The sequence below is a fragment of the Mesorhizobium sp. B2-8-3 genome (assembly GCF_006440815.1).
Classification (GTDB): Bacteria; Pseudomonadota; Alphaproteobacteria; order Rhizobiales; family Rhizobiaceae; genus Mesorhizobium.
In genome coordinates this window covers 56,511-279,928 of record NZ_VFTW01000005.1, presented here as the reverse complement: position 1 = coordinate 279,928, position 223,418 = coordinate 56,511, and the positions used below count along the sequence as shown (strand labels likewise).

Below are 223,418 nucleotides of genomic sequence, written 5' to 3'. Positions count from 1 at the left end.
ATGCGGATCTTGCTCACGGGATCGTCCGGCTGGCTGGGCAGCGCGCTCGGACCGAGGCTCGAAGCGCTCGGCCATCACGTCGTCGGACTTGATCCGGTTCCCTCGGCGCGCACCCAAGTCGTCGGCTCGATCGCGGATCGCGATCTTGTCCTGAAGACTGTCCGCGAGAATCGCATCGAGGCCATTATTCACAGTGGGGCGCTGCACAAGCCGAACATCGAGCATCATGAGAATAGCGCCTTCGTCGCCACGAATGTGCAAGGCACGCTCAACCTGCTCGACGCGGCCGTGGCCTGCGGCGTGCAGCGCTTCCTCTTCACCTCGACGACCTCGCTGATGATCTCGCAGGCGATCCGCGCCGGTTTCCGGGGTGGCGCGCGCAAGGCGGCCTGGCTGACCGAAGAGATGTCGCCGGAGCCGCGCAACATCTATGGCGTGACGAAGCTTTCCGCCGAGCATCTCTGTCGCCTCTACCACATCGAGCATGGGCTGCCGGTGGTGGTGCTGCGCACCGCGCGCTTCTTTCCCGAGGCGGACGACATGGCACATGCCATCGAACAGTCCGATGCCAACACCAAGGCCAACGAATTGCTGTTCCGGCGGCTGACGGTGGAGGACGCGGCCGAGGCCCATGTGGCGGCCCTGGAGAAAGCGCCGAGCCTTGGCTTCGACGTCTTTATCATCTCGGCGCCGACGCCGTTCCGGCCGCAGGATTGCGTCGAGTTGATCGCCGATGCGCCGACGGTCGTCGCGCGCTATTTCCCGGACTGTTCGAGGCTCTATGCGAGGAAGGGCTGGACGATGTTCTCCTCGATCGACCGCGTCTACGATCCGTCGCGGGCGCGAGAGCGGCTCGGCTTCGTATGCAGAACGAGTTTTGCCGATGTGTTGAGGGCGCTGGAAGCGGAGGCGTGAAGACCGACCTTCAGGCGCCCTGTGCCGCCCGCGCCAGTTCGCTTGTCAAATCGCCATATCCCGTCGGCCGGCGCTCATAGGCGAGGCCGAGCATGACGGCGGCTTTCTCGGCGACCTTGTCGAGCTCCGGATCGTCGGTCTGGGCGAGATAGATCAGCTTCTCGTAATTACCGAAATAGTCCTTGATCAGTTCGGGATGCCTGTCGAGGCCGAGCGGCTTGATGAAGAAAGCCTCGAACTGGCGGCAGAGGAAGTCGGTCATATAAAACGACATCATGTCGTCGTCGGCGATCTTCGCGTAGGCGTCCATGCCCTGGTAGAAGGCAAAGCAATGCGGCCCGGCCATGCGCTCGACGCCGTGCTTCTCGATGACGCGATCGAGCAGGCCGCCGGTGCCGCAATCGGCATAGCCGACGAAAATACGGCTGTAGCCTTCCGTCTTGGCCTTCTCGATCGCCTTGTCCATCGCCGGAGCGATGCGGTCCGGATAGAAATGGAACTCGGCCGGCAGGCAGGTCAACTCGAGATGGTCGAGCTTTAGCTGTTGCTTGACGGCCAAAACTTCGCGCGCAATCATCCCGCAGGCGATGACGAGCAGCCTGTCCGTTTGATTCGATTTCGTTTTTTGCGTCTTGACCAAGTCGGGCCGGCTTTCGCTGCGGGGCTTAATATCTGTCGAGGGAGACACCGTCCATGAAACTGCTACGCATCGCGCCGATGGCCATCCTGGCCTGCGCGCTTGCCCTCACGGCCTGCGCGAACACCATCCGGGGCGTCGGCAAGGACGTCAAATCGACGGCAAGGGCGGTCAAAGACACTGTCAACTGATCGGCAGCCTCTCCCATCATCTGGGAACAAAAAAGCCGCGCTGCAAGGCGCGGCTTTTCTTGTCGATCCATCCTGATGCCTTGGGTCAGGCGGAAGCGCGAACGTTGTGCTTGCGCTTCATGTAGTCCTTGGCGGTCTCGACGGCCACCGCGGCATCGCGGCAATAGGCGTCGGCGCCGACGGCCTTGCCGAATTCCTCATTGAGCGGCGCGCCGCCGACCAGCACGACATAATCGTCGCGGATACCCTTTTCCTTCATCGTATCGATGACGACCTTCATATAGGGCATGGTAGTGGTGAGCAGGGCCGACATGCCGATGATGTCGGGCTGGTGCTGCTCGATCGCGTCCAGGTATTTCTCGACGGCGTTGTTGATGCCGAGATCGATGACATCGAAGCCGGCACCCTCCATCATCATGCCGACGAGGTTCTTGCCGATGTCGTGGATGTCGCCCTTGACGGTGCCGATCACCATCTTGCCCTGTTTCGGCGCGCCGGTGGCGGCGAGCAGCGGACGCAGGATGAACATGCCGGCCTTCATGGCGTTGGCCGAGAGCAGCACTTCCGGCACGAACAGGATGCCGTCGCGGAAATCCTCGCCGACGATACGCATGCCTTCGACCAGTGCCTCGGTCAGCACCTTGTAGGGCGCCCAGCCGCGCTCGAGCAGGATTCGCGTGCCTTCCTCGATCTCTTCCTTCAGCCCATCATAAAGATCGTCGTGCATCTGCTGCACGAGCTCGTCGTCGGAAAGCTCGGAAAGGATGATCTCGTCGTCGGACATTTCTCTCGGGCTCCTTGCTGCTCGGAATGACTGCGGCAGCCTAAAAATCGATGCGCCAATACCTAACCCGCGAGGGCAGGGCATCCATAGCTGATTTGCGACTTCCCGCAAAAGGAAAGCGACTGAAAAATTGGCGCTTTTCTTGTCGATTTTGCGACAGGCGTTGGCGCTGGCTGGCCGTTTCCAATAGGGTGCATGGCTACGATCCGGGCAAGAAGCGGCAGCGATGGGCCGCAGGCCAGTTCAGGCCAGATTTATAGGAAGAACGATCATGAGCGATAACGCGGCAGTCGAGCAGGAAGCGTCGGGCGGACGGCGCGGACGCGGCGCCAGCGGCGGCGCGGCGGCACGCCGGGCTGCCCGTTCGGGCGGCGGTCCGGGCACGCAGCTCACCTACATCAAGCGCAAGATCAACGTCTACGAGGTCCTCAACGAGGAAGGCCTGGCGTTGATCGAGAAGAACACCGACACGGTGCTGGAAGAAATCGGCATCATCTTTCGCGACGACGCCGAAGCGCTGGCGCTGTGGAAAGAAGCGGGTGCCGACGTCAAGGGCGAGCGCGTGCACTTCCCCAAGGGCCTCTGCCGCTCGCTGCTGAAGACCGCGCCTTCGATCTACACCCAGCATGCGCGCAACCCGGAGCGCTCGGTGCAGATCGGCGGCAATGCGACGGTGTTCGCGCCGGTCTACGGTCCGCCTTTCGTGCGCGACCTCGACGGCAACCGCCGCTATGCGACGATCGAGGATTTCCAGAATTTCGTGAAGCTCGCCTATATGGCGCCGTCGATCCACCATTCGGGGGGCACGGTGTGCGAGCCGGTCGACGTGCCGGTCAACAAGCGCCATCTCGACATGATCTACGCGCACATCCGTTATTCGGACAAACCGTTCATGGGCTCGGTGACGGCGCCGGAACGGGCCGAGGACACGGTGGCGATGGCCAAGCTCGTGTTCGGCGACGACTTCGTCGAGAACAATACGGTGCTGACCAGCCTGATCAACGCCAACTCGCCGATGGTGTTCGACGAGACCATGCTCGGCGCCCTGAAAGTCTATTCGCGCCACAACCAGGCCTGCATCGTCACGCCCTTCATCCTGGCCGGCGCGATGAGCCCGGTGACGGTTGCCGGCACGCTGACGCAGGTGCTCGCCGAGGTGCTCGCCGGCGCTTCGTTCACCCAGCTGATCAGGCCCGGCGCGCCGGTGCTGTTCGGCACCTTCGCCTCCTCGATCTCGATGCAGTCCGGCGCGCCGACCTTCGGCACGCCGGAGCCGTCGCTGGTGTCCTATGGCGCGGCGCAGCTCGCGCGCCGGCTCGGCTTGCCGTTCCGCACCGGCGGCTCGCTCTGCGCCTCGAAGGTCCCGGACGCGCAGGCAGCCTATGAGAGCGCCAACACGCTCAACTCGACGATCCTTGCCGGCACCAATTTCGTGCTGCATTCGGCCGGCTGGCTCGAGGGTGGTCTCGCCTCCTGCTATGAAAAATTCATGATGGATATCGACCAGCTCGGCATGCAGCAGAAGTTTGCCGAGGGCGTCGACCTGTCGGAAAACGGCCAGGCGATGGACGCGATCCGCCAGGTCGGTCCGGGCAGCCATTATCTCGGCTGCGACCACACGCAGGCGAATTTCCAGACGGCCTTCTACCGCTCCAACATCGCCGACAACAATTCCTACGAGCAGTGGCTGGCCGAAGGCGAGAAGACCGCGCCGCAGCGCGCCAACGAGCTTGCCCGCCGCTGGCTGGAAAGCTACGAGGCGCCGCATCTGGATCCGGCCATCGACGAGGCGCTGAAGGACTTCATCGCCAAGAAGAAGGGCTCGATGGCCGACGCCTTCACCTGAAAGGAGCCCGAGTCAGGCCGGGCTAAAGTGGCCGACATCATCCATAAGGAAGTCTGGCGGAGCGCGTTCTCCGACCCGGACCGGAAGGGATGACTTTTTCCCGCGGCACGGTCGAGGAGATTGCGGCCGTGCTCGCGGCCAGTGGCCTGATCCTTCGCGGCGGTTTCAGCTTTGGCGATGATGCGGTTGCACCGGCCGGACCTTCTGGCGCTCCGGCCAAATCGATGCTTTTGGTCGGGCAAGCAGGCGCGGCGCCATGGCCGTATTTTCAGCGCTGGCTGGAACAGCAGGCGAGGGACATCGCCAATCCGCTCGACACTTGGTCGCGCGAGGTGATCGGCTCGGTCGCGCAAGGCTGCGGCGCCCGCGCTGTTTCGCCTTCAGACCGGCCCTATCTGCCGTTCCAGCAATGGGCGATGCGGGCCGAAGGGTTGAAACCGTCGCCGCTCGGCGTTCTGATGCACCCGCAATATGGGCTATGGCATGCCTATCGCGGCGCATTGCTGTTCGAGGACGAGATTTCTTTTCCCGAACCTCATGCAGCGATTCATCTCTGCGACATATGTGTCGAAAAACCCTGCCTGAAATCCTGTCCGGTCGACGCCTATTCCGGGCAGGGCTTTGCCCATGAAGCCTGTCTCGACCATGTTCGCGGCTCCCGCGGCGAGCCCTGCCGGGTGGGCGGCTGCCTCGACCGCAACGCCTGCCCCTATGGCACAAGCTATCGCTATCCGCCGGAGGTGCAGGCCTTTCATATGGCGGCCTTCGCGCGGCTCTAGGAGGCAGGCCGGCCGCACGAAATCTTGAACGGCCTGGTCCGGGAATGGCTTGCCGGAACGGCGCGTGCCGATATCTAACGCGCGACAGGCAACGGAGAGCATCATGACTGGAAAGCAGATCGAGTTCGAAACCAGGGACGGCAAGGCAAAGGCTGGCCTTTTTCGACCGTCCACCAAGGCCAGCGCCGGCGTCATCCTTTATATGGACGCCTTCGGGCCGCGCCCGGCGCTTGATGAGATGGCCGAGCGGCTCGCCGGTCACGGCTATGCCGTGCTGGTGCCCGATCTTTTTTACCGCAACGCGCCCTACGGTCCGTTCGACACCAAGACCGCCTTCACGGCGGAGGAAACCAAGACCAAGCTGATGGCGCTGGTTACCGGCACCACGCAGGAAATGACCATCCGCGACAATGCCGCCTTCCTCGATGCGCTCGCCGCCGAAGGGGTCGATGGGCCGATCGGCGTTGTCGGCTACTGCATGGGCGGCGCGCGGGCGCTGAACGCGGCGGCGAGCTATCCGGACCGGATCGTTGCCGCGGCAAGCTTCCATGGCGGCAATCTCGCCAACGATGCGCCCGACAGCCCGCACCGCAAGGCGGCTTCGATCAAGGCTCGCGTCTATGTCGGCGTCGCCGGCATCGACCGCAGCTTCCCGCCGGAGCAGTCGGCGCGGCTGGCGGAGGCGTTGCGCGTGGCCGAAGTCGACCATGTCATCGAGAATTATGTCGGCGTCGGCCATGGCTGGTGCATCAGGGACCATAGCGTCTATGACGAGGCGGGTGCCGAGCGCCATTGGAAGCGGCTGACGACGTTTTTCAAAGAGACATTGGGGTAAGCGATCTTCTGGCCTATGGCCGCGCTGCCCGTCATCCGTCACTTCGTGACACCTTCTCCCCGTAAACGGGGTGAAGGAATATTTGCGCAAAAAAATCTTTTCATCGCCCCAAGGATTGGCCATTAGCCTTCGTCCAACAGGCAAATGATGGCGATGATGCTGGACGACAGCGAAGCCTCCGATGCCGAACTGATCGGGCGGGCGAGGGGCGGAGACAGGGGGGCTTTCGGCAAATTGCTCGAAAGGCACTATGGCTTCGTCTATCGCGCCGCCTATCGCTGGTGCGGCAGGAAAGCCGATGCCGAGGACATAGCCCAGGACGTCTGCGTGCGGCTCGGTCGCGCGATCCGCGACTATCAGGGCAGCGGCGCCTTCACGACATGGCTCTATGCCATGACGCTGAACGCGGCGCGCGACATGATGCGCAAGCGCGCCCGCGACACCGCCAAGACCGATGCCTACGGCGCCTATGCGTCGATTGCCGGCGAAGCACCGGCTGAGGCCGACGATCCAACCGAGGCGCTGTGGGCGGCGGTGCGGATGCTGCCAGACAAGCAGCGCGAAGCGGTTCTGCTGGTCTATGGCGAAGGTCTCAACCACGCTGCGGCGGCGGAGGTGATGGCGATCTCGGAGGCGACGGTTTCCTGGCACATCCATGAAGCGAAGAAACGGCTGAAAGTGCTGATGCGTTCAGCCGGGGAAGTGTGACCATGGTCGACGACAACGAACTCGAAAGGCTGCGCGACATCGCGGTACCGGCGCCGGGCGGCGTGGCGAAGGCGCGCGCGTTCGCCGCCGCGATGCAGGCTTTCGACTTGGACGAAAGAATTTCGGCTGTCCCCCAAGGAACGCCCGCAGGCCTTCGTCTCACGGAGCGAGCAAGAATGCTCTGGAGAGACATCATGCAACGGAAACTCATTGCCACGCCGGCCATCACCGCGCTGGTCGCGCTGCCTATTGCCGGCTATGCCGCTTTCGAGATGCTGAAGGAACAGCCGCGGGGCATCGGCGGCAACGGCACCGTGACCGAGACGGTGGCAGACAAGCCGGTGGCGCAGAAGCCGGAACAGCCTGCGGTCAACGAGCCGCTGGCAGCGGCGCCCGCCAAGGAAAAGAAGACCGACGCGGACACCGGGACCCGGGCCAATTCACAAGCGGAGCCCGCGGCGCCGAAGCCGGCGACAGAGGTCGACACCCTGTTCAGGCAGGAGGCGACGCCAGCGGCCAAGCGCGCCTTGCAGGCTACGCCGGCGGAGAGCGGCCAACTCGCGGCCGGCGGTAAGGACGGATCGTCCGACAGGGTAATCATGTCCATGACGCCGCCGCCTGGCGTCGACGAGGCTGAGCGGGCCGACCAAGCGCCGGCGGGCGCCGCGACCACCATGCCGCAGTCTCCCCCCGCAATGGCCGATTCTAAGCTGATGGTGCAGCCCGCGCCCATGCCGGCCGACCAGATGCAGCCGCAGGAGGAAAACCGCGATCGCATCGAAACCTTCAAGACCAATCCGGTGCATGAAACAGCCCAGGATCCGGTCTCGACCTTCTCGATCGATGTCGATACGGCCTCCTATTCCTTCGTGCGACGCTCGCTGAAGGAAGGCGCTCTGCCCGACCCGGACACGGTCCGCGTCGAGGAGATGGTCAACTACTTCCCCTATGACTGGAAGGGGCCGGAATCGGCCTCAACGCCGTTCAACTCGACCGTCACCGTCATGCCGACGCCGTGGAACGAGCACACCAAGCTCATGCATGTCGCGATCAAGGGTTTCGACGTGAAGCCGGCCGAGCAGCCGAAGGCCAATCTGGTCTTCCTGATCGACGTGTCGGGGTCGATGGACGAGCCGGACAAGCTGCCGCTGCTCAAATCCGCCTTCCGCTTGCTGGTGAGCAAGCTGAAGCCCGACGACACCGTTTCGATCGTCACCTATGCCGGCAATGCCGGCACGGTGCTGATGCCGACCAAGGCGGCCGAAAAGCAGAAGATCCTTGCTGCAATTGACAATCTGGCGCCCGGCGGCTCGACGGCCGGCGAGGAAGGCATCCGCGAGGCCTACAAGCTTGCCCAGCAATCCTTCGTCAAGGACGGCGTCAACCGGGTGATGCTGGCCACAGACGGCGATTTCAATGTCGGCCAGACCGATGACGACGACCTCAAACGGCTGATCGAGAAGGAGCGCAAGACCGGCGTGTTCCTGTCGGTGTTCGGCTTCGGCCGCGGCAATTTGAACGACCAGATGATGCAGACCATCGCCCAGAACGGCAACGGCACGGCAGCCTATATCGACACGCTGGCCGAAGCCGAGAAGGTGCTGGTCGAGGATGCCTCGTCGACGCTGTTCACCATCGCCAAGGACGTCAAGATCCAGGTCGAGTTCAACCCGGCCAAGGTGTCGGAATACCGTCTTGTCGGTTATGAGACCCGGGCTTTGAAACGCGAGGATTTCAACAACGACCGCGTCGATGCCGGCGATATCGGCTCGGGCCATTCGGTGACGGCTGTCTACGAGATCACGCCGAAAGGCAGCGGCGGCGAGCAGGTCGACCCGCTGCGCTACGGCCAGGCCAAGGTCGACAATGGCGGCATCGCAAATGCCGACGAATATGCCTTCGTCAAGATCCGCTATAAGCTGCCTAACGAGAATGTCTCGAAGCTCATCACCACGCCGGTGACCGCCGCCAACGAGGTCTCGTCCTTCGACGCGGCCGGCGCCGACCAGCGTTTCTCGGTCGCGGTCGCGGCTTTCGGGCAGAAGCTGCGCGACGAGGATCAGACGGCGAATTTCGGCTACGACCGGATCGCGGAGATCGCCAATGCCGCGCGCGGCGCCGATCCGTTCGGCTACAGGGCGGAGTTCCTGTCGCTGGTGCGCCTGGCCTCATCGCTGGACGGCAACAAGTAGGCCATTGCGGATTGAAGGAAGGCCCGGCGGGAGAAAATCCCGCCGGCCTTCTTTGCGATCGTTAAACTGCGCTGCTTTTCCGGAACCTCGCCGCAACGAGCTTCTGTTAGTCAATGCTGATAGAGATTTGAGGAATCAGCAGTGCATATCACGACAATCGGGAACGCGAACTCGACGGCGGTCAATGCCCCGGTGCGCGGACCGTCCGCTCCTTCAGCGGAATCCGCGCGCATCAGGAACGATGTCGACGCGGCGCGCAACACAGCGCTTTCGGCCCTCAACAACGACCGTTTTCGCGTGATGCTGGAACAGATCAGCGACCCCGGCGCATCTGGCGCCCTGATGATGATGGGCGCCGACAATCAGGGCAGTGCCGGCACCGATCTCAATACCGCGCTGTCGCGCTACGCCGAAAACAGCAAGTAGAAACCGTATCAGGCGCGGCTGCGCCGGCGCTCGCGGCGGGCTTCGCTGGTCTCGGCGGTGTTTGCCGTCGCCACCTTGTTGCGCATCGGGCCGATGCGCTCGACGATCGTCTCGACGGTCGGGCGGGTCGACTTGGTGTGCGCGTCCAGCGCCTTGCGCATGGCGGCAAGGTGCGCGAACGAGGTGCCGCAGCAGCCGCCGACAATCCTGGCGCCGGCATCGACCGCCAGCCGCACATAATCGGACATCAGCTCCGGCGTGCCGGAATAATATATCTCCGCGCCGCGGAATTCCGGAATGCCGCAATTGCCCTTGACGATCACGGTCGCGTCCGGCTTCGCCTCGGTCATGTCGAGCAGCGAAGCCAGGATATCGGAAGCGCCGACCCCGCAATTGGCGCCGACACCGAGAGGGGCCTGCGACAGGCCATCGGCAACGGCGTGGATATCCTTCGGCAGCAGGCCCATCATGGTGCGGCCGGCCGTGTCGAAGGAACCGGTATAGGTATAGGGCAGGCCGACACGGATGGCGGCTTGCGCCGCGGCGCGGATCTCGTCCGGCGCCGACATGGTCTCGATCCAGGCGACTTCGGCGCCGCCGGCCTTCAAGCCCTCGATCTGTTCGGCGAAGGCCTCGACCGCATCGTCGTAAGTCATGGCGCCGAGCGGCACCAGCAATTCGCCGGTCGGGCCGACGGAGCCGGCGACGATTACCTTGCGGCCGGCCTTGTCGGCGACGGAGCGGGCAATCTCGGCGGCGCGCTTGTTCAGCTCGTGGACGCGGTCCTGCGCATGATGCAGTTTGAGCCGGTGGCGGGTGCCGCCGAAGGAATTGGTCAGGATGATATCGGCGCCGGCATCGACGAAATTCTGATGCAGGCTGGCGATCGTCTCGGGCGAAGTCTCATTGAGCAGCTCGGGCGCCTCGCCGGCCTCGAGACCCATCGCGAACAGATTGGTGCCGGTGGCGCCGTCGGCCAGGAGCACGCCCTTTTCGGCAAGCAGGGCGTCAATCGGGTTGGTCGCGGTCATGACTTTGACTTTCGTGTTCGAATTCAAATAACGATATAAAGAAGTCTTTATGTCTAGTCAACGAGCTTGCGACCGCGAAGGCCTTACGAAGCCGGAGTGATCTCGACCTCGATCTCGGTGCAGGCATCGCCGTTGGTCGGGTGATGATCGACCGAGCAGGCGGTGACGACAAGCAGGAGGTCCTGTTCGGCGCGCAGCGTCACGTAGCCGCCCGGCGGATTGATCGATGCCTCGACCACCAAAGTCCCGTCAGGCTGCGGCATGGAGTTCTGGAAGAGATCGACCGGGTCGGGCGCGAAGGGCAGTTCGATGCCTTCCGCGCCGAGCGCCTTCATCAGATTGTCGCGGCAGTTCGGATGGTTGGGCAGGCCGGCCCGTTCGTAGAGCGCGCTGTCGCAGGCCGGGTAGAGCATGTCGTGCGGTCCAGGCGAGGCGTCCTCGATCAGCGTCAGCACGATCTTGCCCGCGGCGCTGTAGAAATGGTCGCCGGGTTTCGGAAACAGCCGCTCGGTGATGTCGCGGGTCTGCGAGGTGCTCAGCCAGTCGAGCCTGCCTTCGGTCGAGAAGGCCCAGAGGTCCGAAACCTGCTGGCCCTTGGGATCGACGATGCGGATCAGATCGCCGCGCCTGACGCGCATGGAACGGCCCGACTGAGGAGGAACAACGATGTGACGCGGTGCTTGCATGGGTTTCCCGAAACGATGAGCGGCGGCCGGCCTAAAGCCGATCGCCAAGATGGCGCCGATGGAGCCGATTAGACAGAGCCTGACGGGAAGGACATCGCGGCCAGCTTCTGCGCAAAACTCGCCGCCTCATGCGCGTTGATGTCGGCAGCCCGGATCAGGTTGTCGAAATGGCTGGTGAGCGTGCGGACCGGCTGGGTGGCGTTCAACACCAGGTACATGTCGCCGACATAGATAGCGGCGCGATAGGGACCGAAGATCGTATAGGGGATCGAATAGCGCATGCGGCCGTCATAGAGAAACAGCCGGAAAGTCGGGTAAAGGTCGTCGAGCAGCGTTGCCATGTGCAGCAGTTGCTTGCGCCGTTCGGCCTCCGGGAAACGGTCCCAGACACCGAGACCGCGCGCGAAAATCTCCAGCGTATGGCGCGGCATGCAGACCTCCATATCGGTCTCCGGCCGCCTTGTGTAGTCGATGCGGTACTGCGTCTCGCCGGCTTGCGCCTCACGGCTCTTGTTGGTGATGCCGGCCTCGTATTCCACCAGTGCCTCGGTGCGCAGAAGGTCGGGAATGCCGGCGGGCACGTAGCGGATCTTCGTGCCGGCGGCCTCGGCATGCCATTTGGCCAAAAGCGTGCGATCGAAGCCGTCGGGCGCCTCCTCGATCTCCAGGCTTTCTCTTATTTCGCCGGTGACGCCTTCGTCCTGGCTCAGGCCAAGCAGCCAGTCGAGCGACACCTTGAACTCGGCGGCGATGTTGAGGAGGGTCTCGGCGCGGGGCAGGCGGGTCGAGGCGCCGGACAGCAGTTGCGACAGCGCCGAACGGTCGATCCCGACCGCTGTCGCGAAGGCCGACTGGTTCAAGTCGGACCGTGTCAAGAGCAATTTCAGGCGCTCTCGAAAGGTCGTCGACAGATCGCGCTTGTCCACCACGCTGCTCCTGCTTCGGAGAGGAAAAATTTGCGCCGGAGCGTGGCTCAGGCGGAAATGAATCCCCATATTTGTTTACAATGTATAACATATGCAGCCAGAAATGCGCATTCGCAACAGTTTGTGCGCATTGTCGCGTTGATGTAACGGCAGGCTCCTGACACAATGTTGTCAGGAATCGAGTTGGTTCCGGCGACTGGAGGGCAGTGGTCGATAGCATGGCAAGAAGCATGAATACCGGCATGAACAAGAGACGCAGCAGCGCACCGGCGGTCGAATGGCCGACAGTCTTCCTCACACTCTTCTGCTACGGCGCGTGGCTCGCCATCGGCTTCCTTCTGTGGCCATCCCATCCGCTTTTGGCGCTTGCCGTCCTGCCGTTTATCCTGGCTCTGCAATCGTCGATCATGCACGAAGCGCTGCACGGTCATCCGACCCGCAACGCCAGGATCAATGAAGCCTGCGTCTTCCTGCCGATCGGCATGGTGTGGCCGTTCCGCCGCTTCAAGACCATCCACCTTCGCCATCATGCGGACGAGCGCCTGACCGATCCGCTCGACGATCCTGAGAGCTATTACCAGGCGCTTTGGATGCATGACGAGCTGCCGCCGACAATGAAGCTTCTGCTCAAGATCAACAACACCATGATCGGCCGCTTCGTTCTCGGTCCCTGGTTGTCCTCGGTCGGTTTCTTCATCGACGACGCCAAGCAGATCCTCGCCGGCGACAAGGCGATCCGCAAGGCTTGGCTGCTGCATGCCATCGGTCTCGCGGTTGTGGTGCCGATCGTCACGTTTGGCTTCGGCATTCCGCTGTGGCTCTATATCCTGGTGCCGGTGTGGCTCGGCCAGTCGCTGATCTCGATCCGCACCTATGCCGAGCACCAGTGGTCGGAGCATCCGGAAGGGCGCACGGTGATCGTGGAGCGTTCGCCGCTCTCCTTCCTGTTCCTGAACAACAACCTGCATTTCGTTCATCACAAGAGCCCGACCATTGCCTGGTATAGGTTGCCGAAGCTGTTTCGCGAGCGCCGCGAAGAGTGGCTGCGGATGAACAACGGTTACGCCTATCCGAACTATTTCGCGATGCTGAAAGCCCACGCCTTCAAGGCCAAGGAGCCGATCGTCCACCCAGTGCTGCGGCGCGCGCCGGAGCCCGGTCGCGCCTTCAAGCCGCGGGTCAGGGCGCGCAACGTCAATGGGCTCGGCACGGCGCCGGTTCCGGCGGAGCCGCCGAAAGAGTAGTTTCGACTTTCCGCGACCGCTTTTTTCGCGGCGGAACGCAGGCGCCGAAGATCGCCTGTCTTTGAAAGCCATTCGACATGAGCAAGTACGTTGCGGCCCTGCCGATGTATGACTGGCCCGAGGCGCGTGGCGAAGTCGACGCGCAATGGGCGCGGCTCCGCGATGCCTTCCGGCAAAGGGGCATCGATGCGCCGGAGGTGGTCGTGCGCAGCAATCGCGAACTGCCGCCGGTGCCTGGCGGCATTCGCGATGACACCGGCAAGCCGATCACGCCCGATCCGGCGACGCTACCCCCGGACGAGTTCGATTTTCACCAGCTCTGGCTGAGCCCGGCGCTGCTCTTCGGGCAAACATGCTGGGGGCCAATGGAGCTCGGCCTCGCCCCGCATGTGCAGGTGATTGCCCAGCCAAGCTACGATGCGTTCGAGGGCGGGCAGGGCGAGCTTTATTCCAGCGCGTTGGTGATGGCCGCGGACGGCGGACCGTCAGTCGTCTCGCCGGCGGATGGCAAGGCTGTCATCCCGCTCGATCTCATTCGCGGCAAACGCCTCACCTTCAACAATCCGGACTCGATGTCCGGGCTGATCGGGCTGACGCGCGACCTGCAAGCCATGGACAAAAGCCTGGACATCTTCGCCTCACGCAGCGAAAGCGGCGGCCACCGGTCGTCGATCGTGGCGGTCGCGGAAGGCAGGGCCGATATCGCGGCCATCGACTGCGAAAGCTGGGCGTTGGCGCGGCGTTTCGAGCCGGCGGCGAAAGGCGTGAAGGTGGTCGGCTGGACGGGGCGGCGCAAGGGGCTGCCCTACATCACCGCCAGAACGACGCCGGAAAAAATCGTTGCCGCGATGCGCGACGCCGTCGCGACCATCGAAAGCGGATCAGAGCAGCCGCTCGTCCAGCGGGTAGGCTGACAGTTTCTCATTGCCGCTCTCGGTGATCAGGATCTGCTCCTCGATCTTGACGCCTTCGCGTCCGCCAAGCCTGCCGATATAGCTTTCGACGCACAGCACCATGCCGGATTCGAGCAGGCCGTCCGGCGTGTCGCCCGTCCAGTCGCCGGCATGCGGCAGCGTCGGATATTCGTCGGCCAGGCCGACGCCGTGATAGAGCACGCCGTAGCGCGTCGGATAGCAGTCGGCCGGCGGCACCGCCGAGCGCTCGACGAGATCGCGGAAGGAGATGCCCGGCCGCATCAGGTCGGTGTTATAGGCGATCTGGCCGGCGGCGATGCGGAACAGATCGCGCTGCTCGTTCGACGGCTGCCTGTCGCCGCAGAGCCATGTGCGCGAAAGATCGGCGCAGAAGCCGTAAGGACCGATCAGGTCCGTGTCGAAGGCGACGAGGTCGCCATCCTCGACGATGCGCGAGGAGCATTCCTGAAACCAGGGATTGGTGCGCGGTCCCGAGGACAAAAGACGCGTTTCGATCCATTCGCCGCCGCGTGCGATGTTGCCTCGATGCAGCTCCGCCCATAACTCGTTTTCGGAGATGCCCGGCTTCAGCGCCACTTGCATCTCGCTCATCGCCGCCTCGCAGGCGACGATCGAGCGGCGCATGGCGAGGATCTCGTCCGGCGATTTGATGAGCCTCGCATTCTCCATCACCGCCTCGCCGTTGCCGACGGAAATCCCACGACGGGCGAGTTCTTCCACGCCTTCGGGATTGATGTGGTCGACGGCGATGCGGCGGTTGCCGCCGCCATGCTCGGCAACGAGTTCGGCGATGCCCGCGCCCCAACGCCGGACCTTCTGCTCGGTAAGCTCGCCGCTGTAGAGATATATCCACGACACGGCCGGGCGCACCTCGTCGACGACACCCGAATGGTCGGACAGATGCTCGCAGGAGAAATAGTCGAACAGCACCACCGGCCCTTCGGTGGCGACGAAACAATGGCGTGTCGGGTTGTGCGCGACCCAGAGCTGCATGTTGGTCGAGTCCGTCGCGTAGCGGATGTTGACCGGGTCGTAGAGCAGGGCGCCGGCATAGTCGCGGCGCTTCAGCTCGGCGCGAATGCGGTCCAGCCGGTATCTGCGCATGGCGGGCAGATCGGGCGCTGCGATGCCTGCCGCGACCCATTCCGCCTCAGCTGTCTCGCCATAGCCCAGCACATGCTGGTTGAGTGACGCTGCCTTCTCGCGCGAGGCCTCGCGCAGCGCTTCGACCGAGCCTGGTTCGAAGGGCATGATCTTGCGGTGGCGGCCGAAGCGTTGCGTGTCCATTCGTTCCCCTGAAACTTACTGCGCGGCTTTCTTGTGCAGTTTGGTGATTGTGACCTTGCGCGGCGGGAAGCCGAGTGCCTGCGGCACTTCAATAGTGCGGTGGACGGTGTCCATCGCGTAGCCGGCCCTCGCCAGCTCTTCGAAGACGTCCGAGGACGATTCCCTGTCATCGGTCAGGACAAGCACCGCCGGTTCGCTGATCGATCTGGCGAAGTCCGGCGTCTCGTCGTCGAGCGCGATGAGACCGGCATCGACCAGGCGCAGATTGCCGACCCAGAACCAGCTCGAGACCACGGTCTTGACCGGCCCGTCGGCATTGATCTGATCGTAGAGCGACCGGTAATCCATGCGCACGATACCGCCGCGGCTATCGCCGCCATGCAGGTGCATGTACCAGCTCAGCGGCAGCACGAGGATGGCAAGCACTGCGCCGACGAAGACGATGGTGGCTTGGGTCTTTCGGCCCCTCTGGCCCATGGCGTCGAAGCGCATGGCAAGGGCCGCGGGCAAGAGGATAAAGACGGGAAGCATCCAGCGGTCGCGAAACTGCGTGATGCCAGCCGCCAACACGACTGTGACCATGACCACAAGACCAAGGACGATCGCCCGCCACAAGAGCTTTTCCGGCCACCTTACCGGCTGAGGCGGCTCCGTCCGTTTTCTTATCGCCAGGGCGTAGGCGACGGTGAAGATCGCAACCGGCAGTCCAGCGAAATTGACGATCGCGTTGACCAGTCTGCGGATGCCGAGAAATGCCGTTTTCGCAACGCTGCCGCCCTCGGCCACGCCCAGGCCCCCTTGATGCGAGAGCAGATCCTCCAGATGCGTGAGGCTCCAATAAAGCGTCGGCAGGCAGGCCAGGACCGCCACCGCCACGCTGATCAGGAAACGGCGGTCGAGGATCGCTGCGCGCGTTTCGCGAACCGAAAGAGTCGCCAGGAACAAGGCGGCAAGGAAGATGACGATGTTGTATTTCGACAGCATCGCGGCCGCCGCCGCCAGGCCCAACAACGCATAGGCGATGGCCGATCGCCGCTTCTCAACCTCGGCCAGCGCCAGAAGCAGCACCGAGGTGAAACAGAATATGGCGACCGAATGGGTGAGGGCGTGCTGCATCTCCCAGAAGATCTGGGGAAACAGAAGCAGCCCGAACATGCCGGCCGCAGCGGCGCGGTTCGAGTAGCCGAGGCGGCGTATGGCGGTGAAATAGGCGGCCAGCCCCGCGGCCAGCAGGCCGTATTTGACGATCTTGAGGGCAAGGACGCTGGTTCCGACCACCGAGGCAGCGAGCATCGCCAGCCAAGTGTACAAAGGCGGCTGCGAACTGCCGTAGCCGGCAGCCAGGAACCGCATTTCCATCAACTGCTCGGAATCGTCGACGCCGACACCCGTGCCCGCAACATGGGACAACAAGGCCATCACGACGATCTGGGTCAGGCAGTAGAGGAGGACCGAGGCGACTGCGGCGCTGAATGGACCAACCCGTTCATCGCACAGCCAATCGGTCCATTTCTCTAGCTGCCGCAAGGGGGTGGTCTTCTCATGCTGATGCGCCGGTAGCGGGCTCGGACCATGCCATAGCAACCGACGCAATCCAACAATTCGTAGGCTTCAGGTCCGCATCTTCTCGCCGCTCGGGTCGAAAGGCGGCTCGACATTGATGCGGGCCGGGCGGCGGTGGCCGAGGATTTCGATCTCGAACAGGCCGGCGCTCTCGTCCTCGGCAAGGGCCGCGGGGACATAGCCCTGCGCCATCGACTTCTGGACGTAATGCGCATAGCCGCCCGACGTGACCCAGCCGACGACGCGCCAGTCTCCGTCGACGATGCCGCGCACGGCGGAAGCGCCTTCCGCGGCTTTCGAGCCACGCACTTCCTTGCCGGATGTGTCGAAGCGCGGCGCGCCATAGCCATGCGGCTTCTCGACCGTGCCGTAATCCTTGCCGACCTTGGCCCAGATCGGCTCGTCGCCCATCACGTCGGCATCCGCCGCGTCGACGATGAAGGAGACCCGGCGCAGCTTCGGACCCTCGGCATGCTCCTTCGCTGACGCCTCGCGACCGATGAAGTCGTTCTTCTCGAGCTTGATGAAGCGGTCCATCGAGCCTTCGAACGGCCCGTAGATCGGGCGCAACTCGCGGAACCAGGTCGGGAAGTTCTTTTCCAGGCGCATCGACAGCAGCGCGCGCATGCCGAAATCGACCAGGCCGAATTCCGCGCCCGCTTCCTTGATCGCCTTGTAGACCAGGCGCTGATAGGCGGGCGCCATCCAGATCTCGTAGCCGAGGTCGCCGGTATAGGTGATGCGGTTGACCATGCAGGGCGCGCCGCCGACCGCCATCTCGCGGAAGTCCATGAAGCGGAAGGCCTTGGTCGAGACGTCGACATCGACCAGCTTCTGCAACAGGTCGCGCGACTTCGGCCCGGCGATCGACAGGCCGACCAGCGTCTGGTCGAAGCGGTGGATACGCACCTCTGACGCCCTTGGGCCATCCTTCGGCAGGTGTTTCTCGAACCAGCGCATATGGTGTTTCTGCGCGGCGGAAGAGCCCCAGATCATGAAGCGGTCTTCGCCGGACTTGGCGATGGTGAAGTCGCCGATCAGCTTGCCGAATTCATTGACCATCGGGGTGAGCACGATGCGGCCGACCTTCGGCATGCGGTTGGTCATCAGCCGGTTGAGGAAATCCTCGGCGCCCGGTCCCGAGACCTCGTATTTGGCGAAGTTGGCGATCTCGGTGACGCCGACCCTGTCGCGCGTGGCGCGTACTTCCTCGCCGATCGGGCCGAAATCGTTGGAGCGGTGGAAGGAGACGATGTCCTTGGGCTCCGTCCCCTTCGGCGCGAACCAGAGCGGCGTTTCCAGGCCCCAGGAGTCGCCCATCACGGCGTTGTTGGCGAGCATGGTGTCGTAGAGCGGCGTCGTCTGCGCCGGACGGGCAGCGGGAAGCTCCTCGTTGGGGAAGCGGATCGAGAAGCGGCGCGAATAATTCTCGCGCACCTTGGCGTTGGTGTAGCGCAGGCTCGCCCATTCGCCGAAGCGGGCGACGTCCATGCCCCAGACGTCGAAGCCAGGATCGCCATGCACCATCCAGTTGGAGAGCGCGAGGCCGACGCCGCCGCCCTGGCTGAAGCCGGCCATGACGGCACAGGCGCACCAGAAATTGGGCAGGCCCTGCACCGGGCCGACCAGCGGGTTGCCGTCGAGCGCGAAGGTGAAGGGGCCGTTGATGATCTGCTTGATGCCGGCCTTCTCGATGCCGGGGAAATGCTTGAAGCCGATTTCCAGCGACGGCGCGATGCGATCGATGTCGGGCTGCAAGAGCTCATGGCCGAAATCCCACGGGGTGTTGACCGGCGACCACGGCTTGCAGGCCTTCTCATATGTGCCGAGCAGGATGCCGTTGCGCTCCTGGCGGGTGTAGATCTCGCCCTTGAAGTCGAGCACGCCGATCATCTCGCGGCCGGTCGACTTGTTGAATTCCTCGACCTCCGGCATCGGCTCGGTCAAGAGGTACATGTGCTCCATGGCCAGCACCGGCAGCTCGACGCCGACCATGCGGCCGATCTCGCGCGCCCACAGGCCGCCGCAATTGACGACATGCTCGGCATGGACCGTGCCTTGCTCGGTGACGACGTTCCAGGTGCCATCCGGTTGCTGGGTGAGATCAACGACGCGGTTGCGCAGCACGATCTCGGCGCCGAGTTTCTTCGCAGCCTTGGAGTAAGCGATGGTCGTCCCGGACGGGTCGAGATGGCCTTCGACCGGGTCCCACATGGCGCCGACGAAATTGGTCTCGTCCATCAGCGGGAACATCGCCTTGGCTTCCGAAGGCGTGATCAGCTCGGTGTCCATGCCGAGATAGCGGCCCTTGGCGTGAGCCAGCCGCAGGAAGTCCATGCGCTCGGGCGTGTCGGCCATCATGACGCCGCCGGTCAGATGCAGCGAGCAGGACTGGCCGGAAATCTCCTCGATCTCCTTGTAGAGCTGGACCGTGTAGGCCTGCAGCTTGGCGACGTTGGGGTCGCCGTTGAGCGTGTGGAAGCCGCCCGCCGCATGCCAGGACGAGCCGGAGGTCAGCTCCGAGCGCTCGATCAGCATGATGTCGGTCCAGCCGGCCTTGGCGAGGTGATAGAGCACCGAGCAGCCGACGACGCCGCCGCCGATGACAACCGCTTTTACGTGGGATTTCATGAAGATAGTTCCGTGTTTGAAAATACTGAATCGAGTGGTCGAGGTGTGAAAACAAAACGGAGATCCGATGCCGCGATGTTTTCGGTCAGCCTGCCGTCAAGCGCGGCGAGGATGGTTTCACAGACGGAAGCACGATGTTTCAGGACGTCATGGTTCCAAACACGCAGGATCGAGTAACCTTGAGCCTGCATGAAGTCGTCGCGGCGCCGGTCATATGAGCTGTCGGCATGTTGGGATCCATCGACCTCCACGACGAGCAAACGCTCGCGGCAAGCGAAGTCCGCAAACAAGGGGCCGATGGAGAATTGGCGCGTAAAGCGATAGCCGCCGAGCTTGCGTGCCTTCAGTTCAAGCCAAAGCAATGCTTCCGCCTGGTTGCCAGCTTGCCGCAGATTTCGCGCCCGCTGGGTCGTGCCAACTTTGCGGCGACTGCGGGTTTGAGCAGCGCCTTCCCCCACTCCGTCGCCGCTGCGCGGCGCCACCTCTCCCCCCTCCGGAGGGAGAGGAAGGGCGCCAACTGGAATCGCCTCGCGCCTTTCCTCTCCCCCCTCGATCGGGGGAGAGGTGTCGAGCGCAGCTCGACGGAGTGGGGGTCGACTATTCATCCTCAACACAGATGATCAGAAATCCGTCGGCGCGCCGCCTTCGGCGCGGCGCTTCTCGACGAAGTCGTTGAGTTCCTCGCGGATGGCCGGATCCATATAGGGCTCCTCGTAGGAGGCAAGGCGCTCCTTCCAGACCTTGTTGGTCCGCTCCATCGCCGTCGGCGAGCCGGCCTCGGTCCAGGTCTCGAAGTTGCGCCAGTCGGACACGATCGGCGAATAGAAGGCGGTCTTGTAACGCGCCTGCGTGTGCGGGGTGCCGAAGAAATGGCCGCCGGGGCCGACCGACTGGATGGCGTCGAAGCCGAGCGCGTCCTCGGAGAGGTCGAGCGGGGTGAGGAACTCGGCCGCCATCTGCAAAAGATCTATGTCGAGGATGGTCTTTTCATAGGAGCAGCGCAGGCCGCCTTCAAGCCAGCCGGCGCCATGCATCATCAGGTTGCCGCCGCCCTGGATGGCGCCCCACAGCGAGAACACGCTTTCATAGGCGGCCTGCGCGTCGACCGTGTTGGCGGCGCAGGTGTTGGAGGTGCGGTAGGGGATGTTGTAGCGGCGGGCAAGCTGGCCGCCGACAAGCTGCGCCTTCATATATTCGGGCGTGCCGAAGGCCGGCGCGCCGGACTTCATGTCGACATTGGAGGTGAAGCCGCCATAGCCGACCGGCGCGCCCTTCTTCACCATCTGCGCGAAGGCGATCCCGGAGAGCGCCTCGGCGTTCTGCTGCACCAGCGCGCCGGCGACGGTGACGGGCGCCATGGCGCCCGACAGCGTGAACGGCGTGACGATCACGACCTGGCCCATGCTCGACATCTGGATAATGCCTTCCATCATCGGCACGTCGAGCTTGAGCGGCGAATTGGTGTTGATGATGGTAAAGACCGAAGGCTCCTGCATCAGCTGCTCGCGGCTGATGCCGCGGGCGATGCGGGTGATCTCGATGCCGTCGACGTTGCGCTCCTTGCCGAGCGAATAGATGTGGAAGACCTTGTCGGTCAGCGTGGCGAGGTCGCGGATGCATTCCAGATGCCGGACCGACGGATGGATGTCGATCGGTTCGACCGGATAGCCCCCGGTGCAGTGCAGGATGTTGTGCATCTGCGCGAGCCGCAGGAAGTTGCGGTAGTCGGCCTGGTTGCCGGGCCTGCGGCCGCGGTCGAGGTCGGAGCAGTTCGGTGCAGACGCCATCATCGACAGGATGACGTTGTTGCCGCCGAAACGCAGATTGTGCGCCGGGTTGCGGGCATGCAGCGTGAATTCCGAAGGACAGTGCGAGACAAGCTCGAGGATCATGTTACTGTCGAAGCGCACGCGCTCCGAGCCTTCGCGCACGTCCGCGCCATGCGCCTTCATGATGCGGCGGGCTTCGTCGTGCAGGACGTCGACGCCGATCTCCTTCAGCACGCGCAGCGAGGCGAGGTGGATCGATTCCAATTCGTCGTCGGACACGAGCCTGGTCGGCGACAGCGGGTTCTTCAGCTGCCGGAAGACGGGCTGCTCGAAGGCGGCCGAGCCGCCGGCGCGCTTTCCCGCGCGGCCGCCACGGCGGGCGCGATCTGTTGCCAATGCCGGTTCGGCGGGATGGAGGGCGGCAGTCATGAGAAGCCTCGTGAGGGTGCGAAATTGGCGGCATAATGAACTGGCGGCAATGTCGCCGGTGAGGAGGCGGCGACCACTAGGGCGAGGGAAGCGACATGACGGAAGGGGAGCGGACTGGATCGCCGAATTGCTTCCGCTGAGGCATCAGCAGGGCTCCCGCCACTGATAATGATGCCGTGATTGTTCAATTGCGAGCCGCAATGACCGCTTCCGTCCAGACCGCCGAAGATCGACCGCAATGGGCGGCCCTTGCCGGGGTCACGGCCGCGCTCGCCATGTTCGGCGCGGCGCAAGGGTTGAGCTCGCCGCTGTTCACCCTGCTGATGCAGAGCCAAGGCTTTTCGCCGGGCTTGATCGGACTGTCCGCGGCCATGATGCCGGTCGGGCTGATCCTGTCGGCCTCCTTCGTGCCGGCGGCCGTGCGGCTGGTCGGCGCACGCAACCTGGCGGTCGGCTGCTCGCTGGTCGGCGCGCTGTGCTTCCTGGCTATTGGCTATCTGCAGAACTGGGTCGCCTGGTACGTTATCCGCTTCATCATTGGCGTGGTCATCAACCCGCTCTATGTGCTTGGGGAGGTCTGGGCGCTGTCGCTTGCGCCACCAGCGCGGCGCGGGCGTGTCATGGGCGTGTTCAACACACTGATGGGCGCCGGCTACGCGGCCGGGCCGTTTACCTTGACCCTTGTCGGCACCGCCGGCTGGGCGCCTTTCGGCGTCGGCATTGCCGGCTTCGCGCTTTGCGCGGTCATTCTGCGCCTCGTCTCCTCCAAGCTCACCGGTTTCGAGGACGATGGCCAGCCCGCCGGTAGTTTTGTCGGCTTCGCGCGGCTCGCGCCGGCGCTGCTTTTGGCCGTGCTGGTCTCCGCCGCCGTTCAGCAGAGCACTTATGCGTTGGTGCCTATCTTCGGCGCGGGCTACGGCCTGCCCGAAGCGATGCTTGCCGCCCTGGTGATGATGCTTTCGCTGGGCAACATCGTCCTGCAGATCCCGCTTGGCCTGCTCGCCGAACGCTTCGGCGGGCGGCCGATGATCCTCGCCTGCGCGGCGGCGACGACGGTCTGCGCGATTCTGTTGCCGCTGCTGATCGCCACGCCGCTGATCTGGGGCGTGCTGTTGGTGATGGGCGCGGTCGGCTACGGCGTCTACACGATGGCGCTGGTCGAGCTCGGCAGCCGCTTCAAGGGCTCGCTGCTGGTCACCGGCAATGCAGCCTTCGCGTTGCTGTGGGGCGTCGGCGGCATTGTCGGCCCGCCCGGCGCCGGCGCCCTGATGCAGGCGCTCGGGCCGCTCGGGTTACCCATCGTCATCATTGGGCTTGATGTGCTGCTGGTGTCGTTCGCCTTGTACCGTACCTTGCAGCGCCAGCGCTCCTGACAGGGACTGGCTGGAACATGCGCTTTCGCCGCCAGTTGGCTCTTACGGCAGCCGACCATACCGGCTAAGCCTCCAGGCGATTGGAGCAAGACCGATGGCTCTGGCTGGTTCGGAGAGCGGCGAGACGGTGCAGTGGGCCGCGATCACCGGCGTGATCGCGACCGTGTCTGTCTTCGCCATCGCGCAAGGACTTTCCTATCCGCTCCTCAGCTTCATCCTGCAGCGTCAGGGCGTTTCGCCGGCGATGATCGGGCTGTCGGCGGCAATGACGCCGGTCGGCTTCATCCTGTCCTCGCCACTGATCCCGGGGCTGGCGCGCCGGTTCGGGGCAGGGCGCACGGCGCTCACTTGCGCCGCGCTCTCGGCGCTGGTGCTGGCGCTGATCGGCTGGACGCAAAATGTCTATCTGTGGTTTCCGCTGCGCCTCCTGATCGGCGTGGTGACCAACCCGCTCTATGTCTTGAGCGAAATCTGGGTGATCGCGCTTGCGCCGCCGGCCCGGCGCGGCCGCGTCATGGGCATCTATTCGACAATCATCTCGGCGGGCTTCGCGGCCGGACCGCTTTGCCTGCTTGCCGTCGGCACCGAAGGCTGGCCGCCTTTTCTGGTCGGCATTCTAGCCTTCCTCTTCTGCGGCGGTTGCCTGGCCGCGGTGGTGAAGCGGCTGCCGAAGGTCGACGAGGCCGATAACAAGGTGTCGGTGCTGGGCTTCATACCCTTGGCCTGGCTGCTGATGTCGGCGGTTGTCGTCGCGGCCGGGTTCGAGCAGGCGATACTGGCGCTGCTGCCGGTCTATGGGACGCATCACGGCATTCCCGAGGCGCGCATGTCGGCGCTGCTTTCCGTGATGATCGCCGGTAACATCGCCATGCAGGTGCCGCTCGGCCTGCTCGCCGAACGTCTGACGGCGCGCCTGGTGCGGTTCGGCTGCGTGGCGGTGAGCATCCTTGGATGCGCGCTTTTGCCGGCGCTGATCGAGACGCCGCTGATCTGGGGCTGCGTCTTTATCTGGGGCGCCGTTTCCTACGGCATCTACACGATGTCGATCATCGAGCTCGGCGAACGCTTCACCGGCTCGGCGCTGGTCGCCGGCAATGCCGCCTTCTCGCTGACGTGGGGTTTTGGCGGCATAATCGTGCCGCCGCTCACCGGTGGCGTTATGGATGTCATCGGCGCCGCCGGCCTGCCTGTCACGCTTGGCGCAATCTGCGCCGCGCTGGCGGCGGCGACGATCGCGCGCCGGCGGGTTTTGTAATCGGTCCCGACATGGCTCTTGAATATCAAGGCAGCGAACGCGATGTAGGCGAGGCCGCCAGATGGAGACCTGCATGACCAGCACGATGACCAGAACCCAGCCCGGATTGACCGCCAACGATCCCTTCCTCTGGCTGGAGGATCGCAACGGCGAGGAAGCGCTGGACTGGGTTCATCGCCAGAACGCGCTGACGGTCGCCGAACTGCAGGGCGATCCTTCCTATCAGGCGACATTCGAAATCGCGCTCGACCTGATGACCGCCGAGGACAATATGCCGGTCGGGGCGGCGCTTGTCGGCTACGTCTATAATTTCTGGCAGGACAAGACCAATGCGCTTGGACTGTGGCGGCGCACGCCCGTCGCTTCCTACAAGACCGACAAGCCGGATTGGGAGACGATCATCGATTTCGACCAGCTCTCGGCGAAGGAAGGCGTGAAATGGGTGTTTGGCGGGGCGAGCCGGCTCTATCCCGATTTCAACCGCTGCCTGCTCTACATGTCGCCCGATGGCGGCGACGCCAGCGAGATGCGCGAGTTCGACATCGCGACGAGGTCCTTTGTCGAAGGGGGGTTTTCCGCGCGAGCCTCCAAGTCGGGCTTTTCCTGGCTGGACAAGGATACCGTCATCGTCTCCGCCGCTTTCGAGGAAAGCGACAAGACGCAGTCCGGCTATCCGCGCGTGATCAAGCTGTGGCGGCGCGGCACCAAGCTCGAGGACGCGACGCCGATCTTCGAAGGCGAAAAGCAACATCTGGCGGTCGGTGGCGGCGTGGAGCATGACGGCGACAAGCGGCATGTGCTGCTCGGCAAGACGCTCGACTTCTTCACCTCCCACAGTTTCCTGCGGCTGGCTTCGGGCGAGAACCGGCGCATCCCGCTGCCCGACGACGCCACCGACACCGCGATCTTCAAGGGCCAGCTTATCTTCGGCGTGCGCAGCCCCTGGACGGCGCCGGACGGCACGCGCTGCCTGCCCGATGGGCTCTATTCGGTCGATTTCGATCGCTGGATTGAAACGGGTGCGTTCGAACCGATCGAGACGCTCCTCGAACCGGAGCACCGCGTTTCCATTGCGGGCCTCGCCAGGACGCAGGACCGGCTGTTCATCAACCTGATGGACAATGTGCGCGGCAAGGTTATCGCCTGCGACCGTACGGCCGAAGGCTGGTCGCTGAAACGGATCGCGCTGCCCGACAATGGCAATGTCGGCATCAGCCATGTCGAGCATTTCGGCTCGAGCGTGTCCTTCTCCTTCACCGATTTCCTGACGCCGAGCTCGATCATCTGGTCGGATGACAATGGCGAGACGCTTGAAACGGTGAAGTCGCAGCCGGCCCGCTTCGACGCCTCGCCTTATGTTTCGGAGCAGTTCGAGGCGCGCTCGAAGGACGGCACGATGATCCCGTATTTCGTGGTGCGGCGCCGCGACCAGAAAGGACCGGTCCCGGCATTGCTCTACGGCTATGGCGGTTTCGAGGTGCCGTTGCTGCCGGGCTATGCCGGCATCCGCGGCAAGCTCTGGCTGGACAAGGGCAACGCCTATGTCCAGGCCAACATCCGCGGCGGCGGCGAGTTCGGTCCGGCCTGGCACCAGGCCGCGCTCAAGGGCAAGCGCCAGAACGCCTTCGACGATTTCGCTGCCGTTGCCGAGGATGTGGTCAAGCGCGGCATCACCACGGCGGCGCAGCTCGGCATCCACGGCGGCTCCAACGGCGGCCTGCTCACCGGCACGTCGCTGACGCAGCGGCCGGAACTGTTCGGCGCCGTCATCATCGACGTGCCGTTGCTCGACATGCTGCGCTACACCGAACTGCCGCCCGGCGCCTCCTGGATCGCCGAATATGGCGACCCGTCGAAGCCGGAGGAGGCGGCGTGGCTCGGCGCCTATTCGCCCTACCAGCACGTCGCGGCCGATGCTGCCTATCCGCCGGTCCTGTTGATGACCTCGACCGCCGACGACCGCGTGCACCCCGGACATGCGCGCAAGATGGCGGCGCGGCTGCGGGAGGCAGGTCACGGCAAGACGCTGTTCTTCGAGGAAACCGAAGGCGGCCATGGCGGGCGCGGCGACCGCCGGCCGCAAGCGGCGCAGACGGCGATGCGCTATATGTTCCTCAAGCGGTCGCTCGGTAAGACCGCCTGACTGGAACCGCTTGAATTTTGGGCCTGAGGCGGCATAAGCTGCCCCCATGATCCGCTTCAGCACATCAGGCGCCTTCGGGGTCGCGGTGACGCCGTCACCGCGGACGCTGCGCGCCGAGCTTTTGCGGCTCTGCGCCCGCATCGGCTATTCGCCGCCTGTCTTCCTCTGACGAATCCGCCTCCGGCTCCCGCCGGATTGATTCAAGAGGAAAGATCAAACCCATGACCTATCAGAATTATTCGCTGAAGCAGCTTCAGCAGATCGACGCCGCGCATCACCTTCATCCCTTCACCGATCACAAGGAACTGCGTGAAACCGGCTCGCGCATCATCACCCATGCCAACGGCCCGTTCATCTACGATGCCGACGGCACCGAAATCCTCGACGGCATGGCGGGCCTGTGGTGCGTCAATGTCGGCTATGGCCGCGACGAGCTGGCCGAGGCGGCTTACGCGCAGATGAAGGAGCTGCCTTACTACAACTCCTTCTTTAAATGCTCGACGCCGACGCCGGTGCTGTTGTCGAAGAAGCTGGCGGAACTCGCGCCCAAGCATGTCAGCCAGGTCTTTTATGGCTCGTCCGGCTCGGAGGCCAACGATACGGCGCTCAGGCTCGTCCGCCACTATTGGGCGCTCGAAGGCAAGCCCGAGAAGAACCGCGTCATCTCGCGCAAGTCGGCCTATCACGGCTCGACGATAGCCGGCACGTCGCTGGGCGGCATGGAGCCGATGCACAAGCAGCTCGGCGGCGCGGTGCCCAACATCGTCCATGTGATGATGCCCTATGCCTATGAACTCGCGCTGCCCGGCGAAAGCGACCATGATTTCGGCATCCGCGCGGCGAAGGCGGTCGAGGATGCAATCCTCGAAGCCGGCGCCGACAAGGTCGCCGCCTTTATCGGCGAACCGGTGATGGGCGCGGGCGGGGTGAAGATCCCGCCGATGAGCTACTGGCCGGAAGTCGAGCGCATCTGCCGCAAATACGATGTGCTGTTGATGCTGGACGAGGTCATCACCGGCTATGGCCGCACCGGCGAGTGGTTCGCGGCGCAGACGTTCGGGATCGAGCCCGACACCATCACCACCGCCAAGGCGCTGACCTCGGGCTACCAGCCGCTGTCGGCGCTGCTGGTCGGCGACCGTGTGGCCAGGACGCTGGTCGAGAAAGGCGGCGAGTTCTATCACGGCTACACCTATTCCGGTCACCCGGTGGCTTGCGCGGTGGCGCTCAAGAACCTTGAGATCATCGAGAAGGAAGGGCTGGTCGAGCGGGTCAAGAATGACACCGGCCCCTATTTCGCGCAGGCGCTGCAGGAACGGATCGCCGGGCACAGGCTGGTTGGTGAGGTGCGTTCGATCGGCCTGATGGGGGCGATCGAGATCGTCAAGGACAAGGCGACCAAGGAACGCTATCTGCCCTCGGGAAGCGCCGCGGTCGCGGTGCGCGACCACGCGATCGCGAACGGCATGATGTTGCGGGCCACCGGCGACACGATGATCCTGTCGCCGCCGCTGATCTGGACGCGCGACACGATCGACATGGCTTGCGAACGCATCGCCAAGGCGCTCGATCTCGCGGACGCGGATTTGCGGAAGCGGTAATTGGACTTCGGGCGCTCTTCGAAGAGGGGCGCCCGTTCGATCTCGATGTTCCGGAAACGCAAAAACCGCGTCCCTTCGGGAACGCGGCTCTGCCAGATACGCATGGCATTTCGCTACAGGAATACTTGCGAAACTTACGGGCTCCGGTACGCGAGACCTGATCCGGAGCGCCGGGCAGACGCGATGTCCGCCTCGCAGTCCGTTTTAAAGGCACATCGTTACCGGTGAGTTAGCGAGACCTTAAGCAAATCTAAATTTGCCGGCTTCTGACCGGCGGATATCGAAAATAACCTTAGAAAATCAGTATCTTACGCCGGATTTCCGCGCAGGAAATTAATAATTCCGGAAAAATCGGCGCCGGCATGACCTTGGGCGTTGAACAAGGCATAGAGCTGCGTGGCTTCGGCGCCGAGCGGGGTCACGGCGCCCGCGCCCTGCGCGGCTTCCTGCGACAATTTCAGGTCCTTTAGCATCAGGGCCGCGGCAAAGCCGGGCTTGTAGTCGCGGTTGGCCGGCGAGGCCGGAACAGGGCCGGGGACCGGGCAATAGGTGGTCAGCGACCAGCATTGGCCCGACGAGGTGGAGGCGACATCATACAGCGCCTGGTGCGACAGGCCAAGCTTTTCGGCGAGCACAAAGGCTTCGGCGACGCCTATCATCGAGATGCCGAGAATCATGTTGTTGCAGATCTTGGCCGCCTGTCCGGCGCCGTCGCCGCCGCAGTGAACGACACGCCCGGCCATCGGCTTCAGGATCGGCTCGGCGGCGGCGAAAGCGTCATCCGAGCCACCGGCCATGAAGGTGAGCGTGCCGGCCGTGGCCCCGCCCGTGCCGCCGGAGACCGGGGCATCGATCGACTGCAAGCCATGCCTGGCGGCAATCGCATGCGCCTTGCGCGCCGATTCGACATCGATCGTGGAGGAATCTATCAACAGCGCGCCTTTCTTTGCCTTGGGCGCGATGTCCTCATAAACCGACAGCACATGCTTGCCGGCCGGCAGCATGGTGATGACGACATCGGCGTCCTTCACCGCGGCGACGGCATTGGCCATGACTGTAATGCCGTGCTCTTTCGCAACCGTGAGGTTTTCAGGCACAAGGTCGAAGCCCAGCACCGCGTGCCCCGCCTTAACGAGATTGGCGGCCATCGGATTGCCCATGTTGCCCAAGCCGATGAAGGCGATCGTTGCCATAGTAGTGCTCCCGTGATTTCAGTAGGCAGTAGGCAGTAGGCAGTAGGCAGTCTATTCAGGTGCGAGTTTGATAATAAGCTGGCGAAGCATTTTTCCGATGGCTTCTGTGGCTGACAGCATATGATGAACCTCATCACGAGTGGTCAGGCCGACGCGTTCAGCGATCTGGAGATGCGTTTCAAGCTCCTTTAGAGAGCCTTGGGCTATCCTGAGAAACTGCTGGTAAGAGCCGGTGTTATCTCGGCCGTAACCTTCCGCAATGTTTGCAGGGATAGATGTGGCTGAGCGGCGAATTTGGCTGGTCAGCCCATACAATTCCTCTTTTGGCCATGCCTTGGTCAAGGAGTAGGTAGCCACAGCCAAATCAATGGCCTGCTGCCAGACGATCAAATCCTTGTACGAGTTTATCTTGCCGATCATCTTTCCCTACTGCCTACTGCCTACTGCCTACCAATCAGCGCCCGCGCGATGATGACGCGCATGATCTCGTTGGTGCCTTCGAGGATCTGGTGGACGCGCAGGTCGCGCACCAGCTTCTCGATGCCGTAATCGTGCAGATAGCCGTAGCCGCCATGCAGCTGCAGCGCATGGTTGGCAATGTCGAAGCCGATATCGGTGACGAAGCGCTTGGCCATAGCCGACCATTTGCCGGCGTCCGGCGCCTTGCGGTCGAGCTTGGAAGCGGCGGCGTAGAGGAAGATGCGGGCCGCCTGCAACTCCGTCTCCATATCGGCCAGCCTGAACTGCAGCGCCTGGAATTGATTGATCTTGGAGCCGAAGGCCTTGCGCTCGGCCGTATAGGCCAGCGCCTTATCGAGCGCCGACTGCGCGCCGCCCAGCGAACAGGCGGCGATGTTGAGCCGGCCGCCATCGAGCCCCGCCATGGCAATGCCGAAGCCGGCGCCTTCCGCGGCAAGCAGGTTTTCGGCCGGCACCTTGCAATCGTCGAAGACGACCTGGCGGGTCGACTGCATGTGCCAGCCCATCTTGTGCTCGTTGGCGCCGAAGGAGAGGCCCGGCGCGTCCTTCGGCACGACGAAGGTCGAGATGCCTTTCGGACCGTCGGCACCGGTGCGCGCCATCACGACATAAAGGTCGCTGTCGCCGGCGCCGGAGATGAACTGCTTGGCGCCGTTCAAGACATAGTCGCCGCCGCTCTTCACCGCGCGCGTCTTAAGCGCCGCTGCGTCCGAGCCCGAGCCGGGCTCGGTCAGGCAATAGCTCGCCAGCCATTCCATCGAGGTCAGTTTCGGCAGGAAGCGCTGGCGCTGCTCGTCGCTGCCGAAGCGGTCGATCATCGAGGCCGCCATGTTGTGGATGGAAATGAAGGAGGAGAAGGCCGGGTCGGCGTGGGCCAGAGCCTCGAAGATCAGCACCGCATCGAGCCGCCCAAGCGCCGAGCCGCCGACATCGTCGCGTACATAGATGCCGCCGAGGCCGAGCGGCCCGGTCTCACGGATCACATCGGCGGGGAAGTGCTTTGTCTTGTCCCAGTCGAGCGCATTGGGCGCGACGCGGTCCGCCGCGAAGGCCTGGGCCATCTCCTGAATGGCGCGCTGTTCCTCGTTGAGTTCGAATTGGCCAGTGCCCGCATTGACTGCCGCGTCCATGGCGTGCTCCCTGTCGTTTCAGGCCTTCTGGCCTGTCGTTTTTGGCTTTGCGCGCCGTTCAATCTAGACCAATGATGCCGCCGCGCAACCCGGCCTCCTGCGGACCGGTTGTGCATGGATTGACCAACGGAGCCCTGCGTGCCGACAATTTTCGATGAGTTGCTGGAGCGGTTCCACGCCTATCTCGCCGGCGCCGACAATAATCTGGTCGCGGACGAAGTCGCGCGCATCGGCTGGGACATGCCTGTCCGTTCGCTCGAACCGCGGGCGCTTGGCTGCCTTGGCTATCTCGATCGCATCGCCGAACTTGCGCCGGCCGGCGCCAAGCCGCTGGCGCGGTTCGTTGCCGACCATCGGGATGAGCTGCGCTGGGGGCAAACCTATACCGCCGCCGATTTCGGGCAGGGCTTTGTCGACAATTACGGCTGGCTGGAAGTGTTCGGCACGCGCGGGCATTTCGTCAATGACGCGGTTGCGGCCGGGCTGCTGATTCTCGGGCCGGACATCGTCTATCCCGACCACCACCATATCGCCGAGGAAATCTACGTCCCGATGACCGGCGGCACGGAATGGCGGATGGGCGAAGGCGGCTTCCATACTCGCGACGCCGGCGAGGTCATTCACCACGCCTCCGACGTCAGCCATGCCATGCGCACGGGCAAGGAGCCGCTGATGGCTCTCTATCTCTGGCGCGGCGGGCCGCTGGCGCAGAAGTCGACGATCGGCTCGGGAGGCAGAGGCTGATGGCCCAGGCGATCATGCTGCAGGGCACCGGCTCGGATGTCGGCAAGACGGTGCTGGTCGCGGGGCTTTGCCGCGCCGCGAAGAACCGCGGGCTGAAGGTCAGGCCGTTCAAGCCGCAGAACATGTCGAACAACGCCGCCGTCGCCGACATTCCCGGCGGCGACAAGGCCGGCGAGGGCGAGATCGGCCGCGGGCAATGGCTGCAGGCGCTGGCCTGCGGCGTCCGGCCGACTGTCCATATGAACCCGGTGCTGCTCAAGCCGCAGAGCGATATCGGCTCGCAAGTGGTGGTTCAGGGCAAGGTCTATGGCGAGGCGCGGGCGCGCGACTACCAGGCGATGAAAGCCGGACTGATGGATGCGGTGCTCGATTCCTGGGCCAAGGTGGGCGAGGGCGCCGACCTGGTGATCGTCGAAGGCGCGGGCTCGCCAGCCGAGATCAACCTCCGCAGCCGCGACATCGCCAATATGGGTTTTGCGACGCGCGCCCATGTGCCGGTGATCCTGGTCGGCGACATCGACCGCGGCGGCGTCATCGCGTCCGTGGCCGGCACGCATCTCATCCTGCCGGAGGAAGACCGGCGCATGATCGCCGGCTATCTCATCAACAAGTTTCGCGGCGATGTGTCGTTGTTCGACGACGGGATCAAGGCGATAGAAACCTTCACCGGCTGGCGCTGCTTCGGCGTCGTGCCGTGGCTGAGTGCCGCCGCCCGGCTGCCTTCGGAGGATTCGGTCGTGCTCGAGCGCCTCGCTTCCGGCGAGAAACGGGCGCTGAAGGTGGCTGTGCCGATGCTGGCGCGCATCGCCAATTTCGACGATCTCGACCCGCTGAAAGCCGAGCCGCAGGTCGAGGTCGTGTTCGTGCCGCCGGGCAAGAAGCTGCCGGAAGATGCCGGGCTGGTTGTCGTCCCCGGCTCGAAGTCGACGATCGGAGACCTGCTCAAATTCCGCGAGAACGGCTGGGACCGGGATCTTCTCGCTCACCGCAAGCGCGGCGGCCATGTGGTCGGCATCTGCGGCGGCTACCAGATGCTCGGCCGCATGGTGCGCGATCCCGACGGCATCGAAGGCAGCGTCACCGAAGCCGAAGGCCTCGGCCTGCTCGACATCGAAACGGTGATGGAGCCCGAAAAGACCGTGCGCAATTCAAGCGCGCATTCGGTGCAGTTCGGCCTGCCGCTCGAAGGCTACGAGATCCATCTCGGCCGCACCTCCGGCCCGGACACGGCGCGGCCGTCGACGATCCTCAACGGTGTCGAGGACGGCGCGGTTACCGCCGACGGCAAGGTGATCGGCACCTATCTGCACGGGCTTTTTTCCGCCGACGCCTTTCGCGCCGCCTACCTGGAGAGCCTTGGCGTCAGGGGAGGCGGCATTGACTATCGCGCGGACGTCGAGAGGGCGCTGGACGAGGTCGCGGACGAGCTGGAGCGGCATCTCGACTGCGATGCTATTTTTAGACTGGCGCGATAGGTCAGTTCCACCGCAGGGGGACTGGACCGGCCGGATATGCCTGAGGATCGCGTGCCTTGGCGATTAGCCGAGCCGTTTATGCGGTCGTCATTCTATGGCGGAGCAAGGAGCGGAGCGACGCGCGCAGATCATAGAACCCATTCCGTGACGTCAAGGTGTTGCAACGGTGCAGAATTCTGTTCCGCTGCATTCTTCGGCGAAAGTAACGGAATGGATCCTCGGGTCTGCGCGCGTCGCTTCGCTCCTTGCTTCGCCCGTGGATGACGAAGTTGAGACGCTGTCGCTAACCTTAAGCGCCGCCGACGATACCTCAGCCCTTCTCCCCCGCCTTCGGCCAATAGGTGCCGAAGGACCAGACATTGCCTTCCGGGTCGAGGCAGATGAACTCGCGGCTGCCATAGTCGCGGTCGACCAGGTCCTGGATGATTTGCGCGCCGGCTTGCTTCGCCTTGGCATAGGTGGCATCGGCGTCGTCGACGGCGATGTAGATCGACTTGCCGCCGCCGCCGGGCTCGCCGACCATCTTGCCGTAGTCGTCGTCGCGCGCCGTGCCCAGCATGATCATCGAGGAACCGAAAGTGAGCTCGGCGTGGTGGACGATGTCGCCGTCGCCATAGCGTGCACGCAGTTCGAAGCCGAAGGCCTCGCTGAGCCAGTCGATCATCTTTGCGGCGTTCCTGTAGCGCAGGGCGGGATAGAGACGGGGTGCTTCGTTTGCTGTCGGCATGACAATCTCCCTGGGTCGGTTGATGAATGCCAGTCTGCGCAAAGGCGGTCTCGGCGTCTTGAAGAAATGTTACCTCGCCTGGGCCTAAATCGACGCCGCGAGCGCCTTCGGCGTTTCGCCGGCAAGCTGGCGGAATTCGCGCACCAGATGCGCCTGGTCGGCATAGCCGCAATCGGCGGCGATGCCGGCCCAGTCGTCGTCCTGCTGCTTCGACAGGGAAAGCGCACGGTTGAAGCGCACGATGCGCGACAAGGTCTTCGGGCCGATGCCGATCGCGTCGGTGAATCTCGCCGCCAGATGCTTGCGGCTCCAGCCGATCTCGCCGGCGAGCGCCGAAACACGGGTGCGGCCGCCCGACATGATGACTGTTCTGTACGCCCAGGCGATTTCGGGCGAAAGCGCATTCGCCTCCGCAAGGCGGCCGGCGATGAAGCCCTCGGCAATGTCGAAGCGCGCGTTCCAATCCGATGCCTCGCCAAGCCGTTCGCGCAATGCCATGCCGTCAAAGCCCAGCGCGTCGTCCAACCCGACCATGCGATCGCGCAACTCGCTCATCGGCAGGCCGAAGAACCGCCTGGCGCCAAGCGGCGTGAAATTGACCTGGACGCAGCAGGAGCCGCCGAAGGATTCGATCATGACCGGCCCAGCATAGAGACCGGCGGCGAAACTGGCGTAGCGATCGTTGTCGCCCGGGCTGTGACCGAGGCCGATGGCGAAGGCTTCGGCGAAGCTGATCACCAGCGGCACGGTCAGCGAGGCATATTCGACGATGTGGAAATGGCCGGGCAATGTCTCGCGATAGCCGCAGATATCCGTGACAATGCCGGCCAGCGAGGCGGGGGGCTTGCGCCGCACCATCTCGAAATGGATGGTCGGAGAGCGGTTATCCTGTCGAAGGCGCTCTGTCTCGTCGGACATGCCGAGAGCCTATCAGAATATGCTCGCAAGAATCAAAAGCGCCCGGCAGGGCCGGGCGCTCCGAGTTGCCTGAGATTGGCTATTAACGGTTAATGCAATTCCGGACGGAAAACTTTTCCTGGAATTGCTTTAGGTGCCGCGCATCAAACAGCCGGCGGCAAGCACGATATAGGCGATGAGCATGATCCAAACGGACGCAAGCGGAATGAATGCAAGAACGCCAAGCGCGGCGATAAGGCCGATGACGGCGATGACCAACGAAATAATGAACACGATCTGGGTGGGCGCACTGAGATTCATGTCTGGTCCCTCCAACCTGATTCGCAACACCCGAATTCTACCAGCATGCGCCTCACATACCAATGAGCTGGCGTAAGGGATTGGCCGGATCGGCCAGCAGCTTCACAGCGAGCGCCAGGCAGACGACCACCAGCAACGGCTTGATCAGCTTGGCGCCGATGCGGATGGCAAGGCTCGCGCCGACACGGGCGCCGATGAACTGCGCCACGCCCATCATCAAGCCGATCTTCCAGTCGATGACGCCGACGGCGGCAAAGACGACGAAACCGCCGATGTTAGAAGCGAAGTTGAGCAGCTTGGTATGCGCCGTCGCCTTGAGCACGCCGTAGCCGGCAAGGGTGACGAAGGCGAGCATGTAGAAGGAGCCGGCGCCGGGACCGAAGACGCCGTCATAGAAGCCGATCAGCGGCGGGATGATCAGCCCGAACAGGAAAGGCGATAGCCGTTCGGCGCGGTCGACGTCGTCCATGTTCGGCTTCAGCGCGAAATAGAGGGCGATGGCGATCAGGAGCAGCGGCAGCAGGGCGCGCAGGAAATCGCCGGGCACGACCGTCGCCAACAGGGCGCCGACCGCGCCGCCGACAAGCGCCAGCAGCGCCGACGGCAGCTGGCGGCGCAGGTCGACCTGACCGTTGGCGGCATAATGGATGGTGGCCGAGCCGGAGCCGAACATGCCCTGCAATTTGTTCGTGCCGAGTGCTGCGACCGGCGAAAAACCGGCGAGCAGCAGCGCCGGGATCGTGATCAGCCCGCCGCCGCCGGCGATCGAGTCGACAAAACCCGCCGCAAAAGCGGCGGCGACGAGAATAAGGACGGTCTGCAGGGTAAGGTCGATCATCGGGGAGGGGTGATTGGAAGGAAGGAAGCCGCAGCTTCCATCACGCTCAGTCAGTTTGCGCAAGACCAATTCCATGTCAGAGCGGTTCGCCGTTCCACGCCGAACCGCCCGTCCTTCGCTTTGGCGCAATTCCGGACGGAAGGCTACGGCGAAGTCGCCGAGCCTAAACGCTCACACTTTTCCTGGAATTGCTCTAACAATCCGATCGGAATCGCAAAGGGAGCTTGATGGCGATGGCGCTGCTCGACCAGATACGTTCGATCTTCGACGGTGACCCGGGTGTGCGCAAGGTGGCGGACGATCCTGTGCTGTCGGCGGAACTCTTGATGCTGTTCCGCATGATCCTGGCCGACGGCTCGGTCTCGGAGAGCGAGATGGTCGTCTTCCGGCATATCTGCAAGGTAGCCTTCGGCATTCCGGAGGCCTCGATCGACAGCGTCATCGAATATCTCAACGATTATGGCTACGAGACCAATGGCTCGCAGGCGATCGCGCTGTTCCGCGACCTCGATGTCGAACGCCGAAAGCTGCTTGCGCGCCACATGGCCGAGATCGCCAAGGCCGATGCCAGGCTGGCGGAGAGCGAGGTGAAGCTCCTGCGCCGCACGCTCGACCTGCTCGACATCAGCCCCGTCGATTTGGTGAAGCCGGAGAGCTGAAGCAATTCCAAGGCAAGCGTGAGCGTTTAAGCTCGGCGACTTCGCCGTAGCGTTCTGCCCGGAATTGCGTCAAAAAGAGGAGGCTGGCTCACCCCTGTTCCTGCATGCGCCGCGCGATGGCGCGGTGGAGGTCGGGCGCCGCCGCGATCAGCGCCTGCGCCGCTTCCGAGCGCGGATGGTCGAGCACATCGGCGGCCCGGCCGCGCTCGACGATCTTGCCTTCATGCATGACCAGCACCTCGTCCGCCATGGCGCGGGCGACCGTCAGGTCGTGCGTGATGAAGAGATAGGCGATGCCGAGCTTCTGGTTGAGCTCGGCGAAAAGGTCGAGGATCTGGGCGCGGATCGAGACGTCCAGCGCCGAGACCGGCTCGTCGGCGACCACCAGCTTCGGCCGCGTGATGATGGCGCGCGCGATCGACAGGCGCTGGCGCTGGCCGCCGGAGAACTCATGCGGGTATTTGTCCATGTCGCGCGGCCCAAGGCCAACTTCATCGAGCGCATGCGCGACCATCTCGCGACTCTCGGCCTTTGCCGGCTGCTTTTCCAGAAGATGCAGCGGCTCGGCCACCAGCTTCTCCACCTTCTGGCGCGGGTCGAAGGAGCCGTAAGGATCCTGGAACACCACCTGCATGTCGCGCCGGGCCGGCCTCAGCGCCGATTCCGGCTTGCCGGTGATGGCCTCGCCGCGAAAGCGGATCGTGCCCGCCGTCGGCTTGTCCAGGGCGAGGATCATGCGGGCAAGCGTGGACTTGCCGCAGCCCGAGCGGCCGACCAGCGCCACCGATTGGGCGGGTTCGATGGTGAGCGAGACATCGTCGACGGCGCGGATCGACTGCGCCGGCCGAAACAGGGATATGCGCCGTCCCGGATAGTCCCGGCCGACGTTTTCGACTTCGAGCAAGGGTTTTGCCGAGCCGGCAAGGTGCGGTTTCGGGCGCGCCGGCACATGCATGGAGGCCAACGCCAGCTCGCGCGTGTAGGGATGCTGTTGCTCCGACAGCGTGCGTGCGGTGTCGCCGGCCTCCGTCACCTCGCCGTGACGCAGGATAGTCAGCCGATCGGCCATCTCGGTCACAACCGCGAGGTCGTGCGAGATGAGCAGGAGCCCCATGCGGTTCTCGCTGACCAGATTGCGCAGCAGGTCGAGGATCTGAGCCTGCAGCACCACGTCGAGCGCCGTTGTCGGCTCGTCGGCGATCAGCAATTTCGGTTTAAGCGCGCAGGCGATGGCGATGACGACGCGCTGGCGCTGGCCGCCCGACAGTTCGTGCGGGTAGCGCGACAGCGGGAATTTGGCCTCCGGCAGCCCGACGCGGTCGAGGATCTTTCGCGCGCGCTCCTCCGCTTCGGCGCGGCTCGCCTTGGTGTGCCAGCGGATGCCTTCGGCGACCTGCTCGCCGATGGTCTTGACCGGGTTCAGCGCCGTCATCGGCTCCTGGAAAACCATGCCGATGTCATCGCCGCGCAGGGCGCACATCTGGTCTTCGCTCGCGCCTAGGATATCGATGCCGTCGAAGGCGACGCGGCCTTCGGCGCGGGCCAGATGCGGCAAAAGCCGCATGATCGTCAGCGCCGTCATCGATTTGCCGGAGCCGGATTCGCCGACCAAGCCGACCACCTCGCCGGGCGCGATTGTCAGCTCGACGCCTTTCAGGATCGGCGTGTCACCGATCGAAAGCGACAGGTTTTCGATCTCGAGCAGGCTCATCGGCGCCGCCGCGATTTTGGATCGAGGATGTCGGCAATGCCGTCGCCGAGCAGGTTCAGCCCAAGCACCGTGACGACGATCGCCATGCCGGGGAAGATCGCCATCCAGGGTGCGGTCACCATGCGCGTCTGCGCGTCGAACAGCATGCGGCCCCAGCTCGGCATCGGCGGCTGGGCGCCAAGGCCGACATAGGAAAGCCCGGCTTCGGCGAGAATGCCGAGCGCGAACTGGATCGTGCCCTGGACCAGCAGCAGCGTGGCGATGTTGGGCAGGATGTGCTCGATGCTGATGCGCGTCATGCCCTTGCCGGCGGCGCGTGCGGCAAGGATGAACTCGCGCGGCCAGATGGCTAAAGCTCCGGCCCGCGCCACGCGGGCGAAGACCGGGATGTTGAAGATGCCGATGGCGATTATGGCGTTGACGGCGCCCGGGCCGAAGATCGCGGTGATCATGATTGCCGAGAGCAAGGCCGGAAAGGCGAAGACGAGATCGTTGACGCGCATCAGCGCCTCGTCGGCTATCCCGCCGCGCGCCGCGGCGAAGGCGCCAAGCGGCACACCGATGCACATGCCGATGCCGACCGCGACCAGCGCGACAGCGATCGAATTGCGGGCGCCGACCATGATCATCGACAGGATGTCGCGGCCGAAATGATCGGTGCCGAACCAGTGCGCCCAGGAGGGCGCCTGCGTCTTGTCGGCGATCACCAGTTTTGTGACGTCGTAAGGTGTCCAGACGAAGGAGAGGAGCGCGACCGCCACGATCAGCAGCGTGATGACAAGCCCGATGAGGAAAGAGCGGTTGCCGAAGGCCTTGGCCAGCACGCCGGCAAGGGTTTCCTCGGGCAGGTCGACGCGCATGGTCATTGCCGGCCTCTGAGGCGTGGGTCGACGATGGCGTAGGAGAAATCGACAACGAGGTTGATCAGGATCACGGCGGCGACCAGCAGCATGACGATGCTCTCGACGACGATCAGGTCGCGCTGGGTGATGGCCTGGAAGATCAGCCGGCCAAGGCCCGGCAAGTAAAAAACATTCTCGATGATGATGGTGCCGGCCAGCAGGAAGGCGAATTGCAGGCCGAGGATTGTCAGCACCGGGATCATGGCGTTGCGCAGCGCATGGCGCCAGAGCACGGCGCGATAGGGCAGGCCCTTGGCGCGCGCGGTGCGGATATAGTCCTCGTTGAGCACCTCGATCAGCGCCGAGCGGGCGACGCGCGCCAGGATCGCCGCCTGCGGCAGCGCCAGGGCCACGGCCGGCAAGACCAGGGATTTCAACGCCGTCCAGATACCGGCGCCCCAGCCCGGAAAGCCGCCGGCCGGCACCAGACGCAGCCAGACGGCGAAGAGGTAGATCAGCATCAGCGCGAACCAGAAATTGGGCACGGCGACACCGAGCTGGGCGGCGCCCATGGCCAGCGTGTCGCCGGCCCGGCCCTGGCGGCTGGCCGAGAACACGCCGACCGGAATGGCGATGATGGTCGAGAGCGCCAGCGCGATCAGCGCCAGCGGCAGGGAGACGGCGATGCGCTCACGCACGAGGTCGATGACGGGGACCGAATAGGTGTAGGAGCGGCCGAAATCGAGGCTGAGCAAGCCCGCCGCCCAGTGCAGGTAGCGCAGGACCAGCGGCGCGTTCAGCCCCATCTGGTTGCGCAGCACCTCGACTTGGTCGGCGCTGGCATTGAGGCCCAGCATCAGGCGCGCCGGGTCGCCGGGCAGGATCTCCATGACCGCGAACACCACCATCGAGGCCAGCACCAGTGTGAGGGCCGCGATGATCAGGCGCTTTACGAGGTATGCGGTCATGGGAGGCGATCGGGCGATCGCGCCGGCCTCAATCCGTCCACTTCACCTTGGTGAGATCGTCAGCCTCGATCGGCCAGTTCGTCCACATGCCCTGCAGCTTGGCGTCCCAGACGCCAATCTTGGGCAGCTCGAACAGGTAGACGGCGGGCACATCGTGCGCGAGAATCCTCTGTGCCTCACCCAGCAGCTCCAGCCTCTTGTCCTTGTCGACCGTGGTGCCGAGCTCCTTGATGACATCGTTGAACTTCGGATTGTCATACTGGAAATAGTAGCCGGGCCGCGAATAGATATCGATGTCGTTTGGCTCGACATGGGAAACGATCGTCAGATCGTAGTCCTTGTTGGTGAAGACCTGGATCAGCCACTCCGCCCATTCGACCGGAATGATCTGCAGATTGACCCCGATCTCCTTCAGTTGGGACTGAATCACCTGGCCGCCATCGCGTGCGTAAGGTACGGGCGGCAGCTTGATCGTGGCCGAAAAGCCGTTCTCCAACCCCGCTTCCTTCAGATACTCCTTGGCCTTGGCGATGTCGTGCGGGTAGACGCCGGTGAGATCGACATAGCCCGCATCGCCTGGCGAAAAATGAGAGCCGATCGGCTTTCCAAGACCGTTCGAGGCTGCGTCGATGATGGCACTGCGATCGATCGCCGAGGCGAGCGCCTGCCGCACCGCAAGCTTGTCGAAAGGTGGCTTCTTGTTGTTGATCGACAGGATTGTCTCGCCCTCGGTCGAGCCGATCACGACGCTGAAGCGCGGATCGGACTGGAGCTGTGCAAGCGCGTCCTGTGCGGGCATGTTGGCGAAAGCCTGGATGTCGCCCGAGAGCAATGCGGGGACAGCCGCGGCGGCGTCGGGCACGATACGGAATGTCGCCTTGTCGAGCGCGGCGGGCGTACCCCAGTAGTCCGGGTTCTTGACGAGCGTGATCTCGGAGCCTTTGGCCCAGTGATCGAGCTTGAATGGACCGGTGCCGATCGGCTTGTCCTTATTGCCGTCGGCCGACCCCTTCGCCACGATCACCGCCGCAACCTGGCCCATGTCGTAGAGGAAACTGCCCTGCGGCCCGTCGAGAGTGACCTTGACGGTCGACGGATCGACCGCCGTGACATCGGTGATGTGCGCAAAGAGTTGCTTTTGCGGATTGAGCGAATCCTTGGCGCGCGCTCGGTCCAGCGAGAATTTCACGTCGTCGGCGCTGAAGGCCGAGCCATCGTGGAACTTCACGCCGGAATGCAGCTTGAACGTGTAGACCTTGCCGTCGTCGGAGACGGCCCAGTTCTCGGCGAGAGCGGGCTGGACCTGGCCGTTGTCGTCGATGCGCGTCAGCCCTTCGAAGACATTGGCATAGGTGACTTCGCCGATGGCAGCGGCCGCGCCGGCGGTCGGATCGAGATGTGGCGGCTCGAGCACGATCCCGAGCGTGAGATCGGTGCGCGCGGCAAAGGCCGACGTGGCGGCGGCAAGCGACAGCGCGGCCGCGGCCAGGATGGTCTTCCACAGTTTCATCACTGAACTCCCATTGCTCAAACGTGCTCAAGCTGGCGGATAGAAGCGTGATTTCGCGCGCGAGTAAATCGCGTTTCATGCTGCCTTGCCGCGCCGGGGGAAATGTTTTTCCCACCCGTCGTCCCGATCAGTCCGTCGTTCCTCTCAAAAGCACATTGAGACCGATTGCCATCACCTTGGCCGATTCCACCATGTCGGCGATGCCCACCCATTCGTCCGGCCTATGCGCAAGGTCGAGAATGCCCGGGCCATAGGCGATGCAGTCATAAAGGTGGCCGATGCGCGCGACATGCTTCTGGTCGTAGGTGCCGGGCGAGATCACATAGTCGGGCTCGCGCTCGAACACCGCCATGATGCCTTTCGCGACAGCCTGCACCACCGGCGCGTCGCGCTCGGTCATCAGCGGCAGCACCTCCATCAGGTCGCGGATCTCGTAGTCGAATTTCTTGCGCTCGCGCTTCAGCCGCTCGAGGATGCCCGTGACTTCGCCTTTGACGGCGGCGATGTCCTCTTCGAGCAGGAAACGCCGGTCGATGGTGAGCCGGCAGGAATCCGGCACATTGGGCGAGGGGAGGCCCGGCCGGAAATCCTCGGTCTGGCCGCCATGGATGGAATTGATGTTCATGGTCGAGCGCCGGGCGCCCTCCGGCACCACCGGCATGCGCGTCATCTTGCGGTCGAGGGCCGGGAACAGCTCGTCCTCGAAGGCTTGCAGCACGGCGCCCATATGGCGCACCGCATTGTCGCCGAGGAACGGCATCGAGCCATGCGCGATCTCGCCCTTGGTCTCGATCTCGGCCCACCAGACGCCGCGATGGCCAAGGCAGATGCGGTCCTTGTTCAGCGGTTCGGGGATGATGACGTGGTCGACTTTCGGCTTCGAGAAATAGCCGAGCCGCGCCAGATGGGCGACGCCGCCGAAACCGCCGGATTCCTCGTCCGCCGTGCCCGATATCTCGATGGCGCCGGGGAAATCGGGATAGACCTCCATGAAGGCTTCGACGGCGATGACGGAGGCGGCCAAGCCGCCTTTCATGTCGCAGGCGCCGCGGCCATAGACCCTGCCGTCCTTCACCACGCCGGCAAAGGGATCGACGGTCCAGCCGTCGCCGGCCTCGACCACGTCGATATGCGAGTTGAAATGCACGCAGGCGCCGGGCGAGCGACCGTCGAAGCGGGCCACGACATTGACCCGCGGGTAGCGGTCGCTGTCGCCGGGCGCGCCTTCGGCACGGATGAACTCGGTTTCGAAGCCGCGTTTCCTGAGACGCGCGCCAAGGAACTCGGCGCATGGCCGGTAGGCCTCGCCTGGCGGGTTGACGGTCGGAAAGCGGATCAGGTCCGCGGTCAGCGCAACGAGGTCGTCGACCCGGTCCTCGACCGCCTTGAGAAGTCGTTCATTCATCCGGCGGATTGAAGAAGGAACGCAGCACTTTTGCAAGCAACCAGTCGCTCATTGCCACACAACGACCGAAGCATGGACCAACACCTCGCCTAAACTTCAGAGGGTGCGTGGCGATGCGGCAACTATACCGCGAAAATCGTTCAAATTCGTCGCATTGGATTGGCGGAATCGTCAAGGAGTGTGTGGTACTTAACGCATCTGCCGGCAAAAAGATGGAAAAACCGCGCGAATGGCAGGGGGCAATCAAAGGGGTTTGATCGCATGAAAAAGTTCGTTCTCATGGCAACCGTGCTGGCAACCGCGTTGTTCGGCATGTCCATTGCAAGCCGGGCGGCCACGCTGGTCGCCAATATCGACGTCTCGTCGCAGACCATGACCGTCAGCAAATATGGCCAGGTGGTCTATCGCTGGAGCGTGTCGACCGCGCGCAAGGGCTACTTCACGCCGCGCGGCAGCTATCGGCCGCAATGGACCGCCCGGATGTGGTATTCGCGCAAGTATGACAACTCGCCGATGCCCTATTCGGTGTTCTTCCACGGCGGCTACGCCATTCACGGCACGGGGTCGGTAAGAAATCTCGGGCGCCCGGCCTCGCATGGCTGCGTGCGCCTGCATCCGGCCAACGCCGCGACCTTCTATGCGATGGTCAAGGAAGTCGGCTTCGGCAACACGCGGATCGTCGTCGCCAACTGATCCGGAACGGCGGGGCGACCGGTTACTGGCCGGCTGTCGCCTTCGCCTGTCCGCGCTTGCGGCGACGCCCGCTGATTTCCCAGCGCTTGTGGAACCACATCCACTGCCCAGGGTCCTCACGCACCCAGCGCTCGACCACATCGGTGAGCAACTGGGTGGTGGCAGCGACATTGACACTGCCGCTTTCGGTGCGCGGCAAGGTCAGCCTGTCCTCTATTTCCAGACGGAAGCGGTTGCCCGGCAGCCTGACGCAGCGGGCGGGGTAGACATCGCAGTCATAGTGACGGGCCAGCATGCCGAGCATCGGGTTGCTCTGGCACGGGCGGCCGAAGAAAGTCGTGTCCACGCCGCCCGAGAATTTCTGATCGACCAGCACGCCGATATTGCCGCCCTTCTCCAGGATGGCGGCAAGGGCGAACGACGCGCCGGCGGCGGAGGGCAGCAGGGCGCCCATCGAGGAGCGGCGCGTCGAGTGAATGTAGTCGGCGAGATAGGGGTTGTTCGGCGGGCGAAACAGCGCCGTGATGTTCATGCCGAACGTGGCTGCGGCCACCGGCAGCAACTCGAAATTGCCGAGATGGCCGGTGAACAGGATATGCGACTTCTTCTCATCGGCGATCTCGAGGAAATGCTCGACGCCGCGCACCTCGACCCGGCCCGGCTTCGAAGCGTTCGGATCGAAGTCGAACAGCGCGTCGAGGAAGATGTACTCGGCCGCTAGGCGGGCCATGTTGCCCCACATGTCGCGCGCGATGGCTTCGATCTCGGCGTCGCTCTTTTGCGGATAGGCAAGACGCAGATTGTTGACCGCAACGCGATGGCGTCCGACCATCGGACCGATGCGGCGGGCGATGCGGTCGGCGAAATTGAGCGCGCTGTCCGGCGGCAGAAGGCGCAGCAGCGAGAGCAGAACGATAGCAAGCTTCGCGACCAGCCAATGCTCCAGCTGGCGCAGTCGCCGGCCGTAGCGGAACATGAAGTCCCGGCGGGCTTTCCTGAATACCTTGCCGACCATCTTGTCCTAGGAAACGCGCAGGATGATCTTGCCGAAGACGTCGCGGCCTTCCATGCGCTTCAGCGCGGCGTCGATGTCGTCGAAGCCGACTTCGGTATCGATGACGGGGGCAACGAGCCCCGCCGCCATCTTCTGCATGGCGTTGGCCATGTTCTCCATGCGGCAGCCGAAGGAGCCGAGCAGTTTCAGCTGCTGTTGGAAGAGCTGCATCAGGTTGACCTGCGTCGACACGCCCGAGGTCGAGCCGCAGGTGACGAGACGGCCGCCGCGCTTCAAGGACAGCATGGAGCCGGCGAAGGTGTCGGCGCCGACATGCTCGAAGACGACGTCGACGCCCTTCTTCCTTGTCAGCTTGCGCACCACGCCTTCGAAACGATCCTCGCGGTAGTTGATGACATGGTCGGCGCCAAGCGCCTTGGCCTTGTCGATCTTGTCGTTCGAGCCGACCGTGGTGATCACCGTGCAACCCATCTTCTTGGCAAGTTGGATGGCAGCGGAGCCGATGCCGGAGCCGCCGGCATGGACGAGAATGGTTTCGCCCGGTTCCAGCTTCGCGTTGTCGAACAGCATGTGCTCGACCGTGCCGAAGGTGACCGGCGCGACCGCCGCGCCGATTTCGGTGACGCCGGGAGGCGCGGGCACCAGAAGGCGCGCCGGCAGGTTGATCCTTTCCTGGGCGAAGCCGTCGAGATGGAAGCCATGGACGCCGGAAACATGCTCGCAGAGATTGTCGCGGCCTTCGCGGCAGGCACGGCAGAGCCCGCAGGTGCGCGCGCCGTAGATCGACACCAACTGTCCCGGCAGAAGGTTGGAGACGCCCGCTCCGACCGCCTCGACCTCGCCGGCGGCCTCGGCGCCGACGACGAGCGGCAGCTTGCGCTTGGCAAACGCCATGCCGCGCCAGCCCCAGACGTCGATATGGTTGAGCGCCACCGCCTTGATGCGGAGCGTCACTTCGCCCAGCGAAGGCGGCGGGGGAGGCGGCAGGTCCACCGTTTCAAGGCGGCGGTCCTCGATAAGTTGCAATGCGCGCATGTGGCCTGTCAGGTTCTGCTCTAAAGCGCGATGCGCTTTAGTTCTTTGTTTCATGCATGTCGTTGTAGCAAAACCGATTTCACTTTTGCGCGACATGCATTAGCGGAAAAAATCCGCTTAGACCGGTTCCCGCGCCATGACAAGGCAGGTGTTCTGGCCGCCGAAGCCGAAGGAATTCGACAAAACCGTGCCGACCTCGGCGTTGCGCTTCTTGTTCGGCACGACATCGAGCACGATAGCCGGATCGGGATTGTCGTAGTTGATGGTCGGCGGGATGACGCTTTCGCGCATGGTCAGCAGCGAAAAGGCGGCCTCGACCGCGCCGGCGGCCGACAGCGTGTGGCCGATCATCGACTTGTTCGACGAGATCGGCATCGAGCCGATGCGCTCGCCGAAGACGGTGGACAGCGACAGGTGCTCCATCTTGTCGTTTTCAGGCGTCGAGGTGCCGTGCGCGTTGACGTAGTCGATCTCGTCTTCGCCGAGGCCCGCATCGGCAAGGGCGGCGCGCACGGCGGCGATAGCCGGCGAGCCATCGGGCTTGGAGCGGGTGCGGTGGAAATCGTCGGCCTTTTCGCCGCAGCCGCGCATGATGCCGAGGATCGTCGCGCCGCGCGCAAGGGCGGCTTCCAGCGATTCCAGCACGAGCGCGCCGGAGCCTTCCGCCAGCACGAAGCCGTCGCGGTCCTTGGAGAAGGGTTTTGAGGCCTTCTCGGGGATATCGTTGTGGGTGGAAAGCGCCGAGAGCAGCGAGAAGCGGATCAGCGCTTCGGCGGTTGCCGAGCCGTCGGCGCCGATCGACAGCGCCTTGTCGCATTCGCCGCGCCGGATCGCCTCGACCCCGAGCTGGATGGCGGTGGCGCCCGAGGCGCAGGCGGTCGACAGCGTGATCGGCAGGCCACGCGTGCCGAAGCGGTCGGCCAGGCGATCGGCGATCGAGCCGAACTGCGTGGTCTCGAAGACATCCAGTTCCTTCAACCCGCGCGCCACGCGCAGCAACCTTTCGGCGCCAGCGTCCTGCTTGTCGGAATTATAGAGCGAGAAGCGGTCGGTCCAGTCGAGCTCGACCGGCGGCGAGGCCAGGAACAGCGGGCCACCGAAATCGCCGGACTCCAACCCAGCTTCCGAGACGGCCTCCTGGGCCGCGGTCTCGGCCAGCTCGTAGGTGAGATGGCTGGCGCCCTTGGAGCTCGACGGCAGGAAGTCGACCATGCCGGAAATGCGGGTGTTGAGCTGATCGACCGGAAAGCGGGTGATCGGATGGATGCCGGATTTGCCCGAGGTCAGCGCCGCCCAGTTGTCCTTCTTGCCGACGCCGAGCGAGGTCACCACGCCGATGCCGGTCACGGCGACGATAGGCCTGCCCATATGGTCTCGGAGATTGGCCATGTTTGCGTCTCTTTCTAGGCGGCCTTGATCAGCCCCAGGCCCTCGAATTGGTGATAGCCGATCGCCGTTGCAAGGACGCTATTGGGCGCGCCCTCGAATTGCCGTTCCACTGTGGCATCGAAGACAGGGTAGGCGGCCTTGCGGTCGACGGCCATTGCCGCGAGCGCAACCGCAAAGGGGAATTGAGCCTCCTTCATATGGCCGGTCAATGTCGAGAAGGCGCGCACGGCCAAAGCCGGGTTGGCGTCGAGCACCGCCTTTTCGGCCGCCGTGGCGGCGTGGGCGCCGGAGGCGGCGGAAATCGTCAGCAGATCGCCGTCGGGAAGGACGGCCTGCTTCAGCAATGCGGCGATTTCGGCATTCAGTTCGCCGCGCCGGCGCCTGGCGCGGCCGGAGATGACGGGGCCAAGCTCGGCGTAGATCTTGCGGCCGCGGTTTTTTGCGTGCTCGCGCTGTTCCAGCACCAGGAAGGCGCCGCCGGAGCCCGTCACCACACCGCCGCCTTCGGCGCCCTGGCGTTGCCAGACCGGCTGCCATGGGCCGCGATGCAGGTAACCGGCGAGCTCATAGCCGAGCAGCATGTCGGAATGCTCGGTCTGAAAGGCGCCGCCGACCAGAACATGGGTCGACTGTCCCGAGCGGATGCGCGCGGCCGCCGTCTCGACGGCCGAGACGCCGGCGCCTTCCTCGCCCATGAAGGTGCGGGAGGAGCCGGTGACCTTGTGAACGATCGAGATGTTGCCGGCGAGCAGGTTGGAGAGCTGGGCCAGGAACAGGGTCGGCCGCAGTTCCGTGGTCAGCTTCTCGTTGAGCAGCACGTCGCGGTCGTTGCGGCTCTCGGAGGCCGCGAGGATCGCGGCATCGACGGCTTCGTCGCGCTCGCCGCCACCGGCCGCCACCACCATGTCCATGGTCGCGCAAAGCTCGTCGTCGCCCTTGATGCCGGCGTCATCCAGCGCCAGGCCGGCGACATAGGTGCCGAGGCGCTGCCAGGTTTCCATCTGGCGCTGGTCGCCGCGCTTGGTGATCTGCAGGTTCCAGTCGATCTCGGGCAGGGGATGGATGGTGTAAGGCGCAAAGCGCTCTGCCTCGAGCACCGGCTCAAGGCCCGGTCGGGTGAGCTTCTGCCAATGCGCATCCGGACCCTCTCCAAGCGAAGAGACAAGGCCGATGCCGGTGATGACGACGTCGTGAGAACTCATGGGCGGCTGTTGTGGGTCAGCTGGCAGGGCGCGTCAAGACCGCGCCCGAGCCGGCTCAGGCGGCCTTGGCCGCGACCAGCGCGTCGATCTTGGCGCACAGGTTCTTCATGACGAAGTAGTCGTCGGTCGAGGCCTTGCCGTCATTGACCTCCTGCGTCCACTTCTCGAGCGGCACCTTGATGCCGAATTCCTTGTCGATGGCAAAGACGATGTCGAGGAAATCGAGGCTGTCGATGCCGAGATCGTCGATGGTGTGGCTCTCGGGCGTGATGGTGTCGATATCGATCTCGCTGGTGTCGGCAATGATCTTGGCGACTTTCTCGAACGTGGTGGACAAGGGCTCTTCCTTCGGTTGCGGGCGGAATCTGTCCGCATCTTGTTTGGGCGCTGTCTAATCGGTTTTTCCCGGCAGGAAAAGGCCTGATGCGCCGGGGCAGATGGGATGCCGGCTTTGGGAACGCAAGAAGGGCCGCCGGTCTATCCGGCGGCCCTTCCCATTTTACGCGGCGTCAGCTTTCTATTCCGATGCATGTCGTTGTTCCAAAACCGGAACCACTTTTGGGCGACATGCGTCAGTCGCGGAGCTTAACCAGGTCGTTGAGCAGCCCGCCCGTCCCGTTGTGGACGGTGAGCCGCTCGACCTTGCCGGCGATGGTTTCGAGAGCCTCGAGCTCCTTCAGCCGCAGCATCACCGGGTTCTCGGCCATCACCTTGGCCGTGTTGAGCAGCGAACGCGTGGCGTTCGTCTCCTCGCGGCGGCGGATGACGTTGGCCTCGGCCTGCTTCTCGGCCGCGACCACCTGGTTGAGGATCTCGCGCATATCGCCCGGCAGGATCACATCCTTGAGGGCGATATCGCTGACCTCGACGCCGATCGCGGCCATGTCGTCGCGCACCTTGGCCGCCGCGTCCTCGTCGACCGTCACCTTCTTGTCGAGGATCTGGTCGAGCGTGAGCGCGCCAAGCGTCTTGCGGAAGGCATACTGCAGGGCGCGGTAGAGGGCTTCCGAGAAGTCCTTCACCGTGCTTACCGCCTTGACCGAATCGACGACCCGGTATTCGGCGGCGATGTTGACGCGGATCGTCACGCGATCCCTGGTCAGCATTTCCTGCCCGGCGACATCGAGCGACTGACGCTTGATGTCGACGACCTTCACCTGGACCATGCGGCCGACACTCCAGAAGGCGTGCACGCCCGCTTCAAGCGTGCGGGAAAAGACGCCGTCCACGAAGAGCAGCCCGACCTGACCGTCCACGACCGGATTGACGAAGATGTGCTCCGTCTTCCGGGCCTGGCCGATCCGGCGCATCAAGTCCGGATCGACGGCGAGATCGGCCGCCGTATCGACAGACGTCACCTTCCACGGTCCGGCATCGGTCCACAGCACGAGCTTGCGGTCCGGCGGCAGCACGGCATGGAGGGCGCCGTCGCGCTCGATGACGGCGACGTCCGTGCGCCCGGTGCGAGCGACGGTGAAATGACGCGCGGCCACGTCGGGGAGCTTGTCGAACAACGCCTTCTCGTATGCCGAAACGAATTCCGGGTTCTTCAGGTCGTGCCTGGAGATTTCCAGGTTTCCGCGCCGGTTGGCGAGCCAATATTCGCCCGGCATCAGGATCGCCTGGATCTCGCCCTTGTAGAGGGCGACGGCACGTTCATTTTCCTTCACGAGGACGCGCTGGCGTCCAAGAAGCTTTTCGAGAATGGTCTTCATTGTCTTACTCCCGTCGGGCATGGCCCCATGCGAGGCGTCACGTCATGCGTCGATCATCCTTTCGTTTTCTCGTTTCACGTCGTCGTACTTCATGTCCCGGGCACGAATGATCCAGGGACCGGTGGCGTCGATCCGCGGCGGGCCTTCGGGAGCGGATCGCGGGGCGGCGAAGCGGGCGCCGGAAGCCGAAGCTTCCCTTGCCGGCCGCGCCGCGCCTTGATCGTCACCGCGGGCCTGGCCGCGAGCCGATGGCGCAGAACATCGCCGCCCGGCAAGGCCGAAGCCCTGCCGTCCGTGAAGTCCTCGCATTCCGGTCCCCGGACCGTTTTCGGATGGCGTATCAGGCCAATGGAGAAGGATTCGAACCTTCGACAGTCAGATTACAAGTCTGATGCTCTTCCAGCTGAGCTATCCGTGATGCAGATGACGGGACTCGAACCCACAACCTCCGGATTATGTCCGGCGCTCTCCCAGTTGAGCTACATCCGCGATCCCAATCCCCGAAACGGCACCGTACACAGCGCGGCAAAGCCGGCTGCGCGGGCGGAGACGAAAGCTCCAACCGTTGTGCTCGCTTCGGTTTTCGTGACCGGGAGCGCGCCTATAGACCCTGCGACGGGTTGTCGCAAGCGGCATTGTCGCGGCGGATGTGCGGCTTCTTCCGGATGTGGCATTTCGGCCACTGTAGCGAGCCGCGCGGGCCGGCGCCCTCAGAAGGTGACGCGGCCGAGCACCTTGAGGGCGTCGCCTTCCGGCACCACAACCACGGCTTCGCCCTCGCGCGGCGCTACGCCGGTGAGCGCCTCGATGTTTTCCACATGCGTGACCAGCACCAGATTGTCGGAGCCGGAATAGCCGCGGATTTCCTTCATGACCGCTTCCATTTGCGCGGCCTTTTCGGCCGGGTCGGTTTTCAGCAGGTCGAGCGGCGCGAAGGGCTGCGGCTCGGATTCGAAAGCGATGCGGGCAGTGTCGAGGCAGCGGCAGTAGCGGCTGGAGAGCACGTGATCGATCGGAGCCGCGCGGGCCGCGAACAGCGCGCCGATGCGGCTTGCCTGCTGCTTGCCGCGCTCCGACAGGTTGAGCTGCGTGGCGCAATTGCCGATGTCGAAATTGGCCGGGTCGGCAGCTCCGGTGACGAAGGCATGGCGAAGCAGCACGACATGGCCGCCGTCGCGCAGCAACGCCCAGCCGGCGTCCGTCGCGTGGGCAAGGCTCGGAGCGGCCAGGAGAAAAAGCGCCAGAACAATTCGCAGCATCGGAAGTCCTTTGGCGGCCCGGCGGGGGGCCAAGACCGTGATCGGCATATAGGGATCGCAAAGCCGGCCGGAAAACAAGCAGCGGCGCCGGGGAACGGCGCGCGGCGCCAATTGCATGGCGAACAGGGCTCGCCTATCACGGGAAAAATGTCTCCGCCCAGAAAATGACTCCGCTCACCGAAACCGTCCTCTTCGTCTTCAGCCTTGTGGCGCTCGGCTATCTGGCCGGGCTCACCGGCTATCTGAGGCCGGCGAGCGGGGAGGGCATTTCCGAATTCGCCGTCAACGTGGCGATGCCGTTGCTGCTCTTCCAGACCATGGTCAAATCGGACTTCCATGGCGTCACGCCGTGGTCGCTGTGGGGCGCCTATTTCGCGGCCGTGGTCATCACCTGGGCCGCGGGCCATCTGGTGATGACGCGGCTGTTCAGGCGAGATGCGCGCGCGGGCATCGTCGGCGGCGTGTCGTCGGCCTATTCCAATGTCGTGCTGCTCGGCGCGCCCTTCATCCTCGGCATCTTCGGCGCGAGCGGCTTCGAGGTGCTGTCGCTGCTGGTCTCGGTCCACCTGCCGATCATGATGATGGCCTCGATCGTGCTGTTCGAGATGTTCGGGCGCGGCAGCGGCGAGACGATCCATCCGCTGCGCGTCTTCAAAAGCTTCCTCAGGCGGCTTTTCATCAATCCGCTGATCATCGGCATCCTGGCGGGGCTCGCCTGGCGCCTCACCGGCGCGGCGCTGCCGGACCTTATCGAACGGCTGGTCGATACGCTCGCCGACACGGCCGGTCCGGTGGCGCTGTTCGCCATGGGGCTCAGCCTGCGCCGCTTCGGCATCTCCGGCAATATCCGGCCGGCGCTGGCATTGTCTGGACTGAAACTGTTCCTGATGCCGGCGCTGGTGCTGGTGTTCGTGTGGCTGCTCGGCCTGCCGCCGCTGACTGCCAAGGTCGCGGTGGTGGTTGCAGCACTCCCTTCGGGCATCAATTCCTACCTGATCGCCGTCCAGTTCAACACCGGCCAGGCCCTGGCCTCGAACCAGATGACGCTTGCCACCGCAAGCGCGGTGGTGACCACGTCGTTCTGGTTGACGGTGGTGATCCACGTCTTCGGATAAGGGATGTCGTTATTCAGGTGAGGCCGGCCTGCAAACACCGATTTCCTGCGCTTCCGGTGCTCACGTACTTTAGGTACGCTCCGCTCCGGTTCTCGGAAATCGCCATTTTCGGCTCGGCCTGACCTGAATCTCAACATCCCTCCACCAATCTCGCACGCAAGCAATCCGCGCTCGCCTTTGCTGGCCCAACCCCTATATGCCATCTTGTGATTGCTTGCCCGCCTTTCCCTAGGTAAGAGCAATGCGCCAGCGTGCGGCTAGCGAGCACGCTTCAACGGATATCCAGAAAAACGGCCGATCAGCGCGCCGAACGGAGGCCAGACCATGCTTCAGAAAACCAGTCATTTCATGCGCCAGGCCAATCTCATCAATGGTGAATGGGTGCAGGCCGACAGCGGCCAGACCATCGACGTCAACAATCCGGCGACGGGCCTCAAGATCGGCACCGTGCCGAAGGCCGGCAAGGCCGAGACCCGCCGCGCCATCGAGGCCGCCGAGGAAGCCTTCAAGAGCTGGCGCAAGACCACCGCGCTCGAGCGCTCGAAGCTCCTGCGCAAGCTGCATGACGCGATGATGGACAATCAGGACGTGCTGGCCGAGTTGCTGACCATCGAGCAGGGCAAGTCGCTCGCCGAATCCAAGGGCGAGATCGGCTCGGCCGCGGCCTACATCCTGTGGTTCGCCGAGGAAGGCCGCCGGGTCTATGGCGACATCGTGCCGTCGCCATGGGGCGACCGCCGCATCCTGGTGACCAAGGAGCCGGTCGGCGTCATCGCCGCCATCACGCCGTGGAACTTCCCGTCCTCGATGCTCGCCCGCAAGATCGGCCCGGCTTTGGCCGCCGGCTGCACGGCGGTGGTCAAGCCCGCCTCGCAGACGCCTTATTCGGGCCTCGCCTGGGGCGCGCTGGTCGAGGAAGTCGGCTTCCCGAAAGGCGTCGTCAATGTCGTGACAGGTTCGGCTGGCGAGATCGGCGACGAAATCTGCGCCAATCCGCTGGTCAAGAAGATCACCTTCACCGGCTCGACCGAGGTCGGCAAGATCCTCATCCAGAAGTCGGCAACGACGGTCAAGAAAGTGTCGATGGAGCTCGGCGGCAACGCGCCGTTCCTGGTCTTCGACGATGCTGATGTCGACCGCGCGGTGGCCGGCGCCATCACCGCCAAGTACCGCAACTCCGGCCAGACCTGCGTTTGCACCAACCGCTTCCTCGTGCAGGCCGGCATCTACGACAAGTTCGTCGAGAAGCTCGCCGCCGCCAGCAACAACCTCAAGGTCGGCTCGGGCCTCGAGGAAGGCGTGCAGCAGGGGCCGCTGATCGACGAGAAGGCGGTCGAGAAGGTCGAGGAGTTCATCGCCGACGCAACCTCGAAGGGCGGCAAGGTCGTCGCCGGCGGCAAGCGCCATGCGCTGGGCGGCTCGTTCTTCCAGCCGACGGTCATTGCCGACGCCACGCCGAAGATGCGCTTCATGAAGGAAGAGATCTTCGGGCCGATCGCGCCCGTGTTCGAGTTCGAGACCGAGGAAGAGGCGGTCGCCTTGGCCAACGACACCGAGTTCGGCCTCGCCGCCTATTTCTACACTGGCGATCTCGGTCGCGCTTTCCGGGTAATGGAAGGCCTGAAATACGGCATGGTCGGCGTCAATGAAGGCCTGATCACCACACCCGAGGCGCCGTTCGGCGGCGTCAAGGAATCCGGTCTCGGCCGTGAAGGCGGGCATCAGGGCATCGAGGACTATCTCGATACCAAATATGCCTGTTTCGGCGGCCTCGGACTCTGATATCGATCCCTGGGATAGGGCAGGCGTTTGGCCTGCCCTTGCCGGATGATGCGCCGTCGGCCTAAATCCACGGATCAGGAAATGACATTTCGGGCATGGCGATGAAAGACGGCGAGGTCTTCGGCACGACGCAAGCGGGTGAGGCTGTGCGCCGCTTCACCATTCGCGGCGGCGGCATCACCGCCAACATCATCGGGCTGGGCGCCATCGTCCAGGATCTCAGGCTGAGCGGCCACGATGCGCCGCTGGTGCTCGGCTACGACCGTTTCGAACCCTACGAGACCGACCGCGCCTTCTTCGGGGCGGTGGTCGGACGCTTCGCCAACCGCATTGGCGGCGGCCGCTTCACCATCGCCGGCAACCGCTACCAGACCGAGCAGAATTTTCTCGGCAAGCACACGCTGCATGGCGGCTCGGAAGGCTTTTTCCACCAGCCATGGACCGTCTCGCTGCACGGCCGCGATTTCGTGACGCTGACATTGCACGATCCGGACGGCGCCATGGGATTCCCGGGCGCGCTCGACGTCACCTGCACCTACCGGCTGAAGATCCCCGGCACGCTCAGCATGGAACTGACCGCGACCTGCGAGGAGCCGACGCTCTGCAACCTCGCGCAGCACTCCTATTTCAATCTCGACGATGGCGGGGCGGGCGACATCCTTGACCATCGGTTGATGCTCAACGCCGGCGCCTACACACCCGTCGATGACGAGATGATCCCGACCGGCGTGGTGAAGCCGGTCGACGGCACGCCTTTCGATTTCCGGCAGGCGCGGGCGCTGCGCATGGAAATGGAAGGCGAGCAGCTTCGCTATGACCTGAATTACTGCCTGGCCTCCAGCCGCGGGCCGCTACACCAGGCTGCCTGGGTGCAAGGCGCCAATTCCGGCGTCGAGATGGAAGTGTGGACCACCGAACCGGGACTGCAGCTCTATAGTGGTCAGTTCGTCGCGCCGACATCGCCGGGGCTTGACGGCCGCCGCTACAGGGCGTTTTCGGGCCTCTGCCTCGAAGCGCAGACCTGGCCTGACGCGCCGAACCGGCCCTATTTCCCGCAGGCGACGCTGTGGCCGGGGCAGATCTATCATCAGGTGACGGAATACCGGTTCCGGCTGCCTTAAAGTTCTACGATATTGAAGTGATGCCTGCTTAAGCTTCGACGGAGCTTAACTGTCGAAGGCTGCCCTCAACGTATCGAACGGGGCAAGCGCGCCGCGAACCTGCACGACCGCGGCGGCGACTTTATGGGCGCGGCGGACCGCGTCGGCGGGCGCATGGCCGGCAAGCCGCGCAGCGAGATAGCCGCCGTTGAAGGAATCACCAGCGCCGGTGGTGTCGACGGGGGCGGCCACATGCACCGCGTCGACAGTTTGTAAAACGCCGTTCAGCGCAATCAGGGCCGGCTGCTCGCCATTCTTGACCACGACCTCGCCGGTCAGCTTGCCAAGGCGCTCCGCCGTTGCCTGTGGCGTCGGATCCCCGAACAGCATCTGCTCGTCCGGGAAGGTTGGCAACGCGATGTCGCAGACCGCAAGCGCATTGATGATCGCGGCTTGGGCTATCTCACGGCTTGGCCACAGACGCGGCCGGTAGTTCGGGTCGAAGGCGACGAGCGAACCGGCGGCCCGGGCCGCAACTATGGCCGTCAGCAAAGTTTTCCGCGCGGCCTCGTCCAGAATTGCCAGGGTGATTCCGGAAAGATAGACAAGCGCCTGGTTTTCAAGGCTTTTCGCAAGTGCTGCCGGATCGGAGGCAAGCTGGCGCGCGGCCGCGTCGCTTCGCCAGTAGGTGAAGGCGCGCTCGGCCCCGGTGAGCGTTATGGCGTAAAGGCCGGGGCGCGCGCCGGCAATGACCGGACTGTTGCCCACGCCTATGCCGTTCTCGGCAAGGAAGGCAATCTGGTCGCGCGAGAAGGGGTCGTCGCCGAAGGCCGACACGTAGGTCGCGGGCCGATCCGGGCTCAAGGCGTGCAACGCCCAGAGCGTGTTGAAGGTATCGCCGGCAAAACCCATGCGCCAGTTCGGGCCGGTCTGGCCCGACAGTTCCAGCATGCATTCGCCGATCGACGCGATACCCTTGGCCATGCGGGCTTGTCCCTTCCTAAGATCTTGTTGCTGTAGCTTTTTGCGGCCGGCAGCGCCATGCTTGGCTAGCGGCGAATTTTGCGCCAGAAGCGATTTCCCACAGGCAGGGTGGGACGCGACAAGCGAACCGCGACGTTAACAGCCGAAGAGGAACGGGTTTGGCATCGATATGGCGTTACATTCTTGCGGGTCTCGGCCTGGCCGCTCTGCTGGTCGGCATCGTGGCCGCGGTCTATCTGATGCTGCCGCAATCGGCGTCCGGCCCGGACATTTCACGCTCCAAGAAGACGGCGAACGGCCTGTTCGTCGCGAGCTTCGAGCCGGAGCGCGGCGTGATCCGGCAGGGCGAGCTGCAATCCTGGCTGCTGACGCTGAAGACCGCCGCCGGCGCGCCGGTGGAGGGGGCAGCCATCACCGTCTCCGGCGGGATGCCGCAGCACGACCACGGCCTGCCGACCAGTCCGCAGGCGACCGATTACCTCGGCGACGGACGCTACCGCATCGACGGCGTGAAGTTCACGATGAGCGGCTGGTGGCAGCTGCATTTTGGTATTTCGGCGGCGGCCGGGTCCGATTCCGTCGTCTTCAACGTCGTGTTGTGAGGGGGCGATGAGACGGCTGGCCAGCGTTGCAGGTCTGCTCGCATTGGCGACGCTTTTGCTCCTCGGCGGTTGCGGCAAGCCGCAGTTCAGCGATGCGGAGAAGAAGACCATCGCCTCACTGGCGTTGAACACCTTGCCCTCGCTCAAACCCGACACCACGAACCAGTATGCGGATGTGCCGGCGGCCGCCGCGCTTGGCTCGACGCTGTTCTTCGATGTCGACATGAGCCGCGACGGGACGGTGTCCTGCTCGACCTGCCACAAGATCGACCGCCAGTTCCAGGACGACCTGCCGCAGGCGGTCGGCGTCAGCCGCACCAACCGCCGCACCATGCCGCTGGCAGGCGTGGCGCGCGATCCCTGGTTCTTCTGGGACGGCAGGCGCGACAGCCTGTGGGCGCAGGCGCTGACGCCGCTGGAAAATCCGCTGGAGCAGGCGGGAAACCGCGCCGCCTTCGCGCATTACATCAAGAAGCGGTTCGGCGAGCGCTATGAACGCATCTTCGGGCCGTTGCCGGACCTTTCGACCGTGCCGGCCAACGCCAGCCCGCTCGGCACGGATGCCGAGAAGGCGGCGTGGAACGCCATGTCCGCCGGCCAGCAAGACGACGTCAACCGCGTCTATGCCAATATCGGCAAGGCGATCGCCGCCTTCGAACGGTCGATCGAGCCTCGGCAAACGCGCTTCGACCGCTTCGCCATCGATCTGGCCACCGGGGCAGCGCCGCAAGGCGACGCCGCGTTCTCGCCGGAGGAGATTCTCGGGCTGAAGCTGTTCATCGGCAAGGCCAACTGCGTGACCTGTCACAATGGCCCGCGCTTCACCGACAATTCCTTCCACAACACCGGCGTGCCGCCGGTCGAAGGGCTGCCGCCGGACCGCGGGCGCGTCGATGCGGTGGCGCAGGTCGAGGCCGACCCGTTCAACTGCCTCGGCAAATTCCGCGACGGCGACGAAAGCGCCTGCCGCGAGCTGCGCTTCATGGTCAAGGACGGTCCGCAGATCATGCGCGCCTACAAGACGCCGTCGCTCAGGGGCGCCGCAAGCCGGCCGTCCTACATGCATGCCGGCCAGTTCTCGACACTCGACGAGGTGGTGGCGCATTATTCGAAAGCGCCGCTTGCCGTCGAAGGCGTTTCCGAAGTGCACTCGCTCGACCTTTCCGAGCGCGAGCGGGCGGCGCTGGTGGCTTTCCTGAAAACGCTTGATTGATGATCTAGCTGTCGATATTGATTGAAAGAATATTGCAAAAAAGGTATGTTTTATTCAAATGGACTGGGTGGTGGAATTCCTCAATGCCAACGTGAGGCAGGAGCTTGAGGCTCAGCCCAGAGATATTCTCGCTAGCTTTCTGCGCATATCGCGTCTGATTGAGGTGCATGGCTTGCAGAAAGTCCACGAACCCTATGTGAAGCATTTGGAGGGCCGGCTCTGGGAAATGCGAATGAAGGGTCGTGATGGTATTGCACGCGCCGTCTATGTGACTGCAACCGAACGTCGTGTGGTTATCCTGCGAGTTTTCACCAAGAAGACGAAGAGAATCCCACGAAGCGAAATCGAACTGGCTCTGAAGCGAGCAAAGGAGGTTCTATGAACCGCAAAGCAATTCCCGTCGAGGAGGCGGCCAAGGACTGGTTCAAGGATCCGGAATTCGTCGCCGAGTATGAGGCCCTGGAAGAAGAGTTCACGCTGGCCGAAGCTTTAATAAAGGCTCGCGGCGAAGCCGACATGACTCAAGAAGAAGTTGCCGCTGCTATGGGAACCACGCAGGCTGTGATCGCCCGCTTGGAGAGCGGCCGGAATATGCCTTCGACCAGAACCTTGCAACGCTTTGCCAAAGCAACTGGATCGAAATTGCGCATCAGCTTCGAACCCGGCAAATCGAAGTCGCGCGCAGGTCACTGACTGCCTACCTGTCCTTCACCGTTTCCATCGCCACGAAGGTCGAGGTCTGGGCGACGTGGGGCAGGGCCGATATGCGCTCGCCGAGCACCCGCCGATAGGCGGCGATGTTGGTGGTGCGGACCTTCAACAGATAGTCGAAGCTCGAGGCCATCATGTGGCACTGCTCGATCTCCGCCACGCCCTGCACCGCGCGGTTGAAGGCGTCGAGCGCCGCCGAGCGCGTGTCCGACAGTTTCACCTGGACGAAGGCGACGTGGCCTTCACCCATGCGCTCGCGGTCGATGACTGCGCGGTAGCCTCTGATGTAGCCGTCCTTCTCCAGCCGCTTAACGCGCGCCTGCACCGGTGTCTTCGACAGGCCGACCTTGCTTGCGAGTTCCGACATGGAAAGCCGGCCGTCGCGCCCGAGCGCGGCCAGGATGTTGCGATCGATGCGGTCCAATTGGTCTTCAATCATCGATATTGCAGTCAATACGATTGAAAGGATGCCTATATGATAGATCGAACGGACTGCTTTGTCGATTTCTTTGGACCGACTGAAATTCGCAGCTGTGCTAGCTTGCGCCATTCGGTCCGGCGACCGCCAGACCGCTCGCTCACGCTCGCTTTCATGGACCCGACATGCCGCTCGACGCCATCCGCCAGCAGATTCGCGCCAATTATTTGCCCGACGAAGACGAGGCGGTGAGGCGCCTGTCGGCGACAGCGGGGCTTTCGGCGGAGGAGCGCAAGGCGATCTCGGCCCGCGCGGCCGAACTGGTGCGCGCGGTGCGCGGCTCGACCGACCCCAGGCTGATGGAGGTCTTCCTCTCGGCCTACGGCCTGTCGACCAAGGAAGGCGTGGCGCTGATGTGCCTGGCCGAAGCGTTGCTGCGCGTGCCCGACACCGAGACGATGGACGACCTCATCGCCGATAAGATAGCGCCGCATGACTGGTCGGCGCATTCTGGCGGCTCGAGCTCCATCTTCGTCAACGCCTCGACCTGGGCGCTGATGCTGACCGGCCGCGTGCTCGACGAAGGCGAGGGCGGCATCGAAGGCACGCTGCGCGCCATGGTGCGCCGGCTGGGCGAGCCGGTGATCCGCAAGGCGGTGGCCGCCGCCATGCGCGAGATGGGCGAGCAGTTCGTGCTTGGACGCACCATCGCCGAGGCGATCAAGCGCGGCCGGCCGATGACGCAGAAGGGCTATCTCTATTCCTTCGACATGCTGGGCGAGGCGGCCCGCACGGAAGCCGATGCGCTGCGCTACCACCGCGCCTATGCCGACGCGATCTCCTCGCTCGATTCCGGCTCCAACGGGCCCGACATCCGCTACAACCACGGCATATCGGTGAAGCTCTCGGCGCTGCACCCGCGCTACGAGGAGGCGCAGAAGGAAAAGATGCTGCCGGTGATGGCCGAGCGGCTTCTGTCGCTGGCGCTAGCGGCGCAGCATTCGCGCATGGGCCTCAACATCGACGCCGAGGAAGCAGACCGGCTCGACCTGTCGCTCGACGTCATCGAACGCGTGCTGGCCGAGCCGGAACTCGCCGGATGGGACGGGTTCGGCGTCGTCGTCCAGGCCTATGGGCCGCGCGCGGCCTTCGCCATCGACTGGCTCTATGCGCTCGCGAAAAAATACGACCGCCGGATCATGGTGCGGCTGGTGAAGGGCGCCTATTGGGACACCGAGATCAAGCGGGCGCAGACGCTCGGCCTGTCCGGCTATCCGGTCTTCACCCGCAAGGCCAACACCGACGTTTCGTATCTGGCCTGCGCGAAGAAGCTTTTGTCGATGACCGACCGCATCTACCCGCAGTTCGCCACCCACAACGCGCACACGGTTGCCGCCATCCTGTCGATGGCGAAGGACCGCGACAGCTTCGAGTTCCAGCGTCTGCACGGCATGGGCGAAGCGCTGCACGAGACGGTGCGCCAGGCCGAAGGCACGCGCTGCCGCATCTACGCGCCGGTCGGCGCGCATTCCGACCTGCTCGCCTATCTGGTGCGGCGTCTGCTGGAAAACGGCGCCAATTCCTCCTTCGTCCACCAGTTGACCGACGAGGAAGTCGAGCCCGAGGAGATCGCGCGCGATCCGCTCGAGGCCGTCGAGACGCAGGGGCCGGCCGCCAATCCGGCGATTGCGCGCCCCGCCGCGATTTTCGGCGCCGGACGCCGCAATTCCAGGGGCTTCGACATCACCGATCCGGTGACGCTTGCGGCCATCGACAAGGCGAGGGCGGAATTCGCCGGAACGGACCGCTGGCACGCCAAGCCGGTCACGCGCGCCGCCGGCTACGGCAAGCCGCGCCAGATCGTCAATCCGGCAAAGCCCGACGAGGTCGTCGGCACGGTGCACGAGGCGGCGGCCAAACAGGTGGCGACCGCCGTGCGCATCGCCGTCGACGCGCAACCCGCCTGGGCGAAGCGCCCGGTTGCCCAGCGCGCCGCGATCCTCAACCGCGCCGCCGACCTCTACGAAGCCAATGCCGCCGAATTCTTCGCTCTCGCCACCCGCGAGGCCGGCAAGTCGCTGGCCGACGGGGTCGCCGAGGTGCGCGAGGCGGTCGACTTCCTGCGCTACTACGCGACCGAGGCGGCGAATGCCGAAGCGGGCACGCAAGCGCGGGGCGCGATCGTCTGTATCTCGCCGTGGAACTTCCCGCTGGCGATCTTCACCGGCCAGATCGCCGCGGCTTTGGTCACCGGCAATTCGGTCGTCGCCAAGCCGGCCGAGCAGACGCCGCTGATCGCCTTCCGCGCCGTCGAGATGCTGCGCGAGGCCGGTGTGCCGGAGGACGTCATCCAGCTTCTGCCGGGCGATGGCCCGTCGGTCGCCGCGCCGCTCACCGCCGATCCGCGCATCGCCGGTGTCTGCTTCACCGGCTCGACCGAGGTTGCCAAGCTGATCGAAAAGCAGCTGGCCGAAACCGCGGCGCCCGATGCCATGCTGATCGCCGAGACCGGCGGCTTGAATGCGATGATCGTCGATTCCACCGCGCTGCCGGAGCAAGCGGTGCGCGACATTCTCGCCTCGGCCTTCCAGAGCGCCGGCCAACGCTGCTCGGCGCTGCGCGTGCTCTACGTTCAGAAGGACGTCGAGAAGAAGATGCTGGAGATGCTGAAAGGCGCGATGGAAGCGCTCACTATCGGCAATCCCTGGGCCATCTCGACCGATGTCGGCCCGGTCATCGACGACGAGGCGCAAGCTTCGATCAGCGACTATTGCAAGAAGAAAGGTCTGGAGGGCCGGCTGATCGCGAAATTGGAAGCGCCGGCAACCGGCCGTTTCGTCGCGCCGCATGTCTTCCGCGTCAAAGGCATAGAGGAAATGGAGCGCGAGGTATTCGGCCCGGTGCTGCATGTCGCGACCTTCGATGCCGACGAGATCGACGCGGTGATCGCCGCCATCAACCGCAAGGGCTACGGCCTGACCTTCGGCCTGCACACCCGCATCGAGGGTCGCGTCCAGCATTTCGTCGACGGCATCCATGCCGGCAACATCTATGTCAACCGCAACCAGATCGGCGCCGTCGTCGGCTCGCAGCCTTTCGGCGGCGAGGGGCTTTCCGGCACCGGCCCGAAGGCCGGCGGACCGCATTACCTGCGCCGCTTCCGCAAGGGGCCGGAGGCGGGCACCGAGGTTGGCGAGGGTCACAAGGTGACCGCGACGGAGCTTGCCGACAATCTGCCGGATCCGACGCTCGGCGGCTGGTCGACGCGGCCGGATCGCGTGGCGATCCTGAGAAAGCATCTGCGCGGCAAGGGCGCGGCGGCGATCGCCGCCGCAGCAAGCCTCGATTTCGGCCAGGTCGACCTGCCGGGACCGACCGGCGAAGCCAACACGCTGTCGCTGTCGCCGCGCGGCAGGGTGCTGTGCCTCGGCCCGGATGCCGAGACGCTGCTTTCCCAGACGATCCAGGCGCTCGCGGCCGGCAATGCCGTGCTGGCGGTGGCGCCGGGCGCTCCGGCGGCGCTGTCGGCGCTGACCGGCAAGGGCCTGCCGCTGGCGGCCATCGACGGCCGGCCCGACCCGGTCGAGGCGCGCTCGCTGCGAGTCGATGTCGTCGCCTTCTCCGGCACGCCGGAGGCGGCGCGGATCGTGCGCAAGGTGATTGCCGAGCGCTCCGGTCCGATCGTGCCGCTGGTCAGCGAGGTGCTCAACCCGGCGGCTTACGCGCATGAGCGCGCGGTCTGCGTCGACACGACGGCCGCAGGCGGTAACGCCAGCCTGCTGGCGGCTGCATAGTCAGCTCGAGACCAGCCGTTTTGGCGGAGGCGCGTTTCAGGCGCCTTCGACCACCGAAAAGCCTTCGAACTGCGGGTGGCCCAGATAGTGCACCTTCGAGCCGCCGGCATTGCGATGGGCGGCGCGGAAGTTCTCCGATTTCGTCCAGGCGACGAAATCCTCCTGGCTTGCCCAGACGGTGTGCGAGGCAAACAGCGTATAGCCCTCGGTGTCGTTGACCGGGCCGCGCAGCAGGTGGAACTCCCTGAAACCCTGCATTTCGGAGAGGCTTGAATCGCGGTTCTTCCAGACGTCCTCGAAAGCTTCTTCCGAGCCGTTCTGGACCTTGAAGCGGTTCATGGCGATATACATCTGGTTCCTTTCGAAATGGACGAATTCTTAGAATGGTGAAGGTTTAAAAAGGGCCGATCCGCGCCTTGAACACCCAACTTGATTTTCCGGTCTCGGGTGGAATGGGAGGGAACGGTGCCTGCTTGCGCACCAGCGTCAAAGCGAACTGATCGAGCTCGGCGGACCCTGAACTTTCAGCGAGCTGCAGGTCGCTGACGCTGCCGTCGGCCGCGACGACGAAAACCACCCTGGCATTGTTGCGAGCCTTGGCCTGGATCGATTTCGAAACGCGACGGTTGGCGCGGGCAAGCTTCTTCTGGATTTCACCGCTGTAGCGGGATTCGAGCGCATTGCCGGCGGCCTGTTTCTTACCCTTGCTGGCGATGACCGGCGCATCGTGCGTATCGCCATCCGCCGTGCCGCGCGGTTCAACGGTTTCACTTGGCCCCGCCGATCCGGCTGGTGCGCTCGATGTCGCGCTCGGGACCGGTGATTGCCCAGGCTCGGCAGGGGGCGCTTGTGTGCTTTGCGGCTCGATCGCGGGCGTCGGCTTGCTGTCCGTGGGGACGCTCCGATCATCCTGGCGCGGCGTGGCGGCCGCCAGGATATCCGGCGTGGGGGCCGGCTCCTTGACGGCTTCCGGCGGAGGCTGAGGCGTCACCTGTTCACTTACCGGCTGCGGCGGCTCGGCCGGCGGAGCGGGCTGGACAGCCTGGCGTTTTGCCGGTTGCGGATCCGGCACCAGGGTAACATCCACCGCGCCGGACGCCTGGTCATCCAAGGCGCTGCCGATGACGTTGGCGCCGGACTGGTCGGCGCCCTCGGCCCTGATCGCGTCCGCAGAGTCGAAAGTCCCCGCGGGTGCGATCAGAAACGCCGCCGCGGCGGCGCCATGGAGCAGGCCGGAGGCGATGATCGCCACCGTCCATCTGCGGTCTCCGGCGGATTGCCGCGTCCGCATGAGTGGCTCGGCCGGCTTGATCGCCAGTTCACTGCCTGCATCGGAAGGGTGATCGATATCCTGCATGTCTCGCGCCGAGACCTGCCGCACGCGACAAGGAATTGTCAAATCAAGATCGGTTGCCGCCCATGGCGGTGGACCGCAGGCAGGCGACGCCATTGCGTCAAGCGGGAAGGCCGGATGCAGTCCCACCCTATACGCCGAAAGCGATGGCGATCCTGGTCGACGTCTTCAGGCCGCGCATGCAGGCCGCCGGCTCGACGCCGGTGCCGGCGCATTCGGTCGCGCTGTTGATCAGCACGCGGCTGAGCTTGCCGCAGTCGGCGCCGGCGAGGTCGAAGCGCGTGACCTTGGTCTTGCCGGCCGGCAGGTCCTTGAAATCGAGCACCGTGAGGCGGTCGACGGCGCCGGCCTCGTTGAACAGCGCAATCTCGAAAGCCGCCTTGGACAGGTCGGCGCCGAGCGCGTTGTTGACGACGAAGGTCAGCCGGCAGCCCTTGTCCGAAGGCTGTGCCGCATTGAGCTCCAGGTTCAGGGCCGGAGCCGGCGCCGACTGGGCCCACGCCGGCGCCATCGCAAGCGACATCGCAAACGTCGAGGTCAGCAGACGAAAGGATGCCGTCAAGCGTTTCATGTCTTCCTCAACCTCCAAAGCGCATGGTTGCCGCCAGCTTCAGCGTGACGCCGGGTTCGTAGAGAACGGCGGTCGTGCTTCCGTTGAGCGGGTTGGTGTATTTGACGTCGAACAGATTGTCGGCGTGGAAGTCGAGCTTGAGATTGTCCGTCGCCTGGTAGCTGGCGAAGGCGTTGACCAGCGTGAAGTCCTTGGCCACCGGATTGCCCTTGGGCTTGCCGTTGTATTGCACCTCGCCGCCGACGGTCAGCTTGTCTTCGAGGAAGCGCAGGCCGAGCTGGGCCGTCACCTGGGAAGAGGGGACGGTGGCCAGGTCGGCGCGCTCGCCTTCATAGGAGATGGTGTGGCCATTGATTATGGAGGCGGACAGGCCGGCATAGCCCCAGCCGGCGTCGTAGACGCTTTCCAGCTCGAAGCCGTTGATCTTGGCCTTGGCAAAGTTCTGGTACTGGAAGCAGATCGGAATGCCCGGGCCGAACGGGCAGCCGCTGGTTGGATCGAAGGGTGAGAGCGTCACGCCGTCGATGTAGTCGTCGACATTGTTGTTGAAGTAGGCAGCCTTGAGCCGCAGCGCGTCGCCGCCCTCGATGATATCGTTCTGCTTGTAGTTGACGCCGAACTCGACGGTCTTGCCGGTCTCAGGTTTCAGGTTCGGGTTGGGCAGGAACGGGAAGCTGACGCCGGCCGGATGGTTGCCGCGGATCAGCGTCTCGGTCAGCGAGGGCGAGCGATAGCCTTCCGCGTAGGTGCCGTAGAATTGCAGGCCGGCCAGGCCGGCGCTTTCAAAGGGCGAGACGCCGATGGTGATGCGCGGCGATACCCGGTCGCCGGAGGTCTCATTCGTGTCGTCCTTCAGGCTGTAATTGTCGTAGCGCAGGCCGCCAATGACCTCGAGCCACTCCCAGGTCAGCTTGTCCTGGATATAGGCGCCGGAGACGTTGCGCTTGCCCGACGGCGTGTAGAAGCTGTCGCCGCCGGCCGTGCCGCCGGTCTCGACATCGTCGCCGACCCAGTCACCGCCATAGGTCAATTCGTGGGCGACGCTCGCCGTCTCGAAGCGCGACGTGTTCCAGATGTCGATGCCGGTCGTGCCGACGTCGAAAGTGGATAGCGAGCCGGCCGGCAGCACCACGGGCAGGCCGGTGGTCGGGTCGAAGCGATTCTGCGCGGTGAGCGTGGTCAGGTCGAGAACTGTCTTGTTGTAGGAAGCATTGATGTGGAGGTCGAGCCAGCTCTTGGCATCGTCGGTGATGTTGTAGCGGGCCGTGAAGGTGTTCGACTTCAGATCGACGTCATTGGCCGGCACGCCGCCGCTGGTTTCCGTCCAGCCGTCCTTGGAGCCGACCCAGCCTAGCTTCAGTTCGCTGTTCTCGGTCGGGCGGATGGTGGTCTTGAGCAGGCCGCTCAGCACGTCGAACCCTGTGCCGGCAACGGTGCTGCCGCCGCCGTTTTTGTAGTCGTCATAGTCGCGGTAGACGATGTTGCCCAGAACGTCCCAGTTGTCGTTGATCCGGTAGGCGCCGGTGGCGCTGGTGGTCCAGCCCTTGCCGTTGCTTTCATAGCGCCCGGTCAATGATCCGGCCCATGTCTCCTCAGGCTTGAGGAAATCCTCGGCGTCTTTGGTGTCGAAGAAGACGACGCCGCCGATGGCGCCGGAGCCATAGGTGTTGGCGACCGGGCCGCGGACGACGTCGACCGACTTGATCAGCTCGGGATCGACATAGAAGGTCGACTGCGTGCCGTGGTCCGAGCGCTGGAAGTCCTGCCGGGCGCCGTCGACGATGACCGCGACGCGGCCGAAATCCTGCAGGCCGCGGATGTTGATGCTGGAACTGACGCGGCGCGCGTCGGCCTGCACGGCGACGCCGGGCACGCCGAGCAGCATTTCGTTCGGCGTGGTCGCCATGCGGCGATCGAGCTGCTCCTGGTCGACATGGCTGGCCGAGGCCAGCGACTGGATCGCCGTTTCGCCCGTGCGGCTTATGACGAGGATCTTATCGAGCAGGGTTCCTTCGGCCGCGGCCTTTTCATCAGCCTTCTTTTCCTGATCGGCCTGCTGCTGGTCGGCCGCCGGCTGCGCGGCCTGCTGCGCTTTGGCGGCGGGCGCGCCAAGCGCGATCGCCGCCGAACCGGCCATCAATATCGCCACCGCCCGCGCCAACGATCGGAAGCCCGGGCCCGCGCTGTCGCCCGCCAGGCCCGTCCGTCCCCAAGTCACCAACCCCATGCCCCAACTCCAGATTCAGGCTCACAGCTGGCTGGCCAGTGGCTCGCTCGCATTTTTGATCACGTCCGGCGTCTTAAATGTTGACTCATTTAGTCCGGTAATGCACTGACTAGTAAACATGATTATTCTAGTCAAGAATTTAATCGGCATTTTACGAGGCTGCGGCCAAGGTGGCCGTCAGAGAAAAGGACCGACCCGATGAACACGCACAATCCCAACGATTTTCGCTATCGCGTCCGCCGCCCGGAGGACACGCAGATGCGTTACGAAAGGGTGCCGTTGGCGGTGAGGACGCTGTCCAGCAACACGCTGTTCCAGGGTGAGCACGAGATCGGCATCGAGCATCACGGCGCGCTTTACCGCCTGAAGATCACCCGCCAGGGCAAGCTGATCCTCAACAAGTGAGGATCGGCGGTGGGGCAGGCGAGCACAGATCAGGCATCACAGGTGGAAGACATTGCAGGTGGAAGTCATGGACCAGCGCGTTAAGCCGTCGCCGGAGGAAATCCGGCGGGCGCGAGAAGAAAATCCGAAAATGCGGGAGCGCGATCTTTCGGCGCAATTGGGCATTTCGGAAGCGGAGCTGGTCGCGGCGCAGTGCGGCGTCGGCGCTGTCCGCGTCGAGCCGCGCGTCAACGATCTGCTGACCGGCCTCGAGGCGGTCGGCGAGGTGATGGCGCTGACCCGCAACGAAAGCGCCGTGCATGAAAAGATCGGCGTCTACGACAAGGTCGTCACCGGCAACCACAACGCCATGGTGCTCGGCGAAAACATCGACCTGCGCATCTTCCCGAAGGTCTGGGCGCATGGTTTTGCCATGGAGAAACGCGACGGCGGCGAAATCCGCCGGAGCCTGCAGTTCTTCGATGCGGCGGGCGAGGCGGTGCACAAGGTGCATCTGAAGCCCGCATCCAATCTCGATGCCTACCAGAAATTGGTGGCGAGCCTCGAATCGTCGAACCAGGAGCCGACCGTCGCGATCCACCCAAGCGCGGCGGAAGGAGAGGGTGAGGGGCAGGGTTCGGTCGCCTCGATCGACGATCTGCGCGACCGCTGGAGCCGGCTCACCGACGTGCATCAGTTCTTCGGCATGCTGAAGACGCTGAAGCTCAGCCGCCGCGAGGCGGTGCGCATGGTGGGCCAGGACTATGCCTGGCTGCTCGACAACGACGCGGTGAGCGCCATGTTCCATCACGCGGCGGCAGGCGAGATGCCCATCATGTGCTTCGTGGGCAACCGCGGCTGCATCCAGATTCATTCCGGTCCGATCAAGTCGGTCAAGCCGATGGGGCCGTGGATCAACGTGCTCGACGAAACCTTCCATCTGCACCTGAGGACCGACCACATCCACGAGGTCTGGGCGGTGCGCAAGCCCACCAAGGACGGTCATGTCACGTCGGTGGAGGCCTATGACGCCAATGGCGACATGATCATCCAGTTCTTCGGCAAGCGTCATGAAGGCGAAGGCGAGCGGGAAGACTGGCGCCTCCTGGCCGAGAACCTGCCCCGCATCCCCAATCCGACCGCTGCATGAGGTAGCACCCAATGCGCTTTGTTCTCAGTTTCCGCGCGGCGCTTGCGCCGATGCTCGGTGTGCTGCTTGCGTTCACCGCGCCGCCGGCTGGCGCTAACGAGGGGGTGGCCGTCTTTTCGGACACCTCGCGGATCGCCTCCATAGGCGGCTCGATCACCGAGATCGTCTACGCGCTCGGCGAGGAAGGCCGTCTCGTGGCTCGCGATTCGACCAGCAACTATCCCGAGGCGGCGGTGAAGCTGCCGGATGTCGGTTACATGCGCGCGCTCTCGCCCGAGGGTGTCCTGTCGGTCAATCCGACCGGAATCCTGGCGCTGCACGGCAGCGGTCCGAAAGAAGCGGTCGACGTGCTGAAGAAGTCGAGCGTGCCCTTCATCGAGGTGCCGGACCACTACAATCATGAGGGCATTCTCGAAAAGATCCACATCGTCGGCAAGGCGCTGGGGGTCGAGGCGAAGGCGGAGAAGCTCGCCGCGGAGACGGACGCGAAGCTGAGGGCGGCGGAAAAGCAGACGGCTGCGATCAAGGATCGCAAGCGCGTGCTGTTCGTGCTGTCGACGCAAGGCGGCAAGATCCTTGCCGCGGGCAGCGACACGGCGGCCGACGGCATCATCAAGCTTGCCGGCGCGGTCAACGCGGTCGAGGGCTTTTCCGGCTACAAAGGGATGACCGACGAGGCGATCGTCAGCGCCAGGCCGGATGTCATCCTGACGATGAAGGGCGGCGGACCGCCGATCTCGGAAGAGGAGCTGTTCGCCAACCCGGCCGTCGCTTCGACACCGGCGGGCACGAGCCGCAAGATGATCAGCATGTGGGGCGGCTACCTGCTCGGCTTCGGCCCGCGCACGGCCGAAGCCATCCATGATCTTGCCGTCTCGCTCTATGGCAACCAGGTCACGGACTGAGCGGCGATGGCCGGACAGTCCATTGCCGGCGCGGTCAGGGTGATGGCGGCCGATGGCGACCGCTCGGCCCGGGCAAGGCTTGTCATCCTGCTCTTGTGCCTGGCGCTCGCGCTCTGCGTGTTCCTGTCGCTGACGTCAGGCGCCTCCGACGCCTCCGCCGTCCGCGTCATCCACGACTGGTTTACGGGCGCCATGCCCGCCGACGCGGCGCTGGCCGCGCGCGACCAGTTGATCGTCTACGACATCCGCATGCCGCGCGTGCTGCTCGGCGCGCTGATCGGCGCCGCGCTCGCCGTCTGCGGCGCGGTGATGCAGGGGCTGTTCCGCAATCCGCTTGCCGATCCCGGCCTGATCGGCGTTTCCGCCGGCTCCAGCCTCGGCGCGGTGGCGATCATCGTGCTCGGCACCACGTGGCTTGCGCCCGTCACGCTTGCATTCGGCACGCTCGCGCTGCCGCTCGCGGCCTTCTTCGGCGGGCTGGCGGTGACGTTGCTGCTCTATGCCATCGCCACGCGCCAGGGGCGGACGTCGGTCGCCACGATGCTGCTTGCCGGCATCGCCATCAGCGCCCTTGCCATGGCGCTCACCGGCATCCTCATCTTCATGGCCGACGACCGGCAACTGCGCGACCTGACTTTCTGGCAGCTCGGCTCGCTTGCCGGCGCGACATGGCCGAAGATCGGCACCGTGGGGCCGGTGATCGTGCTGGCGCTGGCCGCGATGCCGTTCCTGTCGCGCGGCCTCAACGCGCTGGCGCTGGGTGAAGCGACCGCGAGCCATCTCGGCATTTCGGTGCAGCGGCTGAAATACACGGCCATCGTCGCGGTGTCGGCGGCGGTCGGCGCTTCGGTCGCGGTCAGCGGCGGCATCGGCTTCATCGGCATCGTCGTACCGCATGTCCTGCGGCTGGCGATCGGCCCGGACAACCGCTATTTGCTGCCGGCTTCCGCCCTGCTCGGCGCCTCGCTGCTTCTCATCGCCGACGCGGTCCCGCGCACCATCGTCGCGCCGGCCGAACTGCCGATCGGCATCGTCACGGCGGTTGCCGGCGCGCCGTTCTTCCTGTGGATCCTGCTGCGCAAGCGCGGCGTCATCGATTTGTGAGCTTGCCATGATCGAAGCGCGCGACATCTCGGTGGCGATCGGCGGCAAGCGCATCGTCTCGCATGTCGATTTCGCCGCACGGCCCGGCGAGGTCTCGGCCATCGTCGGCCCGAACGGGTCCGGCAAGACGACCTTGCTCAAGGCGCTGACCGGCGAGCTCGCCTATACCGGCACCGTCACGCTCAACGGCCGCGACCTGTCGGCCATGAAGCCGGTCGAGGCAGCCACGCTGCGCGCCGTGCTGCCACAGGCCACGACGCTGTCCTTCCCGTTCACCGTGCGCGAGATCGTTCGCCTTGGCCTCATCGGCGGGCGCTCCGGCGTGCTGCCCGGCGAGGATGCGCGTTTGCCGGAGCGGGCGCTGGCGCGCGTCGACCTCGACGGTTTTGCCGGCCGCTTCTACCAGGAGCTTTCCGGCGGCGAGCAGCAGCGCGTGCAGCTTGCCCGTGTGCTCTGCCAGGTCTGGGCGCCGGTGCTCGAGGGCAGGCCGCGCTATCTCTTCCTCGACGAGCCTGTCTCCAGCCTCGACGTCAAGCACCAGCTCATCATCATGAACATTGCCCGCGACTTCGCCCGGCGCGGCGGCGGCGTGGTGGCGATCCTGCACGACCTCAACCTGACGGCCATGTATGCCGACCGCATTTTCGTGCTCTCCCATGGCCAGCTGGCCGCCGCCGGCTCGCCGACGGATGTGCTCAATGACGAACTGATCGAGAAGGTGTTCGACTGCCGGCTCAAGGTCGGCATATTGCCTGCGGGAAGCATTCCGTTCGTATTGCCGCAGTCGGCGGCGTAGGCTTGGCGGCAAACTTCGTCATCTACGGGCGGAGCAAGGAGCGTAGCGACGCAGCGCAGACCCGAGGATCCATTCCGTGACATCAACCGAAGAAAGCAGCGGTCCAGAAGGAGCGCTGGCGCCTACGCCGCCAGTTCTGCATCGCTGCGGCGCTCGCACGTCACGGAATGGATTCTAGGGTCTGCGCTGCGTCGCTGCGCTCCTTGCTCCGCCCTAGAATGACGAAGTCGAGGGTGGCGCCACACCCGGGAAGCCGTGGGCGGTGGCCTTCGAGAAACAGGTCGCAGGTCTTGATCACGCAGCAGGCGCGCGCTGCTCCAGAAGGTCGATGCCGAGCAGGCTGCGCACATTCGGGCGCGCCGCGACGAGATCTGCGATCGTGTAGCGGGAAAGCACGGCGAAGAAGGCGTTGAGCGCTTCGCGCAGCGCCGAATTCAGGGCGCAGCTGTCGACCAGCGGGCATTCGGCGGCGTCGTTCTCGAAGCACTCGGCCATGGCGAAGCTCTCTTCGGTGACGCGCACGACATCGAACAGGTTGATCTGTTCGGCCGGACGGCCGAGCCGCACACCGCCATTCCTGCCGCGCACGGTTTCGACCAAGCGGGCCTCGACCAGCGGCTGCAGGATCTTGAACAGGAATAGTTCCGACACCGAATAAGCGGCGGCGATCTCGGGGATGCGGCTCAGCCTGTCGGTGTTTGCGGCACAATACATCAGGATGCGCATCGCATAGTTGGTCTGGCGCGTGAGCCGCATGGTATCCTCGCGAAATATTAGCTTGAGCCGAATATGGCCCATAGTTTGGAACAATTCCAGACTGGACCGGTACATAGCTGAATAATCGTGTCAACTTTTTGTGCAAGCCGGCGCGGATAGTCGCCGGATATCGCTCCTGCGCTTCGAGCGAGCGTTTTGGCGGCGCAGCCACTAGATAGATGCGGGTGCAAACAGGAAACGGCCTTTCCATGTCACAGTCAGCTCCGGCTTTCGCGCCGGTTCGATTCGACGCCGATGCCAAGGCGAAGCTCTCGGCGTTGCGGCGGACCAAGTTCATCGCTGCCGCGGCGCTCGCGCCGTGCATCCTCGCCTTTGCGCTCGCCAAGTCCTTCGAGGGCAGACATCCGTGGCTCGGCTTCGTCGCGGCCTTCGCCGAGGCGGCGACGATCGGCGGGCTCGCCGACTGGTATGCCGTGGTGGCGCTGTTCAGACGGCCGCTCGGGCTGCCGATCCCGCATACGGCCATCATTCCGGAGAACCAGCACCGGATCGCCGACAATCTCGGCCGCTTCATCGAGGCCAATTTCCTGGCGCCGGAGCCGGTGCGCGAAAAGCTCGCCGAGGTCGACTTCGCCGCCCTGGTCGCCGACTGGCTGGCCGATGCCGAGCGTGCAGCCGGCCTGTCGCGATTCGTCGCCCGGCTGGTGCCGCAGACATTGACGGCGGTGGAGCAATCCGGCCTGCGCGACTTCGTCACCAGCCGCATGCTGGAGCAGATCGAAAAGGTGCCGCTGGCGCCGCTCGCGGCCGATCTTTTGTCGGCGCTGACCGACGATCGCCGGCACCAGAAGCTGTTCGACGAGTTCACCAGGGTGATCGGGCGTTTCCTCAACGACGAGCAGGCGCTCGAGACGATGCGCGAAAAGATCCGCGAGGAGTTGCCATCGCTGTTCAACCTATTTCGCGCCGATGCCTATCTCTTGAAGAAGATCGTCGCGTCGGCGGGCTCACTGCTCGATGAGGTGCGGGCCGATCCAGATCACCCGATGCGCGCCGAATTCGACCGCTTCGCGCTCAGCTTCATCGAGCGGCTCAGGACCTCGAAACAATATGCAAGGCGCGCCGAGAAGCTGAAGCGCGATTTTCTCGGCCGTCCGGAGGTGAGGGCGCTGGCCGGCGATGCGTGGACAAGCCTGCGCCTGTTCATCGAGCAGGACATCAATGCTCCGAATTCGACGATCCGCGCGCACCTCGCCAACATGTTCGTCGAGGTCGGCAGGCATCTGGCCGACGACGCCCAGATCAGGGCCGACATGAACCAGGGTTTTGTCGTGGCGCTGGCTTCGTTCGTGGAAAGCCAGAAGAGCGGCGTGTCGAAATTCATCGCCGACCAGGTCAAGCGCTGGGACCTGGCGCAGCTGACGCGGCTGATCGAGACGAACATCGGCAAGGACCTGCAATATATCCGCTTCAACGGCATGATCATCGGCGGGCTTGCCGGGCTGGCGCTCTATACGGCGGAGCGGCTGTTTCTCGTCAATTGACGCCGGCCCAAGGCGCACTATTCTGCCTTGGGTCTTAAGCAATTCCGGGCGGAAAACCGTTACACACTTTTCCTGGAATTGCTTTTGAGGGCGCCGCGAACGTGGCAAAACGGGAGGCAGAGCATGGCAAAACAACCGGAATCCTATTCGTTCCTCGACATGTTCAGCAGGTTCGGCCGCGACCTCAAGCTGCCGAATGTCGATGTCCAGGCGATCCTGGATCATCATCGCAAGAATCTCGAAGCCCTGGAAAAATCGGCAAGGGCGGGTGCGGCAGGGGCATCCTCGGTGCTGGCGAGGCAGCATGAGATGGTGCAGAATGCCATGCACGAGATCACGCGGATGGCGCAGAATTACCAGACGCCCGGCAATCCGCAGGACCTCATGACCAAGCAGGCTGAATTTGCCCGCAGGTCGTTCGAGACGACGCTGAAGAATGCCAGCGAAGTGGCTGGCCTTGTGCGGAAATCCAGCACCGAATCGGTCGAGATACTGCGCGAGCGGATCAGGGATGCGATGGCGGAGATCCGCGCCGGTTACGAAAAGAAATAGCCTATCCGGCGGTTTCGGACCCACCATCGACCGACATGCGATGCAACCGGCCCTGTCGCCCGAGCGTTCTCGGCTTGCCGTAAAAGCATCAACTCTACCGGCGAAAATCGCGGGGCGGCGAATTGACAGAGGCCGCCGCTTCATGGTCGGGAGACAGGCAAGAGTGATGGGAAAGCCGGAATGACGGAAGCACGGCCGAGAACGCCGCCGACCTTCGAACAGTTGCGCACGATGTCCGGGCAGGAACTCGGCGTGTCCGACTGGACGACGGTCGACCAGCAGCGCATCGACCAGTTCGCCGAATGCACGGGCGACCATCAGTGGATCCATGTCGACCCCGAAAGGGCGAAACGGCAGAGCCCGTTCCGCACCACGATCGCGCATGGTTACCTGACTTTGTCGATCATCGGCGCGCTGGCGCTGGAGATGGGCATCGTGCCGGAGAACACCCAGGCCGCCTTCAACTACGGCTTCGACAAGGTGCGCTTCCTGGCGCCGGTCAAAGCCGGCGCGCGCATCAGGCTGCGCACCACGCTGCTTTCCATGGAGGACCGTGGTCCCGGCCAGTATCTGATGAAGGCGGCCAACACCGTCGAGATCGAAGGCGAGCAGAAGCCGGCGCTGACGGCCGAAACGCTGGTGATGATGTACGAGCGCCGCAAGCGGGCAGGGGCTTAGTGGGGCGGGAACAGCATTACCCTTGATAGCCGAGGCAGATCGCACCTAGAGCGACAACGCCGCAAGCCGCAATACGTCTCGGCGTCAGGGGCTCTCCCAGGAACAGCCGTCCGATCAGCGCCGCGAAAACCACGCTCGTCTCGCGTATGGCGGTGATCGGACCGGCCGGCCCGAGCGCGAAGGCTGCGACCACGGCGCCATAGGCTACCAAGGCGAAAATCCCGCCGCCGAGCGCCTTCAGCGCATCGGGCGAACGAAAGTCAACCGTGAGCTTGCCGCGGCAGATGATGAAGGTGACCGGCAGCAGCACGCCGTAGACCAGCAGCACCCAAGCCGTGTAGGCGCCTGAACTTCCCGCCGATCGGACACCGACAGCATCGACCGTCGCATAGGCGGCGATGATCGTGCCGGTCGCCAGGGCATGTAGGATTGATGTCGTTGCCGCGCGCCCTTTGCCAAGCGAAAGGCTCATGATGCCAAGCGCGGCGAGAACGACGCCAAGCGACTGATGCCAGCTCAGACGCTCGCCCGCCAGAACGAAACCGCCTAGCGTCACCAGAAGCGGCACCGAGCCGCGAACGATCGGGTAGACCTGTCCCAATTCGCCGTAGCGGTAGGCCGCCACCAGAAAGAGACTGTAGCCGACCTGAAGGCAGGCCGAGAGCATGACATACGGCCAGGCCGACGCCGCCGGAAGGGGATTGAAGATCGCCAACGGAATGGCGGCGATCGTTGCCGAGAAGCTCATGACCGTGACGGTCCAAAGCCTGTCGCTGCCGGTTCGCAGAAACGCGTTCCAGCCGGCGTGCAGGATCGCGGCGAACAATGCCAGGCTAATGACTGTCGCGCTCATTGCGGTCTCTCCCGCGTGGCGAGAATGGCCATTGCCGCACTGCGGGCATCGCGAATGGCGGCGTCGGGCCGGCCCATCCGCGCCATCAGCGTTGCGCCTTCAAGCAGCATCAGCAGGGCGGCCGAAACGCTTTCCGCCGCATCGGCGGGCATCGTTTCTTCGAGGATCAGGCGCATGCGCCGCTTCAGGCCGTTCTTTTGTCTGACGGCGGCCTGGAACACCGGGTGCGCCGGATCGCCGAACTCGGCCAGGGCATGCGCGAACAGGCAACCGTGGAAATCGGCGCTGCGGAACCAGCGCCCGTACCAGTCGAAGATTGTGCCGATCTTCTGCTCGGGTGTGGCCGCCTGTTCGGCGAGGCGGTCGAGCTGGCGATTGAACCGCTCTGCACGGTAGGTCAGGACCTCGACCATCAAATCGTCCTTGCTGGGGAAGTGACGATACATGGTCATCTTGGCCACGCCGGCTTCGGCGATGATGCGGTCGATGCCGGTGGCGTGAAAGCCGACGCGCTTGAACAGCCCGTAGGCGGTTTCAACGATGTGCTGGCGCTTGTCGGTCCTGGTCGGTTCGGTCATGGCAAGTGATTGGTGATGAGACAGGTCTGTATCTTTCTATGCGGAAGACAAATACGTGTCAATTGCCGGCTACTCGTCGGAAAGGCCGGGCAAGCAAGGGCGAGAAATACGCGTAGCGGCGGTAGGCGGAGACGCCTTGGCATTGGGAGGCCTCTCCGCCTGTGTGGCCTTGGATCAGGCTGCTTCCGCTCGTTTGAGCGATACGCCGAGCGCGGCGAGCGTGATCGCCGCCATCAGCGAGCAATAACCGGCCAGCGGCCATGCCGTGTCGCCATCCAGGAAGATGATGAACAGCGTGCCCGCCGCGGAAACGATCACGCTCTGCAGGCAGAAATAGAGCGCGACGGCCGTGCCGGCGGTCTCGCCGAACGGCGCCAGCGCGCCGTTGGCCGTCACCGACGCGGTGAGGACGATGCCGATGGCGATGATCCACATCGGCATGACAAAGCTCGCGAAGGATGGCTCGGCGAACAACTGTCCTATGGCCAGCAGGGCAGCACCCAGGAGCAGCATCGCCATGCCGCGCCTGACGCTGCCTTCGATGCCCCAGCGCGCGACGAAGCTTTTGGCGAAGCGGGTGGCGACGATCATCACCAGCGCCGCGCTGGCGAAGGCCAGGCTGAAGCCGATCTGGGAAAAGCCGGCCTTGCCGATGAGCACCCTGGGCGCCGTCGAAAAGAACACGAAGAACGAGCCCATGGCGGTGGCGAAGGCCAGCGTGTAGGTCCAGAAGCCGAAGCTGCGCAGGATCGGCCCGAAACCAGCCCGGGCAGGGCCATGGGTCAGCGGGCGCGTTTCTCGCCATCTTGGCCAGGCGTTGAGCGTGGCGGCCACGGCAAGAATGCCGAGCGCGACGAAGATCGCCCGCCAGCCGAAACTGTTGGCGATCAAAGCCCCGGCGATCGGTCCCAGCGCCGGCACGAAGGACAGCAGCGAACCGAGCGTGCCGTAGATGACGGCGCCTTCCGACTTTTGCGCATAGATGTCGCGGACGGTGGCGAAGACAGCGACCAGCATGGCCGAGGCGCTCAGGGCCTGCGCGATGCGAAGGGCAAGGAAGACCGGTGCAAGCGACGTAACGGCGAGCAGGAAGGAGGCGGCCGCGAACGACAGGGCGCCGCCGATCAGCACCGGGCGCCGACCGATCCTGTCGGAGATCGGTCCGAAAGCAAGTTGGCCGAGCCCCAGACAGATCATGTAGAGGCTGAGCGTCAGCTGCACCACGGCCGTCGAGGTGCCGAGCGCGCCCGGCATGATCGGCACTACGGGCAAGTAGATATCCATGGCGAGGGAGGCCAGGACGTCGAAGGGAGACAAAAGCAGCAAGGCTGCTGGCATGGACAAGGTCCATGTCGGCTGGTTCGGAGAAGACATGAGGAGAGTTCCGCTCAAATGGTGACATTCGGCGGCGATCTGCCTCAGTCTTTTCTGACGCAATTCCGGGCGGAAGGCTACGGCGAAGGGCCGAGCCTAACCGCTTTACACTTTTCCTGGAATTGCTCACGGGAATGACGGGACAGACTGCCGCAACAACGAAGCGCTGTTGCGGCTTATTTGTCTGCTGACTTGCTGGATCCCATGGCCGTCGGTCCCGGTGACGATGCGCATGCCGGCTGGCATGCGTGCTCGCGGTTTCACTACCAGCCGAAGGCCGCTCGGGCAACCGACGGTCGCGCTTATGCCGCTTTGCGGCGGGATGCGGCGACCGCTCTTTCCAGGGCGGTGAAAATACGCCCGTCGGCACACTGGGCCACGTTGAAGCGCATGAAGCGGCCGGCGGTGTGCGACAGGCTGAAGGCATTGCCGGGCGCCAGCACGACATTGTCCGAAAGCGCATGGCGGGCGACGTCGGCGGCGTCGATGCCGTCGGGCAGGCGGCACCAGAGGAACATGCCGGCAGGCTGGTCGATCCAGGGCGTGATGCCCATCATTTTCAGCCTGCCGGCGGTCTCGGCCATGGCGCGCGACAGGCGGGTGCGCAACTGTTCGACATGTTTGCGGTAGCTGCCGTCCTTCAACAGGCTCAGCACCAGTTCCGAGGACAGCCGCGCACCGCCGAATGTCGTGGCGATCTTGAGATCGGTCAGGCCTTCCATCCAGTCGGGTGGCGCGGCGATGAAGCCGCAGCGCACCGAGGCCGACAGCGTCTTGGAGAAGGAGCCGATCTGGACGACACGCTGCAGCCCGTCGAAGGCCGCGAGCCTTGGGGCCGGGCTGTGCTCGAAGTCGGCGAAGATATCGTCCTCGACGATGGTGAGGTCCGCCTGATCGGCGAGTTTCAGGAGCCGATGCGCGGTGACAGGCGACAGGATCGCGCCGGTCGGATTGTGGATGCCGGAATTGGTGATGTAGAGGCGCGGCCGGTGCTCGGCGAGCGCCTGCGCGAAGAGCTCGATATCCGGACCCGAAGGTGTGTACGGCACGCCGATCACCTTGGCCTGGTGGGCGCGCAACAGGGCGTGGAAGTTGAAATAGCAGGGGTCGTCGACCAGCACCGCGTCGCCGGGCTCGAGCAGGAAACGGCACAAAAGGTCGATCGACTGGGTGCCGCAATCGGTCAGCATGATCTGGTCGGGCGAGGCTTCGACGCCGTGCTCGGCCATGCGCCGTGCCAGCAACTGGCGAAGCGGCGGCAGGCCAAGCGGCGTGCCGTAGTCCGCAAGCGCCACGTCGTCCGCTCGGGCCGCGGTCCTCAGTGCCCGGCGCAAGGCGGCCTGCGGCATCCAGGACGCGGGCAGCCAGCCGCAGCCGGGCTTCAGCATCTCCTCGCCCGCTTCGAGCGATTGCCTGGACACCCAGAGCGGATCGACGGCCCGGTCAAGCTTGGGACCGATCTCGGCAAGTGACAGCGGCGCGAGCTGGCCGGCGGCGTAGAAACCCGAGCCCGGCCGCGAACGGATCGCGCCTTCCGCCGCAAGTCGCTCATAGGCTTCGACCACCGTTGATTTCGACACCTGCAAGGACTTGGCGAGAGCCCGGATCGACGGCAGGCGCGCGCCGGGCGTCAGCGTGCGTGCCGCGATGCGATGGCGGATCGTCGCCATCACGCTTTCGACGAGCGTGCGCGAGCCGTCATTTTCAAGAACTAGGTCTGTCATCCGTACTGCCCGAAATACCATTACAGTTTTGTGGAATTGTACCCCATTGTCTCTGGTAACGCCATGATCTGCCTCGTACGGAAGCGCAAACGGAGCAGATGATGGAAAAGAGTTTTGACGGCTGGCTCAGCGGCTTCATCGGGGTGCTGATCTTCAGCGGGTCGCTGCCGGCGACGCGGGTGGCGGTGATGGATTTCGACCCGACCTTCCTGACGGCGGCCAGGGCGGCAATCGCTGGTCTGCTCGGGATTGCGATGCTGCTGCTGTTCCGCGAGAGGCGTCCGGAGCGAAGCGACCTGATCTCGCTCGTCGTCGTCGCGCTGGGTGTCGTGGTCGGCTTCCCGTTGCTGACGGCGCTGGCGCTGAAGCATGTCACCTCGGCGCATTCCATCATCTTTGTCGGCCTGCTGCCGCTGGCGACCGCGATCTTCGGCGTGCTTCGCGGCGGCGACCGTCCGCGCCCGGCTTTCTGGCTGTTGTCGTGCCTTGGCAGCGCTTTGGTCGCGGGCTTTGCCCTGTCGCAAGGCCTGACTGCCTCGCCGGTCGGCGACGGCCTGATGCTCGGCGCCATCATCGTCTGCGGGCTGGGCTATGCCGAAGGGGCCAAGCTGTCGCGCAAGCTCGGCGGCTGGCAGGTGATATGCTGGGCGCTGGCGCTGTCGCTGCCGGTCATGCTGGCGTTGAGCTTCGCGACGCTGCCGCCATCCTTTGCGGCCATCGGTTCCAGCGCCTGGATCGGCCTCGCCTATGTCTCGCTGTTCAGCATGCTGATCGGCTTCGTGTTCTGGTATCGCGGCCTCGCGCAAGGCGGCATCGCCGCCGTCGGGCAGTTGCAGCTGCTGCAACCCTTCTTCGGCCTGGCGCTGGCGGCGAGCCTGCTGCACGAAAAGGTCAGCCCGATGATGGTGGTCGTCACGCTCGGCGTCGTGGCCTGCGTGTTCGGGGCGAAGAAGTTTGCGCGGTAGGCGCCTACTGATTTGTTTTGACGCAATTCCGGACGGAAAACCGTTTCACACTTTTCCTGGAATTGCTCAGAACTTCGTCACCACCCCGATACCAATCCCCTCGAAACCGCCCATCGCCATCAGGGCCGCGGGCGCTTCCTCGAGGCTGATCTTCTTGCCGACCAGCAGTTCGGGTTTCAGCTTGCCGGTGCGGATCATCTCCATCATCGCGGAGTAGCGGTAGGCCTGCATGCCGTGGCTGCCGAGGATTTCGAGCTCGAAGGCGATCACCTTGTCCATCGGCACCTGCGGCCGGGCGTGCTCGCCCAGCATCAGGCCGACCTGAACGTGGCGGCCGCGCCGGCGCAGGTTGGCGATCGAGTTGAAGGACGTGGTCGGGTGTCCCAGCGCGTCCATCGACATATGCGCGCCGCCATTGGTGATCTGCTTGACCGCCTTGACCACGTTCGGCGTCGTCGAGGCGTTGATCGTCGCCACCGCGCCGATCTTCTTCGCAAATTCCAGTTTCTCGTCGGTGAGGTCGATGGCGATCACATTGGCGCCCATGGCGCTGGCGATCATGATCGCCGACAGGCCGACGCCGCCGCAGCCATGCACCGCCACCCATTCGCCGGGCGTAACCCGGCCCTGGTCGACGATGGCCCGGAACGAAGTGACGAAGCGGCAGCCGAGGCTGGCGGCGGTAGCGAATTCCATCTCTTCCGGCAGGCGCACGAGATTGGTGTCGGCGTGCTCGATGCCGACATATTCGGCGAACGAGCCCCAGGCGTTGAAGCCCGGCTGGGACTGATGCTCGCAGACCTGGTGGTTGCCGGAGGTGCATTCGAAGCAGCGGCCGCAGCCGACCGCGAAGGGCACCGTGACACGGTCGCCGGCCTTCCAGCGGCTGACCTGCTTGCCGGCGGCGACAACGACGCCCGCCAACTCGTGTCCGGGAACATGCGGCAGCGTGATGCCGTCGTCATGGCCCATCCAGCCATGCCAGTCGCTGCGGCAAAGACCGGTCGCCTCGACCTTGATGACCACCCCGTCGGCGGCCGGCTTCGGGTCGGGAACGGTCTGGATCGTCGGCGCCTGACCGAATTTCTCGAAGACGACGGCTTTCATCGGCAACTCCCACCATTGGTGCGTTTTGAGTTGACGATAGCCGATTCCACCGCTGGTCGACCGGAAATCGATTCTGCCAGCGCCGCGACTGGCGGACCGATCAGTTACTCCGCTGGCTGGCGGCAGCGCCACCAGAACGTAGAGGGCCAATTGGTGACCGGCCTCAGCCTCTCGCTGATGGCTGCTGCCTGGCTGCCGATCGCCTTCATGGGCGAAACGCTCTGGCTGCTGGTGCTGGGCATCGTCATGCTCGACCTCGCCATCCAGGCGGTGCACGTCACCAATCAAAGCCTGATCTTCGCTCGCCGGACGCCCGCAGTCGGCTGGTCGGCGGCTATATGATCTTCTACTCGCTGGGCAGCGCGCTGGGCTCGATTGCCTCGACCAGCACCTATGGCGCCTGGGGCTGGACCGGCGTCTGCCTGCTTGGCACCGGTATCGGTCTGGCGGCGCTGGCGTTCTGGGCCGCGACGGTGAGGGTAGGGCGCTAGTTATGGCGGCGGAGTATCGAGCAGCGGCTGCCGTTCGCGAAACCATTCATCAGCCTCGACATCCCACGGCCAAATCCCGGAAGTTGTCGGAAAGATAAGCTGCACGATCCGGAAATCCGGCCCGTCGTAGAACCATATGTCCCAACCGAAATATTCCGGGTAGTGATCGGGATGGACCGCACCGAACTGACAATCGAAGCCTCCTCCAGGAAACCCGACGCCCGCGCACCGACGCTGAACCTCTCGCCGCCGCGCACGCGTCTGCAGTACTCGTTGATGATGGTTAGCGAAAGGTCCGGCTTGAGCCCGATAACGACCAATTCAGGGACGCCAAAATTGTGCTCTATCCCGACCGAGTATGCGAATGGCGGATGCTCGTCTTCCTCCAGCACATAGAGAATGTGGCAGCCGTACTCTTCGATGTCGGCGAGTGCCTTGGCCTCCTCGGCATCTATGGCTTCCCTACTCGGCATCGATCTGGTTCCGCGGCGCAGCCTTCTGGAACGCCGGCAACGCCATGCAGGCGGCGTTGATGCGCGCGATCACCGGATAGGGGGCCATATCGACGCCGAAACGGGCATTGTTGGTCACCTGGGCGGCGAGGCAGATGTCGGCCAGGCCCGGCGTGTCGCCATGGCAGAACGCGCCGGTCTCGGGCGACGAAGCCAGAATCTTCTCAAGCGGCTGGAAACCTTCATTCACCCAATGCCGGAACCAGTTGACGACGTCCTCGTCGCCGGCGCCGAACAAAGTGCGCAGCGAGGTCAGCACGCGCAGATTGTTCACGGGGTGGATGTCGCAGGCGATCATCTGCGCCAGCATCCGCACCCGCGCCCGGCCCAGCGCATCCTTCGGCAGCAGCGGCGGTTCGGGCTGGATTTCGTCGAGATATTCGATGATTGCCAGCGACTGGGTCAAAAGCGTGCCGCCGTCCAGAACCAGCGCCGGCACCAGCCCTTGCGGGTTGACGGCGCGATAGGCGGGCTCGAGATGCTCGCCATGGCGCAAGTGGTGCGGCACATAAGTGTAGCTCAGGCCCTTCATCTCCAGCGCGATCCGCACTCGGTAGGAGGTGGAGGAGCGGTAGTAGTTATGAAGGACGAGGTCGCTCATCGCCTCGGCTGCCCGATGGTCACTGCGATCTCGCCGATGCCGTCGACGCCGCCGGTGATCCTGTCCCCGGCCTGGACTGCGCCGACGCCGGCCGGCGTGCCGGTGAAGATCAGATCGCCGGGTTGCAGCTCGACCGCCTCGCTGCAGATCGCGACGATGTCGGCGATCGGCCAGATCAGCTCGGCCAGGTCGCCATCCTGCTTCACCGCGCCGTTGACGGCAAGCCAGATGCGGCCTTTTTCCGGATGCCCGGATTTCGCGGCTGGAACCAGCGGGCCGCAAGGCGCCGACTGGTCGAAAGCTTTCGACCAGTCCCAGGGACGGGCTGCTTTCTTCGCCTGATCCTGCAGGTCGCGGCGGGTGAGGTCGACGCCGACGCCATAGCCCCAGACATGAGCGAGCGCCTCGGCGCGCGGAATGCGGAAACCGGCCTCGCCGATGGCGACGACCAGCTCGATCTCGTGGTGCAGGTTCGAGGTCAGCGGCGGGTAGGGGATCTCGGCGCCGCTGTCGACCACCGCGTCGGCCGGTTTGGTGAAGAAGAAGGGTGGATCGCGCTCGTCATTGCCGAGCTCGCGCGCATGCGCGGCGTAATTGCGGCCGACGCAGAAGATGCGGCGCACGGCAAACCGCTCCGCCGCGCCCGCGACGGCAACCGAAGCAATCGCCGGTGGCGGAAGGACGAATTCTGGCATGATTTTTCTCTGTGCTGGCATGAATCGTTAGCACCTTCGGCCGATTTCGACCCGCGGGCAAGACTCGACGTCCCTGCACATCGGCCTGTCGTTTCAGTGACAATGCGCCGTACTATTGGGCGTGTACTATTTGCCAATAATCTGGCCATGATCACGGGACTATCCTGTGCCGGCTGAAACCGAACCGAAGCCTGAACCCGTGCAATGACCTCCGTCAGCGATCGCGCCCGCTTCCTGATCATCGACGACCACCCGCTGTTTCGCGAGGCGCTGCACAGCGCCGTGCAGATGGCCTATCCGGATGTCGATACGGTCGAGGCGCGCTCGATCGCGGAAGCGATCGAGCTTCTTGCCGACGCCAAGCCGTTCGACCTCGCGCTGCTCGATTTGAGCATGCCCGACGTGCATGGCTTCGAGGGGCTGTTGCAGCTGAGGACCCGTTATCCGCGGCTGCCTGTGGTGATCGTGTCGGGCTACGAGGAGCCGAAGATCATCTCGGAGGCGCTGTCCTATGGCGCCGCCGGCTTCATCCCGAAATCGGCCCGAAAGAGCGATCTTGCCGCCGCCATCCGCTCGGTGATGGATGGAGCGGTCTATGTGCCGGAAAATTACGAGGGCCAGCCGCCCGATCCCGACAGCACCGACCGCGCCGACATGGTACAGCGCCTGGCCAGGCTGACGCCGCAGCAGCTGAGGGTGCTGCAGATGCTGCGCCAGGGCATGCTCAACAAGCAGATCGCCTACGAGCTGCAGGTGGGCGAGACCACCGTCAAGGCGCATGTCTCGGAGATCCTGCGCAAGCTCAATGTCTACAGCCGCACGCAAGCGGTGATCGAGGTGTCGAAGCTCGACAATGCGGAGCTGTTTCGGGACCAGGCCGGGTTTTGAGGCGGCATTTCTAAGCCAGAAGATGCGCCAGCAGCGCGCGCAGTTGCGCAGGCTTCAGCGGCTTGCGCATCAGTTCGATGCCGGCTGCTCGCGCCGCTTTGGCGACGAGCTCGGAGCCGTCGGCGGTGACGATCAGCGCGGGCACCGGGCGGCCTAGATAGTCGCGCACTTCGGCTATCGTTGAGGTGCCGAGGTCGCCGCCGTCGAGATGCTGGTCGGCGATGATGATGTCGGGCACCCAGGCGGTGTCGCCGAGCAGGTCGAGCGCATCGTCGGTCGAGGTGGCGGCGCGCACCAGGCATTGCCAGCGCTCGAGCAGCGAGGTCATGGCGGAGAGCACGTCCATGTCGTTCTCGACCAGCAGCACCCTGGTGCCGAACAGGCCGTAACCGCGCGGCCGCTCCATGTCGGCGGCGGCCATCGCCGGCTCGGCCGTGGCCATGCCGACCGGCACGTCGATATGGAAGATGGTGCCGCGCCCGACCTTCGAGGAAAAGGTGATGGGGTGGCCGAGTGCCGCCGCCATGCGGCGCACGATCGCGAGGCCGAGGCCGAGCCCGCCGGCGAGTTCCGCATTGTTAAGCGTCGAGGTGCCGCGGTGGAATTCCTCGAACACCGCCTCACGCTGGTCTTCGGGAATGCCGCAGCCGGTGTCGGCGACGTCGATGCGGATGATGTCGCCGCGATGCCTGGTGCCGACCAGCACGCCGCCCGAGCGGGTGTAGCGCAGCGCATTGGAGAGAATGTTCTGCAGGATGCGCCTGAGCAGCGTGCGGTCGGAGCGCACAACCACGTTCACCGGCCTGAATTTCAGCGACAGGCTTTTCTTTTCCGCTTCGGGCAGGAAATCCGAGCGCAGCGAGGAAAACAGCGCTTCCAGGCTGACGTCGACGACTTCCGGTTGCACCACCCCGGCGTCGAGCTTCGAGATGTCGAGCAGCGTGCGCAAGAGGTCTTCCATCGTCTCCAGCGAGCGCTCGACCTGCCGGACAAGCTTCCTGCCTTCCTCGCTGGCCTGGACCTCGGCCAGCGCCGAGACCGACAGGTGCGCGGCGTTGAGCGGCTGCAGCACGTCGTGGCTGGCGGCGGCGAGGAACCTGGTCTTGGAGAGGTTCGCCAGTTCGGCGTTCTCCTTCGCCTCGCTGAGGTCGATGTTCGACTGTTCGAGCCGGCGCAGCGTCGCGTGCAGTTCCTCGGTGCGGTTGCGCACCCGGTTTTCCAGCGAGATGGCGGTCTGGAACAGCGAGAAGGCATTGCCCTGCTGGTCCATCGAACGCTCGACGCGGCTGACGAGGGCCGCGTTGATCTTCTTCAGCCTTTCGAGGTCGTTGATGTCGCGAAGCGGCATCTCGCTACTCGGCTGCCTGGGGCTCGCCGAAGGCGATGCCGGTAAAGGTCTGGTTGAGGTGCATCGAGCGGTACTGCTCGCCATAGGTGCCGAAGCCGATGACCTTGTTGGTCCGGTAGAGCTCCGAAATGTCACGGTAGACCTGGCGGTTGCGCGCATCGAGCCGGCGCAGCACGCAGTCGAAGCCCAGGATCATGTCGATGCCGCCGAGCTTGCGTTCGGCGTCCTGCAACGCGGCGCGCGTCGCCTCCACCATGTTCTTCGGCTGGGCGATGGACAGAACGACGCCGTCGTCGATGGCGCAGAAGAACGACAGCGAGCCGTCGACATGCATGCGCTGGATGGAGCGGCAGTAATATTCGCCGGCCACTTTCACCACGACGGGATGGGAGGCGAAGCTTAGCGGCGTCAGCGCCTGCGCCACAGTGCCGACCGAGGCCGCATATTCCTCCGCCGCGTTGGTGGCGTTGAATTCGCGCACGATGCGATGGTCCGGGTCGGACGACGTCACCACCAGCTTCTCGTCGGTCGGAATGAAATTGTCGGTCTTGAAGACGTGGAAAGGGATCTCGGTCGCGACCAGCACGATGATGGCGCTGTCGGACGTGACCTTGCCGTTCGAAATCAGGCTGGTCGTCTCGAATTTCAGGTCGTCGCCCGCCGAACCGCCGATCAGCGGGATGTCGTCCAATCCCCAGTGGATGGCCGAGGTCACCGCTTCCTCGGCATAGGAAAGCCCGTCGATGAAGCAGAGGGCGAAGACGCTCTTCGCCCGCTCCTGGCCGGCGCGGCAGCGCAGCAGGCGCCGCAGCTCCACGACCTCGCCGGTGATCCCGTCCATGCCGGAGGAGGAGAGGTTCTCGACCATGGTGCTGACGGTCGAAAACGACGCCGACGGCAAAAGCAGGGCAAGGGCATGCCCTTCCTCCAGTCCCTGCGGCGTGATTTCGCCGGCGGTCGAGCAGCCGGCATAGGCGAGCGACGGCGCATGGACCTTCAGCGCTTGCGCGAGCCCCGCCGCGTCGACCAGGCTTTGGGAGAAGAACAGAAGCGCAAAGCCGGCGTCGACAGCCGCCGCTTCGGCCGCGATGGCCCGCGCAAAGGCATTCGGGTCGGGCTCATCCGTGGTGAGCGCCGAAAGGCCCGATGCATAGCGTGTGCTCGAACTGGCCAGCTGCCGTCTCCGCAATTTCCTCCAACGCTGTTTTGTGCGTGTCTTTTCTTATGCGTGTCAGGCACGCTTCGCGTCGAAGGCATCTTTGCCTTCAATCCCGGTTTTGGCAATGGGGCCGGTTGCTGCGCTGCACATAGCTTTCGCCATGATCGAAAGTACAATGGAACCGGCGCTGGCAGCGCTGTTTTGCCCGTTGTACGCTACCTGAATAACGCACTGCCGAAGCACAAGCGCGGCATTCGGCAATGACCAAGGTTGATACCCAGGGGAGGTTGCATGTCGGACGTGTCGTTGACTGTGAACGGGAGGCGGGTCAGCGGGAACGCCGAGGACCGAACGCTTCTGGTGCATTTCCTCAGGGAACATCTAGGACTCACCGGAACGCATGTCGGTTGCGATACATCGCAATGCGGCGCCTGCGTCGTGCATGTCGACGGCCGAGCGGTGAAGTCCTGTACCATGCTGGCCGCGCAGGCCTCTGGCTCGACCATCGTCACCATCGAGGGGCTCGCCGACGGGGCCGAGCTGCATCCGGTGCAGGCCGCGTTCAAGGAGCATCACGGGCTGCAATGCGGCTTCTGCACGCCGGGCATGATCATGGCGGCGACCGACATGATCGCGCGCCATCCCGAGGGCCTCGACGAGGCGACGGTGCGCGCCGAGCTCGAAGGCAATATCTGCCGCTGCACGGGCTACCACAACATCGTCAAGGCGATCCTCGCCGCATCGGAGACGATGGCGAAGGGCGCCAAGGGCAGGGCGAGACAGGCAGCTTAGGGAGTAGGCAGTAGGCAATAGGGAATAAGGCAAACGGCGATACGACCGCGAGCCCCTCACTACTGCCTAACCCCTACTGCCTATTCCCTTAATTCCGGAGGAATTTCCATGGGTATCGAAGGCGTCGGCGCCCGCGTGGCGCGCAAGGAAGACAAGAGGTTCATCACCGGCGGCGGCCGCTATGTCGACGACATGGTGGTCCCCGGCATGAAACATGCCGTGTTCGTGCGCAGTCCGCACGCGCATGCGCAGATCAAGAAGATCGATGTGAAAAAGGCGCAAGCGATGCCCGGCGTCGTCGGCGTGCTCACCGGCAAGGAGCTCAAGGCCGACGGGATCGGCAACCTGATCTGCGGCTGGATGATCCATTCCAAGGACGGAACGCCGATGAAGATGGGCGCGTGGTCGCCTCTGGCCGTCGACAAGGTGCGCTATGTCGGCGACGCGGTCGTCATCGTGATCGCCGACACCAAGGGCCAGGCGCGCGACGCGGCGGAAGCGGTCGAGATCACCTACAAGGAATTGAAGGCCGTCGTCGACGCCACCAAGGCCATCCAACCCGGAGCGCCGCAGGTCCATGCCGAGGCAGAGAACAACCTGATCTTCGACTGGGAGCTCGGCGACGCAAAGGCCACCGACGCGGCGATCAGGTCGGCGGCCCATGTCACGCGCATGAAGATCGTCAACAACCGGCTGGTGCCGAATGCGATGGAGCCGCGCGCGGCTCTCGGGCACTACGACAAGGCGGAGGACCACTATACCTGCTGGACGACGTCGCAGAACCCGCATGTCGCGCGGCTGGTGATGAGCGCCTTCTACAATGTCGCGCCGGAAAACAAGCTGCGCGTGATAGCGCCCGATGTCGGCGGCGGCTTCGGCTCCAAGATCTACATCTATCCGGAAGAGATCGTCTGCCTGTGGGCATCGAAGAAGACCGGCGTTCCCGTCAAATGGGTCGCCGACCGCACCGAAAGCTTCCTGTCGGACGCGCATGGCCGCGACCATGTCTCGACGGTGGAGATGGCCTTCGACAAGGACAACCGCATCACCGGTCTGAAGGTCGACACAATAGCCAATCTCGGCGCCTACATGTCGCTGTTCTCGTCCTGCGTGCCGACCTATCTCTATGCCACGCTGCTGTCGGGCCAGTACAACATCCCGGCGATCCACGCCAATGTGCGCACCGTCTATACCAACACCGCGCCCGTCGATGCCTATCGCGGGGCAGGGCGTCCGGAGGCCACCTACGTGCTCGAGCGGATGATGGAAACCGCAGCGCGCGAGCTTGGCGTGCCGCCGGCGGAACTCAGACGCCGCAACTTCATCACGTCCTTCCCGCACCAGACTCCGGTGATCATGGCCTATGACGCGGGCGATTATAACGCTTCGCTCGATGCGGCGATGAAAGCCGCCGACTATGCCGGCTTCACCAAGCGCCGCGCCGACGCCGCCAAGCAGGGCAAGCTGCGCGGCATCGGCATGAGCTGCTACATCGAGGCCTGCGGCCTGGCGCCGTCGTCGGCGGTCGGCTCGCTCGGCGCCGGTGTCGGCCTCTGGGAATCGGCAGAGGTGCGCGTCAATGCCGTCGGCACGATCGAGGTGCTGACCGGATCGCACAGCCATGGCCAGGGCCATGAGACGACCTTCGCGCAACTGGTCACCCAGCGCTTCGGCGTGCCGATCGACTCGGTCTCGATCGTGCATGGCGACACCGACAAGGTGCAGATGGGCATGGGCACCTATGGCTCGCGTTCCGGCGCCGTCGGCATGTCGGCTATCGTCAAGGCCCTCGACAAGGTCGAGGCCAAGGCCAAGAAAATCGCCGCGCACCTGCTCGAAGCGGACGAGGGCGACATCGTCATCGAGAATGGCGAGGTCAAGGTCGCGGGCACCGACAAGAGCCTGCCCTGGTTCCAGGTGGCGCTTGCCTCCTACACCGCCCACAACCTGCCGGCGGGCATGGAGCCCGGGTTGAAGGAGACGGCCTTCTACGATCCGTCCAACTTCACCTTCCCGGCCGGCTGCTACATCTGCGAGGTCGAGATCGACCCCGAAACCGGCACGACAGAGATCGTCCAGTTCGTCGCGGCGGACGATTTCGGCAACATCATCAATCCGATGATCGTCGAGGGGCAGGTGCATGGCGGCATCGCCCAAGGCGTGGGCCAGGCGTTGCTGGAAGGCGCGCATTACGACTCAAGCGGCCAGCTTCTGACGGCAAGCTACATGGATTACACCATGCCGCGCGCGGGCGACCTGCCGTCCTTCAAGGTCTCGACCTCGAACACGCCATGCCCTGGCAATCCGCTCGGCATCAAGGGCTGCGGCGAGGCCGGCGCCATCGGTTCGCCGCCGGCGGTCATCAACGCCATCACCGATGCGCTCGGCGTCGTCGACATCGCCATGCCGGCGTCGCCCGCGACGGTGTGGGCAACCATCCGCGCGACGAAGCACTGAGGAGGAACGAGCATGTATTCCGTCAGCTACCATCGCGCTTCCTCCGTCGCCGACGCCGCCAGGCAACTCAAGAACGGCGACGCCAAGCTGCTCTCCGGCGGCATGACACTGATCCCCGCCATGAAGACGCGGCTCGCGGCGCCCTCGGACCTCGTCGACGTCTCGCGGCTGAAGGACCTGCAAGGCGTCAAGGTGTCCGGCAAGACGGTCACCATCGGCGCCGCGACGACGCATTACGACGTCTCCACCGACGACAAGCTGAAGAAGGCCTGCCCGGCGCTTGCGCATATGGCATCCCTGATCGGCGATCCGGCGGTGCGCTATAAAGGCACGATCGGCGGCTCGATCGCCAACAACGATCCGGCCGCCGACTATCCGGCCGCGCTGCTGGCTCTGGACGCGATGATCGTCACCAACAAGCGCGAGATCGCGGCGGACAAATTCTTCAAGGGCCTGTTCGAGACAGCGCTGAAGGAAGGCGAGATCGTCACCGCGGTAAGCTTTACCGCTCCGGCCAAGGCGGCCTACCAGAAATTCCGCAACCCGGCTTCGCGCTACGCCATCGTCGGCGTGTTCGTGACCAAGGGCAAGGACGGCGTGAGGGCGGCGGTGACCGGCGCCGGCGAGGACGGCGTTTTCCGCTCCAAGGAAATCGAGGCGGCGCTGGCGAAGAATTTCGATGTCGCGGCGCTCGGCGGCCTCAAAGTGTCGGCAAAGGGGCTGATGAGCGATATCCATGCCTCCGCCGACTATCGCGCCAATCTGATCGCGGTGATGGCCAAGCGTGCCGTGGCCGCCGCCAACGCCTGAACGCTCTCAGCCTGGGTGAAGGAAAGGGGCCCCCGCGGCCCCTTTTTCTTTTGTACTCGCAACGACTTGGCGGGAATTACCTGAGTATTCGCGGTTTCGCACTTGCACAATAATATCCCGCACTGCAAAATGACTCCGGCGGGAATACCAGACGGTCCGAGACGCGGGCAACGCTTCGCATCCGGATCTCGAGTTGCGAAGGCACGGTATGACCGACATCTCCGCAGCGTCCGTTGTCCTGCCGCGGGCCGCAATCGACAGGGAAGCCAGGACAAGACTGGCCTATCTCGACGGCTGGCGAGGCCTGTCGATCGCGATGGTGCTGATCGGCCATTTCTTTCCGGTCCCGGGACTCAATCTCGGCGTGCTCGGCGTCGAGTTCTTCTTCGTGCTGAGCGGCCGGCTGATGGGCGAAATCCTGTTCATCGAGCGCTTTCCGCTGAAGAAATTCTTCAAGCGCCGCTTCTCGCGCATCTATCCAGCGCTGCTGGTGTTCGTGATTGCCGCCATGATCGGCCTGACAGGGACCTTCATCGCCTTCAAGTGGAAGGCGGCGCTGACGGCGCTGACCTTCACCTACAATTACGCCGGCATCCTGATCACCCGCGCCGGCGCGCTCGACCACATCTGGTCGCTCTGCGTCGAGGAGCATTCCTATATCCTGCTCGCGCTGATCAGCGTGGTGGTAACCGGAAGAACGAACGTCGTGCGGCTGCTGGTCGTGCTGGCGCTGCTGGCAATGGCCAACGGCGCCATTTCGTACGGGGTTCTCGGCATGGGCTACGAGACCACCTACTGGCGGACCGACGTGCATATCGCCTCGATCCTGCTGTCCGCCGCGATCTGCCTGCTCAAGGCCGACGGGCGCCTGCCGGCTTTCCTGCAAAGCCAGCATGTGGCGCTGGCGGCGGCGGTTGGCGGCCTGTTGCTGTTCCTCGATCCGGTGCCGACCACGATCCACTATCTTGTCGGCGTGCCGCTGCTGGCGCTCGCCGTCAACACGCTCGACTTCGCGGGCGGCTACCTGACGGGGCCGCTGTCGTCGCGGCCGATGGTGATGCTCGGCCTGTGGTCCTATTCGCTCTATCTCTGGCAGCAGCCTTTCTACAAATTCGTCGATGAACACGGTCGCGCGCCGATGCCGATGCTGGCGGCTGTATTCGCCTGCGCGCTGGCCAGCTACTACATCGTCGAAAAACCCGCACGCGGCTGGCTCAACCGCAACTGGTGAGATCAGGTTCCTGCGGCGTGCCTTCGGGGATGTCCCAGCTTTCGTCGAAGCGGAAGACATTGCTCGCCATGATGTCGCCCCCAGCCAGCGGAGCGGCTATATTAGCTGCGGCTTGTTTTCCTGGCCGGCAGCGTTCGGAAGCGCCGTTCAGGCGGCGATGGGCTTCGCCCAATAGCGCACCGATTTCTTGCCGCCATGGATCACCGCGTCGCCGACCTCGGCGAAGCCGAGCGCGGCGTGGAAGGCGTCGGAGGCCGGGTTGGGCGGATCGGCATTGACCTCGCAAGTGACGATGGTGTGGCCGGCGAGGCGGGCCTGCTCGAACAGGTCCTCATAAAGCCGGCGGGCGTGGCCGCGGCCGCGGGCGTCCGCGGCCACGACGACGCGATCGACATAGACGAAGCGCGGATAGCGCTCGCGAAACCAGAGGAAGTTCGGACTGTCGTAGCTTGCATCCTGGTCGAAACACATGATGAAGGCTTCCAGCGCGCCGATGCGGCGGGTGTAGAAAGCTTGCCCGAGCAGGAATGAGAGCCGTTCCGGCTCGAGCCAGGACAACTCCGCCGCATGCTCATTGTTGAGGGCGAGGATGGCGGCCTCATCGGCGGGCGAGACCTGTTCGATCGGCAGCAATTCCTTGCTCATCGTCTTCGCCATCAGGCTCTCGCGGCCGCGATCGTCGCCGCCACCTTGGCTTGGTCGGTCACCGTGTTGCGGTATTCGCGATCGAGGTCGGCGCCGCCCATGCCGACATTCGGGTTGCGGTAGCGCATGGCGCTCGGCACGTCCGCCAGAGCTGCGAAATGCATCTCGGTCAGTCCGGTCCGCCCGCGCACCTCGCCGATGGTGTCGGGCGCGAGGGCGCCGCAGCCGAGGATGATGATGCGCGCGCCCGCCTGGCGAACGAGCTCCGCCAGAAGCTCGACGCCTTCGACCGCCGTATCGCGCTGGCCGCTGGTCAGCACGCGGCCGACCTTGCAGCGGATCAAGGCTTCGAGCGCCTCGACCGGATCGCGCGTCATGTCGAAGGCGCGATGGCAGGTGACGTTGAGCGGGCCGGCAGCCTCAACCAGCGCGCTCATGCGCGCTTCGTCGATGGCGCCGTCGGCGGTGAGGCAGCCGACGACGACGCCGGCCACGCCGAGCTCGCGAAGCGCTTCGACATCGGCGAGCATCGAGCGGTATTCGGCCTCGCTGTAGAGGAAATCGCCGCCGCGCGGACGCACGATGACATGAAAGGGAATGGTCGCGCTTTGGAGCGCGGCGCGCACCGTGCCCATGCTCGGCGTGATGCCGCCTTCGATGAGGCTGGCGCAGAGCTCGACCCGGTCGGCGCCGGCGGCCTGGGCGGCAAGCAGCCCGTCAATGCCTTCGACGCAGATTTCGATCAGGGGTTTTTGCGTGTCCGCCACCGGTTTCCATCCATGCTTTCGACGAGATGCGCAGCCCTAGCATCGGGCGGGCCGCCGCGAAAGCCGCAACGATCGGTCCAGCCATGGAGGTGCTTGACAATACATAACTGCAAGGTTATGGATAACTCATAACTGAAAAGTTATTGATTGGTGCGAGCCCTGTTGGCCAAGGAGACCGACGATGGAAGCAAGATTGAAGAACCCGGTGATGCTGATTCCCGGCGCACTGCAGGCGCTTCTGGCGCTCGACAAATCGACCGAAGCCGGCGACGTGCCTTATGTGACACGCAAGCTCGTTCATCTGCGCGCCAGTCAGATCAACGCCTGTGCCGTCTGCGTCGACATGCATGCGCGTGAGCTGAAGAAGGCCGGCGAGAAGGACGAGCGGATTTTCGCCGTGTCGGCATGGCGGGAGACGCCGTACTTCAACGAAGCCGAACGTGCGGCGCTTGCGCTGACGGAAGCCGCGACGCGCCTGGCCGATCGTTCCGACGCGGTGCCGGACGAGGTCTGGGACGAGGCCGCGCGCCATTATGACGACAAGGCGCTCGCCGCCCTGGTGATCCAGATCGCGCTGATCAATGCGTTCAACCGGCTGAACGCCACCACGCGGCAACCGGTAGGCGCCTGGGGGTGAGGCGAGAGGAGGGGGGTGCCCGCTTCGAAGCCGGCACTTCGCCGGCTACTGTTTCAGGATCGTGTTCTTGGCGCCTTGCTCGACCTGGTCGATCACCAGAAGCTTCACCGGATCGGCACCGATATTGGTGGCCTGGTGCCATTGCCCGATCATCTCGACGATGAAGTCGCCGGTCTTGTAGGTGTTGGCAGCACCGGTCTCGACATTGGTCACCTTGAGCGTGCCTTGCTCGACATAGGCGTAGCGCGGGAAGGGGTGCTTGTGCACAGGCAAGGTCGCCCCCGGAGCGATCTGGTAGGACGAGACCTGAACCTCGACGTTCTTCTGCGGCAGCGTGATCGGCTGGCCCGACGCGGTCGTGGTCTTCGATGCCAACGTCGTCACCAAGACCGGCGTATTGCTGCTGTCCAACGCGTTGGCTGCGGTCACATGGACGGTGGCTATCGCCAGCAGTGCCGATATCGTGATGTTGCGCATGGTCCCCTCCAAAGTTGCCGCACCATCGCCCGACGGAAATTGACGCGCAAGCATCCTTTTGCATGCGCCGAATTTTCGGGCGCTGCGGTCTAAGCTGCTCTGGAAGACGTGAAAGGCCCCGGACATACCGGGGCCTCAGCACTGTATCATCGCCTCAGCCGCTCGGTCGGCTATTTCGCTGTGCGATGGAAATCAGGGACGTGCCGGGAAGGTGATCCGGCGGATCAGCTCGGTGCCTTGCCGCCGTTCTTCTTGCAGTCCGAGCGGAACTTCTCGCGATCCTTGCCGTGGAGGCCTTTTTGATCCGCGAGCGTCGAGCATTGCTTCGAGATCGCGGTCTTTTCGGGCGTCATGGCGGCTTTCGGCTTCTTCGTGGTTGGCGCCATGGTCGTTGTCGTGGTGGCGGCGGGCGTGGTTGTCGTTGTCGACATCGCCGCCATGGCTCCGGTGGTGACAAATCCCGCGAGAGCGATAGAGGCAAGAACACGTGCTGCGGCTTTCATTGCGATCTCCATTGTTTCGAGTTCCCCCAAGCGGGGGGCTAGCATCGGACTGAGGCTCCACCGTGCCGAGCCGCAGCGCGGGGTGGACACTTTGTCGTTACCGGGAGTGGCGCTTGATGAGCACGCCATCACGTTGCGGTGAAACACTCCAAGCGGCTCTGTCACGCAGCGGGGCTGTCCTGCTGTTTGCCAGGCCCGGGCTTCGGCGCCCGGAGCAGCAAGGTGAACGGCACGAGCAGCGCCGTCGCTATTGCGCAATAGAAGAAGACGTCGACATAGGCGAGCAGTGAAGCCTGGCGACCGATTTCCTGTCCGATCCAGCCGACGGCCTGTTGCCTGGCCTCGATCAGCGGCGAGCCCTCGGCGACGAAATGGTCCATCACCTGGCGGAGAGTCTGCTGATAGGCCTCGCTCGACTGCGCCGTGTGGCCGACCAGCACCGACTGATGCAACTGGGCGTTCTGGGCGATGACAGTGTTGGACAGCGACACGCCGATGCTGCCGCCGATGTTGCGGGCGACATTGATCAGCGAGGATGCCTGATCGGTCTTTTGCGGTGGCAGGCCGACATAGGCGGCGGTGGAGATCGGGATGAACAGGAACGGCAGGCCGATCATCATGTAGATGCGCGCATAGGCGAAGAAACCGAAGCTGGCGTCGGGCGTCAGCGAGGTCATGTGCCAAAGCGCGACCGCGATCACCGACATGCCCATCATGATGAGATAGCGCGGCTGAACGACACCGGCCGCAAGGCCCGAAATCGGCATCAGCATCAGCATGGCGATGCCGCCCGGCATCATCGACAGACCGGAAAGGGTGGCGGTGTAGTCGAAGGTGGTCTGCTGCAGTTGCGGCAAGAGCTGCGTGGTGCTGAAGAGCACGGCGCCCACCGCCATCATGACGAGGAACGACATGCCGAACTGCCGGCTGAAAAGCAGGCGGATGTCGACGATGGGGTCGCGCCTTGTCCACTCCCACGGAACAAGCAGCAGGAACGACACCGCGGAGATCACGGCGAAAGTGGTAATGAAGGTCGAGGCGAACCAGTCGTTGCGCTGGCCTTCGTCGAGAAAGACTTCGAGGCAGCCGAGCGCCATCGCCACCAGGATGAAGCCGATCCAGTCGACCTTCAGCCCCTTGCTCAACCGCTCGCGGCGTTCGCGTTCGAGAATGTCTGGCTCGATCACCAGCCATTGCACGAGCGCCAGCGACATGATGCCGAACGGCACATTGATGAAGAAGATCCAGTGCCAGGAGAAATTGTCGGTCAGCCAGCCGCCGATGGTCGGCCCGACCGTCGGGGCGACGATCACCGCGATGCCGTAGAGCGCAAAGGCCTGAGAGCGTTTCTCAGGCGGGAAAGTGTCGGCCAGGATCGACTGCTCGCTCGGCGCCATGCCGCCGCCGCCGAGCCCCTGCAGGATGCGGAAGGCGATCAGAGTCGGCAGATTGGGCGCCAGCCCGCAGAGCAGTGACGCCAGCGTGAAGGTCGCCACGCAGATCATGTAATAACGCTTGCGGCCGATGACGCTGGTAAGCCAGCCGCTGACCGGGATGATGACGGAGTTGGCGACGAGATAGGTGGTGATCACCCATGTGCTCTCGTCCATGCCGGCGGCGAGGCTGCCGGCGATGTTGCGCAGCGCGACATTGGCGATCGAGGTGTCGAGCACCAGCATGAAGGTCGCGATCGAGACGACGATCGCGATCAGCCAGGGGTTGCGCCCGCCGGCCGCCGACCGGCTTTCGTTACCCTGGGCTGCTGCGGCATCGCTCATCGTACCTTGACCGTCGGCACCACCGACATGCCGGGACCGAGATAGACGCCGGGCGGTTGGTCGAACACGATCTTGACCGGCACGCGTTGCACCACCTTGACGAAATTGCCGGTGGCGTTTTCGGCTGGAAGCAGGCTGAAGGCCGTGCCGCTGCCGGCCTGAACGCTGTCGACATGGCCATGGAAGGTCTTTTCCGGATAGGCGTCGATGGCGATATCGACGGGCTGGCCCGGTCGCATCAGGTCGAGCTGTGTCTCCTTGAAATTGGCTTTCACCCAGACGTCGTTGGGCACGAACATCATCAGCACCTGGCCGGGCTGCGCATAGGTGCCTTTCGCCACCGTGATGTTGGTGGCATGGCCGGCGACGGGCGCCGTGATGGTCGTGCGGGTGAGGGTGATCTTGGCTTGGTTCTCGGTGGCCTCAGCTTGCCGAAGCTTGGCCTCGGCGCTCTTGCCTTGTGCCTGCAGAACAGCCACCTGGCTTTTCGCCGCCTCGACATTGGCGTTGGCGGTATCGAGCGCTGCCTGGTCCTGGCGCAAGGTCGAAGCGGCCTGCTGTGCCTGCTGTTGCGTCGCCGTGCCCTTGGCCAGGAGCTCACGGTTGCGCTGGTCCTCGGATTTGGCGAATTCGAGCGCTGCCTGCGCCTGCGCCACCTGCCTTTCGGCCGCATCGATCTTGGCGTTTTGCGCCTCGGTCTGGGCCTGCACATTGGCAATGTCGGCCCGCGCCGCAACCACGCCGGCTTGTGCCTGTTTGAGCGAGGCCTGATAATCGCTGTCGTCGATGCGCAGAAGCATGGCGCCGGCCTCGACCGCCTGGTTGTCGGTGACGGCGACATCGGTGATGCGTCCGGCAATTTCCGCGCCGATCGTCACCGTGCGGGCGTCGATGAAGGCGTCGTCGGTCCATTCATACTGCCGCGCGTTGATCCACCAGATGACCACGGCCGCGATGACCAACAGGATGAGGATGGCGACGATCGCCGCTATGTAGGGATGGCGTCTGATGAGGCCGGGTTTGTTGTCGTCCGACGGACTGTCATTCGACTGCGAGTCTTGCGCTCGCTCGCCGTCGCGCTCGTTATCCATGCGCTTTTCGGCGTCCGGCGGGCGTTGCTGCCGATCGGACCGGGGCTGAACCCGCGCTTCCTCGGCGGGAGCGGTTTCGCGCTCTTTTCTTTCAGTTTTTGCGTCCAAGGCAACGGGTCCCAGATATCGTTGGCCCCCTCGCAGCAGGGTCAACGGGCGGTTTCCGCAAAGGTTCCTGCCCTCGGATGCGGCCATGGCTCGGCTGGCAGCGTCAGCCCGCCATCCAGCCGCCGTCCACCATCAGGTTTATGCCGGTGACATAGCTCGCCATATCGCTGGCGAGAAAGAGCGCCGCGCCCGCCACGTCGTTCGGATGCCCGAGCCGTGGCCAGGGCGTGCGGCGGCGCGAATAGTCGAGCGCATCAGGGTCGTTGGCGACGCCCGGCTTGCCGGTGATGATCTTGCCCGGAGCAATCGCATTGCAGACGATCAGGTCGTCGGCATGGTCGACGGCGATCTGGCGCGTCATTTGGACGATGCCGCCCTTGCTGACCGAATAGGGCAGGTCGCCGGGGCAGGCGACCATGCCGTGCTGCGAAGAGATGTTGATGATGCGCCCGCGCACCTCATTGACTGGCGCCTGGGCAAGCATCTGCATGACCGCGCGTCTGTTGCAGTGGAAGAAGCCCGTCAAATTGACGCCGATGACGTAGTCCCATTGTTCCGGCGTGGTCTCGATCAGGTTGGTGCTGGTGTAGATCGCGGCATTGTTGACCATCACGTCGAGCCGCCCGAATTGCGCGACCGTCACGCTGACCAGCGCGTCGACGGCGCTCCAGTCAGAGATGTCGGTCTTGAGGAAGATGGCAGCGCCGCCGGCCGAACGGATCATGTCGACAGTGCCTTGGCCCCCCTCAATCGGCTGCTCCACCATGTCTGCAACGACGATGTTGGCGCCTTCAGTGGCGAATTTCAGAGCGATCGCGCGGCCGATGCCGGAGCTCGCTCCGGTGACGATGGCTGTCTTGTTGGCGAGCAGGGCCATGATGTTCAGCTCTCCCGGGTGACGATCTTTCCTTGCGCCGCGCCGACCAGTCGCCCGTCGCGCACGATCTCGCGGCCGCGCAGGAAGACACTGGTCAGCCGCGCTTTCACGGTCCAGCCGTCGAAGAGCGTATAGCCCGCCCGCGATACCTGATCGGCATTGGCGATGGTGCTGGACTGGCGCGGGTCGAGGATCAGCAGATCGGCATCGTGGCCGACGGCGATGCGACCCTTGCGCCGGCCGAGGCCGAAGCGTTCTGCTGGGTTGCAGGAGCACATGCGCACCAGATCGGGCAGGGCGATGAGCCCTTCATCGACCAGTTTCAGCATGGTCTGAAGCAGCGTTTGCAATCCTGGCATGCCGCCCGGGATGTCGGCGAAAGCCGCGTAGCGCGCCGCCTTTTCGGCGGGCGTATGCGGGGCGTGGTCGGTGGCGACGATGTCGATCAGTCCCGCGCTGAGAGCTGCGCGCAGCGCGTCGACGTCGTGTGGCGAGCGCAAGGGCGGCGAAGCCTTCAGCTTGGCGCCTTGCGTTTCGTAATCGTCGGCGGTGAAGAACAGGTTCTGCGGCGTGGTCTCGACGCTGGCGTCGGCCATGCCGCGCAGCCGGCTCCAGGTCTCGACACCGAGCTCGGAGTTGATCTGCCGGACGTGGATCCTCGCCTCGGTCGCCGCTGCGGCGACAAGGGCGCGGGCGATGCCATTGGCTTCGGCGAGCGGCGGCCGGCTGTCCAGGAAGGCGGCGACGCTGCCGGAGCGATCCCGCGCCGTGCTGCCGGCCAGGATCGATTGGTCGCCGGGCGAGATGCCGATTGTCGTGTCGGCGCCGGCAAAAGCCTTCAGCGCCTCCGCAACGGTATCGAGCGAGGCAAAAAGGAAGGCATCCGGCACGTCGGCGGTGAACAGCTCGAAGGAGACCGGTGCGAGACGAAGGAGGCGAGGGACGAGCGACAGGTCACGGCTGACCACAGCCTGCAGGCCGACATCGACATGGATGCGGCCCTTCGCAATCGCCATCTTGTCTGCAAGTTGCTCGGGCGTGGCCGTCCATGGCTCATCGGTCGGCATGTCGAGTACGGTGGTGACGCCGCCGAGCGCCGCCGCATGCGTACCGGAGGAAAAATCCTCCTTATGCGTCAACCCGGGGTCGCGCAGATGCGCATGCGCATCGACAAGGCCCGGTAGCAGGAAGCAACCCGCGGCGTCGATGAGCGTGCTGGCTTCCGCGGCTTCGCCGGGCGCGATGAGTGCGGCGACCTTGCCCGCGGCGATGCCTATATCGCCCCGGCCGAGGCCATCGGCGTTCACAACCGTTGCGCCGCGGATCAGCGTCTCGAACACGGTTCCCCCTCAGCCGCGCTGCTCGAAGCGCGCATGGTTCGCGTGCCAGAAGCGCGCGATGTCCTCGCGGCGCATGAAGGCGGCGCCGTCGGATTTCTGGACATGCTCGATGACCTCGCGCAGGCCCGAGGCGCGGTTCGGCTGACCCGTCCAGCGGGCGTGGATGCCGATGGTCAGCATGCGGCCGCCGGTCTCCTCGGCTTCGCCAAGCATATAGTCGATGGCCGCGCGGCAGTCCTCGGCGAAGTCGCGCGGATTGCTGTAGCCCGGAGCCACCAGATAGCGGCTGTCGTTGAGCGTCTTGGAGTAGGGGACGACCAGGATTTCCGTGCCCCGGTGATCGAGGAAATAGGGCAGGTCGTCGTTGCAGGGATCGGAGTGGTAGAGGAAGCCGCCTTCCTCGACCAGCAGGTCGCGCGTGTTGACGCTCGGCAGCGAGCGGCAGTTCCAGCCCAAGGGCCGCTTTCCCAGCAGCTTTTCGTAAAGCGCGATCGCCTCGTGCAGATGACGCTCTTCCTCGCGGCGCTCCATGGTCGTGTGGTCGATCCAGCGCAGGCCGTGGCCCATCAGGTCATGCCGGCGGTTCTTCATCCATTCGACCAAGGGCGGGTTGCGCTCCAGAGCCACGGCGCAGGCGGAAAAGGTGACCGGGATGTCGTAGCGGTCGAACAATCTGGCCAGGCGCCAGACGCCGGCGCGGCTGCCATATTCGAAATGCGTCTCGGTGCCGAGATCGCGCACCGGCATGCTGCCGCTGAGATTGTATTCGCCCCAATTGTCGTTGCGGCCATCTTCGAGCCAGGAGTATTCCGAGCCCTCCTCATAGTTGAGCACGAGGTTGACGGCGAGCTTGACGCCGCCCGGCCAGGTGACGAAGGGCGGGTGCGGGCCGTAGCCGACGAAATCGCGCGGCTGCTGGAAATCGGTCGGCATCTTGCGTTCTCCATTTCTTTGTTTTTACGCAATTCCGAACGGAAAACCGCTCACACTTTTCCTGGAATTGCTCTAGCTCTCGTTGGCGACAATCCAGTCCATGTAGTCGTGGAACGCTTCCTTGCCGGGACGCGGCCGCCATGCTGTGTCGCGCATGATGCGGGCGATGTCATAGGCGCCCCACATGCCGCCTTTCAGCCTCACATCCTGGACGATGTTGGCGTCGTCTCCAGGCGTCACCTCCGCCTTCAGGCCCGGGACGCGTTCCCTTGCCCAGCCGATGATCTCGCCGATGGTCTGGCTGGAACCGGAGCCGATATTGTAGTGGCGGTAATTGAGGCGCGGCGCGTCGATCAGCGCGAGGATCGCGGCGGCAACGTCGGTCGAGGTAACGTAGTCGCCGACGGGCTCCAGGCTGTTCGGCCTGATCGTCTCGCCGGCCAGGGCCATATGCGCGACGCGGTTGGGAACATGGCGGAAGTTGCGGCTCTCGGTGGCGCGATCCATCGGACCGTAGACGGAAGCGAGCCGCACCGAGGCCGCCGACAGGCCGAACAGATCGGCATAGCGGTTGGTGACCATCTCGGAGGCGAATTTCGAGATGCCGTAGAGCGTCAGCGGCGCGACATGACCGTCTTCCGGCAGTGGCTCGCCATCCCAGTCGGGCCCGTTGTGGCGATAGACGGAACCGGAGCTGACATAGACGAAGCGTTTCACGTCCGGCCTCTCGCGCGCCCAGTCCAGCATGCGCACGGTGCCCATGAGATTGACGTCGACGATGCGGGCCGGGTCTGCGGCCTCCGGCTGGCGCTTTGCCTCAGAGGCGCTGCCGCGCGAGATCGGCGTGATCGTCGCGCCATGCACGATTGCCGTGATGCCTTGCTTGTCGAGCGTCTCGGACCAGGCTTGTGGGTCGAGGATATCGGCGGCAATCACGGTCAGCCGGTCGCGCACCGGAGCGAAATGTTTTTCGGCCGCCGCGTCGAGGCCCGACCGGTCGAGGATCACGGCGCGGGCTTGCGGATCGCGGTCCAGCCATGCGCGCGCGACCACGCTCATGACAAAGCCGGTGCCGCCGGTGACGAGCAAGGTCATGGAAACTCCTCTGGAAAGGTTGCTGCCTCAGCGCGTCGCATAGCCGCCATCGACGAGCATGTCTGATCCGGTGACGAAGGATGCGTCGGACGAAAGCAGGAAAGCCGCCGCCGCGGCGATCTCGTCGGGCTCGGCGATACGGCCGAGCAGATGGGCGGGACCAAGGCCGGCATTGGCGGCCTCGAAATCGGCAAACCGGCGCAGCAGCCGCGTCGTCGCCACCGCGCCGGGGGACAGGCTGTTGACGCGGACCCTGTCAGGCGCGTGGTCCACGGCCATCGCCTTGGCGAGGTGGATCAGGCCGGCCTTGGCGGCGCAATAGGCGACGGCCCTGGTGGTGGCGACGCGTCCGAATTGCGAGCCGATGAAGACGACGGAACCGCCGCCACTTGCCGCGATCAGCGGCACGGCGAACTTGCTCATCAGGAAGGCGCCGGTCAAGCCGACATCGATCTCGTGCCGCCAGGCGCTTTCGTCGAGATCGACGACGGTGGCGCTGGTCGAGGGCGCCGCGGCATTGTGCACCAATCCGTCGAGCCGGCCGAAGTTTTGCCGGGCAAATGCGACGGCCGCCTCCGCGGATTCGATATCCGTCACGTCGCATTGGCAAGCGGCAGCCGAAGGCCCGAGTGTCTGGGCAAGCTCGGTGGCCGGCTCTGGGCCGTAATCGGCGCAGACGACCTTAGCGCCTTCGGCAACACAGCGGCGCGCTATCGCCGTGCCGATGCCGCTGGCGGCGCCGGCGATCAGGATGACTTTGCCCTCGAGACGCCTCATGTCTGGCGCTGTCATCAGGCCTGCTCCTCTAATGCCGGCATGGCCGCCAGCGTGACCGGACGGCGCAACAAATTGTAGCAGGCGGCTAAAGTCACCAACACGGCGCCGCCGCCCAGAAGCAGGAACATGGCCGGCGCGCCCATATGCTCCATCAGGCCGGCCGAAATGCCGGGCGTCGCGACATTGCCGATCGAATAGAGCAGGAGCAGCGTGCCGGAGGCCCCGACCATGTGCCGGCTGTGCAATTGCGAGGCGCCGAACGCCATCGCCACCGGATAGACCGTCAGCGCCGTCGCGCCATAGAGGAAGAACAGCACGAAGAGCAGCGGGACCGAAAAGTTGCCGAGCCAGGCGATCGCGGCGCAGAGCGTGACCGACAGGATACCCTGGACAAGCAGTATGATCCTGCGCTCAAACCTATCGGACAGCCAGCCGACCGGCGTCTGCGCCAGCATGCCGGCGATGCTGATGGTCGTGACCAGCCCGACCGTCGTTGCCGCCGACAGCCCGATCTGCGTGCCGTAGATCGGCGTCAGCACGAAGATGTTCATATTGGTGATGCCGCCCTGGAAGATCGCCACGACTGTCACCGGCGCCAGCCGGAAAAGCGCCAGCGGGCCGAGGCGCTTGACCGGCCTTGCCGAACTTGCGTGCTCCGGATCGGTGGCAGGCAGCGCCGGCCAGCGCCCACCGGCGAATTTGGAGATCAGCGCCAGCAGCACTGTCGCCGCCGCCACCGGGAACAGATGCGGCGATTGCGGGCCGACCATCGCGACCAGAACCTGACCGAGCAGCACGGCGATTGCCGTCGTCAGCATATAGATCGAAAACATCGCGCCGCGATTGTGGTGCTCGGCATAGAGGTTGATCCAGCTTTCGCAGACGACGAACAGCGATGCCATCGCGAGGCCGCCGAGCAGGCGAAAGCAGATCCAGCTCGGCAGGAAGTCGGTGAAGACGAAACCGGAAGCCGCCAGCAGCGCGACGACGACGATGGCAACGAAGGTTCGCTCATGGCCGTATTGGGCGACGGCCGGGCGGGTCACCAGGCATCCGATGAGGAAGCCCACGGGATAGGCCGTCAAGACGATCTGCACGACCTGGGGAGAAATGCCGGGCTTGCCAAGATGCAGCGACACGGCGGTGGTCAGCATGGCGCTGCCGATGCAGGCCAGGCAGATGCCGACCATGATCGGCAGCAGGGCACGGGACCGCTCTGCATTTTGCCAGAGCCGCGTCGCGGATTGAGCGATCGACCTCATGAATGCGGCTGCGGCGGCTCCCTGGCGGCACCGTTGACCGACGGCAGCCCGGCCAGAAGCTACACTTTGTGGCGATTGCCACAAACGAAGATTGGCGCGGCTATGGCTCAAATTTTTTTGGCCATGCTGGCGAGGGAAAGCGGCATCTCGGCGCGCTGTGGGCTTTACAGCGGTTTTGCACCCTCCTTACCATAGGCAAAAAACCAAAATCTGGAAACCAGCGGAAGGGAACATCATGACGATCGAACGCCTGGAAAACGGACAGCGCTTCTGCCGGGTGCTCCGCTATAACGGCACCGTCTATGTCGCGGGGCTGACCGCGGACGATCTTTCGGGCGACACCACCAGCCAGACCAAGCAGATCCTTGCCAAGATCGACGCGCTTCTCGCCAAGGCCGGCAGCGACAAGTCGAAGCTGCTCAGCGCGCAGATATGGCTCAGGGACATCGCCGACTTCGAGATGATGAACACGGCCTGGGACGCCTGGATCGACAGGAGCGCCATGCCGGTGCGCGCCACGGTGGAAGCGCGGCTTGCCGGCGACCAGTATCGCGTCGAGATCATGGTGACGGCGGCCGTCGGCTGAGCCGGCCGGCGAGGGTACGCCAATGCATGAGCTGGTGATCAAGGGCGGGCGCGTGGCGCTCGACGACGGCTGGGCCGAGTGCGACGTCGGTATCGACGATGGCCGCATCGCCTCCATCGGCAAGGGTCTTTCCGCCGAGAAGGCGATCGACGCCGGCGGCCGCTGGGTGATGCCCGGCGGCATCGACGCGCATTGCCATCTCGATCAGCCGGTCTGGGGTGGAGCCGGCAATGCCGACGATTTCTATTCCGGCACGATCTCCGCCGCATTTGGCGGCACGACCTGCATAGTTCCATTCGGCATGCCCGGGCAGGACATGACGACTGTCGGCGCCATGGACCGCGCGCTGCAGCGCGCGGCGGGACGCGCGGTGATCGACTACGGGCTGCATGCCGTGGTCACCATGGGCACCGGCGCGGATGTCGAGGCTCAGCTTGGCGCGCTCGCCCAGCGCGGCACTGCCTCGGTCAAGCTGTTCATGACCTATCAGGGTTTCGCCGTCGACGACGACCTCTTCTTCAAGGTTCTCGATACGGCAAGGCGGTTGGGCTGGATCGTCATGGTCCATGCCGAGAACGACGCCGCGATCCGGCGCACGCGCCAGCGGCTGATCGATCTCGGCCGCATCGATATCCGCTATCATGTCGTTGCCCATAGCGAGACGATGGAGCGCGAGGCGACGCATCGCGCGCTGGCCTTCGCCGAGATGACCGGCGCGCGCATGACCATCGTGCATGTCTCGTCCTGGCAGTCGGCCGAGGAGGTGGCGCGGGCAAAGATGCGCGGCGTCGACGCTATCGCCGAGACCTGCCCGCAATATCTCTTTCTCGGCGCGGCCGATCTCGATCGCCCGGCAATCGATGCGGCGCGCTTCGTCTTCTCGCCGCCGCCGCGGTCGCCGCGCAGCCATGAGCATCTGTGGCAAGAGCTGATCAATGGCGGCATCGACCTGTGGTCGTCCGATCATTCGCCATATTATTTCGCCGACAAGATCGGGCAGTCCGAGACACCCGGTTTCACCACGACACTGAGCGGCATTCCAGGCATCGAGACACGCCTGCCGCTGCTGTTTTCGGAAGGGCTGCTCACCGGCCGCCTGACGCTCGAGCGCTATCTCGACCTCACCTCGCGCAATGCAGCCTCGATCTACGGCTTCGCCGATCGCAAGGGTCGCATCGCCATCGGGCTCGACGCGGACCTGACGCTGTGGGATCCGACGGCGCGCTGGACGCTCGGGCACAGGGCGCTGCATTCGCGCGTCGACTTCACGCCCTACGAGGGCAGGGTTGTCACCGGCAAGCCAACCACCGTCCTGGTGCGCGGCGTGCCGGTGGTCGCCGACGGCAAGCTGCAGGCCGAACCGGGCTTCGGGCGCTTTGTGGCACGGACCGCCGCCGATCCGGCGCATCTCAGAAAACCAGTCGAGGATTGGACACCATGGCTCGATGCCTGACCATCGCCGTTTGCCAGACCGGACCGATCCAGCGCAGCGCCACGCGCGCCGAGACGGTCGGGCGCCTAGTGCATCTCCTGGAGAAGGCTGCTTCCGCCGGCGCCGAGATCGCGGTGTTTCCCGAAATGGCGCTCACCACTTTCTTCCCGCGCTGGCGCATCGACGACCAGGCCGAGATCGACGCCTTCTTCGAAGCCTCGATGCCGGGGCCGGAAACGCGGCGGCTCTATGATGCCGCCGCGCGCCTGAAGGTTGGCTTCGCGCTGGGCTATTGCGAGCTGGTGCAGGAAGAGGGCCGCACGCGCCATTTCAATACAATGGATCTGGTCGGGCCGGACGGCGCCTTCATCGGCCGCTACCGCAAGATGCATGTGCCGGGTTCGAGCGAGCCGGAGGCGGGCACGACCACGCATCTCGAACGACGCTATTTCGAGCCGGGCAATCTCGGCTTTCCGGTCTTCGACTATCGCGGCGTGCGTGTTGGGCTTGCCATCTGCAACGACCGCCGCTGGCCGGAAACCTATCGCATGCTCTGTCTCAACGGCGCCGAGGTGGCGTTGCTCGGCTACAACACGCCGCTTTTGCTCGACGAAGCGCCGGCTCTGGCGCATCTGAGAATGTTCCACAACCATCTGCCGATGCAGGCCGGAGCCTACCAGAACACGCTCTGGGTCGCCGCCGCGGCAAAGGCGGGTCTGGAAGACGGGCAGGCGCTGATCGGCGGCTCCTGCATCATCGCGCCGACCGGCGAGATCGCGGCACTGGCAATGTCGCTCGACGACGAAGTCATCGTCCATCGCGCCGATCTGGACCTGATCGAGACCTGCCGGAAAGTGAATTTCAACTTCGCGCTCTATCGCCGCCCCGATCAATACAAGCGCATCTCGGAACCGGTCTGAGACCGCGATGGGCCTCGTCGAAACAAGCCAACGCCAAGGCACACCGCCGCCCTCGACCGATCCGCTGACGCTCGGCGAGATCGTCGGAAACGGCCTTTGCATCGGCTGTGGCCTCTGCCGTTCGATCGCAGGTGCGGGCCACGTCGACATGGTGATGACGCCGGAGGGGCGCGAGCGGCCCGTGGCGTTGCAGGAATTGAACAAGTCGACACTGGCGAAGATCAACGCCATCTGCCCGGGAACGCGCATCGCCGGTCCGCCACCGGCGCAGATGAATGACGCCGCGTTGGCGGACACGGTCTGGGGATCGGTCGAACGGCTTGTGCTTGGCTCCGCTGGAAATCCCACAGTGCGGTATATTGGCTCCGGCGGCGGGGCGCTGACGGCGCTCGGACAGTTCCTGCTCAGTTCGGGACGGGTCAAGTTCGTGCTGCATGTCGCGGCCTCGCGTTCCATGCCGATGCGCACGGAACGCAAGCTGAGCTACGACGCCGCTTCCGTGCTCGAAGGCGCCGGCTCGCGCTATGGGCCGGCGGCGACGCTGGTGGATTTCAACGCCATTCTCGACCGCGGCGAGCCTTTCGCGCTGATCGCCAAGCCCTGCGACATCACCGCCGTGCGCAATCTGGCGCGGCTCGATCCGCGCGTCGACGAGCAGATGCGCTATGCGCTCGCCTTCGTCTGCGGCGGCGCCTCGGAGCTGACCAAGTCGGAACAGGTGCTGCAGCGTTTTGGCCTCGGCGAGGAGGAGCTTGCTCTGTTCCGCTACCGGGGCCATGGCAATCCCGGACTCAACCGCATCGAAACCAAAGACGGCCGCGCCTTCGAGATCAGCTACCGGCAGCTCTGGGAGGACGAGGACAAATGGATGATCCAGCCGCGCTGCAAGATCTGCCCCGACGCGATCGGCCAGGTGGCGGATATCGCGGTATCGGATTCCTGGCTGAATGGCGGACCGGCTGTCGAGGATGAGCCGCTCAACGGTGTCATCGTGCGCACCAAGCGCGGGCGGGAGCTGTTCGACGCGGCTGTCGAGGCCGGCGCGGTGCAGATCAAGCGGGAGAGCGGGATCGCCGAGATCAGCGAGTTGCAGTCGCATCAGGTGCGCAAACGCCGCGCGGTCTGGGCGCGGCTGAAGGGCATGGAGATCGCCGGCAAGCCGGTGCCTTTCGTCACCGGTCTCGCCTTGCGCGAATGCGCGTCACAGAATTCAGCGGCCGAGAATCTGGCCGAGGGACGTGGCGCCCGCGATCGAGCCCGGCGCGGCCGCCTGGGCGAGCCGCCTGCTGTGCAGCGCGAAACAGTTTCAAAGGATGGGCAACCATGAGCGAGCAGACCGAGGTGATCGTCATCGGCGGCGGCATGGCCGGCGCCGGTGCTGCCTATGAGATTTCGCGCACTTCGAAAGTCGTGCTGCTCGAGCGCGAGAGCCATTGCGGCTACCACACCACGGGACGTTCGGCCGCAAGCTTCACCGAGAACTACGGCAATGGCGTCATCCGCCGCATCGTGCTGGCAAGCCGGGCGTTTCTTACCGAGCCGCCGACAGGTTTTTGCGATTATCCGCTGCTCAGCAAGCGCGGCATGATCACCGTGGCGCGGGCCGACCAGCTCGACCTGCTGCGCGAGGATCTGGAGGCGGCGCAGGCGCTGGTGCCATCGATCGTGGCGATGACGCCGGCCGAAGCGATCGCGCGCGTGCCGGTGCTGCGCGAGGACTATCTCGCCGGCGCCTACATCGAACCGCATTCGATGGACATCGACGTCAACGGCCTGCACCAGGGGTTCTTGCGCGGCGCTCGGGCGCGCGGCGCCCGCATCGTCACCAAGGCCGGCGTGAGAGCCATCGGCAGGCAGGGCGGGCAATGGCGGGTCGAGACGGAAGCGGAAACATTCCTTGCGCCGTTGATCGTCAACGCGGCCGGCGCCTGGGGCGACGAGATCGCGGCGATGGCCGGAGTGCGTCCGGTCGGCCTGCAGCCGAAGCGCCGCACCGCCTTCAACATTCCGGCGCCGGCCGGTCTCGACATTAGCGACTGGCCGCTGGTCAACGATGTCGGCGCGGAGTTCTATTTCAAGCCGGATGCCGGGCAGCTCTTCGTCTCGCCGGCCGATGCGACAGCGTCGGCGCCGGTGGACGCCTTTGCCGAAGACATCGATGTGGCGATCGGCGCCGAGCGTCTCGAACGGGCGACGACGATCGAGGTGCAACGCGTGTCGCGCTCCTGGGCGGGTTTGAGAACGTTCGTCGCCGACGGCTCGCCGGTGGTCGGTCCGGACGACGAGTTGCCGGATTTCGTCTGGCTGGTCGGGCAGGGCGGCTACGGCATCAAGACCTCGCCGGCGCTGTCGCGCGTCTGCGCCAGCCTGATCGCCGACGGCGGCCTGCCGGACGATGTCGCGAGGCAAGGCGTTTCGCTTGCGGAACTCACGCCGCATCGGCTGCGCGGTGCTCAATCTCGGCTGGCCGCCTCATGAGCAACGCCGCATTGACGGCCGGCGGCCGGCTGGCCGGGCGTCTCCTGAAGACACTCGCGCAAGCCACCACCGATGCACCGGGAATCACGCGCGTCGCTTACGGACCGGGCGAGCGCTTCGCCCACGATTTCGTGCGCAACGAGGGGGAAAAACTCGGCGCCGTCGCGCGCGTCGATGCCGCCGGCAATCTCTATTTGACGCTGAAAGGCCGTGACCCTGACCTGTCGGCGATCGTCATCGGCTCGCATCTCGACAGCGTGGCGCATGGCGGCAATTTCGATGGCGCCGCCGGCGTCGTGGCAGGGCTCGCGGTAATGGCCGAACTGGTCGAGCAAAATATCCGCTTGGCGCGCGATCTCATCGTGCTGGCAGCTCGCGCCGAGGAAGCGGTCTGGTTTCCGCTCTCCTATCCCGGCAGCCAGGCGGCGCTTGGCCTGCTCGATCCGCAGGCGCTGGAAGCCAGGCGTTCGGATAGCGGCCGCACGCTGGCCGACCACATGCGCGAGGAAGGTTTCGACCCTGACGCCGTCCGACGCGGCGTGCCAGGCATCGATGCAGGCCGGATCGCTGCCTTCGTCGAGGTGCATATCGAGCAGGGACCGCGTCTGGTCGCCGCCGGAGCGCCGGTCGGCATCGTTACGGGGATCGCCGGCGGCTTCCGCTATGTCGACGCGAAATGCCTTGGCGCCTATGCCCATTCCGGCGCCGAGCCGCGCTTTGCCCGCCATGACAGCGTGCTCGGCTTTGCCGACCTGATTGCGGGCCTTGAGGCAGAGTGGGACGCGCTCGAACGCGATGGCCACGAGGCGACGATCACCTTTGGCCGCGTGCAGTCCGATCCGACACAGCATGGCGGCAGCCGGGTGCTGGGCGAGCTTGGCTTCACGCTCGATGTCCGCAGCGCCGAGCCGGCCGTTCTGGAGTGGGTCGAAAATCGGCTTCAGACCATTTTCGCCAAGGTGGGCGCCACGCGCGGCGTGACCTTCGAGCCCGGGCCGCGCTTCACCTGGGAACCGGCGACCATGTCGCCGGACCTGATCGGCAGGCTCGACCGTGCTGCCACCGAACTGCAAATGCGCGCGCCGCATGTGCCGAGCGGGGCGGGGCACGATGCGGCCACCTTCGCCGGCGCCGGCATTCCGACCGCGATGCTCTTCGTGCGCAACGAGAACGGCAGCCATAATCCGCATGAGAGCATGGAGATCGCCGACCTCGATCCGGCGATCCGGCTGCTCCTGCGTTTCGTCACCGATTTCGACAACTCACCGGACCAGCCATGAACCTCGCCAAGACTGCCTTGCTCGTCATCGACCTGCAGAATGAATACCGTCCCGGCGCGGCCTGGCCGGTCGTCGGCTACGACGCCGTGCTCACCAACGCTGCCGCCCTGATCGAGGCCGCCCGCAAGGCGGGCGTGCCCGTCATCCACGCCCAGGCCTGGGTGAAGCCGGAGGAACGCGACGGCTATGCCCGGCAGGAAGAGATACTCACCGAGGAATTCCGCTCTGCGGTCGCAGGCAGCGACGGCGCCGCGATCTGCGCCGAGGTAGCGGCGCAGCCGGGCGACATCGTCATCCACAAGCACTGGCCGAGCGCCTTTCGCCGCACCGAGCTTTCGCAGCGGCTCGCCGTGCTCGGCATCGAAAACCTCGTCGTCGCCGGCGTGCTGACCGACAGCTGCGTGACCGAAAGCGTGTTCGACGCGGTTTACCAAGGGTTCCGTGTATGGCTGGTCAAGGAAGCCTGCGGCAGCATGACGGAGGCGATGCACCGCACCGGCATGCTCGACATGGCGAACCGGCTCTATGGCGGCGGTATATTGCATCTGCCCGAAGCCCTGAAGGCGCTGGCCGGCCAGTCCTTCGATGGCTGGCGCTGCACGCGGCCGGTGGAGTTCGCCTACACGCTGGAGAGCGTCGATCGGATTTACGAGGCGCTGTGATCGGCGCCGCAGCCGCACGCGCCTCTGACGACCGTCTTTGAAGCCGAGGGCTTGAGAACCGCGCCCGGCAGCGCTCCGGTCGCCCTGCCGCCACGCCAGACCGATACGCCGTTGACGAAGACATGTTCGATGCCGGCGGCGGGTCGGCGCGGCTCCTCGAAAGTGGCGCTGTCGATGATCGTCTCGGGATCGAAGATGACGAGGTCGGCGAAATTGCCTTCCGCTAGGATGCCGCGCTCTTGGATGCCGAATTCACGCGCGGGCAGGCCGGTCATTCGGAATACGGCTTCCTCCAGGCTGAATAGCCCGATGTCACGCGCGTAGTGCCCGAGCACGCGTGGAAAGGTGCCCCACAGCCGCGGATGCGGATGGATGTCGTGCGGCAGGCCGTCGGAGCCGATCATGGTGCGCGGATGCGCGATGATGTTGCGGACGTCGTCCTCGTCGAGCTGGAAATAGACAGCACCGGCCGGCAGCAGACGCTCACCGGCCTCACGCTCGGTGCAGTTCCATTCCCGGGCTATGTCGGCGATCTCGCGCCTGGCCATCTCCGGATGCGGATCGGACCAGGTGACGAGGATCTTCAAGCCGGTGTCGCAGCGCTCCAGCCGGAGTACCGTCGAGCTCGCGGCGTATGGATAGACGTCCATGCCGATGTCCATCGTTTCGCGCGCCTTGTCGATCCTTTCCAGCGAGGGCCGGCTCTTGCCGAAATTGGCGCGGCCGGTGCACTGGTGGTGCGAGATGAACAGCTTGCCGCCAGCATGGTCGGCAATGTCGATCGCTTCCTCGATCGCCTCGTCCATCGTCTCGAAATAGTTGCGCGTATGAGTGACATAGGGACCGCCGAGGCCGGCCGCCGTGGCGGCTAAGGCCTTTACTTCGTCGGTCGATGAGTTGACGGCAGGCGGATAGTCGAGGCCGGTGCTGAGGCCGAAGGCGCCCTCGGCCATCGCCGCGGCGACCGCTTCCTGCATCGCCACCGTTTCCGCTTCATTGGCCGGCCGATCGGTCACCGGCATGCAACGCTGGCGTAAGGTCGTGTGGCCGACGAGCAGGGCGGCGTTGGTGGCGATGCCGCGCCGCTTCAGCTCCGCGACATAATCGGCGAAGCGGTCGAAACGGAAGTTCTCGCGGCCGCCGACCAGCGTGAAGGGTGGCGGCGGCGTCCTGTCGAGCAGCAGCGGTGCAAGGCTGACGCCGCAATTGCCGGCGATCACTGTGGTCACGCCCTGGCTGGTCTTCGGATCCATGCCGCGCGGTGCCAGCAGCGCGCCGTCGTCATGGGTGTGCACGTCGATGAAGCCAGGTGCGACCACCTTGCCCTTTGCATCGATTTCCTCGATGCCCTGCGCATCGTCCAGCCGGCCGATGGCGGCGATCCGGCCCATCGTGACGGCGATGTCTGCCTCGAAGCGGTCAGAACCGTCTCCGGAAATCAGCGTCGCGCGGCGGATGAGGAGATCATACGGCATTGGGCGGCTTTCCTAGCTTTCCGGGTTGGCGGCGATCTCCTCGCGGCGGCGCGCGACATAGGCGTCGAGCTCTTCGCGGATCGCGGGGTCCATGACCGGTTCCTCGTAGTCGTGCAGGGCCTGCTGCCAGAGCTCGGTCGCCCGCTCCAGCGCATCCTTGCCGCCCGCTTCTTCCCAGGCGCCATGGTTCTGCCAGTTGGACAGCATCGGCTGATAGAAGGCGGTGGTGTAGCGCGACATGGTGTGCTCGGCGCCGAAGAAATGGCCGCCGGCCGGCACCGACTTGATCGCCTCGAAGCCGAGATCGTCTTCCTGGAACGGCAGCGGCCGCAGGAACTCCATCATGTTCTGCAGGATCTCGACGTCGAGCACGAGCTTTTCGTAGGACGCCGTCAGCCCGCCCTCCAGCCAGCCGGCCGCGTGGTAGATCAAATTGGCGCCGCCGAGCACCGCGCCCCATGTGGCCATCTCGGTCTCGTAGGCGGCCTGCAGGTCGACCACGTTGGAGGCGTTCGCGTTGGAGGTGCGGTAGGGCAGGTTGTAGCGCCGCGCGAGTTGTCCGGCGATGATGTTGGCCTTGGCGTTCTCCGGCGTGCCGAAAGCCGGCGCGCCCGACTTCATGTCGACATTGGAGGTGAAGGCGCCGTACATCACCGGTGTGCCGGGATTGACGAGTTGCGTCAGCACGACGCCGAACAGCGCTTCGGCGTTCTGCTGGCAGAGTGCTGCGGCCAACGTCACCGGCGTCATCGCGCCCATCAGCGTGAAGGGCGTGACGGTCACCGGCTGGCCGTGCTCAGCCATGGCGATCAGGCCTTCGGCCATCGCGTCGTCGAACAGCCGAGGCGAGTTGATCGAGATAATCGTTGTCACGCCGGGCGAAGTCCGCATCTCCTCGACACTGATGCCGCGGGCGATCGCCATCATGTTGATGCCGTCCATTGCCCTGGCGCGGCCGATCGCGGTGCAGTGGAAGGAGAGGTCGCTGAGCGTCAGATTGGCGTGGTAAGTGTCGAGGTGACGCGCATTGGCCGGCAGTTCCATCGGCGCCACCACCTGGTTGCCGATGATGTGGATGGCGTTGAAGTGGTGCGCCAGCCGGATGAAGTTCTGGTAGTCGGGAAGATTGCCCTGGCGGCGGCCATTGATGCGGTCATGCACGTTGGGCGGGCCGGCGACCAGCCCGAAAACCAGCGAATTGCCGCCGAGATGGACCTGCTTTTCCGGGTTGCGGCTGGTCAGCGTGAAGGACGACGGCACGTTGCGCAGGGCCTCGGTCACCAGGCTTTCATCGATCCTGATGGTCCTTTCCTCGCGATCGACGATGGCGCCGGCAGCGGCGAACAGGTCCATCACCTTCTCGCTCATGACGCGGATGCCGAGCTCCGACAGGATGCGCATCGAGGTCTTGTGCAGCTGTTCCATGCGCTCTTCGTCGAGAAGCTGCATGAGCGGGTAGGGGTTTTTCACGCTCTGCCAAGGCAGTTGCGCGATGCCACCACCGCTGCGCCCGAGTTTCGATCGGCGACCGCCGCCACGCCTGTCCTGTGACATAAGTTTGTTCCCTTCCGGCTTCAGTACCCGCGTTCCGGATTGACCACGTTTTCCAGCGGCTGGCCTTTGCGGTAGCGCGCCAGATTGTCGGCGAACATGCGCACCGACTTGATGTCCCAGCCGTCATAGACCGCCGCGCAATGCGGCGTGACGGCGACGTTGTCGTAGGCCCAGAGAGCATGCCCGGCCGGCAGCGGCTCGGTGGCGAAGACATCGAGCGCCGCGCCCTTGATCCGCCCGCAGTCGAGCGCGCCGAGCAGTGCGGCTTCCTCGACGACGCCGCCGCGCGAAATGTCGATCAGCACGGCGGACGGCTTCATGGCGGCAAAGGCGGCCTCGCCAAGCAAGCCGCGCGTTGTGGGCAGCAATGGCACGCAGCAGACGATGAAATCGGCACGGCCAACCAATGCCAGCAGCGCATCGGGGCCATGCACCTCGTCGAGCGCGGGCATCGGCTTCGGCCGCGCGCGGATGCCGAGCGTGCGCATACCCATCGCCTGCGCGCGGCGCGCGACGGCCTCGCCGGTCTTGCCGAGACCGAGGATGAGGACGGTCTTGCCCTCGATCGGCTCGACGCGGCCGCCGCCCCATTGGCGGGCCTGCTGCCGGCCCTCGAAACCGCGAAGGTCGAGCGAGAAGGACAGCATTGCGCCGAGCGCATATTCGGCCAGCATGCCGGCCGCGACGCCGGCTGAATTCGTGACGGTCACGTGCGCAGGATCCCAACGCCCGAGATGGTCGGTGCCGGAGCCGCCGATCGACACCCATTTCACCGTCGGGCTCTCGACGAGCGCCTGGCGCGGATAGCGCGGCGTGCCGTCGAAACGGATCGAATAGACCACTTCCGCGGCGGTCCGCTCGATCAGCGCGGGAAGGCCGGCATAAGTGTCGCAGGCATGGATATCGAGGTCCGGATGCGTTTCGGCGAGCACGGCAAGCGCGCCGGCCGGCTTGTCGGTGTGCAAGATGACGGTTGGGCGCGCCGACATCGCGACCTCACTTGCGGCCGATATGGTCGGCGGCGCTGCCGAGGGCGGCAAGCAGCGCCTGGCCGTTTTCCAGCGTCGCATTCTCATGCGGCGCGCGCAGGTTCAGCCAGCGCCGGTCGCCGGACTTGACCGCAAGCACCGCCTTCATCGCCGGGATCAGCCCGGCATCCTGGATCACCTTCCGAAACGCCTTGATGGCGGCATCCGCTTCGGCGACGTCCTCGCCCATCCGGGCCGCGTCATAGAGGCGGCGGATGGCGGCGGCGTTCAGATTGACGGTCGCCGAAATACAGCCGGCCGCGCCGCTCGCCAGACCCTTGGTGAGCTGCGCCTCGGAACTCGGAAAGACCGAAATACCGGGCGCGGCGGCGATAACGGCGGCCGTGTTGTTCCAGTCGCCGGCGCTGTCCTTGTAGGCGACCACAGTGTCCGGAAAGGCCTTGCTCAGCCTTGCCGTCAGGGCCGGGCTGACCGGCACGCCCGAGTTCTGCGGGATGTGATAGAGGATCATGCGCATCGAAGGTTTTGCCACCTTCTCGATCAGCTCGCTGTAGTAGCGCGCCTGACCGTTGTCGCCGGCGCCGGTGTAGAAGAAGGATGGCAGCACCATGACCGCGGCGCAGCCGAGGCCAACGGCATGGGCCGATAATTCGACCGTTTCCGGCAGCGCGGTGACGCCGGTGCCGGGCATCAGCCGGTCCGGCGCGATGCCGGCCTCGACCAGCCATTCCAGCGCTTGCACGCGCTCACGCAGCGAAACCGAGAGCGCTTCGCCCGTCGTGCCGAAGGGCGACAGGAAATGCGCGCCCTGGCCGAGCACCCATTTGGCATGAGAAATCCAGAGATCGCGCGCGATGCGGCCATCGTCTTCGAACGGCGTCAGGATCGGGGCGATGGTTCCTTGCGGGCGGGTCATGAATGTCCTCTATGCTGGTCTGTGTGGCCGGCCATCGCCGCGACGGCGCGGGCGAAGTAGGCCGAGGCGGTGATGTCGAAGAGTATGTCGAAACCTGCCGGCGAACGAAACGTCACGGCCTCGATATGGCCGACGCGCGTCTGCGCGATATCGTCGGCGCCGAATTTTTCGGCCCTCAGGTCCAGCGCGCAAAGCCCGCTCATCGCTTCGGCAAGGCGAGGACCGGAAAGGCGCATCCACGCCCAGCCTTCCTCGCGCCATGAGGAGTAGCCTTTCGGCGCTGCCGCGACGTGCCAGGTGTTTTTGAAGTCGGCGACCGTCTCGCCGGCGTCCTCCGCGAGAAGCAGGATGTCCTCGTTGCCGAGGCGCAGGACCCGCATGCCGCGGTGGTCGCCGATGCGATTGACGGCCGGGAGCGGAATCCCTTGCGCGGCGAGCCAGGCGGCGCTGCCACCGCCTTTCAGGCCGAAGCGCGGCTTGTCTGTAAGATCGCTCAGCGCGGCCGCGCCGGAAATCAGCTTCGTGCCGTCGGCCGCGCCGCCGGGCATGAAGGGGTAGACGCGTGTCGCGGTGCCGGCGGCCATCTAGATCTCCTGCCGCGCGTTGGTCGGGTCGAAGAAGGTGTGAGCGACGACCGGGGCCTCGACCAGCTCGCCATTGCGGCACTTCACCGTCACGCGACTGCCTTCCGCCTGGTCGTCGACATGGACATAGGCGAGCGCGATATGGCGTCTGAGCGACGGCGAGTATCCGACCGATGTGATCTGGCCGACAGGGGCGCCGCCGCGCAGCACCAGGCAGCTCTCGCCGGGAATGTTGCGACTGCCGGCGGGGAATTGCAGGCCGACCAGCTTGCGGGTCTGCCCGAGCCTTGCGCGCATCTCGATGGAGCGCTTGCCGACGAAGAACGGTTTCTTCTTCGAGATCGCCCAGCCGAAGCCCAGCTCGTCGGGCGTGGTGATCGCATCCGTGTCCTGGCCGATCAGGATATGGCCTTTCTCCAGGCGCAATATGCGCGACGCTTCCAGTCCGTAGGGACGCAGGCCATGTGGTCTTCCCACCGCCGTCACCGCGTCCCAAAGGCTGGGCGCCAGGCTCGAAGGGCAATGCAATTCGTAGCTTAGCTCGCCCGTGAAGCCGATGCGCATGACCCGCACCGGGATGCCGCCGACGATGCCTTCGCGGCCGCTGAGATAGGGGAAGGCGCCGCGGCTGAAATCGATGTCGCTGTCCAGCGCCTCAAGCACCAGGCGCGCCTTGGGTCCGGTGACGTTGAGGCCTGAGAATGCGCCGGTGAGGTTGAGCACATCGACCTTCAGGCGCCACTCGGCGTTCCAGAAAAGCATGTCGGCATAGACGCGCGCGACGGCCCCGGTGGTCGCCGTCACATAGAACCGGTCCTCAGCCATCCGGTAGGCGACGCCGTCGTCGATCACCGAGCCCATCTCGTTGAGCATCAGGCAGTAGCGGACGCGGCCGGTGGGCTGGTTGGCATGCGCCATCGTGTAGAGGCGGTCGAGAAATTCACCGGCGTCCGGCCCACGGATCTCCAGCTTGCCGAGCGTCGAGACGTCGAGCAGGCCGACGCCTTCGCGCACGGCGAGTATTTCCTCGCGGACAGCTTCCTCGGCGCTGCTTGCAGCGCCGTAATAATAGGGCCGCCACCATGCGCCCACCGGCTTCATCGCGGCGTTCAGCGCGACATGCTTCGCATGCAGCGCCGTGCGGCGTTCCAGCACCTCGTGGTGGCCGGCGAGCACGCCGAGCGTTTCCGGCCCCACCGGAGGACGCGCCGTGGTGATGCCGATCTCGCCGACCGTCCGGGCGGTTGCCTCGGCGACGATCCGGGCGGTCGCCAGGGCCGAATGGCGACCCTGGCTCGGGCCCATGCCGACGGTGGTGAAGCGCTTGACCAGCTCGATCTCGCGATAGCCGTCCTTGGTCGCGTTCTGCAGATCCTTGACCTGGAGGTCCTCGTCGAAGTCGACGAAGTCGCGTCCCTTGGGATCGGCGGCGATCGGCTGCACATAGCGCGGCCGAACGCTCTTCGGCGTGACCGGAGGTTCTACCGCAACTCCATGGCCGATCCGCGAAAGCGCGGTTGCAGCTGCATGCCGGCCGCTGGCGATGGCGTCCTGCAACTCGTCCGTTCCGGCAACGGCGCCGGCGAGTTGGACGGGACCTTCCGGGAGCGTGATCGTCATCGTTTGCGTGCCGGCATCGTAGCCGACCTTGCCGCCGGCCTGACACGGCAATTGCCATGCCGGCGCCTGGCCGGTCGAAACAGCCAGCAGGTCGCAGGCGATCCAGCTTCCGCCGACACGGACGCGGGCAAGATGGCGGTTTCCGGCCATGCCTTCCGCCGCCTCGACGGTTGCGCCTTTCCGGATGGCGACACCCTTGCCGCGGAGTTCGGCCTCCAGCGGGCCGGCATCGCCGACCGGTCTCGGATCGACGAGCTCGACGACCGATACGCCTGCGTCCAGCAGATCGAGCGCCGTCCGGTAGCCGTCTTCATTCGCGGCCAGCACCACGGCGCTGTGACCGGGCCGCACGCCATAGTGCCGGATCAGCCGCTGGGCAGCGCCGCCGAGCATGATTCCCGGCAGGTCGTTGTTGCGGAAGATAGCCGGCTGCTCGATGGCGCCGGTCGCCAGGATCACCTCGCGGGCACGCGTGCGATGAAGCCGATTGCCCTCGATCAGCGGCAGCCAGTTGTCTTCGTACCAGCCATTGCAAACGGTACCGGTCAGCACCTTGAGATTGGGCAGCAGCTCTAACCGCGACGACAGGCCGGAGAGGGTGGCTGGATCGCAGCGGCCGCAGCTCAGCGAGCCGCCGACCTCGGGGTTCTCGTCACACAGCACCACATCGGCTCCTGCCTCTGCGGCGGCAATCGCGGCGCTCAGTCCCGCCGGGCCGGCGCCGACGACGAGAACATCGCAATGCAGGTGCGTCTTGTCGAAATGCCGATGCGGAGCCTTGGTGTCGACCACGCCCAGGCCTGCCTTGCGGCGGATGATCGGCTCCCAGAATTTCAGCCAGCTGTCGCGGCGCGGACCCATGAAGGCGCGGTAGTAGAAGCCGACCGGCAGGAAACGGCCGAACCTGTCGATCACAGCGTCGCGGTCGCGTTCGAGCGAGCCGTTGACGTTCTGAGCGCTGACCCGCAGCCCTTCGCTGATCGGCGTGCGCTCGGCGGCGGCGTTCGGCTCTGACGGCAGTTGCACCAGCGCGTTGGCGTCGGCTCCGGTCATCGACAGGATGCCGCGCGGGCGATGGTATTTGAACGAGCGCGACAGTACCCATTGACCGGAAGCGGCGAGCGCGCTGGCGATGCTGTCGCCTTCGTAGCCCTCGAAGGGCTTGCCCTCGAAGGTGAAGCGGATGCGGCGGCTTCGATCGATCCGGCTTCCGAAAGGGGCGGGCAGCCGGTTCATGCGCGGTCCCGCTGCTCGGAAGCGTCGAAGGTGCGGATGATCTCGTTGCTGACGAGATCGCGCTCGGCCAGGAAGAAATAGTTGCTCGGCACATGCCGCCACCACTCGACCACGATGCCTTTGCGGTTTTCGGCGCGGAACAGGTGCCGCGACCATTCCCTGTCTGCGGTGTCGTTCGGATCCGGCCTCGCGCGCACCGGTCCGAAGGACTGGAACTCGTCGATGTTGCGCGGGCCATTCATCGGGCAGGTCAAAAGCTTCATCGTCAATGGCTCGCCGCGGTCGCGCCCATTTCGTTGAGCAGCCTGAAGGTCTCGAACCGCTCCAATGCAAATGGTTTCAGGATGTCGGGCACGCGACCTTCGGCGATGGTTTGGGCCATCCGCTTTCCAGCGACCGGCGTCGCCTTGAAGCCCCATGTGCCCCAGCCGCAGTCGAGCCACAGATTGGCGAGCGGGCTCGCACCCATGATCGGGCTGTAGTCCGGCGTCATGTCGGTGATGCCGGCCCATTGCCTGAGCAGGCGCACGCCTTGCAGGAAAGGAAAGAGGTGGACGGCGCCTTCGGCGAGGTGCTCCTTCATGTCGAGTGTCGAGCGCGTCGAATAGAGCTGGTAGGGATCGGAGCCGCCGCCGATGACGACCTCGCCGCGCGACGACTGCACGAGATAGGTGTGCAGCGACACCGACGAGACCAGCGTGTTGAGCCAGGGTTTCAGGGGCTGGGTCACCATCGCCTGCAGCGGATAGCAGCGGATGGGAAGCTCGACGCCGGCCATCAGCGCCACGTCGTAGTTCATGCCGCCGGTGGCGATCAGCAGCTGGCCGCAGGCGATGCGGCCCCTGTTCGTCTTGACGGCCTGGACGCGATCGCCGACGACCTCGAAGCCCTGCACCTCGGTGCGTTGGTGGATCTCGACGCCGCGCCGCGACGCCTGGGCGGCGTAGCCCCAGGCGACGGCATCGTGGCGCGCCGTTCCGCCGTCGGCATGCCAGAGCCCGCCGAGGATTTCGAGCGGGCCGCCATAGTCCATATTCAGCAGCGGACAGAGCTCCTCGACGCCCTTCTGGTCGACGACCTCGGTACGCGTGCCCATGTGCTTGCCCATTTCGGCGCGCATGTGGAAACTGCGCATCGTCGCCTCGCTATGCGCTAGCGTGAGCTGGCCGCGCTGCGAGAACATGACGTTGAAGTCCAGTTCTTGCGACAGGCGCTCGAACAGCTCGACGCCCTCCTTGTAGAAGGCGATGCCTTCAGGCGTGATGTAGTTGGAGCGGATGGTGGTGGTGTTGCGCGCCGTGTTGCCGCCGGCGAGGTAGCCTTTCTCCAGCACCGCAACGCTCTTTATGCCGTGATATTTGGCAAGATGATGCGCGCAGGACAGTCCATGCCCGCCGCCGCCGATGATGACGACGTCGTAGGCCGGCTTCAGCTCGGGCGTGGCGGGGATGTCGCCGCTGACCGGATAGTCCCTGCTGAGACCGTATTTCAGAAGCCTGAGGGGCATTGCACGGCTCAGCTCAAAGTCTTGGGAGGATCGTAGAGCAGCGCCGAGAGATCGGAGAAGCGGCTGTCGCGGTCGTCGAGGGAGAGCACCGCGTCGCGGATCGCCGCGGCGCGGCCGGATCCGAGCACTGGTGCGGCGAACTCCATGTATTTGGCCTCGACGTCCTGCGCCGTCATCGGCGCCTCAGGGCCGCCGCGCGCATGCACGTCGCCCGACGCCAGCACGCGTCCGTCCGTGGTCGAGATGACGACGTCGGCCCAGCGACCTGCCGGGAAGCGGGCGCTGTGGCGCTCGGATTCGGTCACCGTGATGCGGGTGAGCATGTCGGCGACCGCGGCGTCCGCGAGCCCGGTGCCGGAAATATGCTCCAGTCCGATGCGCCCATGGATGATGAAGGTAGCGACGGCGAAGCGCAGGCTGTACTGCGCCTTCGAAGTCGTGTCCGGCATGCCGTCGAACAGCGTGGCCGCATAATGGAAGCTGTTGACTTGGACGCGGGCGATGTCGGACGGAGCGAGATTGTGCGCCAGGCAGAGCCCGCGCACCGCGTCGATTGCCGCATGCGCCCAGCGGCAGATCGGGTAGGGTTTTACATATTGGTGCAGCACCTGCCAGAAGACGCCGAGATCCTGCCAATGCGTCGCGACGTCAGGCGCCTCCACCGTGATCGCCGGCGCGCCGGTGAAGCCGCGCTCGGCAAGCACCGCCGCCGAAAGGCCGATGAGGGCGCCGGGACCGGAGCCGTCATGCAGCATCGTCGGCGTGGCGATCTCGCGCATCATCTGGCTGCGCGGGCCGTGATACTCGGCAATGCCGAGCGCCTCGCGCAATTGCGCTTCGTCGAGCCGCCGCAGGCGTGCCGCGACGGCGGCCACGCCCAAGGCATTCCACGCGCCCGAGGTGTGGTAGTCGCTCACCGTCGCATGCAAGGCGATGCCGGCCCGGCCGGCGACTTCGTAGCCGACGACCAGGGACGCCAGCGCCTCCGGCCCGGCAAGGTCGGGCCTCGCTTCCGCGAGCGCGGCAAGCGCCGGCACGACCGCGACGCCGATATGGCCCTTGGTCGGGCTGTAGCCGTCGTGGCCGTCGAGATTGTCGGTCTGCGTGGCGACGGCGTAGGCCGCGCCGGCAATGCTGGCGCGGCGTCCGTCGAACAGCATGCGGGCCGAATATTGCGGATCGCTTGAACCATAGAGCAGCACGGCGGCGTCGCGCGCGATCCGGCCCGCGTCCATCGGCCCGGCCGCGATGGCGATGCCGAGTGTGTCGAGCAGCAGGTAACGCGCCTGTGCCAGCACCGGTTGGGGAAAGACGGAAGCGGGGCGCCGCAGCACGAAATCGGCGAGGCGCGTGAACGTATCGGAACTGACGACAGGCCCCTCACGCCGGTATGACGGCACAGCCACGCGCTTATCTCCCCTGTCTCTCCACAACATCAATAAATTGGGTTCATCGCGCAAGCACGCGATTAGTTTGGCGGCTTTGACCAAAAATATTGATGCCATGTCGCTTGTCTGCGATTGAATGGCCGGTTGCCGATGCGATAGCTATGGCGCTTCTAGAGCAGGAGACCCGGATGAAGCCGCCGCCCCCCTTGAATTATATCCGCTCGTTCGAGAGCTCGGCCCGCCATTTGAGCTTCACCACGGCGGCCAAGGAACTGGGCTACACGCAAGCGGCGGTCAGCACGCATGTGCGTGCCCTTGAACATTATATCGGCCGGCAGCTGTTCATTCGCTATCCGCGCAGCCTGAAGCTGACCGAGATGGGGGAGGCGTTCCTGCCGACCTTGCGCCAGGCGCTCGACCAGATCGACCAGGCGACCGAGGCGATCGTCGCGTCCTCGCGCAACCGCACGGTGGTCGTTTCCTGCCCGATGAGCCTTGCCGAGAACTGGCTGGCCGGCTGCATGGCCGCCTTCCGCAAGAAGCACCCCGAGATCGAGATCGTGCTGCACGGCACGATCTGGGAAGACTTGAGCGAGCAGATCGCCGACATCACCATCTCAACGCGGCGCTTCGACGACAGGCCGCCTTCGGCAATCCCGCTCTGGAACGACGAACTGGTCCTGCTTTGCGCTCCCGCCGTGCTCGAGGGCGAGCATGCGCTGAAGACGCCGCAGGATATGCTCAAGGTGGACTGGATCTTCGTGCATGGCCGCCAGGAATATTGGCAGGTGGTGACCGATGCGCTCGGCGTCGACCTGGAAGACCACGACAAGGGCCTGTCGACCAATGCTTCCAACATCGCGCTCGAGCTTGCCGCCATGGGGGCCGGCCTCGTCGCCACGCAGCGCTCGCTCGCGCATGCCTATATGCGCCGAGGGCTGCTCGTCGAGCCGTTTCCGGTCCGGCCGCCAAGCCCCTGGAATTACTATCTGACCGAGAGCCAGCTTTCCAAGGGAAACATCGCGCGCACGGTCAAGGAATGGATACTGTCCAGGGCCAGGGAAGACGCTGCCTGAACGCGGCAGCGTCATCGCCTTCAAAAATTTGACGGGCCAATGGCATTGTTTTTTTAGGCCTTTAAGGCCGGCTTTCTGCGGTTTGGGAAAGGCCGAGCCCTTCCGGGATTTTTGCATCGCCCCTAACATGCGTATCCGCAAGGGGAATGTAACGGGCGGAAAAGCCCTGAACCGGAGAACAACGATGACAATGTTCAAGAGCAACGGTGACCGCGTCCCGACGGTCATCGAAAGCTACGCAGCCGAAGTCAAAAGCGGCCGGATGGACCGCCGCGAATTCCTGGCCATGGCGAGCGTGATGGGCGCTTCCACGGCGCTCGCCTACTCGATGGCGGGGATCGAGCCGGCCAAGGCCGCCGCGATCGTGCCCGGCAAGAAGGGCGGCATCCTGAAGATGCAGATGATCATCAAGGATATGAAGGATCCGCGCGCCTGGGACTGGTCGGAAATCGCCAATGTCATGCGCCAGTGCAACGACTACATGATCCGCTACACCACCGATTTCACCTTCGAGGGCCATCTGGTCGAAAGTTGGGAGGTGAGCGACGACGCCACCGAATACACGCTGCATCTGCGCAAGGGCGTGAAATGGTCGAATGGCGACGACTTCAACGCCGACGACATCGTCCATAATATCGAACGCTGGTGCGACAAGGCGGCCGAGGGCAATTCGATGGCCGGCCGCATGGGCTCGCTGATCGATCCCGCCACCAAGAAGGCGGCCGCCGGCGCCATCACCAAGCTCGACGACCATACGGTGAAGCTGAAATGCAACCAGTCGGACGTCACCATCATCCCGGGCTTTTCCGATTATCCGGCGGTCATCGTCCATCGCGACTTCGACAAGAACGGCGCCGATATGCTCAAGACGCCCGGCACCGGCCCGTATGAACTGATCTCCTACAAGGTCGGCGAGTCGGCTTCGGTGCGGCGGCGCAAGGACTTCACCTGGTTCGGCGGCGAGCCCTATCTCGATGGCGTCGACTGGACCGACTACGGCTCGGATGCATCCAACCCCGCCATCGGCAGCGCCTTCGAGGCCGGCGAGATCGATTGCAACTACCAGACCGTCGGCGGCACCGTCGACCTCTATGACAGCATGGGCCTGGTCAAGGAGCAGGTGGTCACCGCCGGCACGATCGTGCTGCGCACCAACGTGACCAACAAGCCCTACGACGACAAAAGGGTGCGCAACGCCATCCAGCTCGCCGTCGATAACGAGACCGTGCTCAAGCTCGGCTATAGCGGCCTCGGGCAGGTTGCCGAGAACCACCATGTCTGCCCGATCCATCCGGAGTATTACGCGCTGCCGAAAGTCCCGCGCGACCTCGCCAAGGCAAAGGCGCTGATGGCCGAGGCCGGCCAGACAGACCACGAGTTCGAGCTCATTTCCTATGACGCCGACTATGTGAAAGATCCGGCCGACGTCGTCGCCGCGCAGATGCGCGACGCCGGATTCAAGGTCAAGCGCACCATCATTCCAGGCTCCTCGTTCTGGAACGACTGGACGAAATATCCGTGGTCGACCACCGACTGGGGCATGCGGCCGCTGGGCGTGCAGGTGCTGGCGATCGCCTATCGCAGCGGCGAGGCCTGGAACGAGTCCGGCTACGCCAATCCGGACTTCGACAAGAAGCTCAACGAGGCGATGGCCATCGCCGACCCGGCCAAGCGCAAGGAACTGATGAAGGACGTCGAGTTCATCCTGCAGGACTCAGGCATCCTCGTCCAGGCGTTCTGGCGCTCGCTCTACCGTCACCACGCCGCTTATGTGAAGAACCTTGGCATGCATCAGACGTTTGAACTGCAGCTGGACAAGGTCTGGCTGGACAAGGCCTGAAGCGGTCAATCGCGACAAGTATCTCAGGGGCGTGTTGCGCCCCTGAATTCGCCGGCGACAGTGATTGCCCAGTCGGCTAAACCAACTCGCAGAGCGTTTCGAAAGAACGCGAGACAAGTCGCCGAACAAAGGGAAGAAACCTCGATATGCGTACTCATGCACAAGCCGTTGTCATTGGCGGCGGTCTGATCGGCTGCTCGATCCTCTATCATCTCGCCAAGTTCGGCTGGACGGATGTGGTCCTCCTGGAGCGCAGCGAGCTGACTTCCGGTTCGACCTGGCACGCGGCCGCCAACATCCACGGCCTGCATGATTCCACCAACATCAGCCGCCTGCAGCATTACACGATGGCGCTCTACAAGGAGCTGGAGGCCGAGACTGGCCAGGGCTGCGGCATCTTCCAGCCGGGCTCGCTCTATCTCGCCCAAACGGAGGCGCGCGAGCATCAGCTGAGGCTGCAGGAAGCCAAGGCGCGGCGCTACAAGATGAATTTCTACGAAGTCGGCCGCGATGAAGCCGAGCGGCTGCATCCGCTGGTCGATTTCGACGGCATTCGCTGCATCATGTATGAGCCGGAGGGCGGCAATGTCGACCCGTCGGGGGTGACGGCGGCCTATGCCGCGGGGGCCCGCCAGCGCGGCGCCGAGATCCATCGCTTCACGCCGGTCACGGCGACCGAGGCGCAAGCGGACGGCAGCTGGATCGTGCGTACGCCGAAGGGCGACATCCGCACGCAATGGGTGGTCAACGCCGCCGGCCTGTGGGGCAGGGAGGTCGCCGCCATGGCCGGGCTGCAATTGCCGCTGATCCCGACCGAGCACCAGTATTTCGTCACCGAGACCATTCCCGAGATCGCCTCGATGGGCCGGCGCCTGCCGTCGGTCGCCGATCGCGACGGCGAGTATTACCTGCGCCAGGAAGGCCTGGGGCTGCTCATCGGCGCTTACGAGCGCAACATGAAGTTCTGGGCCGAGGACGGCACGCCGATGGATTTCGGCCACGAGCTGTTTCCCGACGACCTCGACCGCATCGAGGAAAACATGATGCGCGCCGTCCAGCGTGTCCCGGCCGCCGCTACCGCCGGCGTCAAGAAGGTGATCAACGGCCCGATGATCTGGTCTCCCGACAGCGCGGTGCTGTTCGGGCCGGTGCCGGAGCTCAGCAACTATTTCTGCTGCAACGGCATCATCCCGGGCTTCTCGCAATCGGGCGGCATGGGCAAGCTTGCGGCCGAATGGATGATCGAGGGCGAGCCGACGCTCGACATGTTCGGCTGGGACATGGCGCGCTTCGGCCATTGGGCCGGCAAGGCCTTCACCAAGGCCCGCGTGCAGGACCAGTACAGCCACCGTTTCAAGATCCATTTCCCGAACGAGGAGCGCGCCGCCGGCCGTCCGGTGCGGACCCGTCCGGTCTACGAGATGCAGAAGCAAATGGGCGCCGTGTTCGGCCTCAATTTCGGCTGGGAACATCCGCTGTGGTTCGCCGCGGAAGGCGAGCCGCGCGAGGAGACGATCGGCTTCACGCGCCAGAACTGGTGGGCGCCGGTCGGCCGCGAAGCCCGCATGCTGCGCGAGCATGCCGGCATCATCGACATCTCCAATTTCGCCAAATACGAGGTGAAGGGGCCGGACGCGGAAGCCTGGCTGAATGCGGTCTTCGCCAACCGCATGCCGAGCAAGGTCGGCAACTCCTGCCTGACGCCGCTGATCGGCAAGCGTGGCGGCATCGCCGGCGACTTCACCGTGACGAGGCTGGCGGACGACGAGTTCATGGTGATCGGGTCGGGCATGGCCGAGCGCTTCCACCAGCGCTTCTTCAAGTCCGTGCCGCTGCCGGCGGGCACGACCTTCCGCTCGCGCACGGAGGAGCTTGGCGGCTTCAACGTCGCCGGGCCGAAATCGCGCGAACTGCTGCAGCGGCTGACCAATGACGATCTGTCGAACGAGGCCTTCCCGTTCATGCGCTCGCGCCAGATTGCGGTCGCCGGCGTCGATGTCGTGGCGCTGAGGGTCTCCTTCACCGGCGATCTTGGCTGGGAGCTGCATTGCCAGGCAGCCGATCAGGTCGAGCTCTATCGCGCGCTGCTCAAGGCAGGCGCGGAAGTCGGCGCCGGACCGGTCGGCTCGCGGGCACTGATGTCGCTGCGCGTCGAGAAGGGCTACGGCAGCTGGAGCCGCGAATATTCGCCGGAATACTGGCCGCAGGAGGTCAAGCTCGACAGGCTGATCAAGACGGACAAGGAATTCCTCAACCGCGAAGCCTATCTCGCCGTCGCCGACAAGCCGGCGCGGGACGAACTGATCATGCTTTCCGTCTCGGCCAAGGACGCCGACGCCACCGGCGGCGAGCCGATCTTCCTGCCGGACGGCACGCCGATCGGCCAGGTGTCGTCCGGCGCCTATGGCTATTTCGTCGATCAGTCGCTGGCCATGGGCTACGTCAAGGCGGGAACCGCCAAGGCGGGCGACAAGGTGACCGTCGCAATCCTTGGCCGGCCGCATGACGCGGTGCTGCTCGCGCATCCGCCGTTCGACCCGGAAGGCAAACGGCTGCGGTCGTAGTGGCCGCTGCTTGAGAATTGGCCGGCGGCGACGTGCCGCCGACGGCTCAGCCGCCGAACCGGCCCAGCCAGTGGCGGGCGAGGTCGGAGCGGCGGCAGACCCAGATGTCCGGATTGGACGTGACCTTGTCGAGGAAGCGCTCCAGCCCGATCATGCGACCCGGCCGCGCCGCCAGCCGGCAATGCAGCGACACCGTCATCATGCGCGGGGTCTTCTGGCCTTCCTTCAGAAGCCAGTCGACGCCGTCGCTGACATATTCGAAGAACTGGCTGCCCGTCTCCAGGCCTGAACCGCGCGAAAAACGGCTGTCGTTGTTGTCGAAGCTGTGCGGCACGACAAGGTGCCGCTTGGCGCCGACGTCGACGAAATAGGGCAGGTCGTCATTGTAGTCGTCGCAGTCGAACAGGAAGCCGCCATGTTCGACCACCAGCCGCCTCGTGTTGAGGCTTGGCCGGCCGGTGTACCAGCCCTGCGGATCGATGCCGGTGACCTTGCGGACCGCATCCACCGTCATGGCTATATGCTGGCGCTCTTCCTCTTCGCTGAGCGGCGCGTAGTCGATCCAGCGCCAGCCATGGCAGACAATGTCGCTGCCAAGTGCCGCGATCGCCTTGCCCGCGGCCGGGTTGAGCTCCAGCGCGCGCCCGACGACGTAGAAGGTCGGGATCACACCCTTGTCCTGGAACAGCGAGATCAGCCGCCAGACGCCGACGCGCGAACCGTACTCGTAAAGCGATTCCATGTTGCGGTTGCGCAGGCCGGGTGCGGCGGGCGCCACGGCAAGGTCGGAGAGGATCGCTTCGGAGACGCCGTCGCCTTCGCCGATGCTGTATTCGGCGCCTTCCTCATAGTTGACGACGATGTTGAGCGCCAGTTTCGCGCCGCCGGGCCACTCAGCCTGCGGAGGCTGCTCGCCATAGCCGATGAAATCGCGGGCAGGCAGATACGGCATATGTGACGTCACGTCTTGAAAATCCCCTCGGATGGAGCCCTACCAGCATTGCCGGCCGCGCATGGCGGTCAGGGCGCGCAGCGTGCGGTCCATGACATCCTGCGGCCCGACCGTGATGCGCAGGCAGTCGGTCAGGCCGTAACCGGAGAGGCCGCGCGTGATGATATCGGCGCCGCGCAAAGCGTTGTCGGCGGTGGTGGCTGTCGCCGCGTCGGCAAAGCGGACCAGGACGAAATTCGTCCGGCTTTCGGGAACCTCGTATCCGGCGGCCCGCAAGCCCTGCGCGAAGCGGTCGCGGATATCGGCGGTGCGCGCCACGATGCCGCGCGTATAGGCCTGGTCCTCGACCGCCGCGACACCCATGGCGAGGCTCACCGTCGAGACCTGGTTGGAATTCTGCATCTTGCGCACTTCGGCGGCGACCTGCGGCGCGAACAACCCCCAGCCGATGCGCGCGCCGGCCAGCCCGTAGGCCTTGGACAGGGTGCGCAGGACCACGGTGTCGCCGCGCCCGGCCAGCGCAAAGACGGCTTGCGGATCCTGGTCGTCGAATTCGCCATAGGCCTGGTCGATCACCAGGAGAACGTTGCCGGGAAGTGCAGCGCGCAGGCGCAGCAGCTCGGCGTTCTTGATGCGCGTGCCGGTCGGGTTGCCCGGGTTGCAGACGAAGACGATGCGCGTTGCCGGCGTGAGAGCCGCAAGGATGGCATCGATCGACACCTCGAAGCCGCGCTCCGCGGCCTTGACGTAGGTCGCCCCGACGCGCGCGGCCGCCGAGGCGGCGAAATTATAGGCATAGTCCGTGCCCAGCACCTGCGTGCCCGGACCGGCGAAGGCCGCTAAGGTGCAGGCGATCAGCTCCATCGAGCCGGCGCCGCACAGGACAAGATCGCGATCGACCCCATAGGCCCTGGCGATCGCATCGCGCAGCAAGGTCCAGTCCGGGTCCGGATAAAGGTGGCTGCGCGCCACGGCGTCCCGGCCGGCTTCGATCGCCTTGGGGCTGGGCGGGAAGGCGCTCTCGTTCTGGGCCAGCGTCGGCCGGTCATACCCGCCGAAATTCGCCAGCGCGAAAGCGGACATGGCCTCGATATGGGCGGTGGCTTTCAGGGGCACGGCATAAAGGTCCGGCTATCGGCTTGTCCGCAAGGTTTTCCGCAATGAGGCTAAGGCAGGGCGGCCAACCCGCAAAGCAAAATTCGCCGGCACAATGACTATGGGAATTTGGCCCATGCGGGTGTGGAGGCGGCGGCCGACTAGGCTCTCTTCTCTCGACTAGCGGGGCCAGCCAGCTTTATTCGCTATCAGCACGATCGAGACCGTCATCAAAAGCACGATGAATGTCCAAATCACCATGTTTGCGGACAGGCGCCAGCGGCGACCTTGTCTCATGCGTTTTCGCCAACGATCGGCTTGATTGGCGCCCTCGTATTTTCCCAAGCTATCCCCACGGCCGCAGCCTATCGCAAGCAGGAGCGATTGTAGCTTGCTGCACGGAGGCGGAATAGTGGGGAGGAATGAGGCGGCCCAACTGGGCGCCTCGCGGGGTATTGGCCGCCGGTTCAGATTTCCCCGCCATGTGCTGCTCAATGTTTTTGCCAGAGATGATTACATGTCGTATCGGGGGACCAACTTCGGCGACCGCAGTTCCTGGGCCATCTTTGCCGCTTGGAAGACCGTCATAAGAACGTAGGTCGTTTCACCTTCGGTCGAGTTTATGGCCAAGACCACGCGGCCAATCTCGTCACTCATGGCGCACGACCAGTCCTTGACTGCAATTGCCCGTTTTCCCGCCATGTGCCCCTGCCTTCCTTTGGGGAGGTTATTTGGCGTCGTGAAGACCAGCAATTTGGACTGAATGCCCATTCCGTTGGGCCTAACGTCGGTCTCTACCCTTGTTTGTCTTCAACTCATGAGCAATCGAAATGCCCGTCGTCGGATTGGCGAATTGCGGTGGCTAATGATCAAAGCCAGCGCTCCTGGATCCAGCAATCCGAGGCCGGCTGCAAAAGGAAAAGGTGCAGTGTCACCGTAATTCCCTCAGCCTCGCGTGCCGGCTCTTTCGTCCCGAAACGAGACACATCTGAGGCGAGTGTTGCCGCAGAGCTACAGCGCAGCATCCGGATTTTGTTCTACAAACGAGGTTGCGTAGGGTTTCCTGGACACGGCGGACCGTCTGGAACTAGGGGCGCAAGCATGAGGGAGATGGCCCGCCGGCTTCGGTCGGCGGGTCTTTCTTTAGCTATCGATCTCGAGTGGGCTTATGCCCCGGCTGCACATGCCAGATGACTTGGCGATTCGAGAGCGGCTTTGGGAACAGGGTGCAGGGCAAGACCGGCGCGCCGCCACCCAAGTGGCTCGCCAAGGAAGAGCGAGGAGATGCTGCGCCACGCCTCACTGCGGGATTCCGCGAAGATTAGCCGGGTCACCGCTGAGAGAAATGGCTGGCGTGGAAAAGGTCCGCACCAAAACGCTACGCAGGTGCGGACCCTGCTCTTTTCCGCTGAACGCGGGCTCAGGCGAGCCGTAGTTCCCGCGCCCGGAAGGATGTTGATGATTGCGCGCCCCGGAATATGCGTCACTTCCTTCATTGTGAGTATCTGATGCATCTTTCCGACGAAGCAGCCCGACAGCCTGTTGGGGTAGGAAGCGGACGGGCCGCCGGGCCTAACCGGCCAAGGGCTGGAGGCCGGCTGAGTCGTAGCGTAATATTAGCGGCTGCGCATAAAAACCCTGGGCTGCCATTTTCCCCAGTTTTAGCCGCTGTCAGAAGTGCGGCAGCCGAGAGTGGATGAGCGCGCAGCTATTTCACGCGACCGGCGAGCAGGCCCATACGATCCGCTTTCGGCGGCTTGTCGAAATCCGGCGGGAGAAGCGGGTGATCTGGCGCGATGAGCAAAGGACAGCAGGAAGCGGCCCGGCAGGCTGGCAGCTGCCAGCAAACGCCGGGCCTAGCCGATGGGTCTCGGGGGCGAGACACGGCACCGGCTAACGACAACCAGCGCGCTAATTCCCGCGCCGTCTGGCTCTTGATCCTGGCACGGTTTCACACGGATTTTCGGCCAATCTGGCGAGCCGCCGATCTCTCAGCCACAGGGATTTCTTGCTTTCCCGTCTCTCATGGCGAGCATCAAAAGCGGCCGATTGGCCTTGCATCGATGCGATGGCATAGTCGGCTCTGTTGGTTCGATAGTCTTCCTTTTGGATGGTCATTGGTATTCCTCCCGCGGGGGCTTTCCCTCCATAAAGCGGACCGAGGCCAATGGCCGCCAATAAATCGCAGGAGTCTACAAATTGAGGATTGTATTAAAATGATACACACCCGCGCTGGCAGCAATCTAAAGCGGGTGGCTGCGGCTTCATTCCTGTGATGAAAAGGGGCCGGAGCGAGACGATGGCCCCTCGGCTATCGCTTTAGCAAATCGCGATTGATGGTGATGGTAGGTGGCCTCCACCCGCCCGGCATATCCAAGGATGCCTCACGGAAACTTCGCTCGACGTCGGCGGTATAGGTGCCGTCGTTTTCGAAGCGGTCCCAGAGGATGAAGCCAGTGATGAACGCGATCACGATAAGGGGCCAGCGCATCGGAACCTCCCTCAAAGTCCCGAATGGCATTATCTGCCTGCGGTAGGACAAATACAAGCAGTTGCTAATGTTCAGCCCGCGAAGGCGTGGACGGTGTTGAGGCCCAAGGTTGAAATAGCCACGATCTGGCATCTTTCCTGCATTGGACCCTTTCGAGAGCGGAAAGGGATGACGAGATGCGGATACATACTCGGCCGAGCCGAAGGGCTGGCGCGTCGAAATGCATATTTTCGGGGCCACTACCGATCGATAGTGTGCAGGTGGAAGAGGAAGGCGTTGTTATAATCTCTGTGACTGCTGATGACATCTACACAAAGAAATCCAAGCAGCGCTACGAGATAACCCTGACAAGTGAGGAACTCAGACTGCTTGCCGCTGCCGCGCTCGAGCTGCCCCGAGATCGGGCGTCATGAACTGAGCCGCCTCAAAATAGGACGGGGTGTGGGGGGCGTGCGGCCTGTGCCTGGCGGGCAAGCGCCTATGTCATCAAACGGGAGTACGGGAGGGCAAATTTCAAACTGAGACACTACCCATCGTCTCTGGATCATGTCGGCTTGTCGACCAGTGGCGTCTTTCTCTTCGGCGGAACGTAGGCGGTCACCAGTCTGACCTTATCGGCGTTCACAGTGACCGGCACGCCGAGATTGACCGTCACTTTGCCCCTCATCGACGCGGGTAAACGTTTGGTCAACCACCACCGTGTATTAGAATTCTCTAATGTGTTTCACCCTGGTGCTCTTTTGTTGGGCTGCATTCTTCGGCTGGGATTTGGCCGCCAATGATGGTGAATTCGTGCTCGCGATCGGCCATGGGGTTTTTCGGCTCATCCGTATGACGGGGCTGGTCTGACTGCCGGTAGCGGCGCATCTCAGAAGCTGAAGGACTGCCACGCAGCGATCAAGGCAGACAAAGGAGCGAGGGCTGAAATCGTATTTGCTTCGTCAGCCCAGGGCTAGACCGACCGAAACCCCGACGCCGATCGCGATGCCGGTTGTCAAGTTTCCGGCCAAGCGGAGCGTGCAGGATATCGCGGCGGCGCGCCAATTGCCTCTCGGCAGAGTTCTCTGCAGGTTGATCAGCTCGTCAAAAACGTGGTCCATCGGAATTTCTCTCCTTCGCGTAGATCGGCGCCTAGCGGAGTCGAGTTGTGTAGATATGCTGTAGATCAGCCATTTTTCGGCCAATCCTGAAAACTCTGTATCCCTTGGAAAACTTGGCTCCCCGGGCCGGATTCGAACCAGCGACCAACCGGTTAACAGCCGGTTGCTCTACCACTGAGCTACCGGGGAACGGAGGCTCTGACGTGAGTGGCGCAGGCTATAGCAAACACCTTTCGGCTTTGCAAAGCAGCAATTCGCAATTTTTCTCCAGTTTTTAATGCGGCTATTTGTGCCATCGTTCAACATGCCCACATATGAAGGGCTTCACACCGGCACGGAACAAAGCGGCCGGTTGGCCTTTGACATGGCATTGGCGGCAGATGGGATTTGATTTTGAATGACGGCAGCTGACGACGACAGTGCCCCGGCGCGGAAGATTTCGGTTTTCGGCCGCGAGTTCACCATGCCGCGCTCGCGCGGCTGGCGAATCGCGATCGGCATGCTGCTCACTCTTGGCGGGATTCTGGGCTTTCTGCCGGTTCTCGGCTTCTGGATGGTTCCGCTCGGTCTCCTGGTGCTGTCCTACGAATTCGCCATGATCCGGCGCCACCGGCGGCGTTTCGTCGTCTGGTGGGAACGCCGGCGCCGGCCCGACTGAGCGCCTGCGGCGGCTCCGCCGCGGCGATGCCGGACCCATGACAACCGATTGGTAATCACCACTTTGGCTGCTCCATGCGAAAGCGTCGGGAATGACGCGCGAGCGCTTGACGACCTTTGAGCGCCAACATAATGAGTTCGCTCGGAACGCCGGGAGCATTGCGAGGCCTCGTGGCGGAGTGGTTACGCAGAGGACTGCAAATCCTTGCACCCCGGTTCGATTCCGGGCGAGGCCTCCAGATGCTTGCGGGCTCCAGCGCAACCGCGCCGGAGCGGGGTTCCAGTCGAAGTTTTGGCCGCGCGCCTGGCGCGGGGAGCGGATTGTTGGGACATGAACGCTGATTTCTCCGAACGCCGTGTGAAGATGGTCGACGGCCAGGTCCGCACCACCGATGTCACCAGCGCGCCGCTCATCGAGGCGATGCTGACTGTCCCGCGCGAGGCCTTCGTCGGCGCCGGACAGCGGGATCTGGCCTATATCGACGAAGACATCCGCATTTCCGATGGCGCGAATGGCGGCGGCGCACGCTACCTGATGGAGCCGTCGCCGCTCGCCAAGCTTTTGCAGCTGGCTGAAATCGACGCGAGCGATTCGGTGCTCGATGTCGGTTGCGGCACCGGCTATTCCGCCGCGTTGCTGTCCAGGCTCGCGCGCTCGGTCGTCGCGCTGGAAAGCGATCCCGCGCTGGCGGAGGCCGCCAAATCCACGCTTTCCAGTCTTGGCTGCCAGAACGTCACGGTGGTCACCGGGCCGCTGCCGCAGGGGCAGGCCGCCAAGGGGCCCTACAACGCCATTTTCATCGGCGGCAGCGTCGAGGAAGTGCCGCCGGCATTGCTCGACCAGCTTGCGGAAGAAGGCCGCCTGGTTGTGGTCGAAGGGCGGGGCAACTCTGGCGTGGCCCGTCTGTTTTTCAAGGCAGGAGGGGTTGTAACCGGAAGAAGGGCCTTTAATGCGGCAATTAAGCCACTACCGGGCTTCGAACGTGCTCACGCGTTTGAATTCTGAGCGTTTTTGCCTTGCAGCGAATGCGCTGTCATGATCGCTTGCGCCTGACAATCGTTGCTGATTTGGTTAACCGGGTGTTTTCGGGAGGCCGACAGCGGGGGAACGATAAACAACGCGGCGCCGGCCGATCCGTATGGGTAGGCTGACGTGGCGTGGTTCCCATGCAAAACGAATGAGGGAAATAACGTGCCGCCTCTACGCAAGAGTGTTTTAGTAGCTATCCTTGTTTCGGCCACCGCGCTTTCGCCGTTGGCCGCCTCCGCTGAAACCATTACGGGCGCGCTCGCCAAAGCCTACCAGTATAACTCCCAGTTGAATGCTGCCCGCGCTGGCGTGCGCGTCACTGACGAGGGCGTAGCCATTGCCAAGTCGGGCTGGCGTCCGACCGTCACCGGTTCGGCCAACATCGACTACACCAATATACATGGCTTTGGCACCAGCAGGAGAATAACGACGGGCAGCTTCGGCGTGCAGATCAACCAGACGCTGTTCGACGGGTTTCAGACCAAGAACAATGTCGCCGCCGCCGAATCGCAAGTAAAGGCTTCGGTCGAAAGCCTGCGCAACACGGAAGAGAACATCCTGTTCAACGCGGCCAGCGCCTATATGGACGTGATTCGCGACCGTCAGATCGCGGTGCTGACCGAGCAGAACCTGCAGTTCCTGACCGAGCAGGCGCGCGCCGCCCGCTCGCGCTTCGAGGTCGGCGAGGGCACCCGCACCGACGTCGCCCAGGCCGATGCCTCCCGCGCGACGGCCGTGGCGCAGTTGAGCGCCGCCCGCGCGACGGCGCTGGCAAGCGCCGCAACCTACCACCAGATCGTCGGCGACGAGCCTGGCAAGCTCAAGGCAGCCTCGCCGCTTGGCAAGCTGCTGCCGGGTGGCGTCGATTCGGCCTTGGCCATCGCTTCCGCCGAACATCCCGCCATTCTGGCCACACAGCATCTCGTCGATGCCGCCGCCTTTTCGGTGAAGTCGTCGGAAGGCGCGCTGCTGCCGCAGGTGACGGCCTCGGCCGGCGTTTCGGACGACTACAGCCACACCGTTCCCAGTTCCATCAGCAGCCCCAACGGTAGTTCGACATCGGCCAATATCGGCGCTTCGCTCACCATTCCGATCTATTCGGGTGGCCGGACCTCGGCGCTGGTGCGGCAGAGCAAGGAATCACTGGGCGAGGCGCGCATCCAGGTCGATGTCAGCCGCGACCAGGTGCGCCAGGCCGTGGTCTCGGCCTGGACGCAATATGTCGCCGCGCGCCAAAGCGTGGATGCCAACAGGCAGGTGATCGATGCCGCGCAACTGGCGCTCAACGGCGTCATCGAAGAGCGCAATGTCGGCCAGCGCACGACGCTGGATGTGTTGAACGCGCAGAACGCGGTCATCACCGCCAAGATCAACCAGGCCAGCTCCGAACGCGACGTGGTCGTGGCGAGCTATGCCATCCTGTCGGCGATGGGCCGGCTGTCGGTCGATCGTCTTGGGCTGGCGGTCACCAAATACAGGCCCGAAGAGCATTACAACGCCGTCAAGGACAAGTGGTTCGGACTGCGCACGCCCGACGGACGCTGATTTCCGGTATACTTCCAGCAAGCGCCGCGTGTCCGATGGACGCGCGGCGTTTTTCTTTGTCGATGGCACGGGCTCGTCGGGCCGCGAACCGCCTAATCTGTTGAAATCCAACGCGTCCCCAGATTGGGGATTCTCGGATGACGATAGGTCGGTTACGCTGTCGCCATTGATTCGAATTCCGACCCGGGCAGGAACGGAATTCCTGAATGGGTCAAGTTCTTGAACGGGTCAGTTCTTGGACAGGGTCGAGTTCTTGGGCAGGTCACTGGGGCGGCGGATGTGACGATGGCGACGGCAAGCAGCGCGCAGCGCGAACCTTCCATGGAAGAGATACTGGCTTCCATCCGAAGGATCATCGAAGACAGCGACACCGGGCGCAAGCAGCCGGCCGAGGCTGGTGAACTGCGCCAGGATCTGGAGCCGGCCGCGGTTAGCGTACCCACGGTCGAGGTCGACGCCTTTCGTTCCGAATTGCATGCCGACGCCGGCCCGCGCAAGCCAGCGACGCTGGCGGAGGTCCAGGCCCAGCTGGCTGCGGCCGATCCGGCGGTCGCACGCGTCGAGGCTCGTCCCGGGCCGGTCAAGGAGGCTCCGGCCACGGCCAATCCCGAGGGCACCGAGCCGAGCGCGCAAGCGGCCACGAGCAGGCCGGCCGCGGCAAATGCGACGCAGTCGGCCGAGACCATCGTCGCCGATTGGCGGCGCGAAATAGCGGCGGTCGGCGGCAGCACGGTTACCGCGAGACCGGCCGTCCGGGTCCCGGAAGCCGCGCCGAGGGTCGAGATCGAGAAGCAAGAGCCGGCGTTTGAAGCTGCCGCGCATGCCAGCGCTCCCCGGGCATCCGAACCGGAGACACAGCCGGCCCGGCCCGCGATCCTTTCCGAGCATACGGGCCGGCAGGTTGCCGCGGCTTTCGGCGAGCTTTCCGATGCTTTTGCCAGCCGCGGCAAGAAGAGTTTCGACGAGATGGCCGAGGAGATGCTGCGGCCTATGCTGCAGGATTGGCTCGACAACAACCTGCCGACGCTGGTCGAAAGGCTGGTGCGCGAGGAGATCGAGCGCGTGGCGCGCGGGGCGCAGTAAGCTGCCGCAACACGCACGCGGAAAAGCGCCGCCTTCGGGCGGCGCTTTTGCTTTGGGACCCGCTGCGCCCTTGCAGTCGACATGCATCAGGCGAGCCGCCATTGCGGCACCGGCCGGGATTGTCGCCGGTCGCGGCATGCCTATCTGTAAGAGCGATCGCAGTTCTCGCGGTTGACTCGGCCAAGACCTTCCGATTTACACCGGACGCTTGTTCCCGACAGTTCGGACCTCCTCCATGCTTGATAAGACCTACGACGCCAAAGCCGTCGAGCCGAAGATCGCCAAAATCTGGGAAGAGGCGGATGCCTTCCGGGCAGGCGCCGGCGCGGAAGAGGGGGCGGAAGCCTTCACCATCGTCATCCCGCCGCCGAACGTCACCGGCTCGCTGCATATGGGCCATGCGCTCAACAACACGCTGCAGGACATTCTCGTGCGCTTCGAGCGCATGCGCGGCAAGAACGTGCTTTGGCAGCCCGGCATGGATCACGCCGGCATCGCAACGCAGATGGTGGTCGAGCGCCAGCTCATGGAAAAGCAGATCCACCGCCGCGATCTGACGCGTGAAGAGTTCATCGAGAAGGTCTGGGAGTGGAAGGCCGAATCGGGCGGCGCGATCTTCAACCAGCTGAAGCGGCTCGGCGCCTCGGCCGACTGGTCGCGCGAACGCTTCACCATGGATGAAGGCCTGTCCAAGGCGGTGCTGGAAGTCTTCGTCACGCTCTACAAGGAAGGCCTCATCTACAAGGACAAGCGCCTTGTGAACTGGGACCCGAAGCTGCTTACCGCCATTTCCGACCTCGAGGTCGAGCAGCATGAGGTCAACGGCAATCTCTGGCACTTCCGCTACCCGATCGAAGGCGAGGCGTTCGACCCTGAGAACCCGAAGACCTTTATCACGGTCGCCACGACGCGTCCCGAGACGATGCTCGGCGATACAGCCGTGGCTGTGCATCCCGATGACGAGCGCTTCACCGGTCTGGTCGGCCGCAACGTCGTGCTGCCGATCGTCGGCCGCAAGATACCGATCGTCGCGGACGAGTATTCCGATCCGGAGAAAGGCTCCGGCGCGGTCAAGATCACGCCGGCGCATGACTTCAACGACTTCGAGGTCGGCAAGCGCCACAAGCTGCCGGCGATCAACATCCTGACGGTTGAGGCGGCCGTCAAGCTCAAGGACAATGAGGATTTCCTCGCCGGTCTCGAGGTCACGCCGGAGCGCCAGGCCCTGTGGGACGAACTGGACGGGCTCGACCGTTTCGCCGCGCGCAAGAAGATCGTCGAGCTGATGGAGGCCGGCGGCTTTCTGGAAAAGGTCGAGCCGCATCGCCATGCCGTTCCGCATGGCGACCGCGGGGGCGTGCCGATCGAGCCATTCCTGACCGACCAGTGGTATGTCAACGCCGCCGAGCTCGCCAAGCCGGCGATTGCCTCGGTGCGCGAAGGCCGCACCAATTTCGTGCCGAAGAACTGGGAGAAGACCTATTTCGACTGGATGGAGAACATCCAGCCCTGGTGCATCTCGCGCCAGCTCTGGTGGGGGCACCAGATCCCGGCCTGGTACGGGCCGGACGGGCATGTCTTCGTCGAAAAGACCGAGGAAGAGGCTTTAGCCGCGGCGATCGAATATTACCTTGCGCTGGAAGGGCCGTGGAAGGCCTGGGTCGAGGACAAGCTGGAAAACTTCCAGCCGGGCGAGATCCTGACCCGCGACGAGGACGTGCTCGACACCTGGTTCTCGTCGGCGCTGTGGCCGTTCTCGACGCTCGGCTGGCCCGATCAGACGCCGGAGCTCAAGACCTATTACCAGACCGACGTGCTGGTGACCGGCTTCGACATCATCTTCTTCTGGGTCGCCCGCATGATGATGATGGGCCTGCAGTTCATGGACGAGGAGCCGTTCCACACCGTCTATGTGCACGCGCTGGTGCGCGACAAGAACGGGCAGAAGATGTCGAAGTCGAAAGGCAACGTCATCGATCCGCTCGACCTGATCGACGAATATGGCGCCGACGCGCTGCGCTTCACGCTGACCGTCATGGCGGCGCAAGGGCGCGACGTGAAGCTCGATCCGGCCCGCATCGCCGGCTACCGCAATTTCGGCACCAAGCTGTGGAACGCCACGCGCTTCGCCGAGATGAACGAGGTCGCGCGCGACGACGAGTTCTGGCTGAACGACGCCAAGCTGCCGGTCAACCGCTGGATCCTGACCGAGCTGACGCGGGCGGCGCGCGCTGTCACCGAAGGCATCACCAGCTACCGGTTCAACGAAGCGGCGGGCGCGGCCTATCGGTTCGTCTGGAACCTGTTCTGCGACTGGTACCTGGAACTGTTGAAGCCGGTGTTCATGGGCACGGACGAAGCCGCCAAGGCCGAGAGCCGGGCATGCGTTGCCTTCGTACTGGACGAGATCTACAAGCTCCTGCATCCGATGATGCCGTTCATGACTGAGGAACTGTGGGCGCAGACCGCCGGCGAGGGCAAGCAGCGCTCGTCGCTGCTTTGCCACGCCGCCTGGCCGTCGCCCGATTTCGGCGACGAAGAGGCCGCCGCCGACATCAATTGGCTGGTCGACCTCGTTTCGGGCATCCGCTCGGTGCGTTCGGAAATGAATGTGCCGCCGGCGGCGATCGCGCCGCTGATGGTGATCGGCGCCAACACGCTGACGCAAGAGCGGCTGGAGCGTCACGCCCAGGCGATCAAGCGGCTGGCGCGCATCGGCGACATCGCGCTCGCCGATGCACCGCCGAAGGGTTCGGCCCAGATCGTGCTCAACGAGGCGACGGTGAGCCTGCCGCTCGGCAGCCTGATCGACCTCCAGGGCGAGGCCGCGCGGTTGCAGAAGGAACTGGCGAAGGTGACCGAGGAGATCGCCCGGCTGCACAAGAAGCTCTCGAACGAAAAATTCGTCGCCAACGCGCCGGAAGAGGTGGTCGGCGCCGAGCGTGAGAAACTCGCCGAATATCGCGAGGCGCAGGAGAAGCTTTCGGTGGCTTTGACCAGGGTCCGCGACGCCGGCTGAGCGGCAAGATTCGGCCTCGCTCCAAAGGCGCTTTCCGGTACGTTAGCTGCCTCGAAAATGGGCGTGCCGCTACGTTAATTTTGACGTAAACGGAAAGTTTGCGCCCCATTGTTGCCATAATGTAACAATGGGGCCCGCGAGCGCTAAAATCGGCTGTTTTTGCCCTGTTTTGGGTAGTTTCTTCGGATTTTTTCGACCGTTCGACCCCGGCTGGCGCGATTCAGGCGCCGATTGCGGTGCCAGCCACCATGGCGAAAATACGTGCTGTCAAGATGTACATGTACAGCTCTTGAAATCGTTGTTGCGTCGTTAACCCGAATTGGTTCTAGCTTGAGCCACTTGTATTTCGGGGAGGGATTTCCATGAACATCTTGCGGCTCAAAGCTCTGGCGGGGGCAGGCTGCTTTTCGATCGCATTGATCGGCGCGGTGATGCATCCCGCGCATGCCGGCGGCCTGGAGCGCGGCGGCTACGACATCGACCTGCTTTTCGATCCTTCGCAGGTCGCGACGGAAGCTGAAGCGACCTATGTGATGCCGGATCGCAAGTACAAGAATGCGACTGGTCCGGGGGGCTTCAACTTTTTCAGTTCCACGGCAGATGGGGCCGAGCCCTATTGGGTACCGCGCATTGGGGTCAAAGCCCAAATTGTTCAAGGCGTCGACTGTATGGTCGACTATTCACAGCCTTGGGGCGCCCACACCGCCCCTGGCGCGTCGTGGAACGGCGCTTTTTCGAACGTCGAAACGGATATCAAGAGCAATAACTACGCCGGTACATGCTCCTTCAAGTTTGATGCCGGTAAGGGCCAGCTACGTTTTATCGGCGGCGTGTTTTATCAGGACATTTCAGGCTTCAAGGAAAGCTTGGTGGGTTTCAATCCATTTGGGCCGTCACCGATTGGTCGCGTCGACCTAGAGGCCAGCGGCTGGGGCTGGCGAGCCGGTGTTGCCTACGAAATCCCTGAGATCGCGCTTCGGGCCAGCTTGGTCTACAATTCGCAGGTCAAGCTCGACAACATCTCTGGAACGCTGACTTTGCCGGACGGCTTGGGAGGGACCACAGCCACGCCAATCTATGGCTCGACGCAGTACATGCCTGACTCGGTCGAGTTGAAATTGCAGTCGGGTATCGCTCCCGGCTGGCTGGCCTTTGGTTCGATCAAGTGGGTTAACTGGAGCACTCTGCAAAGTGTTCCGATCTGTTCCGAACAGACCAAAGGTTTGGCTGCGTGTACAACCGTTTCTCCCCTTCCGGTTCGGCTTACCTCTCTTGACCTGATGTATCGCGACGGCTGGACCGTTTCCGGCGGCATAGGTCACAAGTTCAATGATGAATGGAGCGCCGCTGGTCAGCTTACCTGGGATCGCGGCACGTCGCACGGCTATGGCGTCCAAACCGATACCTGGACGCTCGGCGGCGGTGTTGCCTACACGCCTCGCCCAAACATCGAGCTACGCTTGGCTGGTGCTATCGGCGTCATGACCAGTGGCCATTCTGGCACGCTTACCGACGAGAATGGCTATACCGCAGGCGAAGACGCTACCTATGACGTCGGCAATGATCTGATCACGGCGATTTCAGGCGGAATCAAGATCAAGTTCTAAGTTTCTGAAAATTCATCAAAAAGGCCGAGCAGTGCTCGGCCTTTTTTGTTGTGTCAATGATGCTTCGGCTTCGCCCCTTCAACCCGCTGTTGCAGATTCGTCGCGAACCGGCGCCCGATGCGATTGTGACGTTTCGGCAACACTTTCTGAACAACCCCTGCTGTAGAAGTCAGACAGAGGGAACTGCCCATTTCCCGCCATAAACCCGGAGCACCCGAGATATGTCCCGGGATGCGTGCCAGGTTGGCGCGGCGAGGGGACCGGCCGCGGGGTGTGCGGCAAGGACGATGATGGACGCCAAGGCAATCTCCAAGGCCAAGCTGCCCAGCCGCCACGTGACCGTTGGTCCGGCGCGCGCGCCGCATCGTTCGTACCTCTATGCCATGGGCCTGTCGGCGGCCGAGATCGCGCAGCCTTTGGTCGGCGTCGCCAGCTGCTGGAACGAAGCGGCGCCCTGCAACATCTCGCTGATGCGCCAGGCGCAAGTCGTCAAGAAGGGCGTTGCGGCCGCCAACGGCACGCCGCGCGAGTTCTGCACCATCACCGTCACCGACGGCATCGCCATGGGCCACCAGGGCATGAAGTCGTCGCTGGTGTCGCGTGAGGTGATCGCCGATTCGGTCGAGCTCACCATGCGCGGCCATTGCTACGATGCCCTTGTCGGGCTCGCCGGCTGTGACAAGTCGCTGCCCGGCATGATGATGGCGATGGTGCGTCTCAACGTGCCCTCGATCTTCATCTATGGGGGCTCGATCCTGCCCGGCAGCTATCGCGGCCGGCAGATCACCGTGCAGGACGTGTTCGAGGCGGTCGGCCAGCATTCGGTCGGCACGATCAGCGATGCCGAATTGCTCGAGATCGAGCAGGCGGCATGTCCTTCCGCCGGTTCCTGCGGCGCCCAGTTCACCGCCAACACGATGGCGACCGTTGCTGAAGCAATTGGCCTCGCGCTGCCCTATTCCTGCGGCGCGCCGGCGCCCTACGAGATGCGCGACCGCTTCAATTTCGCCTCGGGCGAAAAGGTGATGGAGCTGATCGCCAGGAACATCCGGCCGCGCGACATCGTCACGCGCAAGGCGCTGGAGAACGCGGCGACCGTGGTGTCGGCCACCGGCGGCTCGACCAATGCGGCGCTGCATTTGCCGGCGATCGCGCATGAGGCCGGCATCAAGTTCGACCTGTTCGACGTGGCGGCGATCTTCGAGAAGACGCCCTATATCGCCGACCTCAAGCCGGGCGGCAAATATGTCGCCAAGGACATGTTCGAGGCCGGCGGCATTCCGCTGCTGATGAAGACGCTGCTCGACCATGGCTATCTGCATGGCGACTGCATGACGGTCACCGGCCGCACTTTGGCCGAAAATATGGAGCACGTTGCCTGGAATGAGAGCCAGGATGTTGTGCGTCCCGCCAATCGGCCAATCACCAAGACAGGCGGCGTTGTGGGCTTGAAGGGCAACCTTGCCCCCGAAGGTGCGATCGTGAAGGTCGCGGGCATGTCGGAACTGAAATTCTCCGGTCCGGCGCGTTGCTTCGATTCGGAAGAGGAGTGCTTCGAAGCGGTCACGCAGCGCAACTACCGCGAAGGCGAGGTTCTCGTCATCCGCTATGAGGGGCCGCGCGGCGGTCCGGGCATGCGCGAGATGCTGTCGACGACGGCCGCGCTCTACGGCCAGGGCATGGGCGGCAAGGTAGCGCTGATCACCGACGGGCGCTTCTCCGGCGCCACGCGCGGCTTTTGCATCGGCCATGTCGGGCCGGAGGCGGCGGTCGGCGGGCCGATCGGGCTGATCAAGGATGGCGATTTGATCTCGATCGACGCCGTGAAAGGCACGATCGAAGTGGCACTGTCGGACGCCGAACTGGCGGCCCGGGCAAAGAGTTGGAAGGCGCGCAAGACCGACTATCAGTCCGGTGCGATCTGGAAATATGCGCAGGCCGTAGGGCCGGCCCGCGACGGCGCGGTGACCCATCCGGGCGCCGCAGAAGAAACGCACTGCTATGCGGACATCTGAGGTGTTGAGGTCGTCTGTCTTTTCGGCACTGGTCGTGATCGCCGGTCTTGGCGCGACCTTGGGCGCCGTCGGGCAGGCCATGGCCTTCGACGACAAGGTGTTCGACGACAAGACCGGCGTGAAGCCGCAGTCGAGCCCCTGGGCGGTGTTCCAGTTCGGCTTCTCCGCCTACAAGAGCGGCCATAAGGAACAGGCGGTCGAAGCCTATAAATACGCCGCCGAGAACGGCCAGATCGGCGCCACCTGGAAGCTTGCGCGCATGTATGCCGAAGGCGACGGCGTGACGCGCGACGACTACGCCGCCTTCAAGTTCTTCTCGGAAATCGTTGATCAGGATGTCGAGCCCGGCTCGCCGGAAGAGAGCTATGTGTCGGACGCGCTGGTGGCGCTGGGCGACTATCTGCGCAAGGGCATTCCCGGCACGCCGGTCGAGGAGAACGACGTCGCGGCGCAGGAATACTACATGCGCGCCGCCGCCAACTACCGCAATCCGAACGCCCAGTTCGAGATCGGCCAGATGTTCCTCAAGGGCGAGGGCGGCGTGAAGGCCAGCGTCAAGCAAGCCGGCCGCTGGCTGCAGCTCGCGGCCGAGAAGGGCCATGCCGGCGCGCAGGCGACGCTCGGCAACCTCCTGTTCCAGAGCGGCAAGGTGGTGCGCGGCCTGGCGATGATGACGGCCGCACTCGAGCGGGCTCCGGCGGCCGACCAGCCCTGGATCCGCAACATGCAGGAAGAGGCGTTCGCCGCGGCCGGCGAGGCCGATCGCCGGACCGCGATCTCGCTCGCCGACGATATCCTGACCAAGGGCAACAACGGCGACCAGTAAGCGCAGGTTGGCGATAGCGTGCATGGCAGCTTGGCGCATGCAATGGCTAATGCAGCGCTGGTCGACCCCCACTCCGTCTCGGCTTCGCCGAGCCACCTCTCCCCCGATCGACGGGGTAGAGGAAGGCGTGCCAAGCTTTTTGCCGTCAATGCTCGTCCGGCAAAGCTCCCTTCCTTTCCCTCCGGAGGGGGGAAAGGTGGCGCTGCGAAGCAGCGACGGATTGGGGGAACCACGTGGCAATCAAGCCTCGGCCCGATCAGTCGCGCCAGTCACAGAAGATGTGTGCATAGCGTAACCTGGATGGTGGGGAGATCAACGAAGCCTCAGTCCTCGGTCGGCTCCGTCGGCGCAGGGCCGGGCGTCGGGGTCGACATCGACGTCGGGTGGGGTTTTGGCGCGTCTCCCGGACATTCGTCCTTGATCCTGGTCCAGGACGTGTTGTTGAGAACCATGTCGCAGCGGGCGAGGTGGCTCTCGCCGGCCAGCGTCAGGCACGCCGTCTCGCCGACGTTGAAGGATTTGCCGTTGGCAAGACAGGTTGGCGCCGCCAGCAACGGCGTCGGCGCGGCAAGCGCCAAGGCAAGGCCGATCGGCCCAAAAAGAAATCGGATCGCCATTCAACCCCCACAGCAAGCCCGCATCAAAGACTGGATTTGTGGCGATACTGGGGTCCGGGAGCCTGGCAACGTCTCAGGCGGGCTGCAGGCTGAGCTCGATGGCGACCGGCACATGGTCGGACGGTTTTTCCCAGGCGCGGACATGTTTTTCCACCGAGGCGGACGCAAAACGGTTGGCGGCTTCGGGTGACAGCAGCAGGTGGTCGATGCGGATGCCGTTGTTCTTCTGCCAGGCGCCGGCCTGATAATCCCAGAAGGTGTAGACGCCGGCCGAGTCGGTCACGGTGCGCACCGCCTCGGTGAAACCGAGATTCTTCAGCCGGCGGAAGGCTTGCCTCGTCTGCGGCTGGAACAGCGCGTCACCCAGCCAGTTTTCGGGAAACCGGGCATCGGCGGGTTCGGGGATGACATTGTAGTCGCCGGCCAGCACCAGCGCCTCCTCGAGCCGCAGCCGTTCCTGCGCCCAACGCTCCAGCCGCGCCATCCACGCCAGCTTGTAGGAAAACTTCCTCTCATCGTCGATCGGGTTGCCGTTCGGCAGATAGAGCGAAGCGACACGCAAGGCGCCCTGGTCGGTGGAAAAAACGCCTTCGATGAAGCGGGCATGATCATCCGCATCGTCGCCAGGCAGGCCACGATTCACCTCGTCGAAGGGAAACTTCGACAGGAGAGCGACGCCATTAAAACTCTTCTGGCCGTTGGTCTCGACATTGTAGCCCAGCGCCTCGATCTCGGCGCGCGGGAACTGGTCGTCGACCGTCTTGATCTCCTGCAGGCACACGATGTCCGGCGCGCTTTCGGTCAGCCAGTGGGTGAGGTTGCCGATGCGGGCGCGAACGCCGTTGATGTTCCAGGTGACGATCTTCATGAGGACCTCAAAGCTCTTCGGACGGCAGGCGTTCGACCAGGCCGATCGTATTGCCTGCGGGATCCTTTAGAAAGGCCATCCATTCGCTTTCCCCCGCCGGGCCGAACTGCCCCTCGGTGTCGTGGTGGACGAGCATCGGCGGCGCGGTGAAGGGAATGCCCGCGGCTTTCGCTTCCGCGTAGAAGGCTTCGAGGCCGGTGATGTCGAAATAGACGGTTCCGGCCGGAACGCCGTCGGTGAAGAGCAGGCGTACATCACCGGCCATAATGAAGGCAATACCGGGCGGGTCGTAGCGGGCATGCAGGTTCAGACCAAGCACGTCGCGTCAGAAAGCAAGCGTCGCATCGAGATCGCGGCCAGCCGAGAGCGCGACCTGACGGACCGCGCCGACGGCAGACATTGGGTTATATGGAGAAGCTGGTGCCGCAGCCGCAGGAGGCGACAGCGTTGGGGTTCCTGATTTGGAAGGACTGGCCCATCAGGTCATCGACGAAGTCGATCACCGAGCCGCCCATATAAACCAGCGACAGGTCGTCGATCAGGATCGTCGCGCCATCCTTCTCGATGGCGACATCGTCATCGTTGCGGCTGCCGACGAGATCGAATTTGTAGGAAAAGCCGGAGCAACCGCCGCCTTCGACGGAGACGCGCAACGCCGTCTTGCCCGGTTCGCCGGCAACGATCCTGGCGATCCGCTTGGCCGCGGCATCGGTCATCTCGACCTTCATGGCAGTCTTGGCATCCGCGCCCATCGGCGTCACCTTGCTTTCGGTTTCACATGATAGGTATGAAGCGGGCGTGGCCAAGTCAACTGGTGGATCAATGGACGAGCGGCAGGGCAAGGATGCTCTCGGCGACATCGGGTTCGGCTATCGGCCGCGCGCGGTCTATGCGAGCGATCCGGCGCGCTCGCGCGGACGCCTGTTCGAGGAGGCCGAGAGTCCGACCCGCACGCCGTTCCAGCGCGACCGCGACCGCATCATCCATTCCACCGCATTCCGCCGACTGAAGCACAAAACGCAGGTGTTCGTGGCGCATGAGGGCGATCACTTCCGCACGCGGCTGACGCATTCGATCGAGGTGGCGCAGATCGCACGAGCACTGGCGCGGGCGCTGCGCGGCGACGAGGACCTCGCCGAAGCAGTCGCCCTTGTACATGATTTCGGCCATACGCCCTTCGGCCATACGGGAGAGGACGCGCTCAACGAGAAGATGGCCGCCTGGGGCGGCTTCGACCACAACGCCCAGTCGCTGCGCGTGGTCACGCGGCTCGAGCGGCGCTATGCCGAGTTCGACGGTCTGAACCTCACCTGGGAAACGCTGGAAGGGCTGGTCAAGCATAACGGCCCGTTGACCGATGCGAGCGGGAAGGGGCTCAAGGGTCCGGTGCCGCAGGCGATCCGCGACTATTCCGAACTGCACGACCTCGAGCTCGACCGCTTCGCCGGCATCGAGGCGCAGTGCGCCGCGATCGCCGACGACATCGCCTACAACACCCATGACATCGACGATGGCCTGCGCGCCGGACTGCTGACGCTGGACATGCTGCAAGGCGTCGGCCTGCCGGGCTCGATCCTGGACGGCGTGCGCGCCAAATATCCTCAGCTCGACGATGTCCGCACCGGCCACGAACTGTTGCGCCGGCAGATCACGCTGATGGTCGAGGATGTCATTACATCGACCGCTGCCAACGTCGAGCGTCTCAAACCGGACAGCGCCGATGCGGTGCGCGCGGCGGGCGAGACCCTGGTGACCTTTTCGCCAGGGATGGCCGCGGCCGAAAAGGAATTGAAGGCTTTCCTCTACAAGCATCTCTACCGGCACCCGGAAGTGATGCGGGTGCGGGCCGAGGCCGAGCGCATCGTGCGCGAGCTGTTCGACGTCTATTTCGCCGATCCACGCGCCATGCCCGACGGCTGGCGCGAAGGGCTCGACAGGGCCGAGGATCGCATCAAGGCGCGCAGCGTCGCCGACTTCCTGGCCGGCATGACCGACACCTATGCGCTCAAGGAACATCGGCGTCTGTTTGACCATACGCCCGATTTGGGGTAGGGCGAGCCTCGATTTTGCCGGCCAGGCTGCCGGTCGTCTCTTAAAGCCCAGAGCATATCCAATGAATATCTTCGCCGATTTCAACGCGCGGATCGTAAAGGCCGTCGAAGCCCTTGATCTCAAGGACAAGGAGGGGGCCGCGCTCGACCTGTCGCGTGTCGCGGTCGAGCCGCCGCGCGATGCAAGCCATGGCGATCTCGCCACCAATGCGGCGATGGTGCTGGCCAAGCCCACCGGACAGAACCCGCGCGCGCTTGCCGAAAGACTGGCCGAAGCGCTCCGCGCCGATGCAGACGTCGCCTCGGCCGAGATCGCCGGGCCGGGCTTCGTCAATCTCAGACTCAAGGACGCGTTCTGGCACGCGCATCTGACGACGTTGCTCGGCGAGGGACGCAACTATGGCCGCTCGACCATCGGCGGCGGCCGCAAGGCCAATGTCGAATATGTTTCGGCCAACCCGACCGGCCCGATGCATGTCGGCCATTGCCGGGGTGCCGTGGTCGGCGACACCTTGGCCAATCTGATGGCCTTCGCCGGCTACGACGTGACCAAGGAATATGTCATCAACGACGCCGGTTCGCAGATCGACGTGCTCGGCCGCTCGGCGTTCCTGCGCTATCGCGAGGCGCTCGGCGACGACATCGGCGAGATCCCGTCGGGTCTCTATCCGGGCGACTATCTGGTCCCAGTCGGCCAGGCGCTGGCCAAGGAATTCGCCCGCGGCCTGCTGCAGATGCCGGAAGATGAAGCTCTGGCGATCGTCAAGGACCGCACCGTCGACGCGATGATGGCGATGATCCGCGAGGATCTGGCGCTACTCAACGTGCATCACGACGTGTTCTTCTCCGAGCGCACGCTGCATGCCGACAACGCCAAGAGAATCCGGGCGGCGATCGCCGACCTGACGCTCAAGGGCCACATCTACAAGGGCAAGCTGCCGCCGCCCAAGGGCGAGAAGCCGGACGACTGGGAAGACCGCGAGCAGACGCTGTTTCGCTCGACGGCGGTCGGCGACGACATGGACCGGGCGCTGGTCAAGTCCGATGGCTCGTTCACCTATTTCGCCGCCGACGTCGCCTATCTGAAGGACAAGGTCGAGCGCGACTTCGTCGACCTGATCTATGTGCTCGGCGCCGACCATGGCGGCTATGTGAAGCGGCTGGAGGCGCTGGCGCGGGCGGTTGCCGGCGACACGGTCAAGCTCACCGTGCTGCTTTGCCAGCTCGTGAAACTGTTCCGCGACGGCGAGCCTGTCCGGATGTCGAAGCGGTCCGGCGATTTCGTCACCCTGCGCGATGTGGTGGAAGAGGTCGGCCGCGACCCGATCCGCTTCATGATGCTTTACCGCAAGAACGACGCGCCGCTCGATTTCGACTTCGCCAAGGTCACGGAGCAGTCGAAGGACAATCCGGTGTTCTATGTGCAGTACGCGTCGGCGCGCTGCCATTCCGTTTTCAGGCAGGCGAGCGAGCAGCTCGGCGAGGCGAATTTCGACCGCAACCGGCTGGCGGCTTCCGTGGCTGCGCTGACCGACGAGGGCGAAATCGCGCTGATCCGGAAGCTGGCTGAATATCCAAGGCTGATCGAATCCGCGGCGCTTTCGCTGGAGCCTCACCGGCTCGCATTCTACCTCTACGATCTGGCTTCCGGCTTCCATGCACAGTGGAATCGCGGCCACGACAACCAGGACTTACGTTTTGTTAAGGTTAACGACCGAGAATCAACCTATGCCAGACTAGGGCTGGTGCAGGCTGTTTCGGATGTTTTGACTTCCGGCCTGACGCTGATCGGGGCAGACGCGCCCACTGAAATGCGTTAGGTTTAACTAAAAAACCTGTCACCTTTTGCCCACATTGCGCTGGTAAGGGCCAACCCTGCGCGACGTCCATGGCGTCCGACTGTGTGCGAGTTCGGGAACAATAATGGCAGACAGAACCCCGCTGAAAGTAGCCGACCACAACGACATCGCCGATGATGATCCGTTCGCGGAACTGACCCGGATCATGGGTTTCGACCCGCGCCAGCCGGTGCGGCAACCGGCTCCTGCGGCCGAGAAGGCCGCGCCGGTCAATCAGGCTCCAGCGGCGGACGATTTCGACATCGACCTCGAAAAGGAGTTGATGGGAGAGTTCGATTCCGTCGAGGAAAGCGAGCCGGTCGCTCAGCAGGCTGCCCTGCATCAGATCGGCTATGAGCCGGCTTTCGAGGCCGCCAGCGCCGCCGCGAATGACGACGAGTTGACTGCGTCCTTCGAGCAGGACTTCGTGTTCGACGACGCGGCGGATCATGCCGATTTCGCCGTGGCCCATGTGCCGGAGGCGGATTTCGCGCCGGAGCCGGAAGCCGCGCCGGAGGCGCATTTTGCAGCGGAGCCGCATTTCGCGCCGGAGCCGCAGGAAGCTCCCGAGCCGGAAGTCGCTTTTGACGATGATTTCGACAAGGCCGTCGCCAGGTCGCTGGATGTCTCGCCGCTCGAAGACGAGCTTCCGATCGATCAGGAAATGGCGGCTTCGCTGGACCAGGATTTCCAGCTCGACCATCACGAACCCGCCAACCTCGACTATCACGAGCCGGCTGAGGCCCGTCAGGCCGCCGTGGAAGCCGTGCAGGCCGCGAGCGAAGAGGCGTTCAACGCCGATTTCGACAATGCCGTCCAGATGTCGCTCGAAGACGAGCTGTCGTTTGAGAGCCACGAGCCGGAGCAGCAGGCGCGAGCCGTCGAGCCGCTCGAAGTCTCCGCGGCCGATCCGCTGATTTCCGAGGACGATTTTGCCGGTCACTTCGACCAGACGATGACCGATGTCGATGTCAATCTCGGCCAGGCTCAGGATTTTCAGGAGCCGGAGCCGGCGGTTGACGATGACCCGGCGCCGATGGTCGAGGCAGCGACCGAGATGGCCCATTTCGCCGCCGAGCCGGAGTTCGCCGCGCCTGAGCCTGCCGCGGCGCTGACCCTCGATGACGATTTCGAACTGAGTTTCCGCGATGCGCTGAACGAGGAGCCGCAAGCTCCGGCCGTCGAGCCCGCCGCCGCGCTGCAGCCGGCCGCGGTCGAGCCGGCTCCTGTCGTCGCCGCCCCGGTTCCGCCCGTCGCCGCCGCGCTGGTTCCGCCTGTCGCCGCCGTCGAACCGGCGAGGCCGGCGGCCAGCGAACGAAGCCTGGAAGACGAGCTCAATGCGCTGCTCGGCGCCATGACCGCGCGACCGATGCCCGCGGTCAAGGAGCCCGCTCCCGCGCCACGTTTGGTTGCGGAACCCGCAAGCTACGCTGGCGGGAAGGCGGCGGCCGATGATCTCGACTGGGATCTCGACGAGCACCAGTCGGCGCAGAACGGGCAGGGCGCTCAGCCGGCAGAAAGCGACATGGACGACCTGCTTGCCAGCGAACTCGATCGCCAGGATTTCTCAAGCTCGGCCAAAACCGAGGCCGATGTTGATTTCGATGACGATTTCGGCGCTGCTTTCGCCAAGAGCATCGAAGCTGAACAGGCAGCTGCCGCCACGGCAAGGTCTCCGGTAAATTCCTCCGATTGGCTGCATTCGACGCCTACGGAATCAGGCAAGTCGTGGAGCCGCTCGACCCCGACCTCGGCTCCGCCGGTGCAGGCTTCGTTTGCCGCGCAGCCGGCGCCCTCGGCTCCGGCGCAGATGGCCGCGCCTTCAGCGCCAGTGCAGATGGCCGCGCCGGCCTACCGCAGCGAACCGGCAACGGATTATTCCGCCTATGCCATGCCGGCGCAGCCGCCGGTGCCTTCGTCGCCGCCTCGCCAGCACGAAGATGTGCCGGATGTCGAGACGGTCGATGTGCCGGAGCGCGTGGTCGCGCTCGCGGACGACCTCGACATTCCGGAGCTCAGCTTCGAGGAAGACCAGCCGGCGGCGCCCGCTTACGACGATCTCGATGCGGAATTCGCCAGCCTGCTCACCGACATGAATGCGACGGAGATCGCGCCGGCGCCCGCGCAGAACCGGGGCTATGATGACGAATCCTACAGCGCCGGCTTCAACGGTTATGACCGTCGCGACTTGCGCACCGAGGCTCCGGCGGCTCCGGCTTCGTTTGCCGTCGCCAACGATTACGACGCCGACGACCTGCCCGGCAGCCGGCCGGTTTCGCAGGCGGAGGATTTCGCCGCCGATGAGCTCGACTACGATCCCGAGCTCGAGGAAGCGATGGCGATCCCCGGGCTTGCCGAGCGCGAGGCGGCGCAGCCGCGCCGGCGCGGCGTGATGATCGCGGCGCTGGTCGGCGCCGTGGTGGTGCTCGGCGGGCTTGGCGCGCTGGCCTTCTCGTTCGGCGGCAAGGGCGGCAGCGAGGCTCCGGTTATCGTCAAGGCCGACAATTCGCCGATCAAGGTGAAGCCCGAAAATCCGGGCGGCACGGTGGTGCCGAACCAGGACAACAAGGTTTATGACGCGGTGGCCAAGGGCGGCGGCGCGGCCAAGCCCGCCGAGCCGGTGCAGCAGAAGCTGGTGAACACCACCGAGCAGCCCGTGGACCTGGCATCGAAGGAACCGCCGCCGAGCCGGGTCGTCGATCTCGCGCCCAACGACAACGACGCCGCGGCCGGCACTGACGCCGCCGACGATTCAGCTGCAGCCCTGCCTGGCGTCGCGCAAGCGACCGTGCCGCAAAGCGCGCAACCTGCCGCGCCGGCAAGCGCGCAGCCCGCAGCGCCGGCGCCGAAGGCGGAAGACCGCATCGCCCAGGTGCTGCAGCAGGATGCCGACAACACCGTCAACAACGACGTCGTCGCCGTCGCGCCGCGCAAGGTGAAGACCATGATGGTGAAGCCGGACGGCTCGCTGGTGCCGCGTGAAGACCCGGCCCCGGCCGCGCCGAAGGTCGCGGCGGCCGAGCCGAGCGATCCGGCGCCGCAGCATGTCGCGCCGGCCTCCGACGGCCAGCAGACGGGAACCGTGGCTTCCGACGCGGACCAGGCCGATGCGCCTGCCCTCAAGCCGGCGAAGCCCGCGAAGAAGGTTGAAGCCAAGGCTCAGTCGGCCAACACGCCGGCGGTGGTGCCGGTGGCGCCGGCGCGTCCGTCCGACCAGCCGGTCGATATCGTCGGTGAGGTCAAGCCGGACCAGGTCGCTTCGATCGATCCGGCGGTAGCTGCCGGCGGCGGCTCGTGGTCGATGCAGATCGCCTCACAGCCGACGGTCGAAAGTGCGCAGTCGACCTATCAGGACCTGCAACGCCGCTACGGCAGCGTGCTCTCCGGCCGCACCGCCAACATCGTCAAGGCCGAGGTCGCGGGCAAGGGCACCTTCTACCGCGTTCGCGTTCCGGCCCAGTCGCGCAACGATGCGATCAACCTTTGCACCAGCTACAAGGCGGCCGGCGGCAACTGCTTCGTATCGCGCTGACAGGTTTCAGCTTCCAAAGCCGGCGCCGCCGCAAGGCCGCGTCGGCTTTTCGTTGTGGACGGTTGTGGGCTTTGGCTGGTCGGAGGGCAGGGGTGATTCCCTTTGCCCGCCCAAAGCCTTAAGCTTTGGTGCATGAGCGAATCAAAATCCATGATCCTCGGCTGTGCCGGGAAATCCCTCGCCGAAGACGAAATCCGCTTCTATCGCGATGAACGTCCCTGGGGCTTCATCCTGTTTGCGCGCAATATCGGCGAAGCCGGGCAGATCCGCGACCTTGTCGCCTCGATGCGCGATAGCGTCAGCCGCCCGGATGCTCCGGTCTTCATCGATCAGGAAGGCGGGCGGGTGCAGCGCCTGCGCCCGCCGCTGGCGCCGAACTATCCGGCCGGGGGCGCGCTTGGCGCGTTGTGGCGCGACGATCGCGAGGCCGGCCGCCGCGCCGCCTGGCTGATGGCGCGGCTGCATGCCTTCGATCTCTCGCGGCTGGGCATTACCGCCGACTGCCTGCCGGTGCTCGATGTGCCGGTCGAAGGCGCCAGCGACGTCATCGGCGCGCGCGCCTATGGCAAGGAGCCCAATGCCGCGATCGAGCTTGGCCGGGCTTCGGCCGAGGGGCTCATGTCCGGCGGCGTGCTGCCGGTGATGAAGCATATTCCCGGCCACGGCCGCGCCTTTGCTGACACGCATTTCGCGCTGCCGACCGTCGATACGCCGCTGGAGGAGCTCCGCCGGCATGATTTCGCCCCGTTCACGGCGCTTAGGGAGCTGCCGATGGCGATGACGGCGCATGTCGTCTACAGCGCCGTCGACCCCGACAATCCGGCGACCACATCCGCCCAGGTCGTCGACCAAGTGATCCGCGGCGAGATCGGTTTCGATGGGCTGCTGATGAGCGACGACACCTCGATGAAGGCACTTTCTGGGGATTTCCCGACAAAGGCGGCCTCGATCCTTGCGGCCGGCTGCGATCTCGTCCTTCACTGCAACGGCGTTTTCGAGGAGATGTCGGGGATCGCCTCGCGCACGACGGCGCTGTCGGGCAAGTCCTTGGCGAGAGCCGAGCGGGCGCTGACCTATATAAAGGATCGCGACGTCGCCGACGAAACGGCGATACGCGCAGAATTCGCCACCTATTTCGAAGCGGTGGCCTGAACCGAAGGGACGAAAGGCAAGTGGCGGAGACATTGGAAGGCAAGGCCGCGAAGGCCGCACCGATGGACCGTCTGTGGGCCGAGAACGACGATTCACGCCTGACAGGCGACCCGTCGCTGGTCGTCGACGTGGCCGGCTTCGAAGGCCCGCTCGATCTTCTCTTGCATCTAGCCCGCAACCAGAAGGTGGATCTGGCGCGCATTTCGATCCTGGCGCTCGCCGAGCAATATCTGGCCTTCGTCGAGAAGGTACGGGCGCTGAGACTCGAGCTTGCCGCCGACTATCTGGTGATGGCGGCGTGGCTCGCCTTCCTGAAATCGAAGCTGCTGATCCCGAAGCAACCGGGCGAAGAGGGTGAAAGCGGCGAGGAACTCGCGGCGGTGCTGCAATTCCGGCTGAAGCGGCTGGAAGCCATGCGCGACGCCGCGGCGCGTCTGGTCAACCGCAACCGTCTCGGCCGCGACGTCTTTTCGCGCGGCATGCCGGAAATGGTGATCATCGAGAAGCGCAACAGCTTTTCGGCCTCGCTCTACGATCTGCTCACCGCCTATGCGCAGCAGCGCCAGAAGCAGGCGATCAACAATGTGACGATTGCCAGGCGCGCCGTTTGGTCGTTGAAGGATGCGCGTGAGGTGCTGGCGCGGCTGATCGGCTCGGTCGGCGACTGGACGACGCTCGACAGTTTCCTGATCGAATATCTGGCCGCGCCGGAAGAGAAGCGCACGGCGATGGCCAGTTCCTTCGCGGCGACGCTGGAAATGGTGCGCGAGGGCAAATTGGACATGCGGCAGGATCAAGTGTTCGCGCCGATCTATCTGCGCGGCCGCGCGCAAGGGTTAAGGGCAGTCGAGGTGGTATCATGAGCGAACGCGCCAACGCTTCGGTCATTCCGTTCAAGGTCGAGGACGAGCCGGAAGACGAGATGGCGGAGCAGGGTTCCATCGAGAACCCGGCCGAGCGGCTGCAATTGTCGGAAGCCGTGCGCATGGCCGAGGCGATCATTTTCGCCAGCGCCGAGCCGGTCAGCGAAAAGCAGCTTGCCGTGCGCCTGCCGGAAGGCGTGAACATTGCCGCCGCAATGGCGGATCTGCAGGAAATCTATGCCAAGCGCGGCGTAAACCTGGTACGGGTCGGCGATGCCTGGGCTTTCCGCACCGCAGGCGACCTGGCTTTCCTGATGAGCCGGGACTCGGTCCAGCAGAGAAAGCTTTCGCGCGCGGCGCTCGAAGTGCTGGCGATCATCGCCTATCACCAGCCGGTGACGCGCGCCGAGATCGAAGACATCAGAGGCGTCGAGACGTCGAAAGGCACACTCGATACACTGCTCGAAACGGAGTGGGTCAGGATGCGCGGCCGCCGCCGCACGCCCGGACGGCCGGTGACCTATGGCACCACCGACGCTTTCCTGGATCATTTCGCGCTGGAAGAGATCCGCGATCTGCCCGGCATGGAGGAACTGAAGGGCGCTGGCCTGCTCTCGACGCGCATGCCGGCCAATTTCTCGATGCCGGTGCCGCCGGCCGATCCCGATGCGCTCGCCGAAGACGAGGACGCGCTGACCGATATCGACCTCGAGGAACTCGGGCTGTTGACGCCGCGCGTCACTGACGAGTGACCATCAAATCGCCGCGAATGGTCTATTAGCAGAGGCTGCGCGGATTGGTAGCAAGCCGCTCACGCCGAAAGTGCGTGACATCCGCTAGCCATTTTATCAACTTCCTAGCGGTTGTGTTTGAATCCCCGAGCGAAAACGCATAGATCATCGCCAGGGAAAACATTCGAGAGAGAATAGCAATGGGTTCATTTTCGATTTGGCATTGGATGATCGTGCTGGTCATCGTGCTTCTGGTGTTCGGCCGCGGCAAGATCCCGGAACTGATGGGCGACATGGCCAAGGGCATCAAGAGCTTCAAGAAGGGCATGGCCGACGACGACGCCGACGACAAGCGTACCGTCGAACATCGCGCTGACGAGACTGTTTCGCCGGCCAAGGAAAAGGTCAGCAAGAGCTGATCCCGGTTGTTGGTTTGAGCATGCCGTTGTCCCAAAACCGCTTCGCATTTTTGGGCGGCAGGCACTCGTCGGAATAGATTGTCATGTTTGAAGTCGGTTGGAGCGAACTGCTGGTGATCGCGGTCGTCATGATCGTGGTCGTCGGGCCTAAGGATTTGCCCAACATGCTGCGCACCTTCGGTCGCACCGCGGCGAAATTGCGCGCCATGGCCGGCGACTTCCAGAAGCAGTTCAACGAGGCGCTGAAGGAAGCCGAACTCGATGACGTCAAGAGTTCGATCGATAGCCTTCGCGGTCTCAATCCGCTGAACGAGGTGCGCAAGCAGCTCAATCCGTTCGAGCAGGCCGCGGCCGACGTGCGGTCCGGCGTCGATACGATGATGAAGCCGAAGCCGGCCGCCGATCCGACAGCACCGGCGGCAGAGACTCCGCAGGCCGCCGAGCCGCTCAAGAACGGCGCGACGGACATGCCCGGCGCCAACGGAACCGAGGCAGCCTCAGCCACTCCGGTCTTCCCTGCCATGACCGACGCCTCCGTCACCGCACCGGTTTCCGAGACCGCCGCGCCGGCCCGGCCGGCGAAAAAGGCTGCGACCGTCAAGGCAAAGACGACCGGCGCCACGGCAAAGGCAGTTGCGGCAGCGAAGGCACCGGCCAAACCCTCGCCGGCCTCGGTTAAAGTCGCCGCGCCCGCCAGGAAGGCGACGCCCAAGGCTGAGGCAAAGCCAGCCACGGCGAAGAAGCCGGCTGCGAAGAAGGCAACCGACAGCAAGAAGATGGCGGGCGACACCAAGTGAGCGTTTCGGACAAGGAAAAGGAAGAAATCGAAAAATCGTCCGCGCCGCTGATCGAACACTTGATCGAGCTGCGCCGCCGGCTGATCTGGTCGCTGGGCGGCTTCTTCGTCGCCTTCCTCGCCTGCTTCTTCTTCGCCAAGCGCCTGTTCAACCTGCTTGTCGTCCCCTTCAAATGGGCGACGCAGTGGGCAGGGCTCGACCCGCACAAGGTCGAGCTGATCTACACCGCGCCACAGGAGTTCTTCTTCACCCAGGTGAAGCTCGCCATGTTCGGCGGCATGGTGATCGCCTTCCCGCTGATTGCCACGCAGATCTACAAGTTCATCGCGCCGGGCCTCTACAAGAACGAGCGCAGCGCCTTCCTGCCGTTCCTGATCGCCTCGCCCATCCTATTCCTGATGGGCGCCTCGCTGGTCTATTTCTTCTTCACCCCGATGGTGATGTGGTTCTTCCTGGCCATGCAGCAGACCGGCACCAACGACCAGGTGCAGATCTCCCTGCTGCCGAAGGTGTCGGAATATCTCAGCCTGATCATGACGCTGATCTTCTCGTTCGGTCTGGTGTTCCAGCTGCCGGTGGTGACCAGCCTTTTGACGCGCGTCGGCATATTGTCGTCGCAGGCGCTGGCCGAGAAGCGCAAATGGGCGATCGTCCTTTCCTTCGTGGTCGCCGCGGTGCTGACGCCGCCCGATCCGATGAGCCAATGCGGCCTCGCTATCCCGACCATCATCCTCTACGAGGTTGCCATCTGGTCCTCGCGCATGATCGAGCGCGCCCAGGCGCGCGACCGCCTGGCGCGCGAGCAGGCGGAGGCAGGGAGTTCGGTTTCGAGCGACACGCCGGACACCTCGGCCTCCTGACCTGAACGGTGCCGCCTGGGGCAGGAAATCGCAGCGGTCCATTTGCCCGCCGTCTTGCATCGACGACGGATGCGGTTTACGCCCTCGATCCTTAAAGCGCGTCGCGTCGAAACGGATTCACGCGACGCGCTTTAGGTCGTTGCTTGATGCATGTCGTTGTCGCAAAACCGAGGTCACTTTTGCGCGACATGCATTAAAGCGCGCGACGCGGTTTAAGTCTCTATTTTCATGCATGTCGTTTTCCCAGAACCACTGCACACTTTTGGGCGACATGCATTAGTTTGAGGATCGACCATGCTTGACATCAAATGGATTCGCGACAACCCGAAGGCCCTTGTCGAGGCGCTGGTGAAGCGCTCGTGGTCGGCGGGCGAGGCGCAGTCCACGGTCGACGATCTGGTCGCGAAGGACGAGGCGCGGCGTTCGCATCTCAGTGAGCTGCAGGTCAAGCAGGAGCGTCGCAACGCCGCCTCGAAGGAGATCGGCAACGCCATGCGTTCGGGCGATTCAGCACTTGCCGAGAAGCTCAAGAGCGAAGTCAGCGACATCAAGGTGTTCATCCAGAATGGCGAGGCGCGCGAGCGCGAGCTCGACAAGGCGCTTAACGACGCGCTTGCCGTGCTGCCCAACGTGCCGCTCGAAGACGTGCCGATTGGCAAGGATGAGCACGACAATGTCATCAAGCGACTCGTCGGCGACGTACCGACACGCCCGAACTGGGTGAAGGAGCATTTCGAGGTCGGCGAAGCACTCGGCATGATGGATTTCGAGCGCGCGGCGAAACTGTCCGGCTCGCGCTTCACGGTGCTGAAAAGCCAGCTGGCGCGCCTGGAGCGCGCGCTCGGCCAATTCATGATCGACTTGCACACCACCGAGCACGGCTATGAAGAGATCATCCCGCCGCTGATGGTGCGCGACGAGGTGCTTTTCGGCACCAACCAGCTGCCGAAATTCGAGGAGGACCTGTTCTTCACGCCGCATGGCGACAGTCGCCTCGGCCTGATCCCGACGGCCGAGGTGCCGCTGACAAACCTCGTGCGCGAGGAAATCACCGCGCATGAGAAGCTGCCGCTGCGCTACACCGCGCTGACGCCGTGCTTCCGTTCGGAAGCAGGTTCCGCCGGCCGCGATACGCGCGGCATGCTGCGCCAGCACCAGTTCTACAAGGTCGAGCTGGTCTCGATCACCGACCAGGAAAGCTCGATCGCGGAGCATGAGCGCATGACGCAATGCGCCGAAGAGGTGCTGAAGCGGCTCGGCCTGCCGTTCCGCACGGTGACGCTGTGCACCGGCGACATGGGTTTCGGCGCGCGCAAGACCTACGACATCGAGGTCTGGCTGCCGGGGCAGAACGCCTATCGCGAAATCTCGTCCTGCTCGGTCTGCGGCGATTTCCAGGCCCGGCGCATGGATGCCCGCTACAAGGACAAGGACGGCAAGGGCAATCGCTTCGTCCATACGTTGAACGGCTCGGGCACCGCGGTCGGCCGCGCTCTCATAGCCGTCATCGAAAACTACCAGAATGAGGATGGCAGCGTAACCATTCCTGAAGTGCTGCGGCCTTACATGGGTGGTCTTACCAAGATCGAATCGAAGTGACCGCATGCGCATTCTCCTGACCAACGATGACGGCATCCACGCTGAGGGGCTGGCGTCGCTCGAACGCATAGCCCGCACGCTGTCGGACGATGTCTGGGTGGTCGCGCCCGAGCAGGACCAGTCCGGCTATGCGCATTCGCTGTCGATTTCGGAGCCGCTCCGGCTGCGCAAGATCGGCGAGAAGCATTACGCCGTGCGCGGCACGCCGACCGACTGCGTCATCATGGGCACGAAAAAAATCCTGCCCGGACCGCCTGACCTGATCCTGTCCGGCGTCAATTCCGGCGCCAACATCGCCGACGACGTCACCTATTCCGGCACCGTTGCCGGCGCCATGGAAGGCGCGCTGCTCGGCGTGCGCTCGATCGCGGTCAGCCAGGCCTATTCCTATGTCGGCGAGGACCGCGTCGTTCCTTACGAGACGACCGAGGCGCTGGCGCCGGCGCTGCTCAAGCGCCTGGTGGAAACGCCGCTGCCGGAAGGCGTGCTGCTCAATGTCAATTTCCCCAACTGCGCCCCCGACGAAGTGGAGGGCACCGTCGTCACCTCGCAGGGCAAGCTGGTGCACAGCCTGTGGGTCGACGAGCGGCGCGACGGGCGTGGCCTGCCTTACTACTGGCTGCGTTTCGGCCGCGAGCCGGTCGAAGGCAAGAAGGGCACGGACCTTTATGCAATGCGCAACCGGCTGGTGTCGGTGACGCCGCTGCAACTCGACCTCACCGCGCATGAACTCCGCGACCAGTTGACCAAGGCGCTGTCATGAACAAGGCGTTGGCATGAACACGGTTTTGGCATGAACACGGTTTTGGCATGAACACGGGCATGGACGACCGCGAAGGTTTCGCCGCTTTCCTGCTCAGGCTGCGGGGCAGGGGCACGGCGCCGAAGGCGCTGATCGCGGCCTTCGAGGCGACGCCAAGGCGTGGTTTCCTGTCGGCCCAGTTCCATGCGATCGCCTGGTCGGACGGCATGCTGCCGATCGAATGCGGCGAGGCGATCGAGGGCGCCGATCTGCAGGCGGCGGTGATCGCAGCGCTTCACATCGAGCCGGGCAATCGCGTGCTCGAGATCGGCACCGGCTCGGGTTACACGGCAGCCGTCATGTCGCGGCTTGCGGCGCGCGTCATCACCATCGACCGCTACAAGACGCTGACCGAGCAAGCCAAGCAGCGCTTCGAGGCGCTTGCCATCAGCAACGTCATCGCCCGCCAGGCCGATGGCTCCAACGGCCTGCCCAATGAAGGGCCGTTCGACCGCATCGTCGCCTGGGCGGCCTTCGACAACCTGCCGCGCTTCCTGCTCGACCAACTGTCGAGCGGCGGCATCGTCATCGCGCCGATCGGCCCGGAGGAGGGCGAGCAGGTGCTGGCCAAACTCACCAAGGTGGGCAGCCGCTTCGAGCGCGAGGACATCGGCATGGTCAGGCTGCAGCCGATCCTGCGCAGCATCGCCGCGGTGATCTAAAAGCGCGTCGCGCTGAAGCGGATTCAGGCGACGCGCTTTAAGGCTTTGTTTTCATGCATGTCGTTATCGCAAAACCGCTGCGCACTTTTGCGCGACACGCATTAGCTTTTCTCAACCGTTCCAGTGGAAGTTCAGCCGCAAGCCGACCAGATCGACGTCCTGGCCGATCCGATCCGTGCCGAACGGAAAGGGCAGCCCGACTGCCGCGAAAGCAGTGGTCTTGTCGGGCATGAACAGGTGATCGTATTCGATTGCGAGTGACCAATTCGGGGCGAAGCCGTATTCGAGGCCCGCGCCCAGCGCGCCTCCCCATCGGGTCTGATCGCCGGTCTTGCCAGCGGGGATATCCGGGGGAAAGAGGACCTCAAAACGGTCGTGAGTCACGGCCGCGCCGCCCTTGACGTAAAAGAGAGCGTTGTCGACGCTGTATCCGACCTGGGCCGTCAGCAGCCCAAACCAGTCGACGCGGGAACGATCTATAAAAGGGGGAATGAATTCGCTGACATTGGAACCCTTCAGATTGGCCCAATTGCCTTGCGCTTCGAGCCCGAACACCCAGTCGTTGCGCTGCCAGCGATAGCCAAGCTGTGCGCCGACGGTGCCGCCGGTGGCGTTGTGACAGCCCTCGCTGAAAGACAGGCCGGCAAGTTGAGCGTCCCAGCATGAGTGGCTCGATCCCCAGCCGCCATTGGCGCCGATGTAGAAGCCGCTCCAGTCATAGCTCGCGGCGACAGGCGTTTCGGTGAGATCGGCGGCGGATGCAGGCGCAGCGGCGGCCAAGGCAGCGGCAAACGCCGCGGCGACGAGAAAACATTTCATTGAAGGACCCTCCCAAATTCCCTGACGGTATCGGAACCCGATCCGGAAATCCCGTTACCTGGAAGCAACACGCGGGAATATTTGAATCCAAACTATACTTGGATAGGAGACTGCGGCGTCCGGGCCGATCACTTCGATGTTCGGCGATTGAACTTTGTTCCCGGCCTGGCAAATGAAGCGAAGCCCGCGGTCCCAAGAACCAGCCGCGAATGCGCCGGAAAGCCGAGATGTCCGCGTCGCCGTCGCCCGGATTTTGGCCGCGCCAAAATTTCCGCCAATGTTTTAAGAAAATTTTCGCCGGATTCTAATGGGTTAACCGGCCAGTAACATTAACGCGCTTTAATTACAGCCAGTTTGTACCGGGTCTGTGCGGGTTAGTGCGATGCAATTCAATCACTTGAAGGCAAACAGACGCAATCTGGCGCGCGGTTGCGCTGTCCTGATGATTGCCGGCGCGGCGGCCGGGTGCAGTTCCCAGTCGATGCGCTTCAACGGTGTCGATGATGTCTTCACATCCTCCACCAACAATCAGCGTGCCATCATCAACAAGCAGAATGTCGACCAGCCCTATCCGGGCGATACTGTCGCGCCTGCGCCGGTCGACGGCACGCATACCCAGTCGGTGAGCCGCTCGAGCCTCGAGCCGGTTACAGCCCAGCAATTGCCGCCTCCCTCGGCGCCGGCGCCGGCAAAGCCGATGCGTACCGCTTCGGCTCCCGCCCTCGCGGCGGCTCCGGCGCTTGCTCCCGCGCCGCATCTCGACAGGACGGCCACCGGCACGGTTGCCGCGGCTAAGCCGTTCAAGACCGCCGAGCCCGATGCGAGCGCTGCGCGGCACGCGACCGAAATCGTGGTGCGGGACGGCGAGACACTTTCGGGCCTGGCAGCGCACTACCATGTGCCGGCCGATGCCATCGCCAAGGTCAACGGGATCGATCCGAAGAAGGGCATTCGCAGCGGCCAGAAGATCGTCATCCCCGCCTATGCCTATTCCAGCAAGACGGAGCCAAGGGTCGCCGAAGGCAAGCCGACGAACACGCCGAAGCAGCCCGCGCCGGAAAAGGTCGCTGTGCTGCCGCAGCAGCCCAAGGTCAAGGACGGCAAGTCGGCCGCTCAGGTCGATGCATCGGCCGCGGCCAGCGGATCGAAGAACCCGAAGCCCGCGCCACGGATGGCCGAGGCCAAGCCGGCCGGCGCCGGCGGCTCCTACACCGTGCAGCAGGGCGACTCGCTGTCCTCGATCGCCAGGAAGACCGGCGTCAGCGTCGTGGCGCTGAAGCAGGCCAACGGCATGCAGGACGGCCTCCTCAAGATCGGCCAGACGCTCAAGATTCCGGCCGGCGGCACGGTCGCTGTCGCAGCGGCCAAGGCTGCCGCTACCACCGCCAAGCCGGCGGTCGATCCGGTGACCACGGCGACGACGCAGCCGCCGGCGACGACCACGCCGTCGCAGACGCTCGCTTCCTACACGCCGCCGAAGAAGGACGCCAAGGTCATCCAGCAGGCCGAGGACGACGATGCGGTGGCGCCTGACGCGACCGGCATCGGCAAGATGCGCTGGCCGGTGCGCGGCCGCGTGATCTCCGGCTTCGGTTCCGGCAAGGACGGCGTCGACATCGCGGTGCCGGAAGGAACGCCGATCAAGGCGGCCGAGAACGGCGTCGTCATCTATGCCGGCGACGGTCTCAAGGAATTCGGCAACACCGTGCTGGTGCGGCACGAGAACGGCCTGGTCACCGTCTATGGCCATGCAAGCTCGATCGAGGTGCAGCGCGGCCAGAAGGTCAAGCGCGGCCAGGAGATCGCGCTGTCCGGCATGAGCGGCACGACCGACTCGCCCAAACTGCACTTCGAAGTGCGCAAGAATTCGGCCCCGGTCGATCCGACGGGCTATCTCGAATAGAACAAGAACCGTTTTGCGGGCCGCCTGACCTCCAGTCCGGCCCGCCGTCTTCAGCCCGCTCCGAAAGGAGCGGGCTTTTTCAGTTTTGGCTGGGATTTCACATCTTCCTATGGATAAGTGTGGTCCCAAATCCGAGTTCAACTTTGGGTGTGAAAATCCCTTCAGGCATTCAGTAATTTTCTTTGCCTATCGTCGCCGGCATGCGGGAGCAACTGCAAGGCAAATCATGGCAAAATCGGACATTTGGCGCCAGGCTAGGGTGTGGCTGGTAATTGGTGTGCCGTTTGTAGTTGCCGGTACGCTTCTTCGCCACCACAGTTTTTACGCTTTCGAGCTTTTGATGTTCGGGTTTTCGATTGCCATGACCCTGTTCTCGATCTGGCTTGTCTACCGCATTTGGCCGAGCCGAGTGCGAAGACTGGATGGCAAGATCAGTACCGCCTATGCTGGCGTGATCATGGCGCTGGCCCTTCTTATCTTATCCCTCTACGCAAACTACGTCGTCCTGTCCGTAGCGATCGGGTGATCAAGATGGTGCATGAAAAGAGGCTAGGCTCGACCGAGCTGCAAGGTGAACCTCTTCGCAGCTATCCCATCCAGTCGCAGCTCTATTTAGGCTCGATCCTATTCAATCCTTCAGCGGCTTGCCAAGCCGGCCGGCGAGGTCCTGGGTGAACTGCCAGGCGACGCGGCCGGAGCGGCTGCCGCGCGTGGTTGCCCATTCCAGCGCCTCGGCGCGCAGCTGCTCGGGGTCGGTCGCCAGGCCGTGATAGCGGACATAGCCGTCGATCATGTCGAGATACTCGTCCTGCGAGCATTTGTGGAAGCCGAGCCACAAGCCGAAACGGTCGGAAAGCGAGACTTTTTCCTCCACCGCTTCCGAGGGGTTGATGGCGGTCGAGCGCTCATTGTCGATCATGTCGCGCGGCAACAGATGCCGCCGGTTGGACGTGGCGTAGAAGATGACGTTGGCGGGGCGGCCCTCGACGCCGCCTTCGAGCGCCGCCTTCAGCGACTTGTACGACGTGTCGTCATGGTCGAAGGAGAGGTCGTCGCAAAACAGGATGAACCGATAAGGCGCTGCCTTCAGGAGGCCCATCAGCTTAGGCAGCGTGTCGATGTCCTCGCGGTGGATCTCGATCAGCTTCAGCGGCCGGTCGAGCTTGTCGGAGGCGTTGACGGTGGCATGCACGGCCTTGACCAGGGACGATTTGCCCATGCCGCGCGCGCCCCACAAAAGCACGTTGTTGGCCGCATAGCCGGACGCGAAGCGCTCGGTGTTGTCGAGCAGGATGTCGCGCACGCGGTCGACGCCGCGGATCAGGCCGATGTCGACGCGGTTGACCTTGCGCACCGGTTCCAGAAAGCCAGGGTCCGCCTGCCAGACGAAGCAGTCGGCAACGCCGAGGTCGGTCTGCGGAACCGGCGGCGGGGCGAGGCGGGAAACCGCCTCGATCAGGCGGTCGAGTTTCTTGTTCAATGTATCCAGGCTGTCGGTCATATCAGGTCTTTTTGTTGTGATATTTCAGCATGTGGGAGCAGCTTCCACGGCGTCGCTGCAAGAACCAGGCCCAAGCTTTTGTTGGAGCATGATTTTTTCGGTGGCCTCGAAGCGGCTTCCGCTGCGACGCTCTAGCACGCCGCAAACGGCTGGAAAAGCAACGGATTGGCCTCGCAGCGCAGTTGCATTGGCAAGTTTACCGACTATATTCCGGCCAAATTTTCGCGGGGCCGCCCCGGCGGTATTTCACCATCCAGGAGTTTCTTGATGTTCGTTACACCGGCATACGCCCAGGGCGTCGGCGCTTCGCCAGACATGCTTATCTCGATTTTGCCGTTTGTCCTGATTTTCGTGATCATGTATTTTCTGATCATCCGGCCGCAGCGCGCGCAGCTGAAGAAGCGCCAGGAAATGCTTTCGGCGGTGCGCCGCGGCGACACGGTGGTGACCGGCGGCGGCTTCGTCGGCAAGGTGACCAAGGTGATCGACGACAATGAGCTGGAGATCGACCTTGGCGGCGGAACCAAGGTGACCGCGCTGCGCTCGACGATCTCGGACGTGCGCGTCAAGGGCGAACCGGTGGCGAACCAGAACGCCAAGAAGTAGGCGAAATCCCAGCGGTGATGGCCGCGGGCAGGGTTCTGACGAACGGCGGCATATGGTCTATCTTTCGCGCCTGAAGGTCATTTTGATCGGGCTTGCCCTGATCTCGATGGCCTTCCGCGCGCCGAATGTTCTCGCCGCGGTGCCCGGCGCGCATATCTTGTTTCGCCTGGATACCGACCAGGTAAAAACCCGCCGGCTGGAAGCAATGCGCGACCAGATCAGGACGCTGCTTCGCGACGCCGAACCCAGGATCAGCTATAGCGGCCTTGTCGTATCGGGCCTCACGGTTCAACTGCGCATTGGCGATCCCGCGCAAGTCGAGACCGCCAAAGCGGCACTCAAGGCGGTGATCGATTCCATTGCGGGCAAGGAAGGTCCGGTCCAGGAGTTTGCGCTGGACGATAGCGAGCGCGGCCTGTTGAAGTTCACCATGACCGATGCCGGCGCGAAGTATCGAACCTATGCCGCGCTCACACAGTCGATCGAGGTCATCAAAAATCGCCTCAACGAACTTGGCGTGGCCGATCCCGCGGTCCAGTTGACGGATGACGGCATACTGGTTCAGGCGCCAGGCGTCGCGGATTTGCACAGCTTGGCGCAAACCCTTGAGCGGCAAGGCCGACTGAGCTTCCAATTGGTCGATACGTCGACGCCTGTGAACGATGCGGTCAACGGCCAGGCGCCTGCCGGTTCAAGCGTGCTTTACACGCTGGATGATCCGCCAGTTCCCTATCTGGTCGAAGACCGGGTGCTCGTGTCGGGTGACAGCGTTCTGGACGCGGAAGCGATCCGCGACAGTTCGACAGAACAGTTTGTCGTCGCATTCCGGCTCGATTCCAAGGGTACGCAACGTTTCAAGTGGGCAACCACTCGGAATATCGGCAAGCCATTTGCGGTGATCTTGGACGGTCACGTGATTTCGGCACCTATGATCCGTGAACCCATCGAGCATGGCACCGTGCAGATATCGGGAAATTTCACGGCCGACAGCGCCAAGGAGCTTGCCCTGTTATTCCGCACCGGCGCGCTGCCGGCGAGATTGACAATCGTCGAGGAAGCACGATAGGGCCGACCGTGGTTGGAACGAAAACCATAGCTGATAATCTAGCCGATGGCGGAACGCTGCCGCTTGTACGCCTGAACGGATAAGAACGAATGCTCTATTTCTCGCGCCTCAAGATGATCCTGATCTGGCTCGCCGTGGCCATCACAGTGATCCTCGCCGCGCCCAACCTTTTCCCGGCAAGCATGCTGGCGCAACTGCCGAGTTGGGTGCCGAAGCGGCAGATGACGCTCGGCCTCGACCTTCAGGGCGGCTCGCACATCCTGCTGCAGATGGATCAGAACGACCTGATCAAGGATCAGCTGCAGACGACGCGCGACGAGATCAGGACGCTGCTGCGCGACGCCAAGATCCAATATACCGGCCTTGGCGGAACAGGCCGAACCGTGCAGGTGCGCATCAACGATGCGAGCCAGCTCGACGCCGCCAAGACTGCGCTGAAGCCGATAACCAACCCGGTCACGGCCGGTCTGTTTGCCGGTGGTTCCGTGCAGTCGATGGCGCTGGACGATTCCGAGCCGGGGCTGTTGAAGTTCACCGTTACGGATGCCGGCATCAAATATCGTACCTCGACCGCGCTCTCGCAGGCGATTGAAGTGGTGGAGCGACGCGTCAACGCGCTAGGCACGACCGAGCCGATCGTGCAGCGGCAGGGCGACGATCGCATCCTGGTCCAGGTGCCTGGGCTCCAGAACCCGCAAAGGCTCAAGGACATTATCGGCCAGACCGCCAAGCTGACGTTCCAGATGGTCGACACGTCGGTGCCGGTCCAGGACGCGATGAAGAATCGCCCGCCGGCTGGCGACTCGATCCTTTATTCGCAGGACGATCCTCCGGTTCCTTACCTGGTCGAGAACCGCGTTATCGTCTCGGGCGAAGACCTGTCGAATGCGACGCCGACTTATAATTCACAGACCAATGAGCCGGTGGTTTCGTTCACCTTCAATTCCCGCGGAGCGACGCGTTTCGGCCAGGCGACCCAGCAGAATGTCGGCAAGCCGTTCGCCATCGTGCTCGACAACCAGGTGATTTCGGCGCCGGTGATCCGCGAGCCGATCCTCGGCGGCAGCGGGCAGATCTCCGGCAATTTCACGGCCGAGAGCGCCAACGACCTCGCCGTCTTGCTGCGCGCCGGCGCCCTGCCGGCCAAATTGACCATCATCGAAGAGCGTACCGTCGGCCCCGGCCTTGGTCAGGACTCCATCCACGCCGGCAAGGTGGCGGGTGTGATCGGCTCAATCCTCGTCGTCGCCTTCATGTTCGTCGCCTATGGTTTCCTCGGTTTCATCGCCAATATTGCTTTGGCCGTGCACGTGGCGATGATCGTTGGCGCGCTGTCGCTGCTCGGCGCCACGCTGACCTTGCCCGGCATCGCCGGTATCGTGCTCACCATCGGCATGGCGGTGGACTCCAACGTTCTGATCTATGAACGCATCCGCGAGGAGCGGCGCAACGGCCGCTCGGTCATCCAGGCGATCGACACCGGCTTCTCCAAGGCGCTTGCGACAATCGTCGATTCCAACGTCACCTCGCTGATCGCGACCGTCGTGCTGTTCTTTCTGGGCACCGGTCCCGTGAAGGGCTTCGCCATCACCTATGCCATCGGCATTCTGACGACGGTCTTCACCGCCTTCACCTTCACCCGCATGCTGGTGTCGATCTGGCTGCGCCGCGCTCGTCCGAAGGAATTGCCGCGCGCGCCGGTCACCTTCATTCCGCCGGGCACGAAGATCCCGTTCATGGGCATCCGCCGCTGGACATTTGCTCTCTCCAGCACGTTGTCGATCCTGTCGGTCGTCGGGTTCCTGACACTTGGCATCAACTACGGCATCGACTTCAAGGGCGGCTCGCTGATCGAGGTGCAGTCCAAAAAGGGCGATGCCGATCTTGGCGATATCCGCAGCAGGCTCTCCGAGCTCAACATCGGCGAGATCCAGGTGCAGCAGTTCGGCGCGCCGAACGACGTGCTGATCCGTGTCGGCACGCAGGACGCCGGCGAGAACGCCGAGCAGACCGTCATCGACAAGGTGCGGGCCGAATTGCAGGACCAGTATGATTTCCGCCGCGTCGAAGTGGTGGGTCCGACGGTTTCCGGCGAGCTCGCCAAGCAGGGCACCATCGCCATGCTGATCGCGCTGGCCGGCATCCTGCTCTATGTCTGGTTCCGCTTCGAATGGCAGTTCGCCGTTGGCGCCATCGTCGCCACGGTGCACGATGTGGTGATGACGATCGGCTTCTTCGTCCTGACTGGGCTGGAGTTCAACCAATCGTCGCTGGCCGCGATCCTGACCATCATCGGCTATTCGCTGAACGACACCATCGTCGTCTATGACCGCGTGCGCGAGGATCTGCGAAAATACAAGAAGATGCCGCTGCCGCAGCTCCTGAACAACGCCATCAACGAGACGCTGTCGAGAACCACGCTGACCTCTGTCACCACGTCCCTGGCGCTGTTGGCGCTGGTGCTGTTCGGCGGCGAGGTGATCCGCTCCTTCACGCTGGCAATGCTGTTCGGCGTGGTGTTCGGCACCTATTCGTCGATCTTCATCGCCGCGCCGCTGCTGATCCTGTTCCGCTTGCGGCCGCAGGCCGCGACCGAAGAAGAGAAGAAGCCGGTGAACGGCAAGGCCGTGGCGACCTGACGCCGTCAGAGCCGGATGATTTCAGGTCGAGCCGACCTGAAATCATCCGGCTCTAAATCAAAGAGATAGAGCATGATGTCGTCCGAAAACCGCTCCACACTTTTCGGCATCATGCTCTAGACCCATGGCCAAAGGCATCATCATCCGCGAGGCGCATTTCCCGGGCAAGGCGCCGATCGAGGCCTATGGCAATGGCGGCTTCCGTTTTGCCGACATGTCGCATCGCGGCTCGCTGCTCGTCCTGCCGTCGGGCATCCATGGTTGGGAGCCGGCCGATCCGCTGGCGCTGAAGGCCTCGGATTTCGACAGGCTGTTCGCCGAGGCCGGCAGGGTGGAGATCCTGCTGGTCGGCATGGGCAAGGAATTGCGGCCGCTGCCGGCGGCGCTGCGCGCCGCGCTCAAGGAGGCCGGGATCTCGGCCGACCCGATGTCGACCGGGGCGGCGGTGCGGACCTACAACGTGCTGCTCGCCGAAGACCGTGCGGTGGCCGCTGCGCTGATCGCCGTCGACTGAATGGCCGGCACGTCCAACATCGTCAAGAATGGCGACGTCGTCATGGATGCGGTGCGCGCCGCCGACCATGACCGGTATCTGTCGGCGCTCTACGCGCCGGCCGACAGGCGCGACATGCTGCTCGCGCTCTACGCCTTCAACGCCGAGATCGCCGGCGTGCGCGATCGCATCCACGAGCCACTGCCGGGTGAGGTCAGGCTGCAATGGTGGCGCGACGTCATCGCGGCCGACGGGCCGGAGGAGACTGGCCATCCGATCGCCGATGCCCTGAAGGCCGCGATCGTCGGCAATCATCTGCCGAAATCCGCTTTCGACAACATGCTCGAGGCGCGCATCTTCGATCTCTATGACGATCCGATGCCGTCGCGGACCGACCTCGAGGGCTATTGCGGCGAAACGGCCGCTGCACTGATTCAGCTTGCGGCCATGGTGCTCGATCCGGTCGTGGCGCCGCGCTTCGCCGAACTGGCGGGCTGGGCCGGTTGCGCTCAGGCCATCACCGGCCTGCTGCTTCTGCTGCCGCTGCATCGTCGGCGCGGCCAGTGTTTCGTGCCCGCGGACATCCTGGCGGCCGCCGGCACGACGCCGGAAGAGTTCGTCAAGGGCGAGGGCGGGCCTGCCGCGGAACGCGCGGTCGCTGCGATGATCGCGCTGGCGCGGGACCATCTCAACGCCTTCGAGAAAGGCGCGCCGGCGCTTCCTGTCGCGCTGCGGCCTGCTTTCCTGCCGTTGGCGCTGACGCGCGCCTATCTCGACAAGATGGAGAAGGCGGGCGGGTCGCCGCTCGGCTCGACGACGACGCTCTCCACCCTGCGCCGCCATTGGCTGCTCCTGCGTCATGCGATGCGGGGCTGGACGCCCCTTTGACGTAAACGTCAATCATGCTAGGGATTCCGTCTATGTGGACTCGCGTCGAAGAAATGCGGGCCGCCGGAGGAGTAGCCTTTCCATGAGCCTGCCAGTCCTGGTCGTTCTTGTCGTGTTCGGCATCGCCTTGTCCGTCGCCGCCGTGCACTTCACCGGCGGTACGACGACCGCGACGCTTGCCGGACCGGATCAGGCGCTCGCACGCTTTGCCGAGGATTTTCCCGACGAAAAGCCGGGTGTCGTGCGGCTGACGGCCGACAGCCATGCCGCGTTCCTTGAGCTAGGCCCGCAGCGTTGCGGCATCGTCCAGAGCATAGGCGACTGTTTTCTGACGCGCATCGTCACGCCGCGAGACGTTCTGGCGCTGGCCAGGGAGGGGAATGTGGTGTCGATGCGGTCGAACGATTTCACCTGGAAGGGCGGCACGTTCGTCTTTGCCGACGAGGCCGGCGCGCTGGCCGTGGCGGCGGCGCTGCAAGGCCGTGATCAGATCCGAAAGGCTGCGTGATGGATGAGTATAATTTCCCGCAGGTCACCCAGCTTGCCATTCCGTTCTTCGTCGCGGCGATCCTGATCGAGCTCTGGCTGGTGCGCAGCGGCCGCGCCAAGGGATCGTTCGAAACGCGCGACACGCTGACCAGCCTGATGATGGGGACCGGCAATGTCGTCGCAGGCTTGCTGCTCGGCGTCGTGTCCTATTGGGCGCTGCTGTGGCTGTGGCAATTCCGCTTCTTCAATCTCGGCCTGTCGATCTGGGTGTTCGTCGCCGCCTCCCTGCTCGACGACCTGCGCTACTATATCTATCACCGCATCGCGCACCGGGTGCGATGGGTGTGGGCCGAGCACGTCAACCATCATTCCAGCCAGCACTACAATCTTTCAACGGCGCTGAGGCAAAGCTGGACGGGCCTGTTCACCTTCACCTTCATCCTGCAAGCGCCGCTGGTGCTGCTCGGCTTCCATCCTGCGGTGATCGCCTTCGTCTTCGGTTTCAACCTGGTCTGGCAGTTCTGGATCCACACCGAGACGATCGGCAAGACGTGGGGCTGGTTCGAATTCATCTTCAACGCGCTATCTCGACGCCAACTATGCCGGCACTCTGATCATCTGGGATCGCATGTTCGGAACCTTTGTCGCTGAACTGGAGGAAGATCGGCCGCGCTACGGAATCGTCAAGAATATCGGCACCTTCAATCCGCTGAAGGTGGCATTCCATGAATGGATCGGCATGTTCAAGGATGCGCTGGCGCCGGGGCTGACGATTGCACAGCGGTTGAACTATCTCATCCAGCCGCCGGGCTGGAGCCATGACGGCTCGCGCGATACGTCCGAGACGCTGAAGGCGGCTTATGTGCGGAGGAATCCGGGAGAGGCAGGAAAGCCCGGATTGCCAGGGATGGGTGCCGAGCCGGCGGAGTAAGACCCCTTCAGGATGGAGCGCTCGACCCGCCGTCTCGAATCAACGTCTCGTAGTCGCGACCGCCGTAGAAGATGTTGATGACGCGAACGACATCGCTTTCGACAACATAGGTGATGACGGCAGAATGCTCGAAAGGGACGGTTCGCAAGCCTAGTACGATATCGTCGCGAGTTCGGCCGCCGCGAGGGGCGTTGCCGACGTTCTGGCAGCGGTCTTCGATGCGCAGAACGAATTTCAACGCGACGTGAGGGTTTCCGCTAGCCTCGACTATGTGTCTGAAAATATTAGCGAGATCATCTCTCGCGCTTTGGCTGTATTCGACTTCAAGCCGCTGAATCATCGTCGGGGCTCGAATACTCGGCAAACAGCCCTTGAAGATGAGCGCGCACCTGTTCTCCTGAAAGGTTCGGCCTCTTGTCCTCGATCGAAGCTTTCACCCGCGCCCGGATCGATGCCATTCGCTCGGCATGTTCTTCCTCTTCGCGCTGGAAGGCGCGGAGCGCTGCGCGGACGACTTCGCTGGCGGAGCCGAAAGACCCGTCCTCGACTTTCTCGCGGATCATGCGAGCCATGGCAGGCGTGACGGTGATGGATAGTTTCTCGGCAGATTCCATTGACATCGCTCCATGCATAAAGTGTGATGATATCCTACTTTATATGCATGGCCAATGGGACAGAAAAGCTTATTCGGCTGCCTCAGCTCTGCCCGGCAGCCCCAACCATGCCCTGCATTCAGCCAGGGCGCGGGAGGTGATGGCATGCCTTTTGGCGACGGTCTTGTCCTTGCCGCGCAGGCGCTTGCCTTCGGTCTTCGGTGCTTCCACGGGTGGGAACAGACCGAAATTGACGTTCATCGGCTGGAAGGAGCGTTTGCCGGGCTCGTCGTCGGAGACGATATGGCCGCCGGTGATGTGGTTGAGCAGTGCGCCGAAGGCGGTGGTTGAGGGCGGCAGCGAGGGCGTCTGGCCGAGCCGTTCGGCGGCGGCGAAGCGGCCGGCGAGCAGGCCGATGGCGGCGCTTTCGACATAGCCTTCGCAGCCGGTGATCTGGCCGGCGAAACGCAGGCCCGGCCGCGATTTGAGCTGCAGCGACGGATCGAGCAGCGTCGGCGAGTTGATGTAGGTGTTGCGGTGCAGGCCGCCGAGACGCGCGAAGTCCGCGTTTTCAAGGCCGGGGATGGTGCGGAAGATGCGCACCTGCTCGGCATGCTTCAGCTTGGTCTGGAAGCCGACCATGTTGTAGAGCGTGCCCAGCGCATTGTCCTGGCGAAGCTGCACCACCGCATAGGCCTTGACCGTCGGGTTGTGGACGTTGGTCAGCCCCATCGGCTTCATCGGCCCGTAGCGCAGGGTCTCGACACCGCGCTCGGCCATCACCTCGATCGGCAGGCAGCCGTCGAAATAGGGCGTGCCTTCCCACTCTTTGAACTCGGTCTTTTGGCCGTCGAGCAGCGCCTGGACGAAGGCGAGATACTGGTCCTTGTCCATCGGGCAGTTGATGTAGTCCTTGCCGGTGCCGCCGGGGCCGACCTTGTCGTAGCGCGACTGGAACCAGGCCGTGTTCATGTCGATCGTGTCGAAATGCACGATCGGCGCGATGGCGTCGAAGAAAGCGAGCGCATCGGCGCCGGTCGCCTCGGCGATCGACTGCGCCAGCGAAGGCGCCGTCAGCGGGCCGGTGGCGATGATCGCCTGGTCCCAATCCTTGGGCGGCAGTCCCGGCACTTCCTCGCGCTGGATGGCGATCAGCGGATGCGCCTCTATCTTCGCGGTGACCGCATCGGAAAAGCCGTCGCGGTCGACCGCCAGCGCACCGCCGGCCGGAACCTGATTGGCGTCGCCGGCGCTCATGATCAGCGAGCCGGCAAGCCGCATTTCGGCATGCAGCAGGCCGACCGCATTGTTTTCGGCGTCGTCGGAGCGGAAGGAGTTCGAGCAGACGAGCTCGGCCAGACTGTCGGTCTTGTGGGCGTCGGTGCCGCGCACCGGGCGCATTTCATGCAGCACGACCGGAATGCCGGCCTCAGCGATCTGCCATGCGGCCTCGGAGCCGGCGAGGCCGCCGCCAATGACATGTACGGTTTTTTTGCTCATGAGCGCCGGAATAGTCGCTTGGCGGCACGATTGCAATTGCCGGCCAGCAACGGGCGAAGTGGGAAGCCTGCGCCAAAAACAACAACACCCGCCGGGGGAGGAGGTCCGGCGGGTGTCGTTTTGGGGGTCGATCCTCGGGAGGAGGTGAAGATCGACCTTATTCGCCATTGCCGGGGAGGAGGTCGGCTTTGACGAAATTCCTTTCGCCGTTTGAGGACGAAAATTCTTTTCGCCTTTGAGAAGGGGCGAAACCTTCGAAGACGAACTGCGTTCGCTTCGGGAACAACGCCCGCCGGGGGAGGAGGTCCGGCGGGCGCCGTTTCAGTGGTCAACCCTCGGGAGGAGGTGAAGGTTGACCGTATCCGTCAGGGTCGGGGAGGAGGTCGACCCTGGCGAAATTCCTTAGATCGCCTTGCGGGCGACCATCTTGATCTCGTCGCGAACGATGCCGAGATCATGGAGCTGGCGGTTCGAAAGCCGACCCAGCTCAGTAACGGTGTCGCGATAGACGCGCCAGTTACGATAGCTGCGGATCAGGTTCATTGTCGTTACTCTCTTCAAAACTGGTTCGGACCATTTGCGGTCCGAAGCGGATTAGACCGCCTTGCGGGCGACGTAGTGGATGTCGCTGCGGCTGATGCCGAGGTCGGTCAGTTCACGGTTCGACAGGCGGCTCAGCTCGGAGACGGTGTCCCGGTAGCGGCGCCAGTTGCGGTAGTTGCGGATCAGGTTCATGGTACTTCTCGTTTCGTCTTTGGTTCGGATCATTCCGTTTGCGTACGAACAGAAAATAGGTGGGATCATATCGGTTTAAAAGTGCCGTTGGCGCATGGCAGCAATGCAAATTGTGCAATGCAACATTAACGGCCATTCACGCCTGCGTCACAAAGAAGACCGAATCGGAAAATGCCGCCGCGTCAACGGCTTGGCTGTTCCGGCTAAGGAAATGACCAGGCTTCGGGGGGAAAGCATGGCGGGCTATGCAACACAGGTTAGGGCGGATATCGCGCGATGGCGGGAGGCCGGGCTGATCGATCCCGCCACGGCGGAGGCATTGACACGCGACGTCGCCGCCAACGAGCGGGCGTCACTGAGTTTCGGCTCCATCCTGGCGATGATGGCGGCGCTTTTGTTCGGCGCAGCGATCCTGATTTTCGTCGCCGCCAACTGGGAGGCCATCCCGCGCCTCGTTCGCGTGGCGGCCCTGTTTGCCGTCATCCTCGCAGGCTATGTCGGCGGTGCGGTGCTGAAGACGCGCGACCATGCCGCGGTCGGCGAGGCGCTGTGGATCGTCGCCGCCGCCGCCTTCGGCGGCTCGATCGCACTCATCGGCCAGATGTACCACCTCTCGGGCGACGAGGCCTCGGCGCTGTTGACATGGTGCGCCGGCACGGCGCTGGCGGCGGTGGCGCTGCGTTCCAACCCGCTGACCGTGGCGGCGGTCGGCATCGCCGACGCCTGGCTGGTCCTGAAGGGGTTCGGCTTCTACTGGCGCGCGGAGATCCCGCATCTCTTCATCGTCATGGCGGTCGTGCTGTTCGCCATTTCGTTCTGGACGCGCAGCCGGGCCGCGCGCCACCTCATCATTCTGTCTGTCATTTTCTATCTGGTTTTGCTGGCGACGGATCACGACACGCTGCCGGTGGCGGTTTCGCTGGCCGTCATATCGGCGCTGCTGTTTGCCGCTTCGGTCTTTACGGGCGATCCGATCGACAGGATCCTTCAACTCGGCGGCCGGCTGCCCTTGCACGCCTTGTTCGGCTTCCTCACCGGCATGGCGATCGTCCAGTTCGAGCTGGCGGATGAAAGCACCTACAACAGCGGTTTCGCCGTCGCCTCGATCGTGGCGCTTGCCGGCATCGTGGCGGCGATCATGCTGGCCGGCCGCGAGAGCAGGGGGCTGCGCTGGCTGGCCTATGCCGGCTTCGCCTTCGAACTCGCCATCATCTATGGCGTCACCTTGCGGTCGATGCTCGATACGGCCGGATTCTTCCTGGCCGCCGCCATGCTGCTCGGCATCCTGGCGCTGATCATCATCCGCGTCGAGAAACGCATGAGGGCGCCCGCCAAGGCAGGAGCAACGCCATGACCGGCAAGAAACTGATCATCGCGGCGCTGGTGCTGGCGCTCGTCCAGATCGGCTTCCTCAGTTGGATCATCGCCGGCCGGGCCGCGATCCTGCGCAACGGCAAGGAAGTGCTCCTGAAAGTCCAACCCGTCGATCCGCGCGATCTCCTGCGCGGCGACTATATCTCGCTCAACAACAACATTTCACGCATCCCGGTGAAGCTGATCGCCAATGTCCCGCAAGGCAAGTTCTCCAGCGATGACACATCGATCGTGGTCCAGCTGAAAAAGGGCGCCGACGGTTATTGGCAGCCAGCCGCGGCGTGGTTCGGCCGGGCGCCGGCGCCTGGCGGCCCGGACGAAGCCAACATTGGCGGACGCGTCGCGGAGGGCTGGGACCTTCGTGATCCGGAAGCGACGATCGCGCCGGACTACGGGATCGATCGCTTCTATGTGCCGGAAGGTGAAGGAATGGCGATCCAGAACGACATGCGCGTGCGGCCGTTCGGCATCAAGCTCGCGCTAGCACCCGACGGCACGGCACAGATCAAGGCGCTGATGGACGGTGACAAGACGCTGTTCGAGGAGCCGCTTTATTAGCGCCTTGGGTTGGCACCGACAGCGCCGATCCTCCTTCGCCAAGGCTTCGGAGGACACCTTCGGCTCTTCGAGCCTCAGGTGGGTGGCCTGCCATCCGAAGCTCGAAGAGCGAAGGATGGTGCGGATGAAGGGACTTTCTGAAGACCCGAAGGCCTTATGCTGCAAGGCTTTGCGTTCGTCCCGATGTACCGAAGTAGGCGTTCTTTTGTACCAATTTTCGTACCCCCACCGGGGGAAACTGCGCGTGTCCGTGTACGAAATAGGCCATACAGATTTTCGGTAGAAAGGTCCGCTGGTTGGCTGGGCCGAGCCCGCCGATCAGCGCTGAACCTTGCTTGTCTCAGCGATGATTTTGGGATTGGGGCTTATCGCTATCGTGTAGCTGAAGTTCGCCACGCCCTTTGCCTGCTTGTGTCTCGGGAGGCTGCGCACAATCCAGTCGTAGGTGCCCGAGACCATGCACTGATCATTGGCGCAAGTGACCATAATGCTGTTGTCGCGGACGTCGTAACCCCGCTCTGGCCATCGCTGGAAATAGCTTCTCTTGTCCTCAATGATTGAGTTTAGGTCTGTCCATTTGCCATAGTAATCGACGGTGGGTGCATAGGACGTCCGAACTTGAGCAAGAGCCAATTCGGCGTTGTCTCCATGATGCTCAATGAGCCCCTTGATGAAGGCCACTGCAGCACCCTCCAGTTGTTGCTTGGCGCTTGCGTCGAGCGCGGGCGGCGGCGGATTGGGCCTAGCGGGGACCTGGGATGTGTCCACTTCTGGCTGCGTCACCGGGACATTGGTCACTCGCAAGTCGGCCATTTCGCTGGCCGAAAGGTATCTCATGTCGGACCTGTCATAGCTCAAGGCTAGTTCCATGAGCTTTGGGTCCGCACCCATCTCGTTCATGTACGACATGATCTGAGCTGTTCCGGCCTGGACGCGAGCTACCGCTTCATCGGTGGACATTCCGCTATCAGGTGCGAAGGATGAGCGATGAACGCCAAGGGAACCCGGTTCGGCAACGCGGCGAACGCCACCCAGAAAGGCCAGCGAACAAGCCGAAACGCACTGCATTTGGCGAACCTGAAGCGTATCCAACCCCGCTGCGCGGATCATACGGCCCAATTGAATTGCGCTGCCGACACTGCCGCCGGGGGAGTCGAATACGATCACCGTGGCTCCGCTGCTCGCGACTGCATTGCTGAAAGCGGTCAGAGGTTCACTGTCACCGAATTCCCCGGAGACAACTAGGAATGTCTGCTGCCCAGGCGGCGAAACCGGCCTGTACTCTAGGGCTTCAGCCCGACACGTTGCTGCTGTGACAATTGACCCAACTGCGAGAATTAGAGAAACTGCACGCACAACCCAACAAAGCCCCAACCTACCTGCCGCAAGTAAGAACCTGTTAGTGGGCTATTTCAAGGGTCTTTGCTTGAAGTTGGACTTCATTTGGGGTCTCCTGCGATTTCAACATTGCAACATTTAAGAGCGGGGAGTCGTCGAAATGCTGCGTAAATTAGCGGGAACTGATGGGCAGCTTATTACCATTCCTGATGGCGCAAGAGGACTCCAGGGCACCGACGGTCACATGGTAGCTATACCTGCGGGTTGGAGGGGTCTCCAGGGAACCGACGGTCGCATGGTTGCTATCCCTCCGGGCGGAAGGGGTCTTCAGGGAACGGATGGCCGCATGGTCGCACTTCCGGCGGGCGGTCGTGGCCTTCAGGGAACCGATGGTCGGATGGCGGCGATCCCCGCAAATGGAAGAGGACTGCAGGGCACAGACGGGAGAATGGTGGCCATCCCCGCTGGTTGTCGGGGGCTGCAGGGGCCTGATGGCCGGATGGTGGCAATAAAGCCGGGGAAACACGGCGTCCCTGATGTCAAGGGCAGGATGCGCAACAAGCCTTAAAATTGGAATGTCCTTCTAACGTCGGATCAGGCAGACTCGCCGACATGTGCAATCTTTACAATATCACCACCAGCCAAGACGCCATCCGCGAATGGACCCGCGCTCTGCGGGACATTCTGGGCAACCTAGAGCCCTCGCTCGATGTCTATCCAAACACGCTAGGCCCAGTAGTTCGCAATGCCTCCGATGGCCAGCGCGAGGTCGCCAATCTCTTATGGGGGATGCCGTCACCTCCTGAGCGAGTGAAAGGCAAGGCCGACTACGGGACCACCAACGTTCGCAAGACCAACTACTTCCATTGGCAGCAGTATCTCGGGATCGAACATCGTTGCGTGGTGCCAGTGACGAGTTTCGCTGAGCCGAGCCCCAAACCGAACGACAAGGACCCGGAGACCGGCATTCAGCGGAATTGCTGGTTTGCTTTGAACGGTGACCGCCCGCTATTCTTCTTCGCTGGCCTGTGGACCCCTTGGCACGGTGTGCGGAAGGTGAAGGATGGTCCCGGCGATCACGAGCTCTACGGGTTCCTGACGACCGAACCCAATGCTCTCATCAAGCCGATACACGAGAAAGCAATGCCGGTGATTCTGACGACGCAAGAGGAAACCGAGACTTGGCTGCGTGCGCCTTGGTCAGAAGCCTGCCACCTTCAGCGCACAGCTTCGGATGGTGCTTTGGTGATCGTCGAGAAGCCAACGACACAAATCAAGTTTCCACTACAGGGCGCCTCAAGCACAAAGGGCCAGCTCTCGCTGTTGTAATGCGACCTCATTCCAGATCGATGAAGTCATCGTCGCCAAAATCAACAGCGTCGTTGCCAACGTGAATACTCGCGGGCCTTCCGGCCTCATGGAACCAAAGATCCACAATCTTTGTGTCATCGCTGCTTGGTCGGGGTGACGCCTCCCGCACCTTGAAAGTCGTCGGCAGGTTGACCGAGGTGCCGAACACGAGAGCATGCTGCTTGGGAAGCGAAGGGAGCCGTTTAAGAACTGCATCGGAAATGAATGGAGTCATTTGACGAATCTGCGAGAGATCATCTGGGTTTTGAATGCGGTGCACGACGAAATTAGAGCACTGACTGAGGACTGTCTTAGACAGTTCGCTAGGTCGCTGCGAGGCGAGTACAACGAACATCCCGTACTTCCGCCCCTCTTTGGCAATCCGCTCAAATCCCTTGGTGGCATCGACCGCATAGCGCGATGGCGTGGCTCCGATGTATCGGTGGGCCTCTTCCAGCAGCAGATGTATGGGAAATCGATTCCTGGGGTCGGCTCGCCTTAGCAGCTTGAAAAGCATCCGAGCCGTCACAGAGCTTACCAGTTCGATCACCTCATCCTCAACGTCGTTCATGTCAAGAATGATTATCTGGCTCCTCTTAATGACGAATGTGCCTTCGCTCTCTAGTCCCAGAAGGTGAGTGAGAAAGGCCTTTGGAGATGGCGCTTCGGCCAATTCCGAATTGCTGTGCCGGAGAAAGGCGTACTCTGCCCGATCCTTCAATGACTTTAGACGGGTCACCATTGATGAGCAGTAATCGCGGATTTGGCGGTTGCCGTGAGCTTCCTCGTAGAGGATTGCGAAATCCATGCACTCTTCAAGATCTTCGAATGCGAAGGGTGTGTGGTCGTAAGACGGAAGATGGATGTTTTGCTGTACTCTGACGCGAACCTGCGCGAGGAAGTCCTCCTGACTATTGGCTCCGCTGAAATTACCATATTGGAGGTTGGGGTTAAACCGGTTCAGCAGCGCCATATTGAGATTGGGAGTGGGATACTTTTGCAAAAGCGACACGACCCGCTGGAATTTCGTGACGGGCGAATCGCCATCAGCTCCCCGAAAGCACTCGACGATGCAGGTGGCGATGAAATGCTCTTTGATTTGGAGGCCTGCGATGGAGCTGCTGCGGAATAGGCTTGTCAGACCAAGCGCCATTCTGAGAACCGGCAATTGGGTCCTCTCGCTGGCCTGGAGCAACAGTTCCCATTCCGACATTTCTAAGTACCAATGTGGGAGGCGGAAGCCAGTTGCCGCCCCGTTGAGGACGACGCGCTCAACGCCGATCCGGCCCGCTCTGGCCAGGGGCTCGAATGCAGCTCGGTACTCACCGTTCACGTCAAAGACAACAAACGTCGCGCCCCGCGCATGATGCTCATCCGGCTTCTCGAACAACGACTGAAGGATGGATGCAACCGTGCATGACTTACCACTGCCGGTATTTCCGAGGATTGCGACGTGGCCACCAAAGAACTCATCCAGGTGAACCTTCACTTCATAGTCCTCGAAGATCACCGACTTACCTATAGAAAGCACGCGATATCTGGTGGCATTGGGCGGGTTGGGGACTCCGCCATTGAACCCAACTGACGGTTCAATAGCCGATTGCGTCTCAAAAATGCGATCCAGCTCATGATCCAGCGCGTAGAGTGCATCGGCGTAGAGCGACGGAAAGACCGACACGCCGAAGCGGAATGTTCCGCCGCGCGCAGGCAGCATGCCGACCGGCACCACATCCAGAAATTTGGAAGAGCCCGCCCGATCGAAGTCTGAGCGCTCGTCTGTCCGGCTTACATCCCTCTCGCGTAACCCAACGACCTCAACGACCACATATTCGGACTGGCTAGGAATCATAAGAAACGAGCCTAGCCTTGCGACATAGTGAACGTCATCAAAACCAACAACCGTGAAGTTGTCCGTGCCTGCGTGCATCTCAACGATGAAGCGGTCGGCGGCGACAGACACTAGCTTCCCCACCGCTCGCTTGCGATCATCGTTGCTCATTCGTCTTCATCCTTCGGCAGCGGTGCCATCTCCAGTATGGCCTTTCGTACCGCCTCATCGATCCGGTCGCTCGGGCGCTGCGGCATGAAATGTTCGACGATGGTATCGAAATAATGCGCGCGAGAGCCATCGACTGGCCCATCGCCCCCAATTATCCAAATCCTTGGGTCACGAAGGCCGCGGAGCTTGGCGATGTCGCCCTCGGTATCTGGTGAAGCAAAAATGATAAGGCGAAACGTTGGGATAGTGAGCGCCTGATAGATGATGTTGTTTATGTGCTCGTCGCCAAACGCATATCCGGCCGTGATTAGCACGCTCTGTTCGCGCACAACGCGCGACTGGAACTCGCGAAAAAGGTCTGCATAGGGCGAAGCAAGTGACGCATTCTGTTTTGCTGGCGTCGGATAGATTAGCATGCGCTTCGGGTCACTCTGGGGCCAAGCCTCCCGGATGGGGAACAGCCCGTGGTCATCTTCCGTCCAGGTCACCGATCCGTGAAGCTTGCAAAGGTATACGAACGCATCGACCGCCGCCCATTTTCGACTTCCAACATCAAGTTGTTCAGCAAGAGCGTAGCGGAAAGTAGCTGGATTAAATCGACGTTCAATTATACCGCTGAAGCCATTTGCGTAGGGTATCCCCAGACGGTCCATAGCCGTCTCATTGAATACGTCATAATTCGTTGTGAAAACCCAAGGCCTCGGTAGAGAACGGTCGCGAAGGACCAGCTTCTTATAGAAGCGTTCGTACAAGTCCCGCACTTCGGTGTCGCCTTTGTTGAAGGCGCCATCAGTTAGGCGGGACCACAAGAAAGACTGCACCTTTCCGATGATACTGCTGATCAGATCGCGTTGAGGCCAATGAGAGGATTTCCCGCTCTGACGAAGCAAGAAGCGCTGACTGAAGAGAACCTCCATCAACCGCTCTAGGTTGCGGTTATACCCGCTTTCCAGGTCGATGCCTAACTCGGTCAGGTACTCGTACTCAGGCTTTGACAACCGCCAAGGTGCAGGCTTGGTATCGGGTTCGGTCTCTTGGCCGACGGATTGGGACCGAAGCAGAACGTCTGCGCCGTCCTCTCCTGTTACGAAATACCCGCCGCCATCGCTTGGTTCGTTGATATCCGCGCTTGCATCGTCATCTAGGAAACCAGCTTCTGCGAAATCGGTCGCCATCGAAGCAATTGTTTCTCCACAAAACTCTTTCGCCAGTGGCGCCATCGTCGGGATGCCAAGCTCGATGCCACCCTTCATGAGTGACGAGCATCCCGCACCCAACAGGAAGGCAATGTTCTTGGCGTTCAGCGCCTCTGAAATCGCTTGGCGCGCGCTATCAATCCCCTTGCTCCAGTCCATATTGGATGGTTCAGCGTCACCGTTTCGCAAAAAAGCGAAAGTTCTGACGCTTCGGTTTCCCCCCTCCATTTATTCCTATCCTATCTCTGATTCTAATGCCCAAGGGCGCTGTGCAAAAGTATAGGCTTTATTGCTAAGGAAAGCATTCGCTCCCGATATAGCGCAACAAAAGTGACACTGCCTCATCATCTTCAGGCGTCGGCCTCCGAACTTTTCCCACTGCGTCTGTCCACTTTGGTCAGAAGTGAACTTAAGTCTCATCTCGCCACACGATCCGCCGGATTGTCTTTATTTCAGCAAGCCGCCTAACCCGAATGCCCTGTCTCTCTCGTGCCGATGGATTTTGTGTCTCGGCGTGCATGAAGTCGTTCTTGCCGCACCGTTCGCAACTCATTTTGACCCCCACCAGCTCGGTCTCGATGTCCCCAAAGATTTCCCCCAGATCGCTCGGTTGATACCATCGTTTGACGTTGCAGAGCCCGCAACGAACAAGCACGAGCTGCCCGATCTCATGGGCATTGCTGAGCTTCCAGGCGCTGCCGCGCTTCCGTCTTCCACCAGTGTCGGGCATGCGTCCAAAATAGGAACTCATTCCTCGTTCAGTCAATTCGGCCTTGACAATTATGTTCCGTTTTTGTTCACTGTGGGAGTGAAGCGTTTTGGAGTGACTGCCATGGACCACATTGTGACGCTGGACAGCCGCCAAGAGGCCGCCCTTCAAGCCACCGCCGATAAGTTCGTTGCCCTCCATAAGGGCGATGCGATGAAGGCGCTCAAGGAAATGATCGTCCTCAATGGGCACCTTCAGAACCGTCTTGACGCAGTCTCGGCACCTCGCCGGGCAAGCCGTTAGGAGGGCCGGTTGTGGGAAGCTATCATCTGGACCCGGAAGCCAAAGCTGAGCTGCATTCTGAGGCGGTCAAGCTGGTCGCCAAATATGAGAGTCCCCTGGAGACTGTGAAGGCGCTCATGGCCTACAACTGTGAGCTGGAGAACCAAATCCTCGCCCTCTCTCACAGGCATCCTGGGCTCTTGGTGATCAGCTATGACGACACGCCGCCTAGCATCGGGTAATTGCCATGCGGACCGGAAGCATCGTCCCCGAGCAAAAGACCCCGAAGCTGATCGTTGTCACCGCATTCGACCGCGATGAGAGCGGCGAGCTACAGCCAGTCTACGGACCAGCCGAGCAGCAGAGCGAAGACCGTGCCGTAAGGACCGCAAAGGCTCTGGCGGGGAAACACGCGGGGGCCATCGCGTGGTCGCGGGAAGCAAACCCGGCGATAGGCGAGTACGGCGACCCGACGACACTCTTCGTAGGTGGCGACGTGCCGGATATGGAATGAGCCGCGTCCCTAGTCGGGAGGAAGCAAGACCTTCTCTTCCTTAGCGGCTGCCTCAAAAAGCTGACGAACCTCCTTCGGCGATACCTCGCCCTCAATTGCGGCCATGCAGCCCTCGACCGCCCGTTTCCACTTAGGGCCGCGCCGGTTCCACAAGAGGAGTTGTTCGGCGGCACCCTGGACGTGACTAACACCATAGCGGAGCCCAGGACGCTCGCCCTTGACGTATACTGGAGGATTGAACCAGAGAAGGCCCATTAGGACACGCTAATGGAGCTGGGACATTTTTGGTAGAGGGCTTCGTTGCGCTCGATCCCGCCGGGCAGGAAGAGCAATCCTAGCCGAATGAAAACGTGAATGGCTTGCCGCCTAACGTGCCGGTGCCGGTGCCGCGCATGCCAGTCGAGACGAAGGTGAACGGGCCGCTTGAGCCATCATTGCAGGTAAACGTTCCGCTCCCCTCGCGATTGGTGACATAGACGAAGTCGCCTTTGCAGCTACGCCCCTTGTTGCTTTTGATGGTGAGATTTCCGGCGCCGTCGGCATACCCCGTCGCGCTGCCCGTGAAAGTTTCTGATCCGTCTCCGGCCTGTCCCCGAACCGGCAGCGTCATTGCGCACCCGCCAAGCGTCAGGCATGCGGCGAGAGCCGCGAATTGGTTCTTCATTTCAGATCCCCCGTTGCATCTCTCCAGCGATACACCACAGGACGGATGTTAGCTCAAGTGGTCCTGCATGGCTGTCCACCAAACAACAATTGGCTCCGTCAGTGGGGCCTCTTCGCTACCGGAACCTCTTCGGTCATCGCTGTTTTTTTCATCGCCGATTTGTGAAAAATGGGCATCGGCAATCAAGCCATACAAAAGAAAGCCGATACCCATGGACAACTACAAAATCGTATTTTTCGGAAGACGAGGCCGCGCCGTCGGCCAGAGAATTGTCCCACGCGAAGGACACTGGGAAGCGTGTGAGTGGGCCTGGAAGCACAAACCCTCGGGAACGGTCGACTTTCATGTCGAGGAGGCGACCTTCGAAAGCGAATCGGTGGAGCAAACCAGAAAGGATGACGAAATCATCCAGATGGCATTCCATATCCTCAGGAAACGGGCGGGTATGATCGACCTTCCCTGATGCCGGAATACCCCATGCGTCGCCCGTGAGGGAAAGCGCATGGGTACCTTAGCGAAACTCGCGCCCTCCTGCCGTCTTAAAGCCAGATTTCAGACAAGAAGAAGGGGCAGGCAGGGCGCGGATGTCGAATGTTATTCCGCCTTGGCGATCTCCAAAGCGGTCTTAAGTTCCGACAGGTCGGAATCGGTGAGAGCATCGGCAGTGTCCGATACATCTACCTCGGGACCAGTCATGGCCGGGAAGAAGGACGTGAGTTCCTTCTGGGTCACCTTGGGAGCCCCTGCCGTCAAATCGCGCTGCGGCTTGGTGTCTGCGGAATAGGGCAAGCCCGTGGCCGGGTCATGTGTGCCCTGCTGGATGCCCAACTGCACAGCAGCCCATTCCATGCGGCCCGCTCGGGCGGCAGCTGCAGCCATCTCGGCATGGCCGGGCCTGTCCGCGCCATGGGAGCGCGTCCGAACGTCCACCTTGCGAATGGCCTCGCGGACCAACTGCAGGGCCTCGCGCTCCTGCTTAAGCTGGCGCTCAAGTTCCTGGCGCTGAGACACCAGTGTGGCGTTCTCCTCGGTCAGTCTCGAGATTTCGGCGTTGAGCCTGCCGATCTCGGTGGAGTTGTCGAGGGCGTCGAGTTGGGCGAGCAGTTCCTCGCGGGAGATGGGTTTCTTGGCCATTATGGCTGTTCCTTTCAGAGGTAGTGAATGAGAATCGAATAGGTGGTGAGCGTGAGGACGGAGCCCACGTAGAGCGCAGATGCGTAAGCGAGCATCGGCGTCACTCAGCGTCGGGCAGCGACTGCCACCAGAGATCGTAAGCGTTCGCCAGCCGTGCGGGATCAAGTCGGCCGGTCACCACATCCGAGACGATGCGACGGGCCAAGCTGTCGTCAGTCCGCGAGGCCGCATACATCAGCGAGGACCAGCGTTCGCTGCCGATGTACTCGGAGGCGGCTGGCGTTGCCTCCATCACAGTCGTCTCGACAAGGGTAGCTGCAGTAGCGGCGTCCACCCCCGTAGCCTCGGAGACACGGGCGAGGGTGTCATTGAAGTCGCCGGTCTCGACCATCGTTTCTACGCCATCCACAAGGGCCTCAGGCGTGAAGCATTCGGCGAGAGCGTCGAAGGTCTCGGAGAGCGATGGCGCGGCATCTTCGTCCTTGATCTCAAGTTGCTCCTGGAGGGCCTCAAGGTCAGCGTCGGACAATTCGTCAATGGAGATATCCTCCAGTGGATCGTCGCCAGCGGGGACGCCACGGGGATCAAAGGCTGACTGGTTGACGTCAAGGTCTGGAGTCCCCGAGTTGCCCTGAGGTGCGAGCAGGCCAAGCTGCTCGGCAATGTCGAGGTCGACGTAGGTATTCATTCCGGGGATAAACACCTTGCCGTCTGGGGCGGGACCAGCGGCAGAGCCAACGGCGTAGTTGGGGTTGCTTGGAGTCCAGCCTGAGCGGCTGTCGTCGGGGGTAGGCAGGCGTAGCATTCCGTCGTCGGAGTAAGACATGGTTTGATTTCCTAAAGGAGGTTGGCGGCCCTAAGGGCCATTCGGGTGTAATCGAGGAGGGTCATCTGGGACCCTGAGTTGGTGGAGACGGGCGAGGACCAGAAGCCCTTGCCGTAGATCGCGTTGGCGTGGTGGACGAAGTCACGGCCAAGGAGGCGGTGGGTTGCCCCTGAGGCCTCCTTGATCAGCTTCGTCCGACCGATGGTCTTGCGGAAGTCGCCCAGCAGGGCACCGGCACGCGTTGCCAGGAAGGCCTTGCGGTTCTCCCAGAGGCCCTCGGCGTGGCCTGTGTCGTAGTAGACCGACACCCACCCCACCAGCGCCAGGGCGTTGGTGACGGCCTCGGTATAGGTCCGCTTGTCCCTGTGCTGCCAGTTGGCGAGGAGACCCTTGGCCTTGGCTATCTGCGGTAATCCCTTGTGGATGTCGGAAGGGCTGAGGCAGAAGGCAGGAGGCTGCGCCATACGCCGCTCAAGTCCCCTGAGGTCCCCTGCGATACGCTGGGCCAGCTTGGCGTCGGTCTGGAGATAGACGGCAATGGCGTGGCGGAAGATGGCCAGTTCGTTGCGGGACGGTAGGCGGGCCAGAGGGTCCCCACGGGAACTGGCGGTGTCCCTGTGGGTGCCGCAGTAGCGAGAGACACCGGCGCGTTTCCGGTCACAGCCGTGGCAGGAGCAGGGTTTCTGTTCGTTGATGGTCTGTCGGCGCCGCAACTGAGCGCCGTTGTCGGGGGCTTGGGCACCCACACGCCAATCGCGCGGGTGGCCCCGAGTGACGGGGGATGCCATAGGGTTTCCTTGGGTTTACTTAAACGCGCCGTAGTTCTTGAGACCAGACGATGCGATGTCCATGAACGTGGACATGGGGTTCATGCTTTGCTTGTTGAGCGCGTCCTGGGCGTCAAGCTGGTTGGCTTTGCCTTGCATGACGTAGGTGGCCGTGGCCCCCTCGCGTTGGTCCTTGGCGTTGGCGATGGAAAGCGCGGTCTGTCGGCTCTGCTCGGCCAGCCTGAGGCCTGCGGTGTTGCCGTTCATGCCAGCGCCTGAGGCGACAGCGGTTGACTTGGCGCGGTCACCCTCAAGGGTGGCCTGATAGCCTTCCTTGTTGGCGGCATTGGCCTTGGTGACGAAATCGTGTTCGTTGCTGGCTTGGTTGAAGTTGTAACGCTCTTTGATGCTCGCAGAGTTGGCGGCGGCGGCAGATGCCTGCCCGGCAGCATTGGCGAGCCCGGCAGCGATGCCGAGAGTAAGACCTAGATCGCACACGGCGACCTCCTATGGTTTTGATGTATAGGGAGAGCCTCCTTGCGGGGAGGCGGTAGGTGCGGCATCGAAGATAGAGCATCGAGCCGAGGTGGTAGGGGAACGCGAGTTCAACCCGAGTTCACCGTAGATAAAACTCAAGGGTACTTAAGGGATAATACCTATTGGTATAAACCCAAGGAAGGAATCTCAGGGGTCTCTCAAGAGCCCCTCGAAGAAGCTCTTAGAGATAACCTTAAGTTCCCCCTCCTATAAGGTTCCCCCAACAGGTGACATCCGAGAGACGATTTCTTGTCTCCCGAATCTTGTCTCCCCGCCAAGGCTACGCGGCGAGCCGTGCGGCCCTGAGGCCAACGCCGGATGGCGCATTGAAGCCTTCAAATGGACGGTACTTGATCCGCACGGCTGAGCGGTCCTTAGCGTCGATGACATCGTGGTCTGCCAAATAGGACAGGCTAAGGTCTCGCTTGAAGGCTGGCGTACCCGCCCGTTCAACGTGAATACGGGTCTCGGGCAGATAGCCCAAGGTGTCCCTGAGGATTCGGCAGAGGGGGCCGAGCGGGTCTTTGTAGGTCCGCCGTCCGTAGGTGATGTCCGACGTGTCGATACGAGCCCCAGAGGCAGGGTGATAGGCGGCATAGGAGCCGTGGAGTTCAATCGTGGTGGTGTGAAGGGACATGGGATGGCTTTCTTCCTGTGTGCGGTGGTGGCCACAACAGGGGTTGGGTAGGTGCAGGTGGTGTAGGACAGCGGGCGCGGGTTGATGCTCTCTGAATGAGGGCCACCGCACACAGAGTCTGTTAGGCTGGCTCGCCGTCTCGGAAGGCCTTGAGTTCATCGACCGAATGACGGCGGGTGAACCACTCGGGCATCAGGTCTCGGGTGTCCTTGGGGCGTTGGGTGCCATTGGCGACGATCTCTGCAATCCGATCGTACTCAAGGTAGCTGGTGTCGGATGGAAACCACCCGAGCAGCCGGAAGTCCCAAAGGGTCTTGAGGACACCCTGGATGCTTTCGACGTTAAGGCGGTGGTTGTCGCGGACACGTTGCATGTCCTTCAACGAGCAACCCTCGGGAACCATCGCGCCACAGTGGGCGAGCCTTCGGGCGGTTCGGGTGAAGCGCAAGGGTAGCGGAGCGTGGCGGCTTTGATGCCATTTCCCGGCGACAGGGAATGTGCTGGCGAGAGACGGCTTGTTCGGGGCGGCGCGCATGGCGTCGATTGTCGCGGCGATATCGGCAGCGGCGGTATAGGTCACGGTGGATTCATTCCTAGATATTGAGAGTGCTCTGCGAATGTGCGCAAGATGTAGATGAGGCCCCCTTGGTGATCAGGGCGGACCACCAAGACAAAAACAGGGAGCAGAGGGGAAAGAAGGGCCATGGGGCGCAGGCGAGGCGTTCCCATGTTATCAGTATGGGGCCTAACCCGCCGAAGCGGCTCTATGTCCAGTATGGGTGGGTATTGGCCGGAAGCGTTTATTGTCTCCGATATGGCAACATAATTAGAGGGTGCTAATTTTAAGCTTCTATTCTCATTATGAGGCCCTAATTGACATGCGCTCGCCAGCTTCTCTGTCCTTGATGAGTGGGTAAATCATGGACCAATCCAGAAGTTGAAATTATTTCAGGTTGCTGGGCAGAGCTACAATCGTGCTTCACCACGTTTTCTCTAGGGCCGCGCGCTTCACGTTGAGCGCGTAACCAGCGCCATAATTGAACGCCACGCCTGCTTCCGAATGTCCCATGATTTCCTTGGCGAGGCTCTCAGGGCAACCGGTATTTCGCAGAAGGTCTTTCATCCGATGGCGAAGGCTGTGGATGGTCTTCTTCGTATCCGTGACCACAGTGCGCAGGCGCTTCATCAAGGCGGCGGATGCCCCCTCTGAGCGGCGTGGACCGGCGTAACGCTTGAATAGGGAGGCCTCAGGGGCGAGGTCAGCCCCAAGGTGCTTGAGAACCGCCAAGGCCTTCGGAGACAGTGGCACGTCCCGCTCCGAGTTCTTGGTCTTGAGCGTGTGATCCCCATGGGGCCGGATACGAATGCAGCCCAAAGTCTCGTCCACGTCCATTCGCCTGAGATTGCACACTTCCCCAAGGCGCGCCCCGGTGTCCCTGAGGACCACCCAGATACCCGCCAGGGCGGCGTCACCCTTCTCCATCACGGGAGCGAGGGCCACCATGTCATCCTCCGATAACGGGAGACGGGCGTCCCTGCTATTCGTTGCGCCCTTGATTTCCAGTTGAGCGAAGGGGTTCTTCATGTCGAGGTCGTGTTCCTTGATCATCTTGTTGATGGCAGGGCTTACGATCTCGATTGTGCGCCTTACAGACGGTGGTGCCATTTCATCCGCCAAGGCGTCGCGGAACTTCCGGGCCTCAGCGCGTGTCAGCTTCTCAATTGGCCGTGCGGTGATCTCATGCTTGCCGATCACGGCAATGAGGCGCTCCTTCACCTTGTTAACCCTGTTGGTCAGCGCGAGGTCCCTTGCGTGAACCCCAGTTGCTTTCATGGTCAGATAGTGGGTGAGGGCGCTTGCGACGGTATAGGTTTCCTTCGGCAACTGCTTCCGACCGATAGCCCTTATGGCCTCAAGGGAAACTGCAGGGCTCTTGCCCCGCTCCTCAGCGTCTTCATACTCATTGACCAAGCCGTCCTGAAATATGCTCAGGCCTTCGTCCAGGCGGTCGCTGAGTGCACCGCCGCTGTGACCGGCGAGGGTGGCGATGTCCTTTTCCGTGAAGCCAAACTGCCTCATCCTGCGAATGATCAGGGCACGCTCACCCGCTTCCGTTGGGGCAATAGCCTTGGCCGATTTGAGGAGCCGTTCGGTTTCCCTCTCGACCTGAGCGTACATCTTGATGGCTTGGGTTCGGTCCTTCCCGAGGGACTTCTTGATCTCACGCTTGCCGACGATCTCCCTGAGGCTCTCAGGGACGACAAAGCGGTATTGGTAGTGACCGGATGGAGAGACTTTGAGGTGCGGTGTGGACAAGGCTAACTCCCGAATTGACGGGAGCTTTGTACCAAATCTTGTACCGATCCGTCAACTGGAGCGCCCAAGAACCCAGCATTTGCGGGCTTCCGGCTGCATTTTGTGGTGCGGATGAAGGGACTCGAACCCCCACGCCTTTCGGCACTGGAACCTAAATCCAGGGCGTCTACCAATTCCGCCACATCCGCTTTCCCCGGCAATCCCATGTAGCCATCATTCTGTCAATGTCGGCGCCCAAGTCATGCTATCCGGTTAAAGCGCGTCGCGTCGAAATGGATTCAGGTGACGCGCTTTAAGTCTTTTGATGCATGCCATTCGCCAAAAACGCCGCGCACTTTTGGGCGGCATGCATTGAAGCGAAGATGGTTGAAAATTAGCCTAGCCTGTGACAAAAGGCGTGTCGAATGTGACGGAATGTGAATTTCCGCCTCTGCAAGGTGCGAAAAGTTATAGTAAAAACAAGAACTTATTCGCATTTGGCAAGGCGCAGTTCAGGAAGATGTGAACCGCATTAGCGGTCAAATCGCCAGGTTCCGTCCCAAAAGCCATTTCCGGCAAGATCATACCGGCAGGCTGTAAACGGCTAAGAACCGTTTGGCAGTCTCATTGTTGAAAACAAAGGTTCTAGGATGCAGGTCACCGAAACGCTCAACTCCGGTCTCAAGCGCGAGATCAAGATCACCGTGCCGGCCGGTGACATGGAAGCCAAGCTGATGGCGCGGCTGACCGACGCCCGTGACAAGGTGCGCATCAACGGCTTCCGCCCGGGCAAGGTGCCGGTGCAGCACCTGCGCAAGATGTACGGCAAGTCGTTCATGGCCGAGGTCGTCAACGAGATCCTCAACGACTCGACCCGTTCGATCATCTCGGGGCGCGGCGAAAAGGCCGCCATGCAGCCCGAAGTGATCATGACCGAGGACGAGAAGGAGGCCGAGAAGATCCTGGCCGGCGGCGCCGATTTCGAATTCAGCCTCAACTACGAAGTCATCCCGCCGATCGAGATCAAGGATTTCTCCGACATCAAGGTGACGCGTCAGGTCTATGACGTGCCGGAATCGGAAGTCGACGACCAGGTCAAGCGTGTTGCGGAATCGGCGCGCAGCTACGAGCCGAAGACCGGCAAGGCCGCCGAGGGCGACCGTGTGAGCATCGACTATGTCGGCAAGATCGACGGCGAGGCTTTCGCCGGCGGCGCCGGCACCGACCAGCCGCTGGTGCTCGGCTCAAAGGAGTTCATCCCCGGCTTCGAGGACCAGCTGATCGGCGCGAAGGCCGGCGATGAGAAGCAGGTCACCGTCACGTTCCCCGAAAACTACCAGGCGGCGCATCTGGCCGGCAAGGAAGCCACCTTCGACGTCACCGTCAAGGAGGTGTCGGCGCCCGGCGCGCTCGAGGTCAATGACGAGACGGCCAAGAATCTCGGCCTGGAATCGCTGGAGCGCCTGCGCGAGATCGTGCGCGGCCAGATCGAGAACCAGTTCGGCTCGATGACCCGCCAGAAGGTGAAGCGCCAGCTGCTCGACCAGCTCGACGCGTCCTACTCGTTCGAAGCGCCCTCCAAGCTCGTCGAGGCCGAGTTCAACAACATCTGGGCCCAGGTCAACCGCGACCTCGAAGCCGCCGGCCGGACCTTCGCCGACGAGGAGACGACGGAAGAAGAGGCGCGCGCCGAATATATGCGTCTTGCCGAACGCCGCGTGCGCCTTGGCCTCGTGCTCGCCGAGATCGGCGAGAAGGCCGGCGTCAGCGTGTCGGACGAGGAACTGCAGCGCGGCCTGTTCGAGCAGGTGCGCCGCTTCCCGGCAAACCAGCAGCAGGAAGCCTTCGAGTATTATCGCAGCAACCCGGAAGCCATCAACGCGCTGCGCGCGCCGATGTTCGAGGAGAAGGTCGTCGACTACCTGCTCGGCCAGATTTCGGTCGACGACGTCAAGGTCGGCAAGGATGAGCTGATGGCCGACGACGAGGAGGCCGAGACCGCGACCAAGGCGAAGCCGGCCAAGAAGGCCTCTTCGAAGAAGGCCGAGGCAAAGGCGGGCGAAGCCGCCGACGAGGCGGAAGAGCCGAAGAAGAAGGCCGGGCCGAAAAAGAAAACCGCCAAGGAAGCCGAGTAACAGCTTCCAATCCATCGATTTCGAAAGGCCGCCTCCGGGCGGCCTTTTTCGTTGTGAGGTACTCATTGTGGCGGCGCGGCAACACTGACAACTTGTCTTGATGGCCCACCGCTGGCGATACGGAGCGTTGAACATTATCTGCGCTTCATCGCATCCGTGGCTGTTTGGAGGCATTGGTGAGGCTGGGGTTCATGATGAGGGACGTGGTCGTCGCCGCGGCGCTCTTGTTTGCCGTGGCCGCAGGTGTCGCCCGCGCCGAGCCGGATCTCGGCAACTGGAGCGTTGGCGCCGGCGACGACGGCCAGATCACGGCATCGCTGCATGCCAGCAACAAGCTGATCACCGGCGGCGGTGCCTTGGGTTACAGCCCGGTGCTGACCCTTGCTTGCCGGCCCGACGGCGAACCGCGCTGGAGCGAATGGCTGCAGCTCAACGATGCCGTTTCCGCCAGCCGCAAGATCACCATCTCCGTCGTGGTCGACGGCGGCGGCAAAACCGATGAAAGCTGGTCGGTCGGCCCGCGCGGCAGACAGCTGGTCAGGGACGGGAACGACGGCATCAAGCGTCTGGGTTCAGCGAACCGGCTGACGCTGTCGTGGCGCTTCGGCCTCCTGTCTGGACGCGGCGAGGCCGATTTCGAACTCGCGGGCCTCTCCGAAGCGATCGGACAGATCGCGGCAAGCTGCAAAACCGATCCGCCCTGATCCCACCGCTTAAAACAGGCTTTCCAGTTCTGCGGCCGTCATCACGCGCCCGAACACCTTGCCGATGATGGCGAGCGTCGCGTTGTGCGAGGCCTCGTCCAGCCCGCCATTGGCATCGCTGACGAAAGCCACCTTGTAGTCGCGCATGAAGGCGCTGCGGGCCGTCGATTCGCAGCAGATGCTCGTCACCGTGCCGATGATGATGACGGTGTCGACCTGGCCGGCGCCGCGGATGTTGCGCAGCACCGTTTCCAATTGGGTGTTGTGGAACGCATCGTAGCGGTGCTTCTTGATGATCACCTCGCCCGGCAAGGGAGCGAGTTCCGCCACGATCCTGGTGCCGGCGCTGCCTTCCCGCATGCCTTTGGCCTTCAGCCTTGGCTGGTAGGCGGTCTCGAGCGGGGAGATGTTGAAATGATCGCTCAGCACATGCTGCGTGTAGACCACCGGGACATCAGCCGCGCGGCACAGTTCGACCACCTGCCGCATAATGGGAATGCGATGCCGCGCCATCGCGACTTCCATCACCGCGCCTTCATCGACGAAGTCGCTCTGCATGTCGATGACCAGCAGGGCGGCGCGTTCTTTGTCGAACGGCCATGGCTCGTTGCCGTGCTGAGGCATTGCTGTCTTCCTGTCGTTTGATGGCGGCCAGGTGCCCCTTTATCATAAATCTGGTCGAAATGGCCGTGGGCCATCCGCCTGTCGCTCATAGCCCAAAACCTTCGCCAAGGCCGGCTTTTCTATTCATTGGGCTCATTCTGTGGTATGCAGGTGCCGCAATTTCACTGAAGAGACGCGAACAATCCGCTGTACCGTCCAGGGCACAACAGCGAGGCCGGTGTGGAGCGGATCCGTCCGACGTAAATGACCATTAGGGAGGAAATGCGATGCGTGCAATTGCGCTTTTCATCGTGTTGTCCGCGACGACCTTCTTCGTGAGCCCATCGCAGGCGCAGGACGCCGCCGCGGGTGAGAAGGTCTTCACCAAGTGCAAGGTCTGCCACGTTGCGGACCAGGACCAGAACAAGATTGGCCCGTCCCTGCACGGTGTCATCGGGCGCGTCGCGGGCACACACCCCGATTTCACCTATTCCGCGGCCATGATCGCGGCCGGAAAATCCGGCATCAAATGGGACGAACCCACGCTCACCAAATATCTCCACGATCCCAAGGCGATGGTCAAAGGGACGAAGATGGCGTTCCCCGGTCTGAAGGATGACCAAGACATAGCCAACGTCATCGCCTACCTGAAACAGTATTCCAAGTAGCGGCCGTCGCGGGCCCCATTAGGTGGTCGCCCGCTGAAGGAAGAGGGTCGGCAATTGCGCTGTTGAGATGTCGCGCGCCGTCTCGCTACGCCGGCAGCGCAAAGAACCCCAACAGCAGCAGGATGGCTATGCCAAGGCCGAGTATGAGAAGCGTCCGCGTATCCATGACGTTCACCTTCGCATCTTGAGAATACCGAAAAAGAACCTGTGGAGCCAGCACGCTGCCGCGGCTGGCCATTGGCCGGCGTCGGATAGTGTTTCAGTTTGAAATCCGGCGGCCTTGACGCCGCTGTCGCGCCAGCCGGCGAACTCCTATATGCTTACCGGAAAGCAGGGAGGATAAGATCATGCCATTATACCTGACCCGGTTCAGCTACACGCCGGCCACATGGGCTAAGCTTATCAAGAACCCAGAGGACCGCCGAGAGGCGGCGAAGCAGTACATTGAATCGGTTGGCGGAAAGCTGCACGGATTCTGGTACGCCTTTGGTGAGCACGACGGCTATAACTTGTGGGAGGCTCCGGATAACGTGTCGATGGCGGCCACGGCGCTCGCGATCGGCTCGGGCGGAGCGCTGAGTTCCATACAGACGACCGTCCTTCTGACCGTGGAGGACACGCTTGCAGCATTGCAAAAGGCATCGTCGATTAAATATCGACCGCCTGGAGAACAAGCCTAGATGCCCACCGGACCTAAAGGCCAGAAGCGCCCGCCGATGTGATCGGCAATGCCGTCCGCGTCATGCGCATTGCGACCGGCGAGGAAGCCGACACTGTCAAGCGCGGCCCCCTACAAAAAAGCAGCCGCCGAAATTTCAAACTGAGACACTACCCGGCGTCGACAGAGGGCGACAAATCGGGCGTAAAGGGGTATGTTGGCACAGGTGCAGGTCGCGGTTTTGCGTGGCCAGTCACGCAGAGCGTTAGCACCGTGAAATCCGCGACCTTGCCGGACCTGATCTGGAGGAACGGTCATGGCAAGCTTTCACGTGATTGCAGGCGCCAGCGAAACGCTGGAGCATACCAAAGTGAGAAAGATCGGCGTTTCCGATCTTTTCGATGCGCTCAGGCGCGGTGTCGACGACTTCATGGTCAAACCCTCGCACATCGTGTTTTTGTGCATGATCTATCCGCTCGTTGGCGTGGTGCTTGCCACCTGGACATCGGGAGCAAACACGCTGCCGCTGCTATTTCCACTGGTGTCAGGCTTTGCGCTGATCGGGCCACTCGCGGCGATCGGCCTTTATGAGATCAGCCGCCGGCGGGAAGCCGGGCTGGATGCTTCCTGGAAACATGCTTTCGAGGTCAGGAATTCTCCGGCGCTGCCGGCCATCGCCGCCGTCGGAATCATGCTGTTTGCAATCTTCATCACATGGCTTTTGACCGCAAAGCTTTTCTACGAGTATCTGTTCGGGCCCGAGCCGCCGGCGTCACTGTCCAGTTTCATAACCGAGATATTCGCCACCGGGAGCGGCTGGACGCTGATCGTACTGGGTCATGCGATCGGGTTTGTATTCGCCGTGGTGGTTTTGTGCACCACCGTGGTCGCTTTCCCGCTGCTGCTCGATCGCGACGTCGGCGCCTACGAAGCCATCCACACTTCGGTGCGCGTGGTCCTGGCCAATCCGATCGTGATGGCCGTCTGGGGACTTATCGTCGCCATTGGGCTGATCATCGGCTCGCTGCCTGTGTTCGCGGGGCTGGCGGTCGTGCTGCCAATCCTTGGCCACGCCACCTGGCACGTGTACCGCAAGGTGGTGGAACCGCAGGCCGCCCCAAGACCGGCGAACTGAGCCAAGCCTGTCATGAGCACCGGCGACAGTGCCGGTGCGCTCAGTAGGCCGGGTGGCTGAACCGCGCCTGACGCGCGCCCGCCGTCAGGTTACGGAAATCCTTGCCGCTGACATGCACGAGCGTCTTGTGGTCGCCGCCCTCGAAATAGATATCGGCGGCGTCGCGCAGGCTTTCGTCCAGGATGACCGGCACGTCATAGGCCGCGCCGATCGGCGGTACGGCGCCGATGTCGCAATCATCGAAGAGCGATACCACCTCATCCTCGGAAGCGAGCCCGAGGCGCCTGTCCATGACGTCCTGCAGCTTGCCGAGTTCGATCCTGTGGGTGCTTGGGACCACGGCCAGCGCATAGCCGAGCTCGTGGTGAACGACCACGGACTTCGCCATGATGCCGCCGGGCACATGCGCGGCGATAGCGGCCTGCCTGCTGGTGGCAGTTCGATGGTGCGCGACGGTGTCGTACGGAATTTCCTTGCCGTCGATAAAATCCTTCAGTCTGTTTGCCATCGTCATTGTCCGCGTCCTTTGCTTGAGTTCACGGCGCATGCGCCAAACCAAATGGACCGGCGTCCTGCTGTTTCGAGGCACCCGCCACTGCAGTTCCGGTTGGCCTCGCTGCGGACGAGTTCGAAATGCGTATCAGGGGCCGGGCCCGAAAAACGCGATACGTGTCAGCAGCGTGTAATCGGCCTCAAAGACCATCATCGTCACGAAGACCAGCACCAGTATCGGCGGCAGGATTATCGCATACATCATCGCCAGCCGCTCCCAGGCCATGTGCATGAAGACGGCGACGATCAGTCCCGCCTTGAGCATCATGAAGATCAGGATCAGCGACCATCTGAGATAGCCGTGGATGCCGAAATAGTCGACCAGGTAGGAGCAGGTGCTGAGGATGAACAGCCACGCCCAGACGACCAGGTAGAGCTTGATCGGGTGCTCCTGATGAACCTCGGCGTGAGCGACCGCTGTCGCAGCCGCATCCTGCGCATGGGCGGTGTGCAGCGTGTGTTGTCCGAGACCGTTTGCGGTTGCTTCAGCCATAGCTTCCTCTCAACAGGGACTGCCTCTCACCAAAGATAAAAGAAGGCGAAAATGAACACCCAAACCAGGTCGACGAAGTGCCAGTAGAGGCCCATGATCTCGACATTCTCGTAGCGGCCCTTGCGGCTGGTGAAGAAGCCGGGACGACCGGTGTCGAAGTCGCCACGCCAGACTTTTCGCGCCACGATGATGAGGAAGATCACGCCGATCGTCACGTGCGTGCCGTGGAAACCGGTGATCATGAAGAAGCATGAGCCGAACTGCGCGGCTCCCCAGGGATTGCCCCAGGGCCGTACCCCTTCGGTGATCAGCTTGGTCCATTCGAAGGCCTGCATGCCGACGAACGTTGCGCCAAGCGCAGCGGTCAACAGCATCAGGATCGCGGTCTTGCGGCGGTCGCGGCGGTAGCCGAAATTGACTGCCATGGCCATGGTGCCGCTGCTCGAGATCAGCACGAAGGTCATGATGGCGATAAGGATCAGCGGGATCTCCTGGCCGCCGATGCGCAAGGCAAAGACCTCGCTCGGGTTCGGCCAGGGCACGCGTGTCGACATGCGGGCGGTCATATACGAGAGCAGGAAGCAGCCGAAGATGAAGGTGTCGCTGAGCAGGAAGATCCACATCATGGCCTTGCCCCAGGACACGTTCTTGAACGCGCGCTGATCCGAGGCCCAGTCGGCGGTAATGCCGCGCCAACCGGCGGGCCGAGGCTCCATCTGGCTGGTATGTGTCATGGTCGTCTCGGCCATCGCCGGTCTCCTAGGTCAGCAATTGTCGGCAAATTTCGATGAACGTCGCCGCCCAACCTGCCAGAAGGGCGAAGATGCCGAGCCAGACGAAAAGCAGGAAATGCCAATACATGGCGCAGAGCTCGACGCTGAGACGAAGTCGCTCCGGCCGCGCTCCGCTCCAGGCACCGATGCTCGTCCTGCCAAGGCCGAACAGACCGCCCAGTATGTGCAGGCCATGCATGCCGGTGATCAGATAGAAGAAGCTGTTGGCCGGGTTGGATGCCAGCAGATAGCCATCCCCGTTCAGCTGGCGCCATGCCATCGACTGCCCGACAAGGAAGGCAAGCGCGGTGAGCCCTGCCGTGGCAAGGCCTAACCGGACGTTGTCGATCTGGCCCTTGCGCGCGGCAACCACCGCGCATTGCAGCGCGACGCTGCTCAATACCAGCACGCCGGTGTTGAGCCAGAGCAGGCGGGGCAGCGGCAGCGGCTGCCAGTCCGGCAGGCCCATGCGCATGAAATAGGCGCTGGTGAACAGCGAGAACAGGCAGCCGACGACGGCGAGGAAGACGCCGAGACCGATCTTGGCGGTAGGCAGGGACGACCGGCCGGTGCCGGCGAAATCCCCGGCCAGACCTTGCTCCAGCCATGGCTTGGATGTCAGCCGCTGGTGCGAAAGCCACCAGCCGGCAAAGCCGGCGATCACAGCCAAGAAGACCAGGATGACGCTCATGCCTGCTCCCTTGAGGGGGCGAAGGTGCCCGGCACGTTTTGCGGGATGAAGTCCTCCTTGGCCCCTGGCACGCTGTAGTCATAGGCCCACCGATAGACGATCGGCAGTTCCTTGCCGAAATTGCCGTGCGCCGGCGGTGTCTGCGGCGTCTGCCATTCGAGTGTGGTCGCCCGCCACGGATTGCCGCCGGCCTCGCGGCCATGGCGGATGCTCCAGATCAGGTTGAACAGGAAAACCATCTGAGCGAAGCCGACGATGAAGGCCATGATGCTGATGAACGAGTTCAGATGACGGGCCGATTCCGTCATTATGGTCATGTCGGTCAGCTCGGCGTAGCGCCGCGGAACGCCCATCAGGCCGAGATAGTGCATGGGGAAGAAGATCAGGTAGGCGCCGAGGAAGGTTACCCAGAAGTGGAACTTGCCGAGTGTGTCGTCCAGCATCCGTCCAGTGACCTTCGGATACCAGTGATAGATTGCGCCGAAGATCACCAGGATCGGCGCGACGCCCATGACCATGTGGAAATGGGCGACGACGAACATCGTATCCGACAGCGGCACGTCGACAACGACATTACCGAGGAACAGTCCGGTCAAGCCGCCATTGACGAAGGTGACGATGAAGGCGAGCGCGAAAAGCATCGGCGGGGTGAGATGGATATCGCCGCGCCACAGCGTCAGCACCCAGTTATAGACCTTGATCGCCGTCGGCACGGCAATGATCAACGTCGTGGTCGCAAAGAAGAAGCCAAAATAGGGGTCCATGCCGCTCACATACATGTGGTGCGCCCAGACAACGAAGCTCAGGGCGCCGATGGCGATGATCGCCCAGACCATCATGCGGTAGCCGAAGATGTTCTTGCGCGCATGGGTGCTGATCAGGTCGGAGACGATGCCGAAGGCCGGCAGAGCGACGATGTAGACTTCCGGGTGGCCGAAGAACCAGAACAAGTGCTGGAAAAGGATCGGGCTGCCGCCATTGTGCTGAAGTTGCTCGCCCATCTCGACAATCGCCGGCATGAAGAAGGAAGTGCCGAGCACGCGGTCAAGCAGCATCATCACGCACGCGACAAACAGCGCCGGGAAGGCGAGCAACGCCATGACGGTGGCGGTGAAGATGCCCCAGACGGTGAGCGGCAGGCGCATCAACGTCATGCCGCGCGTGCGGCCCTGCAGCACCGTCACAACATAGTTCAGGCCGCCCATGGTGAAGCCGACAATGAACAGGATGAGCGAAGTGAGCATCAGTATGATGCCCCAGTCCTGCCCGCCCGGCGTTCCGGACATGATGGCCTGCGGCGGGTAGAGGGTCCACCCGGCGCCTGTCGGCCCACCCGGCGCGAAGAAGCTCGACACCAGAACGAGTACTGCCAGCAGATAGATCCAGTAGCTCAGCATGTTGACATAGGGGAAGACCATGTCGCGGGCGCCGACCATCAGCGGGATGAGGTAGTTGCCGAAGCCGCCGAGGAAGAGCGCAGTGAGCAGGTAGATCACCATGATCATGCCGTGCATGGTGATGAACTGGTAGTAGGCCTCCGGGGTGATGAAGTCGAACGTGCCGGGAAAGCCGAGCTGCAGGCGCATCAGCCAGGAGAGAACCAGCGCCACAAGGCCGATCGCCGTTGCCGTTGCCGAGTACTGGACCGCGATGACCTTCGCGTCCTGCGAGAAGACATACTTGGTCCACCAGTTGTGCGGATGGTAGAGTTCCACTTCCCCAACTTCGGCGGGTGGAACGGCATCTGCGGGTGTGACGTCGACCATCGGAGCACCTCCGTGCCCTATTCCGCGGACCTCGAGAGTTTCGAGTTTGCCGCGACGTCCAAACCGGACGCCATCGTCTTTCCTGACGGTTGGCTCGCCCAGCCTGTTTGCTTGGGCGTCGACAACTGCGCAAAAGTCTGCTGCTGCCCGAGCCAGGACAGATAATCCTGCTCGGCGTCGACCATGACCACGCCATGCATCAGCGGATGTCCCTGGCCGCACAGTTCGGCGCACAAGACCTGGAAAGTGCCGGTCCTTGTCGGAGTGAACCAGAAATAGGTGACCGACCCCGGGATCATGTCCATCTTTGCGCGAAATTCCGGGATATAGAAATCATGCAGGACATCGATCGAACGCAGCAGCACCTTGACCGGCTTGCCGACCGGCAGATGCAGGTCGGTGGCCTCGACCACGATATCGTCCTGGCCGTTGGGATCTTTGGGTGCGATGCCTAACGGATTGTCGGCGGTGACGTCGCGGGTGTCCGAAGTACCGAGCTTGCCGTCCTTGCCGGGCAAGCGGAAGCTCCACTGCCACTGCTGGGCGACGACCTCGATCTCGGTCGCATCGCTTGGAACGGTGACGAAGCGGCTCCAGACGAACAGGCCGGGAACCAGCAAGGCAGTGACGCCTGCCGCAGTGACGACCATGAGCCACCATTCGAGCCGCTTGTTCTCCGGTTCGTATGCCGCGCGATTGCCTTCCCGATGCCGGAAGCGGAAGACGCAATAAGCCATAAAGAGGACGACAGCGGCAAAGACGATGCCGGTGATCCAGAAGCTGATGATGATGGTGTGGTCGATATAGTCCCAGTTCGAGGCAATCGGAGTCCACCACCATGGGCTCAGGAAGTGGAACAACACTGAGCCCACAACGATTAAAACGAGTACAAGCACAACGGCCATGTCCCGTTCCTCCGGTATTGCCGGGCGCACGAAGCGTCCGAATTACCAAAGCGCATCATGCTCGATTTCCGGTTGAAATTCCAGAGCCGACTATCTTGATCGGCAAAACGTTGCTTTTGCGCCCGGATCCTCGGGCGATCGGCGGGGGGCTTCAGATCAGAAGCAGGCCCTTCATCGAGGCGTTGCCCTTGCGGCCGATGATGATGTGATCGTGCACGGCGATGCCGAGCGGCTTGGCCGTATCGATGATCTGCTTGGTCATCTCGATGTCCGCGCGGGAAGGTGTGGGATCTCCCGAAGGATGGTTGTGCACCAGGATGACGGCGCTGGCGGAGAGTTCGAGCGCCCGCTTCACCACCTCGCGCGGATAGACCGGCGTATGGTCGACGGTGCCGGTCTGCTGCACCTCGTCGGCGATCAGCCCGTTCTTCTTGTCGAGGAACAGGATGCGGAACTGTTCGCGGGCCTCGAAGGCCATGGCCGAACGGCAATAGTCGAGCAATTGCGTCCAGTTGGACAGGACTTCGCGGCCGCGCACCTCGCCGCGCGCCATGCGCTGGGCGGTGGCGGCGATGACTTTTAGATCGGTCGCGACGGTCGGCCCGATGCCTTTGACTTCTTCAAGCAAGGGTGCCGGCGCGCCGAGCACTTCGGCCAGCGAGCCGAAGCGGGCGATCAGCGTCTTGGCGATGGGCTTGGTGTCGACGCGCGGGATCAGCCGGAAGAGCAGCAGTTCGAGCAATTCATAGTCGGGCAGGGCGTCCGGTCCGCCGGCGACGAAGCGTTCGCGCAGACGGTCGCGATGGCCGTGATAATGGGGCTTTTCTTCTGCCGTGGCCTTTTTCAGCGCCGTCTTGGGCGGCTCGATCCAGCCTTCGGAAAAGAACGCCCGCTCGTCCTCGACTTTCCCCATCCTCGCCCGCTCCCCTCAGGCCTCGGCTGAAACCTAAAGCAATTCCAGGAAAAGTGTGAAGCGGTTTTCCGTTCGGAATTGCGTGAAACAAGAGGATAGAGCGGTTCCATCGTTTCCATGAAACGATGGAACCGCTCTAACCCGGCAGGCCGGGGCGGTCGAGCTTTTTCGGCGACAGCGTGAAGATCTCGCAGCCGGTGTCGGTGACGCCGATCGTGTGCTCGTATTGCGCCGACAGCGAGCGGTCGCGCGTGACCGCCGTCCAGCCGTCGGACAGCACCTTCACATGCGGGCGGCCGAGATTGATCATCGGCTCGACCGTGAAAATCATGCCCGGCCGCATCTCGACGCCTTCATTGACTGTGCCGTAATGCAGGATGTTCGGGGCGTCGTGGAAAAGCTGGCCGACGCCGTGGCCGCAGAAATCGCGGACCACCGAGCAGCGCTCGGCCTCGGCATAGGTCTGGATCGCGGCGCCGATGGCGCCGGTGCGGGCGCCGGGCTTGATCGCGGTTATGCCGCGCATCAGGCACTCATAGGTCACCTCGAGCAGGCGCTCGGCGGCGCGCTTGATCGTGCCCACTGGATACATGCGCGAGGAATCGCCGTGCCAGCCGTCGAGGATATAGGTGACGTCGATGTTGACGATGTCGCCTTCCTTCAGTGGCTTGTTGTCGGGAATGCCATGGCAGACGACATGGTTGATCGAGGTGCAGGACGACTTGGTGTAGCCGCGATAATTGAGCGTCGCCGGCAGCGCGCCGTGGTCCATGCCGAATTCGAAGACGAAGCGGTCGATCGTTTCCGTCGTCACGCCGGGCTTCACCATCGGCACAAGCTCGTCAAGGCAGCGCGCGGTGAGGTCGCAGGCCTTGCGCATGCCGGCAAAACCTTCGTCGCCATAGAGGCGGATCTGGCCGGTATTTCGAAGGGGGGCCGTGGAGGCGTCGAGATAGGTAACCATTTTTGTCCGTTTGCCGGCGTTGGCTCCAAAGGAGCCGAATGCGAAAATCTGCTCCAGATTTGGCACCGGAAGCCGCAAGGTTCAAGGACGAAGTGCGATTGCGGCGTCCATTGCGGCTTTCCTTCGGCCATTCCATCGGTTAGGTCCGTCCTGATGTCCGGAGATTGCCTTGACGGCACCTGAACGCGAAAGACCGATGCTGCTGCCGGTCAGGACCGCCTGCGCGGGCCTGATGGCGCTGCTGATGCTCGCGCTGCTGGGCTTCGCGCAGGCCGAAATCTCCGCGTCGGCCGTTTCGCTCCCGGGCAGTTCCAGCGTCAGCGCCGCTCGCCAGGGCGACACGATCGCGCTGCTCAGAACGACCGGCAAGGCGCAGGCGCTTGAAATCCGGGCCGGCCGGCCACTGCCGATAAAGCTCGTCAGCGGCAATCCCGGCGTGCTCGCGCCCGCATCCGATTTCCTGCTTATCGGCCATGTATTGCCGGCCGAAATGGGCGTCGCGCCGGTATCGGCAAGCGCAGCAGCTTCGCGCACCAACCAGCCACGCGCGCCGCCCGCCGCGTAAGGCCTTGGCCGCAAAGCGCGGCATTCAAATCAAAGACATTCCTTCGCGTCGCGATCCGGCGACGGCCGCCGGCCGTCCGCCGGTTGCGTGCGCGTCAGTTCGGATTCCGTTCAATGCAACGCATCAAGACGTTCAAGACGCTTACCCGCGCGGCTGCCGCGGCCTCTTTTCTGGCAGTCCAGGCGGTAATCTGCATCGGCACCGTCTACTGGGCCGTTGCCGCCACCCTTCGCATGGAAGGAACGGCGGCGATCATGCTCGGCGCCATCTTCGCGCTGCCGTCGGCCTATGTGCTGATGGTGGTTACCCGCATGGCCTATGATGCCGAGACTGACCCGGCAAACCAGTAGCACCGATGATACCGAGCAGGGGCAAGGGCAGGGCGATGCGAGTTGCGTTGCCCTGTCACACAATGGTTATCCTGCGGCCTTACTCAGGTTTTCCAGCCCCGGCGCCTGCCGGACCTCGCCCAGCCTTGATCAACAACAGGTATGTCCATGCGCCAGATCGTTTTCGCCGCCATGTTGCTGGCATCCACCGTAGCGGGAGCCGCCGCCGCCGACAGCACGCTGGTGCTCTACACCAGCCAGCCGAACACCGACGCCCAGCAGACCGTCGACGCCTTCATGGCGAAGAACCCGGGGATCAAGGTCGACTGGGTGCGCGACGGGACGCCGAAGATTCTGGCCAAGCTGCATGCCGAGATCGAGGCCGGCCAGCCGCAGGCCGACGTGCTGCTGATCGCCGACGTCGTGACCATGGAAGGCCTGAAGAAGGAAGGCCGGCTGCTCGCCTATCCGGAGGCCAAGGTCGACGGCCTCGACGCGGCGCTCTACGACAAGGACAAGACCTATTTCTCGACCAAGCTGATCACCACCGGCATCGTCTACAACACCAAGGCGCCTTTCGTGCCGACAAGCTGGGAAGACCTGAAGAAGCCGGAAGCCAAGGGCCTGATCGCGATGCCCAGTCCGCTGACCTCGGGCGCGGCGATGATCCACACGGTGACGCTGACCGGCAAGCTGCCGGAGGGCTGGGACTATTATGGCGCGCTCGCCAAGAACGGCGCGCAGGCCAGCGGCGGCAATGGCGACGTGCTGAAGGCCGTCAGCGGCGGCGACAAGCTGTTCGGCATGATCGTCGACTACATGCCGATCCGCGAGAAGGCCAAGGGCGCGCCGGTAGAGTTCGTCTTCCCGAAGGAAGGCGTGTCCGCCGTCACCGAACCGGTCGCTATCCTGTCCACCGCCAAGAACAAGGAAGCCGCCAAGGCCTTCGTCGATTTCCTCTTGTCGAAGGACGGGCAGGAAGTGGCGGCCAAGATGGGCTACATCCCGGCCCGTGCCGACGTCGCGCTGCCGGCCGGCTATCCGGACCGCGCCTCGATCAAGGTGCTCGACTATGATGCGGCGGCCGCGCTCGCCAACGATGCGCAGAACAAGGAAAAGTTCAGCGCGGTGATGAGCCAGTAAGCGGCCCGGAAGGGAAACTTTGGCTTCCGCGGAACATCACATCGCCAGGCGGGGCGTGGCGTTGCCGCAGGCCGGCGGCTTCACGGTGCCGGGCCCGATATTCGGCCAGCGTCTGTCGGCGCTGGCCGTCCTGCTGGTCATCGCCATGCTCTGCCTGTTGCCGATGGCGCGTCTCGTGCTTGCGGCGATCGCGCCGGGCGGCGAGGCCGATTTCGCCGCCTTCGCCGGGCGGCTTGCCAGCCCTGCCGCGCTCAAGGCGATGTGGCACACGCTGGACACGGCTTTTTTCGGCGCGCTGCTGGCGCTTTGCCTCGGCATTCCGTTCGCCGTCGCGGTGACGATGACCGATCTGCCGGGACGAAAGATCCTCGGGTTTCTTCTGCTTTTGCCGCTGATGATCGCGCCGCAGGTCACCGCGCTCGCCTGGCTGCATCTCTTCGGCCCGTCGAGCACGCTGCTCGGTATGCTTGGGCTGGCGCCTGCGCCCGGCACCGGCAATCCCATGCTTGGCCGTGGCGGCATCATCCTTCTCTATGGCGTCCAGCATGCGCCGATCGTGTTCATCACCATGCGGGCAGGGCTGTCGCGCGTGCCGCGCGATCTGGTCGAGGCGGCGCGCTCCTGCGGCGCGCGGCCGCTCGGCGTATTGCGGACCATCGTGCTGCCCGTCGTGCGGCCCTATGTGGTGGCCGCGGCGGCGCTTGCCTTCGTCTCGGGCGTCGGCAATTTCGGCATACCGGCGCTGCTCGGCATGCCCGTCAACTATCTGACGCTGCCAACTTTGATCTATCAGGACCTGTCGAGTTTTGGCCCGAGCGTGTTGCCGCAGATCGCGGCGCTGTCGGTGCTGGTCGGCGCCTTGGCGCTGGCCGGCATGGTCTTCCAGTCGCTGGCGCTGCGCGGCGCCGGGCATCGCATCGTTGCCGGCACGCCGGCGCAATTCGGGCTTGGAGGCTTGCGCATGCCGCTCGCCGGCGCGAGCTGGCTGGTCATCGGCCTGATCCTCATTCTGCCGGCCTGCGCGTTGCTGGCGACGTCGCTGGTGCCGTCCTTCGGCGTGCCGCTCAGTCCGCGGACGGCAACGATCGCCAACTATGTGGAAGTGCTTGTCCGGCAGGCGTCCACGGCGCGGGCCTTCCGCAATTCACTGCTCTTTGCCGGCGGCGCGGCGCTTATCCTCGCCCTTGGCGTCATTCCGATGGCCGCGCGGCTCGAACGTTTCGACAAGCGCTGGCGGCGTGTGCTCGGCGGCATCGTCGACCTGCCTTACACGATCCCCGGCGTGGTGCTGGCGATCGCTTGCATTCTTTTGTTCCTGCGACCGCTGCCGCTGATTGGCAGCCTCTATGCGACCGCGTCGATCATCCTGGTAGCCTATGCGATGCGCTTCCTGACGCTGGCAATGAAACCGGTGACGACGGCCGTCGGGCAGATTCCGCGCGATCTCGAAGAGGCGGCGGCGGTGTCCGGCGCCGGTCCGTTCCGGCGGCTCGCAACGATCACCGCGCCGCTCGCGGCGCCCGCGGCCGTGGCGGGCGGGCTGCTGGTGTTCATGAGTGCCTTCAACGAGTTGACGGTCTCGGCGCTGCTGTGGTCGAGCGGCAAGGAAACGCTCGGCGTCGTGCTGTTCAGCCTGGAAGAGGCGGGACTCGGCACGCAGGCAGCGGCAATCGCGGTATCCACGATCGTCGTGGTGATCGCGCTGCTGCTGGCGCTTGATCGGTTCGGGCGCCGCTTGCCGGCCGGCGTGTTGCCCTGGCGCTAAATCAGGCGCTCGGCACCACCCAAGCGTCCGACACGGCGACATGCACGCGCTGTCCCGCCGCCAATGTCTCTGCGCTGTCGACGAGCAGGTGCTGGCCGGGCTCGGCGAGCGCCAGCCGCACTTCATGCACCGGCCCGCGGTAGACGCTGTCCAGCACCGTCGCGGGCAGTCCCTCGGCCGCGATGCGCAAGGCTTCCGGGCGTAGCAGGACCTTGACCGCACCGGCTGGTTTGTCGTGGCTGCGCGCCGTGAGCCGGTGGCCGGCGATATCGATGATCGAGGCTTTGTCCGAATGGCCGACGGTGTTGCCTGAGACCAGGCTGCCGCGACCGACGAAACCGGCAACAGCGGCGTCGGCGGGAGAGCGATAGATTTCCCGCGGGGGTGCTGCCTGCAGCAGTCGGCCCTTGCTCATCACGGCGACGCGGTCGGCAAGCGCCAGGGCCTCGGCCTGGTCATGCGTGACATAGACGATGGTCGCGCCGGTGCGGCGATGGATATCGCGGAAGGCGTCGACCATGGCCGCGCGCAGATGCATGTCGAGATTGGCGAGCGGCTCGTCGAACAGGATGATGCCGGACTCGGCGACCAGGCAGCGGGCCAGCGCGACGCGCTGCCGCTGACCGCCCGACAACTCGTCGATGCGGCGCTTGGCGAAGCCGCCGAGGCCGACGATATCGAGGACCGAAGCGACGCGGGCAGGGATGGCGGCGGAGGGAACATGCCTGGCCTTCAGCGGATAGGCTACGTTTTCGGCGACATCCATATGCGGCCACAGCGCGTAGGATTGGAAAACGACGCCGACATTGCGCGCCTCCGGCGGCAGCTGCCGCTTCGGGTCGGCGACAAGCGCATCGCCAAGGAAAACGCGGCCTTCGCTCGGCGCCTCGAAGCCGGCGATCAACCGCAGCATCGTCGTCTTGCCGCAGCCGGAAGGGCCGAGCAGCGCCGTGAAAGATCCCTGCGGAAAGGCCAGGGAAACGCCGTCCAGCGCGGTGGTGCCGCCATAGCGCTTGACCAGAGACTCGACCCGGATTTCGCTCATATTTTCGCCCGCGGCAGCTGTGATGGCCGGCAATACGGTGGAAATCCGGCATTGGCAATGCAGCCGGTACCGATCCGGACTGACGCCGATCCGCCGCACCGACTCTTCATCGCACTGAGGTCACATTTGCGAGTCAGAAGGCCGCAAAAGCAACTTTTCACATCGAGCGGCGTTGCTCAGGGCTGCGCCAGTTCGGGAGACAGGGAATGGACAGATTGCAATTCGAGGTGCCGGTGCGCATCACGCCCGCGCCCGGCCTGCCGGTCGAGGAAATCTACAGCGTCGAGCAGGCGCTCGATTTCCTGCAGGATTGGCCGAAGCGCCGGCAGGGCAAGGTCTACGAAGCCGCGTTCAACGCCTGTTTCGGCGCGACGGTCGACGTGGCCAGCGCCGAGGAAGCCTGCCGCGCGTTCGCTACCTTCTGCCGCGTCAGCGGATTGCTGGCGAGGGACGCGATGTTCCCCGGCAAGCGTGGCAGCGCGACAGGGACGTATCGCGAGGCGCGCGCTTAAAGCGCGGCGTGCTTTGAGCCTTTGCAACTGGTTCAGCCGCCGAACGACACGCCACGATAGCGCATCCCCACCTGCACGCCGCGCACGATCACGCGCGACAGGATTTCCATGTCCAGCGGCATCTGCGGGCGCCACACGTCGAGGAGGAGAGCGACGCGGGGCTGATCCGAGTTGTTCATAACCTCGTGCTCGAACGTGTCGTCCCATAGCATGCACTCGCCGTCGGCGATGCGCCGTTCCTCGTGATCGATCATCATGATCGTTGCCGGACGGCCGTCCGGCTGTTTCGGGATGACCAGGCCAAGATGGAACCGCATGATGCCGCGAAAAGGTCCGCGGTGCGCCGGGATGTGCTTGCGCGGGGCCAGGAATGAGACAGCCGCCGATTTGACCTCTGGGCACTCCGCAAGCAGCCGGCTCAGGACCGGCATGCGCGCGAGGTTTTCCGGGACCGTCATGTCATAGGCCTTGAGCACGAACATGCGCCAGTCGAGACCGTCGTTGGCCGAGATATCGGCCTGCTCCGGCATGATGTCGTGGAAGCGCGGCGCGTTGTTCAGCTTCGCCGCCAGCGCCTCGTCGCGGATATCCCGCCAGGCGGCGGTGAACTTCGCGGCATTGGGAAAATGCGTGCCGGCATCAAGAATGGCCGGTGCATCTATGCGCTTCTCATAGATACGGCGGACCAGATTGGTTCCCAGATCGTAGGCGCCTGACATCTCATTACCTCAACGACGCTATTATGTAGTGGGTATATAGTGGGATATTGCTTGCGGGCATGGCTCACGGGAATTTGTTCGGGCCGTTCGTGACGGATAGGCAGCACGGCTCACCGGTCATTGCGTCTTCGATGCCAGCCGCGGACCGGTGCGGACATCGATGATTTCGGGCCTGGCGGTGTCGATCGCGCCGTTCCAGCCGCCGCCGAGCGCCTTGTTGAGGGCTATATAATCGGTGGCGATCGAGACGCGGCTTTGCAGGACGGAGTCGTCGGCGGAATAGGCCGACCGCTGGGCATCGAGCACATCGAGAAGGCTGGTCTCTCCAGCCTTGTAGAGCGTTCCTTCGAGCCGCGCGGCATCGCCATAGGACTTCGCGGAGGAGGCGAGCTTGCCGTTTCTGATGCGCTCCTGCGACAGCGAAACCGTGGCGTTTTCCACGTCTTCCAGAGCCGTCAGCACGGCGGACTTGTAGGCGACGAAATGCTGATCGCGTTGGGCTTTGGCGACGTCCACGGCCGCCTGCAGCTGGCCGGCGTTGAAAAATGGCACGCTGAGCGTGGGGCCAAAGGACCAGCCGATGGTGGAGTTCTTGCCGAGATCGCCGAGCTTGAGGGCCGTGGTGCTGATGTCGCCGGTCAGGCTGACGCTCGGATAACGTGCCGCCTCGGCCTGGCCGATCTTGGCGGTGGACTGCGCATATTGCCGCTCGGCCAAGCGCACGTCCGGACGGGTGAGCAGGATGTCGGCCGGGATGCCGGTCGGAATCGGCAGGCGCGGCGCCGGGATCGGTCCGGCGCGCTTCAAGCGCTCGGTGAGCGCCGCCGGCGGTCGCCCGGTCAGCACGGAAAGGCGATGCACAGCCTCGGCATAGCTCGCTTCCAGGCTCGGAACGCCGGCTTCCGTGCCGCTGGCCTGTCCATCCGCCTTGGCGACATCCGCCGCGGTCGCCGAGCCGGCCAGAGCCATCGTGCGGGTGAGCTGGGCGGTTTGCCGCTGCGACGCTGCAGAGCGCCGGGCAAGCGCTATGCGGGCCTGATAGCCGCGTGCCTGGACGTAGTTCGAGGTCACGTCGCCAACCAGCGTGAGAAGGGTTGAACGCAGTTCTTCTTCGGAGGCGTCCAGTCCGTAGCTCGCCGCCTCGACGCCCCTGCGGTTGGCGCCGAAGAGGTCGAGTTCCCAGCTGGAATCGAAGCCTGCCTGATACTGGCTGTAGGTCTCGCTGGCCGTCGTTCCGGCAGTGGTGGCCGAGACCCTGTTGCGGGTGGCCGAGGCCGAACCGTCGGCGGATGGAAGCAATGTGCCTACCGACTGGCGGTAGCTCGCCCGCGCCTCGCGGATCTTGGCCTTGGCGGTGGCGACATCGAGATTGCCGGCAACCGCTTCGTCGACAAGCGCGTTCAGCTCGGGGTCGCGCAGGCGCTGCCACCATTTCGACAATTGCGCCGGCTTGGCCGGGTTCGCCGCTTTCTGCCCGCTCCAGTTCGCCGGCATCGCCAGCAGAGGCTTCTGGTAATCCGGACCGACGACGCATCCCGAGAGCAGGGCAGTGGCAAACGCGGGCAAAAAGAGCCCCTTCGCGGTCGCGAAACCGCGTTCAAAATCAAACATTTGAGAGAAACCTTTATTCCGGAGTGGCTGTGGCTTGTGTCCCGCCCATATCCTGCTTGGCCGCCTTGCCCCTGAAGATGCGGCGCACCGTGACGAACAATAGCGGCACGAGGAAGACGCCGATTGCGGTCGCCGCGATCATGCCGCCCATGACGCCGATGCCGACCGAGTTCTGCGCGCCGGAGCCGGCGCCGCTGGCGATCGCAAGCGGCGTGACACCGAGGATGAAGGCCAGCGACGTCATCAGGATCGGCCGCAGGCGTTGTCGCGCCGCCTCGAGCGTCGCCTCGACCAATCCCATTCCGGCCGACTGCCGCTCAATGGCGAACTCGACGATGAGGATGGCGTTCTTGGCGGCAAGACCGATCGTGGTCAGCAGCCCGACCTTGAAATAGACGTCGTTGGTCTGCCCGAACAGGCTTGCCGCCGCCAGCGCGCCGAAGATTCCGATCGGCACCGACAGCATGACGGCGAACGGGATCGACCAGCTCTCGTAAAGCGCGGCAAGGCAGAGGAAGACGACCAGCGCCGAAATCGCGTAGAGCGACATCGCCTGGTTGCCGGAAAGCCTCTCCTGGTGCGACAGCCCGGTCCATTCATGCGAATATCCGGCGGGCAGTTGCGCGACCAGCCTGTCGATCTCGTCCATCGCCGCGCCGGAGCTTTGGCCCGCCGCCGCCGCGCCCTGGATCTCCACCGCGGCCGAGCCGTTGTAGCGTTCGAGCCGGGGCGATCCGTAGGTCCAGTGGCTGGAGGCGAAGGCCGAGAACGGCACCATGGCGCCGCCGGAGTTGCGGACCTGCCATTTGTCGAGGTCTTCCGGCTGCATGCGGAAGTCCGGGTCCGATTGCAGATAGACCGGCTTCACCCGGCCGCGATCGATGAAGTCGTTGACGTAGTCGCTGCCCCAGGCGGTCGACAGCGTGTTGTTGATGTCGGCAAGGCTGATGCCCAGCGCGCTCGCTTTTTCCTGGTCGATATCGACCGAGAATTGCGGCTGATCCTCCTGGCCGTTGGGACGGGTGTTGGCGAGCAGCGTGCTCTTCGCGGCCAGGCCCAGCAGCTGGTTGCGTGTCTGGATCAGCGCTTCATGGCCGGTGCCATTGACGTCCTGCAGGTAGAAATCGAAGCCGTTGGTGTTGCCGAAACCCTGGATGGCGGGCGGGGCGAGCGCGAAGACCTGTGCATCCCTGATCTTGGAGAAGGCGCCCATGGCGCGGCCGGCCACCGCCGAGGCGGCGAGAGCCGGCGTCTTGCGCTGGTCGAAATCCTTCAGCCGCACGAAGGCGATGCCGACATTCTGTCCGGCACCGCCGAAGCCGAAGCCGGAAGCGGTGAACACACCTTCGACCGCGTCCTTCTCCTCGTTCAGATAATGGTTCGTCACCTCAGCCAGCACGCGCTCGGTGCGATCCTGCGTCGCGCCGACCGGCAGCGATGCGCTGGTGATCAGAATGCCCTGATCCTCGTCCGGCAGGAACGAGCTCGGCAGCCGGGCGAACATCCAGCCCATGGCGATGACGATGGCCAGGAACACGGCAAGGAAGCGCCACGACCGGTTGATGATGCCGTGCGAGCCGTCGCGATAGGCGATCGTGCCGCGATCGAAGACGCGGTTGAACCAGCCGAACGGACCTTTCTGCGTCGCATGGTTCTTGGCCGGGCGCAGGATCGTGGCGCATAGCGCCGGCGTCAGCACCAGCGCGACCAGCACCGAGAGCACCATCGCCGAGACGATGGTGACGGAGAATTGCCGGTAGATAATGCCGGTGGAGCCGCCGAAGAAGGCCATCGGCACGAACACGGCCGACAGCACGGTTGCGATGCCGATCAGCGCGCCGGTGATCTCGTGCATCGATTTGCGCGTCGCCTCTTTCGGCGGCAGGCCTTCCTCCTGCATCACGCGCTCGACATTCTCGACCACGACGATGGCGTCGTCGACGAGCAGGCCGATGGCCAAAACCATGGCGAACATGGTGAGCGTGTTGATCGAATAGCCGAAGAAGGAAAGCACGCCGAATGTGCCGAGCAGCACCACCGGCACGGCGATCGTCGGGATGATGGTGGCGCGCAGGTTCTGCAGGAAAAGCAGCATCACCAGGAAAACCAGCACGATCGCTTCGGCGAGCGTCTTCACCACTTCCTCGATCGACAGGCGCACGAAGGGCGAGGTGTCGTATGGGTAGACGACCTCGACGCCTTGCGGGAAGGTCGAGCTCAGGCGATTGATCGTCGCGCGTACCGCCTCCGCGGTGCTGATGGCGTTGGCGCCGGTCGCCAGGTTGATGGCGACGCCGGCGGCAGGCTTGCCGTTGTAATGGGCCTGCGTGGTGTAGCTTTCGGCGCCGATCTCGACCTTGGCGACGTCGTTCAGCCGAACCAGCGAGCCGTCGGTATTGCTCTTGAGGATGATGTTGCGGAACTGTTCGGCGGTTTGCAGCCGGCTCTTGGCCGTCACCGTGGCGTTGAGCTGCTGGCCCCTGCGCGCCGGCAAGCCGCCGAGCTGGCCCGCCGAAACCTGCGTGTTCTGCGCCTCGATGGCGGTGGCGACATCGCTCGGCATCAGCGCATATTGCGCCAATTTGTCGGGGTCGAGCCAGATGCGCATGGCATAGCCGGAGCCGAAGAGCTGCGTCGAGCCGACGCCTTCGACGCGCTTCAGGGTGTCGTTGACGGTGCTGTCGACATAATCGGCAAGGTCGGTCGAGTTCATCTTGCCGTCGCTGGAGACGAAGCCGATGACCATCAGGAAGCCGGTCGAGGATTTGGAGACGGTGATGCCGTTGCTCTGGACGACCTGGGGCAGCTGCGACTGCACCAGCTGCAGCTTGTTCTGCGTCTGAACCTGGGCCGTATCCGCGTTGGCGGCGCTGGTGAAGGTCAGCGTGATCGAAGCCTGACCGGTCGAGGTCGACGTCGCCGTCATGTAATCGAGATTATCGATGCCGGTCATGCCCTGCTCGATGACCTTGGTCACCGAGTTCTCGACGGTCTGGGCATCGGCGCCGGGATAGGTGGCGCTGATGTTGACGGTGGTCGGCGCGATCTGCGGATATTGCGAGATCGGCAGCGATTGCAGCGCGAGCAGGCCGCCCAGCATGATCACGATGGCGATCACCCAGGCGAAGATCGGCCGGTTGATGAAGAAACCCGACATCGCTTTAGTTCCCGGTTGCGCCGGAGGCCGGCTGCTTTGCGGCACCGGCGGCATTGCCGCCGGCGGGGGCGGCTGAGGCCGAGTTCTGCTCGCGGTCCTTGATCTCGCCGGTCGTTTCGTCGATCGTCACTTCGACCGCCGTCGCGTCGCCGCCGGCGCGCACCAGCTGCAGGCCCTCGACGATGACGCGGTCGCCGTCGCCGACGCCGGAATCCACCAACCAGTTGTTGCCGACGCTGTTGCGCACGCTCAGCGTACGCTGCTCGACCTTGCCCTGGGTATTGACCACCATGGCCGTCGCCTGGCCCTTGGGATCACGGGTGACGCCGCGCTGCGGCACCAGGAAGCTGTTTTGGGCTACGCCTTCCTCGATGATGGCGCGCACATACATGCCCGGTAAGAGCAGGCGGTCGGGATTGGGGAACTGGGCTCTGAGCGCGAAGGTGCCGGTGGACTGGTCGACATTGGCGCCGGCGAATTCCATCTTGCCGTCCTGGGCGTAGATGGTGCCGTTGTCGAGCTTCAGCTTGACGCTGACATTGGCCCCGCTGAACTTCAGCCGGCCTTCGTTGATCGCCTGGCGCAAATTGAGCAGGTTGGTGCTCGACTGCGTGACGTCGACATTGATCGGGTCGAGCGAGCGAATGGTGGTCAGCACCGTCTCCTGGTTGGCCGTGACCAGCGCGCCCGGCGTCAATGACGATTTGTCGATCCGGCCGGCGATCGGCGCGGTGATCGAGGTGCGGTTGAGGCTGATCTTCGCGGTCTCGACGCTGGCCTTGGCCGACGCGACATCGGCCTGGGCCTGCGCCAGCGTCGCGGCGGCATCGTCGTAATCCTGCTTCGAGACCACGTTCTGCTTCAGCAGCCCGGAATAACGATCGAATTTGGCCTGCGCGGTGGGCACCGCGGCTTCCGCCTTCTGCTGGTTGGCGACGGCGCTGTCATAGGCGGCCTGATAGCTCGCCGGGTCAATAAGGTAGAGCGGCTGTCCCGCCACCACCTCGGCGCCTTCCTGGAACAGGCGCTGCTGGATGATGCCGTCGACCTGCGGGCGCACCTCGGCAATGAGAGAGGCCGCCGTGCGGCCCGGCAATTCGGCGGTGATCGCAACCGATTGCGGATGCAGCGTGACGACGCCGACCTCGGGCCTGCCGACGCCACCCATGCCGGCCGGCACCTGGCTCTTTTCCTGCGAGCAGGCCGCCAGGAGAAGCGCGGCGCACAGAATTCCCGCCCAGGGAGACAGGCGGCGAGGCCTCGCCAGCAACAGAGAGCGATCAGGCTTGATATGCATTGGCTGGATCTTTCGCTGGAGTTGCGGTTCCCGCTTGGCCGGTCGCGCCGGGCGCTTCGACCAACAGCTTGCCGAGGTGGCGGACGAGGAAGCCCTGGATGTCGTCCATGAAAGTGTAGACCACCGGCACGTAGACGAGGCTGAGCACGGTCGAGGAGATGAGCCCGCCGATCACGGCGATCGCCATCGGCGCCCGGGTCTCGGCGTCGGCGCCGATGCCAAGCGCGATCGGCAGCATGCCGGCGCCCATGGCGATCGATGTCATGACGATGGGCCGGGCTCGCTTGCGGGCGGCGTCGAGCAGTGCCTCGAAGCGGCTCATGCCATGCTCCTTCTCGGCGACCAGGGCATATTCGACGAGCAGGATCGAGTTCTTGGCCGCGATGCCCATCAGCATCAGTATGCCGATCAACGGCGAGATGCCAAGTGCCTTGCCCGTGACGAGCAGGAAGCCAAGCGCGCCGCCGACCGACAGCGGCAGCGCCACTATCGACCAGGAGGAGATGGCATTCATCGCGTCTGCTCCGCCGCGCTTGCGGCATCGGCAGCCGTCGCTTGGCCGGCGGCGACACGCACGAGATTGCCGTCACTGAGGAAGCCGGTGCCGGTGCCGGCGACGGTGCCGGTGGCGCTGATCGACGATGTGACCGCCTTGGGATGGACCCGCTCCGCCGAAACGGTGAGCGTGGCAGCCTGAGCAGGCGCGGCTTTCCCGACGTCCGGCTCCGGCGCGCCGCGGCCATAGGCCTTCAGCATCGCGGCGACAGCGGCCGCGACCAGTATGGCGACGAGGAGAAGATGGCTTTTACGCAATTTTCTGGTCATGATTTTCGGTGTTCGAAGGCGAGACCGGAAGCGACAGGCGGTAGGCGGCGAAGCTCAGCCGGATCGCCCCCTGCAATGCCTGCTTCGACAGGATCCGCTGCCTGGCGCTGGCGCCAGGGCGGGTCGTCAAGGGCGAGCCCAGGGAGGCAAGCAGCCGCAGCATCATCAGGGCTTCCCACATCATAATGCGCTCCATGCGAGTTGGCGGTCGCGCGGACGCGTCCGGCAACTCGCAGAAAGTACCGGCCGGCCCTTGAACGGGTGGGTCAGGGGGCCGGCCGGCGCAGCCGGTCAGAGTTGCTCGCCATTCCGGGGTAGGGGTGGAGGGAGCTGTCCGCCGTGATCGGGCAGACCTCCGGGGCCGACTGCATCCGGCGGATCACCCCACGGGCCGGGGGGCGGGCCATGCGGCCGATCCGCCGAAGCGAGGATTTCGAGCTGTTCGGGTGTCAGCTTGGAGCGGAGCGCAGCGATCGCGTCCTTCAGCTTGGCCGCCGAGGCGGCGCGCGTCGTGACATCGTCGGCCAGCTTTTCCTGGAATGCGAAGGGATCGCGGGCAGCACCTGGCGCAGGTCCGTCTGGACCCGGACCGCCGGTGCCGCCCAGGCCGAAGTCCGGTCGTGCCGGCGGCGCCAGCACCGCCTGCAGCGCGCTGGTGTAATCGCGCCAGGCGTCGAGCTGTTCGGAGCGGATGCCGATGCGGGTCTCGAGCAACGAAAGGTGCGCCGCGAGCATTTCGGGCGGCGGTCCCATGCGACGAGGGCCGAAATCCTCCGGTCCATGCCGCATCGCCCAGTGCTGTGCGTGCCAACGCATCGGACCTGGGCCCGCATCGTCCTGCCGATCGAAGGCCGGCGGCTGGTCGCCCGGTGCGCCGGGCTCGGGCTGGGCGGCCAGCACCGGGTGGATCGCCGCGACCGAGAACAGGCCGAGCGCCAAAAGTCTGCTTCGCATGACGTTATCCTTTCCTGCATGCTTCGGATGCAGGGAGGATAGGAAGCGACTTTTGCCGCTTCGCGTCGGCGTGTTGCCGAAGGTTTCCGCAAAAAGGAGATTTGTTTCCGAACGTTTCCGGCGCCTTGCGGGAAACATTCGGTTGCAATTTTTCGTGCCGTTGGCGCGCGGCACTTCCTATAATCAGGGACAAGCAGTGATAGACGGGCAACGATAACGGGCAAGGTGAAACGGGCCGGGTATGCAGGCACAACCCCACATCCTCGTCGTTGATGACGACCGCGAGATCCGTACGCTGCTCGGGCGCTATCTGGACGGCCAGGGCTTTCGCGTCTCGGTGGCGGCTGACAGGCGCGAGTGCGAGCAGAAGCTGGGCGCCGGCCAGTTCGATCTTGTCGTGCTCGACGTCATGCTGCCCGATGGCTCGGGTCTCGACATCTGCAGGAGCCTGCGTGACCGCAAGCCGCACATCCCGGTCATCCTGCTGACGGCGCTGAAAGAGGATGTCGACCGCATCATCGGGCTGGAGTTCGGCGCCGACGACTATCTCGGCAAGCCGTTCAACCCGCGCGAGCTGTCGGCCCGCATCCGCGCCGTGCTCAGGCGCTCAGCGCCCGAGGAGGCCGCTCCGCCCAAGGTGCGCGTCTACCAGTTCGCCGGCTACCGGCTGGAGCCGGACACGCGCAAGGTAATGGATGCCGATGGCGCCTTGATCGATCTTACCGGCGCCGAGTTCGACCTGCTACAGGTTTTCCTCGACCGTCCCGGCCGGCTTTTGTCGCGCGACCAGTTGCTCGACCTGACGCAGGGCCGCGAGCGCGATCCGCTGGAGCGCTCCGTCGACGTGCTGGTGAGCCGGCTGCGCAAGAAATTTGCCGAAGCGGGCGAGGCGGCGCTGTTCAAGACGGTGCGCAATGGCGGCTATCAGCTGACCGCGCGCGTCGAGACGATGGAGTACCGCGCCCCGACGACGGAGGCGGGCACATGACCTCGCTGCGCCGACGGCTGATCATCCTTCTCGTCGTTTCGATCCTCGGTGTCGTGGGCCTCGCGACATTCGTTGCCGTCAAGGTGCTCGGGGGTCCGTCGCCCGAACTGATCATGGGGCCGCTGGCCCACCAGATCCAGTATATGGTGCAATTGGCTCCCGGCCACGCGCAGACCGCGCGCGACGCGCCGGTCACCGTCAGCGGCAGTCCGGCCCCCGGTATCGAGGACCGCAAGCACACGCGCGTGCTGAACGATATCCTGCAGCATGACGGCGTCGCTGTTTCGGCTGTCGTCACCCGTAACGTCGGCGGGCCGGGCATGGTCGCCTCGGTCGCTCTGCCTGGCAATCGCTGGATGATCGTCGACGTTCCCGATTTCGGTCCGCCGCGCGATGTCTGGTATGGGCTGGCGGGCTGGATGGCGCTGATCGTGCTCGGCGCCACGCCGGTCTCGATCTACTTTACCGGTGTGCTGGTGCGGCCGCTGGAGATGCTGGAAGCCGCCGTCAGCAAGATCGGATCGGATGGGGTGCTGGCGGCTGTGCCGGAGAAAGGACCCGCCGAAGTCAGGGCGACGGCGCGTGCGCTCAACGAGCTGTCGGAAAGGCTCAAGACCGCGATGGAAAGCCGCATGCGCCTTGTCGCGGCCGCGGGTCATGACCTGCGCACGCCGATGACCAGGATGCGGCTCAGGGCCGAGTTCCTCGACGAAGACCGCGAAAAATGGCTGAGCGATCTCGACGAGCTCGATCGCATCGCCGACAGCGCCATCCGCCTGGTGCGCGAGGAGGTCAACCAGGACGCGGTCGAGCCGGTGGAACTGGACAGGCTGGTCCGCGATATCGAGGTCGAGATGATCTCGCTTGGCCACGCGGTGACGATCGACCACCTTGATCACGTATCGGTCAAAGCCGGCACGCTTGGCTTGCGCCGCGCGCTGCGCAACCTGATCGTCAACGCCGCCACGCACGGCAAGAGCTGCTCCGTCGCGCTTGCGGGGCGGGGCGGCCAAGCGGTTCTCACCATCGCCGACCGCGGCCCCGGCATTCCGCCCGACCTGTTGAACAAGGCCTTCGAACCGTTCTTCCGGGTCGATCCGGCGCGCACGCAATTCATTCCGGGCGCTGGGCTGGGGCTCGCGATCGCGAAGGAGATCATCGAGCGCTACGGCGGCACGATCACGCTGGAGAACAGGCAGGGGGGAGGGTTGCTGCAGACGGTGGTGTTTGCAACAACCTGACGTCGTTCGTCCTCGGGCAATTCCAGACCCTTGGCGCGGGCTTTCAAACGCTTTTTCAAGGCTTTGCTCGCTGCATCGTAACCGCACCGCTGTTGCGGAGCGGCGTCGCAAGATGCGAATTTGGCGATACGATGTTTTGCGAGGATGCCACCATGCCCATACGCAAGATTGCGTTTTGCGCGGCAGCGATGATCGTTGCCGCCACAAATTTCGCCGATGCGAGGCCCGACACGCGCAAGATGACCTGCGCGCAGACCCAGGCGCTGATCCAGAGCCAGCATGCGGCGGTGCTGAGCACCGGAGCGAACACCTATGATCGCTACGTCCGCCAGTTCGGCAACGAGTGCGATGCTCCCTACGTGCCGATGGTCGACTATGTCCCGGCCAGTGACAGTCGGTGCATGGTTTATCGGTGCGAAGAGCCGGCGCCCATGGTTCCGGATTGATCGGCGACCAGCGCCGCTTTCCCGGCTTGCACGTAATCCCAGACGCCGGCTGATGCCATTTACTTGACCTTTTGGATCTCCGGGGCAGGCGTCTGGTCAGTCGCCGGAGCCGGCGTGCAATCCGGGCCCTTGCAGTCGAGGACCGGATCCTCGGCCGGGGGCAGGCAATTTTGCCCCTCGCAATGAATTGCCGGCGACGGTTCCGTCGCTGGCTGGCTATTCGGCTGGA

General features: G+C 63.8%; 213 protein-coding genes, 5 tRNA genes and 3 pseudogenes. 104 read left to right on the top strand and 117 right to left on the bottom strand.

Going from position 1 to position 223,418, the window contains the following annotated elements:
* Window positions 1-915, top strand: a complete 915-nt coding sequence (locus FJ418_RS11250) for an NAD(P)-dependent oxidoreductase (RefSeq protein ID WP_140865473.1) — start codon at window positions 1-3, stop codon at window positions 913-915.
* Window positions 916-925: 10 nt separating this feature from the next.
* On the opposite strand, the gene FJ418_RS11245 is transcribed toward FJ418_RS11250, so the two are convergent.
* Entirely contained in the window at window positions 926-1,555 is a 630-nt protein-coding gene (locus FJ418_RS11245; protein ID WP_140653521.1) for a DUF1638 domain-containing protein, read from the bottom strand.
* Between the two features lie 53 nt (window positions 1,556-1,608).
* On the opposite strand from FJ418_RS11245, the gene FJ418_RS11240 reads away from it, so the two are divergent.
* Complete coding sequence (locus FJ418_RS11240; protein WP_036258641.1) at window positions 1,609-1,743, top strand: entericidin A/B family lipoprotein; 135 nt, start codon at window positions 1,609-1,611, stop codon at window positions 1,741-1,743.
* 85 nt (window positions 1,744-1,828) lie between these two features.
* On the opposite strand, the gene FJ418_RS11235 is transcribed toward FJ418_RS11240, so the two are convergent.
* Window positions 1,829-2,527, bottom strand: a complete 699-nt coding sequence (locus tag FJ418_RS11235) for a B12-binding domain-containing protein (protein ID WP_140495658.1) — start codon at window positions 2,525-2,527, stop codon at window positions 1,829-1,831.
* Between the two features lie 271 nt (window positions 2,528-2,798).
* On the opposite strand from FJ418_RS11235, the gene FJ418_RS11230 reads away from it, so the two are divergent.
* The 6 genes from FJ418_RS11230 (at window position 2,799) to FJ418_RS11205 (ending at window position 9,313) form a co-directional block, all read left to right on the top strand.
* Entirely contained in the window at window positions 2,799-4,373 is a 1,575-nt protein-coding gene (locus tag FJ418_RS11230) for a trimethylamine methyltransferase family protein (RefSeq protein WP_140705563.1), read from the top strand.
* An 89-nt stretch (window positions 4,374-4,462) separates the two neighbouring features.
* The gene (locus FJ418_RS11225) at window positions 4,463-5,152 is read left to right on the top strand and encodes a 4Fe-4S dicluster domain-containing protein (RefSeq protein ID WP_140865472.1); all 690 of its coding nucleotides are present in this window, start codon (window positions 4,463-4,465) and stop codon (window positions 5,150-5,152) included.
* Between the two features lie 103 nt (window positions 5,153-5,255).
* Window positions 5,256-5,987: a dienelactone hydrolase family protein gene (locus FJ418_RS11220; protein WP_140865470.1), complete on the top strand. Its 732-nt coding sequence runs from the start codon at window positions 5,256-5,258 to the stop codon at window positions 5,985-5,987.
* 147 nt (window positions 5,988-6,134) lie between these two features.
* Window positions 6,135-6,695, top strand: coding sequence for an RNA polymerase sigma factor (locus FJ418_RS11215; protein WP_140865468.1), 561 nt, complete (start codon window positions 6,135-6,137; stop codon window positions 6,693-6,695).
* Between the two features lie 2 nt (window positions 6,696-6,697).
* Window positions 6,698-8,887 (top strand): VWA domain-containing protein, encoded by a 2,190-nt coding sequence (locus FJ418_RS11210; protein ID WP_140865466.1) that lies wholly within the window; start codon window positions 6,698-6,700, stop codon window positions 8,885-8,887.
* A 141-nt stretch (window positions 8,888-9,028) separates the two neighbouring features.
* On the top strand, window positions 9,029-9,313 hold the full coding sequence (locus FJ418_RS11205; protein ID WP_246683011.1) for a hypothetical protein: 285 nt from the start codon (window positions 9,029-9,031) through the stop codon (window positions 9,311-9,313).
* Window positions 9,314-9,321: 8 nt separating this feature from the next.
* On the opposite strand, the gene bmt is transcribed toward FJ418_RS11205, so the two are convergent.
* The 3 genes from bmt to FJ418_RS11190 all read right to left on the bottom strand — a co-directional run bounded on the left by bmt (window position 9,322) and on the right by FJ418_RS11190 (window position 11,956).
* A complete protein-coding gene (bmt, locus tag FJ418_RS11200; RefSeq protein WP_140865464.1) occupies window positions 9,322-10,344 on the bottom strand; it encodes a betaine--homocysteine S-methyltransferase in 1,023 nt (340 codons plus the stop codon).
* An 83-nt stretch (window positions 10,345-10,427) separates the two neighbouring features.
* Window positions 10,428-11,030, bottom strand: a complete 603-nt coding sequence (locus FJ418_RS11195; RefSeq protein WP_140646580.1) for an urea carboxylase-associated family protein — start codon at window positions 11,028-11,030, stop codon at window positions 10,428-10,430.
* 68 nt (window positions 11,031-11,098) lie between these two features.
* Window positions 11,099-11,956: a helix-turn-helix transcriptional regulator gene (locus tag FJ418_RS11190; protein ID WP_140653510.1), complete on the bottom strand. Its 858-nt coding sequence runs from the start codon at window positions 11,954-11,956 to the stop codon at window positions 11,099-11,101.
* A gap of 242 nt (window positions 11,957-12,198) precedes the next feature.
* Between FJ418_RS11190 and FJ418_RS11185 the strand changes: the two genes are divergently transcribed.
* Both FJ418_RS11185 and FJ418_RS11180 read left to right on the top strand, forming a co-directional pair.
* Window positions 12,199-13,200: a fatty acid desaturase gene (locus FJ418_RS11185; RefSeq protein ID WP_181166901.1), complete on the top strand. Its 1,002-nt coding sequence runs from the start codon at window positions 12,199-12,201 to the stop codon at window positions 13,198-13,200.
* A 77-nt stretch (window positions 13,201-13,277) separates the two neighbouring features.
* Window positions 13,278-14,114, top strand: a complete 837-nt coding sequence (locus FJ418_RS11180) for a PhnD/SsuA/transferrin family substrate-binding protein (protein WP_140865460.1) — start codon at window positions 13,278-13,280, stop codon at window positions 14,112-14,114.
* Here the strand turns inward: FJ418_RS11180 and FJ418_RS11175 are convergent.
* The 5 genes from FJ418_RS11175 to FJ418_RS11155 form a co-directional block, all read right to left on the bottom strand.
* The gene (locus FJ418_RS11175; protein ID WP_140865458.1) at window positions 14,082-15,422 is read right to left on the bottom strand and encodes a Xaa-Pro peptidase family protein; all 1,341 of its coding nucleotides are present in this window, start codon (window positions 15,420-15,422) and stop codon (window positions 14,082-14,084) included. The genes FJ418_RS11180 and FJ418_RS11175 overlap by 33 nt on opposite strands.
* A gap of 15 nt (window positions 15,423-15,437) precedes the next feature.
* Window positions 15,438-16,949: a glycosyltransferase family 39 protein gene (locus FJ418_RS11170; RefSeq protein ID WP_140865456.1), complete on the bottom strand. Its 1,512-nt coding sequence runs from the start codon at window positions 16,947-16,949 to the stop codon at window positions 15,438-15,440.
* 84 nt (window positions 16,950-17,033) lie between these two features.
* A complete protein-coding gene (locus FJ418_RS11165) occupies window positions 17,034-19,616 on the bottom strand; it encodes an FAD-dependent oxidoreductase (protein ID WP_140865455.1) in 2,583 nt (860 codons plus the stop codon).
* Window positions 19,613-20,074, bottom strand: coding sequence for a DUF559 domain-containing protein (locus FJ418_RS11160; protein WP_246683013.1), 462 nt, complete (start codon window positions 20,072-20,074; stop codon window positions 19,613-19,615). The genes FJ418_RS11165 and FJ418_RS11160 overlap by 4 nt, the downstream gene beginning before the upstream one ends.
* A 162-nt stretch (window positions 20,075-20,236) precedes the next feature.
* Window positions 20,237-21,814, bottom strand: a complete 1,578-nt coding sequence (locus FJ418_RS11155; protein ID WP_140865451.1) for a trimethylamine methyltransferase family protein — start codon at window positions 21,812-21,814, stop codon at window positions 20,237-20,239.
* Window positions 21,815-22,014: 200 nt separating this feature from the next.
* On the opposite strand from FJ418_RS11155, the gene FJ418_RS11150 reads away from it, so the two are divergent.
* The 5 genes from FJ418_RS11150 (at window position 22,015) to FJ418_RS11130 (ending at window position 28,186) form a co-directional block, all read left to right on the top strand.
* The gene (locus FJ418_RS11150; protein WP_140865450.1) at window positions 22,015-23,187 is read left to right on the top strand and encodes an MFS transporter; all 1,173 of its coding nucleotides are present in this window, start codon (window positions 22,015-22,017) and stop codon (window positions 23,185-23,187) included.
* Window positions 23,188-23,281: 94 nt separating this feature from the next.
* Window positions 23,282-24,442, top strand: coding sequence for an MFS transporter (locus tag FJ418_RS11145; protein ID WP_140865448.1), 1,161 nt, complete (start codon window positions 23,282-23,284; stop codon window positions 24,440-24,442).
* Window positions 24,443-24,515: 73 nt separating this feature from the next.
* A complete protein-coding gene (locus tag FJ418_RS11140; RefSeq protein ID WP_140865446.1) occupies window positions 24,516-26,585 on the top strand; it encodes a prolyl oligopeptidase family protein in 2,070 nt (689 codons plus the stop codon).
* A gap of 46 nt (window positions 26,586-26,631) precedes the next feature.
* Complete coding sequence (locus FJ418_RS11135; protein WP_140647967.1) at window positions 26,632-26,754, top strand: capsid protein; 123 nt, start codon at window positions 26,632-26,634, stop codon at window positions 26,752-26,754.
* Window positions 26,755-26,806: 52 nt separating this feature from the next.
* Window positions 26,807-28,186, top strand: a complete 1,380-nt coding sequence (locus FJ418_RS11130; RefSeq protein ID WP_140865444.1) for an aspartate aminotransferase family protein — start codon at window positions 26,807-26,809, stop codon at window positions 28,184-28,186.
* A gap of 308 nt (window positions 28,187-28,494) precedes the next feature.
* On the opposite strand, the gene mmsB is transcribed toward FJ418_RS11130, so the two are convergent.
* Genes mmsB through FJ418_RS11115 form a run of 3 tightly spaced genes read right to left on the bottom strand, consistent with a single transcriptional unit; the run spans window position 28,495 to window position 30,989 of the window.
* A complete protein-coding gene (gene mmsB, locus FJ418_RS11125) occupies window positions 28,495-29,379 on the bottom strand; it encodes a 3-hydroxyisobutyrate dehydrogenase (protein WP_140865442.1) in 885 nt (294 codons plus the stop codon).
* A 51-nt stretch (window positions 29,380-29,430) separates the two neighbouring features.
* On the bottom strand, window positions 29,431-29,799 hold the full coding sequence (locus tag FJ418_RS11120; protein ID WP_140647964.1) for a four helix bundle protein: 369 nt from the start codon (window positions 29,797-29,799) through the stop codon (window positions 29,431-29,433).
* A gap of 20 nt (window positions 29,800-29,819) precedes the next feature.
* Window positions 29,820-30,989, bottom strand: a complete 1,170-nt coding sequence (locus FJ418_RS11115) for an isobutyryl-CoA dehydrogenase (protein ID WP_140865441.1) — start codon at window positions 30,987-30,989, stop codon at window positions 29,820-29,822.
* A gap of 138 nt (window positions 30,990-31,127) precedes the next feature.
* Here FJ418_RS11115 and FJ418_RS11110 point away from each other — a divergent pair, with 138 nt between their 5' ends.
* Window positions 31,128-31,733: a dimethylsulfonioproprionate lyase family protein gene (locus FJ418_RS11110; RefSeq protein ID WP_140865439.1), complete on the top strand. Its 606-nt coding sequence runs from the start codon at window positions 31,128-31,130 to the stop codon at window positions 31,731-31,733.
* Window positions 31,733-33,208 carry a cobyric acid synthase gene (locus FJ418_RS11105; RefSeq protein ID WP_140865437.1) on the top strand — a complete coding sequence of 492 codons (1,476 nt, stop codon included), beginning with the start codon at window positions 31,733-31,735 and terminating at the stop codon, window positions 33,206-33,208. Before FJ418_RS11110 ends, FJ418_RS11105 begins: the two co-directional genes overlap by 1 nt.
* 310 nt (window positions 33,209-33,518) lie before the next feature.
* Here the strand turns inward: FJ418_RS11105 and FJ418_RS11100 are convergent, their stop codons facing one another.
* From FJ418_RS11100 to FJ418_RS11085, 4 genes are all read right to left on the bottom strand, one after another.
* Window positions 33,519-33,935, bottom strand: a complete 417-nt coding sequence (locus FJ418_RS11100; RefSeq protein WP_140865435.1) for a VOC family protein — start codon at window positions 33,933-33,935, stop codon at window positions 33,519-33,521.
* An 84-nt stretch (window positions 33,936-34,019) separates the two neighbouring features.
* Complete coding sequence (locus FJ418_RS11095; protein ID WP_140865433.1) at window positions 34,020-34,853, bottom strand: AraC family transcriptional regulator; 834 nt, start codon at window positions 34,851-34,853, stop codon at window positions 34,020-34,022.
* Between the two features lie 129 nt (window positions 34,854-34,982).
* The gene (locus FJ418_RS11090; protein WP_140653476.1) at window positions 34,983-35,153 is read right to left on the bottom strand and encodes a hypothetical protein; all 171 of its coding nucleotides are present in this window, start codon (window positions 35,151-35,153) and stop codon (window positions 34,983-34,985) included.
* A gap of 52 nt (window positions 35,154-35,205) precedes the next feature.
* Window positions 35,206-35,991, bottom strand: coding sequence for a TSUP family transporter (locus tag FJ418_RS11085; RefSeq protein ID WP_140647974.1), 786 nt, complete (start codon window positions 35,989-35,991; stop codon window positions 35,206-35,208).
* Window positions 35,992-36,218: 227 nt separating this feature from the next.
* Between FJ418_RS11085 and FJ418_RS11080 the strand changes: the two genes are divergently transcribed.
* The gene (locus FJ418_RS11080) at window positions 36,219-36,650 is read left to right on the top strand and encodes a TerB family tellurite resistance protein (RefSeq protein ID WP_140865431.1); all 432 of its coding nucleotides are present in this window, start codon (window positions 36,219-36,221) and stop codon (window positions 36,648-36,650) included.
* An 88-nt stretch (window positions 36,651-36,738) separates the two neighbouring features.
* Here the strand turns inward: FJ418_RS11080 and FJ418_RS11075 are convergent, their stop codons facing one another.
* The 5 genes from FJ418_RS11075 to FJ418_RS11055 form a co-directional block, all read right to left on the bottom strand.
* A complete protein-coding gene (locus FJ418_RS11075; RefSeq protein WP_140865429.1) occupies window positions 36,739-38,361 on the bottom strand; it encodes a dipeptide ABC transporter ATP-binding protein in 1,623 nt (540 codons plus the stop codon).
* Complete coding sequence (locus FJ418_RS11070) at window positions 38,358-39,227, bottom strand: ABC transporter permease (RefSeq protein ID WP_140865427.1); 870 nt, start codon at window positions 39,225-39,227, stop codon at window positions 38,358-38,360. Before FJ418_RS11070 ends, FJ418_RS11075 begins: the two co-directional genes overlap by 4 nt.
* Window positions 39,224-40,171, bottom strand: a complete 948-nt coding sequence (locus FJ418_RS11065) for an ABC transporter permease (RefSeq protein ID WP_140865425.1) — start codon at window positions 40,169-40,171, stop codon at window positions 39,224-39,226. The genes FJ418_RS11070 and FJ418_RS11065 overlap by 4 nt, the downstream gene beginning before the upstream one ends.
* Before the next feature lie 28 nt (window positions 40,172-40,199).
* A complete protein-coding gene (locus tag FJ418_RS11060) occupies window positions 40,200-41,681 on the bottom strand; it encodes an ABC transporter substrate-binding protein (RefSeq protein ID WP_140865423.1) in 1,482 nt (493 codons plus the stop codon).
* Between the two features lie 127 nt (window positions 41,682-41,808).
* Window positions 41,809-43,086: an acetylornithine deacetylase/succinyl-diaminopimelate desuccinylase family protein gene (locus FJ418_RS11055; RefSeq protein WP_140865421.1), complete on the bottom strand. Its 1,278-nt coding sequence runs from the start codon at window positions 43,084-43,086 to the stop codon at window positions 41,809-41,811.
* Window positions 43,087-43,347: 261 nt separating this feature from the next.
* Here FJ418_RS11055 and FJ418_RS11050 point away from each other — a divergent pair, with 261 nt between their 5' ends.
* A complete protein-coding gene (locus tag FJ418_RS11050; protein ID WP_140865419.1) occupies window positions 43,348-43,779 on the top strand; it encodes a L,D-transpeptidase in 432 nt (143 codons plus the stop codon).
* Window positions 43,780-43,801: 22 nt separating this feature from the next.
* Here the strand turns inward: FJ418_RS11050 and FJ418_RS11045 are convergent, their stop codons facing one another.
* The 9 genes from FJ418_RS11045 to FJ418_RS11005 all read right to left on the bottom strand — a co-directional run bounded on the left by FJ418_RS11045 (window position 43,802) and on the right by FJ418_RS11005 (window position 51,394).
* Complete coding sequence (locus FJ418_RS11045) at window positions 43,802-44,794, bottom strand: lipid A biosynthesis lauroyl acyltransferase (RefSeq protein ID WP_140865417.1); 993 nt, start codon at window positions 44,792-44,794, stop codon at window positions 43,802-43,804.
* A 6-nt stretch (window positions 44,795-44,800) separates the two neighbouring features.
* The gene (locus FJ418_RS11040) at window positions 44,801-45,829 is read right to left on the bottom strand and encodes a zinc-binding dehydrogenase (protein WP_140865416.1); all 1,029 of its coding nucleotides are present in this window, start codon (window positions 45,827-45,829) and stop codon (window positions 44,801-44,803) included.
* 117 nt (window positions 45,830-45,946) lie between these two features.
* The gene (locus tag FJ418_RS11035; RefSeq protein WP_140647948.1) at window positions 45,947-47,218 is read right to left on the bottom strand and encodes a beta-ketoacyl-ACP synthase; all 1,272 of its coding nucleotides are present in this window, start codon (window positions 47,216-47,218) and stop codon (window positions 45,947-45,949) included.
* A 14-nt stretch (window positions 47,219-47,232) separates the two neighbouring features.
* Complete coding sequence (locus FJ418_RS11030) at window positions 47,233-48,420, bottom strand: beta-ketoacyl-ACP synthase (RefSeq protein WP_140865414.1); 1,188 nt, start codon at window positions 48,418-48,420, stop codon at window positions 47,233-47,235.
* A 55-nt stretch (window positions 48,421-48,475) separates the two neighbouring features.
* The gene (locus FJ418_RS11025; protein WP_027167184.1) at window positions 48,476-48,757 is read right to left on the bottom strand and encodes an acyl carrier protein; all 282 of its coding nucleotides are present in this window, start codon (window positions 48,755-48,757) and stop codon (window positions 48,476-48,478) included.
* Window positions 48,758-48,992: 235 nt separating this feature from the next.
* Window positions 48,993-50,135: a slipin family protein gene (locus tag FJ418_RS11020; RefSeq protein ID WP_140865412.1), complete on the bottom strand. Its 1,143-nt coding sequence runs from the start codon at window positions 50,133-50,135 to the stop codon at window positions 48,993-48,995.
* Between the two features lie 345 nt (window positions 50,136-50,480).
* Window positions 50,481-50,548 (bottom strand) — tRNA-Thr (locus tag FJ418_RS11015).
* 5 nt (window positions 50,549-50,553) lie between these two features.
* Window positions 50,554-50,624, bottom strand: a tRNA-Tyr gene (locus tag FJ418_RS11010).
* Window positions 50,625-50,845: 221 nt separating this feature from the next.
* A complete protein-coding gene (locus tag FJ418_RS11005; RefSeq protein WP_140647659.1) occupies window positions 50,846-51,394 on the bottom strand; it encodes a histidine phosphatase family protein in 549 nt (182 codons plus the stop codon).
* Between the two features lie 164 nt (window positions 51,395-51,558).
* Between FJ418_RS11005 and FJ418_RS11000 the strand changes: the two genes are divergently transcribed.
* The 3 genes from FJ418_RS11000 (at window position 51,559) to FJ418_RS10990 (ending at window position 55,412) form a co-directional block, all read left to right on the top strand.
* Window positions 51,559-52,509, top strand: coding sequence for an AEC family transporter (locus tag FJ418_RS11000; protein ID WP_140865410.1), 951 nt, complete (start codon window positions 51,559-51,561; stop codon window positions 52,507-52,509).
* 324 nt (window positions 52,510-52,833) lie between these two features.
* Window positions 52,834-54,291 (top strand): NAD-dependent succinate-semialdehyde dehydrogenase, encoded by a 1,458-nt coding sequence (locus FJ418_RS10995; protein WP_140865408.1) that lies wholly within the window; start codon window positions 52,834-52,836, stop codon window positions 54,289-54,291.
* Window positions 54,292-54,386: 95 nt separating this feature from the next.
* Entirely contained in the window at window positions 54,387-55,412 is a 1,026-nt protein-coding gene (locus tag FJ418_RS10990) for an aldose epimerase family protein (RefSeq protein WP_140865407.1), read from the top strand.
* A 45-nt stretch (window positions 55,413-55,457) separates the two neighbouring features.
* Here the strand turns inward: FJ418_RS10990 and FJ418_RS10985 are convergent, their stop codons facing one another.
* A complete protein-coding gene (locus FJ418_RS10985; protein WP_140856297.1) occupies window positions 55,458-56,375 on the bottom strand; it encodes a sugar kinase in 918 nt (305 codons plus the stop codon).
* A 158-nt stretch (window positions 56,376-56,533) separates the two neighbouring features.
* Here FJ418_RS10985 and FJ418_RS10980 point away from each other — a divergent pair, with 158 nt between their 5' ends.
* Genes FJ418_RS10980 through FJ418_RS10965 form a run of 4 tightly spaced genes read left to right on the top strand, consistent with a single transcriptional unit; the run spans window position 56,534 to window position 58,883 of the window.
* Window positions 56,534-56,977, top strand: coding sequence for a FixH family protein (locus tag FJ418_RS10980; protein WP_140647664.1), 444 nt, complete (start codon window positions 56,534-56,536; stop codon window positions 56,975-56,977).
* A 7-nt stretch (window positions 56,978-56,984) separates the two neighbouring features.
* A complete protein-coding gene (locus FJ418_RS10975) occupies window positions 56,985-58,190 on the top strand; it encodes a cytochrome c peroxidase (RefSeq protein ID WP_140865405.1) in 1,206 nt (401 codons plus the stop codon).
* 58 nt (window positions 58,191-58,248) lie between these two features.
* Complete coding sequence (locus FJ418_RS10970) at window positions 58,249-58,572, top strand: type II toxin-antitoxin system RelE/ParE family toxin (protein ID WP_140865403.1); 324 nt, start codon at window positions 58,249-58,251, stop codon at window positions 58,570-58,572.
* Window positions 58,569-58,883 (top strand): helix-turn-helix transcriptional regulator, encoded by a 315-nt coding sequence (locus tag FJ418_RS10965; protein ID WP_140865401.1) that lies wholly within the window; start codon window positions 58,569-58,571, stop codon window positions 58,881-58,883. Before FJ418_RS10970 ends, FJ418_RS10965 begins: the two co-directional genes overlap by 4 nt.
* A 4-nt stretch (window positions 58,884-58,887) precedes the next feature.
* Here the strand turns inward: FJ418_RS10965 and FJ418_RS10960 are convergent, their stop codons facing one another.
* Window positions 58,888-59,340, bottom strand: coding sequence for a winged helix-turn-helix transcriptional regulator (locus FJ418_RS10960; RefSeq protein ID WP_140865399.1), 453 nt, complete (start codon window positions 59,338-59,340; stop codon window positions 58,888-58,890).
* Window positions 59,341-59,504: 164 nt separating this feature from the next.
* On the opposite strand from FJ418_RS10960, the gene putA reads away from it, so the two are divergent.
* Window positions 59,505-63,113 (top strand): bifunctional proline dehydrogenase/L-glutamate gamma-semialdehyde dehydrogenase PutA, encoded by a 3,609-nt coding sequence (putA, locus tag FJ418_RS10955; protein ID WP_140865397.1) that lies wholly within the window; start codon window positions 59,505-59,507, stop codon window positions 63,111-63,113.
* A gap of 36 nt (window positions 63,114-63,149) precedes the next feature.
* Here putA and FJ418_RS10950 read toward each other — a convergent pair whose 3' ends face one another.
* The 4 genes from FJ418_RS10950 to FJ418_RS10935 form a co-directional block, all read right to left on the bottom strand.
* On the bottom strand, window positions 63,150-63,464 hold the full coding sequence (locus tag FJ418_RS10950; protein WP_140653415.1) for an antibiotic biosynthesis monooxygenase: 315 nt from the start codon (window positions 63,462-63,464) through the stop codon (window positions 63,150-63,152).
* A 43-nt stretch (window positions 63,465-63,507) separates the two neighbouring features.
* Window positions 63,508-64,470, bottom strand: a complete 963-nt coding sequence (locus tag FJ418_RS10945) for a TonB family protein (RefSeq protein ID WP_140865396.1) — start codon at window positions 64,468-64,470, stop codon at window positions 63,508-63,510.
* A gap of 127 nt (window positions 64,471-64,597) precedes the next feature.
* A complete protein-coding gene (locus tag FJ418_RS10940) occupies window positions 64,598-65,038 on the bottom strand; it encodes a hypothetical protein (RefSeq protein ID WP_140865394.1) in 441 nt (146 codons plus the stop codon).
* Window positions 65,039-65,045: 7 nt separating this feature from the next.
* Complete coding sequence (locus tag FJ418_RS10935; protein ID WP_140865571.1) at window positions 65,046-67,175, bottom strand: TonB-dependent hemoglobin/transferrin/lactoferrin family receptor; 2,130 nt, start codon at window positions 67,173-67,175, stop codon at window positions 65,046-65,048.
* Window positions 67,176-67,463: 288 nt separating this feature from the next.
* On the opposite strand from FJ418_RS10935, the gene hemP reads away from it, so the two are divergent.
* The 5 genes from hemP (at window position 67,464) to FJ418_RS10910 (ending at window position 71,604) form a co-directional block, all read left to right on the top strand.
* Window positions 67,464-67,670 (top strand): hemin uptake protein HemP, encoded by a 207-nt coding sequence (gene hemP / locus FJ418_RS10930; protein ID WP_040981784.1) that lies wholly within the window; start codon window positions 67,464-67,466, stop codon window positions 67,668-67,670.
* 67 nt (window positions 67,671-67,737) lie between these two features.
* Window positions 67,738-68,799 (top strand): hemin-degrading factor, encoded by a 1,062-nt coding sequence (locus tag FJ418_RS10925; RefSeq protein WP_140865392.1) that lies wholly within the window; start codon window positions 67,738-67,740, stop codon window positions 68,797-68,799.
* Between the two features lie 11 nt (window positions 68,800-68,810).
* Window positions 68,811-69,704 (top strand): hemin ABC transporter substrate-binding protein, encoded by an 894-nt coding sequence (locus tag FJ418_RS10920; protein ID WP_140856283.1) that lies wholly within the window; start codon window positions 68,811-68,813, stop codon window positions 69,702-69,704.
* A gap of 6 nt (window positions 69,705-69,710) precedes the next feature.
* Window positions 69,711-70,808, top strand: coding sequence for an iron ABC transporter permease (locus FJ418_RS10915; RefSeq protein ID WP_140865390.1), 1,098 nt, complete (start codon window positions 69,711-69,713; stop codon window positions 70,806-70,808).
* Window positions 70,809-70,815: 7 nt separating this feature from the next.
* Window positions 70,816-71,604, top strand: coding sequence for a heme ABC transporter ATP-binding protein (locus tag FJ418_RS10910; protein WP_140865388.1), 789 nt, complete (start codon window positions 70,816-70,818; stop codon window positions 71,602-71,604).
* Window positions 71,605-71,898: 294 nt separating this feature from the next.
* Here the strand turns inward: FJ418_RS10910 and rirA are convergent, their stop codons facing one another.
* Window positions 71,899-72,360 carry an iron-responsive transcriptional regulator RirA gene (gene rirA, locus FJ418_RS10905; RefSeq protein WP_140647676.1) on the bottom strand — a complete coding sequence of 154 codons (462 nt, stop codon included), beginning with the start codon at window positions 72,358-72,360 and terminating at the stop codon, window positions 71,899-71,901.
* Window positions 72,361-72,569: 209 nt separating this feature from the next.
* Here rirA and FJ418_RS10900 point away from each other — a divergent pair, with 209 nt between their 5' ends.
* From FJ418_RS10900 to FJ418_RS10890, 3 genes are all read left to right on the top strand, one after another.
* A complete protein-coding gene (locus FJ418_RS10900) occupies window positions 72,570-73,865 on the top strand; it encodes a DUF445 domain-containing protein (protein ID WP_140865386.1) in 1,296 nt (431 codons plus the stop codon).
* Window positions 73,866-73,988: 123 nt separating this feature from the next.
* The gene (gene phaP, locus FJ418_RS10895) at window positions 73,989-74,417 is read left to right on the top strand and encodes a TIGR01841 family phasin (protein WP_140710667.1); all 429 of its coding nucleotides are present in this window, start codon (window positions 73,989-73,991) and stop codon (window positions 74,415-74,417) included.
* A 180-nt stretch (window positions 74,418-74,597) separates the two neighbouring features.
* Complete coding sequence (locus FJ418_RS10890) at window positions 74,598-75,095, top strand: MaoC family dehydratase (RefSeq protein ID WP_140647679.1); 498 nt, start codon at window positions 74,598-74,600, stop codon at window positions 75,093-75,095.
* Window positions 75,096-75,111: 16 nt separating this feature from the next.
* Here the strand turns inward: FJ418_RS10890 and FJ418_RS10885 are convergent, their stop codons facing one another.
* The 4 genes from FJ418_RS10885 to FJ418_RS10870 all read right to left on the bottom strand — a co-directional run bounded on the left by FJ418_RS10885 (window position 75,112) and on the right by FJ418_RS10870 (window position 79,624).
* On the bottom strand, window positions 75,112-75,948 hold the full coding sequence (locus tag FJ418_RS10885; protein ID WP_140865384.1) for an EamA family transporter: 837 nt from the start codon (window positions 75,946-75,948) through the stop codon (window positions 75,112-75,114).
* Window positions 75,945-76,526 (bottom strand): TetR/AcrR family transcriptional regulator, encoded by a 582-nt coding sequence (locus tag FJ418_RS10880; RefSeq protein ID WP_140865382.1) that lies wholly within the window; start codon window positions 76,524-76,526, stop codon window positions 75,945-75,947. Before FJ418_RS10880 ends, FJ418_RS10885 begins: the two co-directional genes overlap by 4 nt.
* 174 nt (window positions 76,527-76,700) lie before the next feature.
* Window positions 76,701-77,900, bottom strand: a complete 1,200-nt coding sequence (cml, locus tag FJ418_RS10875; RefSeq protein ID WP_140865380.1) for a CmlA/FloR family chloramphenicol efflux MFS transporter — start codon at window positions 77,898-77,900, stop codon at window positions 76,701-76,703.
* Window positions 77,901-78,202: 302 nt separating this feature from the next.
* Window positions 78,203-79,624 carry a PLP-dependent aminotransferase family protein gene (locus FJ418_RS10870; RefSeq protein ID WP_140865379.1) on the bottom strand — a complete coding sequence of 474 codons (1,422 nt, stop codon included), beginning with the start codon at window positions 79,622-79,624 and terminating at the stop codon, window positions 78,203-78,205.
* A gap of 101 nt (window positions 79,625-79,725) precedes the next feature.
* Here FJ418_RS10870 and FJ418_RS10865 point away from each other — a divergent pair, with 101 nt between their 5' ends.
* Window positions 79,726-80,589: a DMT family transporter gene (locus FJ418_RS10865; RefSeq protein WP_140865377.1), complete on the top strand. Its 864-nt coding sequence runs from the start codon at window positions 79,726-79,728 to the stop codon at window positions 80,587-80,589.
* A gap of 66 nt (window positions 80,590-80,655) precedes the next feature.
* On the opposite strand, the gene FJ418_RS10860 is transcribed toward FJ418_RS10865, so the two are convergent.
* Window positions 80,656-81,696, bottom strand: coding sequence for a zinc-dependent alcohol dehydrogenase family protein (locus FJ418_RS10860; RefSeq protein WP_140783947.1), 1,041 nt, complete (start codon window positions 81,694-81,696; stop codon window positions 80,656-80,658).
* A 153-nt stretch (window positions 81,697-81,849) separates the two neighbouring features.
* Here FJ418_RS10860 and FJ418_RS32695 point away from each other — a divergent pair, with 153 nt between their 5' ends.
* Both FJ418_RS32695 and FJ418_RS32690 read left to right on the top strand, forming a co-directional pair.
* Complete coding sequence (locus FJ418_RS32695; protein WP_348643100.1) at window positions 81,850-82,038, top strand: hypothetical protein; 189 nt, start codon at window positions 81,850-81,852, stop codon at window positions 82,036-82,038.
* The gene (locus FJ418_RS32690; protein ID WP_348643099.1) at window positions 82,035-82,187 is read left to right on the top strand and encodes a hypothetical protein; all 153 of its coding nucleotides are present in this window, start codon (window positions 82,035-82,037) and stop codon (window positions 82,185-82,187) included. The genes FJ418_RS32695 and FJ418_RS32690 overlap by 4 nt, the downstream gene beginning before the upstream one ends.
* Here the strand turns inward: FJ418_RS32690 and FJ418_RS10850 are convergent.
* From FJ418_RS10850 to FJ418_RS10840, 3 genes are read right to left on the bottom strand one after another with little or no spacing between them, the layout of a single operon-like run.
* Complete coding sequence (locus tag FJ418_RS10850) at window positions 82,184-82,660, bottom strand: DUF4262 domain-containing protein (RefSeq protein ID WP_246683010.1); 477 nt, start codon at window positions 82,658-82,660, stop codon at window positions 82,184-82,186. The genes FJ418_RS32690 and FJ418_RS10850 overlap by 4 nt on opposite strands.
* Complete coding sequence (gene maiA / locus FJ418_RS10845) at window positions 82,650-83,300, bottom strand: maleylacetoacetate isomerase (protein ID WP_140865376.1); 651 nt, start codon at window positions 83,298-83,300, stop codon at window positions 82,650-82,652. Before maiA ends, FJ418_RS10850 begins: the two co-directional genes overlap by 11 nt.
* The gene (locus FJ418_RS10840; RefSeq protein ID WP_140865374.1) at window positions 83,297-83,995 is read right to left on the bottom strand and encodes a fumarylacetoacetate hydrolase family protein; all 699 of its coding nucleotides are present in this window, start codon (window positions 83,993-83,995) and stop codon (window positions 83,297-83,299) included. The genes maiA and FJ418_RS10840 overlap by 4 nt, the downstream gene beginning before the upstream one ends.
* 204 nt (window positions 83,996-84,199) lie before the next feature.
* Between FJ418_RS10840 and FJ418_RS10835 the strand changes: the two genes are divergently transcribed.
* Window positions 84,200-84,883, top strand: coding sequence for a response regulator transcription factor (locus FJ418_RS10835; protein WP_040981753.1), 684 nt, complete (start codon window positions 84,200-84,202; stop codon window positions 84,881-84,883).
* Window positions 84,884-84,893: 10 nt separating this feature from the next.
* On the opposite strand, the gene FJ418_RS10830 is transcribed toward FJ418_RS10835, so the two are convergent.
* Both FJ418_RS10830 and FJ418_RS10825 read right to left on the bottom strand, forming a co-directional pair.
* Window positions 84,894-86,231 (bottom strand): hybrid sensor histidine kinase/response regulator, encoded by a 1,338-nt coding sequence (locus tag FJ418_RS10830; RefSeq protein WP_140659774.1) that lies wholly within the window; start codon window positions 86,229-86,231, stop codon window positions 84,894-84,896.
* A gap of 4 nt (window positions 86,232-86,235) precedes the next feature.
* Window positions 86,236-87,420 (bottom strand): FIST signal transduction protein, encoded by a 1,185-nt coding sequence (locus FJ418_RS10825; protein ID WP_140710684.1) that lies wholly within the window; start codon window positions 87,418-87,420, stop codon window positions 86,236-86,238.
* Between the two features lie 261 nt (window positions 87,421-87,681).
* Here FJ418_RS10825 and FJ418_RS10820 point away from each other — a divergent pair, with 261 nt between their 5' ends.
* The 4 genes from FJ418_RS10820 to FJ418_RS10805 all read left to right on the top strand — a co-directional run bounded on the left by FJ418_RS10820 (window position 87,682) and on the right by FJ418_RS10805 (window position 92,680).
* Complete coding sequence (locus FJ418_RS10820; RefSeq protein ID WP_140856259.1) at window positions 87,682-88,182, top strand: (2Fe-2S)-binding protein; 501 nt, start codon at window positions 87,682-87,684, stop codon at window positions 88,180-88,182.
* Window positions 88,183-88,290: 108 nt separating this feature from the next.
* On the top strand, window positions 88,291-90,639 hold the full coding sequence (locus FJ418_RS10815) for a xanthine dehydrogenase family protein molybdopterin-binding subunit (RefSeq protein WP_140865372.1): 2,349 nt from the start codon (window positions 88,291-88,293) through the stop codon (window positions 90,637-90,639).
* Window positions 90,640-90,651: 12 nt separating this feature from the next.
* Complete coding sequence (locus FJ418_RS10810) at window positions 90,652-91,449, top strand: xanthine dehydrogenase family protein subunit M (protein ID WP_140710690.1); 798 nt, start codon at window positions 90,652-90,654, stop codon at window positions 91,447-91,449.
* Between the two features lie 208 nt (window positions 91,450-91,657).
* On the top strand, window positions 91,658-92,680 hold the full coding sequence (locus tag FJ418_RS10805) for an acyltransferase (RefSeq protein WP_140865370.1): 1,023 nt from the start codon (window positions 91,658-91,660) through the stop codon (window positions 92,678-92,680).
* Between the two features lie 147 nt (window positions 92,681-92,827).
* Here FJ418_RS10805 and FJ418_RS10800 read toward each other — a convergent pair whose 3' ends face one another.
* Complete coding sequence (locus FJ418_RS10800) at window positions 92,828-93,337, bottom strand: GNAT family N-acetyltransferase (protein ID WP_246683009.1); 510 nt, start codon at window positions 93,335-93,337, stop codon at window positions 92,828-92,830.
* Complete coding sequence (locus FJ418_RS10795; RefSeq protein WP_140865368.1) at window positions 93,337-94,092, bottom strand: copper homeostasis protein CutC; 756 nt, start codon at window positions 94,090-94,092, stop codon at window positions 93,337-93,339. Before FJ418_RS10795 ends, FJ418_RS10800 begins: the two co-directional genes overlap by 1 nt.
* A 181-nt stretch (window positions 94,093-94,273) precedes the next feature.
* Here FJ418_RS10795 and FJ418_RS10790 point away from each other — a divergent pair, with 181 nt between their 5' ends.
* Window positions 94,274-94,729 carry a carboxymuconolactone decarboxylase family protein gene (locus tag FJ418_RS10790; protein ID WP_140647695.1) on the top strand — a complete coding sequence of 152 codons (456 nt, stop codon included), beginning with the start codon at window positions 94,274-94,276 and terminating at the stop codon, window positions 94,727-94,729.
* 45 nt (window positions 94,730-94,774) lie between these two features.
* On the opposite strand, the gene FJ418_RS10785 is transcribed toward FJ418_RS10790, so the two are convergent.
* The 10 genes from FJ418_RS10785 to FJ418_RS10740 form a co-directional block, all read right to left on the bottom strand.
* Entirely contained in the window at window positions 94,775-95,206 is a 432-nt protein-coding gene (locus FJ418_RS10785) for a cupin domain-containing protein (protein ID WP_140865366.1), read from the bottom strand.
* Between the two features lie 224 nt (window positions 95,207-95,430).
* Entirely contained in the window at window positions 95,431-95,709 is a 279-nt protein-coding gene (locus FJ418_RS10780) for a hypothetical protein (protein WP_140865364.1), read from the bottom strand.
* Between the two features lie 161 nt (window positions 95,710-95,870).
* Window positions 95,871-97,487 (bottom strand): DHA2 family efflux MFS transporter permease subunit, encoded by a 1,617-nt coding sequence (locus FJ418_RS10775; RefSeq protein WP_140865362.1) that lies wholly within the window; start codon window positions 97,485-97,487, stop codon window positions 95,871-95,873.
* Window positions 97,484-98,578, bottom strand: a complete 1,095-nt coding sequence (locus FJ418_RS10770) for an HlyD family secretion protein (protein ID WP_140865360.1) — start codon at window positions 98,576-98,578, stop codon at window positions 97,484-97,486. Before FJ418_RS10770 ends, FJ418_RS10775 begins: the two co-directional genes overlap by 4 nt.
* 211 nt (window positions 98,579-98,789) lie before the next feature.
* Window positions 98,790-99,563, bottom strand: a complete 774-nt coding sequence (locus FJ418_RS10765; RefSeq protein ID WP_140865358.1) for an SDR family oxidoreductase — start codon at window positions 99,561-99,563, stop codon at window positions 98,790-98,792.
* Window positions 99,564-99,568: 5 nt separating this feature from the next.
* A complete protein-coding gene (locus FJ418_RS10760) occupies window positions 99,569-100,903 on the bottom strand; it encodes a dihydroorotase family protein (RefSeq protein WP_140865356.1) in 1,335 nt (444 codons plus the stop codon).
* Between the two features lie 9 nt (window positions 100,904-100,912).
* Window positions 100,913-101,836 carry a polysaccharide deacetylase family protein gene (locus FJ418_RS10755; RefSeq protein ID WP_140865354.1) on the bottom strand — a complete coding sequence of 308 codons (924 nt, stop codon included), beginning with the start codon at window positions 101,834-101,836 and terminating at the stop codon, window positions 100,913-100,915.
* A 72-nt stretch (window positions 101,837-101,908) separates the two neighbouring features.
* Entirely contained in the window at window positions 101,909-102,931 is a 1,023-nt protein-coding gene (locus tag FJ418_RS10750) for an NAD(P)-dependent oxidoreductase (RefSeq protein ID WP_140865352.1), read from the bottom strand.
* 27 nt (window positions 102,932-102,958) lie between these two features.
* The gene (locus FJ418_RS10745; protein ID WP_140783933.1) at window positions 102,959-103,723 is read right to left on the bottom strand and encodes an SDR family oxidoreductase; all 765 of its coding nucleotides are present in this window, start codon (window positions 103,721-103,723) and stop codon (window positions 102,959-102,961) included.
* On the bottom strand, window positions 103,723-104,970 hold the full coding sequence (locus FJ418_RS10740; protein ID WP_140652575.1) for an MFS transporter: 1,248 nt from the start codon (window positions 104,968-104,970) through the stop codon (window positions 103,723-103,725). The genes FJ418_RS10745 and FJ418_RS10740 overlap by 1 nt, the downstream gene beginning before the upstream one ends.
* A gap of 235 nt (window positions 104,971-105,205) precedes the next feature.
* On the opposite strand from FJ418_RS10740, the gene FJ418_RS10735 reads away from it, so the two are divergent.
* From FJ418_RS10735 to FJ418_RS10705, 7 genes are read left to right on the top strand one after another with little or no spacing between them, the layout of a single operon-like run.
* On the top strand, window positions 105,206-105,556 hold the full coding sequence (locus tag FJ418_RS10735) for a RidA family protein (protein WP_041007422.1): 351 nt from the start codon (window positions 105,206-105,208) through the stop codon (window positions 105,554-105,556).
* 22 nt (window positions 105,557-105,578) lie between these two features.
* Window positions 105,579-107,009, top strand: coding sequence for a dihydropyrimidinase (gene hydA / locus FJ418_RS10730; protein ID WP_140865350.1), 1,431 nt, complete (start codon window positions 105,579-105,581; stop codon window positions 107,007-107,009).
* On the top strand, window positions 106,994-107,908 hold the full coding sequence (locus FJ418_RS10725; protein ID WP_140865348.1) for a nitrilase-related carbon-nitrogen hydrolase: 915 nt from the start codon (window positions 106,994-106,996) through the stop codon (window positions 107,906-107,908). The genes hydA and FJ418_RS10725 overlap by 16 nt, the downstream gene beginning before the upstream one ends.
* Before the next feature lie 7 nt (window positions 107,909-107,915).
* Window positions 107,916-109,235 (top strand): Coenzyme F420 hydrogenase/dehydrogenase, beta subunit C-terminal domain, encoded by a 1,320-nt coding sequence (locus tag FJ418_RS10720; protein WP_140865346.1) that lies wholly within the window; start codon window positions 107,916-107,918, stop codon window positions 109,233-109,235.
* A complete protein-coding gene (locus FJ418_RS10715) occupies window positions 109,232-110,386 on the top strand; it encodes an FAD-binding oxidoreductase (RefSeq protein ID WP_140865344.1) in 1,155 nt (384 codons plus the stop codon). The genes FJ418_RS10720 and FJ418_RS10715 overlap by 4 nt, the downstream gene beginning before the upstream one ends.
* A complete protein-coding gene (locus tag FJ418_RS10710) occupies window positions 110,383-111,666 on the top strand; it encodes a Zn-dependent hydrolase (protein ID WP_140865342.1) in 1,284 nt (427 codons plus the stop codon). The genes FJ418_RS10715 and FJ418_RS10710 overlap by 4 nt, the downstream gene beginning before the upstream one ends.
* Window positions 111,663-112,328, top strand: a complete 666-nt coding sequence (locus FJ418_RS10705; protein ID WP_140865340.1) for an isochorismatase family cysteine hydrolase — start codon at window positions 111,663-111,665, stop codon at window positions 112,326-112,328. Before FJ418_RS10710 ends, FJ418_RS10705 begins: the two co-directional genes overlap by 4 nt.
* Here the strand turns inward: FJ418_RS10705 and FJ418_RS10700 are convergent.
* The 9 genes from FJ418_RS10700 to FJ418_RS10660 are packed head-to-tail and all read right to left on the bottom strand — an operon-like array spanning window position 112,313 to window position 123,615.
* Window positions 112,313-113,803, bottom strand: a complete 1,491-nt coding sequence (locus FJ418_RS10700; protein WP_140865338.1) for a D-aminoacylase — start codon at window positions 113,801-113,803, stop codon at window positions 112,313-112,315. The genes FJ418_RS10705 and FJ418_RS10700 overlap by 16 nt on opposite strands.
* Window positions 113,804-113,815: 12 nt before the next feature.
* A complete protein-coding gene (locus FJ418_RS10695; RefSeq protein WP_140865336.1) occupies window positions 113,816-115,357 on the bottom strand; it encodes a trimethylamine methyltransferase family protein in 1,542 nt (513 codons plus the stop codon).
* A 20-nt stretch (window positions 115,358-115,377) separates the two neighbouring features.
* Window positions 115,378-116,346, bottom strand: a complete 969-nt coding sequence (locus FJ418_RS10690; RefSeq protein WP_140865334.1) for a D-2-hydroxyacid dehydrogenase — start codon at window positions 116,344-116,346, stop codon at window positions 115,378-115,380.
* A 7-nt stretch (window positions 116,347-116,353) separates the two neighbouring features.
* Complete coding sequence (locus FJ418_RS10685) at window positions 116,354-117,262, bottom strand: dihydrodipicolinate synthase family protein (RefSeq protein WP_140865332.1); 909 nt, start codon at window positions 117,260-117,262, stop codon at window positions 116,354-116,356.
* The gene (locus tag FJ418_RS10680; protein WP_140865330.1) at window positions 117,259-117,846 is read right to left on the bottom strand and encodes a sarcosine oxidase; all 588 of its coding nucleotides are present in this window, start codon (window positions 117,844-117,846) and stop codon (window positions 117,259-117,261) included. The genes FJ418_RS10685 and FJ418_RS10680 overlap by 4 nt, the downstream gene beginning before the upstream one ends.
* Window positions 117,847-120,702 (bottom strand): 2Fe-2S iron-sulfur cluster-binding protein, encoded by a 2,856-nt coding sequence (locus FJ418_RS10675; protein WP_140865328.1) that lies wholly within the window; start codon window positions 120,700-120,702, stop codon window positions 117,847-117,849.
* Window positions 120,699-120,965: a sarcosine oxidase subunit delta gene (locus FJ418_RS10670; protein ID WP_140652550.1), complete on the bottom strand. Its 267-nt coding sequence runs from the start codon at window positions 120,963-120,965 to the stop codon at window positions 120,699-120,701. The genes FJ418_RS10675 and FJ418_RS10670 overlap by 4 nt, the downstream gene beginning before the upstream one ends.
* Before the next feature lie 2 nt (window positions 120,966-120,967).
* Window positions 120,968-122,209, bottom strand: a complete 1,242-nt coding sequence (locus FJ418_RS10665; RefSeq protein WP_140865326.1) for an FAD-dependent oxidoreductase — start codon at window positions 122,207-122,209, stop codon at window positions 120,968-120,970.
* Window positions 122,210-122,217: 8 nt separating this feature from the next.
* Window positions 122,218-123,615, bottom strand: a complete 1,398-nt coding sequence (locus tag FJ418_RS10660) for an MmgE/PrpD family protein (RefSeq protein ID WP_246683007.1) — start codon at window positions 123,613-123,615, stop codon at window positions 122,218-122,220.
* 170 nt (window positions 123,616-123,785) lie between these two features.
* Here FJ418_RS10660 and FJ418_RS10655 point away from each other — a divergent pair, with 170 nt between their 5' ends.
* The 3 genes from FJ418_RS10655 (at window position 123,786) to FJ418_RS10645 (ending at window position 129,077) form a co-directional block, all read left to right on the top strand.
* Complete coding sequence (locus tag FJ418_RS10655) at window positions 123,786-124,673, top strand: LysR substrate-binding domain-containing protein (protein WP_140652546.1); 888 nt, start codon at window positions 123,786-123,788, stop codon at window positions 124,671-124,673.
* A 184-nt stretch (window positions 124,674-124,857) separates the two neighbouring features.
* A complete protein-coding gene (locus tag FJ418_RS10650) occupies window positions 124,858-126,513 on the top strand; it encodes an ABC transporter substrate-binding protein (protein WP_140865324.1) in 1,656 nt (551 codons plus the stop codon).
* A gap of 146 nt (window positions 126,514-126,659) precedes the next feature.
* Window positions 126,660-129,077, top strand: coding sequence for an FAD-dependent oxidoreductase (locus FJ418_RS10645; RefSeq protein ID WP_140865322.1), 2,418 nt, complete (start codon window positions 126,660-126,662; stop codon window positions 129,075-129,077).
* 46 nt (window positions 129,078-129,123) lie between these two features.
* On the opposite strand, the gene FJ418_RS10640 is transcribed toward FJ418_RS10645, so the two are convergent.
* The 4 genes from FJ418_RS10640 to FJ418_RS10620 all read right to left on the bottom strand — a co-directional run bounded on the left by FJ418_RS10640 (window position 129,124) and on the right by FJ418_RS10620 (window position 133,615).
* On the bottom strand, window positions 129,124-130,041 hold the full coding sequence (locus FJ418_RS10640; protein WP_246683006.1) for an allantoinase PuuE: 918 nt from the start codon (window positions 130,039-130,041) through the stop codon (window positions 129,124-129,126).
* Between the two features lie 27 nt (window positions 130,042-130,068).
* Complete coding sequence (locus FJ418_RS10635; RefSeq protein WP_246683005.1) at window positions 130,069-131,145, bottom strand: histidinol-phosphate transaminase; 1,077 nt, start codon at window positions 131,143-131,145, stop codon at window positions 130,069-130,071.
* 492 nt (window positions 131,146-131,637) lie between these two features.
* Entirely contained in the window at window positions 131,638-131,895 is a 258-nt protein-coding gene (locus tag FJ418_RS10630) for a hypothetical protein (protein ID WP_181166898.1), read from the bottom strand.
* 1,540 nt (window positions 131,896-133,435) lie between these two features.
* Complete coding sequence (locus FJ418_RS10620) at window positions 133,436-133,615, bottom strand: hypothetical protein (protein WP_140648186.1); 180 nt, start codon at window positions 133,613-133,615, stop codon at window positions 133,436-133,438.
* A 717-nt stretch (window positions 133,616-134,332) separates the two neighbouring features.
* On the opposite strand from FJ418_RS10620, the gene FJ418_RS32550 reads away from it, so the two are divergent.
* Complete coding sequence (locus tag FJ418_RS32550) at window positions 134,333-134,464, top strand: hypothetical protein (RefSeq protein ID WP_281407563.1); 132 nt, start codon at window positions 134,333-134,335, stop codon at window positions 134,462-134,464.
* A 365-nt stretch (window positions 134,465-134,829) separates the two neighbouring features.
* Here the strand turns inward: FJ418_RS32550 and FJ418_RS10615 are convergent.
* A tRNA-Asn gene (locus tag FJ418_RS10615) sits at window positions 134,830-134,904 on the bottom strand.
* 208 nt (window positions 134,905-135,112) lie between these two features.
* Between FJ418_RS10615 and FJ418_RS10610 the strand changes: the two genes are divergently transcribed.
* From FJ418_RS10610 to FJ418_RS10570, 9 genes are all read left to right on the top strand, one after another.
* Window positions 135,113-135,373: a hypothetical protein gene (locus FJ418_RS10610; RefSeq protein WP_140865320.1), complete on the top strand. Its 261-nt coding sequence runs from the start codon at window positions 135,113-135,115 to the stop codon at window positions 135,371-135,373.
* Between the two features lie 164 nt (window positions 135,374-135,537).
* Window positions 135,538-135,611: transfer RNA gene (locus tag FJ418_RS10605), tRNA-Cys, on the top strand.
* Window positions 135,612-135,703: 92 nt separating this feature from the next.
* Window positions 135,704-136,378 carry a protein-L-isoaspartate O-methyltransferase gene (locus tag FJ418_RS10600; protein ID WP_140646691.1) on the top strand — a complete coding sequence of 225 codons (675 nt, stop codon included), beginning with the start codon at window positions 135,704-135,706 and terminating at the stop codon, window positions 136,376-136,378.
* 186 nt (window positions 136,379-136,564) lie between these two features.
* Complete coding sequence (locus FJ418_RS10595; RefSeq protein WP_140646692.1) at window positions 136,565-137,947, top strand: TolC family outer membrane protein; 1,383 nt, start codon at window positions 136,565-136,567, stop codon at window positions 137,945-137,947.
* Window positions 137,948-138,232: 285 nt separating this feature from the next.
* The gene (locus FJ418_RS10590) at window positions 138,233-139,030 is read left to right on the top strand and encodes a PopZ family protein (RefSeq protein WP_140865319.1); all 798 of its coding nucleotides are present in this window, start codon (window positions 138,233-138,235) and stop codon (window positions 139,028-139,030) included.
* Window positions 139,031-139,265: 235 nt separating this feature from the next.
* Complete coding sequence (locus tag FJ418_RS10585; protein WP_140865317.1) at window positions 139,266-142,049, top strand: valine--tRNA ligase; 2,784 nt, start codon at window positions 139,266-139,268, stop codon at window positions 142,047-142,049.
* Window positions 142,050-142,411: 362 nt separating this feature from the next.
* On the top strand, window positions 142,412-143,656 hold the full coding sequence (locus FJ418_RS10580; protein ID WP_140865316.1) for an OmpP1/FadL family transporter: 1,245 nt from the start codon (window positions 142,412-142,414) through the stop codon (window positions 143,654-143,656).
* Between the two features lie 290 nt (window positions 143,657-143,946).
* Entirely contained in the window at window positions 143,947-145,671 is a 1,725-nt protein-coding gene (gene ilvD, locus FJ418_RS10575) for a dihydroxy-acid dehydratase (protein ID WP_140865561.1), read from the top strand.
* The gene (locus FJ418_RS10570; RefSeq protein WP_140646696.1) at window positions 145,658-146,497 is read left to right on the top strand and encodes a tetratricopeptide repeat protein; all 840 of its coding nucleotides are present in this window, start codon (window positions 145,658-145,660) and stop codon (window positions 146,495-146,497) included. Before ilvD ends, FJ418_RS10570 begins: the two co-directional genes overlap by 14 nt.
* A gap of 323 nt (window positions 146,498-146,820) precedes the next feature.
* Here FJ418_RS10570 and FJ418_RS10565 read toward each other — a convergent pair whose 3' ends face one another.
* From FJ418_RS10565 to erpA, 4 genes and pseudogenes are all read right to left on the bottom strand, one after another.
* Window positions 146,821-147,114 carry a hypothetical protein gene (locus FJ418_RS10565; protein WP_140865314.1) on the bottom strand — a complete coding sequence of 98 codons (294 nt, stop codon included), beginning with the start codon at window positions 147,112-147,114 and terminating at the stop codon, window positions 146,821-146,823.
* Between the two features lie 73 nt (window positions 147,115-147,187).
* Window positions 147,188-147,982 (bottom strand): exodeoxyribonuclease III, encoded by a 795-nt coding sequence (xth, locus tag FJ418_RS10560; RefSeq protein ID WP_140865312.1) that lies wholly within the window; start codon window positions 147,980-147,982, stop codon window positions 147,188-147,190.
* Window positions 147,983-147,989: 7 nt separating this feature from the next.
* Window positions 147,990-148,382: pseudogene (locus tag FJ418_RS10555) on the bottom strand (VOC family protein).
* Between the two features lie 4 nt (window positions 148,383-148,386).
* The gene (gene erpA / locus FJ418_RS10550) at window positions 148,387-148,734 is read right to left on the bottom strand and encodes an iron-sulfur cluster insertion protein ErpA (RefSeq protein WP_140652519.1); all 348 of its coding nucleotides are present in this window, start codon (window positions 148,732-148,734) and stop codon (window positions 148,387-148,389) included.
* A gap of 70 nt (window positions 148,735-148,804) precedes the next feature.
* Between erpA and FJ418_RS10545 the strand changes: the two genes are divergently transcribed.
* The 12 genes from FJ418_RS10545 to FJ418_RS10490 all read left to right on the top strand — a co-directional run bounded on the left by FJ418_RS10545 (window position 148,805) and on the right by FJ418_RS10490 (window position 163,288).
* Window positions 148,805-150,034 carry a deoxyguanosinetriphosphate triphosphohydrolase gene (locus FJ418_RS10545; RefSeq protein ID WP_140865310.1) on the top strand — a complete coding sequence of 410 codons (1,230 nt, stop codon included), beginning with the start codon at window positions 148,805-148,807 and terminating at the stop codon, window positions 150,032-150,034.
* Window positions 150,035-150,095: 61 nt separating this feature from the next.
* Window positions 150,096-151,853: an arginine--tRNA ligase gene (argS, locus tag FJ418_RS10540; RefSeq protein ID WP_140865308.1), complete on the top strand. Its 1,758-nt coding sequence runs from the start codon at window positions 150,096-150,098 to the stop codon at window positions 151,851-151,853.
* A 103-nt stretch (window positions 151,854-151,956) separates the two neighbouring features.
* Entirely contained in the window at window positions 151,957-155,403 is a 3,447-nt protein-coding gene (locus FJ418_RS10535; protein WP_140865306.1) for an SPOR domain-containing protein, read from the top strand.
* 132 nt (window positions 155,404-155,535) lie between these two features.
* Window positions 155,536-156,555, top strand: coding sequence for a beta-N-acetylhexosaminidase (nagZ, locus tag FJ418_RS10530; protein WP_140708132.1), 1,020 nt, complete (start codon window positions 155,536-155,538; stop codon window positions 156,553-156,555).
* 62 nt (window positions 156,556-156,617) lie between these two features.
* Window positions 156,618-157,418 (top strand): ScpA family protein, encoded by an 801-nt coding sequence (locus FJ418_RS10525; RefSeq protein WP_140865559.1) that lies wholly within the window; start codon window positions 156,618-156,620, stop codon window positions 157,416-157,418.
* Window positions 157,415-158,170, top strand: a complete 756-nt coding sequence (gene scpB, locus FJ418_RS10520; RefSeq protein ID WP_140865304.1) for an SMC-Scp complex subunit ScpB — start codon at window positions 157,415-157,417, stop codon at window positions 158,168-158,170. Before FJ418_RS10525 ends, scpB begins: the two co-directional genes overlap by 4 nt.
* Before the next feature lie 179 nt (window positions 158,171-158,349).
* Window positions 158,350-158,568, top strand: a complete 219-nt coding sequence (locus FJ418_RS10515; RefSeq protein WP_027167260.1) for a twin-arginine translocase TatA/TatE family subunit — start codon at window positions 158,350-158,352, stop codon at window positions 158,566-158,568.
* Between the two features lie 83 nt (window positions 158,569-158,651).
* A complete protein-coding gene (gene tatB, locus FJ418_RS10510) occupies window positions 158,652-159,365 on the top strand; it encodes a Sec-independent protein translocase protein TatB (RefSeq protein WP_140865302.1) in 714 nt (237 codons plus the stop codon).
* A complete protein-coding gene (tatC, locus tag FJ418_RS10505; protein WP_140865300.1) occupies window positions 159,362-160,225 on the top strand; it encodes a twin-arginine translocase subunit TatC in 864 nt (287 codons plus the stop codon). The genes tatB and tatC overlap by 4 nt, the downstream gene beginning before the upstream one ends.
* A gap of 294 nt (window positions 160,226-160,519) precedes the next feature.
* Window positions 160,520-161,824 (top strand): serine--tRNA ligase, encoded by a 1,305-nt coding sequence (serS, locus tag FJ418_RS10500; protein WP_140865298.1) that lies wholly within the window; start codon window positions 160,520-160,522, stop codon window positions 161,822-161,824.
* A 4-nt stretch (window positions 161,825-161,828) separates the two neighbouring features.
* Window positions 161,829-162,587: a 5'/3'-nucleotidase SurE gene (surE, locus tag FJ418_RS10495; protein WP_040982411.1), complete on the top strand. Its 759-nt coding sequence runs from the start codon at window positions 161,829-161,831 to the stop codon at window positions 162,585-162,587.
* Between the two features lie 47 nt (window positions 162,588-162,634).
* The gene (locus tag FJ418_RS10490) at window positions 162,635-163,288 is read left to right on the top strand and encodes a protein-L-isoaspartate(D-aspartate) O-methyltransferase (RefSeq protein WP_140865296.1); all 654 of its coding nucleotides are present in this window, start codon (window positions 162,635-162,637) and stop codon (window positions 163,286-163,288) included.
* 111 nt (window positions 163,289-163,399) lie between these two features.
* Here FJ418_RS10490 and FJ418_RS10485 read toward each other — a convergent pair whose 3' ends face one another.
* Complete coding sequence (locus tag FJ418_RS10485) at window positions 163,400-164,068, bottom strand: outer membrane beta-barrel protein (RefSeq protein WP_348643098.1); 669 nt, start codon at window positions 164,066-164,068, stop codon at window positions 163,400-163,402.
* 421 nt (window positions 164,069-164,489) lie between these two features.
* On the opposite strand from FJ418_RS10485, the gene FJ418_RS10480 reads away from it, so the two are divergent.
* Window positions 164,490-166,010, top strand: coding sequence for a peptidoglycan DD-metalloendopeptidase family protein (locus FJ418_RS10480; RefSeq protein ID WP_140865292.1), 1,521 nt, complete (start codon window positions 164,490-164,492; stop codon window positions 166,008-166,010).
* Between the two features lie 226 nt (window positions 166,011-166,236).
* The gene (locus FJ418_RS10475; protein WP_140865290.1) at window positions 166,237-166,536 is read left to right on the top strand and encodes a hypothetical protein; all 300 of its coding nucleotides are present in this window, start codon (window positions 166,237-166,239) and stop codon (window positions 166,534-166,536) included.
* Window positions 166,537-166,638: 102 nt separating this feature from the next.
* Here the strand turns inward: FJ418_RS10475 and FJ418_RS10470 are convergent, their stop codons facing one another.
* Window positions 166,639-167,511, bottom strand: a complete 873-nt coding sequence (locus FJ418_RS10470) for an ATP-binding protein (protein ID WP_140865288.1) — start codon at window positions 167,509-167,511, stop codon at window positions 166,639-166,641.
* Window positions 167,512-167,778: 267 nt separating this feature from the next.
* Here FJ418_RS10470 and yajC point away from each other — a divergent pair, with 267 nt between their 5' ends.
* The 7 genes and pseudogenes from yajC (at window position 167,779) to FJ418_RS10435 (ending at window position 174,623) form a co-directional block, all read left to right on the top strand.
* Window positions 167,779-168,117 carry a preprotein translocase subunit YajC gene (gene yajC / locus FJ418_RS10465; protein WP_095765024.1) on the top strand — a complete coding sequence of 113 codons (339 nt, stop codon included), beginning with the start codon at window positions 167,779-167,781 and terminating at the stop codon, window positions 168,115-168,117.
* Window positions 168,118-168,169: 52 nt separating this feature from the next.
* Window positions 168,170-169,183, top strand: coding sequence for a hypothetical protein (locus FJ418_RS10460; RefSeq protein ID WP_140865286.1), 1,014 nt, complete (start codon window positions 168,170-168,172; stop codon window positions 169,181-169,183).
* An 89-nt stretch (window positions 169,184-169,272) separates the two neighbouring features.
* Window positions 169,273-171,822: a protein translocase subunit SecDF gene (secDF, locus tag FJ418_RS10455; RefSeq protein ID WP_140865284.1), complete on the top strand. Its 2,550-nt coding sequence runs from the start codon at window positions 169,273-169,275 to the stop codon at window positions 171,820-171,822.
* Window positions 171,823-171,946: 124 nt separating this feature from the next.
* Window positions 171,947-172,336 (top strand): Mth938-like domain-containing protein, encoded by a 390-nt coding sequence (locus tag FJ418_RS10450; RefSeq protein ID WP_140646714.1) that lies wholly within the window; start codon window positions 171,947-171,949, stop codon window positions 172,334-172,336.
* Window positions 172,337-173,203, top strand: coding sequence for a phytoene/squalene synthase family protein (locus tag FJ418_RS10445; RefSeq protein ID WP_246683004.1), 867 nt, complete (start codon window positions 172,337-172,339; stop codon window positions 173,201-173,203).
* Window positions 173,204-173,285: 82 nt separating this feature from the next.
* Window positions 173,286-173,711 (top strand): hypothetical protein, encoded by a 426-nt coding sequence (locus tag FJ418_RS10440; RefSeq protein WP_140865282.1) that lies wholly within the window; start codon window positions 173,286-173,288, stop codon window positions 173,709-173,711.
* Window positions 173,711-174,623: pseudogene (locus FJ418_RS10435) on the top strand (sterol desaturase family protein). The gene FJ418_RS10440 and the pseudogene FJ418_RS10435 overlap by 1 nt, the downstream one beginning before the upstream one ends.
* Window positions 174,624-174,630: 7 nt before the next feature.
* Here the strand turns inward: FJ418_RS10435 and FJ418_RS10430 are convergent.
* From FJ418_RS10430 to FJ418_RS10410, 5 genes are all read right to left on the bottom strand, one after another.
* Window positions 174,631-174,963 (bottom strand): type II toxin-antitoxin system RelE/ParE family toxin, encoded by a 333-nt coding sequence (locus FJ418_RS10430; protein WP_181166897.1) that lies wholly within the window; start codon window positions 174,961-174,963, stop codon window positions 174,631-174,633.
* The gene (locus FJ418_RS10425) at window positions 174,947-175,237 is read right to left on the bottom strand and encodes a type II toxin-antitoxin system ParD family antitoxin (protein ID WP_140646717.1); all 291 of its coding nucleotides are present in this window, start codon (window positions 175,235-175,237) and stop codon (window positions 174,947-174,949) included. The genes FJ418_RS10430 and FJ418_RS10425 overlap by 17 nt, the downstream gene beginning before the upstream one ends.
* A gap of 69 nt (window positions 175,238-175,306) precedes the next feature.
* Window positions 175,307-176,716 carry a methylenetetrahydrofolate--tRNA-(uracil(54)-C(5))-methyltransferase (FADH(2)-oxidizing) TrmFO gene (gene trmFO / locus FJ418_RS10420; protein ID WP_140865280.1) on the bottom strand — a complete coding sequence of 470 codons (1,410 nt, stop codon included), beginning with the start codon at window positions 176,714-176,716 and terminating at the stop codon, window positions 175,307-175,309.
* A 402-nt stretch (window positions 176,717-177,118) separates the two neighbouring features.
* The gene (locus FJ418_RS10415; RefSeq protein ID WP_084508100.1) at window positions 177,119-177,259 is read right to left on the bottom strand and encodes a DUF1127 domain-containing protein; all 141 of its coding nucleotides are present in this window, start codon (window positions 177,257-177,259) and stop codon (window positions 177,119-177,121) included.
* A 51-nt stretch (window positions 177,260-177,310) separates the two neighbouring features.
* Window positions 177,311-177,451 carry a DUF1127 domain-containing protein gene (locus FJ418_RS10410; protein WP_006335194.1) on the bottom strand — a complete coding sequence of 47 codons (141 nt, stop codon included), beginning with the start codon at window positions 177,449-177,451 and terminating at the stop codon, window positions 177,311-177,313.
* A gap of 235 nt (window positions 177,452-177,686) precedes the next feature.
* Here FJ418_RS10410 and FJ418_RS10405 point away from each other — a divergent pair, with 235 nt between their 5' ends.
* A complete protein-coding gene (locus FJ418_RS10405; protein ID WP_140865278.1) occupies window positions 177,687-178,805 on the top strand; it encodes a DUF2157 domain-containing protein in 1,119 nt (372 codons plus the stop codon).
* On the top strand, window positions 178,802-179,383 hold the full coding sequence (locus FJ418_RS10400) for a GDYXXLXY domain-containing protein (protein WP_140865276.1): 582 nt from the start codon (window positions 178,802-178,804) through the stop codon (window positions 179,381-179,383). Before FJ418_RS10405 ends, FJ418_RS10400 begins: the two co-directional genes overlap by 4 nt.
* 318 nt (window positions 179,384-179,701) lie before the next feature.
* Here FJ418_RS10400 and FJ418_RS10395 read toward each other — a convergent pair whose 3' ends face one another.
* Entirely contained in the window at window positions 179,702-180,550 is an 849-nt protein-coding gene (locus tag FJ418_RS10395) for a hypothetical protein (RefSeq protein ID WP_140865274.1), read from the bottom strand.
* 783 nt (window positions 180,551-181,333) lie between these two features.
* Here FJ418_RS10395 and FJ418_RS10390 point away from each other — a divergent pair.
* A complete protein-coding gene (locus FJ418_RS10390) occupies window positions 181,334-182,050 on the top strand; it encodes an SOS response-associated peptidase (RefSeq protein WP_140865272.1) in 717 nt (238 codons plus the stop codon).
* Between the two features lie 7 nt (window positions 182,051-182,057).
* Here FJ418_RS10390 and FJ418_RS10385 read toward each other — a convergent pair whose 3' ends face one another.
* Both FJ418_RS10385 and FJ418_RS32175 read right to left on the bottom strand, forming a co-directional pair.
* Window positions 182,058-184,070 (bottom strand): ATP-binding protein, encoded by a 2,013-nt coding sequence (locus tag FJ418_RS10385; protein ID WP_140865271.1) that lies wholly within the window; start codon window positions 184,068-184,070, stop codon window positions 182,058-182,060.
* A complete protein-coding gene (locus FJ418_RS32175; RefSeq protein WP_246683003.1) occupies window positions 184,067-185,425 on the bottom strand; it encodes an SIR2 family protein in 1,359 nt (452 codons plus the stop codon). Before FJ418_RS32175 ends, FJ418_RS10385 begins: the two co-directional genes overlap by 4 nt.
* Window positions 185,426-185,780: 355 nt before the next feature.
* Here FJ418_RS32175 and FJ418_RS32355 point away from each other — a divergent pair, with 355 nt between their 5' ends.
* Window positions 185,781-186,278, top strand: a complete 498-nt coding sequence (locus FJ418_RS32355) for a hypothetical protein (protein ID WP_246683002.1) — start codon at window positions 185,781-185,783, stop codon at window positions 186,276-186,278.
* A 226-nt stretch (window positions 186,279-186,504) separates the two neighbouring features.
* Window positions 186,505-186,771 carry a hypothetical protein gene (locus FJ418_RS10365; RefSeq protein ID WP_140865269.1) on the top strand — a complete coding sequence of 89 codons (267 nt, stop codon included), beginning with the start codon at window positions 186,505-186,507 and terminating at the stop codon, window positions 186,769-186,771.
* A 9-nt stretch (window positions 186,772-186,780) separates the two neighbouring features.
* Here FJ418_RS10365 and FJ418_RS10360 read toward each other — a convergent pair whose 3' ends face one another.
* The 3 genes from FJ418_RS10360 to FJ418_RS31875 all read right to left on the bottom strand — a co-directional run bounded on the left by FJ418_RS10360 (window position 186,781) and on the right by FJ418_RS31875 (window position 187,648).
* A complete protein-coding gene (locus FJ418_RS10360; RefSeq protein WP_140865268.1) occupies window positions 186,781-187,026 on the bottom strand; it encodes a DUF982 domain-containing protein in 246 nt (81 codons plus the stop codon).
* A 79-nt stretch (window positions 187,027-187,105) separates the two neighbouring features.
* Entirely contained in the window at window positions 187,106-187,435 is a 330-nt protein-coding gene (locus FJ418_RS10355) for a hypothetical protein (protein WP_140865267.1), read from the bottom strand.
* 48 nt (window positions 187,436-187,483) lie between these two features.
* Complete coding sequence (locus FJ418_RS31875; RefSeq protein ID WP_181166896.1) at window positions 187,484-187,648, bottom strand: hypothetical protein; 165 nt, start codon at window positions 187,646-187,648, stop codon at window positions 187,484-187,486.
* Between FJ418_RS31875 and FJ418_RS10350 the strand changes: the two genes are divergently transcribed.
* Window positions 187,647-187,898, top strand: coding sequence for a hypothetical protein (locus FJ418_RS10350; RefSeq protein ID WP_140865266.1), 252 nt, complete (start codon window positions 187,647-187,649; stop codon window positions 187,896-187,898). The two genes, FJ418_RS31875 and FJ418_RS10350, sit on opposite strands and share 2 nt — an antisense overlap.
* Before the next feature lie 131 nt (window positions 187,899-188,029).
* On the opposite strand, the gene FJ418_RS10345 is transcribed toward FJ418_RS10350, so the two are convergent.
* The 8 genes from FJ418_RS10345 to FJ418_RS10310 all read right to left on the bottom strand — a co-directional run bounded on the left by FJ418_RS10345 (window position 188,030) and on the right by FJ418_RS10310 (window position 193,841).
* Window positions 188,030-188,569 carry a cell division protein ZapB gene (locus FJ418_RS10345; RefSeq protein WP_140865265.1) on the bottom strand — a complete coding sequence of 180 codons (540 nt, stop codon included), beginning with the start codon at window positions 188,567-188,569 and terminating at the stop codon, window positions 188,030-188,032.
* A gap of 100 nt (window positions 188,570-188,669) precedes the next feature.
* Window positions 188,670-189,395, bottom strand: a complete 726-nt coding sequence (locus FJ418_RS10340) for a hypothetical protein (RefSeq protein ID WP_140865264.1) — start codon at window positions 189,393-189,395, stop codon at window positions 188,670-188,672.
* A gap of 11 nt (window positions 189,396-189,406) precedes the next feature.
* Window positions 189,407-190,183: a hypothetical protein gene (locus FJ418_RS10335; RefSeq protein WP_140865263.1), complete on the bottom strand. Its 777-nt coding sequence runs from the start codon at window positions 190,181-190,183 to the stop codon at window positions 189,407-189,409.
* Window positions 190,184-190,198: 15 nt separating this feature from the next.
* On the bottom strand, window positions 190,199-190,660 hold the full coding sequence (locus tag FJ418_RS10330; protein ID WP_140865261.1) for a hypothetical protein: 462 nt from the start codon (window positions 190,658-190,660) through the stop codon (window positions 190,199-190,201).
* Between the two features lie 319 nt (window positions 190,661-190,979).
* The gene (locus FJ418_RS10325; RefSeq protein ID WP_140865251.1) at window positions 190,980-191,336 is read right to left on the bottom strand and encodes a hypothetical protein; all 357 of its coding nucleotides are present in this window, start codon (window positions 191,334-191,336) and stop codon (window positions 190,980-190,982) included.
* A 121-nt stretch (window positions 191,337-191,457) separates the two neighbouring features.
* Complete coding sequence (locus FJ418_RS10320; RefSeq protein WP_140865249.1) at window positions 191,458-191,916, bottom strand: hypothetical protein; 459 nt, start codon at window positions 191,914-191,916, stop codon at window positions 191,458-191,460.
* 399 nt (window positions 191,917-192,315) lie between these two features.
* Complete coding sequence (locus tag FJ418_RS10315) at window positions 192,316-193,653, bottom strand: tyrosine-type recombinase/integrase (RefSeq protein ID WP_140865247.1); 1,338 nt, start codon at window positions 193,651-193,653, stop codon at window positions 192,316-192,318.
* A 103-nt stretch (window positions 193,654-193,756) separates the two neighbouring features.
* Window positions 193,757-193,841 (bottom strand) — tRNA-Leu (locus tag FJ418_RS10310).
* 441 nt (window positions 193,842-194,282) lie between these two features.
* Between FJ418_RS10310 and tig the strand changes: the two genes are divergently transcribed.
* Window positions 194,283-195,767 carry a trigger factor gene (tig, locus tag FJ418_RS10305; protein ID WP_140865245.1) on the top strand — a complete coding sequence of 495 codons (1,485 nt, stop codon included), beginning with the start codon at window positions 194,283-194,285 and terminating at the stop codon, window positions 195,765-195,767.
* Between the two features lie 176 nt (window positions 195,768-195,943).
* Window positions 195,944-196,471, top strand: coding sequence for a hypothetical protein (locus tag FJ418_RS10300; protein ID WP_246683001.1), 528 nt, complete (start codon window positions 195,944-195,946; stop codon window positions 196,469-196,471).
* A 9-nt stretch (window positions 196,472-196,480) separates the two neighbouring features.
* Here FJ418_RS10300 and FJ418_RS10295 read toward each other — a convergent pair whose 3' ends face one another.
* On the bottom strand, window positions 196,481-197,095 hold the full coding sequence (locus FJ418_RS10295; protein ID WP_140865243.1) for an isochorismatase family cysteine hydrolase: 615 nt from the start codon (window positions 197,093-197,095) through the stop codon (window positions 196,481-196,483).
* A gap of 266 nt (window positions 197,096-197,361) precedes the next feature.
* Here FJ418_RS10295 and FJ418_RS10290 point away from each other — a divergent pair, with 266 nt between their 5' ends.
* The 3 genes from FJ418_RS10290 to FJ418_RS10280 all read left to right on the top strand — a co-directional run bounded on the left by FJ418_RS10290 (window position 197,362) and on the right by FJ418_RS10280 (window position 199,535).
* Window positions 197,362-197,742, top strand: a complete 381-nt coding sequence (locus tag FJ418_RS10290; protein WP_140865242.1) for a cytochrome c family protein — start codon at window positions 197,362-197,364, stop codon at window positions 197,740-197,742.
* A 347-nt stretch (window positions 197,743-198,089) separates the two neighbouring features.
* Entirely contained in the window at window positions 198,090-198,422 is a 333-nt protein-coding gene (locus FJ418_RS10285) for a GYD domain-containing protein (protein WP_140646725.1), read from the top strand.
* Window positions 198,423-198,716: 294 nt separating this feature from the next.
* Window positions 198,717-199,535 (top strand): DUF2189 domain-containing protein, encoded by an 819-nt coding sequence (locus FJ418_RS10280; RefSeq protein ID WP_140652479.1) that lies wholly within the window; start codon window positions 198,717-198,719, stop codon window positions 199,533-199,535.
* A 40-nt stretch (window positions 199,536-199,575) separates the two neighbouring features.
* Here FJ418_RS10280 and FJ418_RS10275 read toward each other — a convergent pair whose 3' ends face one another.
* The 8 genes from FJ418_RS10275 to map form a co-directional block, all read right to left on the bottom strand.
* Window positions 199,576-200,049 carry an aminoacyl-tRNA deacylase gene (locus FJ418_RS10275; protein WP_140652477.1) on the bottom strand — a complete coding sequence of 158 codons (474 nt, stop codon included), beginning with the start codon at window positions 200,047-200,049 and terminating at the stop codon, window positions 199,576-199,578.
* A 126-nt stretch (window positions 200,050-200,175) separates the two neighbouring features.
* Window positions 200,176-200,580, bottom strand: a complete 405-nt coding sequence (locus tag FJ418_RS10270; protein ID WP_140646728.1) for a cytochrome C oxidase subunit IV family protein — start codon at window positions 200,578-200,580, stop codon at window positions 200,176-200,178.
* A gap of 26 nt (window positions 200,581-200,606) precedes the next feature.
* Window positions 200,607-201,329: a heme-copper oxidase subunit III family protein gene (locus tag FJ418_RS10265; RefSeq protein ID WP_140646729.1), complete on the bottom strand. Its 723-nt coding sequence runs from the start codon at window positions 201,327-201,329 to the stop codon at window positions 200,607-200,609.
* A 10-nt stretch (window positions 201,330-201,339) separates the two neighbouring features.
* Window positions 201,340-202,044, bottom strand: coding sequence for a cytochrome c oxidase subunit 3 (locus tag FJ418_RS10260; protein WP_140865240.1), 705 nt, complete (start codon window positions 202,042-202,044; stop codon window positions 201,340-201,342).
* Window positions 202,041-203,810: a cytochrome c oxidase subunit I gene (gene ctaD, locus FJ418_RS10255; RefSeq protein WP_140858859.1), complete on the bottom strand. Its 1,770-nt coding sequence runs from the start codon at window positions 203,808-203,810 to the stop codon at window positions 202,041-202,043. Before ctaD ends, FJ418_RS10260 begins: the two co-directional genes overlap by 4 nt.
* A gap of 17 nt (window positions 203,811-203,827) precedes the next feature.
* Entirely contained in the window at window positions 203,828-204,715 is an 888-nt protein-coding gene (locus FJ418_RS10250) for a cytochrome c oxidase subunit II (protein WP_140652472.1), read from the bottom strand.
* A gap of 151 nt (window positions 204,716-204,866) precedes the next feature.
* Window positions 204,867-205,628: a DNA repair protein RadC gene (gene radC / locus FJ418_RS10245; RefSeq protein ID WP_140865238.1), complete on the bottom strand. Its 762-nt coding sequence runs from the start codon at window positions 205,626-205,628 to the stop codon at window positions 204,867-204,869.
* A 136-nt stretch (window positions 205,629-205,764) separates the two neighbouring features.
* Window positions 205,765-206,592, bottom strand: a complete 828-nt coding sequence (map, locus tag FJ418_RS10240) for a type I methionyl aminopeptidase (protein ID WP_140865237.1) — start codon at window positions 206,590-206,592, stop codon at window positions 205,765-205,767.
* Window positions 206,593-206,788: 196 nt separating this feature from the next.
* Here map and FJ418_RS10235 point away from each other — a divergent pair, with 196 nt between their 5' ends.
* From FJ418_RS10235 to FJ418_RS10220, 4 genes are all read left to right on the top strand, one after another.
* Complete coding sequence (locus tag FJ418_RS10235; RefSeq protein WP_140783889.1) at window positions 206,789-207,157, top strand: hypothetical protein; 369 nt, start codon at window positions 206,789-206,791, stop codon at window positions 207,155-207,157.
* A gap of 113 nt (window positions 207,158-207,270) precedes the next feature.
* Window positions 207,271-207,507: a hypothetical protein gene (locus FJ418_RS10230; RefSeq protein ID WP_140647632.1), complete on the top strand. Its 237-nt coding sequence runs from the start codon at window positions 207,271-207,273 to the stop codon at window positions 207,505-207,507.
* 147 nt (window positions 207,508-207,654) lie between these two features.
* Window positions 207,655-208,629 (top strand): ABC transporter substrate-binding protein, encoded by a 975-nt coding sequence (locus FJ418_RS10225; protein WP_140652410.1) that lies wholly within the window; start codon window positions 207,655-207,657, stop codon window positions 208,627-208,629.
* A gap of 145 nt (window positions 208,630-208,774) precedes the next feature.
* A complete protein-coding gene (locus tag FJ418_RS10220; RefSeq protein WP_140865547.1) occupies window positions 208,775-210,394 on the top strand; it encodes an iron ABC transporter permease in 1,620 nt (539 codons plus the stop codon).
* A gap of 1 nt (window position 210,395) precedes the next feature.
* Here FJ418_RS10220 and FJ418_RS10215 read toward each other — a convergent pair whose 3' ends face one another.
* Window positions 210,396-211,439: an ABC transporter ATP-binding protein gene (locus tag FJ418_RS10215; RefSeq protein ID WP_140865235.1), complete on the bottom strand. Its 1,044-nt coding sequence runs from the start codon at window positions 211,437-211,439 to the stop codon at window positions 210,396-210,398.
* Window positions 211,440-211,645: 206 nt separating this feature from the next.
* Here FJ418_RS10215 and FJ418_RS10210 point away from each other — a divergent pair, with 206 nt between their 5' ends.
* Window positions 211,646-211,951 (top strand): DUF982 domain-containing protein, encoded by a 306-nt coding sequence (locus FJ418_RS10210; protein ID WP_140647629.1) that lies wholly within the window; start codon window positions 211,646-211,648, stop codon window positions 211,949-211,951.
* 32 nt (window positions 211,952-211,983) lie between these two features.
* On the opposite strand, the gene FJ418_RS10205 is transcribed toward FJ418_RS10210, so the two are convergent.
* The 8 genes and pseudogenes from FJ418_RS10205 to FJ418_RS10170 all read right to left on the bottom strand — a co-directional run bounded on the left by FJ418_RS10205 (window position 211,984) and on the right by FJ418_RS10170 (window position 220,514).
* Window positions 211,984-212,670, bottom strand: a complete 687-nt coding sequence (locus FJ418_RS10205; protein ID WP_140708074.1) for an aspartyl/asparaginyl beta-hydroxylase domain-containing protein — start codon at window positions 212,668-212,670, stop codon at window positions 211,984-211,986.
* 117 nt (window positions 212,671-212,787) lie between these two features.
* Window positions 212,788-214,281 (bottom strand): efflux transporter outer membrane subunit, encoded by a 1,494-nt coding sequence (locus tag FJ418_RS10200; RefSeq protein ID WP_140865234.1) that lies wholly within the window; start codon window positions 214,279-214,281, stop codon window positions 212,788-212,790.
* A 13-nt stretch (window positions 214,282-214,294) separates the two neighbouring features.
* Window positions 214,295-217,438, bottom strand: a complete 3,144-nt coding sequence (locus tag FJ418_RS10195) for an efflux RND transporter permease subunit (RefSeq protein ID WP_140865232.1) — start codon at window positions 217,436-217,438, stop codon at window positions 214,295-214,297.
* Between the two features lie 4 nt (window positions 217,439-217,442).
* Window positions 217,443-218,735 carry an efflux RND transporter periplasmic adaptor subunit gene (locus FJ418_RS10190; RefSeq protein WP_140865231.1) on the bottom strand — a complete coding sequence of 431 codons (1,293 nt, stop codon included), beginning with the start codon at window positions 218,733-218,735 and terminating at the stop codon, window positions 217,443-217,445.
* A pseudogene (locus tag FJ418_RS10185) lies at window positions 218,719-219,225 on the bottom strand (efflux RND transporter permease subunit); the annotation flags it as partial. The pseudogene FJ418_RS10185 and the gene FJ418_RS10190, both read right to left, overlap by 17 nt.
* Before the next feature lie 20 nt (window positions 219,226-219,245).
* A complete protein-coding gene (locus tag FJ418_RS10180) occupies window positions 219,246-219,560 on the bottom strand; it encodes a hypothetical protein (protein WP_140865229.1) in 315 nt (104 codons plus the stop codon).
* On the bottom strand, window positions 219,541-219,726 hold the full coding sequence (locus FJ418_RS10175) for a hypothetical protein (protein WP_246683000.1): 186 nt from the start codon (window positions 219,724-219,726) through the stop codon (window positions 219,541-219,543). Before FJ418_RS10175 ends, FJ418_RS10180 begins: the two co-directional genes overlap by 20 nt.
* A gap of 125 nt (window positions 219,727-219,851) precedes the next feature.
* The gene (locus tag FJ418_RS10170) at window positions 219,852-220,514 is read right to left on the bottom strand and encodes a hypothetical protein (RefSeq protein ID WP_140865227.1); all 663 of its coding nucleotides are present in this window, start codon (window positions 220,512-220,514) and stop codon (window positions 219,852-219,854) included.
* Window positions 220,515-220,755: 241 nt separating this feature from the next.
* Between FJ418_RS10170 and FJ418_RS10165 the strand changes: the two genes are divergently transcribed.
* The 3 genes from FJ418_RS10165 (at window position 220,756) to FJ418_RS10155 (ending at window position 223,189) form a co-directional block, all read left to right on the top strand.
* Window positions 220,756-221,502: a response regulator gene (locus FJ418_RS10165; RefSeq protein WP_140647622.1), complete on the top strand. Its 747-nt coding sequence runs from the start codon at window positions 220,756-220,758 to the stop codon at window positions 221,500-221,502.
* Window positions 221,499-222,743, top strand: coding sequence for an ATP-binding protein (locus tag FJ418_RS10160; protein ID WP_140865225.1), 1,245 nt, complete (start codon window positions 221,499-221,501; stop codon window positions 222,741-222,743). The genes FJ418_RS10165 and FJ418_RS10160 overlap by 4 nt, the downstream gene beginning before the upstream one ends.
* A 152-nt stretch (window positions 222,744-222,895) precedes the next feature.
* Window positions 222,896-223,189 (top strand): hypothetical protein, encoded by a 294-nt coding sequence (locus FJ418_RS10155; RefSeq protein ID WP_140865223.1) that lies wholly within the window; start codon window positions 222,896-222,898, stop codon window positions 223,187-223,189.
* Window positions 223,190-223,418 lie beyond the last annotated feature (229 nt).

Excerpts from the sequence above, each read along its gene's own strand:
- FJ418_RS11250 (WP_140865473.1), top strand. The coding sequence starts at position 1 with ATGCGGATCTTGCTCACGGGATCGTCCGGCTGGCTGGGCAGCGCGCTC.
- FJ418_RS11240 (WP_036258641.1), top strand. The coding sequence starts at position 1,609 with ATGAAACTGCTACGCATCGCGCCGATGGCCATCCTGGCCTGCGCGCTT.
- FJ418_RS11235 (WP_140495658.1), bottom strand. The coding sequence starts at position 2,527 with ATGTCCGACGACGAGATCATCCTTTCCGAGCTTTCCGACGACGAGCTC.
- FJ418_RS11230 (WP_140705563.1), top strand. The coding sequence starts at position 2,799 with ATGAGCGATAACGCGGCAGTCGAGCAGGAAGCGTCGGGCGGACGGCGC.
- FJ418_RS11225 (WP_140865472.1), top strand. The coding sequence starts at position 4,463 with ATGACTTTTTCCCGCGGCACGGTCGAGGAGATTGCGGCCGTGCTCGCG.
- FJ418_RS11220 (WP_140865470.1), top strand. The coding sequence starts at position 5,256 with ATGACTGGAAAGCAGATCGAGTTCGAAACCAGGGACGGCAAGGCAAAG.
- FJ418_RS11215 (WP_140865468.1), top strand. The coding sequence starts at position 6,135 with ATGGCGATGATGCTGGACGACAGCGAAGCCTCCGATGCCGAACTGATC.
- FJ418_RS11210 (WP_140865466.1), top strand. The coding sequence starts at position 6,698 with ATGGTCGACGACAACGAACTCGAAAGGCTGCGCGACATCGCGGTACCG.
- bmt (WP_140865464.1), bottom strand. The coding sequence starts at position 10,344 with ATGACCGCGACCAACCCGATTGACGCCCTGCTTGCCGAAAAGGGCGTG.
- FJ418_RS11195 (WP_140646580.1), bottom strand. The coding sequence starts at position 11,030 with ATGCAAGCACCGCGTCACATCGTTGTTCCTCCTCAGTCGGGCCGTTCC.
- FJ418_RS11185 (WP_181166901.1), top strand. The coding sequence starts at position 12,199 with ATGAACAAGAGACGCAGCAGCGCACCGGCGGTCGAATGGCCGACAGTC.
- FJ418_RS11180 (WP_140865460.1), top strand. The coding sequence starts at position 13,278 with ATGAGCAAGTACGTTGCGGCCCTGCCGATGTATGACTGGCCCGAGGCG.
- FJ418_RS11175 (WP_140865458.1), bottom strand. The coding sequence starts at position 15,422 with ATGGACACGCAACGCTTCGGCCGCCACCGCAAGATCATGCCCTTCGAA.
- FJ418_RS11165 (WP_140865455.1), bottom strand. The coding sequence starts at position 19,616 with ATGAAATCCCACGTAAAAGCGGTTGTCATCGGCGGCGGCGTCGTCGGC.
- FJ418_RS11155 (WP_140865451.1), bottom strand. The coding sequence starts at position 21,814 with ATGACTGCCGCCCTCCATCCCGCCGAACCGGCATTGGCAACAGATCGC.
- FJ418_RS11150 (WP_140865450.1), top strand. The coding sequence starts at position 22,015 with ATGACCGCTTCCGTCCAGACCGCCGAAGATCGACCGCAATGGGCGGCC.
- FJ418_RS11145 (WP_140865448.1), top strand. The coding sequence starts at position 23,282 with ATGGCTCTGGCTGGTTCGGAGAGCGGCGAGACGGTGCAGTGGGCCGCG.
- FJ418_RS11140 (WP_140865446.1), top strand. The coding sequence starts at position 24,516 with ATGACCAGCACGATGACCAGAACCCAGCCCGGATTGACCGCCAACGAT.
- FJ418_RS11135 (WP_140647967.1), top strand. The coding sequence starts at position 26,632 with ATGATCCGCTTCAGCACATCAGGCGCCTTCGGGGTCGCGGTGACGCCG.
- FJ418_RS11130 (WP_140865444.1), top strand. The coding sequence starts at position 26,807 with ATGACCTATCAGAATTATTCGCTGAAGCAGCTTCAGCAGATCGACGCC.
- mmsB (WP_140865442.1), bottom strand. The coding sequence starts at position 29,379 with ATGGCAACGATCGCCTTCATCGGCTTGGGCAACATGGGCAATCCGATG.
- FJ418_RS11120 (WP_140647964.1), bottom strand. The coding sequence starts at position 29,799 with ATGATCGGCAAGATAAACTCGTACAAGGATTTGATCGTCTGGCAGCAG.
- FJ418_RS11115 (WP_140865441.1), bottom strand. The coding sequence starts at position 30,989 with ATGGACGCGGCAGTCAATGCGGGCACTGGCCAATTCGAACTCAACGAG.
- FJ418_RS11105 (WP_140865437.1), top strand. The coding sequence starts at position 31,733 with ATGGCCCAGGCGATCATGCTGCAGGGCACCGGCTCGGATGTCGGCAAG.
- FJ418_RS11100 (WP_140865435.1), bottom strand. The coding sequence starts at position 33,935 with ATGCCGACAGCAAACGAAGCACCCCGTCTCTATCCCGCCCTGCGCTAC.
- FJ418_RS11095 (WP_140865433.1), bottom strand. The coding sequence starts at position 34,853 with ATGTCCGACGAGACAGAGCGCCTTCGACAGGATAACCGCTCTCCGACC.
- FJ418_RS11090 (WP_140653476.1), bottom strand. The coding sequence starts at position 35,153 with ATGAATCTCAGTGCGCCCACCCAGATCGTGTTCATTATTTCGTTGGTC.
- FJ418_RS11085 (WP_140647974.1), bottom strand. The coding sequence starts at position 35,991 with ATGATCGACCTTACCCTGCAGACCGTCCTTATTCTCGTCGCCGCCGCT.
- FJ418_RS11080 (WP_140865431.1), top strand. The coding sequence starts at position 36,219 with ATGGCGATGGCGCTGCTCGACCAGATACGTTCGATCTTCGACGGTGAC.
- FJ418_RS11075 (WP_140865429.1), bottom strand. The coding sequence starts at position 38,361 with ATGAGCCTGCTCGAGATCGAAAACCTGTCGCTTTCGATCGGTGACACG.
- FJ418_RS11070 (WP_140865427.1), bottom strand. The coding sequence starts at position 39,227 with ATGACCATGCGCGTCGACCTGCCCGAGGAAACCCTTGCCGGCGTGCTG.
- FJ418_RS11065 (WP_140865425.1), bottom strand. The coding sequence starts at position 40,171 with ATGACCGCATACCTCGTAAAGCGCCTGATCATCGCGGCCCTCACACTG.
- FJ418_RS11060 (WP_140865423.1), bottom strand. The coding sequence starts at position 41,681 with ATGAAACTGTGGAAGACCATCCTGGCCGCGGCCGCGCTGTCGCTTGCC.
- FJ418_RS11055 (WP_140865421.1), bottom strand. The coding sequence starts at position 43,086 with ATGAATGAACGACTTCTCAAGGCGGTCGAGGACCGGGTCGACGACCTC.
- FJ418_RS11050 (WP_140865419.1), top strand. The coding sequence starts at position 43,348 with ATGAAAAAGTTCGTTCTCATGGCAACCGTGCTGGCAACCGCGTTGTTC.
- FJ418_RS11045 (WP_140865417.1), bottom strand. The coding sequence starts at position 44,794 with ATGGTCGGCAAGGTATTCAGGAAAGCCCGCCGGGACTTCATGTTCCGC.
- FJ418_RS11040 (WP_140865416.1), bottom strand. The coding sequence starts at position 45,829 with ATGCGCGCATTGCAACTTATCGAGGACCGCCGCCTTGAAACGGTGGAC.
- FJ418_RS11035 (WP_140647948.1), bottom strand. The coding sequence starts at position 47,218 with ATGGCCAATCTCCGAGACCATATGGGCAGGCCTATCGTCGCCGTGACC.
- FJ418_RS11030 (WP_140865414.1), bottom strand. The coding sequence starts at position 48,420 with ATGAGTTCTCACGACGTCGTCATCACCGGCATCGGCCTTGTCTCTTCG.
- FJ418_RS11020 (WP_140865412.1), bottom strand. The coding sequence starts at position 50,135 with ATGAAGACCATTCTCGAAAAGCTTCTTGGACGCCAGCGCGTCCTCGTG.
- FJ418_RS11005 (WP_140647659.1), bottom strand. The coding sequence starts at position 51,394 with ATGCTGCGAATTGTTCTGGCGCTTTTTCTCCTGGCCGCTCCGAGCCTT.
- FJ418_RS11000 (WP_140865410.1), top strand. The coding sequence starts at position 51,559 with ATGACTCCGCTCACCGAAACCGTCCTCTTCGTCTTCAGCCTTGTGGCG.
- FJ418_RS10995 (WP_140865408.1), top strand. The coding sequence starts at position 52,834 with ATGCTTCAGAAAACCAGTCATTTCATGCGCCAGGCCAATCTCATCAAT.
- FJ418_RS10990 (WP_140865407.1), top strand. The coding sequence starts at position 54,387 with ATGGCGATGAAAGACGGCGAGGTCTTCGGCACGACGCAAGCGGGTGAG.
- FJ418_RS10985 (WP_140856297.1), bottom strand. The coding sequence starts at position 56,375 with ATGGCCAAGGGTATCGCGTCGATCGGCGAATGCATGCTGGAACTGTCG.
- FJ418_RS10975 (WP_140865405.1), top strand. The coding sequence starts at position 56,985 with ATGAGACGGCTGGCCAGCGTTGCAGGTCTGCTCGCATTGGCGACGCTT.
- FJ418_RS10970 (WP_140865403.1), top strand. The coding sequence starts at position 58,249 with ATGGACTGGGTGGTGGAATTCCTCAATGCCAACGTGAGGCAGGAGCTT.
- FJ418_RS10965 (WP_140865401.1), top strand. The coding sequence starts at position 58,569 with ATGAACCGCAAAGCAATTCCCGTCGAGGAGGCGGCCAAGGACTGGTTC.
- FJ418_RS10960 (WP_140865399.1), bottom strand. The coding sequence starts at position 59,340 with ATGATTGAAGACCAATTGGACCGCATCGATCGCAACATCCTGGCCGCG.
- putA (WP_140865397.1), top strand. The coding sequence starts at position 59,505 with ATGCCGCTCGACGCCATCCGCCAGCAGATTCGCGCCAATTATTTGCCC.
- FJ418_RS10950 (WP_140653415.1), bottom strand. The coding sequence starts at position 63,464 with ATGTATATCGCCATGAACCGCTTCAAGGTCCAGAACGGCTCGGAAGAA.
- FJ418_RS10945 (WP_140865396.1), bottom strand. The coding sequence starts at position 64,470 with ATGCAGGATATCGATCACCCTTCCGATGCAGGCAGTGAACTGGCGATC.
- FJ418_RS10940 (WP_140865394.1), bottom strand. The coding sequence starts at position 65,038 with ATGAAACGCTTGACGGCATCCTTTCGTCTGCTGACCTCGACGTTTGCG.
- FJ418_RS10935 (WP_140865571.1), bottom strand. The coding sequence starts at position 67,175 with ATGGCCGGTTCGGCGGCGATCGCGCTTGGCGCGCCCGCCGCCAAAGCG.
- hemP (WP_040981784.1), top strand. The coding sequence starts at position 67,464 with ATGAACACGCACAATCCCAACGATTTTCGCTATCGCGTCCGCCGCCCG.
- FJ418_RS10925 (WP_140865392.1), top strand. The coding sequence starts at position 67,738 with ATGGACCAGCGCGTTAAGCCGTCGCCGGAGGAAATCCGGCGGGCGCGA.
- FJ418_RS10920 (WP_140856283.1), top strand. The coding sequence starts at position 68,811 with ATGCGCTTTGTTCTCAGTTTCCGCGCGGCGCTTGCGCCGATGCTCGGT.
- FJ418_RS10915 (WP_140865390.1), top strand. The coding sequence starts at position 69,711 with ATGGCCGGACAGTCCATTGCCGGCGCGGTCAGGGTGATGGCGGCCGAT.
- FJ418_RS10910 (WP_140865388.1), top strand. The coding sequence starts at position 70,816 with ATGATCGAAGCGCGCGACATCTCGGTGGCGATCGGCGGCAAGCGCATC.
- rirA (WP_140647676.1), bottom strand. The coding sequence starts at position 72,360 with ATGCGGCTCACGCGCCAGACCAACTATGCGATGCGCATCCTGATGTAT.
- FJ418_RS10900 (WP_140865386.1), top strand. The coding sequence starts at position 72,570 with ATGTCACAGTCAGCTCCGGCTTTCGCGCCGGTTCGATTCGACGCCGAT.
- phaP (WP_140710667.1), top strand. The coding sequence starts at position 73,989 with ATGGCAAAACAACCGGAATCCTATTCGTTCCTCGACATGTTCAGCAGG.
- FJ418_RS10890 (WP_140647679.1), top strand. The coding sequence starts at position 74,598 with ATGACGGAAGCACGGCCGAGAACGCCGCCGACCTTCGAACAGTTGCGC.
- FJ418_RS10885 (WP_140865384.1), bottom strand. The coding sequence starts at position 75,948 with ATGAGCGCGACAGTCATTAGCCTGGCATTGTTCGCCGCGATCCTGCAC.
- FJ418_RS10880 (WP_140865382.1), bottom strand. The coding sequence starts at position 76,526 with ATGACCGAACCGACCAGGACCGACAAGCGCCAGCACATCGTTGAAACC.
- cml (WP_140865380.1), bottom strand. The coding sequence starts at position 77,900 with ATGTCTTCTCCGAACCAGCCGACATGGACCTTGTCCATGCCAGCAGCC.
- FJ418_RS10870 (WP_140865379.1), bottom strand. The coding sequence starts at position 79,624 with ATGACAGACCTAGTTCTTGAAAATGACGGCTCGCGCACGCTCGTCGAA.
- FJ418_RS10865 (WP_140865377.1), top strand. The coding sequence starts at position 79,726 with ATGGAAAAGAGTTTTGACGGCTGGCTCAGCGGCTTCATCGGGGTGCTG.
- FJ418_RS10860 (WP_140783947.1), bottom strand. The coding sequence starts at position 81,696 with ATGAAAGCCGTCGTCTTCGAGAAATTCGGTCAGGCGCCGACGATCCAG.
- FJ418_RS32690 (WP_348643099.1), top strand. The coding sequence starts at position 82,035 with ATGATCTTCTACTCGCTGGGCAGCGCGCTGGGCTCGATTGCCTCGACC.
- FJ418_RS10850 (WP_246683010.1), bottom strand. The coding sequence starts at position 82,660 with ATGCCGAGTAGGGAAGCCATAGATGCCGAGGAGGCCAAGGCACTCGCC.
- maiA (WP_140865376.1), bottom strand. The coding sequence starts at position 83,300 with ATGAGCGACCTCGTCCTTCATAACTACTACCGCTCCTCCACCTCCTAC.
- FJ418_RS10840 (WP_140865374.1), bottom strand. The coding sequence starts at position 83,995 with ATGCCAGAATTCGTCCTTCCGCCACCGGCGATTGCTTCGGTTGCCGTC.
- FJ418_RS10835 (WP_040981753.1), top strand. The coding sequence starts at position 84,200 with ATGACCTCCGTCAGCGATCGCGCCCGCTTCCTGATCATCGACGACCAC.
- FJ418_RS10830 (WP_140659774.1), bottom strand. The coding sequence starts at position 86,231 with ATGCCGCTTCGCGACATCAACGACCTCGAAAGGCTGAAGAAGATCAAC.
- FJ418_RS10820 (WP_140856259.1), top strand. The coding sequence starts at position 87,682 with ATGTCGGACGTGTCGTTGACTGTGAACGGGAGGCGGGTCAGCGGGAAC.
- FJ418_RS10815 (WP_140865372.1), top strand. The coding sequence starts at position 88,291 with ATGGGTATCGAAGGCGTCGGCGCCCGCGTGGCGCGCAAGGAAGACAAG.
- FJ418_RS10810 (WP_140710690.1), top strand. The coding sequence starts at position 90,652 with ATGTATTCCGTCAGCTACCATCGCGCTTCCTCCGTCGCCGACGCCGCC.
- FJ418_RS10805 (WP_140865370.1), top strand. The coding sequence starts at position 91,658 with ATGACCGACATCTCCGCAGCGTCCGTTGTCCTGCCGCGGGCCGCAATC.
- FJ418_RS10800 (WP_246683009.1), bottom strand. The coding sequence starts at position 93,337 with ATGGCGAAGACGATGAGCAAGGAATTGCTGCCGATCGAACAGGTCTCG.
- FJ418_RS10790 (WP_140647695.1), top strand. The coding sequence starts at position 94,274 with ATGGAAGCAAGATTGAAGAACCCGGTGATGCTGATTCCCGGCGCACTG.
- FJ418_RS10785 (WP_140865366.1), bottom strand. The coding sequence starts at position 95,206 with ATGCGCAACATCACGATATCGGCACTGCTGGCGATAGCCACCGTCCAT.
- FJ418_RS10780 (WP_140865364.1), bottom strand. The coding sequence starts at position 95,709 with ATGAAAGCCGCAGCACGTGTTCTTGCCTCTATCGCTCTCGCGGGATTT.
- FJ418_RS10775 (WP_140865362.1), bottom strand. The coding sequence starts at position 97,487 with ATGAGCGATGCCGCAGCAGCCCAGGGTAACGAAAGCCGGTCGGCGGCC.
- FJ418_RS10770 (WP_140865360.1), bottom strand. The coding sequence starts at position 98,578 with ATGGATAACGAGCGCGACGGCGAGCGAGCGCAAGACTCGCAGTCGAAT.
- FJ418_RS10765 (WP_140865358.1), bottom strand. The coding sequence starts at position 99,563 with ATGGCCCTGCTCGCCAACAAGACAGCCATCGTCACCGGAGCGAGCTCC.
- FJ418_RS10755 (WP_140865354.1), bottom strand. The coding sequence starts at position 101,836 with ATGCCGACCGATTTCCAGCAGCCGCGCGATTTCGTCGGCTACGGCCCG.
- FJ418_RS10750 (WP_140865352.1), bottom strand. The coding sequence starts at position 102,931 with ATGACCTTGCTCGTCACCGGCGGCACCGGCTTTGTCATGAGCGTGGTC.
- FJ418_RS10745 (WP_140783933.1), bottom strand. The coding sequence starts at position 103,723 with ATGACAGCGCCAGACATGAGGCGTCTCGAGGGCAAAGTCATCCTGATC.
- FJ418_RS10740 (WP_140652575.1), bottom strand. The coding sequence starts at position 104,970 with ATGAGGTCGATCGCTCAATCCGCGACGCGGCTCTGGCAAAATGCAGAG.
- FJ418_RS10735 (WP_041007422.1), top strand. The coding sequence starts at position 105,206 with ATGACGATCGAACGCCTGGAAAACGGACAGCGCTTCTGCCGGGTGCTC.
- hydA (WP_140865350.1), top strand. The coding sequence starts at position 105,579 with ATGCATGAGCTGGTGATCAAGGGCGGGCGCGTGGCGCTCGACGACGGC.
- FJ418_RS10725 (WP_140865348.1), top strand. The coding sequence starts at position 106,994 with ATGGCTCGATGCCTGACCATCGCCGTTTGCCAGACCGGACCGATCCAG.
- FJ418_RS10720 (WP_140865346.1), top strand. The coding sequence starts at position 107,916 with ATGGGCCTCGTCGAAACAAGCCAACGCCAAGGCACACCGCCGCCCTCG.
- FJ418_RS10715 (WP_140865344.1), top strand. The coding sequence starts at position 109,232 with ATGAGCGAGCAGACCGAGGTGATCGTCATCGGCGGCGGCATGGCCGGC.
- FJ418_RS10710 (WP_140865342.1), top strand. The coding sequence starts at position 110,383 with ATGAGCAACGCCGCATTGACGGCCGGCGGCCGGCTGGCCGGGCGTCTC.
- FJ418_RS10705 (WP_140865340.1), top strand. The coding sequence starts at position 111,663 with ATGAACCTCGCCAAGACTGCCTTGCTCGTCATCGACCTGCAGAATGAA.
- FJ418_RS10700 (WP_140865338.1), bottom strand. The coding sequence starts at position 113,803 with ATGCCGTATGATCTCCTCATCCGCCGCGCGACGCTGATTTCCGGAGAC.
- FJ418_RS10695 (WP_140865336.1), bottom strand. The coding sequence starts at position 115,357 with ATGTCACAGGACAGGCGTGGCGGCGGTCGCCGATCGAAACTCGGGCGC.
- FJ418_RS10690 (WP_140865334.1), bottom strand. The coding sequence starts at position 116,346 with ATGTCGGCGCGCCCAACCGTCATCTTGCACACCGACAAGCCGGCCGGC.
- FJ418_RS10685 (WP_140865332.1), bottom strand. The coding sequence starts at position 117,262 with ATGACCCGCCCGCAAGGAACCATCGCCCCGATCCTGACGCCGTTCGAA.
- FJ418_RS10680 (WP_140865330.1), bottom strand. The coding sequence starts at position 117,846 with ATGGCCGCCGGCACCGCGACACGCGTCTACCCCTTCATGCCCGGCGGC.
- FJ418_RS10675 (WP_140865328.1), bottom strand. The coding sequence starts at position 120,702 with ATGAACCGGCTGCCCGCCCCTTTCGGAAGCCGGATCGATCGAAGCCGC.
- FJ418_RS10670 (WP_140652550.1), bottom strand. The coding sequence starts at position 120,965 with ATGAAGCTTTTGACCTGCCCGATGAATGGCCCGCGCAACATCGACGAG.
- FJ418_RS10665 (WP_140865326.1), bottom strand. The coding sequence starts at position 122,209 with ATGCCCCTCAGGCTTCTGAAATACGGTCTCAGCAGGGACTATCCGGTC.
- FJ418_RS10655 (WP_140652546.1), top strand. The coding sequence starts at position 123,786 with ATGAAGCCGCCGCCCCCCTTGAATTATATCCGCTCGTTCGAGAGCTCG.
- FJ418_RS10650 (WP_140865324.1), top strand. The coding sequence starts at position 124,858 with ATGACAATGTTCAAGAGCAACGGTGACCGCGTCCCGACGGTCATCGAA.
- FJ418_RS10645 (WP_140865322.1), top strand. The coding sequence starts at position 126,660 with ATGCGTACTCATGCACAAGCCGTTGTCATTGGCGGCGGTCTGATCGGC.
- FJ418_RS10630 (WP_181166898.1), bottom strand. The coding sequence starts at position 131,895 with ATGGGCATTCAGTCCAAATTGCTGGTCTTCACGACGCCAAATAACCTC.
- FJ418_RS10620 (WP_140648186.1), bottom strand. The coding sequence starts at position 133,615 with ATGCGCTGGCCCCTTATCGTGATCGCGTTCATCACTGGCTTCATCCTC.
- FJ418_RS32550 (WP_281407563.1), top strand. The coding sequence starts at position 134,333 with ATGTGTTTCACCCTGGTGCTCTTTTGTTGGGCTGCATTCTTCGGCTGG.
- FJ418_RS10610 (WP_140865320.1), top strand. The coding sequence starts at position 135,113 with ATGACGGCAGCTGACGACGACAGTGCCCCGGCGCGGAAGATTTCGGTT.
- FJ418_RS10600 (WP_140646691.1), top strand. The coding sequence starts at position 135,704 with ATGAACGCTGATTTCTCCGAACGCCGTGTGAAGATGGTCGACGGCCAG.
- FJ418_RS10590 (WP_140865319.1), top strand. The coding sequence starts at position 138,233 with ATGGCGACGGCAAGCAGCGCGCAGCGCGAACCTTCCATGGAAGAGATA.
- FJ418_RS10585 (WP_140865317.1), top strand. The coding sequence starts at position 139,266 with ATGCTTGATAAGACCTACGACGCCAAAGCCGTCGAGCCGAAGATCGCC.
- FJ418_RS10580 (WP_140865316.1), top strand. The coding sequence starts at position 142,412 with ATGAACATCTTGCGGCTCAAAGCTCTGGCGGGGGCAGGCTGCTTTTCG.
- ilvD (WP_140865561.1), top strand. The coding sequence starts at position 143,947 with ATGGACGCCAAGGCAATCTCCAAGGCCAAGCTGCCCAGCCGCCACGTG.
- FJ418_RS10570 (WP_140646696.1), top strand. The coding sequence starts at position 145,658 with ATGCGGACATCTGAGGTGTTGAGGTCGTCTGTCTTTTCGGCACTGGTC.
- FJ418_RS10565 (WP_140865314.1), bottom strand. The coding sequence starts at position 147,114 with ATGGCGATCCGATTTCTTTTTGGGCCGATCGGCCTTGCCTTGGCGCTT.
- xth (WP_140865312.1), bottom strand. The coding sequence starts at position 147,982 with ATGAAGATCGTCACCTGGAACATCAACGGCGTTCGCGCCCGCATCGGC.
- erpA (WP_140652519.1), bottom strand. The coding sequence starts at position 148,734 with ATGGGCGCGGATGCCAAGACTGCCATGAAGGTCGAGATGACCGATGCC.
- FJ418_RS10545 (WP_140865310.1), top strand. The coding sequence starts at position 148,805 with ATGGACGAGCGGCAGGGCAAGGATGCTCTCGGCGACATCGGGTTCGGC.
- argS (WP_140865308.1), top strand. The coding sequence starts at position 150,096 with ATGAATATCTTCGCCGATTTCAACGCGCGGATCGTAAAGGCCGTCGAA.
- FJ418_RS10535 (WP_140865306.1), top strand. The coding sequence starts at position 151,957 with ATGGCAGACAGAACCCCGCTGAAAGTAGCCGACCACAACGACATCGCC.
- nagZ (WP_140708132.1), top strand. The coding sequence starts at position 155,536 with ATGAGCGAATCAAAATCCATGATCCTCGGCTGTGCCGGGAAATCCCTC.
- FJ418_RS10525 (WP_140865559.1), top strand. The coding sequence starts at position 156,618 with ATGGACCGTCTGTGGGCCGAGAACGACGATTCACGCCTGACAGGCGAC.
- scpB (WP_140865304.1), top strand. The coding sequence starts at position 157,415 with ATGAGCGAACGCGCCAACGCTTCGGTCATTCCGTTCAAGGTCGAGGAC.
- FJ418_RS10515 (WP_027167260.1), top strand. The coding sequence starts at position 158,350 with ATGGGTTCATTTTCGATTTGGCATTGGATGATCGTGCTGGTCATCGTG.
- tatB (WP_140865302.1), top strand. The coding sequence starts at position 158,652 with ATGTTTGAAGTCGGTTGGAGCGAACTGCTGGTGATCGCGGTCGTCATG.
- serS (WP_140865298.1), top strand. The coding sequence starts at position 160,520 with ATGCTTGACATCAAATGGATTCGCGACAACCCGAAGGCCCTTGTCGAG.
- surE (WP_040982411.1), top strand. The coding sequence starts at position 161,829 with ATGCGCATTCTCCTGACCAACGATGACGGCATCCACGCTGAGGGGCTG.
- FJ418_RS10490 (WP_140865296.1), top strand. The coding sequence starts at position 162,635 with ATGAACACGGGCATGGACGACCGCGAAGGTTTCGCCGCTTTCCTGCTC.
- FJ418_RS10480 (WP_140865292.1), top strand. The coding sequence starts at position 164,490 with ATGCAATTCAATCACTTGAAGGCAAACAGACGCAATCTGGCGCGCGGT.
- FJ418_RS10475 (WP_140865290.1), top strand. The coding sequence starts at position 166,237 with ATGGCAAAATCGGACATTTGGCGCCAGGCTAGGGTGTGGCTGGTAATT.
- FJ418_RS10470 (WP_140865288.1), bottom strand. The coding sequence starts at position 167,511 with ATGACCGACAGCCTGGATACATTGAACAAGAAACTCGACCGCCTGATC.
- yajC (WP_095765024.1), top strand. The coding sequence starts at position 167,779 with ATGTTCGTTACACCGGCATACGCCCAGGGCGTCGGCGCTTCGCCAGAC.
- FJ418_RS10460 (WP_140865286.1), top strand. The coding sequence starts at position 168,170 with ATGGTCTATCTTTCGCGCCTGAAGGTCATTTTGATCGGGCTTGCCCTG.
- secDF (WP_140865284.1), top strand. The coding sequence starts at position 169,273 with ATGCTCTATTTCTCGCGCCTCAAGATGATCCTGATCTGGCTCGCCGTG.
- FJ418_RS10450 (WP_140646714.1), top strand. The coding sequence starts at position 171,947 with ATGGCCAAAGGCATCATCATCCGCGAGGCGCATTTCCCGGGCAAGGCG.
- FJ418_RS10445 (WP_246683004.1), top strand. The coding sequence starts at position 172,337 with ATGGCCGGCACGTCCAACATCGTCAAGAATGGCGACGTCGTCATGGAT.
- FJ418_RS10440 (WP_140865282.1), top strand. The coding sequence starts at position 173,286 with ATGAGCCTGCCAGTCCTGGTCGTTCTTGTCGTGTTCGGCATCGCCTTG.
- FJ418_RS10430 (WP_181166897.1), bottom strand. The coding sequence starts at position 174,963 with ATGATTCAGCGGCTTGAAGTCGAATACAGCCAAAGCGCGAGAGATGAT.
- FJ418_RS10425 (WP_140646717.1), bottom strand. The coding sequence starts at position 175,237 with ATGGAATCTGCCGAGAAACTATCCATCACCGTCACGCCTGCCATGGCT.
- trmFO (WP_140865280.1), bottom strand. The coding sequence starts at position 176,716 with ATGAGCAAAAAAACCGTACATGTCATTGGCGGCGGCCTCGCCGGCTCC.
- FJ418_RS10415 (WP_084508100.1), bottom strand. The coding sequence starts at position 177,259 with ATGAACCTGATCCGCAGCTATCGTAACTGGCGCGTCTATCGCGACACC.
- FJ418_RS10410 (WP_006335194.1), bottom strand. The coding sequence starts at position 177,451 with ATGAACCTGATCCGCAACTACCGCAACTGGCGCCGCTACCGGGACACC.
- FJ418_RS10405 (WP_140865278.1), top strand. The coding sequence starts at position 177,687 with ATGGCGGGCTATGCAACACAGGTTAGGGCGGATATCGCGCGATGGCGG.
- FJ418_RS10400 (WP_140865276.1), top strand. The coding sequence starts at position 178,802 with ATGACCGGCAAGAAACTGATCATCGCGGCGCTGGTGCTGGCGCTCGTC.
- FJ418_RS10390 (WP_140865272.1), top strand. The coding sequence starts at position 181,334 with ATGTGCAATCTTTACAATATCACCACCAGCCAAGACGCCATCCGCGAA.
- FJ418_RS10385 (WP_140865271.1), bottom strand. The coding sequence starts at position 184,070 with ATGAGCAACGATGATCGCAAGCGAGCGGTGGGGAAGCTAGTGTCTGTC.
- FJ418_RS32175 (WP_246683003.1), bottom strand. The coding sequence starts at position 185,425 with ATGGACTGGAGCAAGGGGATTGATAGCGCGCGCCAAGCGATTTCAGAG.
- FJ418_RS10365 (WP_140865269.1), top strand. The coding sequence starts at position 186,505 with ATGCGGACCGGAAGCATCGTCCCCGAGCAAAAGACCCCGAAGCTGATC.
- FJ418_RS10360 (WP_140865268.1), bottom strand. The coding sequence starts at position 187,026 with ATGGGCCTTCTCTGGTTCAATCCTCCAGTATACGTCAAGGGCGAGCGT.
- FJ418_RS10355 (WP_140865267.1), bottom strand. The coding sequence starts at position 187,435 with ATGAAGAACCAATTCGCGGCTCTCGCCGCATGCCTGACGCTTGGCGGG.
- FJ418_RS10350 (WP_140865266.1), top strand. The coding sequence starts at position 187,647 with ATGGACAACTACAAAATCGTATTTTTCGGAAGACGAGGCCGCGCCGTC.
- FJ418_RS31875 (WP_181166896.1), bottom strand. The coding sequence starts at position 187,648 with ATGGGTATCGGCTTTCTTTTGTATGGCTTGATTGCCGATGCCCATTTT.
- FJ418_RS10345 (WP_140865265.1), bottom strand. The coding sequence starts at position 188,569 with ATGGCCAAGAAACCCATCTCCCGCGAGGAACTGCTCGCCCAACTCGAC.
- FJ418_RS10340 (WP_140865264.1), bottom strand. The coding sequence starts at position 189,395 with ATGTCTTACTCCGACGACGGAATGCTACGCCTGCCTACCCCCGACGAC.
- FJ418_RS10335 (WP_140865263.1), bottom strand. The coding sequence starts at position 190,183 with ATGGCATCCCCCGTCACTCGGGGCCACCCGCGCGATTGGCGTGTGGGT.
- FJ418_RS10325 (WP_140865251.1), bottom strand. The coding sequence starts at position 191,336 with ATGTCCCTTCACACCACCACGATTGAACTCCACGGCTCCTATGCCGCC.
- tig (WP_140865245.1), top strand. The coding sequence starts at position 194,283 with ATGCAGGTCACCGAAACGCTCAACTCCGGTCTCAAGCGCGAGATCAAG.
- FJ418_RS10295 (WP_140865243.1), bottom strand. The coding sequence starts at position 197,095 with ATGCCTCAGCACGGCAACGAGCCATGGCCGTTCGACAAAGAACGCGCC.
- FJ418_RS10290 (WP_140865242.1), top strand. The coding sequence starts at position 197,362 with ATGCGTGCAATTGCGCTTTTCATCGTGTTGTCCGCGACGACCTTCTTC.
- FJ418_RS10285 (WP_140646725.1), top strand. The coding sequence starts at position 198,090 with ATGCCATTATACCTGACCCGGTTCAGCTACACGCCGGCCACATGGGCT.
- FJ418_RS10280 (WP_140652479.1), top strand. The coding sequence starts at position 198,717 with ATGGCAAGCTTTCACGTGATTGCAGGCGCCAGCGAAACGCTGGAGCAT.
- FJ418_RS10275 (WP_140652477.1), bottom strand. The coding sequence starts at position 200,049 with ATGACGATGGCAAACAGACTGAAGGATTTTATCGACGGCAAGGAAATT.
- FJ418_RS10270 (WP_140646728.1), bottom strand. The coding sequence starts at position 200,580 with ATGGCTGAAGCAACCGCAAACGGTCTCGGACAACACACGCTGCACACC.
- FJ418_RS10265 (WP_140646729.1), bottom strand. The coding sequence starts at position 201,329 with ATGGCCGAGACGACCATGACACATACCAGCCAGATGGAGCCTCGGCCC.
- FJ418_RS10260 (WP_140865240.1), bottom strand. The coding sequence starts at position 202,044 with ATGAGCGTCATCCTGGTCTTCTTGGCTGTGATCGCCGGCTTTGCCGGC.
- ctaD (WP_140858859.1), bottom strand. The coding sequence starts at position 203,810 with ATGGTCGACGTCACACCCGCAGATGCCGTTCCACCCGCCGAAGTTGGG.
- FJ418_RS10250 (WP_140652472.1), bottom strand. The coding sequence starts at position 204,715 with ATGGCCGTTGTGCTTGTACTCGTTTTAATCGTTGTGGGCTCAGTGTTG.
- radC (WP_140865238.1), bottom strand. The coding sequence starts at position 205,628 with ATGGGGAAAGTCGAGGACGAGCGGGCGTTCTTTTCCGAAGGCTGGATC.
- map (WP_140865237.1), bottom strand. The coding sequence starts at position 206,592 with ATGGTTACCTATCTCGACGCCTCCACGGCCCCCCTTCGAAATACCGGC.
- FJ418_RS10235 (WP_140783889.1), top strand. The coding sequence starts at position 206,789 with ATGCTGCTGCCGGTCAGGACCGCCTGCGCGGGCCTGATGGCGCTGCTG.
- FJ418_RS10230 (WP_140647632.1), top strand. The coding sequence starts at position 207,271 with ATGCAACGCATCAAGACGTTCAAGACGCTTACCCGCGCGGCTGCCGCG.
- FJ418_RS10225 (WP_140652410.1), top strand. The coding sequence starts at position 207,655 with ATGCGCCAGATCGTTTTCGCCGCCATGTTGCTGGCATCCACCGTAGCG.
- FJ418_RS10220 (WP_140865547.1), top strand. The coding sequence starts at position 208,775 with ATGCTCTGCCTGTTGCCGATGGCGCGTCTCGTGCTTGCGGCGATCGCG.
- FJ418_RS10215 (WP_140865235.1), bottom strand. The coding sequence starts at position 211,439 with ATGAGCGAAATCCGGGTCGAGTCTCTGGTCAAGCGCTATGGCGGCACC.
- FJ418_RS10210 (WP_140647629.1), top strand. The coding sequence starts at position 211,646 with ATGGACAGATTGCAATTCGAGGTGCCGGTGCGCATCACGCCCGCGCCC.
- FJ418_RS10205 (WP_140708074.1), bottom strand. The coding sequence starts at position 212,670 with ATGTCAGGCGCCTACGATCTGGGAACCAATCTGGTCCGCCGTATCTAT.
- FJ418_RS10200 (WP_140865234.1), bottom strand. The coding sequence starts at position 214,281 with ATGTTTGATTTTGAACGCGGTTTCGCGACCGCGAAGGGGCTCTTTTTG.
- FJ418_RS10195 (WP_140865232.1), bottom strand. The coding sequence starts at position 217,438 with ATGTCGGGTTTCTTCATCAACCGGCCGATCTTCGCCTGGGTGATCGCC.
- FJ418_RS10190 (WP_140865231.1), bottom strand. The coding sequence starts at position 218,735 with ATGCATATCAAGCCTGATCGCTCTCTGTTGCTGGCGAGGCCTCGCCGC.
- FJ418_RS10180 (WP_140865229.1), bottom strand. The coding sequence starts at position 219,560 with ATGACCAGAAAATTGCGTAAAAGCCATCTTCTCCTCGTCGCCATACTG.
- FJ418_RS10175 (WP_246683000.1), bottom strand. The coding sequence starts at position 219,726 with ATGATGCTGCGGCTGCTTGCCTCCCTGGGCTCGCCCTTGACGACCCGC.
- FJ418_RS10170 (WP_140865227.1), bottom strand. The coding sequence starts at position 220,514 with ATGCGAAGCAGACTTTTGGCGCTCGGCCTGTTCTCGGTCGCGGCGATC.
- FJ418_RS10165 (WP_140647622.1), top strand. The coding sequence starts at position 220,756 with ATGCAGGCACAACCCCACATCCTCGTCGTTGATGACGACCGCGAGATC.
- FJ418_RS10160 (WP_140865225.1), top strand. The coding sequence starts at position 221,499 with ATGACCTCGCTGCGCCGACGGCTGATCATCCTTCTCGTCGTTTCGATC.
- FJ418_RS10155 (WP_140865223.1), top strand. The coding sequence starts at position 222,896 with ATGCCCATACGCAAGATTGCGTTTTGCGCGGCAGCGATGATCGTTGCC.